Below are 230686 nucleotides of genomic sequence, written 5' to 3'. Positions count from 1 at the left end.
AGCAAAAATCACTAACAATGCTCAGAATAAAGGTATCACACAATTAATTGCTAAAAATGGTTCAGTAAATATTGATACGGTCAAAACTTTAAGAAAAGAAGGTTTTGGTAAGCTAACTGATAAAAATCATCGCCAATTATCTATTGAGCAAGAAGTGGGCAGTAACATTAATTCAAATACCTCTATTGTTATTAAGGCGGGCGATAAAGTGAATATCCGTCAAGGTGATATTAACAGTACGGCTGGTCATATAGGTATTCGTGGTGAAAAAGGGGTAGAGATTAGTGAGGGGCGTGATAAAGAAAGAATTAAAGGTGCGACCTATGATAAACATAAAGGATTTTTATCGTTATCAACCACTAAAACAATAAGAAGATATGATAATCAAAATAATGTTGCTATTTCATCAAATATCACGGGAAAAACAGTTGCTGTTCAAAGTGGTAAAGATGCAGATATTAATATTACAGGGAGTAATATTCTTAGTGATGATGGTACCTCAGTAGAAGCAGGTGGTAAGGTTACTATTGAAGCCGCTAAAAATTATTCTCGTCATAATGACTTTAAACAAACCAAAAAATCAGGATTTACGGCTAGTTTATCAGGCGGTGTTGCCAGCATTGGTTATGGGAAGTCTAGATCAAGCCTTGATCAAAAAGGTGCTAGTACTTCTTTAACAGGAAGTATCATTAATAGTCGTAATGGTAATAATACTGTTATTGCAGGTGATGATTTAAATCTTATTGCTTCTAAGGTTTCGGCTGGAGGTGATGTTAGCTTACGAGGTAAGAACGTTAATTTACTCACTGGAGCGGAAGAAAATTGTCCTGTCCGCACTACGGACAGCTCTTTCTTTAACTATGATTGAGTGATTTTTAGTCTAAATCTGCCTGCTTTTTTATAAATTAAGCAGGCGATTTTTTATTTCTAGCAAATTTTTTTAGATTTTAATCACTGATTTTTAAAAGTTACTTTAAAAACCTAAATTTTAACTATAATTATACCCTGTTCTCTGCGGACAGTTAAAAGTTGCAAATTTTAGTATAAATCATACCGCTTATTTATGTCTGTTTTTATTGTTTTGATACCAAACTTCATTTGGTGTTTTCCCTTTCAAATTTTGATGAGTGCGTTGGTTGTTGTACCAATATTTAAACAGAGTTAAAAAACTGTTTAACGTAAAATAACTTTCAATATAATGCGTTTTAATCATCGGCTTAAGTGTGCCAAATAATCTCTCTATTCTGCCATTGCACCACGGTGAAGCTACAGGTGTAGTTTGTTTTTTGATATTGACTAATTTTAAAAAAGTTTTAAACACAAAACTATTAAAAATAATTTCATTATCTGTGCGTACCTTTTGAGGTTTGCCATATTTTGCAATGGTTAGGCATAGATAACCGAGTAACATCCAACTGGATTTATTTTTGATGGGTTGTAAATAAAGTAATTTACGAGATCCGTGATCGAGAATACCCAGTAGCATTTGGGAGGAGTAAAAACTTAAATCCATTGCCCAAGTATGGTTGATTGCCACTTCTAGAGGTAATTTTTGCTTTATTCTATAACGTTGTTGTTGAATTTTATATTGATGTTTACGGATAGTATTTGCCACAAAAGTTTTGCCTACTTTTTCAGTAGTGTGTAGTCGATTAAAGGTATTGGCTATTTTTCTACAACCTGCTTGTTTTCCCATTGTCGCTTTAAGATAAATGATTTTATCAATAACCCATTGAGGTTTAGGATGATTTTTATGGGTATTGGGTTGAGTGGGGTTGGGTTTTGTGCAATAAGATTTTTGTGGTTTTGGGTAGTGGTATTGGATAAGTAATAGAAGGATAAAAAGGGAGATGAGTAACATCGTACCCTCCTGTTTGGTTATGATTTTATATAGGTTTATTTATGAGGGCTATTCTTCAAATTCCCAGTGACCGTTACTGCCTCGACCAATGTATTTTAGATTATCAATTTTGTTGATGTCTCGTTGAATGGTTTTTAGATCTACACCGAGTTCATCAGCTATAGCTTTACGGGTAATTTTATTATTTTCTTTTATGTGTTTTTTTATAATAAGAATACGTTCTTCTTTGGAATATGGTGTAATATTCTTAGGGACATTGTGAGAGACATCCTGAGAGACATCCTGAGAGGCATTACCTACTTTTTGAGTTGCAATTTTTCTTAAAGGTATAATTGTTTTAAAAATATTACCTTCCTCAAATAATGGGATGCTATCCGAGTATAATTTTGTATATTTGTAAGTGTTTCTCATTCCAGAATCTAGCTCATCTGCAAGTCCCATTTCTCTAAATACTTTAGAAATAGTGGGGTTTTTAGGATAAGGTTTAAACTGTAGCAGATCTAATGTTCCCATTTTGTGAGCTAAATTGCTATTTTCTATTGTGATTGCTTCATTATCAATAATAATTCTAGCAGGAAAACCACTTGAATAATCTCGATGTACTAACGTATTAGAAATAATTTCTCGTAAAATACAGTCTCTTGCACTGATATTGTGAATACCATCTAAAAAAAATAAATCATTAAGGTGTTTCTGACCGAATGCGAGCAGTCGCTCGTAGCTATCAATTAAATTTGTAATAACAACATCTCGATCATCATAGCGATCTTGATTTTCAACTCTAAAAATAGCATCAGTTTTATGTTGAGGGAGGACAGACATAATAGAATTATCTTTACCAAATAAAAGGATAGCAGCTAAAGTAATTCCTTCTTTATTCGTTTCAGGATCAACTAAAATCAGGTTGGTACTTCGAAGCATTTCCTGATCGTCCATCTCACCCCAAGGATGATTAGGTAATTTATTTTTTGCCATTTTTCGGGCTTTACTGATAAGTTTAGTATCTAAAAAATCTATTTTTAAGTTTGGATATACTTTATTCACAAAATAAGTATTTTGTTTTCTTGCATACATTTTATAAACAAGTTCTGAGTTATTTGTAATATTAATATCCCCTTCATAGGAGCGATCCAAAATTTTGCCGTTATGACGACAGACTTGATAACCTTCGGGAACGCGTATATAGATAATTAAATTATTATTGATTTCAATTTTTTCAGGAATTAAATACAAAGGAGGAAATATTTTTTGAGGGTTATTAATGGCTGTTGTAAATTCCTTAATAATTTTTTCAGCTTTTTGTTTATTGATACCAATAATCTCTTTGTTATCATTGATACCTAATAAAATATGACCACCATTTCTATTATTGAATGAGCAGACCGTATCAAATACATCTTTTGTTAATGTTGTTTTTGATTCTTTAAATTCAACATCTATTTTTTCACCATTTAAGATTAAATGTTGTATTTCTGTTGGCGTCATTCAAAAACTCCTTATATTTATTATTGCATTATTATGTTTTTTGTATGGGTATATTCTACCGCATTAGTGGGTTTTTTATCTATAAAGAAGATAAATTAATTAAGAGAATATTTTTATTTGTCTATTTTTATGGTGTTATTTTTCATTTAATATCAAATGGTTATGTTGTGGTTGGTTTATTCATAGTGATAATTTTGTGTGAGTATATTTATGCGACTATAATCGAAATTCTTATCTAAAAATAAAACTTATTTTAATTTTGCGATAAGGATTGTAAAAATAGCGTTTTATAAGCGGTTAGATAAATGCAACTTTTTTCAAATTTACATAAAATTAAACAATCCTATAACAAACCTATTTAACTGATGGTTATGATATAAAAACCTTTCAAATTTTGTTAAACTTATTCTCATTCTAGAAAAATAATAGGATCAAAAAATGATTACTCTTTATGGCATAAAAAATTGTGATACAGTTAAAAAAGCATTGAAATGGTGTGTGGATAATAATTTACCAGCAAGGTTACACGATTATCGTGTGGATGGATTAGATAAAGATTGGTTAATTAATATAGAAGCTATTTTAGGTTGGGATAAGTTGGTTAATAAACGCTCTACGACTTGGCGGAATTTAGATTCGGAAATTAAAGATAATTTGAATCGTGAGTTAGCATTAAAAGTATTATTGGAAAATCCTACGTTAATTAAGCGTCCAATTACCATTAAAGATGATGTTATGTTACTTGGTTTTAATGCAAATGAATATACAGCGAAATTAAAATAAAATGAAAACTGAAATTATTGATCTCGCTTGCAATTTAATTCAGCGAGAGTCTATAAGTCCTGAGGATAAAGGCTGTCAAAAAGTGATAGCTGATATTTTAGCCAAAGAAGGTTTTAATATTGAGTGGCTTGAATTTGGGGATACTTTAAATCTATGGGCAACTCACGGTGAAACTCTCGGTAAAAGTAATGACAAAGAAACTTCACCTTGTATCGCTTTTGCAGGACATACTGATGTTGTGCCAGTAGGCGATGAGTCACAATGGCAATATCCTCCATTTAGTGCAGAGATTGTGGATGATACGCTTTATGGACGTGGTGCGGCGGATATGAAAGGTTCACTTGCCGCAATGGTAATTGCCGTTCGTGACTTTGTAAAAAATAATCCAGATCACAAAGGTAAAGTGGCGTTGTTGATTACTTCTGATGAAGAAGCGGCTGCAAAAGATGGAACAGTTAAAGTAGTGGAAACATTAATGGCACGTAATGAAGTGGTTCATTATTGTGTGGTTGGAGAACCATCGAGTAGTCAAAAGTTAGGCGATACGATTAAAAATGGGCGTCGAGGTTCTATCACTGCGGATCTTTATATTGAGGGCGTTCAAGGACACGTAGCTTATCCTCATTTAGCAGAAAATCCCGTGCATAAAGCAACATCAATGTTAGATGAGTTAGTGAATTATCAATGGGATAAGGGTAATGATTTTTTTCCTGCAACAAGTTTACAGATTGCCAATATTCATGCAGGGACGGGCAGTAATAATGTCATTCCTGCACAACTTTATGTGCAGTTTAATTTACGTTTTAGTACAGAAATCAATGCGGAAATAATTAAAAATATTGTCGAAGAGTTGTTAGCAAAACACCAGTTGAAATACCGTATTGAGTGGAATTTATCAGGCAACCCATTTTTAACTGCAGAAGGTAAATTGATTGATATAGCGGTACGATCAATTGAAAAATTTGCAAATATTACGCCTAAATTAGACACATCAGGGGGAACGTCAGATGGACGTTTTATTGCTCAAATGGGAGCGGAAATTATAGAATTTGGACCTTTGAATAAAACCATTCATAAAGTTGATGAGTGTGTGAGTTGTGAAGATCTTGCCAAATCGGGATTGATCTATTTAGATATTTTAACGCAACTGTTAAAATAGTTTTTTTGAGTGATTATTGAGATAATTTTATGAATAGTATGCCAAATATTGGTTTTGTCAGTTTAGGTTGTCCTAAAAATTTAGTGGATTCAGAACGTATTTTAACGGAATTACGTACTGATGGTTATAACATTATTCCAAGTTATGAAAATGCAGATTTGGTTATTGTCAATACTTGTGGGTTTATTGATAGTGCAGTACAAGAGTCGTTAGAAACAATAGGGGAGGCCTTAGCCGAAAATGGGCGAGTGATTGTCACTGGTTGTTTGGGAGCAAAAGAAGATCGTATTCGTGAAGTTCATCCTAAAGTACTTGAGGTCACAGGTCCTCACAGCTATGAAGCAGTAATGCAACAAGTGTATAAATATGTACCAAAGCCTGAATATAATCCTTATGTAAACCTTGTTCCTGCACAAGGCGTTAAATTAACCCCAAAACACTATGCGTATTTGAAAATTTCTGAAGGCTGCGACCATCATTGTACTTTCTGTATTATTCCTTCAATGCGAGGAAAATTAGAGAGCCGTTCTATCACACAGGTTTTAGATGAAGCGAAACGGCTACGAGATTCAGGGGTAAAAGAATTGTTAGTCGTGTCACAAGATACTTCTGCCTATTCTTTAGAACAAGGTAAAGAAAGCCAATCAAAAACGGTATTTTGGCAAGGGAAACCGATAAAAAATAATTTAATTAGCTTATGTGAAGAATTAGGTTCACTCGGTATTTGGGTGCGTTTGCATTATGTTTATCCTTATCCACACGTTGATAATTTAATTCCGTTAATGGCGGAAGGTAAAATTCTGCCGTATTTAGATATTCCATTACAACACGCTAGCCCTAAAATATTAAAAGCAATGAAACGCCCCGGTTCCATTAATCGTACTCTTGAACGTATTAAAAAATGGCGTGAAATTTGCCCTGAATTAACCTTACGTTCTACTTTTATTGTCGGCTTTCCAGATGAAACAGAAGAGGATTTTCAACTGCTATTAGATTTCTTAAAAGAAGCACAGTTAGACCGAGTGGGCTGTTTTAAATTTAGCCCTGTTGATGGTGCAACGGCAACAGATATGCCAAATCAAGTGTCAGAAGAAGTGAAAGAAGAACGTTTTCATCGCTTTATGCAACTTCAACAACAAATTTCCGCACAGCGTTTACAACAAAAAGTGGGCAAAACATTGGCGGTGATTATTGATGAGATTAACGATGAAAATATTATCGGTCGTTCAATGGCAGATGCTCCTGAAATTGATGGTTTAGTTTATGTGGATAATTCTAAAAATGCAGAAATACAAGTTGGTGAAGTGGTAAATGTAGCCATTACAGAGGCTGATGAGTATGATTTGTGGGGAATGTTAGTTTAGATTTTTTCTTAAAATCAATAATGATTATGTAGATGCTATTAAGAAAAGCAAGCATAAAAATTGTAAATTTTAAACTAGATCTAACCGCTATATTTTATTGATTTTTAATATAACTTATTGATGTATAAATATATTGTAGAGACAGGGCATGCCCTGTCTCTACGTGAGGAATTAAATTTGTCAATTCTCGATTTTTTTAGATATCTAGCTTTGGCCACAATACTCCCTTTTGAGGAACACAGCTTATTTTGATTGGTTGATTTTGATAGATAAATTCTAATCGATAAGCGTGTAAATAAACACGATCAGCGTTTTCCCCACTATAAAGTTTATCCCCCAAAATTGGGCTACCTAAACTTTTCATTGCAACACGTAATTGATGGGTTTTACCTGTTTTAGGTTGTAAAATAAAATGGCGTAGGTTGGGTTCAATTGAGCGAGAGTGAAATTGTGTAATAGCAGGATTTTGTTTACTATGACACAGTTTCCACGCACCATTACGAGAACGCTCCATATCTCCCACAATTTTTCCCTGTTTCTTTCTCGGTTTGTCTGTTGCCAATGCCCAATACGTTTTTTGAATTTGATGATTTGCAAAAAGTTGCGAGAATGTGACCGCTACTTCACGCTTTAATGCCAAGATCAACAAACCAGAAGTTACTTTATCTAAACGATGTACCAACCACACTTGTTTTATGCCTAACTGTTGAGCAAGTTGTGAGGTTAATCCTGTTTCTTCATTATCTTTATGAACACTAATGCCCGCAGGTTTATTTATAACAATAAAGTCGTTATTTTGGTAGCAGATTGTAAATTTTTGATACATTTTATTTGATAGATAGAAAATAGAAGAGCCATTGTAACAAAAAATATGAATATGCTCTAATTAAGCAAGCGGTAGGATGTTGATCAAAATTTGCAAATTTTAATTACTATCTTACCGCTTAAATATTGCGTAATAAAATAGTTGCTTGTTATTTTATTACTTGAAATTTATTAAAAATCCCCCATCTATTCGTTGTGATAGTTTGAAGTTTATTCAACATCAAACTTAGAATTTAATCCTTAATATTTAGAGGGGAAAGCAAATGAATATTGAAAAATTTACCAGTAAATTCCAAGAAGCGATTGGCGAGGCTCAGTCGTTAGCTATTGGAAAAGATCATAATTATATTGAACCAACACATTTACTGATTACGTTATTAAAACAATCAGAAGGCAGTGTAGCTCCGCTGTTCACCAGTTTACAAGTTGATGTGGTGGCGTTGCAAAATCAATTAAATACGCTGATTAACAAATTGCCACAGGTTCAGGGGGCAAACACGCAACCAAGCCAGTCATTTATTCGTTTATTAACCTTATGTGAAAAACTGGCGACAGAGATGGGCGATAGCTATATTTCATCGGAAGTATTTGTGTTAGCCGCCTTAGAAGATCGTGGCGAGTTAGGGCAATTATTGAAACAGCTCGGTTTAAATAAAGCGAAAGTACAAAATGCGATTCAACAAATTAGAGGGGGTGAGAAAGTGAATAACCCAAACGCAGAAGAAACACGTCAAGCATTAGATAAATATACCATTGATTTAACCGAACGAGCCAAAGCGGGCAAGCTTGATCCTGTAATTGGACGAGATGAAGAAATCCGCCGAGCGATTCAAGTGTTGCAACGTCGTACCAAAAATAACCCTGTGTTAATCGGTGAACCGGGAGTCGGTAAAACAGCGATTGTGGAAGGGTTAGCACAACGCATTGTGAATAATGAAGTACCAGAAGGATTGCGTAATAAACGTGTGCTTTCATTAGATATGGGGGCGTTGATTGCGGGGGCAAAATACCGTGGCGAATTTGAAGAGCGTTTAAAAGCGGTATTGAAAGAGCTTGCCAAGGAAGAAGGACAAGTGATTTTATTCATTGATGAAATTCACACAATGGTCGGTGCAGGTAAAAGTGACGGAGCAATGGACGCAGGGAATTTATTAAAACCGTCATTAGCACGTGGCGAGTTGCACTGTTTAGGGGCGACAACCTTAGATGAATATCGTCAATATATTGAAAAAGATGCGGCGTTGGAACGTCGTTTTCAAAAGGTATTTATTGATGAGCCAACGGTGGAAGACACCATTGCGATTTTGCGTGGCTTGAAAGAGCGTTATGAAATTCATCATCACGTTAAAATTACCGATCCAGCCATTGTGGCGGCAGCAACTCTTTCACATCGTTATGTTTCCGATCGTCAGTTACCAGATAAAGCGATTGATTTAATTGATGAGGCAGCATCAAGCGTGCGAATGGAAATTGATTCTAAACCAGAACCGTTGGATCGTTTGGATCGCCGTATCATTCAGCTTAAATTGGAACAGCAAGCGTTACAAAAAGAAGACGATGAGGCAAGCCGTCAGCGTTTAGCAAAATTAGAGCAAGAAATGACCGCTAAGGAACGTGAATATGCTGAGCTTGAGGAAGTGTGGAAAGCTGAAAAATCTGCTCTTCTAGGTACTCAGCACTTAAAATCAGAGTTAGAAAATAGTCGTATTTTGATGGAACAAGCGAAGCGTGAAAGTAACTATGAAAAAATGTCAGAGTTGCAATATGGTGTTATTCCAGCCTTAGAAAAACAGCTCAAAGAAGCGGAAGAACGTGAGGAGCAAGGTACAGAAAACCATTTATTACGTACCAAAGTCACTGAAGAAGAAATTGCTGAAGTGCTTTCTCGTGCAACGGGTATTCCTGTGGCGAAAATGATGGAAGGCGAGAAAGAAAAACTACTTAAAATGGAACAGGAATTGCATAAACGTGTGATTGGGCAAAATGAGGCGGTGGAATCCGTCGCAAATGCGATCCGCCGTAGCCGAGCAGGATTATCAGATCCTAATCGTCCAATTGGTTCATTCTTATTCCTAGGACCGACAGGGGTTGGGAAAACTGAGCTTTGTAAAACATTGGCAAATTTCTTATTTGATGATGAAAATGCAATGGTTCGCATTGATATGTCAGAATTTATGGAAAAACACAGTGTTTCTCGTTTGGTCGGTGCACCTCCGGGCTATGTGGGCTATGAAGAAGGGGGCTATTTAACGGAGGCGGTACGTCGTCGTCCTTACTCTGTAATTTTGCTTGATGAAGTGGAAAAAGCCCATAGTGATGTGTTTAATATTTTATTACAAGTGCTTGATGATGGGCGTTTAACAGACGGACAAGGTCGCACCGTTGATTTTCGTAACACGGTTGTGATTATGACCTCAAACTTAGGCTCGGATTTAATTCAAGGTAATAATGATTTTACTTATGAAGAAATGCGGACAATGGTAATGGGGGTTGTGGGGCAACATTTCAGACCTGAATTTATTAACCGAATTGATGAAACGGTGGTGTTCCATTCATTGGGCGAAGAAAATATCAAAGCGATTGCAAAAATTCAGTTACAACGCTTGATTAACCGAATGGCAAGTCGAGGTTATCAAATTGAAGTGAGTGATAATGCCTTAACGCATATTGCAAAAGCAGGTTTTGATCCACTCTTTGGAGCAAGACCATTGAAACGAGCAATTCAGCAAGAATTTGAAAACCCACTTGCTCAACAGATTTTAAGTGGACGATTATTGCCGAATAATTTAATTACACTTGATGTAGTTGAAGGGCGAATTATTGTTTCTCAAGGATAAAGAAGAATAAAGAAAGATAAGTGATAATTTTATGGTAGCTATAAATTTTTAGTTAATACAGAGCAAGAGCTTTTTCTTTTTGGAAAAAATTAAAATGTTTTTGCTCTAGTTTAATCATTTTCTTACTTGTGTATTAGATGAAATTTCTTTATAATTCGCATCTATTGTGTTACATCGTGTTGTAATACAAATCAATGAGGGCGTTTTTGGTACCTCGCAATGGTGTTTAGTTTACTTGGTCAGATTCGGAAGAAAGCAGCCAGAATTAAGTTACCGTGTGCCGAGGAGTTGCTGGAAATGCCCTCACCCTTTTTTCCTCATTTTGAGTATATCAATGACTTCCATTAAACCAAAATTTAAACCTAATTCAATAAAAACGAAAACAAATCTTAAGGCTACTACAACTAAAATAAAGGCTCGTAGACCTTTACCCTCTCTTGAAGAAACAACAATAGTATTATTTAATAAACCTTATGATGTATTAACACAATTTAGTGATGATTCTGGTCGTAAAACCTTAAAAGATTTTATTGATATTGCGAATATTTATCCTGTTGGACGCTTAGATCGTGATAGTGAGGGATTGCTATTATTAACCAATAATGGGCAAATTCAACACCGTTTAGCTAATCCTAAATTTGAGAAGGCGAAAACGTATTGGGTACAAGTGGAAGGTGAACCTTCGCAAGAAGATTTGGAGAAATTACAACAAGGTGTAGTATTAAAAGATGGATTAACTAAAGCTGCAAAAGTGAAAGGTATTGAACCTCCTGAGTTTAATTGGAAAAGTGCCCCCAAAATACGTGAACGTAAAAATATTCCAACGAGTTGGATCGAATTAACAATTACAGAAGGAAGAAATCGCCAAGTAAGAAGAATGACCGCTCATATTGGTTTTCCTACGTTACGTTTAATTCGTGTTGGTTTGGGTGTGTTTAAGTTAAATGGCTTAGGTAGTGGTGAATATCGCATTTTAAATGATGATGAAAAACGTCAATTATTCAAACAATTAAAGCTATGAAGCGATTAAGCAGAGTGTAAATATTGTAATAATTAGGAATTCCCACATTCCTATTTGTTTAATATTAAGATTTTTTCTTGGCAATATGATGGCTCGAATTAATCCACATAAATAAGCAAAAGCAATAAAATAGTAACTAAATAACGCATAACTGATCATCAATAAAATATGTGAGTTTATACTCAGTTTTCTATAGAGCGGATTTTTTCGTTCTCGGGCAACACTTTTAACATAAAATGTAGTAACAGTAAAAAAAAGTGTTGGATGAATTAATATATCGATATTATATTGCTGAGTGGTTAAATAATAGCCTGCCATCCCTACAATACCAAAAATTAAATAGCCTGTAATATCATTAATTAGATTGCGTTCATCTTTTTGTTTTGTATAGTAAATTTGGACTAGTACAAGCGGTATCATTGGAATAAAAAATTGCAAAATTTTAGGTTGATAAAAAATGACAGGAAGAGCAAAAATAACACTGATAATTGCATAAATTATTACCCATTTTTTGTTTCTAGTCGTAGGTTTTCTATTAAATAGGGCAAGAAATGGATAAGAAAAAAGATATAAAAATAACCAAGAAAGAGTAAAAAAAATATAAATAAAATGAAAATGAGTGAGACTTATACCGTATAAAAGAGGTATAAATGCCATCACTAATGCACCATATTGATTTGAAATAACAGGCTTATTTTTTATCATTTTTATTTGTTATATAAAAATAAAGGCTGACAAATGCCAGCCTCAAATAACGAATTAGAATAGTTTTTTTGCGACTTCAAAGAGTTTTTCATCAAATGGACGTTTCATTGTAGTAATTGCTTCAATGATGTCGTGATGAACAAGCTCTTCTCTTTGCATTCCAACACAGCGTCCAGCGTGTCCTTCTAGTAATAATTCAACAGCATAAACCCCCATGCGAGAGGCTAAAATACGGTCAAATGCACAAGGCGAACCGCCTCGTTGAATATGTCCTAAAATCGTTGCACGAGTTTCATTTCCTAATCTTGCTTCAATTTCTTTTGCAAGTTCGTGAACATCACATTTATGTTCTGTAATGGCGACAATTGCGTGACGTTTTCCTTCATTTAGATCTGCTTCAATATTTTTGATGAGATCTTCTCTATCAAATTCTTTTTCTGCGGTAACGATATAATCACAACCACCAGCGATTGCTGCATTAATAGTTAAATCACCACAGTAACGTCCCATAATTTCTACCAGTGAAATACGACGATGTGAGGTTGAAGTGTCACGAAGATAGTCAATTGCGGTTAACACGGTTTCTAATGCGGTTTGATATCCGATACAGTAGTCTGTACCTGGAATATCATTATCAATAGTACCAGGTAAACCAATGCAAGGGTAACCAAATTCTTCAGTAATAAGTTTAGCCCCCATATAAGAGCCGTCTCCACCGATAACAATTAACGCATCAATATTGTGTTTTTCTAAAGTTTTGACTGCTTGTTTACGAACTTGTGGATCTTTAAATTCTGGAAAACGGGCAGAACCTAAAAATGTTCCGCCTCTATTTAATTTATCTGCAACTGAATGATGCTCTAGTTTGATCACTTGATCATGATACAAACCATAATAGCCATCTGTAATACCATAAACTTCTAAGCCTTCACTTAGCCCTGCACGTACAATCCCACGAATTGCGGCATTCATACCTGGCGCATCGCCACCACTGGTTAAAATTGCAATTTTTTTAATCATAAAATATCCTTAAAAATAGAGTTAAATTTATTAAAATCCGAAATGCTGTAAAGATTACCTTATTCGTATTCTTGATTCTAGAAAAAATACGTAAAATTAGTCAAAACTTTGATCTAACAACGAGTTTCAGTTGGAAGCGTTGCTTTTTGCCACGCTTCAAAGCCACCAGTAATGCTATAGACATTATCAAAACCTTGTTCAACTAAAAATTGTGCCGTATTACGACTGCTTATTCCGTGATAACAAAGTACCATAATATGTTGATCATAATCATAATTATCTAAAAACTGACCATAACTTTTATTGGTTAAGTGAAAAGCTGTCTTTGGGTGACTTTGCTCATAATGAATATTGTCTCGAGTATCAACAATAATTGCGGTGTTATTTTCAATTTTTTGCCAAGCCTGTTCAGGACTAATTTCAGTAAAGGTATTCATAGAGAGTCAGTTAGTTTAAGTTTAGTTTATTTTAACGTAAAAGCGAGATAACAGAAAGATAAAAATTTTAGTATTGTTATATTGAAATTTGAGGCAGATGAATTATAATTGATAACAGTTATCAAAATTATTTGATGGTTTTTTTATTTTTTAAGGAATGTTATGGAATCTTTATTTCAATTTTTACATTATAACAGTGATTATATTATTTTTGGTCTCTTAGTTTTGATGAGTATTGTGTTAGTTTGGAAAGTGATTGAGCGAGTTTTATTTTATAAAAATGTGAATGTGAGTGATTATTCAACTATTGAAGAGTTGGAGATCGATTTAACGCATAATCTTACTACCATCTCAACGATTGGTTCTAATGCACCTTATATTGGTTTGTTAGGTACAGTTATTGGTATCTTATTAACTTTCTATAATCTTGGACACGCTGGCGGTGATTTAGATGCAGGTTCAATTATGGTAAGTTTATCTTTGGCACTAAAAGCAACCGCATTAGGGATTTTAGTCGCTATTCCTGCGATGATGTTTTATAACGGTTTTAATCGTAAAGTTGATGCAAATAAATTGATGTGGCTGGCACAACAGAAAAAATCATCATAAGAAACAAGCGGTTACTTTATAATAAAAATTTACAAATTTTAGGAAAAGAATGAAAAAATTTGATGAAATAAATATTATTCCATTTATTGATATTATGTTGGTGTTACTGGCAATTGTGCTAGTAACCGCTTCATTTATTTCTCAAGGGAAGATACAAGTCAATGTACCTCAAGCAAGTACGACAACCACTTTTCAAGCAGATGACCTTGCTAAATTATTGACCATTAATGATAAAAATGAATTTTATTTTAATGATAAAATCATTACTAAAGAGGAATTAGAGAGAGAAATTTCAATATGGGATAAGACCCAAAAAGTGACATTAAAAGTCGATTCTGCCGTTACTTTTGATAAATTTGTTGAATTAACGGATTTGTTATCAAAAAATGAAATTAAAAATGTAGCTATTGTGACGAGAAAAGAGCAAAAATAATGAAAAATAACTCTCGTATTGGCTTAATTTCATCACTACTTATTCACTCAGGTGTTTTTGCCGCTATTTTTGTTGCAATAGAGAATGCCGCTCCCGTTAATTATGTAGAAGAGCAGGTGACCAGCATTTCTATGGAAATGATGACAGCTCGCTTAGAGCAACAGCAAGTGGCGGTAAGAACTGAAGTGACACCACCTCCTGAGCCAGAGAAAGTCATTGAAGATGTTATTGAGCCAAAGAAAGTTGTAGTACCCGTACCTGATAAAAAAGTTAAACCTCTAGAAAAGAAAGAGAAGAAAAAAGAAAAAAAGAAAGAAGAGCCAAAGGAAAAACCGAAAAAGAAACAGAAAAAGAAACCGAAAAAGAAACAGCATAAAAAGAAAAAACATCAATCAATTAAAGCAAAAGAAGTGGGTAAGGTTGCAAGAAGAGGGGTTGTTGAGAAAGCAAAATTTAATCAAGGAAAACAAGATCAAGCGGGTAAGAATGATGGAGCGAAAAATGGTCACTCCGTACAATCAGGTAAGGTCTCATCAGGGATTGTGAATGCTTATAAAGCACGTTTACAAAGAGCTTTACAACGTCAAGCAATGCGAAGTTATCCTACTCGAGAAAAACGGATGTACAAACAGGGAACTGTTATTATTGGATTTACAGTAAATTCATCTGGAAATGTAGTTGATGTTAAAGTTGTTAAATCATCAGGAAATCGTAATTTTGATAATGCAGCAGTGAAAGCCGCGAAAAGGACAAAAATGAATTCTGCTCCACCAGGAGGGGTATTGCATATTACCTCTGTACCAATTCGATTTTCATTACAGCAATAGCTTGCCTTAATTAACGGTGTTCAGTAAAATGACACCGTTTTTTATTATAAATTTAAGAGGAAAAAATCAATGATGGGAAAAGGTGGTTTAGGTGGCTTAATGAAACAAGCACAACAAATGCAAGCTAAAATGCAAAAAATGCAGGAAGAGATTGCGAAATTAGAAGTAATAGGTGAATCTGGTGCAGGTTTAGTGAAGATTACTATTAATGGTGCTCACAGTTGTCGTCGTATTGAAATAGATCCTTCTTTGATGGAAGATGACAAAGAAATGTTAGAAGATTTAATTGCAGCAGCCTTTAATGATGCAGTACGCAGAGCAGAAGAGTTACAAAAAGAGAAAATGGCAAGTGTCACTGCGGGGATGCAGTTACCACCAGGGATGAAAATGCCATTTTAATCACTCCTTATGTTACTTATTCTATTTCTATAAAATAATAATTAATAAAAGGCGGATAAATTTTATTCGTCTTTTCTCTATCTAAGTGATAACAATTTATGCAAATTAGTCCTTTACTTGAAAATTTAATTGAAGCGTTAAGAGTATTACCTGGCGTCGGTCCTAAATCAGCACAGCGAATGGCTTACCAACTTTTACAACGTAATCGTTCTGGGGGGATAAATTTAGCGAAAGCATTAGAAGAAGCAATGACATATATCGGTCATTGTGAATCTTGTCGGACTTTTACAGAACAAAAAATATGTAATATTTGTAAAAACCCACGTAGACAATCTAATGGGCAATTGTGTATTGTTGAAACGCCTGCAGATATTCAAGCAGTGGAGCAAACGGGACAATTTTCAGGACGTTATTTTGTTCTAATGGGACATTTATCTCCTTTGGATGGTATTGGTCCTCGTGAAATAGGATTAGAGATATTACAGCAGCGTCTAGAAACAGAATCTTTTTATGAGATTATTTTAGCAACCAACCCCACTATTGAAGGTGATGCAACGGCAAATTATATTGCGCAAATGTGTCAACCTTATAATATCAAGGTAACACGTATTGCACACGGTATTCCTGTTGGAGGTGAGCTTGAAATGGTTGATGGCACGACACTCTCGCATTCCTTTGTAGGAAGACGAGATCTCAATATCTGATAGTTAAGGAGTAACTTATGGTAACGTTTTTCAAAAAAATATATCAAATTTTTCGTTTTTTAAGAGAAATGGTAATAAATTTATTTTTTGTATTATTTATTATTATTTGTCTTTCAGTCTTTTCACTGATACAAAGTGATAAACCTCAGAGCCAGCAAGTGGCTAATTTTCAATCTGGTGCATTAGTATTAAATCTAAATGGATATTTAGCAGATAACCACGATGAATTGGGAGATTTTTATCATTTATTGGAATCTGAATTAGGAAGTCAAAAGCAACCAATCAAAATATCTGTTTTTGATGTGACACGAGTGATTAAACGTGCAGCTTATGATAAAAAAGTAACAGGTATCGTATTAGATTTGCAACAATTTTCGGGGGGCGACTTTCCTTCTATTGAATACGTAGGGGAAATTTTAAAAGAATTTAAAAAGGTAAGTAATAAGCCAGTGATTGCAATAGGAGAATATTACACTCAAAAGCAATATTATTTAGCAAGTTTTGCCGATAAAGTTTATCTCAATAAAGCAGGTGTGGTTGATTTACACGGATTAAGCTATTCTAATTTATATTTTAAATCATTATTGGATTATATCGATGTACAGCCTCATATTTTTAGAGTAGGAACTTATAAGTCGGCGGTTGAACCCTTTATGCGTGATGATATGTCACCAGAAGCGAAACAAAATGCAACACTATGGTTAGATGGGTTGTGGAGTAATATTCAACAAAAAATAGCAGATAACAGACAAATTCAAAAAGAAAATGTGTTACCTAAATTTAAAAACTATCTTGAACAATTTAAGAAAGCGAAAGGTAATTCAGCAGATTTTTCCCTTAATCAAAAGTTAGTTACTGAGTTAGTTACAAAACCTCAAATATTGTCTATTTTAAGAGAGATGTTTGGAGAGGATGAGGATAGGGGGTATCAGCATATTGACTATTTTGATTATGCAACTTTATTATCTAGTCGCTTTTATGTTGAAGGGAATAAAATTGCAGTAATCAATGTAGAAGGTGAAATTGTTTGGGGTGAGAGCGATAATAAAACATCAGGTAGTGATACTATTATCGAACAATTACAGATAGCAAAAAATTCAGAGAGTGTACAAGGTGTGATTTTACGAGTGAATAGTCCTGGTGGAAGTGCGTTAGCTTCTGAGCTTATTCGTCAAGAAATTGATGCCATTCAAAAATCAGGCAAGCCAGTAGTGACGTCGATGGGTGGAATGGCAGCATCTGGTGGTTATTGGATTTCTGCCACAACAGATAAAATTATTGCAAGCCCTAATACGCTCACAGGTTCGATTGGTATCTTTGGATTAGCGATGAGTGTTGAAAAAACAGCTAAAAATATAGGAATAAATGAAGATGGTATTGCAACATCATTACTTGCTAATCAAAGTCCATTTAAAACCTTAAGTAAAGAGCAAGGTGAACTTATTCAATTGAGTATTGAAAATGGTTATGAACATTTCCTTGATTTAGTGAGTCGAGGTCGTAAAATGACCAAAGAACAAGTAGATAAAATTGCACAAGGGCAAGTATGGTTAGGAGAGCAAGCCGCTAAAAATGGTTTGGTAGATAAACTAGGGGATTTTGAAACAGCTTATGATGAACTGATGGTGCTTATTAATGAAAAAAGAGCAGAGCAGGGAAAACAAAAATTGGAAAATCTTCGAGCAGTTTGGATTTTACCACAAGAAAAAGGCTTATTTAGTAGTTTTACCAGAAATTTTAAAATGAATGTACAATTAAAATTAACACAATGGTTGGATATTCCTTTTATAGAACAAATAAAACAAAAAACACCTTTTATGCCCAAATTAAATGATCCAAAACAGAGTTATTTATATTGTTTAAATTGTGGAACAGTCAAATAAAAAGGACACATAATGAAAATTTATTTATCAACACAACCTGCTCCAGAGCAATGGGGTAACAATGCCTTAATTTCATTTAATGATGAAGGTATTATTATTCATTTAAGAGACAATGCGTTAAATAGTATTCAACAAGCAGCAAGAAAGATTAAAAATCAAGGTATTACAACCGTTTCTTTAATTGGTAATGCGTGGATGTTGGAAGAATGCTGGGCATTTCAACAAGGTTTTGTCAGTGTAAAAAATTGTGGAAAAATTAATTTCCCCAAATTAACAAAACAAGAGCAATCTGAACTAGACGCTCGTATTCGATGCACACAGTTTACTAAAGAATTGATTAATGCTCCTTCTGATGTAGTAACACCTGAAGTATTGGTTCATAAAGCGGTTACATTTATCGAAGAATTTGCAGAAAATTCAATTTCTGTGAAAGTAATTAGTGGCGAAGCGTTAAAAGAGCAAAATTATCAGGGCATTTGGGCTGTGGGTAAAGGTGCCGTTAATTCACCCGCAATGCTGCAGTTAGATTACAATCCAACTAATGATGAAAATGCACCTGTTTTAGCTTGTTTAGTCGGCAAAGGGATTACTTTTGATACTGGTGGCTATAGCTTAAAGCCAAGTAACTCGATGGAAACAATGCGTACTGATATGGGAGGTGCTGCGTTATTAACGGGTGCATTAGGATTAGCTATTGCTCGAGGTTTAAAACAACGTGTAAAACTCTATTTATGTTGTGCTGAAAACTCAATCAGTGGTCAAGCAATGAAACTGGGTGATATTATCCATTATAGCAATGGGGTATCTGTTGAAGTATTAAATACAGATGCTGAAGGGCGTTTAGTTTTAGCGGATGGTCTAATTGAAGCGGATAAACAAAACCCTAACTATATTATTGATTGTGCGACTTTAACGGGTGCAGCAAAAATGGCGGTTGGCAATGATTATCATAGTATCCTTTCTATTGATGATCAGTTAATTGAGCAATTGCTTACTTCAGCTAAAGCAGAAAATGAAAAATTTTGGCGATTACCTTTTGAAGAATTTCATCGTAATCAAACCGCTTCTTCTTTTGCTGATATTGCAAACGTGGGCTCTTTGCCTGCTGGTGTTGGTGCTGGTGCAAGTACGGCAACGGCATTTTTGTCTTATTTTGTAAAAAACTATGCACAAAATTGGCTACATATTGATTGTTCAGCGACTTTCCGTAAATCACCAAATGAATTATGGGCAACTGGAGCAACAGGAATTGGTGTCAAAACATTAGCCAATTTATTGTTAAAATTATAAGGAATGATAAATGTTATCTGGTTTATTAATTGTGTTTGTGCCACTTTTTGTAGGCTATTTGATTCTAATTAATCAAAAAGAGTGGTTAAATCGAATAAACCGTCTTTCAACCTCTTGCCTTTATCTTATTCTTTTTTTAATGGGAGCCTCGTTAGGGCAACTCAATGATCTTGGAACGGTATTGCCTACTATTGGTTATACCGCATTTCTGATGGCGATAATCATTCAGTTGTGTAATATAATTTGTTTACTGCTATTCGATTTACTTATTCCTTTTCGTTTAGAAACACAAAGTAATGAAGTAATGCTATCTCGTTCAAAATTATTATTAGAATCTACATTGTTATGTTCAACAGTATTTATCGGTGGCTTAGTTGGTTTTCTAACTAAAGATACCGTGTTACTCTCATCTCATTTAAGTGTTTATCCTCTTGTGATAATGATTTTTTGTGTAGGTGTTCAATTAAGAAATAGTGGTATTCCGTTACGAGATGTTTTTCTTAATAAAAGGGGTATTCAACTTTCTATCGTAATGTTAGTTAGTACAATGATAAGCGGTATGATCATTAGTGTTTTTTGCAATTTTTCATTAGTGCAAGGATTAACTTTTGCATCAGGTTTAGGTTGGTATTCTCTTTCAAGTGTATTGATTGGTGATGCTTGGGGAACCGTAGCGGGTTCAACTGCTTTTTTTAACGATCTTTCTCGTGAACTTATTTGTTTATTGACTATCCCATTTTTTATGCAACGTTTTCCTTCAACTGCAGTGGGATTAGGTGGTGCCACTTCACTTGATGTCAGTTTACCCATTATTCAAAAAACAGGTGGAATGCAAGTGGTACCAATTGCTATCAGTTTTGGATTTATTATTAATATATTAGTACCTATATTACTGCCTTTATTTATTGGATTAGCTTAAACAAAGCGGTAAGATAATAGCAACTTTTTGCAAAAATAAAATAGTAGTAGTTAGAATATGAATAACCCTCTCATTTGAGTTGAGACTATTTTTTTAGTATAAATATATTTTCTTGAAAATGGTTATTTAGTGATGTGTTTAGTGCGTTTGTTTAATGCTTTTTTAGTCATCTAAGGTTAGTGTTTGTAATATTCATTTTTTATATGTTTTACCCTCTAGCCAAAACAAAATTAAATAGGTACAATCAATCGTTTGTAGCAAGTAATATTTCAACGGAGAAACTTATGTCGTGGAATGAATCAGGTAATCAAGATCCTTGGGGAAAACCAGGTGACAAAAAGCCTGAAAATCAACAAGAACCTCAAAAACCCAAAAATGATCAGCAACCGCCCGATCTGGAAGAGGCATTTAATAATTTATTAAAAAAACTAGGGAACTTTAAAGGCGAAGGGAATAATAACCAAAATAATCCAGTGCCTCAGTTAACAAAATTACTTCCTTTTGTGTTAGGTTTAGGTATTTTAGTTTGGGCAGGATCTGGATTTTACACAATTAAAGAAGCTGAACGTGGCGTTGTTACTCGTTTTGGTAAAGTAAATGATATTGTTATGCCTGGTCTTAACTGGAAGCCAACGTTTATTGATAAAGTTATTCCAATTAATATTGAACGAGTGTCTGAATTAAATACTCGTGGTTCAATGTTAACACAAGATGAAAATATGGTTTCAGTTGAAATGACAGTGCAATACCGTATTGATGATCCTGCTAAATATTTATTTAGTGTAGTCAATCCTGATGATAGTTTAAAGCAAGCAACAGATAGTGCATTACGTTATGTTATTGGTCATATGACAATGGATGATATTTTAACCACTGGACGTGCAGTTGTACGTGAAAAAACGTGGAAAGAATTACGTGAAATTATCAAAACTTACGATATGGGATTATTAGTAACGGATGTAAACTTCCAATATGCTCGTCCTCCAGAAGAAGTGAAGGATGCTTTTGATGACGCAATTAAAGCACAGGAAGATGAACAACGTTTAATTCGTGAAGCTGAAGCCTATGCTCGAGGTCAAGAGCCAATCGCACGTGGTAATGCTCAACGTATTTTAGAACAAGCAAGTGGTTATAAAGAAAAAGTTGTCTTGAATGCAAAAGGGGAAACCTCTCGTTTTACTCAGCTTTTATCTGAATATAAATTGGCACCACAGATAATGAAAGAACGTTTATACCTTGAAACAATGGAAAAGGTAATGAAAAATACGCCTAAACTAATGATGGATGATGTGAAATCAAATAATTTGATGGTATTACCAATAGATAAATTGATGAATAAATCATCATTACCAGAAATAACAGAATCTCAAACTCAACAAGCGGTCACATTATTACCAAAAAATACAAAAATGGTAGAATCTAAAGTGGCAACAGTACCTTATAGTGCTGATGAAGTCAGAGAAGAGTCTAGTCGTAAAGGGAGATTTGAATAATGCGTAAATTATTATTACCAATCATTGCTGTTATTGTCTTTGCTCTTTTCCAATCTCTTATTGTGGTTCAAGAAGGTCAACGCGGCATAATGTTACGCTTTAATAAAGTACACCGTGATGCAGACAATAAAGTCGTCGTTTATACACCAGGTTTACATTTTAAAGTCCCTTTCTTTGATCACTTAAAAGTGCTTGATGCTCGAATTTTAACTTTAGATGGTGCAGAAGATCGTTTTGTTACTGTTGAGAAAAAAGACTTGTTAGTTGATTCTTATGTTAAGTGGCGAATTAGTGATTTTGGACAATTTTATATGGCTACTGGTGGCGATTATCATAAAGCAGCGAGCTTATTAAAACGTAAAGTAAATGACCGCTTACGTTCTGAAATTGGTTCTCGTACCATTAAAGATATTGTTTCTGGCTCTCGAGGAGAATTAATGGTTGATGCTCAAAAAGCATTAAATATCGGTAGTGATAGTGCTGAAAAACTAGGAATTGCTGTAATTGATGTACGAGTAAAACAAATTAATCTACCAAATGAAGTGTCTTCTTCTATTTATCAGCGTATGCGTGCAGAACGTAATGCAGTAGCAAAAGAACATCGTTCACAAGGGCAAGAAAAAGCAGAGTTTATTCGTGCGAATGTAGATAAAAAAGTAACCTTAATTTTAGCTAATGCAAATAAGAAAGCGGCAGAATTAAAAGGGGAAGGGGATGCAAAAGCTGCAAAAATTTATGCGAATGCTTTTGGACAAGATCCAGCATTTTATAGTTTTGTTCGCAGTCTAAAAGCGTATGAAAATAGTTTTGGAGAAGGGAAAAATAATATGATGCTAATTAAACCAAATAGCGAATTTTTCCGTTTTATGCAACTACCTACAGAGTAAAAGTATTTAAAACCCAATGAAAATAGCATTGGGTTTTTTATTGTCATTTTTTATGTAATTAAAAATTTATGGTAAATAAAACCAATAGAATAAATTAAACGGAGGCGTTTATTATGGGAAAAAGTGTAGCAGTCCTTGGTGCTCAATGGGGTGACGAAGGAAAAGGCAAAATAGTTGATTTATTGACAGATCGTGCAAAATACGTTGTTCGCTATCAAGGTGGACACAATGCAGGGCATACCCTAATTATTGATGGAGAGAAAACCGTTCTTCATTTAATACCATCAGGTATTTTACGTGATAATGTGACCTGTATTATTGCTAATGGTGTTGTACTTTCACCAGAAGCATTGATGACGGAAATGAAAGAATTAGAAGCTCGTGGCGTTGATGTGCGTGGACGTTTAAAAATCTCAGAGGCTTGCCCATTGATTTTACCTTATCATATCGCAATGGATAATGCGCGTGAGAATGCGTTAGGTAAAAATAAAATCGGTACGACAGGACGTGGAATTGGTCCTGCTTATGAAGATAAAGTGGCACGTCGTGGTTTACGAGTAAGTGATCTTTTCGATAAAGAACATTTTGCTGAAAAATTAAAAGACATTTTAGATTATTACAACTTCCAGCTTGTCCATTACTACAAAGCTGATCCAGTAGATTATCAAAAAACTTTAGATGATGTATTTGCTGTTGCAGATGTCATCACTGCAATGGTAGAAGATATTACCACGTTATTACACACCGCTCGTGCAAATGGCGATAATATCCTATTTGAAGGAGCACAAGGAACAATGTTAGATATCGATCACGGTACCTATCCATTTGTGACTAGTTCAAACACGACCGCAGGTGGCGTGGCAACAGGTTCTGGTTTTGGTCCTCGTAATCTTGATTATGTATTAGGTATTATTAAAGCCTATTGTACACGTGTTGGAAGTGGTCCATTTACAACTGAATTATTTGATGATGTGGGAGCAACCATTGCCAAACGTGGTAATGAATTTGGTGCTTCAACAGGTCGTGCAAGACGTTGTGGTTGGTTTGATGCAGTGGCAGTACGCCGTGCGGTGCAAATTAACTCAATTTCAGGTTTCTGTATGACAAAACTTGATGTTTTAGATGGCTTAAAAGAGCTTAAAATCTGTGTGGGCTACAAAATGCCAAATGGTAAAGTAGTAGAATATGCACCAATGGCAGCGAAAGACTGGGAAGGTGTTGAGCCAATTTATGAAACAATGCCAGGTTGGGATGAAAATACTTTTGGTGTAACAAATCGTGATGAGTTACCACAAGCTGCGATTAATTATATTAAACGTATTGAAGAAGTGGTTGGTGTGCCAATCGCCATTCTTTCAACAGGTCCAGATCGTGTAGAAACGATGATATTTAGTGATCCATTTGATGTTTAATTAAAAATAGACAATAAAAAACCTACGATTTTGATCGTAGGTTTTTTTATTGCTCAACCTAAACTATGCTTTTTTTAAGAATTCTGATTTCAGCATAATTTTGCCACAATCTACATCGTGATCGCCATCCACTAAACGAATTTTTTTATATTTTGTCCCCTTTTTTAATACTTGTGATGAACCTTTTAATTTTAAATCTTTGATTAAAATAACATCATCACCATCAGCGAGTAGATTACCATTACTATCTTTTACAATTAACTGGTCTTCATCATTATTTTCTACTTCTTCACCAGTCCATTCATAAGCACATTCGGGACAAACAAATTGAATTGAATCGTGATAAGTATGTTCACTACTACATTTTGGGCAAATTGGAAATTCCATAAATAATCCTTAGAAACTAATATTAAGTTAAAAACAAAGGCAATATTGTACTGCTTTTAAGCTTATTTGTCTTGTCGAATTCGCCAAAAAGTGGCAAAACGAGGTTTACCTTTTGATGTAAATCCACGATATTTGTAGGTGATTACAGAGCCTATAGCGGGTGGATTTGTTCGATCTTTATCTGAAAAACCTGATCCAATTTTAAATTTACCGTAGCTATTTGAACAGCTAACAGACCCCATTTTTCCTTGATATTTCCCTTTACCAAGATGATGAGCAGTTACCGTACATTCATCATCATAAACGGCTTTAAATTTTAAAATTTGTGATGAGCGACCATTAATATAAGAAGCCTGAGGATTACGGATAACGATGCCTTCACCTTTTAAACCTTGTACTTCAGTAAAAAATTGATTGAGCTGGCTTTTATTTTTAATGGGGATCTGTTTTATAATTTTAATATAAGGTGTTGGATGTAACTTTAAATAATTTTCTAATTTGCGTAAACGATCAAATAAGTGACCGCTTACATTAGGAACATCAAAGACATAAAGCTTTAATGCCTTCCAATCCTCTGCATTAGATCCTCGAACAATAGATGAAATGTGACTAAATTGGTTACGCTCACTAAATAGCTCACCATCAATGGCAAAAGGAGGAAAATCTTTAGTAAAATAATCAGGAGCAGAAAGGAGATAGTTTTGTCGGCTAAGAAGCTGTTTACCATCCCAAAAACCTCGTATGCCATCTAATTTTTCACTTACCACCCAGCCTTCAATATGTTGATTTCGGTATTTTTCTAATAACATTAAATCAAGGGGTTGTGCTACTAAATTAGGTATAAAAATAAATAGGAAGAATAATCGCCACATAAAGAATAATCTCATTTGTTGTAAAATAGTCATCACTATAAAAAATGAGTAATAAAAAATCAGATTAGAAATAAATTTTTTCGATTTAAGTCGCAAAATTTAACAAAACAAGCGGTTACTTCTTTTTTAATATTTGCAATTAATCAAAATTAAAAATTATTCATTAATCTTTACTTGCTCAATGGACAAATACGCTTGTTTTTGTTATCTTGTTCTGCAAATTTATCTGTACAATTTAAACATTTTTTTAATATTTTAAAAATTTGTTTAATATCAATCGGATAGCTTATTCAACCTAGATGGATAATAAAAATATATGATTAAAATAGCATTGAATATATGCTTATGTCTGTCTAAAATTTCGTCGAATAATATGTTTTGTTAAAAAAATGTTATTCGGTTGTAATTAATAAACCCATAGGAATAAAGTATGTCAGAAAATATCAAAAATGACGTAGATCCAATTGAAACAAATGATTGGTTACTTGCAGTTAATTCATTAGTAAAAGCGGAAGGCACGGAGCGTGCTCAATTTATTATTGAACAAGTGATTCAGCAAGCACGTGAAAATGGTGTTGCTGTTTCTTCTGGTTGTACCACTCCTTATATCAATACTATTGATGTGGCAGATGAACCAACTTATCCAGGGGACTTAGAACTTGAACGCCGTATTAGTAGTGCAATCCGTTGGAATGCGATTATGATGGTGTTAAAAGCAGGTAAAAAAGATCTTGAATTAGGCGGGCATATTTCTTCTTATCAAGCCGCAACAACAATCTATGAAGTGGCATTTAACCACTTCTTCAGAGCAAGAAATGACAAAGATGGCGGCGATTTAGTGTTCTTTCAAGGTCACTCAGCACCAGGTATCTACGCTCGTGCGTTTGTTGAAGGTCGTTTAACAGAAGAGCAAATGAATAACTTCCGTCAAGAAGTCGGCGGTAAAGGTTTGTCTTCATACCCTCACCCTAAATTATTACCAGAATTCTGGCAGTTTCCAACGGTTTCTATGGGATTAGGTCCTGTAAATGCCATTTATCAAGCACGTTTCTTAAAATACTTACATAACCGTGGCTTAAAAGATACGACTGAGCAAAAAGTCTATGCGTATCTTGGCGATGGTGAAATGGATGAGATTGAATCAAAAGGTGCATTAACCCTTGCTGGTCGTGAGAATTTAGATAATTTAATTTTTGTGGTTAACTGTAACTTACAACGTTTAGATGGTCCCGTAAACGGTAACGGTAAAATTGTTCAAGAATTAGAAGGTTTATTCAGTGGTGCTGGCTGGGAAGTCATCAAAGTAATGTGGAGCAGACGTTGGGATAAATTGTTTGAAAAAGATGCGTCAGGAAAATTAGCACAGCTGATGATGGAAGTGGTTGATGGTGATTACTTAACATTCAAATCCAAAGATGGTGCTTATGTGCGTGAGCATTTCTTTAATCGCTACCCTGAAACTGCGGCATTAGTTGCTGATATGACAGATGATGAAATTTGGCGTTTAACTCGTGGTGGACACGATACTATTAAAATGTATGCTGCGTACCATAAAGCTCAGACAGTAGGTAAGCCAGTTGTGTTATTAGTGCAAACTATTAAAGGTTATAAAATTGAAGAAGCACAAAGTAAAAATGTCGCACACCAAACTAAAAAAATGTCTGAGCATAGCTTACGTTCATTCCGTGATTATTTTGATCTTCCTGTTAAAGATGAAGAGATTGAAAACTACCCTTATGTGAAATTTGAAGAAGGTTCAGCAGAATATGAATATCTGCACAAACAACGTCAAAATTTAAAAGGTTATGTGCCAACACGTTTACCTAAATTTACCACGGAATTTAATATTCCAACTTTAGAAGAATTTGCACCATTATTAGAAGAACAGAAACGTCCAATTTCAACCACAATGGCATTTGTACGTTTTTTAAATACTTTATTGAAAGATAAAGGTATTGGTAAAAATATCGTGCCAATTTTAGCGGATGAAGCACGTACATTTGGTATGGAAGGTTTATTCCGTCAAGTGGGTATTTATAATCCTAAAGGACAACTTTATACTCCATCAGATCGTGAACAAGTTGCCTACTACAAAGAAGCCGCTGATGGTCAAGTATTGCAAGAAGGTATCAATGAATTAGGTGCAACATCGTCTTGGTTAGCCGCTGCAACATCATATTCAACCAATAATTTACCAATGATCCCATTCTTTATCTATTATTCAATGTTTGGTTTCCAACGCGTCGGCGATTTGATGTGGGCAGCGGGCGATCAACGAGCAAGAGGATTTATGATTGGCGGAACTTCTGGTCGTACAACACTGAATGGTGAAGGTTTACAACACGAAGATGGTCATAGCCACATTCAATCATTAACGATCCCTAACTGTGTTTCTTATGATCCTGCTTACGTTTATGAAGTAGCGGTAATTATGCAAGACGGTTTACGTCGTATGTATGGTGACCAAGAAGACGTGTTCTACTACATCACTACTTTAAACGAAACTTACGATCAACCAGCAATGCCACAAGGTGCAGAAGAAGGTATCCGTAAAGGTATCTATAAATTTGAAACCATTGAAGCAGAAGGTCAGACGAAAGGAAAAGCGAAAGTTCAGTTATTAGGTTCTGGTGCGATTTTCCGTCACGTACGTGAAGCAGCACAAATTCTTGCAAATGATTACGGTATTTCTTCTGATGTATATAGTGTACCATCATTTACAGAGGTGGCTCGTGAAGGTAATGATGTAACTCGCTGGAATTTATTGCACCCAGAAGCAGAAGCAAAAGTACCTTACATTGCTCAAGTAATGAATAATGCACCAGCCGTAGCCGCAACAGATTATATGAAACTCTTTGCTGAACAGGTACGTGCCTTTATTCCAGCATCAAGCTATGCGGTATTAGGTACAGATGGTTTTGGTCGTTCAGATAGCCGTGAAAACTTACGAGATCACTTTGAAGTTGATGCTCACTATGTTGTGATTGCCGCCTTAACAGAGCTTGCAAAACAAGGGAGTATTGAGAAAAAAGTAGTTTCAGAGGCAATTGCTAAATTTGGTATTAATGCTGAAAAAGCAGATCCATTTTACGCATAATTCATAAAATTATAGTAAAACCAAGCGGTAAGATTGAGCATAAAATTTGCAAATTTTACATAAGAACTTACCGCTTAAATATTTAAGGAATATACAATGGCAAAACAAATTCAAATTCCAGATATTGGTGGTGATGAAGTTACTGTTACAGAAATAATGGTAAAAGTAGGCGATACCATCGAAGTGGATCAATCAGTAATTAACGTTGAAGGCGATAAAGCATCAATGGAAGTCCCAGCACCAGAAGCGGGTGTTATCAAAGAAATTCTTGTAAAAGAAGGCGATGCAGTAACGACTGGCACACCGATGTTAGTATTGGAATCAGCTGATGCAGCTCCTGCACCAGCAGAAGAACCAAAAGCAGAAACAGCAGCACCAGTGGCAACATCGTCAGCAGTAATTGATGTAAACGTACCTGATATCGGTGGCGATGAAGTAACCGTAACTGAAATTATGGTTAAAGTTGGCGATAGCGTTGAAATCGATCAATCAATCTTAAACGTTGAAGGCGATAAAGCATCAATGGAAGTCCCTGCTCCAATGGCGGGCATGGTAAAAGAAATTTTAATCGCAGAAGGCGATATGGTTTCTACGGGTAAATTAGTAATGCGTTTTGAAACCTCTGCTCCAGCAGCTGTGGAAGCACCAGCTCAACCACAAGCAGCACCAGCAGAAGCACCAAAACAAGAAGCAGCACCTGCACCAGCAGCCTCTTCTGCGAAAAATGAATCTGGTTTAAGCCAAGATAAAGTAGAAGCAAGTGCAAGCTTTGCTCACGCAACACCTGTTATTCGTCGTTTAGCACGTGAGTTTGGCGTAAACTTAGATAACATTAAAGGTACAGGTCGTAAAAACCGTATCGTGAAAGAAGATTTACAAGCTTACGTTAAAAATGCAGTTCAAGTATTTGAAAACAAAGCGTCAGGTAAAGCAGGTAACGGCGTAGCAGACGGTTCAGGCTTAGGCTTATTACCTTGGCCAAAAGTAGATTTCAGCAAATTTGGGGAAACCGAAGAAGTTGAATTAGGTCGTATCCAAAAAATCTCAGGGGCAAACTTACACCGTAACTGGGTAATGATCCCTCACGTAACACAATGGGATAAAGCGGATATCACAACCCTTGAAGCATTCCGTAAAGAGCAAAATGCTTACTTACAAAAAACCAAACAAGACGTGAAAATCACGCCACTTGTATTCATTATGAAAGCTGCCGCAAAAGCGTTAGAAGAATTCCCTCGCTTTAACAGTTCACTTTCAGAAGATGGTCAGCGTTTAACACTTAAAAAATACGTAAATATTGGTATCGCCGTAGATACACCAAACGGCTTAGTGGTACCAGTATTTAAAAATGTGAATAACAAAGGTATTTTGGAGCTTTCTCGTGAAATTTCAGAAATCTCTAAAAAAGCCCGTGAAGGTAAATTAACCGCATCAGATATGCAGGGTGGCTGTTTCACTATTTCATCACTAGGTGGAATTGGTGGTACTCACTTTACTCCAATTGTAAATGCACCAGAAGTGGCGATTTTAGGTGTATCAAGATCTGAAATGACACCAGTATGGAACGGTAAAGATTTTGAACCACGTTTAATGCTACCATTATCATTGTCTTACGATCACCGAGTGATTGACGGTGCAGATGGTGCGAGATTTATTACATTCTTAAGTAGTGTATTGGCAGATTTACGCCGTTTAGCAATGTAGAATAATAAAAGAAGCGGTAAGATCACAGCAAAAATTTGCAAATTTTTAGTATTATCTTACCGCTACACAACCTATTGATAAAGAGGTTAATATGAGTAAAGAAATTAAAACACAAGTTGTGGTATTAGGTGCAGGTCCAGCAGGTTATTCAGCTGCTTTTCGTTGTGCAGATTTAGGTTTAGAAACTGTGATTGTTGAACGTTATTCAACACTTGGTGGTGTATGTTTAAACGTAGGTTGTATCCCATCAAAAGCATTACTTCACGTTGCAAAGGTAATTGAAGAAGCAAAACATATTGAGCGTAACGGCATCACATTTGGCGAACCAAAAATTGATTTAGATAAAGTGCGTGAAGGTAAAGAAAACGTTGTTTCTAAATTAACAGGTGGTCTTGCAGGAATGGCAAAAGCACGTAAAGTAACTATTGTTGAAGGTTTAGCTTCTTTTACTGATCCGAATACATTAGTGGCACGTGATCGTAAAGGGAATGCAACAACGGTTAAATTTGATAATGCCATTATTGCAGCAGGTTCTCGTCCAATCCAATTACCTTTTATTCCACACGAAGATCCTCGAGTTTGGGATTCAACGGATGCTCTTAAACTAAAAGAAGTACCAAAACGCCTATTAATAATGGGTGGTGGCATCATTGGTTTAGAAATGGGAACAGTGTATCAATCACTAGGTTCAGAAGTAGATGTAGTAGAAATGTTTGATCAAGTGATCCCTGCAGCAGATAAAGACATCGTGCAAATTTATACCAAACAGGTTGAGAAAAAATTCAAATTAATGCTCGAAACCAAAGTGACAGCGGTTGAGGCAAAAGACGATGGTATTTACGTTACAATGGAAGGTAAAGCCTGTAACGATACAAAACGTTATGATGCTGTATTAGTTGCCATTGGTCGTACACCAAATGGTAAATTAATTGATGCTGGTAAAGCGGGTGTTGAAGTGGATGAACGTGGTTTTATCAATGTAGATAAACAACTACGAACCAACGTACCACATATTTTTGCTATCGGTGATATCGTAGGGCAACCAATGTTAGCACACAAAGGGGTTCACGAAGGTCATGTTGCCGCAGAAGTGATTGCAGGGAAAAAACATTATTTTGATCCTAAAGTTATTCCTTCAATCGCTTATACTGAACCAGAAGTGGCTTGGGTTGGTAAAACTGAGAAAGAGTGTCGTCAAGAAGGCTTAAACTTTGAAGTGGCTAAATTCCCTTGGGCTGCATCAGGTCGTGCGATTGCCTCTGAATGTTCAGAAGGAATGACAAAACTTATCTTTGATAAAGATACCCATCAAGTACTTGGTGGTGCGATTGTTGGTGCTAATGGTGGAGAATTATTAGGCGAAATTGGTCTTGCGATTGAAATGGCGTGTGATGCGGAAGATCTTGCACTTACTATTCACGCACATCCAACGCTACACGAATCAGTTGGATTAGCCGCGGAAGTATTTGAAGGATCAATCACTGACTTACCGAATCCAAAAGCGAAGAAAAAATAATAATTTTTTTTGATATAAGCTAAAACGTCCTAATATCAGGACGTTTTTTGTTTTTAGGGAAGAAATTTTATTTCATCACAGTTAGAAATAGCGGTCACATTTTAATAAAAATTTACAAAAAACATTCAAATTGAATTAAAAAACATCGGATAGCAAAAAAATTAAATATTTTTCCAAAAAGTACTTGCGTCACCTTTAAAAATCTCTATAATACGCCACACACAACGACGCACTGTTGTGAAAGATTTTGCTAGGTGCGTCGTTGTTTTTTGCTCTTTAACAATTTATCAGACAATCTGTGTGGGCACTTGTTGATTTGACTTATTTAAAAAATATTTTTGAAATTAAAGTCTTAATAAGTGTCACTGAAAATTTATTTAATAAAAATTCTATGTCAGTTTATTGAGCGATTAAACTTTTAATTGAAGAGTTTGATCATGGCTCAGATTGAACGCTGGCGGCAGGCTTAACACATGCAAGTCGAACGGTAACAGGAGAAAGCTTGCTTTCTTGCTGACGAGTGGCGGACGGGTGAGTAATGCTTGGGAATCTGCCTTGTGGAGGGGGATAACTACGGGAAACTGTAGCTAATACCGCGTAATATCGAAAGATTAAAGTATGGGATCTTCGGACCATATACCACGAGATGAGCCCAAGTGAGATTAGGTAGTTGGTGAGGTAAAGGCTCACCAAGCTGACGATCTCTAGCTGGTTTGAGAGGATGACCAGCCACACTGGAACTGAGACACGGTCCAGACTCCTACGGGAGGCAGCAGTGGGGAATATTGCACAATGGGGGAAACCCTGATGCAGCCATGCCGCGTGAATGAAGAAGGCTTTCGGGTTGTAAAGTTCTTTCAGCGATGAGGAAGGGTTTGTATCTAATAGGTGCAAACATTGACGTTAGTCGCAGAAGAAGCACCGGCTAACTCCGTGCCAGCAGCCGCGGTAATACGGAGGGTGCGAGCGTTAATCGGAATAACTGGGCGTAAAGGGCACGCAGGCGGTTGTCTAAGTCAGATGTGAAAGCCCCGAGCTTAACTTGGGAATTGCATTTGAGACTGGGCGACTAGAGTCCTCTAGGGAGGGGTAGAATTCCACGTGTAGCGGTGAAATGCGTAGAGATGTGGAGGAATACCGAAGGCGAAGGCAGCCCCTTGGAGAGAGACTGACGCTGAGGTGCGAAAGCGTGGGTAGCAAACAGGATTAGATACCCTGGTAGTCCACGCTGTAAACGATGTCAATTTGGGGGTTGGTCTTTAAGACTGGCGCCCGTAGCTAACGCGATAAATTGACCGCCTGGGGAGTACGGCCGCAAGGTTAAAACTCAAATGAATTGACGGGGGCCCGCACAAGCGGTGGAGCATGTGGTTTAATTCGATGCAACGCGAAGAACCTTACCTACTCTTGACATCCATAGAAGAGCTCAGAGATGAGCTTGTGCCTTCGGGAACTATGAGACAGGTGCTGCATGGCTGTCGTCAGCTCGTGTTGTGAAATGTTGGGTTAAGTCCCGCAACGAGCGCAACCCTTATCCTTTGTTGCTAGCAGGTAATGCTGAGAACTCAAAGGAGACTGCCAGTGATAAACTGGAGGAAGGTGGGGACGACGTCAAGTCATCATGGCCCTTACGAGTAGGGCTACACACGTGCTACAATGGCGTATACAGAGGGCGGCGAACCTGCGAAGGTAAGCGAATCTCAGAAAGTACGTCTAAGTCCGGATTGGAGTCTGCAACTCGACTCCATGAAGTCGGAATCGCTAGTAATCGCGAATCAGAATGTCGCGGTGAATACGTTCCCGGGCCTTGTACACACCGCCCGTCACACCATGGGAGTGGGTTGTACCAGAAGTAGATAGCTTAACCTTAGGGAGGGCGTTTACCACGGTATGATTCATGACTGGGGTGAAGTCGTAACAAGGTAACCGTAGGGGAACCTGCGGTTGGATCACCTCCTTACCTGAATAAGCGACAATGAGTGCTCACACAGATTGTTTGATAGAGAAATAAGAGACAAAAAAGAGATAAGAGTATCTCTAAATGTTGTCCCCATCGTCTAGAGGCCTAGGACATCGCCCTTTCACGGCGGTAACGGGGGTTCGAATCCCCCTGGGGACGCCATTTAAAGATATTTATTATCTTATTGTTCTTTAAAAAATTGGAAACAAGCTGAAAACTGAAGACTTTCAAGTTCAGAAGACAGAGTGCGGAAGACAGATGACAGGAATTAAAACTGTAATTTGTTAAAGTGGCTGTTTTTTGAGAAAAAGTCTGAGTAAGAAACTAAAAAATAGTATGTTGAACAAAAGCAACATATGAACTTGAGTTGTTTAATGTAACAACGTTAGGTTTTCTTTAATTTAAGAATACTTGAGGTTGTATGGTTAAGTGACTAAGCGTACACGGTGGATGCCTTGGCAATCAGAGGCGAAGAAGGACGTGCTAATCTGCGATAAGCTTGGAAGAGTTGATAAGAAACGTGATAATTCCAAGATTTCCGAATGGGGAAACCCAATAGGTGAAGAACCTATTATCAATGACTGAATACATAGGTCATTGAAGCGAACCGGGAGAACTGAAACATCTAAGTACCCCGAGGAAAAGAAATCAACCGAGATTCTGTGAGTAGCGGCGAGCGAAAGTGGAAGAGCCAGTTAGTTTTAGCATTTGTATTAAGAGAATGAGTTGGGAAACTCAATCATAGAGGGTGATAATCCCGTATCTGAAAATGCAATTGTGGAACTAAGCTAACGATAAGTAGGGCGGGACACGTGATATCCTGTTTGAAGATGGGGGGACCATCCTCCAAGGCTAAATACTCCTGATTGACCGATAGTGAACAAGTACTGTGAAGGAAAGGTAAAAAGAACCCCTGCGAGGGGAGTGAAATAGAACCTGAAACCGTGTACGTACAAGCAGTAGGAGCAACTTCGTGTTGTGACTGCGTACCTTTTGTATAATGGGTCAGCGACTTATATTTTGTAGCAAGGTTAACCGAATAGGGGAGCCGTAGGGAAACCGAGTCTTAACTGGGCGTTTAGTTGCAAGGTATAGACCCGAAACCCGGTGATCTAGCCATGGGCAGGTTGAAGGTTGGGTAACACTAACTGGAGGACCGAACCGACTAATGTTGAAAAATTAGCGGATGACTTGTGGCTGGGGGTGAAAGGCCAATCAAACCGGGAGATAGCTGGTTCTCCCCGAAATCTATTTAGGTAGAGCCTTGAGCGGACACCTTTGGGGGTAGAGCACTGTTTCGGCTAGGGGGCCATCCCGGCTTACCAACCCGATGCAAACTCCGAATACCAAAGAGTGATACTCAGGAGACACACGGCGGGTGCTAACGTTCGTCGTGAAGAGGGAAACAACCCAGACCGCCAGCTAAGGTCCCAAAGTCTATATTAAGTGGGAAACGAAGTGGGAAGGCTTAGACAGCTAGGATGTTGGCTTAGAAGCAGCCACCATTTAAAGAAAGCGTAATAGCTCACTAGTCGAGTCGGCCTGCGCGGAAGATGTAACGGGGCTCAAATATAGCACCGAAGCTGCGGCATCAGAATTTATTCTGTTGGGTAGGGGAGCGTTCTGTAAGCGGATGAAGGTGAATCGAGAGGTTTGCTGGACGTATCAGAAGTGCGAATGCTGACATAAGTAACGATAAAACGAGTGAAAAACTCGTTCGCCGGAAGATCAAGGTTTCCTGTCCAACGTTAATCGGGGCAGGGTGAGTCGACCCCTAAGGCAAGGCTGAAAAGCGTAGTCGATGGGAAACGGGTTAATATTCCCGTACTTGTAATAACTGCGATGTGGGGACGGAGAAGGTTAGGTTATCAGGGTATTGGATATCCCTGTTTAAGCCGGTAGGTGGGAATTCTAGGCAAATCCGGAATTCTGAATAACACCGAGAAGTGATGACGAGGCTCTAAGGAGCTGAAGTAACTGATACCACGCTTCCAGGAAAAGCCACTAAGCATAGGTTATTATAAATCGTACTGTAAACCGACACAGGTGATCAGGTAGAGAATACTCAGGCGCTTGAGAGAACTCGGGTGAAGGAACTAGGCAAAATAGCACCGTAACTTCGGGAGAAGGTGCGCCGGCGTAGATTGTAGCCCTTTACGGGTGAAGGTTGAACCGGTCGAAGATACCAGCTGGCTGCAACTGTTTATTAAAAACACAGCACTCTGCAAACACGAAAGTGGACGTATAGGGTGTGATGCCTGCCCGGTGCTGGAAGGTTAATTGATGATGTAATCGAAAGAGAAGCTTCTGATAGAAGCCCCAGTAAACGGCGGCCGTAACTATAACGGTCCTAAGGTAGCGAAATTCCTTGTCGGGTAAGTTCCGACCTGCACGAATGGCATAATGATGGCCAGGCTGTCTCCACCCGAGACTCAGTGAAATTGAAATCGCCGTGAAGATGCGGTGTACCCGCGGCTAGACGGAAAGACCCCGTGAACCTTTACTATAGCTTGACACTGAACCTTGAATTTTAATGTGTAGGATAGGTGGGAGACTTAGAAGCAGTAACGCCAGTTATTGTGGAGTCAACCTTGAAATACCACCCTTTAACGTTTGATGTTCTAACGAAGCGCCCGAAACGGGTGTTCGGACAGTGTCTGGTGGGTAGTTTGACTGGGGCGGTCTCCTCCCAAAGAGTAACGGAGGAGTACGAAGGTTTGCTAATCACGGTCGGACATCGTGAGGTTAGTACAATGGTATAAGCAAGCTTGACTGCGAGACGGACATGTCGAGCAGGTACGAAAGTAGGTCATAGTGATCCGGTGGTTCTGAATGGAAGGGCCATCGCTCAACGGATAAAAGGTACTCCGGGGATAACAGGCTGATACCGCCCAAGAGTTCATATCGACGGCGGTGTTTGGCACCTCGATGTCGGCTCATCACATCCTGGGGCTGAAGTAGGTCCCAAGGGTATGGCTGTTCGCCATTTAAAGTGGTACGCGAGCTGGGTTTAGAACGTCGTGAGACAGTTCGGTCCCTATCTGCCGTGGGCGTTGGAGAATTGAAAGGGGCTGCTCCTAGTACGAGAGGACCGGAGTGGACGCATCACTGGTGTTCCAGTTGTTTCGCCAGAAGCATTGCTGGGTAGCTACATGCGGAATAGATAAGTGCTGAAAGCATCTAAGCACGAAACTAGCCTTGAGATGAGTTCTCCCAATCTATAAGATTGTAAGGGTTGTTTGAGACTAAGACGTAGATAGGCAGGGTGTGTAAGCGTTGTGAGACGTTGAGCTAACCTGTACTAATTGCCCGAGAGACTTAACCATACAACACTCAAGTGTTTTTGTTTCAGAAGACAGAGGACGGAAGACAGAAGACTGTAAGGTTGGAGTTTGAAGTTTAAGAAAGTTAAAGTAGAAGCTTGTTTTTAATTTAAAGAATGAAGAAAAGATTAGATATAAATATCGACAGATTTTCCTGATGGCCATAGTGCAACGGAACCACCTGATTCCATACCGAACTCAGAAGTGAAAAGTTGTAACGCCGATGGTAGTGTAGGGTCTCCCTATGTGAGAGTAGGACACCATCAGGGTTTTATAAGAAGAAAGAGCCGTAGCTAGAAATAGTTACGGCTTTTTTGTATTTAAAAGGCAATGAAAAATAACAATGACTTATCAATTTTTGTTAAATAATTTGAACTACGAAACTATTAAAAAATAAGCAGTTATATAACCCATATCTTAACAATTAGAATTGTGTTAAAATTCTTAGTATTACTTAAAATTAGATTAGAAAAAATATGAGTGACGTATTTATTATAGACTCCCACTGCCATTTAAATTCACTAGATTATGAAACTCGTCATAAAGATGTTGATGAGGTACTTGAAAATGCGAAAAAATGTGGCGTGCAACACGTGATTTCAGTATGCACGACATTGAGTGATTTTGAAGAGATGAAAGCCTTAACTTCTCATCGTGATGATGTGTCGTTATCTTGTGGAATGCATCCCCTGAATATTGATGATGAACCTTTCGAGATACAAAGATTAATACAACTTGCTAGTGATCCCAAAGTGGTGGCAATTGGTGAAACTGGCTTAGATTATCATTACACCCCAGAAACTCGTCATTTACAGTTATCTATTTTTGAACAACATATTGATGTTGCTAATCAGTTATTAAAACCCTTGATTATTCATACTCGTTCTGCACGTGAAGATACAATGAGTTTATTAGAAAGTCGCTATGCTGAAAAATGTGGAGGTGTATTACACTGTTTTACGGAAGATTATGCAATGGCAAAGCGAGCATTAGATATCGGCTTTTATATTTCAATTTCAGGTATTATTACCTTTAAAAATGCTGAAGAATTGCGAGATGTAGTGAGAAAATTACCTCTAGATCGTCTGCTTATTGAAACGGATTCTCCTTATCTTGCTCCAGTTCCTTATCGAGGAAAACCTAATCAACCCGCTTATGTTCGAGAAGTTTGTGAGTACATTGCAACATTAAAAGGTATTTCAGTAGCAGAACTTGCTGGCATTACCACAGAAAATGTGCAAAAATTATTTAAAATCTAACCGCCTGTTTTAATATTTAATGAGGATAAATTATGAGAGCAATATTTAAATATTTCTTTATTTTAGTGACACTATCTTTGCATATTGTGTTAGTCGGTAGTATAAACTATGCTTTTCCTAGTTATGAGGAAACCATTGTGACTGGAATGGAAGCAAAACGTGTCGATAAAGATGGTCCAATTAGCAAATCAAATCCTGCTGATGGACAAATTCGAGATGCCTATTTTATTTTTACAGAAAATCCTGATACAAAAAAAATTATGGTTTATCGTAATGAAGATACGGGTTGGGGACTACCTTTTTACTTCAAATTTAATTCTGCTGATGTACAGGCTAAAGCACAAGCTTATGCAAATGATAAACAGCTTGTACAAGTAAAATATTATGGTTGGAGAATTAATATGTTAAGTGAATTTAGAAATATTATTTCCATTAAACCATTAGCAGAAGCTGAAAAAGTGCCTCGTCCAATATTTAGTTATATTTTATATGTATTGTTGTTACTTACTTTCTTCATATCAGTACAAATGATAAGAGGTTGGTTTGATAGCGAAAAATAGTTAAAATGCAAACAAAAAAATAGTCGCAATTTAAACTGTGGCTATTTTTATGGTTTTAATTAAGATTGATTATTATTCAATATTTGTTATACTTGCTCCGAATGTTTCATATTAACTCTTAGTAAGGAAAAATTATGTTAAAAAAAACAACTCTTGCAATTACTATTGCTTTAGCAACTTCATTAACAACTATCCCAACTATTGCTCAAGCAGAATCTTCTCAACAAGTAATTGTTAATCAAAATGCGAACGCTTTCTTAGATGGCTATGCAAAAATGGCTGAGCAGCTTTACACAAAAAGTTATCAAGATGCGATTGAATTACAAAAAGTGATCAAAGCATTTGTTAAAAATCCAACGGAAAAAACATTACAAGATACTAAAGATGCGTGGCTTAAATCTCGTGATAGCTATGGTGTCACTGAGGCTTTCCGTTTATCAAATGGTCCTATCGATGCAGAAGAAGGCTGGATTGCAGATGCTTATGGTAACCTTGAAGGTCAGATCAATGCGTGGCCACTAGATGAAAATATGATCGACTACACTGTGGATGCAGAAGGTAAAATGACCAAAGGAAACATTATTGATTCTAAAGGTGCATTTACTCCAGCAGATGGTGGTGAAAAGCCAACACCTGTAAATGTTGATAAAATTACTGTTACAACTATTACAGACTTAAATGAAAATGGTGGTGAAGCAAACGTTGCATCTGGATGGCACGCTATTGAGTTCCTATTATGGGGACAAGATCAAGACTATCAGAATATGGTTGTTGATAATGTGACTAAAGGTCCTATGACAGCAGGGCAACGTCCAATTACTGACTTTACTACAGATGAATTTGCACAACGTCGTTTAGACTACCTTGTTGCTGCTGCTGACAAATTAGTTGCTGATATTGATTTAGTAAAAAGTGCTTGGGTTGAAAAAGTAAAAGGTCAAGATGGCTTATATCGTGCAGCTTTATTAGGAAAATTAACAGGTAAAGATGCAGATAAAAACATCGATCAAAAAGAAGCATTAAAACAAATTTTTGCTGGTATGGGTATGTTTATTAAATCTGAATTAGCGAATGAGCGTATTGCGGTTGCTGTATTAACGCCTTCTGAAGAAGATGAGCATTCTTGTTTTTCTGATAATACTCACAAAGATATTGAAGATAACTATTTAGGTTTCAAATATCTATTAACAGGTAAAATCGATAATAAACAAGTTGGTTTTAATCTATTAAGCCAAGTGTCAACGGATGAGCGTAAAGACATTGAAATGCTAATTGCTAAAATTGAAGAACGTATTGCTAAAATTAATGAATTAGCGAAAACTAAAATGCACTTTGATTACCAAATTCATCCAGAAAATAAAGAAGAAGCGAAAAATATTGTTCGCTTGAAAAATGACCTACGTAAACTCGGTGATAAAATGATCTTAGTTGCAAAAGCAATGGGTGTTTCTTTAACTGCTGAAGATGTAACAGATTCAGAAGAAACTAAACTATAATTTGCTACTAATCAAAAAACAGTTAGTTTATAACTAGTAATGAGAATAAAAAGCAGTACAATTCTAGATGGAATTGACTGCTTTTTTTATTAAGTTATTCAATGTGTTAAATTTTATTTTCGGTTGTTAGAATAGGTTATATATGTCTTTACATCACTATAATTTTTTATCTTTAATTATTGCAATCAATATTGGATTGCCAAATTTTGGTTTTGCTGAGCATTCAACCAGTATTGATCCTGAATTATTAAATCCTATTGTAAGTCAAAAAAAAGAAAAAGATCCTGAGCGTTGGTTTGAAACTAAAAATTCACGAAATACTTTTCCGTTAAAACATCAAATTAATGGATTAGATTATGATGAAGAAGATCTTTTTACAATAGGGCGTTCTTTTTTTACAATTCCTTGGGTGGCTGCACCAAGTGCTACAACAGCACGAGATGGTTTAGGTCCTTTGTTTAGTGCCAATACTTGTGTAAGCTGTCACGGTAAACGTAACTTTGGGTATATTAAAAATGAACAAGGTCATATTAACCGTGCTTTAGCATTTAAATTTGTTAATTTATCAAAAACATATGATTTTAATCAAACTTTTAAAGCACAATATACCGATCCTATTTATGGTGGGCAACTTTCTATTAATGGTAATTCAGGTGCACCTTTTGAAGCTAAGCCTCAGATTGAATTTGAAACAAGGGTTGAGCAATTTGATGATGGAACAAAAGTAACGTTGCAAAAACCGATTGCTACTATTTATAATGAAAATTATGGCAAACTCGCCCCTCAAACACATATTAGTTTACGAATGGCACCAATGCTTGCAGGGATGGGATTAATTGAAGCGCTTACTGATGAACAAATCATTGCCAATGAAGATCCTAATGATCGTGATAATGATGGCATATCTGGTCGAGTAAATTGGGTTTATCATCCTTATACACATCAAAAAATGGTTGGTCGCTTTGGTTTAAAAGCTCAAGCTCCAACCCTTGCTGTACAAACAGCAGATGCAGCAGCCCACGATATGGGATTAACAAATCGTTTCTTCCCAAAAGAAAATTGTATGAAGGCACAAACAGAGTGCTTAAATGCACCAATCGGACGTCCATCTCCTGAAGGATTATTAGACTTACCCGATTTACGTTTAAAAGGGATTGCGTTTTATGTCGCTCATTTAAAAGCACCGAAACAACGACCAAAAGACCAGTTTGTAGAAGGTTATAAATTATTTAATGATTTAGGTTGTATCTCTTGCCATAAAGAAAATTGGACAACACCTTCTGGCATCGCATTTTCACCTTTTAGTGATTTTCTAATTCACGATATGGGAGAGGGATTAGCAGATAAACGTAATGAATATACTGCACAAGGTGTTGAATGGCGAACCCAACCATTATGGGGATTAGGCATTAAACTAAGAGCAAAATTAGGACTGCTTCACGATGGACGAGCCAAAACGATTGAACAAGCGGTATTCTGGCACGATGGTGAAGCGAAAGAAGTGAAAAAGCGATTTAAAGCCTTACCAAAAGAACAACGTCAACAACTTATTGAATTTTTGGAGAATTTATAATGAAAAATTATGTAAAAAAAAGTATCGGAATGTTGCTTTTCTGTATTCCAAGTCTTGTTTTTGCAAATAATGTAGAAAAAGAGACCGCTATATTAAGCTCAATTTATGATAATGTGATTGTAAAAGATACCCGTAATGCAAAACAATCTTGCGATCTTTTCTTAACGGATTTAACCAAAAATCAATCCCAAGATCGTTATCAACAAGATTTTAAACGTCTTATTTTAAACTGGAAAAAAGTAGAAGCTAATTACATTGCGGCAGATATGAATGCTGATTTAATTGATCTACCTACTTATTTAGATATTTTCCACTTAGGTAATGAAGAAATTTCAAAGAGTATTTTACGCCTATTAGAAGGAAATCAAGATCCACAAATAGCTCTTTTTAAAAATTCGTATAAATCGTTTACTGCCCTAGAAACTGTTTTATATACCAAAGGTGAATGGACAGAAAGACGCACACAATTCGCAAACATAATGGTGGATACAATTTGTGAGCGTCTCTCTGAAATTGATGAATTCTACACCACCAATAAAGCTCAGTTTATAAAAGATCCTAATAACGCAATTAAAATGTTGATTGATGTAATGGCAGATCGTGTATTTAAACTTAAAGATTGGCGATTAGGTGATCCTGCGGGAGTTACCAGTAAATATAAAGGTAATCCTGAACCGATGCGTGCAGAATATCCTTTAAGTCAGCTCAGTATCGAAGCAGCAAAAGCAATTATTGATGCTCAGCAATCTTTAATCGGTAAACAAAAATTTGATAATTTTGCAACACTGTTACGCTTAAGAGGGTTAGATAAAGGGGTAACGACTGCTCAACATCATTTAACAAAGATCAGTAATCAATTAGCAAAATTAAATAATTTTAATGCTCAAGATATTAAACCAATAATGCTAGATTTAGCACATTTATATTTTACCTACTACACAACTATTTTAGAACAGCTTCCTATTGAAGGTAAAATTTTAGAAGCTGATGGAGATTAAACTTTATTTCTTTACGGTATAAAAATGGATATTATTCAAAGCTATTTTTTAAATCCAAATCAACGAGTGTACTGGCTATATTTAGTCAGCACACTTTGTTTGATCTTGATTTATGGTATCTTTGTTTATTTTGTAAGCGGTAAGATTATTGTAAAAAAATGCAAATTAAACACTTACTGGTGTCACCCAAGTGCTATTTTGGATTATATTTATTTCATCTTAAATACCTTGATTAAAGTCTTTATTTTGGCACCACTTTTAATTTCAGCAAAAGAAATCGCGATGTGGGTTTTAAAGGGATTACTTTATCTCAAACCTGATATGATGTATTCCATTCATTTACCTAATATTGTCATTATTGCGATTTATTCATTAAGTCTTTTTATCGTCAGTGATTTTACTCGCTACTGGTTACACCGATTTTTACATACCATTCCACTATTATGGGCATTTCATAAAGTACACCATAGCTGTGAAGTTTTAAATCCAATTTCGTTTTATCGTATTCATCCTGTTGAAAACCTATTGTTTGGCATTCGCTATTCACTTTCAACAGGTTTAGTGACGGGGATTTGCCTATGGCTATTTGGTGCAAAACTAGGTGTTTGGACAATTTTAGGTTGTAATGCTTTTATTTTTATTTTCTTACTATTGGGAGCAAATCTTCGACATTCACATATCTATTTTTATTATCCAAAATGGATAGAACGTTTTTTTATTTCACCAGCACAACATCAGCTACACCATACCGCTAAATTTTCAAATAAAAATTACGGGGGATATTTAGGAATTTGGGATTTTATTTTTGGTTCGTGGCAAAGTGCAGCTGAAATAGAAAAACCTCAAAAATATGGTTTTCCTGAAAAAATGGCACAACCATATAGAACACTTGGAGGGTTACTTTATCAACCTTTTCTCGATATTTTAAAGATGAGGAAAAAACAATGAAAAATAAAAAAAATATATTCACACTATTGATACTTGCGACATCATTAAATTCAGCTTATGCCTTAGATAAACAGACTAATGCATTGATTAATAAAGATAAGCAAGTACTCGCCAAAATAGAACTGGGAAAAAAACTCTATTTTGATACAGCATTATCCTTAAATGGCACACTTTCCTGTGCAACTTGCCATTCCCCAACTAAAGGCTTTGTTGATATGCGTACCTATAAAAATGGTGCGATTGTGGCATTGGGGGATGACGGACATTCAAAAGGTAACCGCAATGTACCAACGGCAAGTTATGCCGCATTATCCCCAGTTTTCCATTTTGATAAAAAACAAAAAGAATGGACAGGAGGGCAGTTCTGGGACGGACGGGCTGATACCCTTGCTGAACAAGCAGGAGGACCACCACTCAACCCTGTTGAAATGAATATGCCAAATAAACAAGCAGTTATCGAACGATTAAAAGCAAAACCTTTTTATCAAAAAGCCTTTACACAATCTTATGGTAAAGATATTTTTGATAATACAGAGAAAGCGTATACAGCAATGACAGACGCAATTGAAACCTTTGAAAAGAGTCAAGAATTTAGTCCATTTGATTCCAAATATGATCGTTTCTTAAAAGATGAATATGAACTGGATGTATTGGAAGACTTAGGTATGACGCTATTCTTCTCAAATGATAACGTCAGTTGTTCAAACTGCCATAAACTTTTTCCAGAAGGAAATAAACAAGAAATTTTTACGAATTTCCAATATCGCAATATCGGAACACCTAAAAATCTTGAGTTAATTGAAATGAATAATTTAGGTGATAACTTTGTTGATAAAGGCTTAGCAGAGAATACCAAACTAAAAGATCAACCAAATCTAAAAGAACTGGAAGGCAAGTTTAAAACCCCAACATTACGAAATGTTGCCGTTACAGGACCTTATATGCACAATGGTGTCTTTAAGCATCTCAGAACAGTGGTTGAATTTTATGATAAATACAATAACAAAGAGCGTGTCTTAAATCCTGAAACAGGTAAAGCGTGGGGAGAACCAGAAGTGCCAGCAACAGTAGATCTAGATGATCTTAGAGCAAAACGAATGACCGACCGCAAAGTAGAAGCTCTAGTTGCCTTTATGAAAATGCTTACAGATAAACGCTACGAACCAATGCTAGAAAAACAAGATAAAGAAGAAGCGTTATTTTGGAAGAAAAAGAAAGAACAACAAAATAAATTGCAGCTAAAATAGTAGATTTAACTTATAAGCGTAATATTGCTTAAAATAACTCAGAAGGAGAGTAAAATCCTCGTTGTTTTTTAGAGCGATGATTAAGCTCTCGTTCTGCTTTATTTAACTTTTTTGACTAACTTGATATAAATTTATTTTTTGGAAAATATAGTGGCTGATTGGCAGATGTTAGTTTGGGTATATCAACCTATATTTTGAGACGTAGATTACTACGTCTTTACGTGATTTTTCTTTATATATCAACCCTTTCCAATAACCAAAGACAAAATCCCAGCCGCAATCAATGGACCAACAGGAATACCACCAAAGAATGCGACACCTAACACTGTTCCAATCATTAAGCCTGTAATCAAAGGTGGGTTGTTGGTCATTAATGGAATACCACGTCCGCCAAGCCACGCAACAACAATACCCACAACAATAGCACCAACCATTTTAAAATTTAAAAATTCATTAAGTGGTGGTAAGGCAATCCTACCTGAAACCAAAGGGGCTAGCACGCCGATAGTTAAAATAATAATCCCTATTTTTAGTCCATATTTATCCGCATCAGGAATATATTTAGAAAGTAGGGTTTGTTGCATAATCAACAAAATTGCTGCAGAAATGGTAACAGGGGTATTTTGGCTAAATAATCCGAGAAGAATTAATATCGCTAAAAGGAGAGCAATGGCATTGAGTTGTAGGGACATTTGAAAACCTTTAAAAATAAACTCCCTTTTTATTATAGTGAATAAAAAGGGAGTGAATAAAGATGAAAAGTTAAGGTGCAACCATTACCATTGCATCACGAATGACTCGGTCATTTAATTTATACCCTTTTTGTAACACAATACTAATGTGGTTTGATTCAATACCTTCTACATCTTTTTGTGAGATTGCTTGATGCATTTCAGGATTAAAGGCTTCTCCTACTTCACCAAAAGCTTGTACTCCGTAGCGATTTAATACAGAGGTTAATTCTTTATGCGTAAGTTCAACACCTTCAATTAGTGGTTTAATAGTTTCATCAACACCTTCTAAAGTTTCTAATGCACGCTCTAAATTATCAACCACGTTTAATAAGTCTTTTGAGAATTTTTCTAAAGCAAATTTATGGGCTTTTTCGACATCTTGTTCGGCACGACGGCGAGTATTTTCATTTTCTGCTTTGGCACGTAACAAAATATCTCTTTCTCGATTATTTGCTTCTGCAATATAAGTTTCTAATTCAGTAATACGAGTTTGTGCAATGGCTAATTCATCAATACCTAAACTTGGTTCATCTTGAATTTCAATACTTTCTTCTATCTGTTCGTTTTCTTGTTGTAATTCTTTTTGTTGTAGATCTTCTGAGATTTCAATTTCTTGTTCAGGTTGATTATTTTCTGTTTTATTCGTCATTTTATATCCTTTAAATTAAAGTAAAGTTAAATATACACAAGCAATATAGTAACACATTTAAATAATTCAAGACAAAATTGAAAATTTAGTGTATTTTATTGTCGTTATTTTATACTTTTTATTGACATAAATTACTAATCTCTTTAGAATTCCCCCACCTAACAACTCAATCAATTCTCATTCTCATTTATAAAGGTGTAAATAAAAATGAATAAAAATGACAATTTTCATATAAGTCTTGAAGAAATCAATAATACGGTTTCAATTCCATCACGAAAAAAAGGTTTTTTCGCTAATCTGGCGGCATTCTCAGGTCCAGGGGCATTAGTTGCTGTGGGGTATATGGATCCGGGTAACTGGATTACCTCTATCCAAGGGGGATCAGTGTATGGTTATCTATTACTTTCTGTTATCTTGCTTTCAAGTTTAATCGCAATGCTTTTACAAGCAATGTGTGCGAAATTAGGTATTGTAAAAGGAATGGATTTAGCCCAAGCCACAAAAGCAATGGTTGGTCCTAAAATGGCAAAAGTGTTGTGGATAACCACAGAGCTTGCGATTATGGCAACCGAAATTGCCGAAGTTATCGGTTCAGCCGTTGCGTTGAATTTATTATTTGATATTCCATTGCTAATGGGTGTGTTGATTACTATTGCCGATGTATTCTTACTCTTAGTGTTAATGCGTTTTGGATTTAGAAAAATTGAGGCGTTTGTCTTTATTCTTATTCTCACAATCTTCACTATTTTTGCGTATGAAGTTGCCTTAGCTCAACCTGATTTAGCGGCTACGTTAAACGGCTTTATGCCACAAACTAGCATCTTTACTGAACACGTTGCAGGGCAAGATTCAGCATTAGTGATTGCATTAGGTATCGTGGGTGCAACGGTTATGCCACATAACTTATACTTACACTCATCAATCGTACAAACACGTCAATATGATAGAAATGACCCAGCAGATCTTAAACACGCACTTAAATTTGCGACTATTGATTCAAATATTCAATTAGGTTTCTCTTTCATTATTAACTGTTTACTCTTATTACTTGGTGCATCATTATTCTTTGGAAATGACCCAGAACAATTAGGTAAATTCACGCAGTTATATGACGCATTGAAAAATCCTGAAATTGTAGGACCTATTGCAAGTGGTACATTAGCGTCATTATTTGCGGTTGCATTATTAGCATCAGGTCAGAACGCAACGATTACAGGAACGTTAACAGGTCAAATCGTAATGGAAGGTTTCATCAACTTACGTGTGCCACTATGGGTACGTCGTGTGGTCACTCGTTTACTTGCAGTATTGCCTGTGATCATATGTATTATGATTTGGGGTGATCGTGGTGATGTGGTTGAATCATTGCTTATTTACTCACAAGTATTCCTATGCGTAGCATTACCAATTTCAATGATTCCATTAATCAAGATTACTTCAAGTAAGAAAGAAATGGGTGAATATGTAAACTCAAAAATTGTTACTGTACTTGGTGTGATATCTACAGTGGTATTGGTTATCTTAAATATGCAGCTCATTTATGAAACATTAGCGACACTATTTTAATTGAAGACTTGATATCAGTTAAAGAAAAATAAATCACCAGTCATTTAAAATTGCTGGTGATTTTTTTTGTAGACTTTGATACATTAAGGTCTATAGTAATTCTTAAATTATTTAAGTGAGTATAAAATGAGAAAGGAACATAACTTTCACCATATCGCCATTGTTGGACAACCTCGTCGTAATGCTGCTTTAGAAACACATTTGGCAGTATATAATTGGCTTAAAGACCGTAATTATCAAGTTTCTGTTGAAACGAGTATTGCGACACAATTAAATTTACCTTCAGCTTTAACCCTTGAAGAAATTGGACAACAAGCTAATTTAGTGATTGTGATTGGGGGGGATGGTAATATGTTGGGCGTTGCTCGTGCATTGGCAAAATATCAAGTTCCTCTTATTGGTATTAATCGGGGTAATTTTGGTTTTTTAACAGATATTACTCCTCAAACAGCTTTTGAGCAGCTTTATAGTTGTTTAGAGAGAGATGAATTTATTATTGAAGAACGTTTTTTATTAGAAGCCCATATTGAGCGTAATGGTAAAATTGTTGAAAGTGGTAATGCATTGAATGAAGTGGTTATTAATCCTACTCAAATTGTGAAAACAATGGAATTTGAAGTGTGTATTGATGGAAAATTTGCTTTTTCACAGCGTTCTGATGGAATGATAATTGCCACTCCAACAGGATCAACGGCTTATTCGTTATCTGTTGGTGGTCCTATTCTTACCCCAAATATGGATGCAATGGCATTAGTACCAATGTACCCTCATACTCTTTCTGCTCGCCCTTTGGTCATTGATGGAGACAGTGAAATTTCCTTACGTTTTACAGAAAATAACCAAGATGAATTGCAGGTAAGTTGTGATAGTCAAGTGTATCTGCCTTTTTCAAGAGATGATCGCATTATTGTTAGAAAAAGTAGTGATCGTATTCATCTGCTTCACTTGAGTGATTATAACTATTTTTCTGTATTAGGATCGAAATTAGGTTGGTTGAATAAATTATTCTAATAATTTATAGATACAATGCCATTACGATGGCATTTTCTTTGTTACCATTAGTGGTTGGATAATAGTTTTTGCGAATATCCACTTCAACAAAATCTAAGTGTTGATAAAGTTGAATTGCTTTTCGATTACTTTCTCTTACCTCTAACCATAGAGTAATAATACCTTGTTGTTTTAATTGCAAAATTAATGAATTAAGTAACCGCTTACCATAACCTTTCCCTTGAAATTCTGGATCAACGGCAATATTAAATAATGTGGCTTCATCTAAGGTTTTATAACAAATCGCAAAACCAACAATCTGATCTTCCTCGATTAGTTTTAGATTTAAATAACGCTCACCTTGATTATTAAGTAATGTGCCTTTTGACCAAGGAACAGGGTGTGCCTTTTGTTCAATTTCAAATAAAAGATCAAAATCTTGAGATTTAATATTCGTAATCATAATTATACTATTTGTTGTGAAAAAGGTTCTATTTGTTGCCAAAATTGACGTTTATTAATTGAAATGGCAAGATCTTGCCAACTTCTATTTTCCCAAATCGTTAAATTTGCAAATTTTTGAGTTAATGTGACCGCTTGTTTCTCATTTTGAATAATCCATAAAATAGGATGATGATCAAAACTTAATCGTAACGATTGTTCAAAAGTCACCCATTGATATTGTTGTTTTGAGAATTGTAGACTTAATAAAATATCTTGAAATAGTCTTGTTTGTTGATATTCATTTTCACATATTACAATGAGTTTCACCTCTTTTGAAAGACGAATTTTTGCATCACCTTTTAAAACTTGTGGTTTTGTTAACACCCATTGAGTGATATTCATCTCTTGTAATAGTAGATCTCGTCGGTTCATTGTAATTCCTCATAAAAATCATTGGGGAATGGTAGCAAAAGTCGGTACAATGGGGAAATATTATTTATATAAATATTAAAAAATTAATAGGGTAACCGCAAACTTTTAATTATTGATTTTTTTAAATTAATAGTAATAATATTTTAAAAGGGTCAAAAAATTTCCCCCCACCCTAGCCCTCCCCCGCAAGCGGAGGAGGGAATTTTTAGTGTATGTTATTATTCCTCCCTCTGCTTGCGAAAGAGGGGATTTGGTTTATGTAACCATTCTTTCCTCTTCTTGCGGGGAAGAGAAGGAACCATTCTTTCCTCTTCTTGCGGGGAAGAGAGGGAACCATTCCTCCCTCCGCTTGCGGGGGGAGGTTAGGAGGGGGGGCGATGACTTTACTTAGAAAAAATTAAAGGAAAATAAAATGCTATCAAGTGAAAGTGAAGTATTATCACGCCATTTAGAATTGTTTGAAAATAAAAATATATTGCTATTTGGATATATGCAAGATCAATTTGCAAAACAAATAAGCTCACGAGCTAAAAATATTGCTGTTTTTAGTAGTTATTTTGATTTTGTCACTCAAAATAAGAATATAGAATTTGGTATAGAATGCCATCAACAAGCAGATTTAGGGGTGTTTTACTGGAGTAAAAATAAACAAGAGTGCCAATTTCAGTTATTGCAATGGCTTTCAACCACTCAAGTGGGGCAAGAATTATTGATTATTGGAGAAAATCGCAGTGGAGTACGCTCTGTTGAAAAAATTCTTTCACCCTTTGGGAATATTGCTAAAATTGATTCTGCTCGTCGTTGTGGGTTATATCATTTTGAATTAACTCAGTTACCAGATTTTAATTGCAAAAACTTCTGGAAATCATACCGCTTATCTATTGCTGATTTGACCATTTTCACGTTACCAGCAGTATTTAGCTCAGCAGAATTAGATATGGGATCAAAATTATTGCTTTCTACCTTTAACAAAAACGACAAAGTAAAAGGTAAAACCTTAGATTTAGGTTGTGGAGCAGGGGTGATTGGGGCATATTTAAAGCAGCTATTTCCTAAAATAAAACTCACTATGTCAGATATTCACGCAATGGCATTACAATCAAGTGAACGTACCTTAAAAGAAAATCATTTAGAAGGGAATGTGGTGGCGAGTAATGTTTTTTCACATATTGAAGAGCGTTTTGATTTAATCGTTTCTAACCCCCCTTTTCACGATGGGATAGATACGGCTTATACAGCAGTTGAAACCTTAATTACAGAAGCAAAAAAACACCTTAATCGTGGTGGTGAATTACGAATTGTCGCCAATAGTCATTTACCTTATGCTGATTTATTAGATAACCTCTTTGGTTCACATAAAGTATTAGCGAAAACCAATAAATTTAAAGTGTATTCAGTTAGAACGTAATTTAGACAGTTGTAGAGTTATCGTTAAATTGAGCAAAATTTTGTGATCTAGCTCTCAATAATTTATTTTTAAATAGCGTAAAATTACACTCCCTTTATTTTGTATGTACAAAAGGAGTTCTAAAATGAAAACAACCTTAAAGCCATTGGCTTTTATTACCCTTGCAATGTTTGGTACAGCAAGTGCTGAAACTTTAGATTTACGTATTATTGAAACCACTGATTTGCATACCAATATAATGGATTATAACTATTATCGTGATAAACCGACAGCAGATTTAGGTTTAGTACGTGCTGCTTCTTTAATTAAAAAAGCACGTTCTGAAGTTAAAAATAGTGTGTTAGTAGATAATGGGGATTTACTTCAAGGAAGCCCTATGGGGGATTACGTTGCTGCTACAGGTATTAAAGAGGGAGCAATTCATCCTGTTTATAAAGTAATGAATGAATTAAATTACGATGCTGCAAATATTGGAAACCACGAATTTAATTATGGATTAGATTTCTTAAAAACATCCCTTAAAGGTGCCAATTTCCCTTATGTAAACTCAAATGTTTTTGATGCAAAAACAGGTAAACATTTATTTACACCTTATATTATAAAAACACATAAATTTAAAGATCAGAATGGTAATGAACAAACCATCAAAATTGGTTATATTGGTTTTGTACCACCTCAAATTTTAGTTTGGGATAAGAAAAACCTTGAAGGAAAAGTAGTTGTTAAAGATATTAAAGCAACGGCTGAAAAATTAGTCCCTGAAATGAAAGACAAAGGTGCGGATGTTATCGTGGCTATTCCTCATTCTGGAATTTCTTCTCAAAAACATACTTTAAATGCTGAAAATTCCGCCTCTTATCTGGCTGATGTGAAAGGGATTGATACCATTGCATTTGGTCATTCACACGCCATTTTCCCAAGTCCTGATTATGCAAATATTGAAAAAACAGATGTTAAAAACGGAACCATTAATGGCGTTCCTGCTGTAATGCCGGGGCGTTGGGGAAGCCATATTGGGGTAATTGATTTAACGCTTTCTAATGATTCTGGTAAATGGCTTGTGAAAGAGGGACAAGCACAAACCCGTGCAATTTGGAATAAAAAAGAACGTAAAGCACTGGTTGAAGGTGAGCAACATTTACGAGATGTGATTAAAGAAGATCATAAAGGCACCCGTGAATTTGTTAATCAACCAATGGGTAAATCTGATGCACCAATGTATTCATTCTTAGCATTAGTACAAGATGATCCGACAATACAAATCGTTAATTTAGCACAAAAAGATTATGTAGAACGCTTTGTACAAGGTGATCCAAATTTAGCGAATATTCCTGTATTATCTGCGGCTGCTCCCTTTAAAACTGGAGGACGTAAAAATGATCCAACTAATTATACGGAAGTGGAAGCGGGTAAATTAACCTTTAGAAATGCGGCAGATTTATATCTTTATCCAAATACATTAGTAGCATTAAAAATTAATGGTCAAGAGTTAAAAGAGTGGTTGGAATGTTCAGCAGGGATGTTTAATCAAATAGATCCAACGAATAAAAATGAGCAAGCTTTATTAGATTATGATGGTTTTAGAAGTTATAACTTTGATGTGATTGATGGTGTAAATTATCAAATTGATGTCACTCAACCAAAACGTTACAACGGCAATTGTCAATTACAAAATCCGAAAGCAGAACGTATTGTCAATCTGACTTATAAAGGTAAAGCAGTTAAACCAACTCAAGAATTTTTAATTGCAACAAATAATTATCGTGCTTACGGTGGTAAGTTTGCAGGAACGGATAAAGCACATCTTGCTTTCTCATCACCAGATGAGAACCGTAGTATAGTTGCTGATTATATTCGTCGAGTTTCAAAAGAAAAAGGACAGATTTCACCATCAGCAGATAATAACTGGCACTTTAAACTGATTAATTCACCTGATTTAAAATTAATGGTAGAAACCTCACCAAGTGAAAAAGCGAAAAAATTTGTGGAAACAAATAGTCGCTACCCAATGAAAGCAATGGGACTTGATGAAAATGGCTTTGCTCGTTATTACATTGATTTAAGTCGTGAAAAATAAATGTTAATATTATTGGTGCATAAATATATTGTAGACAGGGCATACCCTGTCTATATATGAAATTTGTAAATTTTCGATTTGATCTACTCGCTATATTTATGCCCAATAATATTTTGTGAGGATTTTTATATCGAGCAACGGGCGGATATTCGCAAACTAACCTTTGCCAATTCGCCCCTAAGTTAATTAATTTAATTTGTCTATTTCTACCAGCTCATTTAGAATAGTGTTCTATAATTTAATCAAAAGGGGAATGAAAAATGCACTCAACCATTCAAGATATTTTAGATACCGTAAAATCTGATGCTTTAACTTGTCAGCAAAAAGGAATGTTACTGGCTAATATTGCTGAACGATTAATCAATCCAAAAGAGCTGTTAGGTTATACTGAAGAAGAATATAGCTATATTGAAAATCATATGATTTGTGATTTGAATGAAGGCTATGCGATTTATCGTCCACGCTACATTTTGCCTGATTATAATGTGTATATACAAAAAGGGTGTCAGTTCTTAGATTTACCTGTTCCAACAAGTTTAGATGAAGTATTAGATGGTTTATTGATTATTTATTCTCACGTACCATCAATTACGACTTTCCCTGTCTATATCGGTCGCCTTGATCTATTACTTGATCCTTTTATCACTGATGAAGAACAAGATTACATTAAAATTAAACGTTTCTTAAATCACGTGGATAAAACTGTCCCAGATTCTTTCTGCCACGCTAACGTTGGACCAGTGGATACCAAAGCAGGACGCTTAATCTTAAAAGCAGTGATTGAGCTTGAAAACCCAACCCCGAATATGACGATTCGTTATGACAAAGCACAAACTTCCCAAGAATTTGCTGAGCTTGCAGCGAAAGCCTGTTTATTGGTATCAAAACCGTCTTTTGCGAACGACCCGTATTATAAATCAGAACTCGGCGAAGCCTACGGAATTGCAAGTTGTTATAATGCCTTACCTGAATGTGGCGGGGCTTATACTCTCACTCGTTTACGTTTGGGTACAATCGGACGTGCGTGTAAAACCGTTGATGAAATGGTCAATCACTTATTACCAAAAGTAGCAAAATTAGCCCTTTCTACAATGGATAAACGCCATAAATTCTTAGTGGAAGAAAGCAATTTCTTCAAAACCGATTTCTTAGTCAAAGAAGGCTTTTTAGAACCGCATAACTTTACCAGTATGTTGGCAATCGTTGGTTTAGCTGATGCCACCAACCATTTATTACAATGCGAAGGCATTGATGAAACCTTTGGACAAAGTGAACGTGGTGAAGAAATTGCCACTGCCATTATGGATAAATTAGAAGAAATCACCAACGCTCACAAAGGTGTTTATGTAGAGCGTACCAACGGACGTTATCTACTACACGCTCAAGTCGGAGCAAGTATTAATGAAGAAGATAAAGCGAACAACCCTGCACACCGAATTCGTGTAGGACAAGAGCCGTCATTATTGCCACACTTAAAACAATCCGCCCCTTATCATAAATATTTCCCATCAGGTACAGGAGATTTATTCGCCTTTGATCAAACTTACGTTGATCACTTAGATGCGGTCGTGGATATTATTGATGGAGCCTTTGCTAACGGCTATCGCTATATCACAACTTATCTTAAAAATACCGATTTAATCCGTGTTACAGGCTATCTTGTGAAGAAAAGCGAAGTAGAAAAATTCCGTAACGGTGAAGCGGTTATGCGTGATACTACTTGGTTTGGTAGTGGTACAGATGAATGTGCACAGGTGTTTGATCGTCAATTACGAGATCAAAAAGACGTAAATGCAGAGTAAAACACAATTACTTAGCGAAATTACCCTCCCTCTACATCGGATTATCCCCTTTTCAAATGTAGAGGGAGTGGGCAATCGTACTAGTATTTTTCTGCAAGGTTGCAAGCTAAATTGTTTGTATTGCCACAATCCTGAAACTATTCCACGCTATACTGATGAAAGTAAAAAGGTCAGTTTAAATTATCTATTCCAACAAGTAATGGATGCGGTACCTTTTATTCGTGGTGTAACAGTTTCAGGGGGTGAGCCGACCATCCATCATAAAAAATTGGTGCCATTATTCAATGCCTTAAAAGAGCAAGATTTGACCTGTTATTTAGATAGCTGTGGTTTTTTTGATTTTGAAAAAACCAAAGAGCTGATTGAAGTTACCGATAAATTTTTATTTGATCTCAAAGGGATAGGCGACGGTTTGCAAAGTTTATGTTTTGATCGTAAAAATCGTGAGGGCAAAGTTTATCCTGAAAGAATAGCGATAACGGATCATATCAAGCGGTCAAATTTAGATCGAAATTTACAAAATTTAGAAAAATTACTCAAACTTAACAAAATAGAAGAAATTCGCCTTGTAATGATCAACGGTTTTTTTGATGAAAAGCGATTGATTAAAAAAGTGGCTGAATTAAACCCACCAAAAGAAGTTATTCTCAAAATAATCCGAGTGCATAATAAAGGCACAAGAGATCCCGAAGGGTTAGCACCTTATATTCCAACTACCGATGAAATAGATGATCTCACTAACTATGCCAAACAGTGCGGATTTGAGAAAGTAATAACGATTTATTAAAAAGACACATTCCTTATTTGTGATAAAAAAATAGAAAAAATATTTTATAAATTTTGTAATATATTGCATATACTCTATTGCTTTTCCTATTGTTATTGGTAATATATATTAAAATTTTGCAAAAAATGCAATTAAATAGCATTAAATTAGGGGTTACTATGTTAGTTAAGTTTTCTGTAGAGAATTTTCGCTCAATTAAAGAGCAGCAAGTGTTGTCAATGGTGAAAAGTAATGTATACAAAGAGCTTCAACAAAATACCTTTACATCAAATGCACCAAACACGCCAGAACTATTAAAATCAGCAGTGATTTACGGTGCCAACGCATCAGGGAAATCAAATTTATTAAAGGCACTATTTGTAATGACACAAATCATAGAAACATCTTTTCATAAAAAATTAGATGAACCTATTGTGGTGGAACCTTTTTTATTGGATCCTAAAAGTCGAATTGAACCAACAACCTTTCAAATTTCCTTTATTGCCAATTTAGCGAATGAAGCCTCAGAAGAGAAACAATTTGCATTGGTAGAGTATGGCTTTTCTACAGATAAAAAAATAGTCTATGAAGAGTGGTTAAGTGTTTATCCTAAAGGACGAGAGCAGGCTTGGTTCCATCGCATTTATGATACTAAAAGTAAATCTTATCATTGGCTTAAGGAATCAGAATCCTTCAAAGGTTCTAAATCTACTTGGAAAGAAAATACCCGCTTAGATCAACTTTTTTTATCAACAGCAGTACATCTCAATAGTGAGCAGTTAAAGCCTATTTATAATGCAATTGTGCATAAATTAGGTGTCATTGGTGCAGATAGAATTAGTAATGAATTTACAAAAAAACTGTGTAAAAAAGAAGAGTACAAAACTCTTTTTATCTCTTTTTTACAGCAAGCAGATATTGATTTAGTAGATATTAAATTAGAAAAATTAAACGTTGAAAATATAATTTTTCCTGATGAGTTTCTTCCAAAAGAAATAAAAGAAGAAATTTTTAAAGATTTATCGGAGCAGGTAGAAGTTTATTTTATTCATAAAGACAGTTTAGATAATGAAGTTAAAATTAATTTACGTGAGGAATCAGACGGAACACAAAAGTTATTTGAATTTATAGGTTTAATTTTTAATGCAATGAATCAGGGAGATACATTAATTATTGATGAGTTTAACAAAAGTTTACATCCTGATTTAGTTCGTTACCTAGTTGCATTATTTAATTCTAAACATAATAAAAATAATGGACAGTTGATTTTTACGACTCATGAGACATCTGTATTAAGAAAAGAATTATTGCGACGAGATCAAATTTGGTTTTGTGAAAAAGGTAGTGATCGTGCCACTAATCTATATCCATTGAGTGACTTTAGCCCATTGAATCGTGAAGATTTAGAAGAGAGTTATTTACATGGTCGTTATGGTGGAAAACCCGTAATTAAGGAATTTATTTTTTAGAATAAACCACTGAATAAATAGTAGGTATGTATGGTGAGATCAAGTAAAAGAAAACAGCTAAAATTAGAAAGAAAACAGCCGTCAAGAAAACCTTATGATCGAGTCCTTATTGTCACAGAAGGCGAAAAAACAGAGCCTAATTATTTTAATGATTTAATCAAAGATGAAGGGCTTTCCTCCGCAAATGTTGTAGTGACAGGGGATTGTGGATGTGATCCTACTTCCGTTGTTAATCAAGCAATAAAGTTATTTAAAGAGAGTAAAAAGGGTGGCTCATCTACAATTTATAACAGAGTTTTCTGTGTTTTTGATAGAGATGGACACGCAAATTTTGATAGTGCCATTAACAAAGCGAGCAGTAATAATATTGAAATAATTTGTTCCTATCCTTGTTTTGAATACTGGTATTTATGCCATTTTGAATATACTCGTAAAGGATTTCAGAAAACAGGTAATCAATCTTCGGCGGAGAATTGCATTAAAGAATTAAATATTCATTGGAATAATAATTTCAAGAAAAAGTATGGAAAGTCTGATGCTCAGCCTTATGTTAAGCTTAAAACTAAACTTAATAATGCAATAAATAATGCAAAAAAAGCCCAAAATGATGCAGATTCTACTGGAGAGATGAATCCATCAACAAGGGTTTATAAACTGGTTGACTATCTTAAATCACTAAAACGAAGTAAGTAACCGCTTATAAGATCAAATAAATTCATTATTTATAGTGATAAGCGGTAACATCAACACAAAAATTTGCAAATTTTTGAACACATCGTACCGCTTATTTTATTGCCACCATCGACCCAAAATTAAAACACTGAAACCACAACTCAGAATGTTTAAAACCTACTTCTTGTAGGCGCAATTTATGGGTCTGAATACTATCGGTACGCATCACATTTTCTAATGCCGTACGTTTTTGACTGATCTCCAATTCGCTATACCCATTCGCTCCCTTAAAACGGTGATGGAGATCGACCAATAACGTATTGATTTCATCATTATCAAAGCTAAATTTCTCAGATAGCACCAACACCCCATTAGGATTCAAGCCCTTATAAATCTTAGTTAGTAAAGCTAAACGCTCATCAGGAGGTAAAAATTGCAACGTAAAATTCAACACCACCATTGACGCATTTTCAATTTCCACATCACGAATATCATCGCATAAAATATCTACCGCAATATCAGAATGAAAAGCACTCAAATGAGAACGACAACGCTCTACCATCGCCTTTGAATTATCCACCCCAATAATTGTAACATCATCGTGTTTCAGATTACGACGAATTGACAAAATCCCCGCACCACGAGAACATCCTAAATCATAAACTCTTGAATTTGCAGTAACAAAACGTTCTGTCAACATACCAATAGCCGTAATAATATTAGAATAACCTGGAACAGAACGTTGAATCATATCAGGAAACACCTCCGCAACAGACTCATCAAACGTAAAATCCCCTAACTTATTAATAGGAGCAGAAAATAGTGTATCTTTAGACATAATATTCCATATATAAAATAAAAAGGTATTTTAATAATTAAAAACGAATTAGCAATGGAAAAATGAACAATATGATATCCTTATTTCAATGTTCCCATTCTCTGTTATTGAGCCTGTCGAAGTATAAGAGAACGCTCACAGAACCAAATCCCGAGCTAAAACACCTAACACTTCGACAAGCTCAGTGACCGGTGTTTAGGTAGTCCTGTGATCGATGTTTACCGTTCTCGGTTACTGAGCCTGTCGAAGTATAAGAGAGCGTTCACCGAACAACTTCCGAGCCCAAACACCTAACACTTCGACAGGCTCAGTGACCAGTGTTTGACTAACCCCGTGATCAATATTTTACACTCTCCCTAATCAAAAACCACGCCATTTTCACTCTAAATTGTCTGTTTTTCACCCAAATAACCTCCATTACTACGATTTCACTTGCGTTTTTTTTTTTTTTTTTACAATCGGAAGGTTTACACATATTTTTTAACAAAATATTTACGGGCAGTAAAAGGATTTTACATCCCCTCAAAAAATCCTAAGGAAAGGTTATCAACTTAAAAGAAGGTATCTTTTTATGAACAACATCTACAAAATCGTGTTTAATCAAACAACACAAACATACACCGCCGTCAGCGAATTAGCCAAAGGCGCTAAAAAATCACAAACACAGTCTTCTGTCTTCCGTCCTCTGTCTTCAGAACAGCAAGCGGGTACATTCTTACCCAAATTTGCAAAAATTGCCTTAGCAATCTCAATGATATTAGGTTTTAGCTCTTCAGCAATGGCAGTGGTTTCTGATGCAGAATTTAATGCATTAAAAGCAAGGCTTGATAAGTTGGAAACCGCTAATGGTACAGTAGCTTCTAATGGTGTTACCATAGGCGGACGTAATGGTCACGCCACAGGGCATGATTCTATAGTGTTAGGTGGAGGAAATGGAGGAGCCGCAAATACAGCTTCAGCAGAAAACTCAGCTATATTAGGTGGAGCAGGAAATACGGTTGAAGGTCACGACGCAGCAGTAGTAGCTGGTTATGGCAATATAGTCAAAGGTGCAAGAGCAGTGGCTATGGGTAATAGGTCAGTGGTGTCAGGCGATGAAGCCTTTGCAATAGGAGATCGAGTAATTGCTTCAGGTATGCATTCAATGGCAACAGGATATAGAACAGAAGCAACAACTGCTTCTGCAAGAGCAACGGGGGTGAGAACCGAAGCAAAAGGTTATGGTTCTACCACAATGGGATTTAAGTCATTAGCAGTAGGTACGGGTTCATTAGCCATAGGTGGAAAAGGAGCACCACTAAGCTCAAAAGGAGAAGGCGTATATCATTACATAAATGCTAAAGATTATGATGGAATGCTAGCAGATTATAGTGATGCATTTACCACAGAAGATAGAGCCAAAATTGCCGCAATAACAGATGATGTTGAAAAAGCTAAATTTATGGAAACCAAAATCTATGAACACGCAGGGGCTTTAGGAGGAAGAGCTTATGCAGATGGTTCAATGGCATTAGGTACAATGACAATGGCAGGTAAAGAAGTTAAATCTTATCGGGAAGTTGAAAATGAATTTGTAAGAGCAGAAGCGAAAAAGTTAGGATTAAGTGCAGAAGAGACTGAAAAATTATTTGACCGTGGTATGCCGATAAATGCCATTGCACAAGCACAATTAAACGCTGAAGGGAAAGAAATTTCCTCTGAAAATGTAGACGAAAGAATTCTGCAACTTGTTGCGAAAGTAGAACAAAACGACAAACCAAATGAAGCGCTTAGAAAGATAGAAGCGGTTGCAATGGGTTACCGTGCAAAAGCAACGGAAGATAAATCAATTGCATTAGGGTTTGATGCTAATGCAGGAGGAAGACGCTCCATTGCAATAGGTACAGAAGCAATTGCTGCAGAAAATGGTTCAATAAATATATCTACCGCAGGTACTAGCACAGTGGGACGTGGAGGAACCGTCATAGGCGGACGTAATGGTCACGCCACAGGGCATGATTCTATAGTGTTAGGTGGAGGAAATGGAGGAGCCGCAAATACAGCTTCAGCAGAAAACTCAGCTATATTAGGTGGAGCAGGAAATACGGTTGAAGGTCACGACGCAGCAGTAGTAGCTGGTTATGGCAATATAGTCAAAGGTGCAAGAGCAGTGGCTATGGGTAATAGGTCAGTGGTGTCAGGCGATGAAGCCTTTGCAATAGGAGATCGAGTAATTGCTTCAGGTATGCATTCAATGGCAACAGGATATAGAACAGAAGCAACAACTGCTTCTGCAAGAGCAATGGGGGTGAGAACCGAAGCAAAAGGTTATGGTTCTACCACAATGGGATTTAAGTCATTAGCAGTAGGTACGGGTTCATTAGCCATAGGTGGAAAAGGAGCACCACTAAGCTCAAAAGGAGAAGGCATATATCATTACATAAATGCTAAAGATTATGATGGAATGCTAGCAGATTATAGTGATGCATTTACCACAGAAGATAGAGCCAAAATTGCCGCAATAACAGATGATGTTGAAAAAGCTAAATTTATGGAAACCAAAATCTATGAACACGCAGGGGCTTTAGGAGGAAGAGCTTATGCAGATGGTTCAATGGCATTAGGTACAATGACAGTGGCAGGTAAAGAAGTTAAATCTTATCGGGAAGTTGAAAATGAATTTGTAAGAGCAGAAGCGAAAAAGTTAGGATTAAGTGCAGAAGAGACTGAAAAATTATTTGACCGTGGTATGCCGATAAATGCCATTGCACAAGCACAATTAAACGCTGAAGGGAAAGAAATTTCCTCTGAAAATGTAGACGAAAGAATTCTGCAACTTGTTGCGAAAGTAGAACAAAACGACAAACCAAATGAAGCGCTTAGAAAGATAGAAGCGGTTGCAATGGGTTATCGTTCAAAAGCAACAGAAGATAAATCAATTGCATTAGGGTTTGATGCTAAGGCTGAACATGAAAACTCAGTGGCATTAGGCTCACAAGCAGCAACCAAAGTTTCAGCAGATATTGCGGAAGCAACAGTAAATGGTATTAAATACGGTAACTTTGCTGGTACACCAAATGGCGTGGTGTCAATTGGTAAAGAAGATGCAGAGAAACAGTTAGTGAATGTGGCAGCGGGTGCGGTGACAGAGACCTCAACCGATGCGATCAATGGTTCACAACTTTTTGCTACCAATAAAGCCATTGGTAATGTTGCAAAATCGGTTAAAAATAACTTCGGTGGTAATGCTGCATTAAATGAAGATGGGAACATTACATTTACCAATATTGGGGGAACAGGCAAAGGCACGATTCACGAAGCGATTGGGGATATAAAAACCACTGCCGATGCAGCCAAACGTAAAACCCTTGCAAATAGCACTGCACTCGACACAAAACTGGATGCGGATGATATCACCAGCAAGGATAAATCGGTGACTATTGATACCACAACCACTGCAGGTAAAGTGGATTTAAAAATCAATGTTGATGACTCAACCATTAAAGTGAATGACGAAGGTCAATTACAAGCCGTTGCCTCAGCACCAGAAGTGGATGGTACCAGTGTTGCCTTAAACTCAGCAGGTAAAGTCTCTGTCAAAGATAAAGGCATTTCAGCTGCAAAACTAGCCGATAATGCAGTAACGGAAGACAAAATTGCAGATGCATTATTAACCGAGTTAAAAGCAAAATCACGAGAAAAAGTCAAAGCGGGTGCGGGAATTAAAGTCAGCCCAACTACCGTGGCTGCGGATAAAGATAACCAAGAGTTTACGGTATCATTAAGTGATGCAGTAAAAACCAAATTGGATAACTTAGCCGCTAACCCAAATGCGACTTACTTAAACAAAACAGGCTCAAACATTGGTAATGACACCGCAAAAGCGACCTTCGGTCAAAATGTCGGTAAAGCAAGTATTACGGGTAATGGTACACAGCTAGTTCAAGAAAAAGCCGTGAAAAGCTATGTGGATGGTAAAGCGGTTCAGTTAGGTAACCAAATCACGAATGTGAGCAAAACCTTAAAAGAAGAAGTGGCGATTGTTGAAAACAGTGGCTTAACACTAGATACCACTGCCGCAACCACAACCAAAGGGGCGATTTATACCTTAGGTTTAGATGCAGCGAAAGTAAAAGAAGTGGCAGGCACCACAACCCTTCCTGCTGATTTAGCGGCAAAAGCCAACAAAGATGCCTCTAACTTAACCGACCCTGCAGATGTGGGTAAATGGAAGAAAAAACTGGGTATTGATGGGTTACCAACTAACGCAAATATTGCAAGTAAATTGGAAGCCGATGACATCACCAGCAAGGATAAATCAGTCACTATTGATACCACAACCACTGCAGGTAAAGTGGATTTAAAAATCAATGTTGATGGCTCAACCATTAAAGTGAATGACGAAGGTCAATTACAAGCCGTTGCCTCTGCACCAGAAGTGGATGGTACCAGCGTGGCATTAAACTCAGCGGGTAAAGTCTCTGTCAAAGATAAAGGCATTTCAGCTGCAAAACTAGCCGATAATGCGGTAACGGAAGACAAAATTGCAGATGCATTATTAACCGAGTTAAAAGCAAAATCACGTGAAAAAGTCAAAGCGGGTGCGGGTATTAAAGTCAGCCCAACTACCGTGGCTGCGGATAAAGATAACCAAGAGTTTACGGTTTCATTAAGTGATGCAGTAAAAACCAAATTGGATAACTTAGCTGCTAACCCAAATGCGACTTACTTAAACAAAACAGGCTCAAACATTGGTAATGACACCGCAAAAGCGACCTTCGGTCAAAATGTCGGTAAAGCAAGTATTACGGGTAATGGTACACAGCTTGTTCAAGAAAAAGCCGTGAAAAGCTATGTGGATGGTAAAGCGGTTCAGTTAGGTAACCAAATCACCAATGCAAGCAAAACCTTAAAAGAAGAAGTGGCGATTGTTGAAAATAGTGGGTTAACACTAGATACCACCGCCGCAACCACAACCAAAGGGGCGATTTATACCTTAGGTTTAGATGCAGCGAAAGTAAAAGAAGTCGCAGGCACCACAACCCTTCCTGCTGATTTAGCGGCAAAAGCCAACAAAGATGCGTCTAACTTAACCGACCCAGCAGATGTGGGTAAATGGAAAGAAAAACTGGGTATTGATGGGTTACCAACTAACGCAAATATTGCAAGTAAATTGGAAGCGGATGATATCACCAGCAAGGATAAAACAGTCACTATCGACACCACAACCACTGCAGGTAAAGTGGATTTAAAAATCAATGTTGATGGCTCAACCATTAAAGTGAATGACGAAGGTCAATTACAAGCCGTTGCCTCTGCACCAGAAGTGGATGGTACCAGCGTGGCATTAAACTCAGCGGGTAAAGTCTCTGTCAAAGATAAAGGCATTTCAGCTGCAAAACTAGCCGATAATGCGGTAACGGAAGACAAAATTGCAGATGCATTATTAACCGAGTTAAAAGCAAAATCACGTGAAAAAGTCAAAGCGGGTGCGGGTATTAAAGTCAGCCCAACTACCGTGGCTGCGGATAAAGATAACCAAGAGTTTACGGTATCATTAAGTGATGCAGTAAAAACCAAATTGGATAACTTAGCCGCTAACCCAAATGCGACTTACTTAAATAAAACAGGTGCTAATATCGGTAATGACACCGCAAAAGCGACCTTCGGTCAAAATGTTGGTAAAGCAAGTATTACGGGTAATGGTACACAGCTAGTTCAAGAAAAAGCCGTGAAAAGCTATGTGGATGGTAAAGCGGTTCAGTTAGGTAACCAAATCACGAATGTGAGCAAAACCTTAAAAGAAGAAGTGGCGATTGTTGAAAATAGTGGGTTAACACTAGATACCACCGCCGCAACCACAACCAAAGGGGCGATTTATACCTTAGGTTTAGATGCAGCGAAAGTAAAAGAAGTCGCAGGCACCACAACCCTTCCTGCTGATTTAGCGGCAAAAGCCAACAAAGATGCGTCTAACTTAACCGACCCAGCAGATGTGGGTAAATGGAAAGAAAAACTGGGTATTGATGGGTTACCAACTAACGCAAATATTGCAAGTAAATTGGAAGCGGATGATATCACCAGCAAGGATAAAACAGTCACTATCGACACCACAACCACTGCAGGTAAAGTGGATTTAAAAATCAATGTTGATGGCTCAACCATTAAAGTGAATGACGAAGGTCAATTACAAGCCGTTGCCTCTGCACCAGAAGTGGATGGTACCAGCGTGGCATTAAACTCAGCGGGTAAAGTCTCTGTCAAAGATAAAGGCATTTCAGCTGCAAAACTAGCCGATAATGCGGTAACGGAAGACAAAATTGCAGATGCATTATTAACCGAGTTAAAAGCAAAATCACGTGAAAAAGTCAAAGCGGGTGCGGGTATTAAAGTCAGCCCAACTACCGTGGCTGCGGATAAAGATAACCAAGAGTTTACGGTATCATTAAGTGATGCAGTAAAAACCAAATTGGATAACTTAGCCGCTAACCCAAATGCGACTTACTTAAATAAAACAGGTGCTAATATCGGTAATGACACCGCAAAAGCGACCTTCGGTCAAAATGTTGGTAAAGCAAGTATTACGGGTAATGGTACACAGCTAGTTCAAGAAAAAGCCGTGAAAAGCTATGTGGATGGTAAAGCGGTTCAGTTAGGTAACCAAATCACGAATGTGAGCAAAACCTTAAAAGAAGAAGTGGCGATTGTTGAAAATAGTGGGTTAACACTAGATACCACCGCCGCAACCACAACCAAAGGGGCGATTTATACCTTAGGTTTAGATGCAGCGAAAGTAAAAGAAGTCGCAGGCACCACAACCCTTCCAGCGGATTTAGCGGCAAAAGCCAACAAAGATGCCTCGAACTTGACTGACCCTGCAGATGTGGGTAAATGGAAGAAAAAACTGGGTATTGATGGGTTAGCCACTAACAGCAATATTGCCAGCAAACTGGAAGCTAATGACATTATCAGTACAGATAAGACTATAGGTATTGATACCAAAACTACCGCAGGCAAAGTGGACTTAAAAGTCAATCTTGATGGCACAACACTGGCGAAAAATAGCAAGGGTGCAATCGGTCTTGTCGATAATGCGGTGACGACGGCGAAAATTTTAAATGCGGCGGTAACCAAAGAGAAACTAGGCACAGATGTCACTACTGTTCTTAATAAAGTCGGTGTGGGTAAAGTGGAAGCGGGTAATCAAAACACCGTAACAGGTGGTGCAGTGAAAACGTATGTTGATGGTAAAGCAACAGAGTTAACGACACAGATTACCAATGTAGGCAAAACCTCTAAAGAAGAAGTGGCGATTGTTGAAAACAGTGGGTTAACACTGACAAAAACAAACGCAACAACAGAGAAAGGGGCTAAATATACCTTAGGCTTAGATGCGGAGAAAGTAAAAGAAGTCGCAGGTACCACTAACCTTGCGACAGACTACTTAAAAGCAGATGGCTCAAACATTGCTAACAATAAAGCAACACTGGGTCAAAATGTCGGTAAAGACACCATTGACGGTAAAACCACGGAGCTAGTTCAAGAAAAAGCAGTAAAAACTTATGTTGATACAGCACTTGAAAAAGTGGGTAAAGCCAAAGACGGTAAAGACGGTTACATCGGCGTTGATGGTAAAGACGGTAAAAATGGCGTCGGCATTGATGGAAAAGACGGTATTACGGTGAAAGGCAAAGACGGTAAAAACGGCGTCACTATCAAAGGTGAAGATGGTGTGAATGGAACCAACGGGGTCATCGGACTAAATGGACACGATGGCATCGACGGAAAACCAGCGAAAGATGTTTCCGCAGACATCAAAGTGGTCAATGGAAAAGCAGGCGTGAATGGAAAAGACGGCGAAAGCTTAACCCGTGTGATTTACCAAGATGAAACTGGTACCACGCATACGGTTGCCACATTGGATGATGGGTTAGTCTTTGCTGGCAATACGCCGAATAAAGTGATGAAAGCCCTTAATGACACCTTAGTGATTGAAGGACAAAAAGGCACTGATCCAGCTAAACACTTAACGAAAGACGCTGAGTTTGCTGCAGACAATATCTTTGTTGATACCACAGATGGTAAGTTAGAAATCAAACTGGCGAAGAAACTGCAAGGTGTTGAAGGTATTGGCATTGCAGGTAAAGACGGTTTAAGTATTGCAGGGAAAGATGGAGCAAATGGCTTAAACGGTAAAGACGGTGAAAATGCGGTGGCGATTAATGGAAAAGACGGAATTTCAATCAAAGGAAAAGATGGAAAAGACGGCGTATCGATTAAAGGTGCAGATGGCATTGCCGTTAATGGAAAAGACGGTAAAAATGGCGTGACTATCAAAGGTGAAGATGGTGTGAATGGAACCAACGGGGTCATCGGACTAAATGGACACGATGGCATCGACGGAAAACCAGCGAAAGACGTTTCCGCAGACATCAAAGTGGTCAATGGAAAAGCAGGCGTGAATGGAAAAGACGGCGAAAGCTTAACCCGTGTGATTTACCAAGATGAAACTGGCACAACACATACGGTTGCCACACTGGATGATGGTTTTATCCTTGAAACGGATAATGGCAAACAAGCAGTGAAACTGAATGACACCTTAAATATCAAAGGGGGCGTAACAGAAACCGCAAAACTCAGTGATAACAACATTGGTGTCGTGAACAATGGTACAGATGGGTTAGCTGTTAAACTGGCAAAAGACCTCACTGGTTTAGATTCAATCGTATTTGGAGCAGCGAAAGGAAATGATGTTGTTTCTATCTCGAATGAAGGCATTAACGCAGGGGGTAAACGCATTACCAATATCGGTGACGCAACACAAGATACCGATGCGGTGAACTACAAACAGTTAAAAGCCCTGAATAATGGTAAAGGTATTGATGTTGCTGCTTGGCAGAAACAGATATTACCGACTATCTCATTCTTAAGTGATGGTAAAGCCGCGGGTGACTTTGAGTTAGGCGAACTTGCCTTTGACTTTGGTGATGGCTTAAAAGTTGAAAAACAAACCAAAGATGGAAAACAAGTGGCTCACATTACGTTAGACAAGGAGACCTTGAAAAATGACCCTAACTTTAAAGGGAAAGATGGTGCCAACGGTAAAGATGGAAAAGACGGTAAATCTGCCTATGAAATCTGGAAAGGACAAGCGGGCAATCAAAGTAAGTCAGAACAAGACTTTATTCTTGCTCAAAAAGGTCCTAAAGGTGACAAAGGTGAACCAGGGACTGGAACAGGCTCAGGTTCAGTGGTTAATCCAGAGAAGATTGAAATCCAAAATACGACTATCAACAACAAAGGGGTGACGGTCAATAAAGGTGCGAATATTAATGTAAATAATGGTTCAGAAATTAGCATTAATAAAGGCGGAAACCTCCACTTACAAGAAGGATCTAAGGTAACGGTTGAGAAGAATGTTGACATCAATATGGGTGGAAACCAAATCCATAATATTGCTGCGGGAACCAAAGCGGGTGATGCTGTTAATCTTGCTCAGTTAAATAAAGGATTAGAGGGAGTCAGAAAAGAGGCTAACAGTGGCACATCAAGTGCGATGGCAGCAGCAAGCTTACCACAGGCTTATAAACCGGGACATAGTATGGTCTCTTTAGCGGGGGCAAGTTATGACAAAGCGGCTTCTTTTGCAGTGGGTGTTTCATCGATTTCTGATAATGGTAAATGGATTATCAAAGGAAATCTGAATGCAAATACGGAAGGAAAAGTTGGTGTTGGCATAGGTGCTGGTTATCAATGGTAAGATTAAGATTTAAGAATAGAAATTAAAGATTAATCTAAAATAAAATGCCCTCTTCATTCGAAGGGGGCATTTTTTTTGACACTATCCCACAAACTGTGTAAGGTCTGAAAATAGGGTTCATCAAACTAACCCTATTTTTGGGACAAGTTATTGATCAAAATTTGCAAATTGTTGATAACATCTTACCGCTATAAAAGTCAAAAATTACTCTTCGTCAGCAAATTTTTTTGCTTTATATTTAGGGGTCATTAAGTTTTCAGGTGAAAGAATATCATCAATTTCTGCTTCCGTTAATAAGCCTAATTCAAGTACGACTTCTTTTACGCTCTTACCTGTTTTAGCACACATTTTACCTACGATATCGCCATTATGATGTCCAATAAATGGATTAAGGTAGGTTACAATACCGATTGAGTTAAATACGTAATCTTGGCAAACCTGACGATTTACGGTGATGCCATCAATACATTTATCTCGTAAATTTACACAAGCATTCGCTAATAAACTAATTGATTCAAACATTGCTTGACCAATCACTGGCTCCATTACGTTAAGTTGCAGTTGTCCTGCTTCCGCCGCAAAAGTTATTGTAGTATCGTTACCGATCACTTTAAAGCACACTTGGTTCACCACTTCTGGTACAACAGGATTGACTTTTGCGGGCATAATAGATGAACCTGCTTGTAATTCTGGCAGGTTAATTTCATTTAACCCTGTGCGTGGACCTGATGAAAGTAAACGTAAATCGTTACATACTTTTGAAAGTTTTACTGCAGTACGCTTTAACGCACCGTGTACCATTACATAAGCCCCACAGTCAGAGGTGGCTTCGATTAAATTTTCTGATACTGAACAAGGTAATTGAGTCACTTCTGATAAATATTTCACCACCAGTTCAGAATAACCTTGAGCGGTATTTACACCTGTGCCAATCGCGGTTGCGCCTAAATTTACTTCTAATAAATATTGAGAGATAATTTTTAAATTACGTAGTTCTTCATCAAATAATACGGAAAAAGCTTTAAATTCTTGTCCAACGGTCATAGGGACGGCGTCTTGTAATTGAGTACGTCCCATTTTTATTACATCAGCAAATTCAATGGCTTTATTGTTAAATGCTTCTTGTAGGTAGCGTACTTTTTCAATCATTTCCATAATACTATTATATACCGCAATTCTAAATCCTGTTGGGTATGCATCATTGGTTGATTGACTCGCATTTACGTGATCCATAGGATCAAGGAATTGGTATTCACCTTTGTTATGCCCTAAAATTTCTAATGCTAAGTTTGCCACGACTTCATTGGTATTCATATTGACAGAAGTACCCGCGCCACCTTGATAAACATCAGAAGGAAATTGATCTAAACAGCGACCATTTTCTAAAATTTCATCACAAGCAATAATTATTGCTTTTGCAATTTTTTTAGGAATAACGCCTAATTCACCATTTGCGAGTGCCGTTGCTTTTTTTACCATTACCATTCCACGTACAAATTCAGGCACGTCAGAAATAGTTGTATTAGATATATTAAAGTTTTCAATTGCTCGTAAAGTATGAATGCCCCAATATACATTACTAGGAACTTCACGTTTTCCTAATAAATCTTCTTCGATACGAATGCTCATTTTTTTCTCCTTAATTTGGGTGTTGTTATTTTTTATACAGAATAATTAAAACACAAAAAGAGAGTATTGAGATCAGATTTTTATTATTTAGAGTACGATATTATTTGATAATATCAATTAGATTTTTTTATTTAGAGATAATTTCGTAAATTTTTACTAGAAAGTCACCGCTTGTGGTGAATGATAGATAATAAAAAAGCACCAGAGAAGGTGCTTTTAAGAAATCGTTAATATAAATTACAGACTTTCAGTGAAAGTACGAGTAATTACATCACGTTGTTGTTCTGGTGTTAAAGAGTTGAAACGTACTGCATAACCAGAAACACGAATGGTTAATTGAGGGTATTTTTCTGGGTTGTTTACTGCATCTTCTAATGTTTCACGGCGTAATACGTTTACGTTTAAGTGCTGACCACCTTCAACTTTAATTGTTGGGGCAACATTCATTTCCACTTCACGGTATGCGATTTCACCTAATTCATTTAATGCCACAACTTGGTCTTCTGTATAGTCACCTTTAGCACATAAACAACGCGCTTCATTTTTTTCTTCATCTAATAACCAAAAAGAATTTACTAAATTGCTATTTGAAGATTCTGTAATTTGTACACCTTTAATCATTTGGGTTACTCCTAAGTTTTATAAAAAAAGTTGATAATTTAAAAATTATTTTATCATTCTACCCATTTTGATAAATAATGCTAGAAATTTAACCATATTTTTGTAAATTTCTCCTATATGCGATAATATAATTCTAAAATGTTAATAATATTTCGTAATAAATTAAACAATTTTAACAAAGGGTTAACAATGAAGAATTGGACAGATGTAATTGGCGAAGAAAAATCTCAACCTTATTTTCAACAAATTTTACAATTTGTGAAAAATGAACGTCTAAAAGGCAAAACTATTTATCCTCCTCAAAATGAAGTATTTAGTGCTTTCTCATTAACAGAATTTAGTGATGTAAAAGTTGTTATTTTAGGACAAGACCCTTATCACGGTATCAATCAAGCACACGGATTAGCATTTTCAGTAAAACCTAATATTGCCCCTCCCCCTTCTTTAGTTAATATGTATAAAGAGTTATCACAAGATATTGAGGGATTTCAAATTCCGCAACACGGCTATTTGGTGGATTGGGCGAAACAAGGCGTATTTATGCTTAATACAGTTTTAACTGTGGAACAGCACAAAGCACATTCACACGCTAATATTGGTTGGGAAATTTTTACTGATAAAGTCATTAGCCAATTAAATACACAGCGAGATAATTTAGTTTTTTTACTTTGGGGAAGTCACGCTCAGCGTAAAGGACAGTTTATTGATCAAACTCGTCATTGTGTTTTAAAAGCGCCTCACCCTTCTCCTCTTTCTGCCTATCGAGGTTTTTTTGGCTGTAAGCATTTTTCAAAAACAAATGAGTATTTGAGATCGCAGGGAATTGCTGAAATTAATTGGCAGTTACCTATCGAAATTTAGATGGCATTATTGGTTATTATGTAGCTTGATACTGGAAATAAATTCTAGAAAGTGTAATATATAATGGAAATCAATTTCTAGTATAGGAGAAAATGTATGTTTGGTTTTGAGATTTCAGCGTTCCCGATTTTATCGGTAATTTTTGTTATTTTTGTTATAGTCGTATTGTATTCTACGTTAAAAATTGTACCACAGGGTTATAATTGGACAGTAGAGCGTTTTGGTCGTTACACCCGAACTTTACCGCCAGGTTTAAGCATTGTTGTTCCTTTTGTGGAGCAGGTTGGTCGTAAAATTAATATGATGGAGCAGGTGCTTGATATTCCTTCACAGGAAGTTATTTCTAAAGATAATGCAAGTGTATCCATTGATGCGGTTTGTTTTGTTCAGGTTGTTGATGCACGTAGTGCTGCCTATGAAGTGAATAATTTAGATCAAGCCATTATTAATTTAACAATGACCAATATGCGTACGGTACTAGGTTCAATGGATTTAGACGATATGTTGTCACAGCGTGATTTAATTAATGGACGTTTACTTGGTATTGTTGATGAAGCCACGAATCCTTGGGGTGTAAAAGTGACCCGTATTGAAATTCGTGATGTAAGTCCTCCAAAAGAGTTGATTGATGCAATGAATGCTCAAATGAAAGCAGAGCGTAATAAACGTGCTGAAATTCTAGAAGCGGAAGGGGTGCGTCAAGCAGAGATTTTACGTTCTGAAGGGGATAAACAGTCTCGTATTCTTCAAGCTGAAGGAGAACGTCAAGAAGCCTTTTTAAGAGCAGAAGCTCGTGAGCGTGCTGCAGAAGCAGAAGCAAAAGCAACGCAAATGGTATCTGATGCGATTACGGCGGGGAATACACAAGCGATTAACTATTTTATTGCTCAAAAATATACTGAAGCGTTGAAAGAGATTGGTGGTGCAGATAACAGCAAAGTAGTCTTAATGCCATTAGAGGCGTCAAACTTAATGGGTTCAATTTCAGGAATTGCAGAATTGTTGAAAGGGGATAAAAAGTAGTATTGCGTTGTGTGGAGGCGGTACGCCTCCACTAAATCGCTATTAATTATTGTTATATCAAATCGAATATAACTTGTAAATTTTCAAAAAAATGTTACCGCTATATTTCATATTTTGGCTTGTGTTTTCTAATCTCAAAACTCTAATTCAACGGCACTTTCACCTAATAAGTTTTGAAGTTGTTCGATCATTTCGTTGTTAGGTGTTATTCGCCATTCAACACCACTTTTTATTAATGCTTTTGCTTGAGGGCTTTGGTAATAAAAATGTAGTGGTAATGTTCCTTCTTTATTTGGCGCTATAATTTGGGTGAGTTTTTTTATAAAATCTGGTGTAATCTGTTGTTGGTTTATTGCTAATGCTAAGCTTTTAGCATAACGACTACGAGCTTCATCAAGGCTAATAATTTCACGTACCAACATTCTAAAACCATTATTATAATTATCAAATTGTACAGAGCCAGTAACAATAATAATTTTATCTTTTTCTAATAAAACGCCATATTGCTCAAGAGCTTCAGAAAATAGGGTGATATCTAATTTTCCAGATCGATCTTCAATGGTCGCAATACCTATTCGGTTTCCCTTTTTGGTAACCGCAATACGTGAATTCATAATCAATCCTGCGACTGTGACAGTTTTACCTCTTGAGGTTGGTTGTAATTCGTTTAAACGTATCGATGAATAATGAGATAACTCTTTTAAAAAGCGTCCTATCGGATGTCCACTAATGTATAAACCCAGTGTATTTTTTTCACCTTCTAAAATAACTTGTTCTGTCCATTTTGGGGTATTCGCATAAGCACTTTGAACTTCTTCAGGGGTTTCTGTCAGAATACCAAACATATCTGCTTGCCCTAATGCTTCCATTTTACTGTGCTGATCTGCCGCTTTTAGAGCATCTTCTAAATTTTTCATTATAGCAGCACGATGTGGACCTAGATTATCAAAAGCACCAGACATTATTAATGCTTCAAAAGTACGACGGTTGATTTTTTTTAGATCAATGCGAGCGGTTAAATCAAAGAGATCTTTGAAAATACCCTCTTTTTTACGTGCTTCAAGTATTGCTTCAACAGGACCTTCTCCAACTCCTTTGATTGCACCAAGTCCATAAACAATTTCACCTTTTTCGTTGACACTAAAGCGATGCTGTCCTGAATTTACATCTGGTGGTACAACGGTTAAACCCATATTGATGCATTCATCGTAGAAACCTACGAGTTTATCCGTATTATCCAATTCTGAACTCATTACTGCTGCCATAAATTCTGCTGGATAATGGGCTTTCAACCACAAGGTTTGATAAGAGACTAACGCATAAGCAGCTGAGTGCGATTTATTAAATCCGTAACCTGCAAATTTTTCTACCAAGTCAAAGATTTTCATCGCCAACTCGCCATCAACGTTATTTTTTTCAGCCCCTTCTTTAAAGACAGAACGTTGTTTTGCCATTTCTTCTGGTTTTTTCTTACCCATTGCACGACGCAATAAATCTGCTCCACCAAGGGTGTAACCTGCTAATACCTGAGCAATTTGCATTACTTGTTCTTGATATAAAATAACGCCATAGGTTGGTTCTAAAATGGTTTTTAGGCTATCGTGTTGGTATTTTACATCTGGATAAGAGACCTCTTCTCGACCGTGTTTACGATCAATAAAGTTCTCAACCATTCCCGAACCGAGTGGACCCGGGCGGAAGAGGGCTACTAGTGCGATAATATCTTCAAAGCAGTCTGGTTTTAAGCGTGAAATCAAATCTTTCATTCCACGAGATTCGAGCTGAAAAACGGCGGTAGTTTGAGCTTTTAACAGTAAATCAAAAGAAGTTTTATCGTCAAGAGGAATACTTTCTATATTAATAGGATCTTTACCCTCTTTTTTCAAACGAGCATTAATCATTTCTAATGCCCATTTTATAATAGTAAGAGTGCGTAAACCTAAAAAGTCAAATTTAACTAAACCTGCATATTCAACATCATTTTTATCAAAATGCGTAACAGGGTGTTGCCCTTCACTATCACAATAAAGTGGGGAGAAATCTGTAATTGCATTTGGTGCAATAACAACGCCTCCCGCGTGTTTTCCTGCATTTCTAATGACTCCTTCAAGTTTGCGAGCCATATCAATTAAGGATTTAACCTCTTCATCGGCTTCATAAAGTTCAGGTAATTTAGGTTCAGCATCAAAGGCTTTTGCTAAAGTCATACCTGGATCGAGTGGAATTAGTTTAGAAATACGATCTACAAAGCTATAAGGATGTCCGAGTACTCGTCCCACATCTCGAATAACGGCTTTTGCTGCCATTGTTCCAAAAGTAATAATTTGAGAGACTGCCTTACTTCCATACATTTGTGATACGTGTTCAATCACACGATCTCGTCCTTCCATACAGAAATCGACATCAAAATCAGGCATAGAAACACGTTCAGGATTTAAAAAACGCTCAAAAAGTAAATCAAATTGAAGTGGATCAAGATCGGTGATTTTTAAGGCGTAGGCAACTAATGACCCTGCACCAGAACCTCGCCCGGGACCAACAGGGACTCCATTATCTTTGGACCATTGAATAAATTCCATTACGATTAAGAAATAACCAGGAAAACCCATTTGGTTGATAACTTCAAGTTCAATTTGCAAACGTTCGTCATAATCTACCCGCTTCTCCGCACGTTCTTTAGGATCTGGAAATAAAAAGGCTAAACGTTCTTCTAATCCTTGCTGTGATTTTTGTACTAAAAAATCTTCAGGTGTAAGATCACCCGTTGGGAAGTTGGGTAAAAAATATTCACCTAAACGGATGGTGACATTACAACGCTGAGCAATATGTACGGTATTTTCAATAGCTTGTGGAATATCTGCAAATAATTCACACATTTCTTGTTCCGTTCTGAAATACTGTTTTTCTGAGTATTTTTGAGGACGTTTAGGATCATCTAAAGTATAAGCATCGTGAATAGCCACTCGAATTTCGTGTGCTTCAAAATCCTCTTCTTTTAAGAAACAGACATCATTAACTGCCACTAATGGAATTTGATGTTTTTGAGAAAAAAGAATGGCGTGTTGAATATAACGCTCTTCATCATTGCGAGAGGTACGACATAATGATAAGTAGTAATGATTAGGGAAATATTGTTGATAAAAGGCAATTTTTTTATCAGCATCTTGTGGATTTTCTTTTAATAATGCTTTTCCAATATCCCCATTCCGACCACCAGACAGCACAATAATGCCCTCATTCAGTTCTGCTAACCACGCTTTTTCAATAATAGGAAATTCAATATAGCCTTGTTGATAGGCTTTCGAGATCAGCAAGGTGATATTTTGATAACCGATATTATTTTTGGCTAATAAGGTGAGTTCATCGTACTCTTCGGTATCTGGCGTTGCTCGTACCAAAATATCTGTACCAATAATAGGTTTAACCCCTGAATTTTGAGCTTCGCCATAAAATTTCACTAAGCCACAAAAATTACAAAAATCAGTGAGTGCAATGGCTGGCATATCATTATCGACACAGGTTTTGATAAGTGGTTTCACTTTGGCTAAACCATCAATCATTGAAAAATCACTGTGAACACGTAAATGAATAAAACGAGGATTAGACATAAATTTTTTAATCTCTTTTTTTAGTTAAAAGCCACCAAACAACCGTCAAACTTAAGATACTCGGTACTAATGCACCGACTACAATCGGCAACCAAGACACCACCAAACTAAGATTTCCAAAGACAATATTTGTTACGTAAAAGATAAAGCCAGCAATAATACCAATTACTACTTTTGCCCCTGTAGTGCTACTTCTAAGCGGTCCAAAAATAAAGGACATTGCGAGTAACATCATTACTGCCATAGACAATGGTTCAAATGCTTTACGCCAAAATGTAATTTCAAAACGTTTTGAGTCTTGCCCTGTTTGTTTTAAAAAGGTCACGTATTCTTTTAATTCTGAAAGGGATAATGATTCTGCTTTTAGTGCAACTACACCAAGTTTATTTGGCGTAATACTGGTTTGCCATTGTTCATTTTTCTGTTTAACTCGAATAATACCTGTTGGTGTAATATCTGCTTTTTCAATATTTTTAAGCTGCCAGCTATTTTTAGTATAAACCGCTTGTTTGGCTTTCAACACAGACTTTAAATGACGATCTTCAAATTCATAAATTAAAATGTTACTTAAATTTTTATCAGAAGTAACACGTTGAATATAAACAAATTTATTTCCATCTTTCGCCCAAAACCCACTTTTTGTGGCAAGCATCGTACCGCCTGTTTGAGCCACTGAACGCATATTTCTTGCAAATTGCTCAGTTTGTGGCACTCCCCATTCTCCCATTACCATTGTAATTAAGACTAAAGGAATAGCCGTTTTCATCACTGCTACACCAACTTTAAAACGAGAAAAACCAGAGGCTTGCATCACGATTAGTTCACTACGACTTGCCAAACCACCAAGTCCAACTAAAGAACCAAGTAATGCAGCCATAGGAAAAAAAGTTTCAATATCACGAGGGATCATTAAAAGCGTATAGTAAGCAGCGTGTAACCCATCGTAGGTTCCTTTGCCAACTTGACGAAATTCTTCAACAAACTTAATAATTGCACCCAATCCCACTAGCATAAAGAGGGTAAGCATTATGGCGGAGAGAATGGTTTTTCCAATATAACGTTCTAATACATTCATTTTATTTTTTATCTCTTAATCTTTAAACGATAACGTAATGCTGAAAATTCTTTTGTATCCCATAAATTTAATATTACTCCTAATGCAAAAAATCCGATGGAGACTAACGGCATAAATAGTGACACATTGATTTTCCCAGAAGCACCTGCTGATTTTAAAGAACTTTGTAATAGGAAATAAATTAAATAAAGTAATAATGCAGGGAGTAATTTAGCAAAACGTCCTTGACGAGGATTAACATTACTCATTGATGTAGCTAATAACGCCATTAGAGGTACCGCTAAAATCAATGCTAAACGCCATTGTAACTCTGCTTTGGCGTAGGTTGATTTGCTTTGTAGTAACTCATTAAAACGTAATCGTTCTACGCTGTCTTTTTTTAGATCGACATCTTTATAGCCTAAATAAGCGGAATATTGATTAAAATGCGTGACTTTAAAATCGGAGGTTTGAGGTGTACCTTCAAAACGGGTACTGTTATTTAATTTTAATACTTGATCACCATTTGGTAATCCTGTTAACTTTCCTGATTCTGCGGTTACTACCGATGGTCGATTATTCTTTTTTTGAGTAGGTTGAAAGACAAAAATATCATTAATACTGCTTCCCTTAATATTATCAATATAAAGTACATAACCTCCAGCTGACATAAACTGCCCTGCAGACAGAGCTGAAAAACGAGGGTTAACTTCTGCTTCTGCAAGTAATTCCGCTTGTTTATCCATCGCCCAAGGCATTACCCAAAAGGCATTATAAGTTGCTAGGATAGTGGTAAATAAGGATAAAAAGAGAGCAGATTTAACTAATAGACTTTGACCCACACCACAAGCTCGCATTACAGTAATTTCACTTTCTGCATAAAAACGTCCTAGAGTCAGTAATAATGCCACAAAAAGTGACAGAGGGAGCATCAGTTGTGCCATTGTTGGCATACCTAACCCTAACAGATGTACTACTAGGTCTGTTGGCACTTTCCCACTTACTGCTGAACTTAATACTCTCACAAGTTGTTGACAAAAAAAGATCAACAATAAAACAAATAGAATAGCGAGTTGGCTTTTAAAAATTTCTCTCGTTAAATATCGACTAAAAATCACAATGGTTATCTCAGTTTATTGAATAAGGCAAGCGGTAAGATCTTTATTATTTTTTGCAAATTTTATTATTAATCTGACCGCTTATAGACCGTCTATAATACCGTTTTAGACAGAAAAAATCACTAAAATTCATTTTTTACTTGCAATTTATAATGAAAAGGATAATTTTATACCTCTCAACAAAAATAAACAAAAGGAACATAGAATGAAATTTTGTGCAAAAAGTTTGAATTTCGAACAATCCAGTGATTGTGTTGTAGTCGGTATTTATGAAAATACCACACTCTCAACAAATGCAAAAAAACTAGATGAAGCAACCGCTCACTATTTATCTGATTTACTCAAAACTGGCGATTTCAAAGGAAAACTGGCTGAAACATTGCTTGTTCATACACCGAATCAGCCTTTTACTCGTCTATTATTAGTAGGCTGTGGTAAAGCACCTTTAAATGAAACCCAGTACAAAAAAATTATTAAAGCGGTTGTACAAACCTTAAAAAGCACCACTGCACAACATATTCATCTATTATTAAATGATATTGAAATCAAAGATCGTAATGAATATTGGGCAGTGCGTTTTGCGATTGAAAGCATTTCAGACACCTTATACAACTACGATGAATTCAAAAGCACCAAAGCAGAACCAACTCAATTAGCAAAATTCTGTTTTAACAGTGAAAATCTAGCGGAAACAGAAAAAGCAATTCAACACGCACAAGCGGTCGCATTAGGGGTAAAATTTGCAAAAAATGTCGCAAACTGCCCGCCAAATGTGTGTAACCCTGCTTACCTTGCAGAATTAGCAAAAGAATTAGACAGCGAATATTCACAAATCAGCACCACTATCGTGGATGAAACCCAAATGGCAGAGCTAAAAATGAACAGCTATTTAGCGGTTTCTCGTGGTTCTGAAAACCCAGCTTATATGTCAATTATCGAATATAAAAATGCTCCAAATCCTGATGCAAAACCTATCGTGTTAGTAGGTAAAGGCTTAACTTTTGATTCAGGCGGTATTTCAATCAAACCTTCTGCAGCAATGGATGAAATGAAATACGATATGGGCGGTGCAGCATCAGTTTACGGCACAATGAAAGCCGTTGCTGAATTACAATTACCGATCAACGTTATTGGTGTATTAGCGGGCTGTGAAAATATGCCAGATGGCAATGCTTATCGTCCAGGAGATATTCTCACCACAATGTCAGGCAAAACCGTTGAAGTATTAAATACGGACGCCGAAGGTCGTTTAGTACTTTGTGATGCATTAACCTATGTGGAACGTTTTGAACCTGAATGTGTGATCGACATCGCAACCCTAACAGGGGCTTGTGTGGTTGGTTTAGGGCATATAAACACAGGATTACTTTCAAAAGACGATCAATTTGTTGATCAACTACTTAATGCCTCAAAACAGGCTCACGATTACACGTGGCGTTTACCGATGAATGAAGAATATCAAGATGATCTAAAATCTAACTTTGCGGATTTGGCAAACGTGGGTAGCCGTGCTGGTGGTGCCATCACAGCGGGTATTTTCTTATCTAATTTTACAGAAAACTACACTTGGGCTCATTTAGATATTGCAGGAACAGCGTGGCAATCAGGTGCGGCTAAAGGTGCAACAGGTCGTCCAGTGCCATTATTAACCCAATTCTTAATTAATAAATCTAGCTAATCGTTAGCGTTCAATATTAAGCGGGTAGATATTTAATAAATTTTGCAAAAAATAAGGATAATCTACCCGCTTTAATTTTATCAGTGTATACAAAGGTAATCGTTTGCTACCATTGAAATAGCTGCAATCTTAAAAATGTAAAAATTTGTAAATTTATAGTAATTTTTATTTGATTAATTATTTTTTTATGCTAAATTTCTTCAGTAATTGCGTTTGATATACAAGCAATTCATAATTTGACTTTCTATCATTTTATGCAACTCCAATCGTATCATTGCGTTACAAATTCTAGATTTTTTTTTAACCTTTTTATTGGGATACAAACTATGCTCATTGAAGAACAAGAATACCTAGATTTTGATAATGTCTTAATCAAACCTAAACGAAGCACACTTAATTCACGTAAAGACGTGACCTTAACTCGTACTTTTACCACTAGAAATAGCAAAGTAGATATTGAAGGTGTACCTATTATTGCCGCCAATATGGATAGTGTTGGTACCTTTGAAATGGCAAAATCTTTAGCGAAATTTCAAATGTTTACCGCTGTTCATAAATTCTATGAAGTTTCAGAATGGCAGGCTTTTGCAACAGAAAATCCTGATGTTTTAAAATATGTTTTTGTGACTATTGGCTCAAGTGATAAAGAAATCGAAAAATTGCAGGCGATTATTATGGCAATCCCTGAAATTCGAATGATTTGCGTGGATATTGCCAATGGTTATAGTGAACATTTTTTAAATCAAATTAAAAAAGTCCGCAGCCTCTTTCCTAATAAAGTATTGATGGCAGGAAATGTGGTAACTTATGAAATTACGGAAGAGTTAATTTTAAGTGGTGTGGATATTGTAAAAATTGGGATTGGACCCGGTTCTGTTTGTACCACTCGTAAAATGACAGGTGTAGGTGTACCTCAACTTTCTGCCACTATTGAATGTGCGGATGCGGCTCACGGTTTAGGTGGTTTAGTTTGTACTGATGGTGGTTGTGTGAATGTGGGTGATATTTCTAAAGCCTTTGGTGCTGGTGCTGATTTCGTAATGCTTGGCGGAATGCTTTCTGCTCACAAAGAGTCTAACGGTGAAGTGGTGACTAAAGACGGTAAAGAATTTATGACTTTTTATGGAATGAGTTCAAGCAATGCAATGAAAAAACACTATGGAAAAGTGAATGAATACCGAGCCAGCGAAGGTAAAGCGGTGTTATTGCCTTATCGTGGTGAGGTAAAATATACTGTTCAAGAAATTTTGGGAGGCATTCGTTCAACCTGTACTTATATCGGTGCAAGTAAACTTAAATATATGCCAAAACATACTACTTTTATTAAAGTAAATCGTCAAATTAATACGGTTTATAATCACTTCGAAACAAATTAAACCTTTTAACTTCCCCCTCCCTAGCCCTCCCCCGCAAGCGGAGGAGGGAATTTTTGGTTTATGTCGCCATTTCTCTCCCGCAAGCGGAGGAGGGGATTTTTGGTTTATGTCGCCATTTCTCTCCCGCAAGCGAAGGAGGGAATTTTTAGCTATGTCAGTATTCCTCCCTCCGCTTGCGGGGGGAGGCTAGGAGGGGGGATCAAGTACGATTTTTCTCTATTAAAGCGGTATGATTGTTATCAAAATTTACCAATTTTTCTAATCACCGCAACACTAAAACAAAGCAAGCTCAATCCATAAATTAACCAGTTTCCCCAGAACGTAAAAGGTGTTTCCCCTTGAGTAGAGGAGAGTGACATTGTTAATGTTGTTTCTTTAAATTGAGGGACTTGTTTAATAATTTTTCCTCGATGATCAACAAAAACCGTAATGCCTGTATTTGTTGCTCTAACTAGTGGTTTGCCAAGCTCTAAAGCTCGCATTCTTGCCATTTGTAAGTGTTGCCAAGGACCAATTGAATTGCCAAACCAAGCATCATTAGAGATTGTCAATAAATAATCTGCGTTGTGTGTTTTTTGATTTTGTTGCATTTGATGACCAAAAATCACTTCATAGCAAATTGCCATATTAAAGGTTGTATTACTTGCAGTTAATGGTTTTTGTATAAAATTACCCTGTGATAAATTAATAGGTAAAATAAATACTTCTCGTAACCAATCTAATATATTACCGAAAGGGACGTATTCACCAAAAGGGACAAGATGATGTTTCTGATAACGTCCATTGCTATAGGTATCTGTATCTGATGTACTACTTAACACAATTGCACTATTATAAATTTCAGGTTGTGTATTATCCAACGTTCCAATAATAAAATCAGTATTATGCTTTTTAGCAAGATGTTGCAGATCACTAAGCATTGGAATCAACTTTATTTCCGAAGCAGGAAAGGCTGATTCAGGTAAAACAATTACATCAGTTTTACCAAGTAAAGGGGTAATAAGTTTTTGATAGGTTTGTACGTGCTGAGTGAAATAGTAAGGATTCCATTTGTTTTTTTGATCAATATTTGGTTGCACTAAACCAATGGTCGTAGAATGGGTGTTATCTTCTTTAACCCATTGAATATATTGAGATCCTACAGCGATAGATAGTGCCAAACAAAGAATAATAGATGATCTTAAATAAGCGGTATGATTTTGTGTTTTTTTTGCAAATGTGTAAAAAAGTTGTATAAAGTAACCGCTTATAACAATAACAAAGAAAGTTAAACCTTCAACACCTAAGATAGGGGCAAGACCATAAAAAGGGCTATCTATTTGTGTATAACCTAATTGTAGCCAAGGAAAACCAGTAAAAACAGTGCCACGTAAATATTCAGTAAAAGTAAAAATACTTGCTATAACAAAAGGATTTGTAAATTGAAAACGTTGTACAATCCAACAAAAAAACAAATTGTATAACGTAAGATAAAAAGCCAGTAATCCAACGGCAAGGTAGCTTATTACAACAGGTACGCCACCAAATTGCATCATACTAATGGAAACCCAATTTACACCAATACAAAAATACCCCATTGACCAAAAAAACACTGACCAATAGGCGATTTTTTTATTATGGTAAGTGGTAGCAAAAATTAATCCAAAAGCACAAAGGTAAGTAATGATCCAGTAATCAAAGGGAGAATAACCCAATATAGCGATACAACCTAATATTAAACTGATAAAACAAGCGGTTACTTTAGGGTTGTTTTTTGCAAAATTCATTGCTACTTCTCTTCTTCTTTTTCTGCATTATAATCAGGCATCTTTTCTAATTGACTATCTGAAAGTGTCGCTCTCACTTGTAGTAAACGACGCGTGTTGCCAGAGGTTACTTTAAAAGTAATACCCTCTAGCTCAATGGTTTCGCCTTTTTGGGGCAGATGACCAAAGGCTTGCATCACTAATCCGCCAACGGTATCAACTTCTTCATCTTCAAAATCTGTGGCAAAAAATTCATTAAAATCTTCAATATCTGTTAAGGCTGAAACGGCATAGCTATGCTTTGAAAGACGACGAATTGGTTCTGCTTCTTCTTCATCAAACTCATCTTCGATGTCTCCCACAATTTGTTCTAAAATATCTTCGATAGTGACTAATCCTGATACGGCACCAAATTCATCAACAACGATTGCCATATGAAAACGTTCTGAGCGGAATTCTTTTAGCATTCTATCTACACGTTTACTTTCAGGAATAATTACCGCTGGGCGTAAAATTTGTTTCATTTCAAAAGGTTGTGAGTCACTACGTAAATATTTTAATAACTCTTTAGCAAGTAAAATACCTTCAATATCATCTTTATCACCACGAATAACAGGGAAACGTGAGTGAGACGTTTCAATAATAGTATCTACACAGCTTTCAAGGGGTTGTTCTGCTTCAATAAATACCATTTGAGCACGAGGGATCATAATATCTCGAACTCGCAATTCTGACATTTCAATCACCCCTTCGATCATCTCTTTGGTATCATCATCAATCAAATCATTATCTGCAGAGTCTCGAATAACCTCCACTAAATCTTCTCGATTTTGAGGATCGTTCTGAAAAAAACGATGATAAATACGTTGAAAAAGGTTATTTTTTTCTGCTGAATTGGGTTTGTCATTCATTATTTTGTTCTCTTTATTAAAATATATGTCAAAATTACCACAATTTTAATATTTTAGTAATAAAAAATCACTAAAGTCTATTCCTATTTTGTGAAAATTAGCATAGCATAGTGGCGAATTTTATGATTAATAGGAGTTTATTTAATGAAATTAAGTCAAATTACATTTGCAGTGGCAACATTAGTTGCAAGTTCAGTTACTTTTGCGGGTAGCCTTTCAAGTTCAAAAATGGTCTCATTTTTAGCATTAGATGGTCATAAAGTTACCTCAAAGACTGTAATGCAAATTAATGATACGAATACACACCAAGTTGTTGTTGAAGTTGGTGGAATGGTTAAGTCTGGTTCAAACAGTTCTTATTTTGAGACTCATCCAATTGTTCTTACTTTTAAAGGAGCGTTAGAAGATATTAAAATCAGTGCACCACGAATTTCAACAGATTTTCAAGCAAAGAGATTTAAAAAATCACCTAAATTTAATATAGAAACCGCTTCAGGTGAAAAATTAGCCTATAAAATAGATTATTTGAAAGGGGAAGGGTTTATGCCTTATGCTCGTATTCAAGATAATTTAGCAGAATATAATGCAACGGATGGCGTGGCTGCAGTGGCAAGTTTTGCAACAACTCAATCAATGCCGATGGCAGTACAAAATATTAAAACTAAAAAAGGCAAAGTGGTTGTGAGCGGTCAAAATGTTGCAGAACAACAGTTACAATATTGGTTCCAGCAAGCAGATAAAGCAACGCAACAACGTTTTTTAAAATGGGCTAAAAAACAGTAAATTCTATTGTTAATCTTTAAATATAAGCGGTCAGTTAATTTTTATTTTTTGCAAAATTTTAATCATAACTTACCGCTTGTTTATATCATAAAAAATTATGCAAAATGTCGATCAAAATGAAATTGCCAAATTCGAAAAAATGGCACAAAGCTGGTGGGATCCTAACGGCGACTTTAAACCTATCCATTTATTAAACCCTCTACGAGTAAGTTATATTGCTGAAAAATCTAACGGATTATTTGGTAAAAAAGTATTAGATGTCGGTTGTGGTGGTGGCATTTTAAGTGAGGCTATGGCACAAATGGGTGCTAAAGTCACAGGACTTGATATGACCACTGAACCTTTAAATATTGCGAAACAACACGCTCATCAAAATAGTTTAGAGATTGATTATCAGCAAATTACCATTGAGGAATTTGTTACTCAACAGCAATCTCAAAATGCTGAAAAATTTGATGTCATTACCTGTATGGAAATGCTGGAACACGTACCTGAACCACTATCTATTATTCAAAGTTGTAAAGCGTTATTAAAACCTGATGGGGTACTTTTCTTTTCTACGATCAATCGTACTTTAAAAGCTTATATACTGGTCATTATTGGTGCTGAATATGTATTAAAAATGCTCCCAAAAGGCACTCACGAATTTGAGAAATTTATAAAACCCGCTGAGTTATTAAATTGGTGTGATCAAGCTGAATTAAATTGTAATGAAATGGTGGGATATCATTTTAATCCTTTAACTGAAAAATTCTGGCTAAATAACGATGTAAGTAGTAATTATATTGCGATGTTTAGTAATATATAAAAGAAATAGTAGATAATCATTTATCTACTATTTTATTTTTGTCCTTTATGCCTAATTTCTTGTTCTTTTAAGATTTGCTGAAGTCTCTTATTCCCCTTTTTTAAATAACAAAAAGTGTTGAAAAAATGATTTTTTTACCTTATTGGCTTGTGATTTTTCATTATCATTTTGTGTACATTTTAATACTTTTTCACTTTCAACATCAAAAAAATGAATTTTATCTACATTAAAGGCCAAGGTTATTTGTTCCCCAGTGCTAATTTCATAAAGAGCATCTAATACCGCAGAGATTTTATTGTTGCCAATAGTAGAATAAACATGAGTTTTAGCACCTAATAATTCAGATAACTCTATTGTTAAGTCAATGCAAGAATCTTTATATTCACGTAAAAATAGAGGGTCACTATGTATATCTTCAGGTCTTATACCGAGTATTATTTCTTTTCCTACTAAATTATTTGTTTTTACCAGTTCCATTTTATTAGCAGGAATTTTTATTTTGTTACCTACAAAGTTAAAAAATCCTTTTGCATCTACTATGCCATTGATAAAGTTCATTGGCGGTGTTCCAATAAAGCCACCAACAAATACATTTTCAGGGTTGTCATAAATCTCTTTCGGTTTACCTACTTGCATAATACACCCATCTTTCATAACAACAATACGAGTTGCCATTGTCATTGCTTCTACTTGATCATGGGTGACATAAATGGTTGTTGTCGCTAATTGTTTATGTAGTTTAATTAGCTCGCTACGAGTCTGAATACGTAATTTTGCATCTAGATTTGATAGTGGCTCATCCATCAAAAAGACCTTCGGATTACGAACAATCGCTCTGCCTAGTGCTACACGCTGTCGTTGTCCTCCTGATAATGCTTTGGGTTTACGGTGCAAATAATCTTCTAATCCAAGTATTTCTGCAACCAACTGAACTTTTTCTGCAATTTGCTCCTTAGGAATTTTTTTCTGTTTAAGTGCAAAGGCCATATTGTTATAGACAGTCATATGTGGATATAGTGCATAATTTTGGAAAACCATTGCTATATCACGATCTTTAGGTTCAACATCATTCATTATGATGCCATCAATTTCAAGATCACCTGATGAAATATCTTCTAATCCAGCAATCATTCTTAATGTTGTTGATTTTCCACAACCAGAAGGACCAACAAAAGCAATGAATTCTTTGTCTTTAATTTCTAAATTAAAATCAAATACAACTTGTACTCCATTAGGATAAATTTTATTTATATTTTTTAACTTTAAATCTGCCATACATATTTCCTTTATTACCCTGATAAGGGGAAAATTACCATATACAGTAAAATGGGTTAAATTTTTGTTATCTCAATTAATAAGGCTGTAAAATCGCCTCCCATATGGGCCATACGGCTACTGTTAAAACTCATCCCTGCATTCATCAGGTAGTCACCATAGTAAATTTTATTCACACCAGCAAGGGTAACTTGATACTTAGTTTCTGCTTCTAATCCTTTTAATTTTAAATTAATAAATTCAGTATTAGGCTTGTACAAGCGTTGATAGTACATAGCAAAAGCTTTTTTGCCATCAGGAGATACAGTCATAAAGCTGCCCGAATTATTTTCAAATGGACAACGTAAACGATAGTAAGTACCATATTGAAATACTGCTCTATTTTTCTTATAAAAAGCGATTTGCTGTTGTACTATTTTAAATTCTTCTTCATTTAATTCATTTAGATCCAACTCATAGCCAAAAGCACCAAAATAAGCGATGTTTGCTCTTGTATGAATATCTGTTACACGTGTTGTCTGCTGATTAGGCACTGCAGAAACGTGAGCACCGTGAGAGCTAATAGGATAGAAAAAGCTATTTGCATACTGAATTTCTACTCGATCATTAGCGTCAGTATTATCACTACACCACGTTTGAGGAGCATAATAAAGTATTCCAGGATCAAACCTAGCACCACCACTAGAACAAGACTCAAATAGAATATCAGGGAATTCCTGAGTTAGCCTTTGATATAGTGAATATACACCGAGTATATACTTATGAAATACTTTACCTTGCTCATCTGGAGCCAAGCCTACACTATATACTTCGGTTAGGTATCTATTCATATCCCATTTAATATAACTGATTTTAGATGTCGAAATAATTGCTTTCATCTGTTGATAAATATAGTTTACAACGTCATCTCTAGAAAAATCTAATACATATTGATATCTAAAACTATGGCTGTGACGATTTTCGACTTGTAATAGATAGTCTGGATACTCTCGATATAGTTGGCTGTTTTTATTCACCATTTCAGGCTCAAACCAAAGTCCGAATTTTATTCCTAGTTCTGTTACTTTTTCTGATAACCCACTAATACCACTAGGTAGTTTGGTGGTATTGGCGAACCAATCACCTAAACCTTGTGTTTCATCATCTCTTGTACCAAACCAACCGTCATCTAGAACAAAGAGTTCTGCGCCTGCTTCCTTAGCTTTTTGTGCAATGTGCATTATTTTATCTTCATCAAAAGTCATTTCGGTGGCTTCCCAGTTATTGAGAAGTATCGGTTTATTAGCACCTCTATATTTACCCCGACAAAGTCTTTGATTGAAGAGATTGTGAAAGTTATGACTCATTTGAGTAAGCCCTGAATCACTATACATTACAATTGCTTCTGGACTGATGAATTTCTCACCAGCACATAATTTCCAAGAGAAATTAACAGGATGAATACCAATATTTACTCGACATTGATTATAGGTAGAAACATCTGCTTCACAGAGAAAGTTTCCACTATAAACAAAAGCAAACCCATAAGCTTGTCCAGAATCTTCAGTCGTATCAGGTCTTTTTAGAATAAAAGTGGGGTTATGTTCCGCACTACTTACGCCTTTAGTGCTAAAGATTGATTGATTTCCCCATCTTAGTTTATTAGATACTATGCGTTTTTCTCTTCCCCAAGCACCTGAAAAATGGATAAATTCATAATCACTGTCTGCTAAATCTAACTGCATACTCATTATTCGTTGGATGTAAATAGGTGTGTTACCTTTATGAATAAAAGCAGTATGTCTTGCGATAACAGGATAATCTCTATAAATAGTATAGTATAAAATTAAATCAGTATTTGTTAGACTGTCGTGTAGGGTAATTTCTAAAGTTTGTGCTTCTTGTTCATCTTCAATATAAATTGATGGTAAAGGCTCTATTGATTTTTTACCTTGATAAATTTCGTGAGAAACATAAGAGAAATCAGAAATACTATTTCCATCTTCTTGACGGATAACAAAGGCAGGTTCTCTAAAATCACCAGTACCATAGCTACCATATTCTTTGGGTTTATAAGAATTAATAAGTCTATCACCCTTAAATAATTGATTATCTAAATGACCAAATAATAGTTGATTGTCATTATCTGCGGTATGTATCTTTTTTGCAAAATAAAGATGAAGAAGATGCTTTTTATCATCTAACTTCATAATATAGCTTATTTCTTTATTACTAAGATGAAATGTTTTAGTTATGTCATTAAAATTAATCATAGCTTGCCTCCTGATGTAGCTATACCTTCTATAAAGTGTTTTTGGAATATTAAATAGATGATTATCATCGGTATGCAGGCAATTAGTGATGCTGCCATTAAATCGGGATACTCTGGAGCAAATTGTCTTTGCATTTTTGCTAGTGCTGGTGCAAGCACCATTGCATCAGGACTACGATTTACGATCATAGTCCACATAAGATCTTTAAACCCAAATAACGCGGTAAAGATACCAAGTGCAATTAAAGATGACTTAGTTAGTGGTAACATAATATAAAGAAATGTTTGACCAATGTTACAGCCATCTAATCTTGCTGCTTCTTCTAGCTCTTTAGGTAAGGACATAAAGCTCTGTCTCATTAAAAATGTACCAAAAGCAGTCACAAGTCCAGGAAAGATAAGGGCAAAGATGGTATTGGTAGCATCCATCTTACTAATCATAACATACTGTGGGATGATAAATAGTTGTACTGGCACCATCATCTGAATAAGTACCAACATAAAAACCACTTTTTTACCAAAAAAATCAAGTCTTGCTAAGGCATAGCCAGCCATTGCTGCAGTAACTAAAGCAAAAAAAATTCTGCCGACTATCATTAACAATGTATTTTTGTATAAAATAAGGAAATCTAATTTATGTAAAACATCCGTAAAAGACTGTGTACGCCAAAATTCTGGCCATATTACAAAGGGATTAACGCTAGTTGCCTCAGTATTTGTTTTAAATGCCGTTAAAATCATCCAAACAAAAGGCGTCAGCATAATAATAGCAAAAACAATAAGAAATAAATGGATTAAAATACTTGTGAGTGTTTTTTTTCTTTTCTGACTTTTTATATTCATACTTGCTTCACCTTATTAATTATAGTGTACCCAACGTTTTTGAATAAATAGCTGCATCGCTGTTATAATTAATGTAAGAATCATCAATATGATAACCACAGTTGCACCAAGCCCATAATTGTTCTCTACAAAGGAATATTGATAGAACACATACACCAATGATTGAGTATCATAGAGTGCGGGATTTGTCCTATCCATAATAATATAAATCATATCAAACACTTGTAAAGCACCTATCGTTCTTGTAACAAAAACAAAAAATAAAGTAGGGGAAAGTAGGGGTAATGTAATACTAAAAAACTGTCTGATACCATTGGCACCATCTATTTTTGCTGCTTCATAATAGTCTGTAGGGATTTCTTGTAGTCCTGCTAAAAATAACACCATATTGTATCCAATGATAGACCAAATACCGATAGCTGCCACAGAATAGATGGCAAGTGAAGGTGATGAAATCCAGTTTACCTGAAGATCAAATAAATTGTTGAGTAATCCAAATTCTGAATTATACAACCACTTCCAAACCATTGCTACAGCAGCAGGTGCAACCACCATAGGTAAGAAAAATATTGTTCTATAAGTTGTTTTCCCTTTGATTTTTCTATTGAGTAAGACAGCGATAATTATAGAAATAGCTACTGATACAGGTACTTCTAGTACAACATATTTAACGGTATTGTAAAGAGCTTGCCATATTTTTTCATTATGAAATAGTTTTATGTAATTGGCAAAACCAACGAATGTGTTATTTTTACCAAAGTCTCCTGTCTTATAAAATGATTCTATTAATGTGGCGATTAGAGGAATGATATTTAAGACAACTAGACCGATAACTGTCGGTAATACCATAAACCAACCCCAAGCAAATTCATTGAGTTTTCTTTTTGTCTTCTTTGTATGTGTCATATTACAAATCCAATTTTTTGGCTCACCTAAGTTTTGTATGCAGTCGAAAAGTTATTTTATAAAGACTTTATAGTAAATTTTATAATCAATATAGAAAATAATTTTTTATACAAATTATGTATTTTGTAATATTAAGCGTTGGGTAGTATAAGACACCGCAACGCTTAAATTTTTACAATAACTGAAAGGTTGCGAAAGATTACTCTTCTGAGAGTATGGTATTCATTTCTTTAGCAATTTCTTTACAAGTAGCTTTGGCAGATTTCTTACCTTGCCATACTGGAATAAGTTTTTCGATACTCATACCTTCCCATGCTACGGTATTTCTTGAATAAGGTCTAATAACCATATCTTTGACTTTATCTAGCATAAATAGGTAGGCGTCAAGATTATATAAATCGGTTGATTTAGCCCATCCACTAGACGTTCCTTTATAAGCACTCATAGTAACACCTAGTTTTGCTTGCATTTCTTGAGCTTCTTTACTACCTAAGAATTCAAGTAATTTCCACGCTTCTTTAGGATGTTTTGTGTTGGCTGCTGCTGCCCAACCCAATCCATTGTAGATAGATGCTCTGTGACCATCTTTGGCTGTAGGCATAACGGCAATATCACAGTGTTTTTTCATATATTCATTTTCTTTGAATCCTGCCAACATCCAAGACCCTGTAGTAATCATCGCAACTTTCCCTGATTGCATCAAAACATGCTCTTTATTTTCTGTTAGCATCTCTTGAGGAGGCATAATACCTTCTTTAGCCATTTTAGCATATAGTTCCATTGCCTCTATAGTTTTAGGATCATCCCATTTAGATGTCTTTTTATCAGCACTAATGACTGCACCACCATTACTATAAATTAAATTATAGTAACCTGTTTGGTTTCCATCAACATTTGATGCAAATCCATACTGACTACCATCACTTTTAGTTAGTTTTTTTGCCGCATTGTATAAATCTTCCCATGTCCATTTATCATTTGGATAGGCAATACCAGCTTCATCAAACATGGTTTTGTTATACCATAAAGCGATTGTGTCAATATCTTTAGGAATGGCATAATATTTACCTTTACTAGTATAGAGTCCCATAATTTGATCTGGATAATTTGCCAAATCTATGACTTTACTTGAAGCAATTTTATCTGTTAAATCAAGTAATAAATCATTTTCCATATACTTTTGACTCTCATTTGAGTGCATCCAGAATACATCAGGTAGTTGACCGCCACTTGCACCAGAAGCTAAAAGCGTCCAATAGTCATTCCAACCAACAACTTCGATTGCTGTAGAAATTCCTGTTTTTTTGGTAAAGACTGTCAGTATTTTTTCGATGCCAGGTCTTTGACCTTCGTCCCAAATACTCACAGATAGTTTGACATCTTCAGAATTACTTTGTTTGGCTTGCGTAGAAAACGATAAACCTAACATTGCTAATGCAACAAATACTATATTTAATAGTTTTTTCATTTTACATCCCTCCAAGACATTGTGTCTTATTTATCAACTAGTTTAGTCTAATAACTAGCCGCACTGTACATAAAAAAACTTGACTTTCCAATTAAAGTTTAAATTTTTTTCTAAAACTGTGAGTGATATCACAAAAATTCGAGAAATATTTAAAAGATTAAAATAGATATATAAAAGACAGGGCAAAACAGGGCAAGATCATTTTAAATTGAACTAAATACTATTTTTACGATCAGATCAGTAACAAATGTAAAAAAGGTTTACTGATATGACAAATAATTTTATTACTCACTTTTCAATTATCAAAGATCCTAGAATTGAACGATGTAAAAAGCATGCACTTATAGATATTTTATTTCTATCTATCTGTGCAGTCCTATCTGGTGCAGAAGGTTGGGAAGATATAGAAGACTTCGGTCACGTAAAACTAGACTGGTTGAGACGTTATTTACCTTTTCATAATGGAATTCCTAAACATGATACTATAGCAAGGGTAATGAGTCGCTTAGAACCTGAAGCTATTCAAACTTGTTTTATCAATTGGGTTAAAGAACTCATAACAGAAGTAGATGGAGAAATTATTGCCATTGATGGAAAAAGTGCAAGAGGCAGTTTTTCTACAAAAAATAGAAAAGATAGTCTACATATGGTTAGTGCTTGGAGTTGTGAAAATGGCTTAGTATTAGGACAACAAAAAGTAGAGGGTAAATCAAATGAAATTACAGCAATCCCTAAACTATTAGATTTACTTGATGTAAAAGGAGCCACTATTACACTTGATGCAATGGGATGTCAGCATGCTATTATCAATAAGATTCATTCTAAAGGTGCGGATTATGTGGTGTCATTAAAAGGTAATCAAGGACAGTTAAATAAAGAAGTTAAGGCTTGGTTTCACAAATGTCATAGAGAACAGTTTGCAAATGTTGGTCATTCTATTTATGAGCATATTACTAGTGGTCATGGACGAATAGAAGAGCGAAGATGTATTCAATTAGAAATTGATAAAAATTGGCTTACAGAACATAAAAAATGGGCGAATATCCAAACCGTAATTTGTATAGAAGCTAAATGCCATATTGGTGAAAAAGTGACAATAGAAAACCGTTATTATATAAGTTCTCTTAGCCTTAATGCAGAAAGATTAAATAGTATTATTCGTAATCATTGGGCGATAGAAAATAGCTTACACTGGACTTTAGATATGACTTTCCATGAAGATAATTCAAGGATTAGGCGAGGGAATGCAGCTGAGGTAATGAATGCTTTTAGAAAACTAGCATTAAATATTGTTAAAACTGATACAACTCGTAAAGCAAGTATGAAACGTAAGCTAAAAATGGCTGCATTGGATGATAATTTTAGAGCTCAATTACTTCTAAATATAAATTAAAATGCTCTTGCCCTGCAGGGCAAAATCATACTTGATTAAAAAATTTGCTTTTAATATCTTTTGGTGTACAGTGTTTTTCTTTCAAGTTACATCTATTAATTCTTAAGATAAAAAAACTATGCGTTTAGATAAATTTATAGCAGAACAAACAGGATTAACACGTACTCAAGCAACAAGGGCATTGAAAAGTAGTTTGGTTATGGTTAATGGTAAAATGATTAAAAGTGGGGCGACTAAAATCACCCCTCAAGATGTGGTTATTTTTGATGAACAACCTCTTGAATGGCTTGAGCAGGGGCAATATTTTATGTTGTATAAGCCACAAGGCTATGTTTGCTCGAATGATGACAGTGAATATCCAACGGTTTTTGATTTTTTTGATTACCCTTTAAAAGGCAAGTTACACTGTGCGGGGCGTTTAGATGCAGATACTACAGGATTAGTGCTTTTAACTGATGATGGACAATGGTCGCACCGTATTACCTCACCAAAGTATCAATGTGAAAAAACTTATTTGGTGACTTTAGCTGATCCTGTTGAGCCTTTTTATGAGGAAAAATTACAGCAAGGGATTATGCTACGTGGTGAGAAAACCCCAACATTGCCTGCAAAATTAGAAATTTTAGACGATTATAATGTTAAATTAACGATCTCAGAAGGGCGTTATCATCAAGTAAAACGAATGTTTGCTGCTTTAGGGAATAAAGTGGAATTTTTACATCGTTGTAAAATTGGCGGTGTAGAACTGGATAATGCACTTGAAGAAGGGGAGTTTAGAGCATTAACAGAACAAGAAATCACATTCTTTTAATCCTGTTAATGTCTAAAGTATTATTTGGTTGTGTCATTATTTACGATTTGATCGTATCTTGTGACGCTTTTAAAGAATAAAGTACTGAAAAAAGAACGAGTATAATACCAATACTCGCATAGAGATCTGGGCGTTCATTAAGCAGAATAATTGCAAAGAAAACACCAAAAATAGGTTCAAGAGCAAGAAATATGCCACCAAGATTTGCCGCTGTTTTTGATAAGCCTATATTCCACAGCCAGCTTGCTAACAATGTACATCCAATACCTAAATACAAAACAGCGACAACACCCGAAACGGATGGTGTAATTTGCCAGTTATCAACAAGTAATAACGTGCTAGGAATACACCACAATGCAGCAAAAAAGAGTGTTAAGGCAGTAAAGCTACCTTTAGGTACTTGATCGATGAGTACTTTTGATTGTTGCAAACAAATTGCAATCACAATAGTGGAAGAAAAAACAATCAAACAACCAATAAAGTTATTATTACTCAAATCTGGTATTCCCATTACTAAAGCAATTCCAACTAAAGCAACTAGAGATAATAGTATTTGTTTCTTATTTGTTGGTTGATTGAAAAAATAGTGTCCCGCAAGAATAACAAGAAGAGGTTCAAAACCTATCATTGTCGCTGCATTTGATGCGGTTGTATATTCTAAGCCAATAAATTGCAATAGAAAGATCGCATTAATTAAAAATGATACCCAAATAACTTTGTATAATAGCGGTTTGGTTAACTTTCTTATGCTAGGGATGGCAAGATGGGTAATAAAAGGCAGTGCAATAAACCATCTGAATAGCACGATAATTTCAGGAGAGGCTAATGCTTCTGCATATTTTCCCGCAATAAAAGATGTTCCCCATAAAAATGCGGCAGTAAGTAGGTAAAGCATATAATGTTAGGCTCCAAATAAACAATAATTTCATACAATAAAACTATCAGAAAAAATTGCTTTATACAAGGTAAGGCGTTGTGTTTTATTGCTGTGTCAAAGATGAGATTAAAGCCCAAGTACTTCTTTAACAAAAGGCACTGTTAATTTTCGCTGAGCTTGTAATGACGCCTGATCTAATACTTCTAAGGTATCAATCAGTGAATTTAAGTCACGATCTAATCGTTTTAACAAGAAATTAGCGACTTCATTTGAAAGAGTTAATCCTTTTTGATTGGCTCTTTGTTGTAAAATTGCACATTTTTGTTTATCAGTAAAGCTTTTAAGTTGATAAACCTCTCCCCAATTTAGGCGAGAGCGTAAATCGGGTAATTTTATAGCTAATTGATTAGGTGGGCAGTTTGCACTAATTATGAGCAAGGTTTTACGTTTTTGTGTAGCACAAGTCTGTTGTTCTCGAATTTGATTAAATAAGTCAAATAGGGCTTCTTCCCACTCTTCATTTCCCACAATTAAGTGAATATCATCTAGGCAAATAATATCAAGTAAATCGGCATTTTCTAATACCACGGGTGAGAAGTAATGAGCTTTTTCCAGAGGAATATAACTGGCATTACGTTGTTGCATTAAGAAGTGATTATTTAGTGCTTTTAGTAAATGACTTTTACCACAACTCTCATTTCCCCAAATATAGAAAAAAGGTTGTATAACGGTACTAAAATTTTGGCATAACGAATTTAACAGCACGAGACTGTTTTCATTAAAAAAATTCTCTAATGTTTCATCATCAACCTGATGAATTGGAAGTGGTAATTGAGAAATCATAAGCTACAGAATAACGGAAAAATAAATAAATTTCATCATAAATTTCTTGCAAATAGTAAAAGATCGCTTAAAATTCGCCTCGCTTTCAATATATAGGAAAGTATAAGGAAATTTGCAAATTTTTCCAATAATCTGACCGCTTATTTATTTTAGGAGAAAATAATGAAAAAATGGGCGATTGCTTTAGTATCTAGCGTTGTATTATTAGGTGCAACAAATATAGTTTATGCAAAAAATGAAGTCGTACATCTTTACACTTGGACAGAATATGTGCCTGAGGGACTGTTAGATGACTTTACCAAAGAAACGGGGATTAAAGTAGAGCTTTCTACCCTTGAATCTAATGAAACGATGTATGCTAAAATAAAATTACAGGGTAAAGATGGTGGTTATGATGTGATTGCACCAAGCAATTATTTTGTTTCAAAAATGGCAAAAGAAGGAATGTTGCAACAACTTGACCACAGCAAATTACCTGTGATTAAAGATCTAAATCCAGATTGGTTGGATAAACCTTATGATAGGGGAAATCAATATTCATTACCTCAATTATTAGGCGCACCAGGTATTGCATTTAATACCGAGACTTATCAAGGTCGTCAATTTACTTCGTGGGCAGATTTATGGAAACCAGAATTTGAAAATAGTGTACAACTTTTAGACGATGTGCGTGAAGTCTTTAATATTGCACTACTTAAAATTGGGGCAGATCCAAATACCACGGATCCAGTTGTTATTGAACAAGCTTATGAAGAGCTATTAAAATTACGTCCAAATATCTTATCTTTCAACTCAGATAATCCAGCAAATTCATTTATTTCTGGTGAAATTGAAGTGGGTCAGTTATGGAATGGTTCGGTACGTATTGCAAAAAAAGAGCAAGCACCACTTGATATGGTCTTTCCGAAAGAAGGTCCCGTTCTTTGGGTTGATACTTTAGCTATTCCTAAAAATGCTAAAAATGTTGAGGCGGCACATAAATTAATTAACTATTTGTTAAGTGCAAAAGTCGCTAAAGAATTAACGCTAGCAATTGGTTATCCAACCTCAAATATAAAAGCATTAGCAATGTTACCAAAAGAAATTACTGAAGATCCTGCAATTTATCCATCCGCTGAAGTGCTTAAAACAAGCCATTGGCAAGATGATGTGGGTGATGCCATAGAGATTTATGAAAAATATTACCAAGAGCTAAAGGCGGCTCAGTAATTCTATCTATTTTTCTTTTTATATAGTTATTTGGCTTTCTAGAAAGACTAGAAAGCCAATATTCTTTTATATTTAGGTATTCTAATAAGTACATTTTCATAAATTCTTATTTTATTGTAAGGGATAACTGGATTTCAATGATAATTTTTAGTATTGTTACACCCTACAATATTTTAATAGATAAAAATAATTCGCTATTAAAAAGGAGAGGGAATGAATACCAGGGCAAGATCATTTTAAATTGAACTAAATACTATTTTTACGATCAGATCAGTAACAAATGTAAAAAAGGTTTACTGATATGACAAATAATTTTATTACTCACTTTTCAATTATCAAAGATCCTAGAATTGAACGATGTAAAAAGCATGCACTTATAGATATTTTATTTCTATCTATCTGTGCAGTCCTATCTGGTGCAGAAGGTTGGGAAGATATAGAAGACTTCGGTCACGTAAAACTAGACTGGTTGAGACGTTATTTACCTTTTCATAATGGAATTCCTAAACATGATACTATAGCAAGGGTAATGAGTCGCTTAGAACCTGAAGCTATTCAAACTTGTTTTATCAATTGGGTTAAAGAACTCATAACAGAAGTAGATGGAGAAATTATTGCCATTGATGGAAAAAGTGCAAGAGGCAGTTTTTCTACAAAAAATAGAAAAGATAGTCTACATATGGTTAGTGCTTGGAGTTGTGAAAATGGCTTAGTGTTAGGACAACAAAAAGTAGAGGGTAAATCAAATGAAATTACAGCAATCCCTAAACTATTAGATTTACTTGATGTAAAAGGAGCCACTATTACACTTGATGCAATGGGATGTCAGCATGCTATTATCAATAAGATTCATTCTAAAGGTGCGGATTATGTGGTGTCATTAAAAGGTAATCAAGGACAGTTAAATAAAGAAGTTAAGGCTTGGTTTCACAAATGTCATAGAGAACAGTTTGCAAATGTTGGTCATTCTATTTATGAGCATATTACTAGTGGTCATGGACGAATAGAAGAGCGAAGATGTATTCAATTAGAAATTGATAAAAATTGGCTTACAGAACATAAAAAATGGGCGAATATCCAAACCGTAATTTGTATAGAAGCTAAATGCCATATTGGTGAAAAAGTGACAATAGAAAACCGTTATTATATAAGTTCTCTTAGCCTTAATGCAGAAAGATTAAATAGTATTATTCGTAATCATTGGGCGATAGAAAATAGCTTACACTGGACTTTAGATATGACTTTCCATGAAGATAATTCAAGGATTAGGCGAGGGAATGCAGCTGAGGTAATGAATGCTTTTAGAAAACTAGCATTAAATATTGTTAAAACTGATACAACTCGTAAAGCAAGTATGAAACGTAAGCTAAAAATGGCTGCATTGGATGATAATTTTAGAGCTCAATTACTTCTAAATATAAATTAAAATGCTCTTGCCCTGGAATGAATACCTTAAAAGAGCATAAGCTTAGCATCTTCGTTATTAACTTAGAAAAATCAACGCAAAGACGTAAAATAATTCAACAGCAATTTGAAAAATTACCACAAAAAATAGATTTTCAATTCTTTAAAGCCATTAATGGAAAAGAAAATCCTCATTTCTACTTATTTGAAAAACATAATGCAGAGAAACGTTTTAAGTATAAAGGCAACAAAACAACCTTAGGACAACTTGGCTGCTTTGCAAGTCATTACTTACTTTGGGAAGAATGTATAAAATTAAATCAACCTATTATTATTTTAGAAGATGATGCCATTATTCATAATGAGTTTTGTGATGTTTATTCTTTTTTAGGTTCAGAAGAAAATAGTTATGAATTTTTATGGCTTAGCCCTCCAGCTCCTGCACGTCGTTCACAAAAAGGTAAATTAATTACAAAAATAAAAAATACCTCAAATGAAATTCAGCAATTTTATAAAGGCTGGAGTAATACAACGGGTTATTATATCACCCCAAAAGTTGCTCAAAATTTACTTAACTATGCTCAAGAATGGGTTTTTGATGTTGATATTACGATGGATAGATATTGGGAAAACAAAATAAAATATTTAGCCATTACGCCAGCCTGTTTAGAACCTGATTTATCTTTAGAAAGTGACATTCCTGTTGATAAAGGAAAGAAAGATCGTACGGCAATTATTCGTTTAAGAAGAGAGTTTTATTCGCTTGTAGATAAAGTGAATAAGTTTATTTTTGATATATTGAATAAGTAAAGGAATTATATGAATATTGTATTTAGCTCCGATGATAATTATGCTCCCTATTTATGTGTTGCTATACTGAGTCTTTTAAAAACAAATCAATCAGCTAATATTCAATTTTATGTTTTAGATTTAGGGATTTCCTCAGAGTCTAAAATATTTATTGAAAATATTGTCAATAAATATAATTATAAAGTTGTATTTATTCCAATATCTGAACAAGATTTTGAATCATTACCTATTACTGTTAGCTACCTTTCTGTTGCAGCTTATGCTCGATTTTTAATAGCTAAATACCTTCATAAAGAAGATAAAGCACTGTATTTAGATGTTGATATTATTGTAAATAGTGATTTACAGGAATTATATCATACAGAGTTAGGTGATAATTATGTTGGTGCTTGTTTTGATCCCTTTATTGAGGTAGGAATGAGTGAATATAAAAAATATTTGGGAATGAACTCTAATCACTATTATTTTAATTCAGGCGTTTTATTAATAAATATAAAAAAATGGAAAACAATAAATGTATTAGAAGAAGCTATTTTGTGGTTTGAAAATCACAGAGAGATTAAATATCAAGATCAATGTATTTTAAACGGATTATTTAAAGATAAAGTACTCTATTTAAATACAAGATATAATTTTACTAGAAATTCAAGAAATAGAATTAAAGAATCAATAAAGAAAAAAATACCGTTACAAAAAGTAGAACAAACACAAATGCCTGTAGCAATATATCATTATGTTGGCGGGCGTAAAGCTTGGCATTCTAAATCGGTAGATTTAAAATCTCGTAAATTTATGGAGTATTTTAATTCTTTAGAAAATAAACCAGCTTCTTGGAATAAAAAAATAGAACATATTTCAATATATAAAAAGCTAGTCAGAATAATGAAAGAGTTAGTATATAAATATAGGTATAATATATATTAAACTGATCGCTATAAGCGGTTAGATTAAGGCTAAAATTTACAAATTTTTAGCTTTATCTTATTTCTAAATATTCTTGACTTCAATATTAAGCTTCTTGAAGATAGTATAAAGAGGAAGAAAGTTTTCTGGACAATCCTTAGGATTTAATGCAATAACTTCGATATTAGGCATATCAATTAAATTTATTGCCGCAGAACTGAAGAACGTATAGAGGCGATATTGTTTTTGGGGATATTTTTGAGTTTGTTGTATTATCCAATCTTCGAAAATTAATTTCGTATTGATATAAGGGGCTTGATTTATTTTATAATTCTCTCGTGGATGAGGGTAATAAAAATCAATGTGGTAATTAGTAAAAACCTTTTCGATAAGTGCAATATTTCTCTGTTCTCCATTTTTACTATTTTCATAAATAGGCTGACCCAGTAAGATATTCACGACTTCATTATAATCCTGCTCATAGTTTGGCGTTTCAAAAAGGCTGATTTTTTCATATTTGCCCATAATGTTGGGTAAATTATAAATACTATAATGTTTCACTTGTTTTGCTAAGATATCTTTTACTGTGGGTATTCTCATAAAATATTGTAGGAACTTAGTTCTGCTTCTCAGCGGTCTTTCTCTAATCAGAAAATTATCTTCTATATTAATATTCGCCAGTCCATCATCAAAAGTAATAATATCGGCATTTTTAGCATCTCCAATATATATTTGCATAATCTCAGCGGTTGTATTCGTTAGAAATATTTTCTTTACTTGTGATAAGTTGTGTAATTTGAATAATCTTTTAAAAACTAATTTATAAAACACCCATTTTTTATAGGGTTTATGTGTATAAATAAGTTCGCATTTTTCACATTTTGATTTTAAGCGTTGATAGTAATATTGATATTTTGAATTTTCTATACAGCAAATCATCAGTCCATAAAATACGTCATTTGGGTATGTCGCTATTATTTTTTCTGCAATAAGTATTTGTAAAGGGCTTTGACAAATTATTAAGTTCATATTATTTTCCTAATTTTTATAATTTACTTAAGATTCTGTTTTTATTAAATGTTCTGCTAATTGCAGATCTAAAGTGGTATCAATATCAATAGATCGATAAGTTGGCATTAAATAGAATTGTACAGGATGTATAAAAAAACATTTTTTCTGTAACAAATGTTCAATATCATTAATATAAATTGCTCCATTGGCTCGATATGTCTTTGGTAATTGCTGTCGAGGAGCTTCAAAATCACTTAATTCTCTAATAGGTAGAATTTGATCTTGATTAAGAGAAAAAGATTTATAAGGATGATGTTCACATTCACAAGCTGAAATGACAGCATTAGATTTTCCACCAATAAAAATTTCCATTGCATTTCGGATATCTAATTCATTACGTAATGGGCTAGTTGGCTGAAGAAGGGCAACCGTTCCTTTGGTTATTTTTTTATGGTGTAAGCAGTGGAGAATTGCATCTATAGTTCGGCTATTACTTTGTGCTAAATCTACAGGACGTTTGACAATACTTGCTCCAAAACTTTCTGCTTCTTGTAAAATTTTGTCACCGTCAGAAGTGACAATGATTTCATCAAAAATATCTGCTTTTTGTGCACTTAAGATAGCCCGTCCTATAAGTGAAATACCACCTACTTGTTGTAGGTTTTTATCTGTAATTCCTTTTGAGCCTGCTCGAGCAGGGATCACCGCAATATTTTTCATTATTATTCATCCATGAATTAATTGGCAACAGTTTAACACGATATTTATTATTGAAGCAGGAGAATTCTCTTTTTTGCAAATTTTTGAATAAATCTAACCGCTTGTATTGTAGTAAAAGGCAATATAAGAGAAAATAGCACTCATATTTTATATAAAATCATAAACAAAACGGAAATAAAATGAGTTATCCACAACAACAAGTTGATAAAAGACGTACTTTTGCGATTATCTCGCACCCCGATGCAGGTAAAACCACCATTACAGAAAAAGTGTTACTTTACGGACAAGCTATTCAAACTGCAGGCTCGGTAAAAGGCAAAGGCTCCACTCAACACGCAAAATCAGACTGGATGGAAATGGAAAAACAACGTGGGATTTCCATTACTACCTCAGTGATGCAGTTCCCTTATAACGATTGCTTAGTCAATTTATTAGACACACCAGGACACGAAGACTTCTCAGAAGATACTTACCGAACGTTAACGGCGGTGGATAGCTGTTTAATGGTCATCGACTCAGCAAAAGGGGTAGAAGAACGAACCATCAAACTAATGGAAGTCACTCGTTTGCGTGATACCCCGATCATCACATTTATGAATAAATGTGACCGTGATATTCGTGATCCATTGGAATTATTAGATGAAGTTGAAGATGTTTTAAAAATCAACTGTGCACCGATCACTTGGCCTATCGGCTGTGGAAAACTCTTTAAAGGGGTCTATCACTTAACCAAAGATGAAACCTATCTGTATCAAACAGGGCAAGGGCATAAGATCCAAGAAGTTCGCATAATTAAAGGCTTAGATAACCCTGAATTAGATGAAGCAGTTGGCGATGATTTGGCGTCACAACTGCGTGATGAATTAGAATTAGTGTTAGGGGCAAGCAATGAATTTGACCTTGACGCATTCTTAAAAGGCGAATTAACCCCTGTTTACTTCGGAACAGCATTAGGTAACTTTGGTGTAAACCATTTCTTAGACGGCTTAACGCAGTGGGCTCCTGCTCCACAATCTCGTGAAACAGATATCCGTAAAGTTGAAGCAAAAGAAGATAAATTCAGCGGTTTTGTGTTTAAAATCCAAGCAAATATGGATCCAAAACACCGAGATCGTGTCGCATTTATGCGTATCGTTTCAGGTAAATACGAAAAAGGAATGAAATTAAAGCATACACGTATCGGTAAAGATGTGGTCATTTCAGACGCCTTAACCTTTATGGCTGGGGATCGCTCCCACGCTGATGAAGCCTATGCGGGGGATATTATCGGCTTGCACAATCACGGTACAATTCAAATCGGCGACACCTTCACACAAGGCGAGCTAATGAAATTCACTGGCATTCCAAACTTCGCCCCTGAATTATTCCGCCGTATCCGTTTAAAAGATCCATTAAAACAAAAACAACTGTTAAAAGGCTTAGTACAACTTTCCGAAGAAGGGGCTGTGCAAGTGTTCCGTCCACTTATCAACAACGATTTAATCGTAGGTGCAGTAGGTGTGTTACAGTTTGATGTGGTTGTGGCACGCTTAAAAGCAGAATATAACGTAGAAGCGATTTATGAAAGCATAAACGTCGCAACTGCTCGCTGGGTGGAATGTGATGACGTGAAAAAATTTGAAGAATTCAAACGCAAGAACGAACAGAATTTAGCCCTAGACGGCGGCGATAACCTCACTTATATCGCCCCAACAATGGTTAATCTCAACCTTGCTCACGAACGCTATCCTGATGTGAAGTTCTTCCAAACAAGAGAGCATTAGTCTTAATTTTCAAGCGGTGATATTTTCTAAGAAATTTGCAAATTTTAATGAAAATATCACCGCTTGTTTTTGATAAAGACTAACCTTCCGAACTAAATAAAAATGGATTTAATCCGCTACGAAGAAATTCTTTTTCGCCCATTTCGATATCTAAATAAATTGAAGCGAGATCATCGGCAATGGCGTCAATATGCGGATCTTTTTCTTGATATAGCACTTTTAAATAAGTATGGCAATCACTGCAACTTTCGGTGCGAACACTGGCAAATTCATCATCAATTGCCCAATAATCTAATTTATCCATTTGATCACAAGTTGAGCATTTAGCCCTAACCATATTCCATTCACTTTCACATAATGAGCAATGTAAGTAACGCAGTCCTTGTGTTGAGCCAAGATGAATAACGCTAGATACGGGAGCTGAATCACATACTGGGCAAGTGTGCAATGCTTGTCCGCTTTCCATAACCGCATTATGGGGAATATTTTGAGTAAGTTGTGTCCAATAAAAAGAAAGAGCAGCCCATAAAAAAACGGCTTTATCACTCCCTACATTATGAAATTCTTGATTTAAAAGTTGATTGGCTAGGTTTTCTAATTCACTGTCAGAGGTTTTTTCTAAATTATCAATGGAGGCTAGCACCATTTCGTTGGCATCTTTTTTAAGATGCTGTAATAAAGCAAAAAGAATTTTTATCCACACAGGATCACGTTGCCAATGTTTATAATTTAAGGGTTTATCCGCTAACTGCTCACGACTTAATTCAATTTCTTGCTGTAACTCGAAATCAGCGAGTAATTTATCTTGTACTTGACAAATTTTTGCGACAAAAAGTAAATAATCTGCCATTGGGTTATTTTCAGCAAGCGTCTGTAAACGCTCGGCACGTTTTTTATATAAAATCTTAGGCACAGCAAAAAGTAGAGGAGGATTAAATGTATTTTTTGCTGATTTTTGAATATCGTCTTTGGGTAATATTTTTATACTCATAAATATCTCTTGTTAAATGAAATTGATATAGATAAAAAGTGCGATAAATTTTATCGCACTTTATTTAATTATTCTTTATGACTCATCTGCTTTTCTGCTAATTCTTGTTCAAGTTTAGGCAACACTTCTTCTCGATACCAACGTGGGTGGTGTTTTTTAGACCAACGCACAGTTACCCAGCCTTCCACCATTCCTCGAATTGAGCCTTTAACCCAAAACGCCATATAGATATGCACCATAATACCAGTAAAAAGCATAAAGGCACTGAATGAGTGAACTAAGATTGCAATGCGTACCCAATAAATAGGGAAATTATGGGAAAAATATTGTCGCCACATAATAATTCCAGTACCAAGTAAGGTTAGCATTGCGAGAATCAGTGTCCAAAAAAGCATTTTTTGCCCAAGATTGTACTTGCCATTATCCGACACTTCGTGTTCATTGCCTTTTAGCACTTCTTTAATATTTTTGAGCCATATCCAGTCATTTCGTTCTGGGATATTATGTTGCCAATAAATCAAACAAAGGTTTATAAAGGCGATAAACATAACAATTCCCGTAAATGGGTGGACAAAACGGGCAATTCTTGGATTACCAAGAATTTCTGTAAGCCACGCAAAATCAGGGAAGAAAAAGGCTAAACCTGATAGTCCTGTGGTGAAGAAACAGATAACTAATAACCAGTGACTAAGGCGTGCAGGTAATTTATGGCGAATAACTCGCTGATCATTACTGATCTTAATCTTATTCATCTTTGCCTCCTTTGTTTTCTTCACTGTGTGTTTCATCGTGTTCCTCAAATTCTTCGGTATTTGGACCAACGGCAATATAGTGGGCAATTTCTGCCAGTGCGATTCCCCCTAATGCTACCGCTGCAACAGGTTTTAAGAAATCTTTCCAGATTTTAACCGTTGGATCGATATGCGGATTTTTTGGTAAGCTTGCATAAAGTTCTGGTTGGTCTGCGTGGTGTAAAATATACATCACGTGCGTTCCGCCCACCCCTTTTGGATTATATAATCCTGCATTCTTGTAGCCACGAGATTTTAGATCGGCAATGCGAGTTTGAGCATATTCGATCATATCTTTTTTCGTACCAAAATGAATAGCACCCGTTGGACAGGTTTTCACGCACGCTGGCTCTTGTCCGACGGTGACACGATCAATACAAAGGGTACATTTATACACGCGATTGTCTTTGTCATTCATTTTCGGCACGCCAAAAGGACAGCCCGCCATACAATAACCACAGCCGATACATTTATCCGATTGAAAATCCACAATACCATTGGCATATTGCACGATTGCTCCAGGTGATGGACACGCTTTTAAACAACCCGGTTCTGAACAGTGCATACAACCGTCTTTACGAATTAACCATTCCAAACGGTCATTTTGTTCCACTTCACTGAATTTCATTACCGTCCATTGCTGTGCATTCATATCACGTGGGTTATCATAGGTTCCCACACACTCTTGCGGTGGGGTGCGTAAGTTATTCCATTCTGAACACGCCACTTGGCAAGCTTTACAGCCGGTGCAAACACTTACATCTATCAATTTCGCCACTTCAAGCTGATGATTTCTTGCTTGTGGTGAAGGGGTTAGCACTGAATTGGCTGAAACACGAATAATATCTTGAGATTGAACTGTACTCATCTGTTAGCCCTCCACTTTCTCAATATTCACAAGGAATGCTTTATACTCAGGAGTCTGCGTATTCGCATCGCCCACTGGTGGTGTGAGGGTATTGGTTAAGAACCCTTTTTGTCCCACAGTACTGAAACTCCAATGTGTTGGTAACCCAATTTGATGAACAGTTTGACCATTCACTTGTAAATCTTTCAAACGCTTAGTAACCACTGCTTTCGCTTTAATAAAGCCACGTTTTGAGGTTACTTTTACCCAATCCCCTGCTTTAATACCTTTCTCTTTTGCTAATGCTTCACCAATTTCTGCAAATTGTTGTGGCTGAGCAATCACATTAAGCATTGCTTGTCCTGTCCAGCAGTGGAAAAGTTCTGTTAAGCTGTAAGTCGTTCCTACATAAGGGAATTCTTTTGCTGTTCCAAATGAATTTCTATCATCAGGTAACACACGAGCTACGGGGTTTTGTACCACATTTGGGTGCAGTGGATTTGTGCCAATCGGGGTTTCCCAAGGCTCGTAATGTTCTGGGAACGGGCCATCGCCAATGCGATTTGAACCAAAAATACCACCGCTTCCGTCAGGTTGCATAATAAATGGCATTGTTTTTGCATTTGGTGGTGCTGTACCAAAATCCGCAATATCAATATAGTTCCAGTTTTTACCATTCCATTTCACTAATTGACGATCTTTATTCCAAGGATTACCCGCCAAGTCGGCACTGGCTCGGTTATACAAAATACGGCGGTTTGCTGGCCACGCAAAAGACCAGCCGAGCGTATTTCCTAAACCTGACGGATCGGCATTATCTCGATTTGCCATTTGGTTACCTTGCTCTGTCCATTGCCCCGTATAAATCCAACAGCCCGCCATTGTTGAGCCGTCATCACGTAAATGCCCAAAGCTTGATAATAATTGCCCTTTTTTCGCAATCAATTTACCGTCTTTATCATATAAATCTTTTAAGGCGTAACCGTTATTTTCTTTTGCTAATTCTTCCGCTGTTGGTTCGAGTGGATTCATATAGTTCCACTGCATTGCTTCTAAGGCGTCAAAATTTGCCCCCCCTTCTTTACGATACATCTCTAATAAAATGGCTCGTAATTCAGATAAAATTTCAACATCAGGTTTTGCTTCATAAGGCTGTTCAACGGCTTTCCAGTGCCATTGTAACCAACGTCCTGAGTTAGCAATTGAGCCGTCTTCTTCCGCGAAACAAGTAGTTGGTAAGCGGAATACTTCTGTTTGAATATCAGCAGGATTAACATCATTCATCTCACCGTGATTTTGCCAGAAGTCTGAGGTAGCGGTCTTAATTGGATCAAAAATGACCAAAAATTTTAATTTGCTTAACGCAGCAATCACTTTATTTTTATTTGGGAATGAGCCAACAGGGTTGAAACCTTGACACATATAACCTGTGACTTTGCCTTGTGACATTAAATCAATATATTTATCTGGATCATAACGCTGATCGTATTTTGGTAAGAATTGATACCCAAATTCATTGTCAGCTGTTGCATTATCGCCATAAAAAGCTTTGAGCAAACTTACCATAAATTTAGGGGTGTTTTTCCAATAGTTAACCTGATCTTCGCCCAACGTTTTTGGTGTGGTGCGAGCCAAGAAATCTGCCAAAGTGCGATCTTTATCCTGTGGCAATTTCAAATAAGACGGTAAGGTGTGTGGATATAAGCCTAAATCCGTTGCCCCTTGTACATTTGAGTGTCCACGCAATGCATTTACACCGCCCCCCGCCATACCGATATTACCCAGCAATAACTGAATCATCGCCATTGAACGAATATTTTGCGTACCAACGGTATGTTGCGTCCAACCTAAGGCGTAAAGGAAAGAGGTTGTTTTATCAGGAACGGCAGTCGCCCCAATGGTTTCACAGAAGAGTAGTTGATTTTTAGGAGAAATTCCTGTGATGCGTTCTACCATTTTAGGAGTATAACGCTCAACGTGTTTACGTAATAAGTTGATCACACAACGTGGATCTTGCATCGACATATCACGGATCGGATTGCCATTTTCGTCTAATTGATAAACCCATTTTGATTTGTCATAGGTTCTCGTTTCAGGATCGTAACCGCTGAATAGTCCGTCCTCAAAATCAAATTCATTACTGACTAAAAAAGTCGCATTCGTATAATGACGCACATATTCGTGCTGAATTTTATCATTTTCAAGCAACCAGCGAATCGCTCCTAGCAAGAACGCAATATCAGATCCGCTACGAATGGTAATATAGTGATCCGCCACCGCTGCACTACGGTTAAAACGAGGGTCAATCACCATAAAGGTGGCATTATTTTGTTTCTTCGCTTCAATCACCCATTTAAAACCAACAGGGTGGGCTTCTGCTGGGTTTGCCCCCATTGCAATGACCACATCCGCATTTTTAATATCGACCCAATGGTTTGTCATCGCACCACGTCCGAATGACGGTGCAAGACTTGCTACCGTCGGACCGTGACAGGTACTGCCTTGATTATCAAGCACCACCATACCTAAAGCACGTCCCCATTTATGAGTCAACCAACAGGTTTCATTACTCGCTGCCGATGCACATAACATTCCTGTTGTTGTCCAGCGATTAACGGTTGTACCTTCTGCATTCGTTTGTTGGAAATTCGCATCACGATCATCTTTTAATAAACGTGCAATACGAGTTAGAGCATCGTGCCAAGAGATTCGCTCCCATTTATCCGAGCCTGCCGCACGATATTCAGGATACAGCACACGGTTAGGACTATTCACAAAATCCATTACTCCCGCCCCTTTTGGACAGAGTGAACCACGGCTTACTGGGTGGTCTGGATCGCCTTCTACGTGGATTAGCTTAGAACGTACGTTTTTTGCTCCATCTCCCAAACTATACATCAACATTCCACAACCAACAGCACAATAAGTACAGGTTTGACGTGTTTCCTTAGCACGTAACAATTTATATTCACGAGGAGCTGCAAACGCTTTTGTGGGAGCAAAACCCAACATCGTTGCAGATGTCCCCGCCATCACACCTGTACAGACTTTAAAGAACTTTCTTCTTGTTACCTGCATAAGTCACTCCAAAAATAAAAACAAGAATAAAAATAAGAATAAATCGTGTATAAAACATACGATATTTGAACTAATGTTATATTTCTGTAAAAAAAAGTCTAGTATTATATTTAATAAATGAGATCTATATCAAAAAATTAAAATCCTTTATACTATAATCAGTTACAAATATATTTAAGGAAAATGATATTGATTTGCATTGCTAGAAAAGAAGTTATTTTGTTACAAAAAAATAACAATAGCATATCGTCTTCTTTTAGAATCAAAGACGAATATTTGGCAGTTGAAATTCCAGTTGCATTGGTTTACAACGATATTTCACACACTGTAATGATGTGTAGTCCTCAAAATTTAGAAGATTTTGCGGTCGGTTTTTCTTTGGCGGAAGGGATAATTCAAGATAAAAAAGAAATTTACGGCATTGAAATTAACCCTGTTTGCAACGGTATCGAAATCAACATTGAATTATCAACACGCCGTTTCACTGCTTTTAAAGATCATCGCCGTACCCTCGTGGGCAGAACGGGGTGTGGTATTTGTGGCACAGAGCAACTGAACCAAGTGATCAAACCTCTTCCACCTCTTAAAACGACCTTCCAGATTGATCTTCAACAACTTGATCCTTGCTTAGGAATTTTAGCCCAACAACAAACGTTAAACCAACAGACAGGGGCAACCCACGCCGCTGCTTTCTTTGACTTAAATTACAATTTACTTGCCATTCGAGAAGATATCGGTCGCCATATCGCCCTTGATAAATTGCTTGGTTGGTACGCACTCAACGACAAACCACAGGGCTTTATTATTGTCACCAGCCGAGCCAGTTATGAAATGGTTCAAAAAGCCGTAACCTGTGGTATTGAAATGCTGATCGCAATCTCCGCCGCAACGGATTTAGCCGTGAATATGGCACTGCAATCCAATTTATCCCTAATTGGCTTTGCTCGCCCACAACGAGCCACCATTTATTCAGGGAAACAACGTTTTAACGTGAATGGTCAATTATTAAAATAAGGCGTAAAGGATAAAAGAATGGTTTTTATAAAATTTGCAAATTTTTATAAATAAATAACCGCCTACTTACTAAGTGGAATTTGTTATTTTTGTTTTATAAAAAACCTTGAAAGTATATTTATATTTTCAAGGTTTTTTTATCGATCATAACAAATGAGAATTGTTTGCATTTGTTTCAAAAACAACGAGTTAGCTTTTTAATTTATATAAAATTGATTTAGAACAAAGAATAATGATGAAATTCATTTTTTATATAATGAAACAAGGTAGTATCTAAGTTATTAGTATATTAAATATATCAGTGTTGTTTTTTTGATATACAAATTCAGATTATTAAAATGATGAATGAATAGGTAACCTTTAATGAAAAACTCTCAAGAATGGCACGTTTGTGGTTTGGTAGTACAAACTAGACCTGAAAATGTAGCAACAGTTAAGGAAATACTTTTGAACGTTGCCAATACTGAAATACCAGCTGTTGATAAAGAAAAAGGAAAGATTGTGGTTGTAATGCAATCACAGGATCAACGAGAATTACTCGAAAATATGGAAAATGCGCGTAATATCGAGGGAGTGATAGCCGTATCTTTGGTTTATCATCAGCAAGATGATGATCTGTAATATTTTAAAAAATAAATAAAGTGAGTGGGGACGCTATGAATTTAAGTCGTAGAGATTTTATGAAAAGTAATGCTGCATTAGCCGCAGCAACTGCCGCAGGATTAACCATTCCTGTGACAAATGTTGAGGCTTCAGATACTACTATTAAATGGGATAAAGCAGTATGCCGTTTTTGTGGTACAGGTTGTGCCGTTTTAGTGGGAACAAAAAATGGTCGGGTGGTTGCGTCACAAGGCGATCCTGATGCAGAAGTAAACCGTGGTTTGAACTGTATCAAAGGCTATTTCTTACCAAAAATTATGTACGGAAAAGACCGTTTAACTGAGCCAATGTTACGTATGAGCAATGGTAAGTACGACAAAAACGGTGATTTTGCCCCTGTAACTTGGGATTTTGCTTTCAAAACAATGGCAGAAAAATTTAAATCTGCAATGAAAAAAAATGGTAAAAATGCGGTAGGTATGTTTACCTCTGGGCAATCAACCATTTTTGAAGGCTACGCAAAAAATAAATTATTTAAAGCGGGTTTTAGATCAAATAATATCGATCCAAATGCACGTCACTGTATGGCATCAGCAGCGGTTGCTTTTATGCGTACCTTTGGAATTGATGAGCCAATGGGCTGTTATGATGATATTGAACACGCTGACGCATTCGTGCTTTGGGGTTCAAATATGGCAGAAATGCACCCAATTTTATGGTCTCGTATTTCAGATCGCCGTTTAGCAAATCCTGAAACGGTAACCGTAAATGTGCTTTCAACCTTTGAACACCGTTCATTTGAATTAGCGGATTTAGGTATTTTAATGCACCCACAAAGTGATTTAGCAATCTTAAACTATATTGCGAATTACTTAATTGAAAACGATGCAATCAACCACGATTTTATTGAAAAACACACGAATTTTAAACGTGGACAAACAGACATTGGCTATGGTTTACGCCCTGATCACGCCTTAGAGCAAAAAGCAGCAAATAATAAAACTGCGGGCAAAATGTTTGACAGTGATTTTGAAGAATATAAAAAATCTGTTGCACCTTATACCCTTGAAAAAGCCCATGAAATTTCAGGTGTGCCAAAAGATCAATTAGAAAAATTAGCGAAACTTTATGCTGACCCAAACAAGAAAATTGTTTCTTTCTGGACAATGGGCTTTAACCAACATACACGTGGCGTTTGGGTAAACCATTTAATGTACAACGTGCATTTATTAACAGGAAAAATTTCACAACCAGGTTGTGGACCTTTCTCATTAACAGGGCAACCGTCAGCCTGTGGAACAGCACGTGAAGTAGGTACTTTTGCACACCGTTTACCCGCAGATATGGTGGTAATGAACCCTAAACATCGTGAAATTGCAGAGAAAATTTGGAAAGTACCAGCGGGAGTGGTTTCGCCAGTGAAAGGTTATCACGCAGTTGCTCAGGATCGTGCATTAAAAGATAAAAAAATGAATGTGCTTTGGGTAATGTGTAACAACAATATGCAAGCAGGTCCAAATATCAGCCAAGAGCGTTATCCAGGTTGGCGTGATCCTGAAAACTTTATCGTAGTTTCAGACCCTTATCCAACAGTTTCTGCTTTGGCAGCAGACTTAATTTTACCAACATCAATGTGGGTAGAAAAAGAAGGGGCGTATGGTAACGCAGAACGTCGTACACAATTCTGGCGTCAGCAAGTGAAAGGACCTGGTCAATCAAAATCTGACTTATGGCAAATTGTGGAGTTTGCAAAATATTTCATCACCGATGAAATGTGGCCAGCAGAAATTTTAGCGGCAAACCCTGAATATAAAGGCAAAACCTTATATGAAGTGTTGTATAAAAATGGCAATGTTGATCAGTATAAAAATGAAGAATTAGACGGTCGTTTAAATGATGAAGCCTATGATTTTGGTTTCTACATTCAAAAAGGGCTATTTGAAGAATATGCTCGTTTTGGGCGTGGACACGGACACGATTTAGCAAACTTTGACGATTATCACAAAACACGTGGTTTACGTTGGCCAGTGGTGGACGGCAAAGAAACCTTATGGCGTTACCGTGAAGGTTCAGATCCTTATGTAAAAGAAGGTCAAGGCATTCATTTCTATGGTAAACCTGATGGTCGTGCTGTGATTTTAGCCGTACCTTATGAAGAGCCAGCGGAAAAACCAAATGAAGAATATGATTTATGGTTATCAACAGGTCGTGTGCTTGAACATTGGCATACAGGTACAATGACGCGTCGTGTGCCTGAATTACACCGTTCATTCCCAAATAACTTAGTTTGGATGCATCCTGATGATGCCAAAAAACGTGGGTTACGTCATGGCGATAAAGTAAAATTAATTTCACCTCGTGGGGAAATGATTTCTCATATTGATACTCGTGGACGTAATAAAGTGCCAGTAGGTTTGGTATTTACAACCTTCTTTGATGCAGGACAGCTCACTAATAAATTAACATTAGATGCGACAGATCCGATTTCAAAAGAAACCGACTTTAAGAAATGTGCCGTGAAAGTGGTTAAAGCGTAATAGAAATTTTTGCAAAAAGTTCATAAAAAATAACCGCTTATAAGCAACAAAATGATTAAGGTTGGATTTGTATCAAATGAAGAAAAATCTTGTGACACCAGAACGCCGTAAGTTCTTAAAAAATGCCACTCGCACTGCGGGTGGGCTGATTGGTGTCGGCTTGCTGTTAGGTTTACAGCAAAAACAAGTGATGGCAAGAAAAGGTGTTGCATTACGTCCACCTTTTGCCTTGCTTGATGAACAAGAGTTTTCAGCAGCTTGCATTCGTTGTGGACAATGTGTGCAAGCCTGCCCTTATGATATGTTAAATCTGGCAAGCCTCGTTTCATCAAAAGAAGCAGGGACACCTTATTTTGTAGCACGTAATAAACCTTGTGAAATGTGCGTGGATATTCCTTGTGCGAAGGCTTGCCCAACAGGTGCATTAGATGCCAAAGCAACGGACATCAACAAAGCAAAAATGGGGTTGGCGGTGTTACTTGATCACGAAACTTGCTTGAATTGGCAAGGGCTACGTTGTGATGTCTGTTATCGAGTTTGTCCACTGATTGATGAGGCGATAACCTTAGAAGAGCAACGAAATCCGCGTTCTGACAAGCACGCGATGTTTATTCCAACGGTACATTCTGATTTTTGTACAGGGTGTGGCAAGTGTGAACAGGCGTGTGTATTGGAAGAGGCAGCGATCAAGGTACTACCTAATGATCTCGCTAAAGGAATGCTGGGCGAACATTATCGTTTTGGGTGGCAAGAGAAAGAAAAAGCAGGGCACTCGATTGCTCCTAAAGATATTATTAGCTTTCCCATTCGTGGATTTAAGGATGGTTTGTAATGGCAAATTGTCCTAAATACGCAGGCAGAGAAGCAAGGGAAAAACTTGGCTGGTGGTATGCAAATCGCTTTTTGTTCTGGCGACGTATCACACAGTTATCTGTTTTAGCAATGTTTTTATCGGGTCCTTATTTGGGTGTATGGATTTTAAAAGGAAATTATTCCAGTAGTTTATTATTTGATGTTATTCCATTGGGTGATCCATTAATAACAATGGAGAGTTTAGCGACAGGTTATTTACCAACTGCAACTTCATTATTAGGTGTTGCAATTATTGTAATTCTATATGGATTGTTAGGCAGTAAAGTTTTTTGTGGTTGGGTATGTCCGTTGAATGTGGTTACCGATTGTGCCGCTTGGTTACGTCGTAAATTAGGCATTCGTCAAAGTGCTAAATTATCAAGAAACCTACGTTATGGTTTATTGGTGATTATCTTAGTGGGTAGTGCCACCAGTGGCTTATTATTGTGGGAATGGATCAACCCTGTTGCAGCCTTAGGACGAGCCTTAATTTATGGTTTTGGGGCGACGATTTGGTTAATTCTTGCGATTTTTCTGTTTGATTTATTCATCGTAGAACACGGCTGGTGTGGGCATTTATGTCCGATTGGGGCAACTTATGGGCTGATTGGTGCAAAAAGTCTATTACGTATTAAAGTGATTGATCGAACAAAATGTGATAACTGTATGGATTGCTACAACGTTTGTCCTGAGCCACAAGTATTACGTTCGCCATTACACGGTAAAAAAGAGGAAAGCCTGATTGTGCTTTCAAAAGATTGTATTAGTTGCGGACGTTGCATTGACGTCTGTGCAGAGAAAGTTTTTAAATTTAGTCATCGATTTAATTCGGGGGAGTGATAACAATGAAAAAGTATTTATTGATTTTAACCGCACTTTTAGGTGCAACAACTTTATCAAGTAATGTATTTGCAGTGGGAAATAACATTGATGAATCGCCAGAAAATGTAACGCCTGCGTTTCATAATCCACCTAAGGAAATAGAATTACCACCATTAAACTATGTGAATCAACCACCTGTGATTCCACATAGTGTGAAAGGTTATCAAGTAACCAAAAACAACAACCAGTGTTTAAGTTGTCATAGCCCTAAAAATGCACGAGTAACAGGTGCGACACGTATTAGCCCAACTCACTTTACGGATCGTGATGGTAATATCGTAGGTGGAACGTCGCCACGTCGTTATTTCTGTTTACAATGCCACGTGACACAAGCCGATGTGGATAGCATTGTGCCAAATGATTTTGAACCAATGCCAGGATTTGGGAAATAAGGGTTAAGAAAATGACAGAAAACAAACAGAAAAAACCGAATTTTATTGTCCGTTTTTGGCGGTGGTTTCGTTCGCCAAGTCGTATCGCTGTGGGTGTGTTAATCACGCTTTCCTTTATTGTCGGAATTTTATTTTGGGGTGGATTTAATACTGCATTAGAACACACTAACACCGAAGAATTTTGTTCAAGTTGTCATATGAATGATGTTGTACCAGAGTATCGTCAATCATCGCATTATATGAACCACGCAGGTGTGAAAGCAATTTGTTCGGATTGCCACGTACCACATAAATTTTTCCCTAAATGGAAACGTAAACTAGAAGCAGCCAAAGAAGTTTATGCACACTTTACAGGCAAAGTGGATACCAAAGAAAAATTTGAAGCAGCACGTTTAGAAATGGCAGAGCGTGAATGGGCAAGAATGAAAGCCAATGATTCCGCTGCTTGTCGTAGCTGTCACAATTTTGATGATATGGATTTTACAGAGCAAAAAACTGTTGCAGCCAAAATGCACAAAATGGCGATTGAAGAAAACAAAACCTGTATCGACTGCCATAAAGGTATTGCTCACCAATTACCGAATATGGAAAATGTAGAATCAGGTTTTACAAAAGAGTAAACGTTTCTCCCCCTTTAATTTACTGAAATTAGTTTATTTTTCTGATTTCAGTAAATTCATTTCTAGTTTATAATCATCTGAATTGTTAGTTGAAATAAGTATGATAGATTAAAATTTTTAAGCGGTTAGATTTTTTGGTAAATCTGCAAATTTGGTAAGAAATATATTGATGAAAAATCATTACACAAAAATATTTTGATTATTGCAGTAAAAAATAATGGCTGGATCAATCATAAAGTTTTATCATCACAGCTCGGTGCAATAGCTACAGGAAGACAAATTACTTTGGCTCTTTCAGAATTAATAAGAAAAGGATTTATTTTAGGTAAAGGAGAGCAGAAGAATAAATTTTACCTCCTACCTTGGGCAAAAGATATTGATATTACTCAAATCTATACATCTGAAACTATTGCATTAAGCCATTTTAATTCTAAGGCTAAGGCACAAGCTAAGGCACAAGCTAAGGCACAAGCTAATATTGGTAAAAATATAGTAAATAGAGACCGTTATGGTAGAATTAAATTTGGAAATCAACGAGTTATTGATGAAATATGCTACCTAGATAATCTTTTCAAAGCTCAGTTAGAAAGTATTATATCTTGTGATTTTTATAATAAGAAAAAGAAACCGCCTGAACAAGTTAAAGTGTATGTTTGTGCTTTATGTAAAGATCAATATGTATCTAAAAATGCATTAGCAACATTATTAGGAATGAGTCATTCTGCATTAGGAAAACATCTTAAAGAATTTGTAAGAGGAAATATTTTAGAACTTGCTTTTCCACAGCAGCCAACTCATAAAGATCAGGCTTATACATTAAAAAAATAACATAATTTGGAATAAAAATGACAGAAAAAGTAATCAGTGCCAAAGTGCAATTTGTAACCATTAGTGATGATGAAAGTGGGCAACGAATTGATAATTTCTTACTCGCAAAGCTCAAAGGCGTGCCGAAAAGTTTAATTTATCGTATCGTTCGTAAAGGCGAAGTACGCATAAACAAAGGGCGTATCAAACCTGAATATAAGCTACAAGGTGGCGATATTGTGCGAATTCCGCCAGTTCGTGTATCTGAGAAAAACACTGCTCCGATTTCCACCAAACTCAATAAAGTGGCGGAATTAGAAAGCCATATTTTATATGAAGATGAAGTGTTAATTGTAGTAAATAAACCTTCAGGCATTGCGGTTCACGGTGGCAGTGGATTGAGTTTTGGGCTAATTGAAGCGTTGCGTGCATTACGCCCAGAAGCTCGCTTTTTAGAATTAGTACACCGTATTGACCGTGATACATCAGGGATTTTGTTAGTTGCCAAAAAACGCTCTGCGTTACGCAATTTACACGAGCAGTTACGCATTAAAACCGTAAAAAAAGACTATCTTGCCTTAGTGCGTGGGCAGTGGCAATCCCACGTGAAAGCCGTTAAAGCCCCTTTGAAAAAGAACGAATTAGCCAGTGGCGAACGTATTGTGCGAGTGAGTGAAGACGGCAAACCGTCCGACACCCGTTTTAGCATTGAAGAACGCTATCAAAGTGCGACCTTAGTGAAAGCCTCGCCAGTAACAGGACGCACCCACCAAATCCGTGTGCATACTCAATATGCAGGACACCCAATCGCCTTAGACAGTAAATATGGCGACGCAGAATTTGATCAAAAAATGAAAAGTTTTGGGCTAAACCGTCTGTTTTTACACGCGTATTCGATTCGTTTTACACACCCAAGAACCGAAGAAGAAATGGTCATTACCGCCCCACTGGATAGCAACTTAAAAGCAATTTTAAAAAGGCTAAGAGATGAAAATTAGTTACAAAAATTACCAAAAATGTGACCGCTTATTAGATTTAACCAAGCCAAATATTATGGGGATTTTAAATTTTACCCCTGATTCATTCTCGGATAGTGGACGTTTTTTCTCGTTAGATAAAGCTCTTTTTCAAGTAGAAAAAATGCTTAATGACGGAGCGGATATTATTGATATCGGAGGTGAATCAACTCGCCCTAACGCTGAAATTATTAGCGAACAGCAAGAGCTAGAACGTGTCGTTCCTCTGGTTGAGGCGGTTCGCTCACGCTTTGATTGTTTAATTTCAGTGGATACATCAAAAGCCGAAGTGATGAAAGAGTCCGCCAAAGTCGGAATGGATATTATCAACGATATTCGTGCCTTAACCCTACCGAATGCGTTGGATACCGCCGCCGAATTAGGCTTGCCTGTATGCTTAATGCATATGCAAGGCACGCCTCAAACAATGCAACAAAACCCTGATTACGATGATGTGGTTGATGAAGTGGCGACATTCTTAAACAAACGAGCCTTTGCGTGTTTAATTTCAGGTATTCCGCAGGAACGTATTATTTTAGATGTCGGTTTTGGTTTTGGAAAAACGGTCGAACACAATTATCAACTCTTAAAACATTTAAACATTTTCGCCGAATCTGGCTACCCTATTCTTGCTGGGCTTTCTCGCAAATCAATGATTGGTGCGGTGTTAGATAAACCCGTTGAAGATCGCTTAATCGGGAGTGTCGCAGGAGCATTATTATGCGTCCAAAATGGAGCTAAAATTATACGAGTTCACGATGTGAAAGAAACTGCGGATGCGTTAAAAATTTGGAATGCAATGAATGAAGTTAAGTAGCGGTTAGATGTGATTGATTTTTTGCAAATTTTGAGCAACATCTTACCGCTATCTTTTAAAATAATTAATTTTTTTGTAATTTTGTCCAGTTGTAGTAACCGTATAATGAATTCAGTAAATAAGCACCATACATTAAGTACATTGCTGCAGTATCTACCCATAAGATGATACTAAGAATATTGATAATAATCCATAATGCCCATTGTTCACGGTAGCGTAAGACCATTAATAGTTGAGCTGCAACAACTAAAATAGTGGTTACACCATCTAATCCTGCAGCACTTCCACCAAAATATTTTAATGCACTAATAAAACATAATGAACCTACTGCAACACTGGTAACGAGAATAGTCCAACCTTTTAAGTCTAATGCTTTAGCAATAACTGTTTCATCACCACCTTGGTTATTTTGCATATTCTCTTTCCAAAGAAAGTAGCCAATAAATTGAGCTGGGATATATACATATAATGTCGTATTCATCTCTCCAAGATAATTATTACCTAGAGAAACATAAAAATAACTATAAGCAAAAATTAAACCAAAGAAATAGTTACTGATTTTACCTTTACCAACAAAAACAACGCAGATAATTCCTGAAATTCCCGCAATCATTCCTAGTAAAGTATCTGGTTGAAGAATAAAAGCAATGATTTGTGCTAATAAAAATAACCCCAACCAAATAACTTCAAAAGGCTTCCAGCCTGAAAAAAGTTCGTGCTTAGTTTGTTCAATAAGTTGTTTATAGTTCATAAGTTCCTCTAAGGGTGATTGGATGTAAAGTATTTGCTATATTTTATAGGTTGTTTATACGAATATCAATCAAAGATTGCATATTTATTGGTGCATTTTCTTTTGCTTGCTGATAAGCACTTTTCGCTGCTGCAATATCACCTTTTGCAACTAAAATATCGCCAGTTAAAATTTGTTTACGTAAATCCCACGCTTTACCTTCAACTTGAGATAATACTGTTAGGGCGTCATCAAACTGTTTTAACTGATAATCAACCATTGCTAAACGTAAACGGATGATATTTTGTAAAGTCGCATCTTCCGTATTTGGCAAGGTATTTTGCAAAGTGCTTTGTGCTTTCGTAAACTCTTTTGCTTCTACTTGTTTCTTAGCTAACTCTAATGCTGAAAATACGGCGTAGCTTGTGTCTTTATTTTCAGATATGAATTTTTCTACAAGGGGTTGGTTTGTTTCAGGATCTTTTACATAGCTTTCTACTACAGCTTGATATGTTGCTGAAGCCTGTTGTGTTGCTTGTAATTTATGGTTTTGCCAAAATTTCCAACCAAAGATACTCAATGATATAACACAAATAACCACCAGAATTGGTGTACCATTTTCTTTAAACCACTTTTTAACATTGTTAAATTCTTGTTCTTCGGTTTGATTTAAATATTCACTCATAATTTTTCCTTATTAAAAACGTTTTTTAATTCGTTAATTAGTTCATCTTGAGAAAGTGTAACTTGTTCTACTTCACCAAATAGATCTTTTATCACCACAGTATTGTCTGCCACTTCACTTTCACCCAATACCAATGCAATTTTTGCCCCCAGTTTATCGGCACGTTTAAATTGCTTTTTAAATGCACCACCACTGCAATGTAGCATTGTGCGTAATTCGGGTAATTCTGTGCGTAATGTTTCAGCGAGTTTAAATGCTGAGGCAGTCACATTTTCACCATTATAAACCACATAAATATCAACATTGCGAGGTAATATAACATTACTGTTTACTTCTTGAACGAGAAGTACTAAACGCTCTAATCCCATTGCAAAACCAACACCTGCGGTGGCGTGACCGCCGAGTTGAGCAACTAAACCATCATAACGACCACCAGCACATACTGTTCCTTGTGAACCTAATGCGGTAGTGACCCATTCAAACACCGTTTTGTTGTAATAATCTAAACCACGTACTAGTTTTTGATTGATTACATAATCAATTCCCATCTGATCCAAAATTTGACGCACTCCAGCGAAATGTTGCTGCTCTTCTTCGTTTAAAAAACTATGCAATTTAGGTGCTTCATTTAATACTGCTTGAATATCAGGATTTTTAGTATCTAAAATACGAATAGGGTTCGTGCTTAAACGACGTTTACAATCTTCATCTAAAGTATCTAAATGATTATTTAAAAATTCAACTAATGCCTCACGGTATTTAGTGCGAGTTTCTAAGCCACCAATAGAATTTAATTCTAAAGTGACGTGTTGGCGAATACCTAATTTTTCCCATAAACGAGCAGTTAATAAAATCAACTCAGCATCAGCTTCAGGATTATTAACACCAAAAACTTCTACTCCACATTGGTGGAATTGGCGGTAACGTCCTTTTTGAGGACGCTCATAACGGAACATTGGACCCATATACCAAAGGCGTTGTTCGTTATTATAAATCCACCCATTTTGTATCGCCGCTCGTACACAACCAGCGGTGCCTTCAGGACGTAATGTTAAGCTTTCCTCATCACGATCCAAAAAGGTAAACATCTCTTTTTCAACAATATCTGTTGCTTCCCCAACACCACGTTTAAAAAGTGCTGTTGGCTCTAACACAGGGCTACGCATTTCACTGTAGCCATAGCTTGCGAGTGTTTCTCGAATTTGTTTTTCTACCCATTGCCATAATGGAGTTTCTGTTGGAGCACAATCGTTCATTCCACGAATTGCTTGAATACTTTTTGCCACGCTTAATTATCCTTATTTTTCTTTTTTAAGCGGTACGATTTTAATAAAAATTTGCAAACTTTTATAATAATCATACCGCTTATTTTTTATTATTTAATTTGGTAATACGATATTAGGACATTCTTTACCTTTTAATAATGTCGCAATATTGGTCAAAGTTACATCAGAAATATTAACTAAAGCCTCTTCCGTTAAAAATGCTTGATGTCCTGTTAACAAGACATTATGAAAAGATGATATTCTACGGAATAAATCATCTTGAATAATATCATTTGATTTATCTTCAAAAAAGAGAGCTTGTTCATTTTCATACACATCCAAGCCTAATGCACCAATTTTTTGCTGTTTTAATGCTGTTAATGCTTCTTGTGTGTCAATGAGGGTGCCTCTGCTAGTATTAATAATCATCACCCCTCTACGCATCTTTGCAAAACTTTCGGCGTTTAGCATATGATAACTTTCAGGGGTAGCTGGACAGTGTAATGTAATTACGTGAGATTTTTGATACAACTCATCAAGCTCCACATATTTTGCACCTAGCTCTTCTGCCTGTGGGTTTTTAAAAGGATCATAAGCTAAGATGTTCATTCCAAAGCCTTTTAAAATGCGAATGACGGCTAAGCCAATTTTTCCTGTTCCGATTACACCCGCAGTACGTCCGTACATATTAAACCCCGTTAACCCCTCTAATGAAAAGTTAGCATCTCGAGTACGTTGATAAGCTCGATGAATTTTACGGTTTAACGTCATCATTAATCCGACAGTATGCTCTGCGACCGCTTCTGGTGAATAAGCAGGTACTCGAACGACTTTAATGCCTAATTCTTTCGCTGCTTGAAGATCAACATTATTAAAGCCTGCACAACGCAAAGCTACTATTTTGACCTTGTATTCTGCTAATTTTTCTAATACTTTACGACTACCATCATCATTAACAAAAATACAAACAGCATCACAGCCTTCTACCATTTTGACAGTTTGTACATTCAACATAAAATCGAAGAATTTTAACTCAAAGCCAAATTTACTATTAATTAGCTCTAAGTATTTACGATCATAATTTTTGGTCCCAAATATCGCAATTTTCATTTATTTTCCTTAATTATAATTGCTCTATGGCAATTCGTTTACTTGCATCTTGCATACTAATTTTGGCACGGATTTTTGCTTCTAATTGATCAATAAGTAAAGCATTATCAAAACGCTCTTTTTGACGAACACCATCAAGATAATAACCACTCATTTTACTGGAACCTGTGACACCTAAATCTGAGATAAGTGCTTCCCCTGGTCCGTTAACCACGCAACCTATTATGGAAACATCCATCGGAGTAATAATATCTTCCAAACGTTGTTCTAATTCATTTACTGTGGCAATCACATCAATTTCTTGACGAGAACAAGTAGGACAAGCAATAAAATTAATACCACGCGAGCGAATTCTTAAGGATTTTAAGATATCAAAACCGACTTTGATTTCTTCTACAGGATCTGCCGCTAATGAAATACGCAATGTATCACCAATACCTTCTGCAAGAAGTAATCCTAGTCCAATCGCTGATTTTACTGATCCCGCTCTTGCTCCACCAGCTTCAGTTATACCCAAATGTAATGGTTGTTTAATCTGTTGTGCTAATAAACGATAAGACTCTACAGCTAAAAATACATCAGAGGCTTTAACGCTGACTTTAAATTGATCAAAGTTCAATCTATCTAAAATATCGACGTGCCTTAACGCACTTTCTAACAATGCTTGTGGGGTCGGTTCACCATATTTTTCTTGTAAATCTCGTTCAAGTGATCCTGCGTTAACCCCGATACGGATAGGAATATTCTTATCTCTTGCACAATCTACTACAGCTCGAATACGCTCTTCACTGCCAATATTACCTGGATTAATACGTAAACAATCCACACCGTATTCTGCGACTTTTAATGCAATACGATAATCAAAATGGATATCTGCGACTAAAGGCACGTTGACTTGCTGTTTAATTGTTTTAAATGCTTCTGCTGCATTCATTGTTGGTACGGATACTCGAACAATATCGGCACCCACTCGCTCAAGAGCTTTAATCTGAGCAACTGTGGCTTCCACATCTGTTGTTCGTGTATTTGTCATTGATTGCACTGAAATTGGTGCATCACCCCCGACAGGGACATTACCCACATAAATTTTTAACGATTCACGACGTTTAATTAAAGGTTGTTTTAGCATATTTATTTTTAGAACTCTATTCTAGAGGTAATGAAATACGAGAAACTTGTCCATCCAATTTAAGAGGAACTTCCTCTTCTTGATAATAAACTTTAACATTCATTGGTGCACCAATAATTAATTGATAATTATGGTGATCATTGAAGGTTAATTTATCTCCTGATTTATATAGTTTTGAGGTTAATGTTTGTTGATTATCACCACGTACAGTAATCCAACTGGAAGCAGAAATAACTTCTATACGTAAATTATTTTTAGATTCTACCGCTTGAGTTTTCGCTTTTTCTTCTTCAATTTTAGTTTCTTCGACGTTATTAATTGAGTTACTATTTGATTCAAATAATTTTGTAGTATCTATCATCGTTGGAGCTTCTGGTATTGTTTCTGATTGATTATTTTCTAAATTAAGGGGTTGAGATTCAATATTGTCCGCTGTTTCCTTTAATTCAAGTTTTTTTATATTTTCGGTTGTTACTGATGTTGTTACATCGTTTATTTTATGTGGAGTTGGCTGTAAATTGGATATTATTTTGTTATCGTTCTCTTTTAATTCTTGAGAGAGAATTTGTTGTGGTGCGTTTTGTGTATCTTCAGCCTTAAAAATCATAGAATTTGCAGTTGAATTAACAAGTGCTTCTCTTTCCTCTTGCTCTTTCTGATAATTTTGCCACCACCAAAGTAATGTCATTCCAAATGCAAATAGTAACACAAAAGCTGTCATTACTTTTATCCAACCACAACGAGATTTTGCATTTGTTTTTGTTGGAATAGTATCTAGAATAGAAACTTCAACACCACTGCAAGAACTCTCCTGCAATAGATCTTCGGGTAACTCTAAAAACTGAAGATAACGTTTTAAATAACCTTGAGTAAAAACAACAGGAAGATTTGGCAAAGCAAATATATCGTTTTCAAAAGATTGAATGATAGACGTTTTAAAATGTAACAAGTTGGCAACATCTTTAATTGATAACCCTTTATTTATCCGAGCATTTTTTAATTTAGCCCCTAATGTTAATTTAGGTTGTTCTTCCTGTTGATTTTGATCATTTGTATGGATTTTTTCATTATTTGTATTTTTATTTCTTAGAATCGCAAATCCGCTCATATTCAGCAACCTCTTTTTTTGTTTTTTATGCAAATATTACGGAGGGGGATTTTACATTAAAAATAGATAAATCTCTAATTAATTTCGATTTTAAAAGACTATTTTAGCATCAAATTAATTTTGGCAGCATTTATAAAACGTGATAGTATTTCAACTATGATGTTAAATTAATCAAATAAATAAAAAATGACAGAAATTTTAAGAATAGCAACACGTCAAAGTCCTCTAGCATTATGGCAAGCCAATTTCGTCAAAAAATTACTGGAACAAAAGTTTCCAGCTCTTAATATTCAATTGGTTGAAATGGTCACCAAAGGCGATGTGATTTTAGATACTCCGTTAGCCAAAATCGGGGGAAAAGGATTGTTTGTTAAGGAACTAGAATTGGCATTATTGGAAAATCGTGCTGATATTGCAGTGCATTCAATGAAAGATGTTCCAATGGAATTTCCTAAGGGATTAGGACTTACAGCAATTTGTTCAAGAGAAGATCCTCGTGATGCCTTTGTTTCTAATCAATATAATAATTTAGATGAGTTACCCACGAATGCCATTGTTGGTACGTCAAGTTTACGTCGTCAAAGTCAAATTATGGCGCACTATCCTCATTTACAAGTCAAATCATTACGAGGAAATGTAGGAACGCGTTTAAGTAAACTAGATAATGGTGAATATGATGCAATTATTCTTGCTTCTGCTGGTTTAATTCGTTTAGATCTACAGGCACGTATTCGTTGTTTTCTTTCTGTTGAACAAGTTTTACCCGCTTGTGGGCAGGGTGCTATTGGAATAGAAACACGTTTAAATGATCAGCGAGTATTACGTTATATTGCAAATTTGCATCATAATGCTACCGCTTGCTGTGTTTTGGCAGAAAGATCAATGAATCGTTATCTGCAAGGTGGGTGTCAAGTTCCTATCGGAGGTTTTGCTACATTAGACGGAGATATAATTACACTTACTGCCTTAGTTGGTGCATTGGATGGTTCAACAATTATTCGTGTTACACAGCAAGCATCAAAAGAACAGGCTGAGCAGTTGGGGGTGAGTGTTGCAAAGGAATTACTATCCAAAGGTGCAGATAAAATCCTTGAAGAGGTTTACCAGAATAATCGATGAAAGTATTAGTCACTCGCCCTGAAAAAGTTGGAGAAGAATTAACAGAAATGTTGCAACATCATAATATTTCTGCAATACATTATTCCCCATTTGATATTGTTGGAGGGCGAGAACTATCACAACTTCCTTCTGTTTTAGCTTCTTTAACATCTAATGATTATGTACTTTCTGTTTCTAAAAATGCGATTTATTTTGCTCATCATATCTTAGCGCAGAATAATATTAAATGGCGTGATGACTTAAAGTATTTTGCTATAGGGAAAGCATCTGCAAATTATTTTTCTGCTTTGTCAAAACAAGCGGTACGTTATCCAATAAAATTTGCAAATAGTGAAACTTTTTTAGCTCTCCCTGAAATGGAGAGAGTAATGCATAAGAATTTTATTATTCTACGTGCAGAAACAGGTAGAGAGCTTATTTCTACTGAAATAACCAAAAGAGGAGCGAGAGTTAAAAGTATAGAATGTTATTGTCGTTTAACAAAAAAGGATATAAATGCTAAAATATCCTTTTTTAAACAGGCTAGAATTGATACACTTATCATTAGTAGCTGTGATATTTTGAATACTCTACTTAAACAAACATCGTTACAAGATAGAAAATGGCTTATTCAATGTTTGCTTATTGTAGTCAGTGAACGAATTGCAAAATATGCAGTAAGTGTAGGTTGGAGAAGAGATAATATTATTATTTCAACACAAGTAAATAATCATAGCTTATTAGAAACTGTTATCACATATCATAATCAATGATATACTATGATTGAACATTATGAATATTAACTAGAGAAGGGGTGAGTTTATGTCAAAACCAAATAAAGACGTTAAACAAACAACAAATAAAGCTGATTCAGAAATAACTAAAGTGTCTGATAAAGACAATCAATCGATTGTTTCTGAACAAAAAAATATGAATAAAAAAGAGGAGAGCGGGCAACATACTCAAACAGAAAAAGCGGTTCCTTCTAACAATAAAAATCCAAACAAGAAAAAACAAAAGCCTAATGTTGCATCACAATCATCTGTTAATACTCAAAAGAAAACTGATGAGAAAACAGTAGAGCCTACAAAGGCAAAACCTCAAGCAGAACCAAAAGAGAAAAAACAGAAGTCTGGTGGTACGGGTATTGCATTACTTGCATTGCTTGTTTCTTTAGGTGTTGGTGGAGCCGGTTATTACTTTGGAATGCAAAAATTTACTCAATTAGAGCAAAAAATTGCAACATTCTCACAGCAATCTCCTCAAGTTAATACTGCAACTGCTACAGCAGGCGTTTCTTCAGAACAGTTGAATCAGCAACTTGCACAATTAACGACAAAACTTGAAGAGCAGGTGAAAACAGAGGTACAAACACAAATTCAACCTGTTACTCAAGATATAGCTAAAATTCAAGATTTAGTAAAAACTAAAGCGGTAGTTGGAGAGACTGAGCTAAATACTTCAACTCAAACAAATGATGAAGTTGTAAAACTTGTTAAAGAGTATAAGACATCACAACAAAAAATTGCTCAGTTAGAAAAAATGCAAAGTGATTATGCTCAGCAAATTGCACAACTTAAAATCCAAGTTAATACACCAGAATCTACAGCGGTAGTGCTTTCTGATGCCGATTTCTTATTAAATAATGCTTTACGTAAAATGGTGTTAGATAATGATATTGGTACAGCAAAACTATTGTTAAAAGATACAGCATCACTTCTTAGTGACGTAAGTGATCCTCAAGCATCAAAAATTAAAGCAGCTATCCAAACAGATTTAAAGCAACTTGATTCAGTGAATGAGGTTGATCAAGATGCCTTGATGTTAAAATTGACGCATCTTGCTAATAGTGTTGATGATATGCCAATGCTAAATTCTCAAGAAGATGGCACAGAGGAAACATCAAAAGAAATCAGTGGTTCTCTTGAAGATTGGCAGAAAAATATTGAGAAAAGTGCAGGTTCATTCCTTTCTCACTTTATTCGAATCAATGATAAAGATAACTCAATTCAGAAAGTGTTTGTTTCTCCAAGCCAAGAAGCTTATCTTAGAGAAAACATTCGTTTACGTTTACAAATTGCGACATTAGCGATACCTCGTCAGCAAAATACTTTATACAAAGAATCATTGGATACTGTCGCTTCTTGGGTAAGAAGTTATTTTGATGTTGAAAGCAGTAATGTAAAAGCATTCTTAAACGAAATTGACAGCCTTGCTCAACAGTCTGTCTATATTGATGCTCCACAACAGTTAAGTAGTTTAGATTTACTTAATACATTAAGAACTCAAGAGGTACCTAAAGCACCACAACCTCAAGAAGTAGCACAATAGGAGAATGGTATGTTTAGAATTCTTTTTTTAATGTTCTTATTACTTGCGGGGTTAGTCGCAGGTCCTTATATTGCAGGTCATCAAGGTTACGTAAGAATTGAAACTGACACAAAAGTCATTGAAATGAGCATTGTTATGCTTGTTGTATTCTTTGTTGCATTAATGGCAGTTATTTATCTTGTTGAAGGGATACTGAAGTCTTTCTTCTCATTAAGTAGAGGTTCCTATCGTTGGTTCTTTACTCGTAAACGTAAAAAAGCACAGAAACAAACCCTTGAGGGGTTAGTGAAAATGAGTGAAGGTGACTATTCTAAAGCAGAAAAACTAATTGGTAAAAATGCTAAACACTCAGATAAACCTGTACTTAACTTTATTAAGGCGGCAGAAGCGGCTCAGAGAAAAGGGGATGAAAAGGCTGCAAATAAATATTTAGTTGAAGCTTCAAAAATTGCTGGAGATAACAATATAGCATTAGAAATTGCTCGAGCAAAAATTCTTATGTTACAGAAAAAACTACCAGCTGCACGCTCTGCGGTAGATAGTTTACTTGAACTGGATTCTCGTAACACAGAAGTATTAAGTTTAGCTATTCCAGTGTATCAGAAATCAGGTGCTTTCATTGCGATGGATCATATTCTTGAAGATGTGAAATATCAAAATATACTTACAAATGAAGAATATCTCGACTTAGAACATTGGGTTGACGATGGACTACTTGATGAAAAACTTCACGAAGAAGGTCAAGAAGGATTATTAAACTGGTGGAAACAACAACCAAGTCGTCGTAATAAATCTGTTTATGCAAGAACGGGTTTAATTAAACGTTTAATTGATTGTGATGATCATCAATCAGCACAAACTTTAGCTTTTGAAACAGTGAAAAAATATAAAGATGACGAACTTGAATTATTATTTGATGAATTAACTCGTTTAGATATTGCTGATAATAAACGTTTACTGAAATTACTCACCAAACGTGGCAAAAAAGCGGTAGAACGTTACAGTGATGATTATGCTCGTATCGTAGGATATGCACTAGTTCGTGAGGGTGAATTTACCCAAGCAAAACCTTATTTTATACAACTTCTAGAGCACAAAGAATGTAATGCTAATGATCGCATTATGGCATCTTATGTTGCTGAGCATACGCTCGATGCAGAGTTATCTGCTCAAATTCATTCTTTAAACTTAAAAGAAGTGAATGTAAAAGAGAGCGAACCAGTATTAGCGCTACCAGATAAATTAAGTTAATTCAGCTGTTTAAGTTCAGTAAAAGTGGATAATTAAATTTATTAATGATTATTTACTTGGGATTATGAGTAAGTTTGTTTTTCGAGAGTTGGTTTCTTGACAAAGCAAACTTACTAATATATCCTGAAAAAACTATTCCTCCTTAGTTCAGTCGGTAGAACGGTGGACTGTTAATCCATATGTCGCTGGTTCAAGTCCAGCAGGAGGAGCCAATTTTTTAGTTATCTTTTGATGATGTTTTATTTATCTCCTTTTGTAAAACGCTAATTCATTCCTCCTAGAATTAGATCAAAAGATCTTACCCTCAATTATGAGGGTATTTTTTTGTTTAAAATTTATAATAAATTACCTTATATTTAAAAAAAACTGATCTGACCACGACTAAAATCGTGTAAAATGAAGGGGTATTTTATGGCTTATTTTATTCAATAAGTATAAGCTAGAATAGTTTCTATTATTAAACTTTCATTAGAGGATAACAATGAAAAGAGTCGTTATTACAGGTTTAGGCGTTGTTTCAAGTATTGGAAATAACAAAGAAGAGGTATTAAATTCACTTAAAACAGGTAAGTCTGGTATTGAATTTGTACCTGAATTTGCTGAGATGAAAATGCGTAGTCACGTTGCAGGTACTATTAAATTAGAGCCTAAAGAACTCATCGATCGTAAAGTATTTCGTTTTATGGGCGATTGTGCTGCTTATGCCTATCTTTCAATGAAAGAAGCAATTGAAGATGCAAATTTAACTGAAGAGCAAATTTCAAACGAACGTACTGGACTAATTATTGGTTCTGGTATCGGTTCTGGACACTGGCAGTTAATGGCGTGTAATGCTGCTCAAAGTCCTCGAGGAATTAAAGCAGTTGGACCTTATGCAGTAACCAAAACAATGTCTTCAAGTGTTTCAGCTTGTTTGGCTACCCCATTTAAAATTAAGGGTGTGAATTATAGCATTAGCTCTGCTTGTGCAACTTCAGCGCATTGTATTGGTAATGCAATGGAATTAATTCAGTTAGGTAAGCAAGATATAGTATTTGCTGGCGGTGGTGAAGAGCTTGCTTGGGAATCTGCGTGTGAATTTGATGCAATGGGAGCGGTTTCTACTAAATATAATGATACCCCAGAAAAAGCGTCTCGAGCTTATGATGCAAACCGTGATGGTTTTGTTATCTCTGCGGGTGGTGCTGTTGTTGTGGTAGAAGAACTTGAACACGCTCTTGCTCGTGGTGCAAAAATTTATGCTGAAATTGTAGGCTATGGTGCGACATCTGATGGTTATGATATGGTTGCTCCAAGTGGTGAAGGGGCTGTTCGTTGTATGAAACAAGCGTTAGCAACCGTTAAAGATGAAGTTGAATATATTAATGTTCACGGGACATCAACGCCAGTTGGAGATCTAAAAGAACTAGAAGCAATCCAAACGGTATTTGGTGATAAAAAACCTGCCATTTCTTCCACTAAATCAATGACGGGTCACTCTTTAGGTGCTGCGGGTGCTCACGAAGCGATTTATTCTTTATTAATGCTAGACAATAAATTTATTGCTCCAAGTATTAATATTGAAACCTTAGATGAAAAAGCAAAAGGGTTAAATATTGTCACTGAATACCAAGAGAAAGAACTCACAACAGTAATGTCTAATAGTTTTGGTTTTGGTGGAACAAATGCTTGTTTAGTTTTCCAAAAATATAAAGCATAAATTGGATAGTGGTATAGAATAGATAAAACATCTTTAGTTTTAGTATGTTAAGCGGGTAGATTTAAATAAAGATTTGCAAATTTTGATTTTAATATACCCGCTATAAAAAAAGAGACAATAAAAAAATATTGTCTCTTTTATTTTATTTTATTTGATTTTCTTACTATAACTATTCTTCTACTTCAAAACGTTCAAAAGTGAGTACATAAGCCTCTAGTCTTCTTAACAGAAGCACCATAATACCTGTAATGATTAAATAAATAACACCCGCCATACCATAAATAGATAACGCATCATATTCCATTCCGTATAACTGACGAGCATAACCCATAATATCCATTACCGCGATGGTTGAAACAAGAGAAGTACCTTTGAATACGAGTACTATTTCATTACTGTAAGAAGGTAACGAACGTTTTAATGCATAAGGAATTAAAATCTTTAATGTTTGTAAACGACTTAATCCTAGAGCAGAGCAGGTTTCCCATTGTCCTTTTGGAATGGCTTTAACTGCACCGTGAAACAGAAGCGTTGAGTAAGCAGCACTGTTTAATGCAAGGGCTAAAATAGCACAAAACCACGCATTAGATAAGAAATACCAAAGAGGGCTGTCAATTATCCATTGAAATTGCCCAGGTCCACTATAAATAAGGAAAAATTGGATTAACAATGGCGTACCAGTAAAAGCAGTAATAAATAGATTAATCATTTTTTTTACTAAGCTATTTTCCATTGAGAGCAGAAAGGTAAAACTGACAGCAATAATGAAAGCAATCACTAATGAGATAGCGGTTAGTTGCAAACTGGTACTAATTCCTTGCGAAATAGTAATAAAATAATCCCACAACATTAGTTATTTCCTCTTTCAAAACGAGTAAAACGGTACTCTAATTTAGCAATGAAAAATTGACTCACAAGCGTAATGACAAGATAAATCAATGCAGTGATACTATACCAAGTAAAAGGCTTGTGAGTTGATGCATTAATTAAATCCGATTGACGCATTAAGTCGCTGACTCCAATTAAAGAAACTAATGCAGTATCTTTTAACAGAACAAGCCACTGATTGCTTAGTCCAGGTAAAGCGTGTCGCCAAACTTGAGGCATAATAATTTTAATAAAGGTTTGTGGACGACTAAAACCTAACGCAACACCTGATTCCCATTGACCGAGTGGAATAGCTTTAATTGCACCACGTAAGGATTGTGAAGCATAGGCAGCAAAAATAATACCTAATGCGACTGCTCCGCACCAGAATGCACTAAATTCGACAAACTCATCAGTGATTAAAAAGAACAGTTGTGTTAGTCCAAAATAAATAATAAAAACGACCAGAATTTCAGGTAAACCACGTAATAGCGTCACTAAAATACTGGCACTATTGCGAATAAATGTAATTTTATTCATTTCTAGTACAACGAATAAAATTGCAAGTATTAAGCCTATCATAAGGCTTGCAACAGCAAGCGTTAATGTGATTAACGTTGCTGAAGCAAAAGAGTGAAGAATATCAAAAGACATTATTTTTTCGTCATCCAAGTTTGATAAATTTTATCCAATGTGCCATTTTCTTTTACGGTTTTTAATGCAGTGTTTAATTTCTCTAATAATTCTTTATTTGATTTATTTACCGCAATACCGTAACCAACACCAAAGAAATCTTTATCTTTTACTTTATCGCCCACAAAAGTAACTGATGTTTCAGTTGGTAACCATTCTGCTAACACAGGTGTATCACCAAAGATCATATCAATACGTCCATTTTTAAGATCTAAAATTGCACTTTGTAATGAGGCGTAAGCTTTCGTTTGATATTGAGGTGCTTTTTTAACTAAATATTCTTGGTATGTTGTACCATTTTGAACACCGACAATTTTTGCTGTCTCTGGTGTTTTCTTCTCTTTTAATGCTAAGAAACTTGCAGAGTTTTCAAGGTATGGTTCAGTGAATGAAACCTGCTTTTGACGTTTTTCAGTAACATCCATTGCTGAAATAATTGCATCAAATTTTTTGAATTTTAAGCTTGGAATTAAACTATCAAAAGGTGTGTTTTTAAATTGACACGTCATCTCTAATTCAGTACATAATGCTTTTGCAAGATCAACATCAAAGCCGACAATTTCCCCTTTTTCTGTAGTACTTTCAAAAGGTGCATAAGTGGGTTCCATTGCAAAAGTAATGGTGTCTTTTGCAGCCACAGAAAGTGCTGTGGTTGCGAATAATGCAGTTAATAATAGTTTTTTCATTGTTGTGTCCTCATAGGTTTAGTTAGTTTTAATTAGTGGGAAAGATAAGCTGCAAACTCTTTAGTTTGTGGTTTATCAAAGCAACTAGCATTCCCAAATTCAATTACTTTTCCTTGCTCCATATAAACAACTTTTGTTGCGACTTTTTTGGCAAAAGAAACTTCGTGAGTAACGATAACTTGGGTAATGCCTGTATTTTGTAATTCATTAATAATATTAATAATTTGTGCAGTAATTTCAGGATCTAAAGCTGCTGTTGGTTCATCAAATAACAGTACTTCAGGTTGCATCATTAATGCCCTTGCAATAGCAACACGCTGTTGTTGTCCTCCAGAAAGTTGTAATGGAAAACGTTCTGAAAAATCTTCAATACGTAAACGCACTAATAAACCTTCCGCTCTTTTTGTTGCTTCTTCTTTTGATAACCCTAATACTTTCATTGGTGCTTCAATTAAATTTTGCATTACTGTTAAGTGTGGCCATAAATGATATTGTTGAAATACCATCCCCACTTCTTTACGTAACAAGGCAATCTGCTTTTGATCAATTTTATTGCTTAAATCAAACTGGTGATCTGCAATTTTCAATGTGCCAGATTTTGGCATTTCAAGTAAATTAAGGGTACGAATTAATGTACTTTTCCCTGCACCACTTGGTCCAAGAAGTACAATTGTATCGCCTTTATCAATATTTAAGTTAATGTCAAAAAGAGCTTGGGTTGAGCCATAAAAGAAATTAACATTGTTAATTTGGATTGCCACGAAATTAAGATCCTTTTTGTAAAATAGATAATGAATATATATTAAAGTTATCTGCATAAATATGCAAGTATTTTTTTCGTTTTATTTAAAAAATAAAAAAATCCCCAGTTGTTAATACTGAGGATTTTTGAAAAATAAGTATAAATTAACGAGTGGAAAGCTGAAAAATCATTGCTTCTGCTTGACAGCAAAATTCAAAATCAGCCTTTAATTCATAGCCATTTTCAACTTGTGTAATTTTACTGTTTATTTGACAAGGCTCAGACTCTGCGGTTTTGGCTTTTTCAGTTAAATAAGCTAAAGCATCTTCTGCTTGTGATTGTGTTGCGTACACTTGTACAAAATCAACACTACGATCTTCACCATCAATGACAGTTCCTACATCAACACAACAACATACTTTGGATTCATTTGCTTCACATTCAGACATTTTTTACCTCTACTTAGTTTGAATTTTAATATATTGGAATAAAGTTTACTCATTTCTGTTTTAAGGTGCAATAAAAATTGTAAAAGTAGTACATTTTTAAGTGGTCGGAACAGTTTAAAAAGTTAGGGTATTTTATTGCTACTTCATTTTGAAGCTCTTAGAATTTGCCAGCAAAAGCGATAATGCTTAAGAATTTGTATTTGTAAAAATGGGTAAATATCTTACCGCTTATTATATTTAAGGAATTAAGAACTTATGAAAAAAACAATAAAACTGTCATTAGCTGCAGTACTGACATTATCAGCAACAGGTAGTTTTGCTGCAGGTTTCCAACTTGCTGAAATCTCAACTTCTGGTTTAGGCTCATCATTTTCTGGAAATGCAGTTGTTGCTGAAGACGCCTCTGTTGTTGCAACTAACCCAGCATTAATGACAGAGTTTACTCGACCAGAGATATCTGTTGGTGGAATTTACATTAATGCTAAAGTAAATATTGATGGAAAATTACGCACTCCAAGAGGAAATATGGATGCTTCAAATGGAAGTATTGTGCCAAATGCAGTCATTCCAAATCTTTATTTTGTATTACCTGTTAATGAGCGTTTTAGTATGGGTGGTGGAATTAATGTTAATTATGGTTTGAAATCTGAATTTAGAAAAGATAATCCAGCAGGTTTTTTAATGGGGATGACTTCATTAAAAACAATCAACTATAACCTTAGTGGTGCAGCTAAATTAGGTAATGGTTTTAGTTTTGGGTTGGGTGTAAATGCAATTCAAGCTGAGGCTGAGTTGGACAGATATGCTGGTGTTTTAATACCTCAAAAAATGGATACAGAAGTAAAGCATTTAGAAGGTAAAGAATGGGGCTATGGTTGGAATGTTGGTCTTGCTTATAATTTAAATGAAAATCACCGTTTTGGATTTGGTTATCATTCAGGTGTAAATCTTGATTTTACTGGAAAATTTTCAAGTGATTTACCTCTTGCAATGAAAGGAACAAATGGAGCAAGTATTCCTGCAGAATTATCCGTAACTTTGCCTGCCTTTTGGGAGTTATCTGCTTATCATAAATTAACAGATAAATTGGCGTTACAGTATAGTTGGAAACGTACTGATTGGAGTGCTTTTAAAGAATTAAAAGCGACCAGTTCAATGTCTCCAAAGCCAGTACTTGAAAAACCAGAACATTTTTCAGATACTAATCGCTATGCACTGGGTGTTTCTTACCAAGCAATGGAAAAGTTAACATTACGTGTAGGTATTGCTTATGAAGAAGGGGCAAGTAAAAAAGCACCATCAGTATCCATTCCTGATACAGATAGAACTTGGTATAGTGTAGGAGCAACTTATCAGTTTACTCCAAACCTTTCGGCAGATGTAGGTTATGCTTATGTATATGGACATAAAAATAATTTTGTTGAAGTTCAGAAAGAGGCACCAATGCCATTAACCGTTAAATCACGTTCACACGTAAACTTATTTGGCTTAAACGTAAATTATAAATTCTAATTTATAAAACGAATATCTAAGACTATATAGTTATAAGCGGTTACATTTTGTTAGTTTTTTGTAAAAATTTAACAGAATGTAACCGCTTTTCTGTTTAAAAAATGTAAAAGTGTTATAAATACGCCATTATTTTGCGATAAATCTAATTTTTTATTGTAATTTTTGATAGAATTCGCCTAGTTATTTTTTATTTTATTAGGGGAAACAATGAGTGAAATAGCAATCACGGTAAGTATCCTTTCTTTAGTTGCAGTGTTAGGACTATGGATTGGAAACTTTAAAGTTCGAGGTGTTGGGCTCGGTATTGGAGGCGTTCTATTTGGTGGGTTATTTATTGCTCACTTTATGCAACAGTATGGACTTCATTTAGATAAACATACCTTACACTTCATACAAGAATTCGGGTTGATTTTATTTGTTTATACCATAGGTATTCAAGTTGGTCCTGGATTTTTCTCATCACTACGTCATTCAGGCTTAAAATTAAATGGTTTTGCATTTATGATTGTTGCCATTAGTGGTGTATTAGTGGTGTTACTACACAAATTATTTGATGTGCCACTTCCTGTTATTTTGGGGGTATTCTCTGGGGCGGTAACCAATACGCCATCACTAGGTGCTGGACAACAAATTCTAGCAGAATTAGGTAGTGATACCGAAGTAATGGGTATGGCGTATGCCATTGCCTATCCTTTTGGTATTGTGGGTATTTTACTTGCAATGTGGTTGGTACGTGTTATTTTCAGAATTAATGTTGATCAAGAAGCAGAACATTTTGATAAAACTCAAAATACCAAAAAAAGTGGATTAAGTTCATTAAATGTGCGTTTGACTAATCCAAATTTACAAGGTTTAACATTAAAAGAAATTCCTGATTTTGAACTTCACGATGTCGTTTATTCTCGGTTAAAACGAGGGAGTGAAGAACTTTTTGTACCAAAGGCAGATACTCAATTATTGATTGGTGATGTACTTCATCTTGTCGGAGAAGCAACAACATTAAATAAAATGAAGCTAATTTTAGGTGAAGAAGCCGAAATGTCGCTTTCAACCAAAGGTACACACTATCGTTCAGAACGTGCAGTTGTCACCAATGAAAAAATCTTTGGTAAAAAACTTCGTCATTTAGGATTTAAAGGTAAATATGATGTAGTTATTTCTCGTTTAAATCGTTCAGGTGTAGAACTTGTCCCAAATAGTGAAATGACACTTCAATTTGGTGATGTCCTTAATTTAGTAGGGCGAGAAGATGATATTAAAGCGGTAATGGCGATTATCGGTAATGCCCAACAAAAGTTACAACAAGTACAAATGTTACCAATTTTTATCGGTATCGGTTTAGGGGTACTACTTGGATCTATTCCACTTTATATTCCAGGTTTCCCAGTGGCATTAAAATTAGGTTTAGCAGGTGGTCCATTAGTGGTTGCTCTCATCTTGGCTCGTATCGGTAGCATTGGTAAATTATATTGGTTTATGCCACCAAGTGCTAACCTTGCATTGCGAGAAATTGGTATTGTGCTATTCCTTGCGGTTGTAGGCTTAAAATCTGGCGGACATTTCCTTGAAACATTATTAAGCAGTGAAGGAATGTCTTGGATTGGTTTTGGTGTTCTTATTACCTTTATTCCACTTATCGTAACAGGCTGTGTGGCTCGTATTTACGGTAAAGTGAACTACTTAACAATTTGTGGACTGTTAGCAGGTTCAATGACCGATCCACCAGCTTTAGCCTTTGCAAATGCAATTAAAGAAGAGAGTGGAGCATCAGCATTATCTTATGCGACAGTTTATCCACTTGTTATGTTCTTACGTATAATGTTGCCACAGTTATTAGCTATTGCACTTTGGACTGTTGGTTAAATTTTAAATCATAATAAAAATAGGACGAAAAAATCGTCCTATTTTTATTTGTATTGTTCAAATAATAAACTGTTGTGATTTTATTCCTCGACATCAAAGCAAGGGATCGTTACAATTAGCACCTATTTATCCATTTATTTACATACCGACAGAGGTTAAATTTAATGTCATTTTCAATTGAAACAACTCAAGGCTTAGAACGCCGTGTAACTATTACTGTGCCTGCTGATAAAATTGAAGCAGCATATCGTCAAGAATTAAAAGGCGTGGCAAAGAATGCCAAAATTGATGGTTTCCGTAAAGGTAAGGTTCCTCATACTATTTTAGAGCAACGCTATGGTGCATCTGTACGTCAAGATGTTTTATCCGATAATATGCAACGTGCATTCTTTGATGTTATTATCAAGGAAAAAATCAATATTGCAGGTCGTCCAACATTTACACCTGAGAGCTATGAAATTGGTAAAGATTTTACATTCTCAGCAACTTTTGAAGTCTATCCAGAAATCGAATTAAAAGGTTTAGAAAATATAAAAGTTGAAAAATCAGTAGTAGAAATTACAGATGCTGATATCGATAAAATGATTGACGTATTACGTAAACAACAAGCAACATTTAGTGAAACAGTGGAAGCTGCTAAAGCAGAAGATCGTGTAACTATTGATTTTGTTGGTTCTATTGATGGTGAAGAATTTGAAGGTGGTAAAGCATCAGATTTCGCATTAGCAATGGGTCAAGGACAAATGATACCAGGTTTTGAAGAGGGCATCGTTGGTCACAAAGCGGGTGAAGAGTTTGATATTATGGTTACCTTCCCTGAAGATTACCAAGCAGAAAACTTAAAAGGTAAAGAAGCAAAATTTGCCATTACCTTGAAAAAAGTAGAAGTAATGGAATTACCAGAAGTTAATGATGAATTTGTTCAGCGTTTTGGTAAAACGAAAACAGTTGCAGACTTACGTGAAGAAATTAAACGTAATATGGAACGTGAACTTAAAAATGCCGTAATTTCAAAAGTAAAAACTCAAGTAATTGATGGCTTACTTGCTGAAAATGAGATTGAAGTGCCACAGTCTGCTATTAATGAAGAAGTTGAAGAGTTACGTAAACAAGCTGCACAACAATTCGGTGGAAATCCTGAAGTCGCAGCCCAACTTCCTGCTGAGTTATTTACAGAACAAGCGAAACGTCGTGTTCAAGTTGGTTTATTGTTCTCATCTGTGATTACAGCAAATGAAGTAAAAGTTGATGAAGAGCTTGTAAAAGAGAAAATTGCGGAATTAGCTTCTGCTTACGAAGATCCAGCAGAAGTAATTGAATACTATGCGAAAAATAAACAATTAACAGATAATATACGCAATGTTGTTTTAGAAGAACAAGCGGTTGAAAGTATTCTTGCAAAAGCTCAAGTGACTGAAAAAACTCAGTCATTTGATGATGTAATGAATAAACAACAAGGCTAGCTCTCTAAAAGGTTAAAAGACAGTTGTCTTATAATTAAACAAGCGGTTACTTTTAGAGGAAAATTTACTAAAAGTAGCCGTTCTTATTTTATCATCATAGAGAGAAATTATGGACCCAACATTAATTCAGGAAATTCAACAGTTTGCCTCAAACCATACTATTATGGTTATTGCTTGGTTTGCTTTACTTGTTGCTTTGATAATCAATTTTTATCAAGGATTAACCAGTAAATTTAAAATTATTAATAACGCTCAACTCACACACTTAATTAATAAAGAAGAAGGTGTGGTATTGGATTTACGCAGTGACGATGAATTTAAAGCAGGACATATCATTGAGAGTCTACATATATTACCGTCCGATATTAAAGGTAAAAATACTCAACGCATTGAAAAATACAAAACCCGTCCTGTTATTTTAGTTTGTGCGACTGGTGTAACAGCAAGTACAAGTGCGGCAATATTAACTAAACAAGGTTTTGAAAAAGTGTATGTATTAAAAGAAGGTATTAGTGCGTGGAGTGCTGAAAAATTACCTTTAATTAAAAAACATAAATAACCCCATTATCAACAAAGTAAGGAAAAAACGATGTCTGAAGAAAATCAAGTAGCAGCAGAAGAACAGCAAGAAGAACAACAATTTGATCTTCAAATTCAACGTATTTATGTTAAAGACGTTTCGTTTGAAGCACCAAATCTTCCAACTATTTTTCAACAAGAGTGGGAGCCAGATTTAGGTTTTGAATTAGATACTGAAACCAGAGAATTAGCAGAAGATATTTATGAAGTCACTTTACACCTTAACATTAAAACAACAATGAAAGAGTCAAAAGACGTGGCGTTCATTTGTGAAGTAAAACAAGCAGGTGTATTTAGTATTCAAGGCATTGAAGGTGTGCAACTTGCACATTGTTTAGCGGCACATTGCCCTAATATGCTGTATCCTTATGCAAGAGAATTGGTTGCAAGTTTAGTCAATCGTGGAACTTTCCCTGCACTTAATTTAGCACCTGTCAATTTTGATGCTCTATTTATGGACTATTTAGAAAGTCAGCAGGAAGAAGAAACAGAAGAAGAAAAAACGATTAATTAATTTAGTCTAGTTTTCTCAAAACTGTACCTTGTTTTAAGGTGCAGTTTTTTTATATCTTGATAAGTGGAAAGTCTGTTATAATTTGGTAAATTTTATGAAACATCATACCGCTTAACATCTTATTTATATGGCAACCACATTTGATCATATTGCTTTTCTAAAAAATATTCCTCATACATCAGGGGTTTATCGTATGTATGACGATAAACAAACCATTATTTATGTTGGAAAAGCGAAAGATCTAAAAAAGCGTTTAGCCAGTTATTTTAGAAAAAACCTTACTAGTCGTAAAACAGAAGCACTAGTATCCAATATTGCTCATATTGAAATTACTCTTACTCATTCTGAAACAGAAGCATTACTATTAGAGCATAATTATATTAAACAGCACAAACCTCGTTATAACGTATTATTGCGGGACGATAAATCTTACCCTTATATTTTATTAACTCATCATCAACATCCCCGTATTGCCTCTTTTCGAGGAAATAAAAAAGTAAAAGGAGAATATTTTGGTCCTTATCCAAATTCCACAGCAGTACGTGAAACCTTAACACTATTACAAAAACTATTTCCAATACGACAATGTCAAGATAGCTATTATAAAAATCGCTCTCGCCCTTGTTTACAATATCAAATTAAACGTTGTTTAGCCCCTTGTGTGAAAGGTTATTGCACAGATGATGAATATGATCAACAAGTACATTTTGTCCGTTTATTTTTACAAGGAAAAGATCAGCAGGTTATTACTCATCTTGTACAAAAAATGGAACAAGCTGCACAGAATTTAAATTTTGAAGAAGCGGCTCGTTATCGGGATCAAATTCAAGCAGTACGAACCGTAACAGAAAAACAATTTGTTGATAATGAACGTTTAGATGATTTGGACATTATTGCTATTGCGTATCAGCACGGCATTGCTTGTGTCCATATTCTATTTGTGCGACAAGGTAAAGTCCTCGGAAATCGTAGTTACTTTCCAAAAGTACCGAGTAATACAGATTTAACAGAATTAAGTGATACTTTTGTCGGACAATTTTACCTACAAATTAATCAACATCGCACTATTCCTAATCAAATTATTATTAATCATAAACTGACGGAAGTTACTGCTTTGAATGAAATTCTCACAGAGCAAGCTGGGAGAAAAGTGACTATTATTGATGGCACTGTGCGAGGTGAAAAAGCGCGTTATTTACGCCTTGCACATACCAATGCGACTTCAGCATTAGCACAAAAATTGCAACAAAACTCACAAATTGCAGCTCGTTATCAAGCACTGCAAGAAGTATTAAATATACCTGAAATTAAACGAATGGAATGTTTTGACATCAGTCATACAATGGGAAACCAAACAGTTGCTTCTTGTGTTGTGTTTGATCAAAAAGGAGTATTAAAGTCAGATTATCGTCGCTTTAATATTGAAGGAATAACTGGCGGAGATGACTATGCAGCAATGGAAAAAGCACTTTTAAAACGTTATAACAAACCTCTTACTGAAGATAAAATCCCAGATATTATTTTTATTGATGGAGGCAAGGGGCAACTTAATCGAGCTTTAATGACTTTTGAAAAGTTAAATGTGGCTTGGAATAAAGATCACCCATTACTTATTGGAGTATCAAAAGGCGTAGAGCGTAAAGCAGGATTAGAAACCTTAATTATCAGCAAACAACAGAATAAAGAAATACACCTACCACCAGATAGTTTAGCGTTACATTTAATTCAACATATCCGAGATGAATCTCATCATCACGCTATCACTGGGCATCGAAAAAAACGTCAAAAAGCCTTTACAGAAAGTGGGTTAGAATCTATCGCAGGAATTGGTGCTAAACGTCGTCAAGCATTATTAAAGTATTTGGGAGGAATGCAAGGTGTTAAATCAGCGACTGTGGAAGAAATTGCTAAAGTACCAGGCATCTCAACAGCCCTTGCAGAAACCATTTTTGATGTGTTACAAAATGGGTAAATATAATTTAGAATTTAAATTAGATACTAAAAATGCACATTTTTTATTCAATGTAACCGTGAGGTTTAGTTATTTACGCTCTCTCTTTCAATGGGTTAAATTTTGGTATTTATAATTGTTGAAAAAAATAAATTTTTTGTTAAAATTCCCTCTCTTTTTTATTTTTAACTAAAAAAGACGTTCGGATGAAGGTAGCTGGAGAATGGTGGTGACGCCATACCGAAGAGGAAAAATCTTTCAGGTGCTGTTGTTTATTTAATGAGAATATTAAGTAGCGATAACAGTGAGGACAGTTACTGGACGAACCCTTGGAGAGATCCAACCCGTTAAATCGGAAAATGGACGCCGAAGGCGAAAATATAACTTATTTTAAATAAAGGTTTTAAAAAGAGGTTATGTGAAACGCTCAGGCAAAAGGACAGGGGAGAAAAGTAACACTTTCTTATAAAGGGGTGACAGTTTTTGTAAATTTTTATAAAAATCTAACCGCTTCATTTCTACTTTTCTTTACCTTGTAAGTTATTTTTTACGAGGAATTTTTAATGTTAGACACAATTTTAAAGTCAATAGATAGTTTTATCTGGGGACCTCCTTTGCTTGTTTTACTTGCAGGGGTTGGAATTTATTTCACTTTTAAACTACAACTTATTCAGCTATTTCGCCTGCCACGAGCATTAAAATATATTTTTAAATCTGAAAAAGGGGCAAATCAAAAAGGCGATATTTCTGCTTTTGCATCTTTATCTACTGCTTTAGCTGCGACAATTGGAACAGGAAATATTGTGGGAGTGGCAACGGCTATTCAGGCGGGAGGTCCCGGTGCGTTATTTTGGATGTGGATCATTGCTGTTTTTGGAATGGCGACTAAGTATGCAGAAGGTTTACTTGCGATTAAATTTAGAGGTAAAGATAAGGATGGTTTTATCTCTGGTGGTCCAATGTATTATATTGAAATGGGGATGGGAGAAAAATGGAAATGGCTAGCAAAACTTTTTGCATTATTTGGTGTTTTAGTCGCATTTTTTGGCATAGGCACTTTCCCTCAAATTAATGGAATTACCCATGCCTTACAGGATACATTTAGCATACCCATTTTTGTGAGTGGTATCGTGTTAACACTCTGCGTTGCTTCCATTATCTTAGGGGGAGTAAAACGAATTTCTAAAATTGCAAGTATCGTTGTGCCATTTATGGCAGTTGCTTATATTTTGGTATCTGTTGTGATCTTGGTGCTAAATGCAGATAAATTACTCGAAACTATCCTCTTTATTGTGAAAATGGCATTTAACCCAGAGGCTGCAGTAAGTGGTGCGTTAGGCTTTACAGTAATGCAAGCCATTCAATCTGGTGTCGCTCGTGGTATTTTCTCAAATGAATCAGGCTTGGGATCAGCTCCTATTGCCGCAGCAGCGGCACAAACCAATGAGCCAGTACGTCAAGGATTAATCTCAATGACAGGGACATTTTTAGATACCATTATTGTATGTACAATGACAGGATTAGTGATTGTTCTTACTGGTACTTGGCAAGGAAATGTTGAAGGTGCCGCTTTAACTAATCTTGCTTTTGCAACAGGGTTATCCAGTTCTTTTGGTTCACTTGTAGTAACGGTAGGTTTAGTCTTTTTTGCATTCACAACCATTTTAGGTTGGTGTTATTATGGTGAACGTTGTTTTGTCTATTTGACAAATGGTCGCACCAAAGGAATTAAATTTTATCGAATCATCTTTATTTTGTTAATTGCTGTTGCTCCAATGATTAAATTACAAACAATTTGGACAATTGCTGATATAGTAAATGGTTTGATGTCATTCCCTAATTTAATTGCGTTAATTGCACTGCGTCATATTGTGATTGATGAAACAAAAAACTATTTTGAACGTATAAAGCAACAAAGTAAATAAATAAACAAAGTAAATAATTAAAGAGCAACAAGCGGTATGATGTTAGCAAAAATTTGCAAATTTTTATTATTATCATACCGCTTACTTTAGATTATTTTATGTGACTAAGCTGCCGTTATTCCAAAAGAAATCACTTCATTAATATTCTCTTTATCCATTGCGAGCATTAATAAACGATCGACACCAAGTGCAACTCCCGAACAATCTGGCATTCCTTGTTTTAAAGATGTAAGAAAACGGGTATCCAATTTTTGAGGAGGTAATCCTAATTTTTCACGTTCAATGTTATCTTGCATAAAACGGCGAATTTGCTCTTCTGCATTTTGTAGTTCGTGAAAGCCATTTGCGATTTCAATACCTTTAAAATAAAATTCAAAACGTTCTGCAACACGATGATCTTCTGAACTAATTTGTGCAAGAGCCGCTTGAGTGGCTGGAAAATGGAAAATGGCAACAGGTCTATCTTGTCCAATTTTAGGTTCAACTAACTCGCTAAATAAAAATTGTAATAAAATATTACGGCTTTCATCATCACTGCATTGTAAACCGTGTTCACGAGCTTTCTCAATAAGTTGTTTTTTTGAAGCAGAAAGAGGATCTAATCCAACATACTGTTGAAAGATAAATTGATAATTAAAGGATTCTGCTGGTTCACAATCTAAAATATGTTGCAATAAATCATCCACTTCATTGATTAAGCGATACATATCAAAATGTGGACGATACCATTCTAACATTGTAAATTCTGGATTATGTTTCTTTCCTGCTTCCTCATTGCGAAATACTTTACCGATCTGGAAAATAGGTCCAGAACCTGCGACAAGTAAGCGTTTCATATGATATTCAGGGCTTGTTATTAAGTGTAACTGTTGAACTTCATTTGAAAATGGTGCATTAAAGTTTGTTTCAAAAGTTACAAGATTTATATCAGTTACCCCAAATTCACTTAAGATAGGTGTTTCAACTTCTAATAATCCTCGTTCTGTAAAAAATTGTCGTATATTTTTGATAATTTTTGCACGTTGTAATAGATTTTCAATAGATGCTGTAGGCATCCAATCTATTTCGTCTAATTGTAAATTTTCCATAAAATGTTACCGCTGTGAAATTCTAAGGGAGATTGTAACACTATCATTTTTAGATAAAAACCCCTATTGTTGAGATTGGTTATCAGTACAGGCATAGCAAGGTCTAAACAATTTGAGATAGATCACAAAACTGTAAATAAAGGTTATAAATTTTTTTGAAAAAATGTCACAATTTAGCCATATATTTAATGAATAAATTTTTCCCTAAAGAGTAGGAGTATATTGTGCAAACTGTAAATGTTGATGTAGCGATTGTGGGCGCTGGTGGTGGTGGCTTACGTGCTGCGATTGCGGCAGCAGAGGCTAATCCAAATTTAAAAATAGCGTTAATTTCTAAGGTTTATCCTATGCGTAGCCATACTGTGGCTGCAGAAGGTGGATCAGCGGCGGTAATTAAAGAAACTGATTCTTATGAAAAACACTTTCACGATACTGTGGCAGGTGGGGACTGGTTATGTGAACAAGATGTTGTAGAATATTTTGTTAAGCATTCTCCAGTTGAAATGACACAACTTGAACGTTGGGGTTGTCCTTGGAGTCGTAAAGATGACGGCGGTGTAAACGTGCGTCGTTTTGGTGGAATGAAAATTGAGCGTACTTGGTTCGCTGCAGATAAAACAGGTTTCCACTTATTACACACTCTTTTCCAAACTTCAATTAAATATCCTCAAATTATCCGTTTTGATGAGCATTTCGTTTTAGATATTCTTGCTGATGATGGTCACGCACGTGGTTGTGTCGCAATGAATATGATGGAAGGGACTTTTGTTCAAATCAATGCAAATGCGGTTGTTATCGCAACAGGTGGCGGTTGTCGTGCATTCCGTTTCAATACCAATGGGGGTATCGTAACAGGTGATGGTTTATCTATGGCATATCGTCACGGTGTACCATTGCGTGATATGGAATTTGTTCAATATCACCCAACAGGATTACCAAATACTGGAATCTTAATGACAGAAGGTTGTCGTGGGGAAGGGGGTATTCTGGTGAATAAAGACGGTTACCGTTACTTACAAGACTACGGTCTAGGACCTGAAACACCTGTAGGTAAACCAGAAAATAAATATATGGAACTTGGTCCTCGTGATAAAGTTTCACAAGCATTCTGGCAAGAATGGAAAAAAGGTAATACCCTTAAAACAGCAAAAGGGGTGGACATTGTTCATCTTGATTTACGTCACTTGGGGGCGAAATATTTACAAGAACGTTTACCATTTATTTGTGAATTATCTAAAGCTTATGAAGGGGTTGACCCAGCAGAAGCACCAATTCCAGTACGTCCAGTTGTTCACTATACAATGGGTGGTATTGAAGTTAATCAACAATCTGAAACCATTATTAAAGGTTTATTCGCAGTAGGTGAATGTGCATCATCAGGCTTGCACGGTGCAAACCGTTTAGGTTCAAACTCTCTTGCTGAATTAACGGTTCTTGGTCGTGTAGCTGGGGAAGGTGCAGCTCGTGTAGCATCAGAAGCAACACCTGCAAATCAAGCGGTTATTGATGCACAAGCAAAAGATATTTTAGCCCGTGTTCACGAGTTAGCTCGTCAAGAAGGCGATGAGTCTTGGTCACAAATCCGTAACGAGATGGGTGATTCAATGGAAGAAGGCTGTGGTATTTATCGTACAGAAGAAAGTATGCAAACTACGGTTAATAAAATTGCTGAACTTAAAGAACGTTACAAAAAAATCAGCATTAAAGATACCTCAAGCGTATTCAACACTGATTTATTATATAAAATTGAGTTGGGTTATATCCTTGATGTTGCTCAGGCTATTTCATCTTCAGCATTGGAGCGTAAAGAGTCTCGTGGTGCACACCAGCGTTTAGACTACACAGAACGTGATGATGAAAAATATTTACAACATACGTTGGCTTACTATAACAAAGATGCTGCACCAACTATTAAATATAGTGATGTGAAGATTACCACTTCACAACCAGCAAAACGTGTTTATGGTGCAGAAGCTGATGCAGCAGAAGCTGCTGAGAAAGCCGCAAAAGCAGCTAAGGAGTAGAAAATGGCAGAACAAAATATGATGACAGTTGAAGTGCTTCGTTATAATCCAGAAAAAGATAACGAACCTCATTTAACCAAGTATCAAGTACCTTATGATAGCCAAACTTCACTTCTTGATGCACTTGGTTATATTAAAGATGAAGAAGAACCAGAACTTTCTTATCGTTGGTCTTGTCGAATGGCGATATGTGGTTCTTGTGGAATGATGGTAAACAATAAGCCTAAACTTGCGTGTAAAACATTCTTACGTGATTACAGCGGTTATATGCGTATTGAACCACTTGCAAACTTTCCAATTGAGCGTGACTTAGTGGTCGATTTAAGTCACTTTATTGAAAGTTTAGAAGCGATCAAACCATATATTATTGATAATAAAGCCCCTGAATTAGAAGCGCCTGTTGATGATAAGGAATTTGCAGATGCTCGTGTTGAACTTGAAAAAACTCGTACTAAACAAACACCAGCACAGTTAGAAAAATACCGTACATTCTCAATGTGTATCAACTGTGGTTTATGTTATGCAGCTTGTCCACAATTTGGTTTAAACCCTGAATTTGTTGGTCCTGCAGCGTTAACACTGGCACACCGTTATAACCTTGATAACCGTGATAGTGGTAAAGCTGAGCGTATGAAAGTGATCAATGGTAAAAATGGGGTATGGAGCTGTACTTTTGTGGGCTATTGTTCAGAAGTATGTCCAAAACACGTTGATCCTGCATCAGCGGTAAACCAAGGTAAAGTTGAAAGCTCGAAAGATTACGTGATTTCAATGTTAAAACCAAAGAAATAAGGAGTGTAAAATGACAACTGAAACAACTAAACGCAAAAAATATGTGCGTGAAATGACGCCAACGTGGTGGAAAAAGTTAGATTTTTACAAACTGTACATTGCTCGTGAAGCAACCGCAGTGCCAACACTTTGGTTTTGTTTAGTCTTACTTTATGGTGTGATCTGTTTAGGTGGTGGCGTAGAAGATGTAAAAGCGAATTTTATTCCATTTTTACAAAATCCTGTGGTAGTGATTTTTAATATTATCACACTAGGAGCCGTCATTCTTAATACCGTGACTTATTACTTTATGACACCAAAAGTGCTGAATATTATTGTTAAAAATCAACGTATCAATCCAAATATTATTACAGGGGTCTTATGGGGTGCAACCGCATTCGTTAGCCTTGTAATTTTAGTATTGATGTACATTTAATGGGGGAGAAAATGAAAGAGATTAAACGTTCTGATGAGCCTGTTGTATGGTTACTATTTGGTGCAGGAACAACAGTAAGTGCTATGTTCTACCCTATATTAGTGCTAATTATTGGTTTTTTATTACCGCTTGGTTTAATTAGCGGTGGGGTTGAAAATCTTGTGGCATTTTCACAATGTTGGTTTGGTAAACTAGTGATTTTAGGGTTTTTGATCTTCCCTGTTTGGGGAGCAATGCACCGTATTCATCACGGCTTGCACGATTTTAAAATTCATTTACCCGCAAGTGGAATTATCTTCTATGGTTTATCAATTTTATATAGTGTGTTAGTATTATTTGCAGTAATTAACATTTAATTGTAGAACTTTTAGACAAAATGGCGGTCTAACGAGGTTAGATCGCCATTTTTTATTTAACTTTTTATTTAACTAAAGGACATAAAGGAATTTATATGAAATTTTTAAAAACACTTGTAATTTTGATGCTTGCAACAGCCGTTTCAACGGTCTCTTTTGCGGCACCGAGTTCAAACTCTTCTAAAGCAGAGAAACAAAAAACATCTCAGGGAGCAAAGCAAAAATCAAAAAAAGTAAAAAAAACAAAACAGGTGAAGAAAACAAAAAAAGCTAAAAAACTTGAAAAATCATCAAAAACTAAGACAAAATCAAGTAAGCAAGCGGTTACATCATCAAAGAAAAATGCAAAAAAAACAGCATCTAACAAAGTAAATAAAAAATCAGGCAGTGTGAAAAAGAAAGCAGAGTCTAAAAACGTGAAAACAGAAAAGAAAGCATCTTCTGTGAAAAAAACGGCGAATACAAAAAAATCGAAGACTAAAAAAACAGCGAAAAAAATGTCTAAAGTAGTGAATATTAACACTGCAACGGCAACAGAGTTACAACAGTTAGCAGGCATTGGTCCTAAAAAAGCAAAAGCGATTATTTCTTATCGTAAGAAAGTCGGTAAAATTAAAAATATTACGGAACTTTCAAATGTGCAAGGCATTGGTGTTGCGACTATTAAAAATATTAAATCTTTTGTGAAATTTTAATTAAAGATAAGCTGAAAAACAGCTAGTATTGATGAAGCTAGGAATTATAAAAACTGAGGTATAAATAATATATTTTACCTCAGTTTTATATTTAATAATTAAAATACTTTAAGAAAAGGTTTTACAAATACTTCGCCATAAACACCAGCTTCTACGTAAGGGTCTTCACTTGCCCACTGTTTTGCGTCTTCTAATGAAGTAAATTGTGCAATGACTGTTGACCCGGTAAAACCTGCCTCTCCAGGTGTTTCACTATCAATTGCTGGATTTGGACCTGCAGTAAATAGTCGACCTTCTGCTTGTAAGTGCTTTAAGCGAGCTAAATGTTGTTCACGCACAGCAAGACGTTGTTGTAGCGTGTTTGGTTTATCTTGAGCAAAAATAACATAATACATAATATTCTCCTATTGGTTAAGTAATGCAAGAGCAGTATCTAATTCAGGATTATCTTCACGTGGAATAGGGCGAGGCTTACCGTCATTATCTACTGCCACAAAGGTAAATTCAGCTTCTGTCACACAGTGACGATCTCGTAATCCCTCATAAACGCGTTTAATAAAAATTTCGACTTTGACTTGTAGAGATGAATGTCCAACTTTAGTACATTTTCCATAGCAGCATACGACATCACCGACAGAAACAGGATGTAAAAAATTCATTGAGTTAACGGAAACGGTAACCACTCTCCCTTTAGCAATCTCTTTTGCTAAAATAGCCCCTCCCATATCCATTTGAGACATAATCCAACCACCAAAAATATCACCATTGGCATTGGTATCAGATGGCATTGCAAGGGTTCTTAAAATTAGCTTTCCTTCAGGTTCTCGACATTGATTATTTGCCATTGTTTTCCTCCAGTTGTTTCAAATGTGGATAGAGATACACACCTGTAATAATTGTCGCAATCAGGCTTAGCCCTGTTAATCCAAATACTTTAAAGGTAGACCAAATATCCTCAGACATAAATTCACTGATATAAATATTCAGTAACATACAGAAGATAAAAAATACTGCCCAACCTAGATTTAGATTATTCCAAACTTTATTTTCTAACTGAATTTCTTTCCCAAGTAAATATTTAATAATAGGGCTTTTTAATACAAATTGGCTAAATAGCAACGCGAATGCAAAAAGTCCGTTAATAATGGTCACCTTCCATTGTAGAAAGCGAATATCATCAAAATAAGCAGTTAAACCTCCAAAAATTAGAACAAAACCAGCCATAAACAGTTGCATTTTAGTCACCTCACCAAAAAACACTTTTAGTAAAATTAATTGAATAATAGTCGCAATAACTAAAGTGATTGCAGCTTCTTGTGTACCAAATAATTTATAAACAACAAAAAATAAAATTAGTGGGATAAATTCAAGTAATTGTTTCATTTGTTATCCTTATAGTTGGCGGTAAAGCTGGTAAAAACGGAAGCTAAATACAATCACAAAAACACTTAAAAAAGTACTTACAATGGCAGAAAAAATAAGGATAGGAATGCCGTCTCCTAAGCGTTCAAGACTATTGATAATAAATAAAGGTAATAATGATGCAAGCACACAGAACAAGGCTAATGGTCGCATTTTTCCTTTGCTTAATTTAAAGGTAAAAGTGAGTGTTTCCATAATACTTTTTTGTGGCTCTTCTACCAAATAAACATAAATAGTTAAATAAAGTTTTATGAAGAAATAAAGCCCTAATACGATAAGAGGTAATGAAACAAGACTAATTGGAGATTGATTTGCGATTGAATAAAAACCAGTCAATCCAAGTGTAAATGCTAATGGAATAGCAGAAATAATACTTAGTAATATTAATGGGAAAAATGATTTTAATATTCCTGAAATTGGTTGAAAAAAGTGTTGATAGTTACTGTTAGTGATAGATTTTACATTTAAAATAACGAGTGCTGTAAATACCAAGTTTAAAATAAGTAATAGCAAAGAGGGGAATACGACAAAGAGGATATTTTCTTGAGGGTTTTGAGAAATATTTTGTGCAGGTAGTTGTATTGGGAAAAATTGAAGAAGTAAGTATTGTCCCAATTGAATTAATAGCATTGTTCCCATTGAAAAAAGGGAAAATTGGCGTTGGTTTTGGATAAAATTCCAACTATCTTGAAATAGTTGAATAAATTTAATTGGCATTGAATAGTTCCTTAAGTTAAAGATATTATCTTACTTAGATTATAACAATACTTTAACTTATCTGCATTATCTATTGTAGATTTTTGAGAGTTAGCTACAATGGTAAATCTGAATTCTAAATAGGTAGTATTATGTATGACACACTAAAAGCAGGACAGAATTATATTGAAACCTTACCAAATCAAAAAAAACTCAATGTCTTTATGCCGGATTACCGCTTTATTAAATGGGTTAAATTTGCACAAAAAGTAATGCCTGCTTTTGCTTGTTTTGCCATTATTTGGCAATATTTTTTACATAGTCCCACTCAATTTATTTTAGTCAATGTTTTAATTACTGCGTTATTTGCATTGAGCATTCCCTTTCAAGGATTGTTTTGGCTTGGTAGACGAGCTAAATCTCCTCTTTCTCTTTCTTTATTAAAGTGGTATGAGGAGTTACGCATAAAATTGATTAGTGAGCAAATTGATGTGGAAGAACAAATGATGCCTTCTTATCAAGATTTTGCCACTTTATTAAAACTCGCTGAGCAAACTTGGGGTGATCAGTATTTTGATGAGTTATAAGCGGTATTATTTGATCAAAAATTTGCAAAAAGTTGAGATAAAGTCACCGCTTGAATATAACAATATTAGCCTTCCATTCTAGGTTTAGTCCCTAGCTTTCCTAGTATTTCATTCCATAGTTTGGTACTTTGTTCTCGGTGTATTTTAATACATTCTCGTACTTTTTCAGCGTTTTCATTTCTACATAACTCTTGTAAGCTAGTGTAAAAATCGTGTGCTAATTTTCGCCCTTCAGGAATACTAAAATAAATACCTCCAATCTGATTATACAAACCTTTAAAGCTATTAAAAATTAAACCATAAACAGGTTTATTTGCAACGACAGTAAAACTTCTAAATACGTGGTAATCAAATTCGGTATAGGCTTTTGCTGTATCGTCTAATTGTTCTAATTGTTCAAAAATTGCCAAAGAACCTTCAGGATCTGTTTCGATTGCTTTCGGAATATAAGAATCTGACATTCGAGTACGTAATGAAAGAATATCTGCAATAATAAGAGGGGCGACTGTTTTATCAAGTTGAAATAACTTTTCTACCACACTTGTTCCGCCTGTTTCCCAAATATTATTAACATAAGTTGGTTTGCCGTGCTGAATATTTAACCAACCTTCACGAGCGAGACGCTGTAAAACTTCTCGTAATGTTGTTCGTGTTACCCCAATAGTATCCGCTAATTCTCTTTCAGCAGGTAAATATGAATTAGGTGGATAAGTATTATTCCAAATACTTTTAATAATATACTCTTCTGCTAATGCTGCTGGACTACTGGCTTTTAAAATACCAAATTTGTTTTCATTCATTTAGTTATAACATCCCAAATAATGTGTGAATTTTCATCAAATCAATAAATTTTTTGAATTTATTGATAATTTTTAAAATCTTTTGCATTAATATTGCCTTTCCCTATTATCGTTTAATCTAATCTATATTACAATATGAGACAATAATTAAAAATTTAACCAAATGATGTTATAAATTTGGTCAGAGGAGAGAGTTGTTTATGATAGCCCCGAGTTCTATTTTCAAGAATTTTTTAGGAAATTCCCCATTATGGTATAAATATGCCATTATCTTTTTTTTGGTTTTAAATCCAATTTTATTTTTCATCGACCCATTTGTTGCTGGTTGGTGTTTAGTCTGTGAATTTATCTTTACCTTAGCAATGGCACTAAAATGCTATCCTTTACAACCTGGTGGTTTATTAGCTATGGAAGCGGTTGTAATTGGAATGACGCATCCTGAACATATTAAAGAAGAAATAATGGCAAATTTTGAAGTTATTTTGCTATTAATGTTTATGGTAGCGGGTATTTACTTTATGAAACAGTTACTACTTTATGCATTTACTAAGCTATTAATTGTAGTACGTTCAAAAAGAACATTATCATTAGCCTTTTGTTTAAGTGCAGCTTTTCTTTCTGCATTCTTAGATGCTCTAACTGTTATTGCCGTTATTATCAGTGTCAGCGTAGGTTTTTACGGGGTTTATCATAAAGTAGCTTCTGGTTACACCTTTGATGATGATGTAAACGATATTTATTGTGATGAAAAAATCACTACCAACAAACAAATTTTGGAACATTTCCGTAGCTTTTTACGTAGCTTACTTATGCACGCAGGTGTAGGAAGTGCGTTAGGTGGTGTAATGACAATGGTAGGCGAACCTCAAAACTTAATTATTGCAGATAAAGCTAGTTGGCATTTTGGTGAATTTGTATTACGTGTTGCCCCTGTAAGTGTCCCTGTTTTATTATGCGGTGCTGTTACTTGTTATCTTTTAGAACGATACAGATTATTTGGCTATGGTGACCCGTTGCCACGTCGTGTATGGGCAATTTTAGCGCGTTTTAATACAGAACAAGATAAAAAAATGACCGATCAAGATCGTGCGAAATTAGTTATTCAAGCCCTTGCAGGAATTTGGTTAGTTATTGGGTTAGCATTCCATTTGGCGGATGTTGGAATTATTGGTTTAACTATTATCATTATCTGTACTTCTTTCTGTGGTATCATTGATGAACATTCGATAGGAGAATCATTTAAAGAGTCATTGCCTTTTACTGCATTACTTGTCGTTTTCTTCTCAATAGTGGCTGTAATCGTTGACTTAAAACTTTTTGAACCAATTATTAAATATGTGTTAGCCGCAGATACTGATTCACAGCTTGGATTATTCTATATCTTTAATGGATTGCTCTCGATGATTTCTGATAATGTCTTTGTAGGAACAGTTTATATTAATGAAGCTTTCCACGCTTTAAAAGAGAATATTATTACGCGTGAACAATTTGACTTAATTTCTGTTGCAATTAATACAGGTACTAATTTACCATCAGTGGCAACACCAAATGGACAAGCGGCATTTTTATTCTTATTAACCTCATCTTTTGCTCCTTTGGTTCGTTTATCTTATGGTAGAATGGTGTATATGGCGTTACCTTACACAATTGTGTTATCTTTAGTCGGTTTCGCATCATTAAAATTATTTTTACCAACACTAACGTCACTAATGACAGATTGGGGTTGGTTAATTATTCGTTAAACTAGGAGCATTTATGCTAAATTACATCAAAGAGCTTTCCCTTGGGCGTAGTGCTTGGTTTCTTCTTATCCTAAGTGGAGTAATACTTGAAGGAATAGCCCTTTATTTTCAACACAAAATGGGATTAGCACCTTGTGTAATGTGTATTTATGAGCGAATAGCCTTATTGGCTATTTGTATTGCAGGAGCAATTGCGTTTATTGCTCCTCGATTTCTTCTTTTTCGTTTAATAGCCCTAGCAATGGGAATTTTAGGTGCGGTTCAAGGATTAAATTTATCAGTTAAACACTATAACTATCAATTTAATCCTTCTCCTTGGAATCAATGTCCAATCAAGGTAGATTTTCCTGACCAATTACCTTTAAATCAATGGTTTCCCAATTTTTTTGAAGCAACAGGTAGTTGTAGTGAAATAAAATGGCAATTCCTCAGTTTTTCAATGCCTCAGTGGTTAGCTATGATTTTTAGTGCTTATTTGACGGTTTTGGTGATTGTTGCTTTAAGTCAATTCAAAAGATTAAAAAAGAAAGATCAATTTATTTTTGGATAGTATATTGATTACAAGTATTAATTCATATAGAGACAAGGTATGCCTTGTCTTTGTCTTTTATGAAGTGGAATTTTTAGTGAAACTTATTCTACGGAATTTAGAGGAAGTTATACCCAATTAATCACTTAAGCGGCTTCTTTCATATTAAATGAGAATAGGATAAAAAATGAAACAACCCAAACTATTTTTGATTCATGGCTTATTTATGAATAGTATTATTATGCAATATATGCATTATCATTTAAGTCGCCGTGGTTATGATGTACAGCTTTTTTCATACCCCTCTACTCAGTGTTCATTACAGTATAATGCGGAACAACTATTTGATTTTGTAAAGAAACAATGTCAGAGAGAGGAGATTTGTCACTTTGTAGGGCACAGTTTGGGCGGTTTACTTATTCGCTTAGGTTATGACTATGCACCACAATATTTTAATGGACGCATCGTCACACTAGGTACACCACATAACGGCAGTGAAGTGGCTCAATATATTACAGATCATATTCCTTTTAATATTTTAGGTCACTCTTATGAAAATGCCCTCGATGGTCATTTACCACCTTGGCAAGGAAACATTGAACTTGGTTCTATTGCTGGAACTAAATGTATTGGTATTGGTTCGCTTTTTCAAGCGTTAGATAAACCCAATGATGGCACCGTTAGTCTTGTAGAAACAATGTTAGAGAATCAAACTGATCATATTGAGTTACCCCTAAGTCACACTACATTGCTCTATTCTAAGCAAGTGATTTATCAAACCGATTATTTTTTGAAAAATGGTCGATTTGATAAACATTTATTTTAATTTCTAAAAATTAATAGGTAAAAGTTTGTGGTTTCCCTAAAATCAAAATGGACAAACCCCAAATATTGTTCAACATTTGGGGTTTTTATTTTAATCTAAGGTTTTATTAACTTGCTGCACCAATACCAATTGCTGCTAATAAAATAGGCGAGGTAAATAGACCAATAAGAGTTAATACCCAAGCAAGGACATTCACTCCTATACCAGCAAAATTTTTATTTTTAACCGCAATGATTGTGCCAATAAGTGCTGTAATAGCAGCAAGTGGAACAAAAATAGTACCTAAAAATAAAATTCCAAGAATTGCGAGAACACAAGCAATAATGCCTGCAGTCATTCCTGCTTTGGTATTTTTAAGATTTTCACTCATTTTATTTTCTCCTGTGTATTTAACTAAAAAGGTTAATCCATCAAAGTTTTGAAATTATCGTAAGGTAATCCTAATTTGCTACGTGCACTACGAGCTTGTGAGCAAGGATAATTTTCTAATATTGCATTTCGTTTGCTATAAAATCCGAAACTATTATCAATTTTAGCCAACTCAGTAATCTTGGCGATACATTGATTGTAGACTTTTTTTAAGGCATCGTAGTTTTTAACATATTGTTCAATAACTATGTTTTCTTTTTTTCTTGCAACATCTTGTAAGGTTGAACAAGCGTCGTAGTATTTAGAACCATATTCACAATATTTATTTTTTTGACGATCAAGTTGTTCAAAATCTAACTTTGAAAATTCTGTTGCACTTTGTTCTTTAACAGCAGATTTCCAAATATCACAAGTTGAATAACGTCTTTGATCTTTTGCACAATAGGTTTTCTTTAATTCAAATAATTGTTCTAACGAATTTTTTAATAATGCTGTTTTACCTTGTTCTGCCTTTTCATCATAGAGTGCTTTAAAGGCTCGGCATAGGTAATCATTGCTTGAAATGAATAATTTTTTTGCACAATCACTATTTACATACTGATAAGCGGTCTCTTTCCAATCTAATTTTGCAAATTTTTCATTTAACTTTTTACGGGCTTTAGAAATCTCAGATTTCTCAAGGGCTTCTTTTTCCAAGCGTGCTTTTTCTATTTGGATTTTACGATTTTCACGAATTGCTTGATCAGCGGCAATACACTCCTTATCTTTTCGTATTGCTTCAAATTTTTCCTTATCTTTGGAAGACATTGCTTCAAACATTTGTTTTTCACACTGCTTCAATTTTGATTTTGCATTATCGATATGAGATAAATAATAGGCTTTATCTTTTTCAGAGCATCCAGTCAGCAGCAATGCAGATAGACAGAATAATAAGATTGATTTTTTCATTAAATTCTCCTTAGCAACGCCCAGCTGCTTTTAATAATGCATTACAGGTTGAACCACGTTTTTGTTTTACGCTACGACTGCCTGAGCAAATCGCATCGGAAGAAACAACACCTGCAACTGTGGTGATATAGCATTGATAAGATTTTCTACCAACAGAGGCAACAAAGCGAATATCATCAAGCCCTGCATTACGCTGGCTAATTTTAACTTTATTACTTGTTGTATTTAATGCAAATGCGGCTTTTTCTTGTAGTGTTTGATCAGAAATAATGACATTTCCGATAGAGCCACAAGCCGTTAGTATTGTCATTGCAGTAAGTAAACCTAGTTTTTTCATAGCATCTCCTTTTATTTAAACAATTAGTTTGCACCTAAAACAGGTGCATTGTAACTTGAACCTAAAATAGGTGCAATGAAAAAATTACGATCTTCAATACATTCTTACGAGCAACAGTGGTTACGTGAATTATTTATTAACCAACGAAAAATGCTTGGTCTTTCGCAACGTGCATTAGCTGAAAAAATGGGCGTCGTTTATTCGTTGATAGGAAAAATAGAAACGGGGGATCGTCGCTTAGATATTATTGAATTTATTCAGTATTGTGAAGTTTTAGAGCTTGATCCTCAAATTATTATTGATAAACTTTCACAAATCTTAGATAAATCCTCTCCTAAACGTTAATTTCTGTTTTTATCGTTAATTAAGCGGTAAGATGTGGATCAAAATTTACAAATGATGCGATTTTTAATAAGATTCCGCAATTTGTTACTTTATTAGAGAATAAACTTTTACTTTATTTCATTTTGGACAGTTATGAGAAAAGCACAGCAAAAAAATAAGAAAGGTAGAGAAGAGTCTGAAGCAATTCGTTTAGATAAATGGCTTTGGGCTGCACGTTTTTATAAGACTCGTACCATTGCCAAGGCAATGATTGAGGGGGGGAAAGTACATTATAATGGACAACGCATTAAATCGAGCAAAGTGGTAGAAATTGGTGCGAAGGTGATATTACGTCAAGGTAATGAGGAAAAAGAAGTAGAAATTCTTGAAATCAGCGATCAACGTAAAGGGGCACCAGAAGCTCAAAAATTGTATCAAGAAACAGCAGAAAGCATTGAAAAAAGAGAAAAAATGGCGTTGGCTCGTAAAATGAATTATCTTTCTATGCCACACCCAGATAGACGACCAAATAAAAAAGAACGTCGTGATTTAATTAAATTTAAACATTCGGAGAAATAATGACTTCAACACAAGATTACACCAAAGACTATACCCAAGATAATGATAAATTGTACCGCTATCTATTCCAAAATCGTGCAGTGCGAGGACAGTGGTTACGTTTAAATAACACCTTTACAGAAACTTTAAATACTCACCATTACCCAAAGCCAGTACAAGATTTATTAGGTGAAATGCTAGTCGCAACCAGTTTATTGACTGCAACATTAAAATTTGAAGGGACGATTACCGTACAAATTCAAGGTGGTGAGGGTGCATTAAAATTAGCGGTAGTAAATGGTAATGAAAAACAGCAAATGCGAGCCTTAGCACGTGTGGATGGCGAGATTGCAGACAATACAACATTACAGCAAATGGTGGGCGAGAAAGGAGTCTTGATTATTTCTGTGATGCCTGAAAATGGTGAACGTTATCAAGGTGTTGTTGCCCTAGATAAGGAAACCATTAGTGAATGTTTAGAAGAGTATTTTACTCGTTCAGAACAGCTTAAAACACAGTTAATTATTCGTGTGGGTGAGTTTAATGGAGAGGCCGTTGGTGCAGGTGTATTATTACAAGTTATGCCTGATGGTACAGGTAAACCAGAGGATTTTGAGCATTTAGCCGCCTTAACTTCTACAATCAAAAATGAAGAAATATTTGGTTTAACTGCACAAGAATTGTTGTTCCGTTTATATCACGAAGAAACTGTTGAAGTTTATGAACCTCAACCTGTGAGTTTTAAATGTGGTTGTTCAAGAGAGCGTTCAGCAGGAGCATTATTATTAGTTTCAGATGAAGAAATTACTGAAATGTTAGCGGCAAAACAAGGGATTATTGATATGCAGTGTGAGTGCTGTGGTACACAATATTTCTTTGATGAAAAAGCCATTCAAGAATTGAAAGCGGTCAGTTAAGATCAAAAATTTGCAAATTTTTATCTTTATCTTACCGCTTGTTATACCAATAAAAAAGGAACAACAATGAAATTTATCTCTTTTAATATCAATGGATTAAGAGCAAGACCCCATCAGCTAGAGGCGATTATTGAAAAACATCAACCCGATGTAATTGGATTACAAGAAATCAAAGTTTCTGATGAAGATTTTCCCCATCAATTAGTCGAACATTTAGGTTATCACGTATTTTATCACGGTCAAAAAGGACATTATGGTGTAGCGTTATTGACTAAAGCAGAACCTTTGGCGGTACGTAAAGGTTTTCCTACAGACGATGAGAATGCACAAAGACGTATGATTATGGCAGATTTGGATACTCCTTTTGGCACATTAACTGTTTTAAATGGCTATTTTCCACAGGGAGAAAACCGTAAACACGAAACTAAATTTCCTGCTAAAGAAAAATTTTATGCTGATTTACAACATTATTTGGAAACAGCACATTCCCCTGAAAATCCAATTATTGTAATGGGAGATATCAATATCAGCCCTACAGATTTAGATATTGGCATAGGTGAACCAAACCGTAAGCGTTGGCTACAAACAGGTAAATGTTCATTTTTACCCGAAGAAAGAGAGTGGTTGGCAACCTTACAAGGCTATGGCTTTACCGATACCTTTAGAATGATGAACCCTGATGCTGATGATAAATATTCGTGGTTTGATTACCGCTCAAAGGGTATTAATGATAATCGAGGTTTACGCATTGATGTTATATTGGCTACGGATAGTTTAGCTAAATGTTGTGTGGATACGGGAATTGATTTAGAGATTCGAACAATGGAAAAACCCTCGGATCACGCACCAATTTGGGCAACATTTAAGCTATCAAGCTAAATGTTATTGATGTTAAAAAATTGTATCTTGACTATATTTAACTAAAATCAGAACCAACTGATAATAATTATCAAATATGCTTTATTTTGAATGTGTTACAACTAATTTTGCTTTATAAAGTTGACTTATATCAAGTTAATTTTATTTTTTTGATAAAAAGAGATAATTTTGTTAAAAAATGTGGCAAATGTTACATTTTTACTATTTTTTATTATTCAGTTTATGGGTAGAATAGGTTAGATTTTACTAAAAAGTACTTTTTTTGAGTATTGACTAAAATAAAATCAATTTGGGTGGTTATCTTAGGTTTTTAGCTTAAGGATAATTCATTTTTTATACTTATATTACAATAAAGAGGTTTGAGATGTTGGACGTTGTTGAACTTTCTCGTTTGCAGTTTGCATTAACTGCATTATACCACTTTTTATTTGTACCATTAACATTAGGGCTTTCTTTTATTCTTGTAGTAATGGAAACCCTTTATGTTTCAACAGGTAAAGAAGTGTATAAGGATATGACTAAGTTCTGGGGTAAGTTATTTGGGATTAACTTTGCTCTAGGTGTAACAACTGGGATTACAATGGAATTCCAATTTGGTACTAACTGGTCATATTATTCTCATTATGTAGGTGATATTTTTGGAGCACCATTGGCAATTGAAGGCTTAATGGCATTCTTCTTAGAATCTACATTCGTTGGTCTTTTCTTCTTTGGTTGGGAGCGTTTATCAAAAGCAAAACACTTATTAACAACATACTGTGTTGCTTTTGGTTCGAATTTCTCTGCTTTATGGATTTTAGTTGCAAATGGTTGGATGCAAAATCCTGAAGGTTCGCAGTTTAATTTTGAAACAATGCGAATGGAAATGGCAAGTTTTGCAGATTTAGTATTGAACCCAGTAGCTCAATCTAAATTTGTACATACAGTAACAGCTGGTTACACTTGTGGAGCGATTTTTGTATTAGGTATCAGTTCTTACTATATCTTAAAAGGGCGTGATCTAGGCTTTGCAAAACGTTCATTTTCAGTGGGTGCAACTTTTGGTTTAGTTGCTATTCTTTCGGTTATTGTGATGGGTGATGAATCAGGTTATGAAATTGGTCAAGCTCAACCGATGAAATTAGCAACAATGGAAGGGGAATGGGAAACTCAAAAAGCACCAGCGGATTGGCACGCAATTGTAATTCCAAACACTGCAGAAGGAAAAAATGATTTTGAAATTTCAGTCCCTTATGCGGCAGGTCTTATTGTTACTCGTTCTATGGATAAGCAATTTAAAGGAATTCACGATATTCGTAAAGAAAATGAACAACGTGTCCGTAATGGTATTATTGCTTATGGTTTATTAGAAAGATTACGTTCAGGTAATTATGTTGAAGCTGAAAAAGTTGCTTTCCAAGAAAAATATCAGAAAGATCTTGGTTTTGGTTTATTACTAAAAACTTATACAGATAAAGTAGTTGATGCAACAGAAGAACAAATTCAAAAAGCTGTAGATTCAACTGTACCTAATGTAGGTCCAACATTCTGGTCATTCCGCATAATGATGGCGTCAGGCGGATTAATGCTTCTATTGATCTTATTTGCATTCTATCAAAACTTAAAAGGTCGAGTGGGTAGTAATCCATTATTCTTAAAAGCATTACTTTTTGGTATTCCATTGCCTTGGATCGCAATTGAAAGCGGCTGGTTCTTAGCTGAGTATGGTCGTCAACCTTGGGCAATTTATAATATGTTGCCAACAGGCGTTGCCAACTCATCATTAACCACTTTAGATCTTTGGATTTCAATCGGATTGTTATGTGGTTTATACACCATTTTCTTGGTAGCAGAAATGTATTTAATGTTCAAATATGCTCGTTTGGGTCCTAGTTCATTAAAGACAGGTCGTTATCACTTTGAACAATCTGCGAAATAAGTAGGAGAAAGAATATGTTAGATTATGAAATTCTACGTTTTATTTGGTGGATTTTAATCGGTGTTTTATTGATCGGTTTTGCGATTACCGATGGCTTTGATATGGGAGTATTAACCTTATTGCCAGTAATGGGTAAGAGTAATATTGAACGCCGTATTATGATCAATACTGTGGCTCCTCACTGGGATGGTAACCAAGTCTGGTTATTAACAGGAGGCGGTGCGATTTTTGCAGCGTGGCCAACAGTGTATGCAACATCATTCTCAGGATTTTATCTTGCGATGATAGTTGTTTTAGCGGCATTGTTCTTCCGTCCAGTTGGTTTTGAATACCGTGCTAAAATTGATTCACCAGTATGGAGAAGTGCTTGGGATTGGGGATTATTCGTAGGTGGTTTTGTACCGTCTCTTATCTTCGGTGTTGCATTTGGTAACTTATTACAAGGCGTACCATTTGAATTTAACAACATTAACCAAATTCAATACACTGGTTCATTCTTTGGATTATTAAATCCATTTGCATTACTTTGTGGTGTAGTGAGCTTAATGATGCTAACCACACAAGGTGCAACTTGGTTGCAAATGAAAACAACAGGCGATTTACGTGTTCGTGCAAGAAATATTGCACAAATTACAGCGACTGTAACCTTAGGTGCATTCTTATTAGCAGGTGTATGGTTATACTTTAAAGATGGCTTTGTGGTAACAAGTGAAATGAATCATCTTGCACCATCGGTATTTACTAACAAAACAGTTGCTTTAGAGCAAAGTGCTTGGTTTAGTAACTTCTTTAATCTACCTGTATTATTTATTATCCCTGCATTAGCAGTAATTGGTGCATTAGGTACGATTTTAGCTTCAAAAGCGGATCGTAATGGCTTTGCCTTCTTATCATCATCAATTATGCAAGCTGGAGTTATTTTAACTGCAGGTGTATCAATGTTCCCATTTGTAATGCCATCAATTTCTCATCCAGAAATGAGCTTAACAATGTGGGATGCAACGGCAAGTGAAAATACATTAACAGTAATGTTCTATGTTGCTTGTGGTTTTGTACCTGTGGTACTTGCATATACTGTTTGGAGTTACTTCGCAATGTTTGGTCGTCTTGATGCTAAACAGATCGAAGAAAACAAGGCAGCTTACTAAGGAGAAATTATTATGTTTTATATCACTTGGGTATTAGGTGTCTCATTAGCTGTTTTATTTTCAGTATCTATGACTGTAAAAGCAGAAAGAGCGGGTCATTTAGACGACTAAAATGGTAGACAAACTCTATAACTTAACATCAAAGGGCTTCTTGAAAGCCCTTTCTTTCATTTTTGCTTCTTTATTGTTTGGATTAATTTTATTCAATTCAACTACTTTTTCTCAACAGTTTGGCGGCAAAATTCCTTATCTTGCTATTTTAGTCTTTTATGGAATGACAATATTGTGGATCCACGGAATAGGTTTTGAAATTAAATCTAAAATTTGGAAAATAGTATTTCTTCCTTTAACTGGTTATGTAATTGTACTCAGTGCAATTGTTTTAATACTGGTTAAGTAAAAAATAAAAACTTGCACAATTATTGATGCAGCACTAGAATAGCAACTATCATCACGCCTAAATTTTAGGCGTTTTCTTTCTTTTTTGGAAATAACAATATAATGAATTTTCCTATACGAGTATATTATGAAGATACTGATGCTGGCGGAGTAGTTTATCACGCTAACTATCTCCATTTTTTTGAACGAGCAAGAACAGAATTTTTGCGTCAAAATGGATTTTCACAACAGCAACTTTTAACACAGTCCCTTGCTTTTGTTGTAAAGAAAATGGATATAGATTATAAAAGTGCCGCCCGCTTAGACGATTTGTTAAACGTGGAAACAGAAGTAATTGAACTTGGTAAAGCAAAAATTGTCTTTTCACAGAGTATATGGAAAGAAGATCGTTGTTTAAACAAAGCGATAGTTGTTATTGCTTGTGTTAATTTAAACCAAATGAAACCCGTGGCGATTCCTGAAGAAATTCGCCAAATTTTAAAAAAATAATCTTGGAGTTGTCGTAAATGTCAATGGATTTTAATTTTATTTCACTTTTTTTAGAAGCCAGTATTGTTGTAAAAGTGGTCATTGTGATTTTGATGCTATTCTCAGTAGTATCTTGGGCAGTTATTTTTAGTCGTAGTCACCTTCTAAGTAAAGCAAGAAAGTATTCTATTGCTTTTGAAAACCGCTTTTGGTCAGGTGAGGATCTAACTCGATTACACGAAGGACTTGATAATCGTCGAGATTCACTCAATGGAACTGAGCAAATTTTTTATGTTGGATTTAAAGAATTTACCCGTTTACAGCAAGCGAATGCAGATTCCCCTGAATCAATTATTCAAGGTACTAGTCGAGCAATGAATTTAGCTCTTAACCGTGAATTAGAAAAATTAGAAAGCTATATCCCTTTTTTAGGTACAGTAGGTTCCGTGAGTCCTTATATTGGATTATTTGGCACTGTTTGGGGAATTATGCACTCCTTTATGGGATTAAGTGCGGTTAAACAAGCAACATTACAATCTGTGGCACCAGGTATCGCAGAAGCATTGATTGCAACTGCCATCGGTTTGTTTGCGGCTATTCCAGCAGTAATGGCTTATAACCGCTTGAATGTAAAATTAAATAAATTGGAACAAAGTTACATCAATTTTATTGATGAATTTACTACTATTTTACATCGCCAAGTTTTTACTAAGAAATAGAATTCAAGCGGTATGATATACACAAAAATTTGCAAATTTTTGATATAAAGTTACCGCTATTAGTTTATATATTTGAGGAAGATATGTCTTACCGTCGTCGTCATCGTAATAATGTTAAATCTGAGATCAATATTGTTCCATTTTTAGATGTGTTACTTGTATTACTATTAATTTTTATGGCAACTGCTCCTGTTATCAGTCAGAGTGTGGAAGTTGAATTGCCTACGGATAAATATAGTCAATCAGTAACTAACGAAAATAAAAAACCTGTTATTTTACAAGTAGAAGGTGTGGGCTTATATAAGTTAAAAATTGAGGGTGATTTTATTGATGTTGATAATGAACAATTATTGACAGAACAAAGTGTGATTGCATTTTCAGCACAAGCTTTTCAAAAAGATAATAAAACACTATTTTTGGTAGCTGGAGAGAAAAATGTACCCTATGAAGAAATTATAAAGGGTATTGCTTTATTAAAGGATGCGGGTATAAAAACCGTAGGCTTAATGACTTCGAGTAAATAATAAGCAGGAACGAAGAAGTGAGAGATCAACGTAGTAAATTAGGTATTGCAATAATTGTATCAGTGATATTTCATATCGCCTTGATTGGACTATTCTTTTTTGCTTCTAAGTCCACTAAAATTTTACCTTCAGAAGGTGGAAGTGGTGGAGATAGTGATGTATTAAATGCAGTAATGGTGGATACTCAACAGGTTACAGAAGAATATAAAAAACTAGAACAAGCTAAACAAGAACATCTTGCGGAACAAAAGAAATTAGAAGAGCAGAAAAGACTGGAACAAGAACATCTTGCGGAACAAAAGAAATTAGAAGAGCAGAAAAAACTGGAACAAGAACGTCTTGCGGAACAAAATAAATTAGAAGAGCAGAAAAGACTGGCACAAGAACGTCTTGCGGAACAAAAGAAATTAGAAGAGCAGAAAAGACTGGAACAAGAACGTCTTGCGGAACAAAAGAAATTAGAAGAGCAGAAAAGACTTGAGCAAGAGCGTCTTGCGGAACAAAAGAAATTAGAAGAGCAGAAAAGACTTGAGCAAGAGCGTCTTGCGGAACAAAAGAAATTAGAAGAGCAGAAAAGACTGGAACAAGAACGTCTTGCAGAACAAAAGAAATTAGAAGAGCAGAAAAGACTGGAACAAGAACGTCTTGCAGAACAAAAGAAATTAGAAGAGCAGAAAAGACTGGAACAAGAACGTCTTGCGGAACAAAAGAAATTAGAAGAGCAGAAAAGACTTGAGCAAGTGCGTCTTGCGGAACAAAAGAAATTAGAAGAACAGAAAAAACTGGAACAAGAACGTCTTGCGAAACAAAAGAAATTAGAAGAGCAAAAAAGACGTGCTGAAAAAAAACGTAAAGAAAAGCAAAGACGACTAGCAGAACAAAAGCGTTTAGAAGAAAAAAGAAAGGCAGAAGAAGAGAAACGCAAAGCTGAACAACGGAAAAAAAATAAAGCATTAAATGATTTTTTAAGTGGTGGAAGAATAGAGAAAAAAGGTTCTGAAGGCATTGGTGGTAAGAAGGGAATAGGAAAAGGTTCTATCTCTGGGGCTAGATATGGGCAAAGAATTAAGCGTTTAATTCAATCCCGTTATAGAACTGAACCCAATTTTGCATCAAAGCAGTGCAGTGTTAAGATTTATTTAGAGCGTGATGGTCGCATTAATAAACATCAAGTATTAAATGGAGATACTGAAGTATGTGAAGCGGCGGTTAGAACAATTCGTGCAATACGAAAAATGCCAAAACCCCCATCAGATGAAGTGTATCAGCTGTATCAATCACCTATTTTAGACTTTAGTTTAAAAGTAGAATAATTAATTAAGAGGTTTGTAGATGAAATTTATGTTTCGTTTCAAAGGCATTATAACAATTTTTTGCCTATTATTTTCAAATAATATAATGGCAGATGACGACGTTCGTATTGCCATTGACGAGGGAGTCGAAATGGCACAACCCATCGCGGTTATCCCTTTTAAGGTTACAGAGAATGTACCTGAAGATGTTGCTCAAATTATTTCAGATGATTTACGTAATAGTGGTAAATTTACACCATTGTCACGAGCAAGAATGCCATCAAATCCTACGTCGTCTTTTGAAGTGAATGCTGAGCAGTGGGCAGATCTTGGTTTGGATAATATTGTAATAGGGCAAATTGTTACATCTGGAAGTGGTTATAATGTTGCTTACCAACTTATTGATACCTTAGGTGTTTCTGGTATGGTAGGAAATGTGATTGCACAAGGATCTTTTAATGTTCCTAAAACACAACTTCGTCTTGCAGCACATACTCTTAGTGATGAAATTTTTGAAAAATTGACTCAAATAAAGGGGGCATTTAGAACCAAAATTGCTTATGTAGTGCAAAAAGGTGTTGGTGCTTACCAGTTACGAGTGGCAGATTACGATGGGCATAACGCATTTACTGTTGTAAATAGCCGAGAACCATTAATGTCTCCAACGTGGTCACCTGATGGTAATGCACTTGCTTATGTAACTTTTGAAAATCGTAAATCGTTATTAGTGTTACATAATTTAAATAGTAAAAAGCGTAGTATCTTAGCTGCCTACAAAGGGCATAATGGAGCCCCTGCATTCTCACCAGATGGTTCAAAAATTGCGTTTGCTTCTAATCGAGATGGTGTATTAAATATTTATGTAAAAAATATTCATAATAGCCACGCTGTACAATTAACTCATAATGCAGGTAATAATACCGAGCCAAGTTGGTCACCAGATAGTAACTCAATTGTATTCACTTCAGATCGTTCAGGTACACCACAGGTGTATCAAATGGATGTATTTGGAGGTAATGTTTCCGTGATTGGAGGGAGTGGAAGTTATAATGCGAAAATATCGTCGGATGGGAAGTATTTAATTATGATCTCTGGTGATAAAATTATGAAAAAAGATTTAATCACTGGGAATACTGAAATATTAAGTTCCACATTTTTAGATGAAACACCAAGCATTTCACCAAATGGAACAATGATCATTTACAGCTCTACCAAAGGGATGAACAAAGTGCTACAATTAGTTTCAGCAGATGGTCGTTTTAAAGCGAGCCTGCCAGGAGTGGGGGGGCAATATAAGTTTCCTGCTTGGTCTCCGTATTTAACTAAATAATAATTTTGAGGAGAAATCTCAATGAAAAAAATTGCTAAAATTTTAATGATCGCAACACCTGTTTTTGTATTAGCAGCTTGTTCTAGCTCTAATTCTACAAAAGTAGATACTACAGCAGTGTATGGTGGTATGACAGCTCAAGAGCTTCAACAACGTTATAATACTGTTTATTTTGGTTTTGATAGCTATCAAGTTGAAGGTGAATATCAATCTATTCTTGATGGACATTCAGCATTCTTAAATGCAAATAGAAATACAAGAGTTGCAATTGAAGGGCATGCTGATGAGCGTGGCACACCAGAGTATAATATTGCTTTGGGTCAACGTCGAGCAGATGCAGTACAAAACTATTTAACTGCAAGAGGTGTGAGCTCTTCTCAACTTTCAACTGTTTCTTATGGTGAAGAAAAACCTGCAGTATTAGGTCATTCGGAAGCAGATTATGCTAAAAATCGTCGTGCAGTGCTTGCATACTAATTTTTAGTAAAGTTATTAATTCCAAAGCCCTGATGCTCTTAATATCAGGGTTTTTTAGTAAGGTAAGTTATGAATTATTTATCTATTGCAAATGAAACCCTTTCTCTTTATATTCAAGCGATTACACGATTAAATGCAAATATTGAACCAACGTTTGCTAAAGCCGTCGAAATGATCTTAAATTGTGAAGGGCGTTTGGTGGTTGGTGGAATTGGTAAATCAGGTTTAGTGGGAAAAAAAATGGTGGCAACCTTTGCTTCAACAGGCACCCCTAGTTTTTTCTTACATCCAACCGAAGCGTTCCACGGTGATTTAGGAATGTTAAAACCCATTGATATCGTTATTTTAATTTCCAATAGTGGTGAAACCGATGATGTAAATAAACTGATCCCAAGTTTAAAAGGATTTGGAAATAAAATTATTGCAGTGACAGGAAACTTAAATTCAACCTTAGCGAAACATTCTGATTTGGTACTTGATATTAGTATAGATAAAGAAGCCTGCCCCAATAATTTAGCACCTACTACCTCTACCTTAGTTACAATGGCATTAGGCGATGCCTTAGCAATTGCACTTATTCGTGCAAGAGATTTCAAAGCAGAAGATTTCGCACGTTTCCATCCTGGTGGTAGCTTAGGACGTAAATTACTTTGTCGAGTAAAAGATGTGATGCAAACTAAGTTACCTCTTGCCAATATTCAAACCACTTTTGCGGATTGTTTATCCATTATGAATGAAGGGCGAATGGGGGTGGCAATTGTAATGCAAGATGAAAAATTACAAGGTATTATCACTGATGGTGATGTGCGCCGAGCTTTAGCTAAATATGGTGCTGACAGTTTGTTGAAAACAGCAGGTGATTTAATGACTTGTTCGCCAAAAGTCATTTTGGAAACAGAGTTTTTAGCGAAAGCTGAAACCTATATGAAACAGCATAAAATCCACTCTTTAATCGCAGTAAATAAAGAGGGGAAAGTTTCAGGGTTATTGGAGTTTTCTAGTTAGGTTTTTATATTTGTTAATAACAGATAACTAACCTCAAAAGTTAAATTCAACTTTTGGGGATAGTTTTTTTTTGCAAATTTATCCTGTGAAGTGACCGCTTACTTATTCTAGTATTAGATAAGAATTCAGTAATAAGTTGGGATAATCAATAAAGTTAATCATCTAATTTTACTAAATCACAGATTGAAAATCTTGGTTCATATCAAATGCAGGTTTTTGAGATTGCGAGTGGCTAATTAGTTTGGCAGGAACACCTGCAACAGTCGTGTTTTCTGACACTGCTCGTAATACCACAGAATTTGCACCAATTTTAGCATATTTGCCAATTTCAATATTACCTAAGATTTTTGCTCCTGCACCAATCATCACGCCTTTTCGTATTTTAGGATGACGATCACCTGTTTCTTTGCCCGTTCCCCCAAGTGTCACGCCTTGTAAAATGGATACATCATTTTCAATCACAGATGTCTCACCAACGACAATGCCTGTGGCATGATCAAGCATTATGCCACAACCAATTTTAGCAGCGGGGTGAATATCCACATCAAAAGCGACAGAAATTTCATTTTGTAAATAAATCGCTAAGGTGTAGCGACCCTGTTGCCATAAATAATGAGTCACACGATAGCTTTGTAAGGCGTGAAAGCCTTTTAAATAAAGTAATGGCGTGCTTAATAATTCAACAGCTGGATCACGTGTTTTTACGGCTAATAAATCCTGTGCGGCACTATCAATGATTTGCGGATCGACTTGATAGGCCTCTTCAATAATCTCTTTTAATGCAATAGCAGGCATAATCGCATTGGCTAATTTATTGGCTAGAATATAGCTCAACGCATCGCCTAAATGATTATGTTTTAAAATCGTAGAATGAAAAAAACTTGCTAGCATTGGCTCTTGTTCAGCAAGAGATTTCACTTCTTGATGAATATCATTCCATAATTGTTCTGGTTGTTGTGTCATTATTTGTTCGTCCTCATTATTCAACTTTTCGTTCACGCCCTAATAATGACGAAACCCCTTTTCGGATATGAGCTTTAGTATCTTGCCCACGAAATAACATCTGATAAAGTTGCTCTACAATTGGCATTTCAATATTGTGTTTTTGTGCTAATAAATAGGCTTCTCTAGTATTATAGTATCCTTCAACCACTTGTCCTATTTCATTCATTGCTTCATCAACACTTTTACCTTGTCCAACCATTAATCCAAAACGACGATTACGAGACTGATTATCGGTACAAGTAAGCATTAAATCACCAATTCCTGCCATTCCCATTAGACTGGTTGGATTGCCTCCTAACGCTACACATAATTGACTAATTTCTGCAATTCCTCGTGTAATTAATGCTGTTCTTGCATTAGCACCAAATCCTAAGCCATCAGAAAGCCCTGCTCCAATAGCAATGACATTTTTAATGGCTCCTCCTAGTTGTACGGCAACCATATCACTATTAAGATAAACACGGAAAGCTTTTGAGCAGTGAATACGTTGTTGCATTTCTTCTGCAAATTGGATATCCGTTGAAGCAAGGGAAATAGCGGTTGGTAAGCCTGCGGCTAATTCTTTTGCAAAAGTTGGACCAGAAAGTACCGCTAGTGCGTGATCTTCACCTAAAACTTCATTTACGACACAATGCAATAATCGCCCGGTATTATGTTCTAAACCTTTAGTTGCCCACATAATACGATGATCATCTTGAATAAAGGGCTTAATTTTTAAGAGCACATCATTAAATACGTGACTGGGTACAACAATCAAAATATCTTTTACGTTACTTAATACTTTTTCCAAATCACTCTCTAAAATTAAACTTTCAGGAAAAGCAACATCGGGTAAAAATTCTTGATTTTTTCTCTCTTGTTGCATTTTTTGTATTTTATGTGGTGAATGTCCCCATAAATAGGACTTTTCACCTTGTTGAGAAAGTGCAATAGCTAATGATGTGCCATAAGAACCTGCCCCTAATACCGCAATCGGTGCAGAATAAAGTGATTTTTTCATTATAATATTCCTACTTGACCCATTTATCTTCATCTTGTTTACGCTCAAAATCAGCCTCAAATGTCTCTGATTGTGAAAAGCTTTGTGAATATTGGGTATTAAATTTTACTCGTGTTGAAAAATAGTTTAACAGATAAGTGGTAATTATAGTTCTAGTAAAAGGTAAAAGTAATAAAATCGCTAAAATATCACTTAAAAATCCCGGAATAACTAATAAAATCCCTGCAATGGCATATTGCACTGAAGAAATTACGGCATCTTGGGGGATTTGTCCTTGTGCTAATTGTTGGCGGATAGAAAAGAGTGTCGCAAGCCCACGCAAGCGGATTAACCATAAGCCAGCGGCTGAAATAAAAATCATCAATAAAATTAAAAATAACACACTCGTATTTGAACCAATTGCGACTAATAATGAAATTTCACAATAGATATATAAAAAGAAAATTAAAAAGAAACGCATTGCAAACATAGGTAATCCTTATTTGATAAAGTAATCTGATTACATAGATAGTGTCATAATATCATTTTTCAAGGGAAATGATTTTTATAAAATATTTAATATAACCGAACGGAAATACCTATTTGTGAAATTTATCACAAAATTACGATCCATTTTTCAGTAGATTGCTGTATTATATACATACTATAATATAGTATATTCACATTCACAGGAGAATTTAAGAATGAGTCAATTAGACAATTTAAGAGAGATGACCGTTGTAGTAGCGGATACAGGCGACATTGAAGCAATTAAAATGTATCAACCAGAAGATGCAACTACAAACCCATCGTTAATTTTAAGTGCATCAGCATTACCACAATATGCACCACTTATTGATGATGCAGTGGCTTACGCAAAAGCACAAAGCGATGATAAAGCACAACAACTGATTGATGCAGAAGATAAATTGGCAGTAAATATCGGTTTAGAAATCTTAAAAGTAGTAAAAGGACGTATTTCAACAGAAGTGGACGCTCGTCTTTCTTACGATACTCAAAAAACTATTGAAAAAGCACGCAAACTTATCCGTTTATACAACGAAGCAGGCATCAGCAATGACCGTATCTTAATCAAAGTTGCTTCAACTTGGCAAGGTATCAAAGCAGCAGAAGTGTTAGAAAAAGAAGGGATTAACTGTAACTTAACGTTATTATTCTCACAAGCACAAGCTCGTGCGTGTGCGGAAGCAGGTGCATACTTAATCTCGCCTTTCGTTGGACGTATCTTAGACTGGTACAAAGCAAATTCAGACCAAAAAGAATATACACCAGCAGAAGATCCAGGTGTAGTTTCTGTTACTTCAATTTACAACTATTACAAAGAACACGGCTATAACACTGTTGTTATGGGTGCAAGTTTCCGTAATATTGGCGAAATCACTGAATTAGCAGGTTGTGATCGTTTAACTATCGCACCAGGCTTATTAAAAGAATTAAGTGAAGCAAATGCACAGTTACCTCGTAAATTAGAATACAAAGGCGAAATCAAAGCTCGTCCAACGCCAATGACAGAAGCAGAGTTCTACTGGGAGCATAACCAAGATCCAATGGCAGTTGAAAAATTGGCAGAAGGTATCCGTAAATTTGCCGTAGATACTGAAAAATTAGAAGCGATGTTAATTGAAAAATTATAATTTTTACTTCTTTTGATAAAAAAATGCGAGCATAATTGTTCGCATTTTTTATAAAAAGCGTATAATACGTAACCTAATAAAGATGTTTAAACATTCTTTTTATCAACGCACAATAATACGGTTAATTTTATTTGAGTATCTTTTACTAAGGAGTAAAAATGGGCATTTTAGATTCTTTAAAAAATCTTTGTTGTTGTTCAAAAAAAGCAACAGATGAAAATAATTATTCGGCATTATCTTTAGATGAGAAAGCATCAAAATTTATTGATGCGGTAGGTGGAAAAGCGAATATTGAGAATATTGAGTTTTGTATTACTCGATTACGTTTAACCTTAAATGACAGAAGTTTAGTTAATAAAGAAGAATTAACTAAATTAGGTTCTAAAGGTAATGTAAAAGTAGGTGATAAAGGTTTGCAAATTATCATCGGCTCAAAAGCTGAAGAAATTGCAAATCTTATGCAAAGTAAAATTTAATTTGATCTTCTCTCCTTCTATTTATTAAGCCTTCAATAACGTGAAGGCTTATTTTTTATGTGTGTAATCTCTTGCTATAAAGCAAAAATTACAGGATAATCCACCGCTTTACATTTCCTCCTATGTGAGGAAATACTGACTTGTTATCAGAAGAGAATGACTTATGTTAAATATAAATAGAAAACCAGAATTATTATCGCCAGCAGGCAACTTAAAAAATATGCGTTATGCCTTTGCTTATGGAGCAGATGCGGTGTATGCAGGACAACCTCGTTATAGCTTACGAGTAAGAAATAATGATTTTAACCATACAAACCTACAAATAGGAATCGATGAAGCACATTCATTAGGCAAAAAATTCTATGTAGTAGTGAATATCGCCCCACACAATTCAAAATTAAAAACCTTTATTCGTGATTTAAAAAAAGTGGTGGATATGAAACCTGATGCGTTAATTATGTCTGATCCAGGTTTAATTATGATGGTGCGTGAAAATTTTCCTGAAATGGATGTCCATCTATCAGTACAAGCAAATGCCGTAAACTGGGCGACCGTTAAATTTTGGAAACAAATGGGCTTAACTCGCGTGATCCTCTCTCGTGAATTATCTCTTGATGAAATTGCAGAAATTCGTCAGGAAGTACCAGAAATGGAGCTAGAAATTTTTGTACACGGTGCGTTGTGTATGGCATATTCTGGGCGTTGTTTACTTTCTGGTTATATTAATAAGCGTGACCCAAATCAAGGTACTTGTACTAATGCTTGCCGTTGGGAGTATTCCGTAGAAGAAGGTAAGGAAGATGAAGTTGGCACGATTATTTCTGCTAAAGAAGAACGCAAAGAAGAACAAATTGAAATTAAAAATGTGGCACCAACCTTAGGTGAGGGGAGTACCACGGACAGTGTTTATTTACTTTCTGAAAAAGGCAGACCTGATGAGCAAATGAGTGCGTTTGAAGATGAACACGGCACTTATATTATGAACTCAAAAGATCTACGAGCCATTCAACACGTTGAGCAATTAACCCAAATGGGCGTACATTCTCTTAAAATTGAAGGGCGTACCAAGTCGTTTTATTATTGTGCAAGAACGGCTCAACTATATCGCAAAGCCATTGATGATGCTGCAGAAGGAAAACCTTTTGATGAAAGTTTAATGACCACCCTTGAAAGTTTGGCTCATCGTGGCTATACGGAAGGTTTTCTACGTCGTCATACTCACGACGAATATCAAAATTATGATTACGGCTATTCCATTTCAGATCGTCAGCAATTTGTGGGAGAATTTACTGGTAAACGCAATGAGCAAGGAATGGCAGAAGTGGCGGTTAAGAATAAATTTTTATTAGGGGATAGTGTGGAATTAATGACTCCTAGCGGTAACATTAGCTTTAAAATTTGCAAAATAGTAAACCGCAAAAATCAAGAAGTGGATGCGGGTAAAGGTGATGGACACTTTGTCTTTTTAGACGTACCACAAGATATTGATTTAAATTATGCGTTGTTAATGCGTAATTTAGAAGGAACCAATACGCGTAATCCTCATAAAAGTTAATTCTTGATGGCAGTAAAAAACTAAGCGGTGATATTCTTTTAAGAAAAAGTAAATTTACCTAATAATATAGCGGGCAAATAATAAATTTGCTCGCTTTTTTGTTTCAAATTTTTGTAAAAGTGCTAATATTTAGCATATTTTTAAGCATTCCGCATAACCAAAAAAGGATAATATGAAAACAAAAAAACTTGCCTTTATCGGGGCTGGCAATATGGCATTCGCAGTAATAAATGGTTTGATTAAAAAAAACTATCCTACTAATCAAATTATTGCCTGTAATAAGAGTAATCAGGCAAGACGGACAGAATTAGCAGAATTAGGTGTGACCGTTAATTTAACAAATTGTGAAGCAGTGCAGCAAGCGGATGTTGTGATTTTGGCAGTGAAACCTCAAATGATGCGTGATGTTTGTGGTGAGTTTTCAGACTTAAATTTGAATGATAAATGGATCATTTCTGTTGCTGCTGGGATTTCAGTTGAGTGTTTAGAAAAACTATTACCTTCGGCTCAAAATATTATTCGCACAATGCCAAATACTCCTGCACTAATTGGTGAGGGTGTCACGGGATTATTTGCAAAATATTCAACAAATCGTACCGCTTGTGATTTTACTGAGAGCTTAATGAATGCGGTTGGAAAGTGTTACTGGGTGGAAAAAGAAGAGAAACTTAATCAAATTATTGCTATTACAGGATCTAGCCCTGCTTATTTTTTCCGCTTTATGGAAGCAATGCAGCAATCAGCGATTAAAATGGGATTTAGTGAGCAAGATGCTCGTCATTTAGTACAATCAGTAGCACTTGGTTCTGCGAAATTAGTCGCGAGTAATCCTGATATTCCACTTTCTCAATTAAGGGAAAATGTCACGTCTAAAGGGGGAACAACGGCAGAGGCTTTAGCTATTTTTGAACAATATAATTTATCACAAATCGTTGATGAGGCAATGGTTGCTGCAATTCAACGAGCAGAAGAGATGGAAAAGTCATTATGATAAAACTTTCTCCCTTTCAATGGACATCATTTAACTTTTTTGGCTATTTTTGTGCTTATGGTGTCTTAATGCCATTTTTACCTATTTGGTTGGAAACAAATGGTTATTCAAGTGAAACAATTGGACTTCTACTTGCGTCAGGTTATCTTTTTCGTTTTTTAGGTAGTATTTTAACACCTCAAATTGTCACACAGCCTACTCAGTTATTAAATGTATCTCGGTTACTTTCAGTGATAACCCTGATTAGTAGTGTAATGATGGCGTATTTTGTGGGATCTTTTTGGCTATTAGTTCCTATTTTTGCCTTATTCCATATAGTAAATGGTGGTGCAATGACCATTGGTGATGCGATAGCGTCTACGTGGCAAAAGCAAGTAGGCATTGATTATGGTAAAACTCGTTTATTTGGCTCAATGGCATTTGTGGTCGGTTCATTGACAACAGGTTATATGGTGGGTTGGTTTGGTGAGCAGATGATTATTTGGTTAATGATTGCCTTCCTAATTTTGCTTACAAGCGGTCAGATGTTAGGTACAAATTGCAATTTGGTAAATTCTGAGCAGAAACAGACCGCTTCTAAAGTAACTTATTGTTCTTTATTGAAAGATAACATCATTTTACGAATGCTGATTGCAGTTTCTCTTATTCAAGCGGCTCACGCTGCTTATTACACTTATAGTACCATTTATTGGACATCACAAGGAATTTCACCACAAACGGTAAGTTTGTTATGGGGCTTATCTGTTATGGCAGAAATAGGTGTGTTTTTTATTTCAGGAAAAGTGTTTAGTAGTAAAAAGATTCATCATTTGATTATTATTGCGACGACTTTAGCAATAACCCGTTGGGTATTATATGCTTTCACAACCAATGTATTATTTTTAGGATTAGGGCAAATGCTACACGCCTTTACCTTTGGTTTAACTCATTTTGCAATGATACGTTATATAGCAATGCAACCCACTGAAACTATTCCCAAACTGCAAGGGCTATATTTCGGTTTAAGTTTTAGTGGAATGACGGCATTATTCACTTTTTTTGCAAGTATAACCTATAATTATTCTCCAAGTTTTAGCTTTATTTTAATGGCAATACTGGTTGCACCTGCAATTTTGATTGTGCCGAAAAAGAGTATTGAATAATATAATAATATTTATTATATTCTCTCGTTTTTTCTAGTCAAAAAACTATTTTTACTGTAAACTGTCATCCCGTCCTGATGGTTTATAGTAATGTACTTTATGGCCATTCTGAAAGTAGAAATTCCAAACAAAAATTAACAAAACAAATTAAAAAGGCAAATAAAATGACAACAAATTATATTTTTGTAACGGGCGGTGTTGTATCTTCTTTAGGTAAAGGGATTGCAGCGGCCTCTCTTGCATCTATTCTTGAAGCCCGTGGTTTAAATGTCACCATTATGAAATTAGACCCTTATATAAACGTTGACCCAGGTACGATGAGTCCTACTCAACACGGTGAAGTTTTTGTTACCAAAGATGGAGCAGAAACAGATTTAGACTTAGGGCATTATGAACGTTTTATTCGTAATAAAATGACTCAAGCTAATAATTTCACCAGTGGACGTATTTATTCTGACGTGCTACGCAAAGAGCGTCGTGGTGATTACTTAGGGGCAACGATTCAGGTTATTCCACATATTACTAATGAAATTAAGGCACGTGTTGTTGCTGGTGGAAAAGGTTATGATGTCGTCATTGTTGAAGTGGGGGGAACAGTAGGAGATATTGAGTCTCTTCCATTCTTAGAAGCATTACGTCAGCTTGCTGTGGATGTTGGGCGTGAAAATACCTTATTTATGCACTTAACTTTAGTGCCTTATATTCCAACAGCAGGTGAAATAAAAACTAAACCAACACAACACTCAGTAAAAGAGATGCTTTCTATTGGTATCCAACCAGATGTACTGATTTGTCGTTCAGATAGAGCCATTCCATCAAACGAAAAATCAAAAATTGCACTGTTTTGTAATGTGCCTGAAAAAGCGGTTATTTCATTAAAAGATGTCAATTCTATCTATCAAATTCCTGCATTGTTAAAATCACAAGGTTTAGATCAATTTGTGTGTGATCGTTTTAAATTTAACTGTCCTGAAGCGGATTTATCTGAATGGGAGCAAGTACTTTACCAACAATCAAACCCAACAGGGGAAGTCACCATTGGTATGGTAGGAAAATATGTTGAATTACCTGATGCCTATAAATCTGTGAATGAAGCGTTAAAACACGGTGGTTTGAAAAATCATTTAACCGTTAATATTAAATATATTGACTCACAAGATGTTGAAAGTAAAGGTACAGGCGTTTTAACTGGTTTAGATGCGATTTTAGTTCCTGGAGGCTTTGGTTATCGTGGTATTGAAGGCAAAATTCTAACCGCACAATATGCCCGTGAAAATAAAATTCCTTACTTAGGTATTTGTTTAGGGATGCAGGTTGCATTAATTGAATATGCTCGTAATGTGGCAGGCTTAACGCAAGCAAGTTCAAGTGAATTTGATAAGGACTGTCCACAGCCAGTGATAGGTTTAATTACTGAATGGCAAGATGCAGATGGCAGCGTAGAGAAACGTACGGATAATTCTGACTTAGGCGGAACAATGCGTTTAGGTGAACAAGCGTGTCATTTAGTGGAAGGAAGTTTAGCTCGTGAGCTTTATGGTACTGAAACCATTTTTGAACGTCATCGTCATCGTTATGAAGTAAATAACAACTTACTTCCGCAGATTGAAAAAGCGGGCTTAAAAGTAACAGGCTTATCAGCAGATCATAAATTAGTGGAAATTATTGAAGTACCAAACCACCCTTGGTTTATTGCTGCTCAATTTCACCCAGAATTTACTTCCACTCCTCGTGATGGTCACCCTCTTTTTGCAGGTTTTATTAAAGCTGCGATAGAGTATCAAAAAAGAGCAATAAAGTAATTCCCACCCCCTCCTAACCTTCCCCCGCAAGCGGAGGGAGGGATTTTTTGTGATGAGCTTTTTCAATTCCCTCCTCCGCTCGCGGGGGAGGGCTAGGGAGGGGGTTATTCATACCTTAACGCAGCCGCTGGCTCAATCCTTGAAGCTTGATAAGCAGGATAAAGCGTGCAAAGTAACGACAGTAAAATTGATGTGACTATTATAATTGCGACCTGTGGGATAGAAATTTCAGAAGGTAACGCAATGCCTACAGGGTTAATTAAACGAATTAAATCACTTAAGTAAAGCGTGGCTAAAAGACCAAATATTCCCCCCAATATTGCCCCCATTACACCAACAATAGAACCTTGCCACATAAATAATTGCATTACTTGTGATTTAGTTAATCCTTGCGTTTGGAGAATGGCAATTTCCCCTTGTTTATCCACAACCATCAAACTGAGTGAGGTAATAATATTAGAAATGGCAACCACAATAATTAAGCTGACTAACAGCCCCATCATATTTTTTTCCATTTTAACTGCTTGAAAAAATTCACCTTTTTGTTCTCGCCAATCATTGATTTTCCATTTGGAATGGTCAAAATAATGAGTTAAATCCGATACTTGAAAAGGATCATTTAAAAATAAACGATACCCTTGAACTTTATCTGGTTGAATATGGAGTAAACGCCCTACATCACTTAAATTAGCAAAGAGCGTATTATTTTCATTCTGACTAAAATAAATACCTGAAACAGTAAATAAGCGTTGTATAGGTACTCTACCAAAAGGTGTGTAACGACTATTTTCAGTAATCATTAAACGAATTTTATCTCCCTCTTTAATATTTAATTGATTAGCTAAAGAATAGCTGACAATAACATTAAATGACGAAGTGGGAAGAAGTGATGAAATGTTTAAATACTCAATAGCGGGATCATCGGTGTTATTTTCCACACCAATCAACTCGCCTGCATTAATACCGTTTTTACTTTGAATAACAACATTTGTACGGTTGATCGGTACACTTTTTGCAATAAATGAAGGAAATGTAACCGCTTGTTTTTTTTCTAAATGTCCCTCAATGGGTGAAATAATAGCGTGAGGGAGATCAGAAAGTAAATTCTGCTTTTGCATATTTTCTAATCCATTCATCACAGAAAGTACAATAATCAACGCCATTACACCAAGAATAATCCCTAAACTCGCCAGATTAGTGACTAATCGACCAAAACGGTCAGCACTTTTTGATCGCCAATAACGAAGTGCAATAAAGAGGGTTGTATTCAAATTCATTATTTACCAAATTTAGGAATTAAAACAAGGTACAAATGATATGCTTTTGAGGGCTTTTTGTGAAGTGTTTATTTTTGATATTACAGATCTTTAAAAAAATAATATTATCTATTATTATTCTAGTAATCAGTGATAGGAGGAGAGTGAAATGAATAATGTATTAGTCCGTATTTATAAAGAACAACATTTACCAACAGATTTAATTCCCCTAGGAATAGGGAAAGATAAAAGTAATATCTACTTTTTTCAATCGGCATTAGGCTGTGACTTTTTTATGGAAAACCAAATTAAAAAATGGTGGTTAGTGTTTTTTGAAGGCAGTAAAGACCAGCAAATATTTAGTGTTGAATTTACTGATTTACCATCACTAGCAGGTCTTCCTGAAAATCAGTGGAAAAGAAGATATCAAGAAGTCATTAAAAATGAGCGAGATAGGGCGGAAATTACTCGTTTAGCTTTTATTTACTCTCATTCACCTCAAGAAGATACGATTGCAACCGCTTGTGCATCTTTAGGTATTCGTATGAGCAGAGCAATTAAGAGTAGTGATTATCAACATAACCCCTCACATAGTGAACATATCGATGGTAAGGGATTATCATTTATTACTTGTCTTGAGGGGCAGCAAGATCAATTTGAACGACGTATTCTGTTAATGGCATTGGGTTATGCTTACTTAAATGTAATGGAAGATTTAAGTAATCAACTTGCAGAAGAAACACATCAAATTACTAAGACAAATTATGATATAAAAAAATTAACGGAATTATATATACAAGCAACAGAATTTAACGCTCGTTTTTTCTTTTTCCTTCCAGTGAAACATAAAAATACCAGTTTGGTAGAAACGTGGAAAAATATTAATAAAACACTGGATATTGATAGCATAAACAAAGAGTTACTTCAAAAAATTGAAAATATTCATCACATTTTAGACTGGCAAAAAAATCAAAAAGATCAAATTGCTAAAGAACAAAAACAAAAAATAGATGATAAGTTTAATTATAAAATTGCGATTATTGGGATAATCTTAGCCTTTTTTGGGGTACTTGAGTTTGTTTTGGAGGCATACAGTACTTTCGGAGGGTCGTAATTTAAGAAGGCGGTGCAGGTCTTTCCCTTAATAGCATTTGAGTTGTAGCTATGTTCAATAATACATTCATCTCACAAGTGTTTTAATTCAGCCTGTGAGAGTGGTCTTAATTTTTGAACTTCAGTTTTTAAGCGGTTTATTTCATTGAGTAGTTTCATAATAGTAAGATATTTAAAGTTACTGTATATATTATCAGTGATTTTTATTTAGACTGCAAATTGAAAATAAAAGAGAATGAAAGAATATAAAAGAATGTATATTGTTATGGTATACGGTTGTTGTGTGATAGTGGCGGGGTATATGTGATATATATACCCCTTATTTTATAAATTAGACTTGTTGTGTATATGATGGGCTTTGTGCTTGGTAAATGTTTGGTGGGATAATTTGAGTTAAACTCTCTTGAAACTTCACATCATTTTCTAATTCCCACAAGTCGCTTTTAGTTTGAATAGAAATCCAAAAATCAGGGCTAGTATTAAATGCTTTTGATAATCTTAATGCCATCTCTAAAGATAATCGAGCCTTGCCATTCACTAATGCTCCTGCTGTGTTACGATGAATATTTAAAATCTTTGCGAGGTCGCTAATTTTAAGGTTTAACGGCTCTAAGTATTCATAAAATAATATCTCGCCTACGCTTGTTGGCTTTCTTGTTGCTCTCATTGTTTACCCCTTAAATTTTGTATGAATGGTCATCTAAAAATAGATCATTAATTTGATTATTCTCATAATGAAACACTAGCCTATACTGTTTATTCACTCTAATAGAGTAATAATTTTTCTGTTTAGGCTCTAGCTTCTCAAAGTTATTGCTTGGTGGACTAATTAAATCCCTTTCATCTTTGGCATTATCCAAAATATCTAATTTTCTAAGCAATACCTTTTCTAGGTTAGTGGGTATCTTTTTATGTTTTGTTCCATATTGAAAAAACTCAAAGAGCCACTTATCCTTAAAAGTTGTGTTTGTTAAATTTTGAATTATATCCACTGATGAACCCAACCCTTAAATATTTTTTAAGATAGTATATCTTGCAACGTAGCACTGTGCAATGGTTCAAATAAACTTATTTTATTATGTAACTGATTATATTTAAAACAAAACGCAAAATTGCGTTCTGTACATTACAGGTTGTACACATTGGCTGATACCCCTTGTTTGTAGATTATGCCTTTATGGTGTATATACTGTGTTTGGTGGTTGGTAAATATTAAAAGAAAACTGACTGCTTATAATCCTGTTGAGCAACTTTCTACATAATCGCCCCAACACTGCATTATTGGCTTTCTTTGTTCTAAATAATTTGAACGGTTGTAAGCCTTTCTTACTGCGTTGCTTATTTCGTGTGATAAACACGCCTCTATAACGTCGTATTGTTCTAAAAAGGTTTCATTAAGGTAAGTGCTAGCAATAGAGCGTAAACCGTGTGCGACGAGCTTGCCACCGTATCCCATTGAGTGTATAGCATTATTAACGGTTTCTTTATTCATTGGTCTATTTGGTTGCTTATCATTAAAGGGGAATATATAACGGCTATAGTTAGATATTTCTTTCATTACTTCCAAAACGTTTAAGGCTTGGGTTGAAAGCGGTACAGTATGCGATTTCTTGCCCCCTTTCATCTTTTCGGCTGGAATAGTCCATAACTTATTTTTAAAATCAATTTCAGCCCATTCCACATTTATTAAATTCTAAAATGCCATAATTAAGAGCAAATTTCATAATCTCATTTAGCAAGATATAATGGAGTAATGTTTCAAATTTTTCTTGCTTGTGCTAGGGTAACGGCTGGATATTGCCCTAAGCCTATTAAAGCCCTTTTGGTTGAAAATGGTCTAGTATAGCGAAAACGCCACAATTTCGCCCCATTCGGTCTAATGAGTATTGTTAGCCCATTGCCGTCATATAAAGAATAATCCTTAGTTTTGGCTCTTTCTACTTCGGTATTAGTAAGCGGTTTTGTTATTCTTGCCATAATGTTTTAGTAATCTGTCTAATATTTTTAGGCATACCGTTTTTAATTTTTTTAAGAAATACTGTTTTTTCTTGTTCTGTATGCCTAGGTGTATGCCTAAAATCTGTGGCTGTAAACGTATTATTGCGTAAGAATATGAAAGAGAATAAAATATAAAAGTGCGTTAAAGCCTGTTGTATCGATGGTTTTGTGTAAGAGAATGAAAGAAAATAAAAGAGAATAAATAAGTAGATGGTGCCTAGGGTCGGACTCGAACCGACACGATTATTCATCGGCGGATTTTGAATCCGCTGCGTCTACCAATTTCGCCACCCAGGCAGTGTGAAAACTTGCTAATTATAGAAACACATTCTCTTTTTCGCAAGTAGAAAAAACAAAAAATAAGATAATTGTTTAGAGTGAGCTCATATTTTGTTTGTAAATTACACAATTTGTAAATTATCTATATAATCATACCGCTATTTTAGATAATCAGGGGTTAATATTGCAATAAAAACCTAGAAGTTATACTTAACTTCTAGGCTTACTCTGTTGTTATGCTATTCCTTTATGACGCAATAACGCATCTAAGGTTGGTTTACGTCCTCTAAAACGCTCAAATAACACCATTGGTTCTTCACTTCCGCCACGACTTAAAATATTGTCTAAGAAAGATTGCCCTGTTTGTTGATTGAAAATACCTTCTTCTTCAAAGCGAGAGAATGCGTCAGCAGAAAGCACTTCTGCCCATAAATAGCTGTAATAACCCGCCGCATAACCACCAGCAAAAATATGGCTGAAACTATGTGGGAAACGATTCCATTTTGGTGCTTTTATCACAGATACTTCATCTTTTACTTTATGCAGTGTATCTAACACGATATTTTCTCTTGGCTCGCTTAAATGTAAGCGGAAATCAAATAATCCAAATTCTAATTGACGAAGTACAAACATCGCCGCTTGGAAATTTTTCGCTTTTAATAATTGGGTTAATTTTTCTTTTGGTAATGGCTCGCCCGTTTCGTAATGCCCTGAAATAAAGGCAAGGGCTTCTTCTTCCCAACACCAGTTTTCTAAGAATTGGCTTGGTAATTCCACTGCGTCCCAAGGCACTCCGTTAATGCCTGCCACATCGCCAACATCAATTTGAGTCAGCATATGATGAATGCCGTGTCCGAATTCGTGGAATAAAGTTGTTACTTCATCGTGAGTAAATAAGGCAGGTTTATCGCCTATTGGTTTGTTGAAGTTACAAGTTAAATACGCCACTGGTTTTTGTAGTTCGCCATTGGCTAAGCGACGTTGATTGACGCAATCGTCCATCCACGCACCGCCACGCTTGTTTTCACGAGCGTATAAATCTAAATAAAACGAACCACATAAGCGGTCATTTTTATCAAAGATTTTGTAAAATTGTACGTCATCGTGCCAAACATCAACGCCTTGTTGTTTTTTAATGCGTAAATTAAACAGGCGTTTCATTAACTCAAATAAACCTGAAATCACACGCTGTTCAGGGAAATAAGGACGTAATTCTTCATCGTTGATCGAGTAAAGGGCTTGCTTTTGTTTCTCGCTGTAAAACGCAATATCCCACACATTTAATTCCGTGATACCAAACTCTTTTTCAACAAATTGATAAAGTTCTTGTAGCTCTTTCTCGCCCTGTGCTTTTGAACGAGTCGCTAAATCTTCTAAGAAATCAGTCACTTGTTTTGGGCTTTCTGCCATTTTTGTTGCCAGTGAAAGTTCCGCATAATTATTAAAACCTAATAATTGTGCAAGTTCTAAACGTAATTTTAATTTTTCATCGATATTTGCTGAGTTATCCCATTTGCCTGCATTCACACCTTGATCCGACGCACGAGTTGCAAAGGCTTCATACATTGTTTTGCGTAATTCACTGTTTTCACAATAGGTCATTACTGGCAAATAGCTTGGGAATTCAAGAGTAAAGCGATAGCCCGATTTCTCTTTGCTCTGTGCTGACGCTTTTGCTGCCTCTAACGCCGATTCAGGCAAGCCTTTTAGCTCGCTTTCATCTTCAATGATAATATCCCAGCCCATTGTTGCATCAAGCACATTGTTGCTAAATTGCGAGCCAAGTTCTGATAAACGAGCTGAAATTTCGCCATAACGTTTTTGTTTTTCAGGCGATAAAGCAATCCCTGATAATTCAAAATCACGTAAGCTATCGTTAATCGCTTTTTGTTGTGCGACAGAATAATTGGCAAATTCAGAGCTTTGTTTTAATTTTAAATAACCTTGATATAGCCCTTGATGTTGCCCTGCCCAAGTGCTGTATTCTGATAATAACGGCAAGCAAGATTCATAGGCTTCACGCCATTCTGGGCTATTTTTAACAGAATTCAAGTGTCCAACAGGCGACCACGCACGACTTAATTTATCCCCTGTTTCTGACAACGGCATATAAAAACTATCCCAAGTTGGATTCTCAATTTGAGCCACTTGCTCAACGGTTTCACGACAATCTTTGATTAGTTGCTCAATCGCAGGTTTGATATGTTCTGCTTTAATTTTTGAAAACTGAGGTAATTCAGTATTCTGTAAAAGTGGATTTGACATTCTTGTTCCTTATTTTGTCGAAAGTACTTCATAGATTAGGGTAATGAGAATAAATATCAAGAGGTAGCGGTACGATTTTGTTAATTTTTTGCAAATTATTATTTACAAGTGACCGCTTGGTATGGAGTAAAATGATATGATTTTACTTAGTTCTGTAGGAAATAATACTTGAACAATATTTCTGATTTTTCGATTCTTATCGCAAAATTAACATTTAATTCCAGCATATTTTAGTATTTGTAAGAAAATAGCAAAATCATACCGCTTATTTGGATTGAAAAATATGGAATTGGAAAGTTTAACGCATTTAGATATTAGGACAAAAATTTACACCATAAGAAATAGACAAGTAATGTTAGATAAAGATTTGGCAATTTTATATGGAGTGAAAAACATACGATTAAGGGAGCAGGTTAAGAGAAATATTGCGCGATTTCCTGATGATTTTATGTTTCAGCTGACTAATGAAAAGGTTGAATATATGGTATCGCAAAATGCGATACCATCAAAAAAACATTTAGGAGGAAGTCTTCCCTATGTTTTTACAGAACAAGGAGTAGCAAGTCTATCAGGGGTCTTAACAAATAAAATTGCCATTGAAGTGAATATAAAAATAATGTGAGCATTTGTAGAAATGAGAAAATTTATTTTGCAAAATGCGTCCATTTTTCAACGGTTGGAAACATTAGAACGACATCAATTAGTCACTGATACCAATATAGATAAAATTTTTCAAGCTTTAGAGAATAAAAAAGATATTCAAAAACAGGGTATTTTCTTTAATGGACAAATATTTGATGCTTATAATTTTGTTTCAGATTTAATTCGCTCTGCAAAAAATAACATTGTTTTAATTGATAATTATATTGATGATAAAACCCTCACTTTTTTTCATAAAAATCAAAATGTTGAAGTGGTTATCTATACTCAACGTATCACCAAAACATTAGCATTAGATTTAGAAAAATATAATCAACAATATAAAAAAATAACAGTAAAAATAAATAAACAATTTCACGATAGATTTTTAATTATTGATGATGAAGAGGTTTATCATATTGGAGCAAGTTTAAAAGATTTAGGTAAAAAGGTCTTTGGTTTCTCATTGATGAAAGACTTTAACCCTAAAGCTATGACATTGAGTGTAGCAAACAAAGAAAAATAGATCATTTAGAATAAATAATTTTGTACATACTTTATCCACTTTATTGAAATGTCGTGTAAAATGGCGTATAGTTTCGCCCCTTTGCAATAAATAGAATATACATTAAATAAATGAGAGTTAAATGAAAAAAGTGATAAATTTATTCAATCAAAATGGTCAGATTGATTATAAAACAGAAGTATTATCAGGGATAACCGTTGCGTTAGCATTAGTGCCAGAAGCCGTTGCTTTTGCTTTAATTGCAGGATTGTCGCCATTAACAGGGCTTTATGCTGCCTTTATGATGGGATTAGTCACCTCAATTCTAGGTGGTCGCCCGGGTATGATTTCAGGGGCGACAGGAGCGGTTGCGGTCGTATTAGTGGCATTAGTTAAAACTCACGGTGTGGAATATATTTTTGCCACCGTTATTTTAGCGGGAATTTTGCAAGTGTTAGCAGGTACATTTCGACTAGGTAAGTTAATTCGCCTTGTTCCGCACCCTGTTATTTTTGGTTTTGTAAATGGTTTGGCTGTAGTGATTTTTATGGCACAGCTTACCCAATTTCAAGATGATGCAGGTAACTGGCTGACAGGTACGCCGTTATATGTCTTTTTAGGCTTAGTACTATTAACAATGGCAATTATTTGGTTATTACCAAAATTTACTAAAGCTATACCTGCTTCCTTAGCTTCTATTCTTGTGGTATTTGGTCTGGTTGCTTTATTTAATTTAGATACCAAAACCGTTGGTGATATTGCATCAATTAAAGGTGGATTTCCACCCTTCCATCTTCCGAATGTGCCTTTTGAGTGGGAAACCTTAACGGTTATTTTCCCTTATGCGGCGATTGTTGCAGGAGTTGGATTGATTGAAAGTTTATTAACTTTAAATATCGTTGATGAAATCACAGAAAGTCACGGTAAAAGTAATAAAGAAGCAATTGCACAAGGTACTGCAAATATTTTATCAGGCTTATTCTCAGGAATGGGGGGCTGTGCAATGATTGGACAAAGCCTGATCAATATTTCAAACGGAGCAAGAGCGAGAATTTCAGGTATTGTGGCATCAATAATGCTCTTAATGTTTGTTATGTTTGGAAGTAGTTTGATTGAACAAGTTCCAATGGCGGCATTAACAGGGTTAATGATTATGGTTGCAATTGGTACTTTTGAATGGGCAAGTTTGCGAGTATTCACTAAATTCCCTAAATCCGATATTTTAGTAATGGTATTGGTGACATTGGTGACTATTATGTTGCATAATCTTGCTTTAGCCGTTGTGGTGGGCGTTATTATTGCTGCATTGGTGTTTGCTTGGGATAATGCAAAGCATATTCGAGTACTTAAATATGTGGACGACAAAGCGATTCGTTATTATGAAGTCACAGGTCCATTATTCTTTGCTTCAACCACCACTTTTATTGAAAAATTTAATGTTACGGGCGATCCTAAAGAAGTGGTGATTGATTTTAAAAATAGTCGAGTAGCTGATATGTCAGCAATTGAAGCTTTGAATAAATTAACTGAACGTTATAAAAAACTAGGTAAAAAAGTACATTTACGTCATTTAAGTTCAGATTGTCGAGCATTAATTAAAAATGCGGAAAGTGTGATTGATGTTAATGTGATGGAAGATCCAACTTATAAAGTGATGTTAGATGATTAAAATCATTTAATTTATAGTCAAAAGCCTATTTATTTTAATATAGATAGGCTTTTTCTTTTTAGAAAGAAAAAATACCACAACTGGTATTCCAGATAATTTCTGCAATTTCCTCTGCTTTTTCATTTCTTAATTCACACAAGGTATTAAAAATAATAGCGATATTTTCAGGGCGATTAGTTTCACCTTGTAAACCATAAATGGGCATATCAGGACTATCAGTTTCTAATACTAAAAAATCTAAGGGAAGTTTTGCAATGGCTTGACGAGTTTTATTTGCTCTAGGATAAGTAATCGAGCCACCTACCCCAATTTTATAACCTAAATTCACAAAATGTTTCGCTTGTTGATAGCTACCATTAAAAGCGTGAATAACCCCTTGTTTAGGCAATTGTGCTTGCTTTAAAAAATGGTAAAGTTCGCTGTGTGTTTTGACACTGTGTAAGCTAACAGGTAAACGAAACTTTTTAGCTAATTCAAGTTGAGCAATGAAAAAATCACACTGTTTTTGCCATAGTTCAGGCGGTAAGCGTTTATCTAAACCAATTTCAGCAATAGCGACACATTGGGGATCTAGTTGTGTTAGTTGTTGTGCTAATATATCTAAATCTGCACGTTGATGTTGTTCAATAAAATAAGGGTGTAGTCCTAGTCCATAGACTAACTGTTGTGGAAATTGCTCACAACAAGCGGTCACATTTTTAAAACTTTTTGCAAAAATACTTGGGATAAATATTTTTTGAACGCCTGCATTTTTTGCGTTTTGAATAAGCTCTGCCAGTGGGTGTTGCGTTTTTGAGGCTAATAAATCTAAATGAGCGTGAGTATCAAAAAATCGCATTCTATTTTTCTAACCTTTTAACCGAAAGCGACCACGTGAATAGCGGGTTTTCATCAAGGCTAAAATTTCTTCTTTTTCCGTTCCTACTTTTTGTTTGGTTTGCTTTGCGACCGTTAAGGAGTGTTGAATAGAATGAGCGTGAGTAATGGCAATCGCAAGGGCATCAGCAGCATCGGCTTGTGGTGTCGCAGAAAGTTTTAGAATGCGAGTGACCATATCTTGTACTTGAACTTTATCCGCAGAACCACTTCCAACCACTGTTTGTTTTACTAAACGCGCCGCATATTCAAAAACAGGTAGATCGTGATTCACCGCTGCCACAATAGCTGTGCCACGAGCCTGCCCTAATTTAAGGGCTGAATCGGCATTTTTAGACATAAAAATTTGTTCGATGGCAAACATTTCAGGTTGAAATTGAATGATAATTTCACTTATGCCTGCATAAATGCGTTTTAAACGAGTAGGGAGGTCTTCCACCTTAGTGCGAATTGCACCGCTGCCTAAATATTCAAGCTGTCGTCCAGTTTGGCGAATAACACCATAACCAGTAACACGAGAACCAGGGTCGATACCTAAAATAATTGCCATAATATTTGAATGTGTGTTCTCAGTTTAATTTTTTATTATGCAATATCTTATCATAATACAGGGTAAGATCGTACTTGGAATTTGTATTCCCCCCTCTCCTAGCCTCCCCCCGCAAGCGGAGGGAGGGATTTTTTGTGATGAGTTTTTTTATTCCCTCCTCCGCTTGCGGGGGAGGGCTAGGGAGGGGGAATTATCACTAAGTTTTACAATATAGAGCTTTCTCAATATGCTTTTTAATACCTTGAGGGGTTTGTTCTATTTTGATTTGTTCAAATAAAATCTGAGCCTCTTTGTATTCTTTTAATAAAAATCTGAGCCACTGTTTAATTCGTGCAATGTGATAAAAACCAGAATCAAATGGATTTTCCATATTGAGATAGCAGTAGAGTAATTCTAATACTTTTTGCCAATTTAATTTTTCATCATTGTATTTAATTACTTTGCTTAAATTTGGTGTATTTAGCCCTCCACGACCAATCATTAATCGTTGACAAGCGGTGATTTCATAGCATTTTTTTGCAGATTGATGATCCCAGATCTCGCCATTAGCAATAACAGGAATATTAAGTCGCCGTTGAATATCTCCAATGGCTAACCAATTAATTTTTTCTGCTTTATAACCGTCTTGTTTGGTACGTCCGTGAACAGTAATTTCGTTTGCTCCACCTTGTTGCACTGCATCTGCAATTTCAAAGGCTTGTTCACAAGAATTCCATCCTAAGCGTACTTTTACGGAGACGATATTTTCTTTACCCACAGCTTCTTTTATCGACTTAGTGGCTTGATAAATAAGTTCTGGATCTTTTAATAATGAAGCGCCACCCATACTGCCATTAACCGTTTTTGAGGGACAACCACAATTAAGATCTATTCCTTGAGAGCCTAATGCTATAGCGTTTTGAGCATTTTCTGCTAACCATTGTGGATGTTGCCCTAACAGTTGTACTCGAACAGGAGTACCCGATTGGGTAAATCCATTATTTCGCAACTCAGGACAAAGGCGATAAAAGGTTTTTGCAGGTAAGCAACTATCTACAATCCGTACAAATTCTGAAACACAAAGATCATATTCATTAATGGATGTCAGTAATTGGCGAACAAGAGGATCTAATACCCCTTGCATTGGTGCAAGAATGAGTTGTAAATTTTTCACATTATGTTACCGCTTGTTTAGAAGAAATTCTTTTTGAATTTTAAATCTGGACGTGCGATAAGATAAATAATCAATGCGGTAATTGCCCCTAAAGTATCTGCCAACATATCTTTTTGAGCATCCCAAATATCACCTTGAGAGCCTAAAAATTCAGTACCAGCATTACCCCCTTCAATCACGGCATATTGCCATTCGATTATCTCGTAAGTGGCGGCGAGAGACATAATAAAGAATAATCCTAAACAAAGTGCAACACCTAAGGTGCATTTACCTCTGCGTAAAACAAATTCAGCCACAGGAAAGCTATAAAAACCAATAATATAATGTGCGACTCGATCAAAGTGATTACGACCTTCCCCTAAAAAAGGTTCAAGGTATTGATTTGCCCAATCAAACGGGACGTTTGCAAAAGTATATTTTGCCCCAATTAGATGTAAAATTAACCAAAAAGACATTAAAAAATAAGCCAATCCACTAAATTTAAAGAAAGGATAAGTTAAAATCAGTAATCCAAATACCACAAAAATAGGTGTGGTTTCTGCATACCAAACTGTTCTATCTATTGGAGATAATCCTGACCAAATTGCGATGGCTGTGATTATCATAAAAAGAAAAATAGGAAGGCTGTGAGATTGAGGTGATTGTGCTTTCATTATTTCCATCCTTTTGATTTACAAATAAGATCATAAGCTGCTTGAATTTGTTGTGCTTTTTCTTTTGCTACTTCCATCATTTCAGGAGGTAATCCTTTTGCGACTAATTTATCAGGGTGATGTTCATTCATTAATTTACGATAAGCACGCTTAATTGTTGTTTGATCATCATCTTTAGAGACACCTAAGACAAGATAAGCATCTTCTAAGCTTGGCTGATTTGTCTGTTGATAACGACCATTGTATCCACTAGATTGTTGATAATTTTCTTCATAAAACCCTTCAAAATTGCCCGATCTAAACCGTTGAGAAGCCGCAACCATAGCAAGCATTTGTTGAAACTGAAAGGCTGACAAGCCTAATATTTCAGCAATAGTGTATAAAATGGTTTCTTCTTGCTTATCTAATTTACCATCTTGTAGGGCAGCCTGCATCTGTACTTCGATAAAAAAGCGTAATAAATCACGACGCTTTCCGCAACCATCTCGAAATTCTTGTAATATTTGGCGAAGAGGAAAATCACTTTCTTTTCCTCTACTAAAGGCTTGTCTTGCTAGTTTTTTATTAGTTTCATCAAGTTGTAAACGTTGCATTAACTGTTGAGCAAGCTGAATATCATCTTGAGTGACTCGCCCTTTTGATTTTGCAATATGCCCTAATACTGCAAATGTTGTGTGCATAAAGAGTGACTGGCGAGTTAATTTATCTTTAAAAAAACTCGATGTAATTTTTTGATTTTCATACAATTTTTTCATTAAGAAATGGGCTGCAATACAACCTAAAATCCCACTGAAAAAACCGCCTCCTAATTTATAGCCAATAATAAAACCTAAAAATTTACCCCAAAATTGCATTCTCAATTTCCTAAATAATCTAAAAATCCCTAATATTCTAACGTAAATTGATCAAAAAAGGGAATATTAAGCAATCTTTATCTTTCTTTCGCAATTAACTGTTGAAATGAGGGGGCATTTCTTGAGATAATTAGCACCATATTTATTTGGGTGATTTGTAGGTACAAAGTATTTTTTAAGTGATTTTTAAAAACCACTCCGTTAACTTTGCAAAAATAGAATAAGAACAGACCGCTTGCATTCCCATAGCAAGCGGTTAGTTTTTTGCAAAAATTTACAAATCAAGTTTTATATTAATTTGATAATCATATAGGCAAAAAATGGCTGAAAAACGTAATATATTTTTAATTGGTCCTATGGGGGCTGGGAAAAGCACTATTGGTCGCCAACTCGCACAACTATTAGGAATGGATTTTGTCGATTCTGATACAGAAATTGAACAGCGTGCAGGTGCTGATATTGACTGGATATTTGATCTTGAAGGTGAAGCAGGCTTTCGAAAAAGAGAAGAAAAGATCATCAATGAACTTACACAACAACAAGGCGTGGTGCTTTCTACAGGTGGGGGTACTATTGTTTCTAAAGATAATCGCAATATGTTGTCTGCTCGTGGAATTGTGATCTACCTTGAAACAACCGTAGATAAGCAGTTCGAACGTACACAGCGTGATAAAAAACGTCCATTATTACAAAATGAAGATCCAAGAGCAGTATTAGAGGAATTAGCGAAACAACGTAATCCATTATACGAAGAAATTGCAGATATCACGCTACAAACAGATCAACAAAGTGCGAGATTAATGGCCTCTCAAATTATTGATTTAATGGATAATTTGTAATTTAAGCAGATTGGAAAGGATAAAATATGTTAAAGGTAATGGTAGAGCTCAATAAACAACGTAGTACGCCTAACTATCCAATTTCTATTGGGGCAGGTTTATTAGCATTACCTGAAAGTTATGCACCGTTAAAAGCTGGTGATAAAGTAATGATTGTTTCAAATCCAACCATTGCTCAGCATTACCTTTCAACAGTTACAAAGGCACTTGAACAATTAGGTTGTAGTCAAATTGATAGCGTTCTACTACCAGATGGTGAACAATTTAAAACGCTTGAATCGTTAAATTTAATTTTTACTGCACTATTGGAGAAAAACCATCATCGTAATTCTGTGATTATTGCATTAGGTGGTGGCGTTGTCGGTGATATGGCGGGCTATGCAGCCGCCTCTTATCAGCGAGGTATCCGCTTTCTTCAAATTCCCACAACATTATTGGCTCAGGTTGATTCCTCTGTGGGAGGGAAAACCGGCGTTAATCATTCTTTAGGAAAGAATATGATTGGTGCATTTCATCAACCAATCGCAGTAATTATTGATACCAACACATTGCACACGCTACCCAAAAGAGAATTTTGCTCAGGATTGGCGGAAGTTATTAAATATGGTGCTATTTTAGATGTTAATTTTTTTAAGTGGCTAGAAAATCATATTGATGATCTTCTTACTTTAGACCAAACTGCACTGGAATTTTGTATTCAGCGTTGTTGTCAATTAAAAGCAGACATTGTGGCAGAAGATGAAAAAGAACAAGGCAAGCGTGCTTTACTTAATTTTGGACATACTTACGGACACGCAGTTGAAAGCCACTTAGGTTATGGAAACTGGCTACACGGTGAAGCCATTGCTGTTGGTATGTTAGAGGCTGCGGTCTTATCAAATCTATTAGGAGATATGACACAACAGGAAATTGCTCGTCTTGAAAAGTTATTAATACGTGCCGTTTTACCAACAGTCTCGCCAGAAGGAATGCAACCTCAAGATTATCTCTCTTATATGTGGCGTGATAAAAAAATGCTAACTAAAAAATTACGTTTAGTTTTATTAAAAACATTAGGTCAAGCCTATATTAATGCAGATGTGAGTGAAGAATTGGTAGTTGAGTCTATTGCACGTTGTTCTGAGGTTTCTTTTTTTAAGAATAATATCAATGAATGTTAAAAAACAGCGTCCTTTTTTAAAATGGGCGGGCGGGAAATATCGCCTCGTACCTGAAATTTGTAAACATTTACCTCAAGGAAAATGTTTAGTAGAGCCTTTTGTTGGTGCTGGTTCGGTTTTTCTTAATACGGATTATGATCATTATATACTCGCAGATATCAATCCCGATTTAATCAATCTTTTTAATATAGTAAAAAATGATGTTGAACATTATATATCGGAACTAGCGGTCACTTTCTTAGATAAAAATGCAAATTCTAAAACTTTTTATTATGAGTGTCGTAATGAATTTAATCTTTCCACAGATCCATTTCGTCGCTCTGTTCTTTTTTTATACTTAAACCGTTTTGGTTTTAATGGATTATGCCGTTATAATAATAAACATAAATACAATGTTCCTTTTGGCGATTATAAAAGTCATTATTTTCCAGAGAAAGAGTTACACTTCTTTTCTCAAAAAGCCCAAAAAGCTGAATTTATTTGTGCAGACTTTAAACAGACATTTGAATATTTAGATCAACACCCAGATGATTATGTGGTTTATTGTGATCCACCTTATGCACCTTTAGTACAAGATTCTAATTTTACTAGTTATTCTAGTGGCGGCTTTAACCTTGAACAGCAAAAACAATTAGCTGAATATGCAAAACAACTTGCAAGCAAAAATATTTCTGTTTTGATTTCTAATCACGATACTGAATTTACACGAGAAATTTACCAGAATGCTAAATTATTTAGTTTTCCTGTACAACGTTTTATTGGACAAAATCCGAAATCAAGAGTAAAAGTAAATGAACTGTTTGCTTTATTTACAACAATAAGGTAATTAAACTGTTATTTAGCTTATCAATTTTTTAAATAGTTATACCCGAGTAGGAGATATTATTATGTTATCAATATTAAATCGTATCAATATTTATACTTTACTCACAGGTGTATTTTTTATATTAACTTTACACTTTAGAGCAAGTTATACTATTATTCCTGCGATTTTATTCTTTTCGGGACTTTATTTTATTATTGTTAATCTTAAAAATAAGACATTTAAGATTAACCCTGAAAATAAACTATTTATTGTTTCTTTTATTGGTTACTTTGCATTGTTTATTCTTTCATTGATTATACATCAGGGAAAGTTGAGAGAATTGGATCTACCTAGTCGTATATTACTTATATTACCTTTTTTAACTTTATTTTCTCATATAAAAATTAAACCTCTTTGGATACTTTATGCGATTGTGACGGCGAGTTTTATTGCTGGTATCGTTGCTCTTATTCAAAAATATTATCTGCATATTCCTTTTCCATTTCCGCAGCACAATAAAATTCAAGCCAGTGATATTGCAATAAGCCTTTCCCTTTTTTCACTTTGTATTGGTCTCTACTTTTATCAACTTAAAAATAAGTTACTTGCTATTTTCTCAAGCATTGCATTTTTACTTGGATTTATAGCAAGTATTCTCTGTTTTTCTCGTGGTGCAATTATTGGCTTTCTTATTGCAACTGGGTTTATTCTTTGGTTCTATCGTCATTTATTTTCCAAAACGGTATTATTACTTATTCTGCTTTCTACTATTCTATTTGGTTATATCAGCTATAATACGGCAGAAACAAGATGGAATAGAATTTATACTGAAGCCTCTTTGTGTATGAATAAAAATAAATGTTATTCCTCTGTAGGGGCAAGATTAGAGATGTATAAAAGTGCATTACACGGCATAGATCAAAAACCACTTTTAGGTTGGGGACTAGAAGGTGTAAAAAAAATGCGTAAACAACATTCAGAACAAGGTTACATCTCCCGATTGGCTGCGAGATATGATCACGCCCATAATCAATTCTTACACGATGGTTCAGCACGGGGAGTATTCGGTTTACTTGCGTTATTAGCCATCTTTTTTGTTCCTTTTAACTTGTTTTTGAAAGGCATAAAACAAAGTGCTAAGCCATTACCAACGCTTTTGGGTACGTTAGGAATTGTGCATATTGTTGCTACAATGGGTTACTGTTTAACACAATCTTTTTTATCACATAATTCGGGAACAATGTTTTATTTTGTTGGTGTGACTCTTTTACTTAGCTTACAAAGAATCGCAATACAGGAAGATCAATGATGTTAAAATGTTACACAATTATGAGCTATCTCCTACAGCCATTGATTTTACTGGAAATGCTAAGACGTAGTATAAAGCAACCTGCATATCGACAAAGATTAGGTGAACGTTATGCCATTTATAATCAACAACATAAAATTAAAAAAAATGGTCTTGTTATTCACGCAGCATCAGTGGGCGAAGTGATAGCCATTACGCCATTAGTAAAAAAATTGCAAAAAGATTATCCAAACTTACCGCTTACTTTCACAACGGTAACTCCAACGGGTTCTGAACGGGTTAAGGCCGCTTTTGGAGAGAGCGTTTTTCATTTTTATCTGCCCTATGATATTCCTTATTTCGTAAAAAAATTTCTTAATTTTGTTCAACCAAAGGCAATTATTGTTGTTGAAACAGAGTTATGGCCAAATTTAATTTATCATACAAATCAAAGAAATATTCCTTTTATTATTGCTAATGCACGTTTATCTCCTCGTTCAACAAAACGCTATGGCTATGTTAAAAAGTTACTTCGTCCAATGTTAGATAGTATTACGTTGATTATGGCACAAGATAAAACAAGTGCTGATCGTTATCTAGAACTAGGTATTGAGGAACAATATTTAATTAATACAGGTAATTTAAAATTTGATCTTAATGTTGATGAAGCATTACATCAACAAATTATACAACTTAAGCATTCATTAAATGTAACACAACGTCCAATTTGGATTGCAGGTAGTACTCACGAAGGCGAAGATCAACTTATTTTAAATGCACATCAGGAATTATTAAAAGATTATCCAGATCTTATTCTTATTCTCGTTCCTCGTCATCCAGAGCGTTTTGAAAGTGTCGCCAATATTATTAAAAAAACGGAAATGAATTTTATTCGGCGATCGCATCAGCAATCTTTTACCCCTGAAATTTCTATTTTACTGGGTGATACAATGGGGGAAATGATGTTACTTTATGGATTAGCAAATATTGCTTTTGTAGGGGGAAGTTTGATAAAACAAGGTGGGCATAATCCCCTTGAACCTATTGCATTTAAACTGCCCGTTATTTCAGGAGTTCATACTTATAACTTTACTGAAATTTATGAAAAACTAAGTTATATTAATGGTTTTATTGAAATCCAAAGTGATACTGAGGCTCTTATTCAAGCGGTACGATCGTTATTAGAAAATACAAACTATTGTAAACAAATAGGCGATGCAGGTTTTCAAGTACTCAAAGAAAACCAGGGAGCATTAAAACGTCACTTAAGTTTACTCACTCCTTATTTACAAGAGAAAACAGAATGAAAGTTATTTATGCAGGAACATTTGACCCAATAACAAATGGTCACCTAGATCAAATTGAACGAGCTTCAAGATTATTTTCTAATATCATTATTGCAGTAGCTAAAAATCCCACCAAAAAACCTCTTTTTGAATTGGAGCAACGTGTTCATTTAGTGCAGCAAAGTATTCAACATTTAAGTAATGCGGAAGTAATAGGCTTTGATGGATTACTTGTTGAGCTGGCTCAAAAACACCAAGCAAAGGCACTTCTTCGAGGTATTCGTAACAGTAATGATGTTGAGTATGAAATACAGCTTGCTCAACTGAATGAAAAATTACTTCCAAAATTAGAAACCATTTTTCTTCCTCCTTCCGTTGAATGGCGATATTTATCTTCTACGCAAGTTAGAGAAATTTATTATCATAAGGGAGATGTCAGCCAATTTGTTCCTGATGTGGTTAATCAAGCACTTTTAAATTTATAATTTAATTTTAAACCAAACCTAAAAATCAAGCGGTCACTTTGTTAGAAAAATTTGCAAATTTTTCATCAAATCTAACCGCTTATTTTTTATAATTAATCCTTATTGCTCAAATTGTAAGCTATGTAATTGCTTATATGCACCATTTTTTGCAATAAGTTTAGAATGTGAGCCTCGTTCAATAATTTTCCCTTGGTCAATAACTAAAATTTCATCGGCTTTCTCAATTGTTGATAGACGGTGAGCAATCACTAGTACGGTACGATTTTTTTGTAGCTCCTCAAGGGCTGATTGAATGGCACGTTCTGATTCTGTATCAAGGGCTGATGTTGCTTCATCAAGCACTAAAATGGGTGAATTGCGTAATAATGCACGTGCAATTGCAATACGTTGGCGTTGTCCTCCTGAAAGGCTGACACCATTTTCTCCGATAATACTATCCAATCCTTGTGGCATTTTTTCAATAAATTCCATTGCGTGAGCGGCTGTTGCTGCTTGAATAATTTGTTCTTGGGTATATTTATCTTTGGCAGCATAAGCAATATTATTTGCGATCGTATCATTAAATAAATGTACTTGTTGAGAAACAATAGAGCATTGTTCTCTAAGGTTGTTTAATTTATAATCACAAATATCAATGCCGTCAAGGGTAATTTTTCCACTATCAATGTCATAAAAACGGGTAATTAAATTGGCAATAGTTGATTTACCAGAACCAGAACGACCGACTAATGCAAAAGTTTTTCCTGCTGGAAGATTAAAAGAAAGGTGACTTAATGCGGGTTCATTTTTGGTACTGTAAGTAAAAGTGACATCATCAAAACAAATATCACCTTTTATTTGTGTCACACAGTGTGTGCCATTATCTTTTTCTGTTGGTAAGTCAAACAACGTAAATAAGGTTTGACAAGCAGCCATCCCTTTTTGGAATTGAGCATTAACTTCTGTTAAGGTTTTTAAAGGACGCATCATTGCAAGTAGAGAAGCCAGTACTGCAGCAAATTCTCCTGCAGTAAGGTCATTCCCCATAATTTCAGGTGAACCCGCAAGATAGAGGACTACGCCTAATGCTAAAGAGGCAATAATTTGAATAATAGGATTAGAAATAGCACTTACTGCCATTAACTTCATTCCCTTACGACGCATATCATTACTGGTATGGTTAAAGCGTCGTTCTTCCACTTTTTGTCCTCCAAATGAGAGAACAACTTTATGACCTCGTAGCATTTGTTCGGCACTTTCTGTCATTGAACCCATTGATTTTTGCATATTACGGCTCATTTCACGAAAACGTTTGGAGATGAGACGGACTAAAATGGCAATAATAGGTCCAATGATAAGTAGCACCAAAGACAAACGCCAACTGTAATAAAACATTGTTCCCATTAAGAATATGACATAAGCCCCTTCTCGAACAATGGTTTGTAATGCACTGGCAGAAGCCCCTGCAATTTGCTCTGAATCATAGGTGATACGAGAGAGTAGTTTTCCTGATGAGTTTTGATCAAAAAAATCCACGGGCATAAACATTAAATGCTTAAAGACTTTTTGACGCATACTCATTACCACCTTACCGTTTACCCAAGCAAGGCAATAAGTGGCAGCAAAGCTACTGAAACCACGCATAAAGATTAAGCCGACTACGATAAATGCCATCATTTTTAGGAAATCTCTCTGTTCTGTTCCAAATCCTTTATCAATAAGAGGTTTAAGCATAGAAATGAGATAACCATCAACTACTGCATTGATAATTAAGGCGATAACTGAGGCAATAATTCCCCATTTAAAAGGCGTAATCATTGGCCAAAGGCGTTTAAATGTACTCCACGTAGATTGATCTTGGGTAATTTTATCTAAATCAAAAGAGGATAATTTCGTCATAAGTTCTCGTTTATTAAATTACGGTATTTTTACCTTTATAGTATATTGTAAATGCTTTAGTTGATAAATAATAGAATAATTTTCATCACGAAAGGGGCAAAAAGAGAAGATAAAACACCACATAGGACTAATGAGATAGAAGAAAAACTACCCATTTTTAAACTTACTTCTAAGCTACGAGCGGTACCTAATGCGTGGCTTACAGCCCCCATTCCTAAACCAATAGCTTTAGGATTTTTAATATTACACCAGTTTAAAATGGTTAAGCCAAAACTTGAACCAATTAATCCAGCAACAGTGACTCCAACAGCGGTAATCGCAGGTTCACCGTTGATTTCTTTAGAAATGGCAACGGCAATGGGTGTTGTCACAGATTTTGGTAATACAGAGGCGAGAATGGCAGTATCGCCGCCTAGTAATAACGTAAAGACTACACCTGTGAGCATTGAAAAAGTCGTCGCAAAAATCACAATGATCAAAATACTTTTCCAATAACGTCGAATTTGCGAAAGCTGTTCATAAAAAGGGTAGGCTAATGCCACAATGGAAATATTGAGTAATTTCACTAAAATTTCATTACCTTGATAATAATCTTGATAAGGTATTTTTGTGGTAATCAAAATTATTGCCAAAACGGTTAAACCAATCAAAAAAGGGCTGAGCAGAGTGATGTTAATTTTTTGACTTAATTTTAAACTGAGTATAAAAACAATAATGGTTAGAAATACATAATAATAGAGATAAATATTAGCCATTGTCTTTTTCTCTTCTAAGTTGATGATGTAAATAACGTTTTTTCTTAAGTTGTTTGTTTAATAACCATTGTGAGAAATACGTAATCACAATTAAAGAAATAACAGTACTTAAAAAAATAGCCAAAAAGAAAGAATTTAAATAGTGACTAAACAGGTATTTGTGTTCAATAATACCGACACAAATAGGGAGAAAAAATAACGTCATATAACGAGTAAGTATTCTGGCACTAGGAATAATCCATTCCACATTGATGATACCTGCCGTCAGACAGAGAAAGAGTAATATCATTCCCCAAATACTGCTCGGAATACCAATAGGAATAAGCTGATTAATACTTTCCCCTAAATGCAACATTGCAAAAAGAATAGCTAAAGAGATAAAAAATTTAATAATTGACTGTAACATTGCTTTTCCTAAGCGGTATGATGTTGATAAAAATTTGCAAATTTATTTGAAGATCTTACCGCTTATCTTTTAAAAAATTAACGACTTTTTGAAGATCTCGTGTTCTTTTTGATCTAGGTAAACTTTTTAAAAAGGTTGCACCATATTGGCGGTTTACTAAACGAGAATCACAAATTAAGATAACCCCTCGGTCTTTGATATCTCGAATAAGTCGTCCAACCCCTTGTTTTAAGGTGATGACGGCTTCTGGAATTTGTATATCATTGAAAGGATTGCCTCCTTGTAATTGGCAATCTTCCATTCGCGCTTTTAATAATGGCTCATCAGGGGAGCTAAAGGGGAGTTTATCAATAATAACAAGAGAAAGGGCATCTCCTCGTACATCAATGCCTTCCCAAAAACTTTGAGTGGCGACTAATACGCTATGTTTCTTTTTCGTAAATTGTTCAAGTAATTCACTTTTGCTGGTTTCACCTTGTAATAACACATTAAGGTTACTGTTTTCTCGTAGGAAATCGGCTAATCCTCGCATCATAAAATAAGAGGTGCAAAGTAAAAAACAACGCCCCTTGTTGGCTTCAATCACAGGTTGTAACATTTTCCCTAATTCAGAAAGGGTATTATTACGATTGGTTGCAGGCAAGTAGCGAGGAACACAAAGTAATGATTGTTTTTGATAATCAAAAGGACTTTGTAAAATCATTTTATGGGCACTTTCAATTCCTAAACGTTGGCAAAAATGGTCAAATTTTCCCCCTACCTCTAAGGTTGCAGAGGTAAAGACCCAGCCAATTTTTTGTAGATTAAGTCGATCCCCAAATTTATCTGCCACCGTTAGAGGGGTAATATGTAACCCAAAATAACGTCCATTTCCTTCATACCAGTAACAGTATCCAGTAACGGAAGTATCAGATATCGCTTTAAGAAAGTTTTTTACTTCGGCTAAACGCTCAAAAATTTTATCTAAGGTGTCTGAACGTCCTAGGGATTTTTTGACTACTTCACTTAGAAATTCAATATTTTCAACCAGTTTATTAAGTCCGTCTGTAACTTGTTGATTTTGAAATAATTCTCTTAAATTTCCTTTTACTGTCGTGCCACCCAGTAATAAACGGAAATCTTGAATCACTTTTTGTAAATGATCAGAGGCAGTACCAAGCTGTTTGGCATCTTTTAATTCAGTACGATAAACAATATTGCTATCTTTGCAAATATCGAGTAATTGGCGAGAAGTGAGGGATTTTCCAAAATATTGACTAGCAATATCTGGCAGTTGATGAGCTTCATCAAAAATAACTAATTCTGCTTCAGGAATAAGCTCACCAAACCCTGTTTCCTTTACTGCCATATCTGCACAAAATAAATGGTGATTAACGACGACAATATCGGAACTCATTGCTTTTTGACGAGCTTTGACGACATAACATTCTTTAAATTGAGGGCAGTCAGAACCTAAACAATTATCGGTGGTGCTTACCAATTGTGGTAAAATCGGGCTGTCTTCTGCAATACTAATACATTCTGTTAAATCGCCTGTTTTTGTTGCAGTTTGCCATTTACGAACTTTAGATAAATCAGCTAAAACAGAGCGATCTCCAGCCACCCCCATTGCAATTAGTTGATCTAAACGATCTAAACATAAATAATTGGCTCGCCCTTTTAATAACGCAATTTTTCCTGTGTAATTTAAGGCTTTTTGAATAGTCGGTAGATCTCGATTAAAAAGTTGATCTTGTAGATTTTTTGATCCTGTAGAAATAATGGTTTTCTTTTTGGAAAGTAGAGCAGGGACTAAATAAGCAAAAGTTTTACCTGTTCCAGTGCCAGCTTCTACCACCACAGAATTTTTATAAGTGATCGCCACCCCCACTAATTTTGCCATTTTAGATTGGGCATCACGAGGAGAAAATCCTTTGATATTTTTGCTTAACACACCATTGGCATCAAAGGATTCAATAATTTTTTGTTCTAATTTCATTAAATCTACAATTAGTTACACGGTTTATCGAAGTATTGTAACAGTGGTTGTGGATTTTGAATATACTTAGTCAGCATTTGTTTTGCTGGATGTCGAATATAAGGAATTTCTCCTAATAATGGTGCATCGATTTTCTGATCTAACAGTTCGATTAATTTAGGGTAATAACGTAATCCTGGATTAATCCGATTTGCTACCCAACCGATCAAATTTACCCCTTTTTGACGAATAGCTTGAGCAGTAAGCTGAGCGTGATTAACACAGCCTTCTTTAATACCAACGACTAAAACAACAGGCATATTGGTTGATTTGACCCAATCTTCAAAATTATATTCCTTATTGATAGGGGTTAACCAACCGTGTGTCCCTTCAACCAACACATTTCGATGAAATTGCTCTAAGTTATATAAATCATCATATAATTTATCAATATTTATACCATTAATTTCACCTAATGCGCTAAAAATGGGCATACTAAAACTGTTAAAAGAGTAGCTAGTAATTTCTTGATAAGCGAATAATTTTGCACAACTGGATTGCAAAATTAATACGTCTTTATTATTCTCACAAATATAATCATCACTATTGGGATCGATAAGATGATCATCATCAGTCCCACAAGCAATGGGTTTATAGGGTGCGACAGAAATATTATGCTGTGCAAGTAGCTGCAAGAATGCTCGAGTAACAATCGTTTTACCTACACCTGTATCTGTACCTGCAATAAATAAAGATGCCATTTTTTATTCCTAATTTACCAAAATTAACAATATTTTAACGAAAAAATAAAATATAAGTTATGTCCTAGATCAAGGTTGATGATTTTAATTAGGTTGGCAAGCGGTAGGATAACCTTTAGAATTTACAAAAACTAACTAAAAGTGAAAATAGAATGAATAAAAAAATAACTTATCAGTGGATTAATTCTCACACAGCCCTTCAAGAAGCTTGCAATCAAGCCAGTTTACAAACAGCAGTAATGCTCGATACTGAGTTTGTGCGTACTCGCACGTTTTATCCTAAATTAGGGCTTATTCAACTTTTTGATGGAAAAACGGTTTATTTAATCGATCCTATGAGTATTGATGATTTTAGTCCTTTTGTAGAATTATTAGCTAACCAAAATATTATTAAAGTCCTGCACGCTTGTAGTGAAGATTTAGAGGTTTTTCAACACTATTTCAATCAAATGCCACAACCAATGTTAGATACACAAATTATGGCAGCATTTTTAGGGCTAGGTACATCAACAGGTTTTGCCAAATTAGTACAACATTATTTAGATATCGAATTAGATAAAGGGGCTTCTCGTACCGATTGGTTAAAACGCCCATTAAGTGAAATACAATTACAATATGCTGCCGCTGATGTATGGTATTTATTGCCCGTTTATCAACAACTACAAACAGAATTTGCAAAAAGTGATTGGCGAGAAGCGATTATTCAAGAATGCCAAGCAGAGATAGATAAACGTAAACAACCCCTTGATGTAGATAAATTGTATAAAAAGATTACCAATGCGTGGCGATTAGAACCACAACAATTGGCGGTATTACAGCTATTAGCGAAATGGAGATATGAAGAGGCGAAAAAACGTGATCTTGCTTTAAATTTTGTGATAAAAGCAGAGCATTTATGGAAAATTGCAGAATTACAACCGAAACATACCGCTACTTTACTTGAATTTATGCACCCCAATGAAGTACGCATTCACGGTAAGAAAATTTTAAAATTAGTTGAACAGGGCAGAGAAGTCGCTCCTGAAAACTATCCCTCTAAAATTACACGATTGGTGGATGAAGAGGGATATAAACAAATGATGAAAGCTTTACAACAAAAACTCAAACAGATTTGTCCTGATAATTTAGATCAAGGTTTACTGGCAAGTAAGCGTCAGTTAAATCAGCTATTTGATTGGATTAAAAAAGGACAAGAGCCTCAACAATTACCTGAATTATTGACAGGCTGGCGGGAAGAATTTGGAAAAGAATTGCAAAAAGTGATGGTAAAGTAACCGCTTGAATTGTTTCACAACAAAATAATAAATCTCAATCAAGAGAGATGGTAGTTTATCCTAATAAATTCACGTATAATTGACGGAAATACGAACTGTTTTTGTTTGTGTTTCTTGTTTTTTTATCTTATTTCTACTAATTTTGAGGGAGGTTCTATGCAAAAATTATCAAACCGAGGGGGAGTAACGAAGTTATTTTGTTACTCCTTGCTCTCCTTATCTATCACTAATGCTCTCGCAGAAGAAGCAACATTAGGTACCATTAATGTTATTGACACACCTGAAAGTATTCAAAATAAGAAAGTAGGTGAAACGGTTAAAACAGCAAAAACCTTAGAAAAGCAACAAATATCAAGTACACGTGATTTAGTAAAATATGAAACTGGCATTACTGTTGTTGAAAAAGGACGAATGGGGGCAAGTGGTTATGCGGTTCGTGGTGTGGAAGAAAACCGTGTAAATATTACTATTGATGGACTTGCTCAAGCTCAAACGATTTCTTCACAAGGCTTTAAGGAACTCTTTGAAGGTTATGGAAACTTTAATAATACCCGTAATGGTATTGAAGTAGAAACAATTAAACAAGTAAACCTAGCCAAAGGTTCAGATTCAACTAAAGTGGGAAGTGGAGCATTAGGTGGTGCCGTCATTTTTGAAACTAAAGATGCACGTGATTTCTTAATGGGTAAAGATTTTTACTATAAATTTAAAACGGGTTATGCAACGGCGAATAATGAAAAAATGTTTTCTCATACTTTAGCAGGGCGTTTTAAAGATTTTGATGCATTAGTGATACGTACAGATAGAGATGGACATGAATTAGAAAACTTTGGTTATGATGATTATCCCGATATTCCAGAATTAGGTTCTCAAGGTCGTTCTCGTCAGAAAGCAGATCCTTATAATATTAGTAAAGAAAGTACTTTATTTAAATTATCTTATAATCCTAATGAAAATAATCGTTTCACTGTAATGTATGATGATTATAAAAATCATAGTAAAGGAACAGATTGGTCTTACACGCTTGCACCAATGCAAACAGAGCGAGATAAACCAGAAGTTGATTCACGCCATACTAATGACAAAAGTAATCGTAGAAATGTAGCATTTATGTTTGAAAATTACTCAGAAACTCCACTTTGGGATAGTTTGAAAGTCAGCGTGTCAAAACAAAAAATTTCACAAAAAGCAAGAACCGATGAGTATTGTGATGGTGTTGATGCTTGTAGAGGTGTTCAAAACCCATTAGGTATTCAACTTAAAGATGGAAAACTGGTAGATAACAAAGGAAATGAAATTGCTGTTGGTGAAACTGAGGCTTATGATTATAGTGGTAAGAAAAACGGTGAGAGAATAGTCACGTTAGTTGATAAAAATGGGAAAGAACTACCTTATCCAGATGAAACAGAAAACTGGGAAGGTAAAATGATTAAACGCAACCAAAAAGACTTATGGAGCAATGCGACTGATTCCAGAGAAGTATTTTTAGATTGTTCTAAATTCGACTGTAGTGGATCGATAAGATATCATCATATATCTGGTAATAAATTCGTTGATGATAAAAAATATGCAGATATTGATTTAAATAAAGAACAAACTGTTATTGTAAGAGAATGGCCAGATATTGATTGGGATTCAAATTGGAATCAAATTGATATTATTAAACGTAAAAAAACCGTCTTTGTTGTTGAAGATATTAAACGTGGTGGAGCACATTACAAACATATTTTACCACAAGAAACCTATTGGGATGACAAAGGTGACTATTGGAATGATCCAAACTATGAAGGCTGGCGAGCTGATGCTCCATCAGAATGGTCTAAAACAGGTAAGGTTGGTTACAATAATTCAGATGAATATCGTTTAATTTTACCAGGTTCTAGAGGATACGAAACCAATATTTGGACAGATCGTTCATTAAATACAGATACTTTACAGTTAAAACTTGATTTAACTAAATTCTTTACTGTCAAAGATATTGATAATGATCTTGCCTATGGTATTTCTTATGAGAAAACCGAGAAATCGATGATTAACTATACTGGTTATGGATCTATTAATCATAAATGGTGGGCAATCAGTGATATGGATGATATCGATGAAAATGGGAACCCTACTTGTAATAAAAGATTTTCTATTTTCTGTAATAGAAGTTCAGGAGCTGAAACATTTTTAATGCCTGTTGTAACAAAATCAGGTGAGTTCCATATTTCAGACAATATTCGTATTAATGATAAAGTTGCGTTTGATCTTGGCTATCGTTATGACAGAGTTTCACATAAACCACATTATAAGGTGGGGGTAGATCCTGCGTTACCTAAAGGGCTTTATGATGGCGTACTTCTTAATGGAACTGCAGAAGAAAATATGGAGTATTTAGCAAAACAAAAACGTAAATTTAGCAATAGTTCTTATAGTTTAGCAGGAATATTTGATCCTACTGATTATTTAAGAATACAAGCAAAATACTCAACAGGGTTTAGAATTCCAACATCAGATGAACTGTATTTTACCTTTAAACATCCTGATTTTTCAATTAAACCTAATTTAGATTTAAAAGTAGAAAAAGCTAAAACAAAAGAAGTTGCATTAACATTTCATAAAAACAATAGTTTTATTACGTTAGGAGCATTTAGAACAGATTATCAAAACTTTATAGAATTAGCTTTTAAAGGTTATACACAGTTTAAAAATAGTAAAGGACAAACAAGTGGTATTCCTTATCGCCTTTACCAAAACCGCAATAACTCGAAAGCTAAAGTACAAGGGTTAAGTATTGCTGCAAAACTGTATTTATCTGATTTATTAGATAAACCAAATGGGTTTAATATTGGGTATAAATTTGAATATCAAAAAGGTAAAACGTTCGGTATTGATACTGATTCTGCTGGTAATGAAAGAGAAATGTGGCACGCTATCAATGCTATTCAACCTATGAAACAAATCTTAAGTGTTGGTTATGTTTCTCCAGAGCAAGATTATGGATTTGATATTTTCTATACACACGCTTCAGCGAAAAAGAAAACAGCAAGCTATAATCCTTATCACGGTGCAGATCAAGGAATATTCAATGGACCTGATGAAGGGACTTATGCAAAACATTTAAGTAAAGCTTATAATGTATTTGATGTAATTGGATTTTATAAACCAATTAAAGATCTGATTATTCAAGCAGGTGTATATAACTTATTTGATCAAGAATATGCAACTTGGGAAAGTATTCGTTCAATTCGTCAATTTGGTACCAGTAATATGATTTGTAAAAAAGCAACTCCAGGATTAGGTTGTGGCTATGCAGATCAAGGAATAGAAAGATTTTCTGCTCCGGGTAGAAACTTCAAACTTAACCTAAGTTATGAGTTCTAAAATCTGACTTAAATAAAAAATAAGCCAAACACAAGCGGTCAATATTTTTAACAAATTTGCAAAAAGTTAAAAAATATTGACCGCTTTATTTTTTCTATTTATATTTGTAAAAATCATCTTTTAGTATATAATTTGTCTTTACTAATTCTTTACCTCAGGAGCATTTATGACACAAAGAATATTAAATATCAAAGTTGAAGAAGAATTGAAAAATACATTTATGTCTATATGTCGCCAAAAAGGTCATAGTGCTAGTTTAGTTCTTCGTGAGTTTATGAAATCTTATTGTACAAAAAATCAAAAAACAACTGGCTGGGATAATTTTTTTGACAATATTGAAGTACCGAATGATTTTATGCAAGAACGTATTCAACCAGAACAACAAGAGCGTAAGGATCTTCATATATGATAACTTATATGTTAGATACCAACATTTGTATCTACGCAATGAACAATAAACCTCAAAAAGTACGAAAAAAGCTGATTCAACACCAAAAAAATGTTTGCATTAGCAACATAACACTCGCTGAATTATTATATGGTGCAGAAAAGTCTGCTAATAGAGATAAAGCATGGTATGCCGTTAACGCGTTTACAGAAAATTTACTTATACTTGATTATGACGTAATGGCTGCAACATATACAGCTAAAATTAGAGCTACTTTAGAAAGGAAAGGAATGCCTATTGGTTCGTATGACACAATGATAGCAGGTCACGCATTAAGCCAAAATATAATTTTGGTAACGAATAACCAAAAAGAATTTAATCGAGTTAATGGGCTACAACTAGATAATTGGATATAATCTCTTAATTCTTAATTTCTATTCCCCTAACTTACTTTAAGATATCCATTAAATACAAATAACACTAAACGCAAGCGATCAGAATTTTTAACAAATTTGCAAAAAATTAAAAAATTCTGACCGCTTTATCTTTTCTTATTATTCCATTCTACAATAGTTTATCGCAAAGAGACAAGTACTCTGATTTTTGTCTATTAGATCACGAAAATAATAAATAACAATTGTTTGCATTTGTATTTAATCGTATAATATAACTCCATTTTTTGTTAATTTACTGAGGATAAAAATATGAAGCAAAGTTCAATGAAGTTTAAAAAAAACTTTTTAAGTCAGGCACTTGCAATGTGTTTTGTTATGGGTGGAGTTGCAACAGTTCCAACAATGGTTCAAGCTACACCAACGAATATATCTACTTTTGCTGTCGCTCAAAAAGTTAAAATTGATATTACTGGTAATCCACCTACATTAAATGATGATAATGGTCAGTATGTATTAAAAATGAAACTGGTCTCTGAAGGTCAATATGGTTGGAATAATGACGCAATGGATAATTCAGACATTCCTACATTCCTAGAAAAAGCCGTACTGTATGCAAATGATAAAAAATTAGGAACAATGAAAGAAATTGGTTTTAGTGGTACAGGTTATGGTCAAGGAACGAAGCTTTATACAACAAGTGAAACAACATTAAAAGAAAAATTAAAACCTGTTATTGGGGATCAGCAATTAAACCTACGTATTGAATATAACGGTAATTCAAACTGGGCGAGTTCACCAAATATGACAAATGGTCTTTATGATGCGAATGCAAGTAATAATAATGGAACTACTACTCCACCAGCTACAGCATACACATTGAAAAAAGATGCCACTTTAGTTAAAGCAGAATATGGTGACGAATTAAGATTAGAATTTGAGCCGTTAAAAAATGGTAAAAATCTTACTGATGATGAAATGGCAGGCGTAACGATTGAGATTAATGGTACATCTTATGGAAAATTAGCTGATTTATGGACAAGAAACTTCTATGGTACTGTTCGTATCGATGATGATAAATTAAAAACCATTAAAGAAGAAATCAAAAAAGATAATCTTGCAATTGTATTAACAATGAAAGATGGTAAAACATTACCATTCAATGTTGCGAATAAGCTAACTCCTGAACAACGAGCTAAAATCACAGGTGAAACTACACCACCAACTCCAGCAGTTGTAAACAAGGATGCATTAAAAACCGCAATTACAGAAGCTGAAGCTGTAGATACAACAGGTAAAACTGATGAAACAGCAAAAGCATTAACAGACGCGATTGCAGTGGCTAAAACTGTAAGAGATGATGCTAATGCAACACAGCAACAAGTTGATGATGCAAAAGCAGCAATTGAAGATGCAAAAGCTGGATTGAAAGACAAACCCGTACCAGCTACAGCATACACATTGAAAAAAGATGCCACTTTAGCTAAAGCTCAATATGGTGACGAATTAAGATTAGAATTTGAGCCGTTAAAAAATGGTAAAAATCTTACTGATGATGAAATGGCAGGCGTAACGATTGAGATTAATGGTACATCTTATGGAAAATTAGCTGATTTATGGACAAGAAACTTCTATGGTACTGTTCGTATCGATGATGATAAATTAAAAACCATTAAAGAAGAAATTAAAAAAGATAATCTTGCAATTGTATTAACAATGAAAGATGGTAAAACATTACCATTCAATGTTGCGAATAAGCTAACTCCTGAACAACGAGCTAAAATCACAGGTGAAACTACACCACCAACTCCAGCAGTTGTAAACAAGGATGCATTAAAAACCGCAATTACAGAAGCTGAAGCTGTAGATACAACAGGTAAAACTGATGAAACAGCAAAAGCATTAACAGACGCGATTGCAGTGGCTAAAACTGTAAGAGATGATGCTAATGCAACACAGCAACAAGTTGATGATGCAAAAGCAGCAATTGAAGATGCAAAAGCTGGATTGAAAGACAAACCCGTACCAGCTACAGCATACACATTGAAAAAAGATGCCACTTTAGCTAAAGCTCAATATGGTGACGAATTAAGATTAGAATTTGAGCCGTTAAAAAATGGTAAAAATCTTACTGATGATGAAATGGCAGGCGTAACGATTGAGATTAATGGTACATCTTATGGAAAATTAGCTGATTTATGGACAAGAAACTTCTATGGTACTGTTCGTATCGATGATGATAAATTAAAAACCATTAAAGAAGAAATCAAAAAAGATAATCTTGCAATTGTATTAACAATGAAAGATGGTAAAACATTACCATTCAATGTTGCGAATAAGCTAACTCCTGAACAACGAGCTAAAATCACAGGTGAAACTACACCACCAACTCCAGCAGTTGTAAACAAGGATGCATTAAAAACTGCAATTACAGAAGCTGAAGCTGTAGATACAACAGGTAAAACTGATGAAACAGCAAAAGCATTAACAGACGCGATTGCAGTGGCTAAAACTGTAAGAGATGATGCTAATGCAACACAGCAACAAGTTGATGATGCAAAAGCAGCAATTGAAGATGCAAAAGCTGGATTGAAAGACAAACCCGTACCAGCTACAGCATACACATTGAAAAAAGATGCCACTTTAGCTAAAGCTCAATATGGTGACGAATTAAGATTAGAATTTGAGCCGTTAAAAAATGGTAAAAATCTTACTGATGATGAAATGGCAGGCGTAACGATTGAGATTAATGGTACATCTTATGGAAAATTAGCTGATTTATGGACAAGAAACTTCTATGGTACTGTTCGTATCGATGATGATAAATTAAAAACCATTAAAGAAGAAATTAAAAAAGATAATCTTGCAATTGTATTAACAATGAAAGATGGTAAAACATTACCATTCAATGTTGCGAATAAGCTAACTCCTGAACAACGAGCTAAAATCACAGGTGAAACTACACCACCAACTCCAGCAGTTGTAAACAAGGATGCATTAAAAACCGCAATTACAGAAGCTGAAGCTGTAGATACAACAGGTAAAACTGATGAAACAGCAAAAGCATTAACAGATGCGATTGCAGTGGCTAAAACTGTAAGAGATGATGCTAATGCAACACAGCAACAAGTTGATGATGCAAAAGTAGCAATTGAAGATGCAAAAGCAGCTTTAAAAGATAAATCTACTGTAGATAAAGTTACTGTAGATAAATCTGCATTGGAAAAAGCAATTAAAGATGCGAAAGCATTAGATACAAGCAAAAAAACAGATAAGTCTGTAAAAGCATTAACAGATGCAATTGCAGCTGCTGAAATCGTTTTTGCAAAAGCTGATGCGACACAAAAAGAAGTGGATGATGCTAAAGCAAGAATTGAAGCTGCCAAATCTGATTTAAAAGATAAACCTACTGGTGTGACTATCATTGATTTAAACAAATATAACGACTATACAAATGCATTTTATTATGTAGATAAATCAATTGTTAAGTATATAGATAATGATGTGTATTTCTCTCTTAAAGGTGGATTAATGCATACATTAACGAAAGTACAACAATCTGTGAATAATCACGAGAAAATGGATTTATTATCTGTTCTTGGTGGTTTCCAAGCTGGTTTCAGTATGCCATTAGAAAACTCTACTACTCGTGTAGGTGGTTTCTTCGAATATGATAACAGAAAATTTGGGGATCATAGAGTCGATCATTTTGGTCTTGGTACATCAATGAAGACAGAGAATATTGAAGCATTCTTAAGATATCGTCTTGCAAAATATCGTTCTAAATCTAACCATAACGTAGATGCGTATGTAAATTATCGATATGACTACCAAGCATTAGATAGTTTCCGTATTACGCCAAGTATAGATTTATATATGACATATTCAAGTAAAGTAACCTTAGATAAGGATATTGAATTAGCAAGCCGTTTCGGCGCATTAACAAATGCTGCAGTTCAATTTACTTATATGAATAAACCGATGAATTTTGAAGTTTATATGAAACCTGAAGTAGGATTTGGTTATAATGATCAGTTACTTAAACAAAAACTACCAGCGGGTTATAAGAGAAATGAACTCAAAATTGAAAGAGGCTATTTCAACTATGCTTTAGAGATTGGCGCGAATAAACAGCTTGGAAATGGAGTTAAGTTATTTATCAACACAAGAATGCAGGGTAACAAAACTCATAATCCAGATTACACGGCTAACGTCGGTCTTGGTTATTCTTGGAAATAGTTGATTTAGGCTAAAATAATGTGATAGTTTTTTTAAAAAAGCAACTTTGCATTAAATAATCAAAAAAAACTCACATCTGATATGCACCCCAAAAGTTGAACACAACTTCTGGGGTGCTTTTTTATGAGTAAACTAACTAAGCAAGATAAAATAGATATAGCAAAAGCATTATAATTTGACGTAATTAAAGAGACTATAAAAATAACGGTGTATCCACCTTAATGTTTTTTCTATATTAAAGCAGATACACAGTTATTTTTTTATGTCTCTTCTAAAAATCAATAGGTAAAAATTTACGGTTGTTTTCTGGTAGTGGTGGAACTTGCAAGTAAAATCCCTGCTCTTTGATTGCTTCTAGTACTTTTTGATTTGGGGCGATTTTTAACTGTTTATCTCCCTTAAGATTAAATAACATTGAAAACTGAGGTTTACCAAAAGTGCGTAATAATGCTTCAGGAACTGCATCAAACTGTTCTCTTTTCTCAATATATAAATACATTCCCTCTTTTTTTGAGCTTCTATAAATCGCACAAATCATTGTCTTTTCCTATTATTCGTCATAGTTACTGTATAAATTTGGTGCAAGATTATCAAAGCGAGAGTACTGCCCTTGAAAAGCAAGTTTAACTTTACCAATAGGACCATTACGTTGTTTACCAATAATAATTTCAGCAATGCCTTTTTGTTCTGAATTTTCGTGATAAACCTCATCTCGATAGATAAACATAATTAAATCGGCATCTTGCTCAATAGAGCCTGATTCACGTAAGTCTGAGTTAACAGGGCGTTTATCTGCTCGTTGTTCTAAGCTACGATTTAACTGAGAAAGTGCAACAACAGGAACTTGTAATTCCTTAGCTAAGGCTTTTAATGAGCGAGATATTTCTGCAATTTCAAGGGTTCGGTTATCTGCAAAACCGGGTGCTTTCATTAATTGAAGATAATCCACCATAATTAAACTTAAACCACCACTTTCTTTATAGATACGTCTTGCACGAGAACGCACTTCCGTTGGCGTTAAACTCGAGCTATCATCAATAAAGATATTTTTACGCTGTTGTAAAATTGCCATCGTACTCGAAATTTTTGCCCAGTCTTCATCATCGGTTAGCTGACCAGTACGAATTTTTGTTTGATCTACTCGTGAAAGAGAAGCCAGCATACGCATCATAATTTGATCCGATGGCATCTCAAGACTAAAAATAAGCACGGGTTTGTTGGGTCTTTTCACCATATTGCCATTTTCATCTTTCTCTTCAATATCAAGCAAAGAGGCATTTTCACATAAATTCATTGCAAAGGTGGTTTTACCCATAGAAGGTCGAGCAGCCACAATAATCAAATCAGAAGGTTGTAAACCAGCGGTTCGTTTATTCAGATCCGTAAAGCCAGTTGAAACACCAGTGACCCCACCATTGTCTTTGTTTTTAGACAGTATTTCAATTCGCTCTAAGGTTGAGTTCAGAATATCATCAATTTTTTTAGGTCCTTCATCACTTGAAGTACGTTTTTCCGCAATATGAAAAATAGAGCGTTCTGCTTCATCAAGGACATCTTTAACACTCATTCCTCTAGGATTATAGCTACTTTCTGCAATTTTGTTACTGGCAGTAATCAGCTCTCGACAAATCGCCTTTTCACTGACAATATCTGCATAAGTCAGAATATTGGCAGCACTGGGGGTATTTTTGGAAAGCTCAGCAAGGTAAGCAAATCCCCCTACATCATCCAAAATGCCTCTACTTTTTAAATTTTGATCGAGGGTAATAATATCAATAGGCTGATTATGACGAGCCAATTCTACCATCTGTTCAAAAATAAGACGGTGGGCATAATTATAAAAATCACTGGCTTGAACACGTTCTGCCACATTGTCCCAGTGGGCATTATCTAGCATAACACTGCCTAGAATGGCTTGTTCTGCCTCTAACGAGTGGGGAGCAATATTGATTTGCTCTATTTGTTTATCTGTTGATTTATTCGATGAATATTTAGCCATAGTGTAAACTCATAACAAGCGGTATGATCTTTCTTAAAATTTGCAAATTTTTGATCAAATCATACCGCTTAAAAATTAATTAATATCAAATTCTTCAGTATAAGGAATAATACCTTTTTTCAACATTTTAGATACATCAGAGCTATAATCTGAACCAAAACGAAGTTCAAAATTGACCCCAATGCTATTATCATAATACATATCATCGTCATTTCTAACGGTATTATTTGGTTTTGGTATAAGATGACGTGAAATATAGCCTGATACCTTCCAGCAACAGGTGTTATAGGTAAGCCCGAGTTGACTTTCCACATATTTATCTAAGGCTAAATCTTGATAATGACTCATCATTACGGATACATTATTCGTCACATTCCAACCGAGTACAATACCTGCCTGTTTGATATCTTGATTATATGTTCCTCTACCTTTGCTTAAGTTTTGGTCAATATAATTTTGACTTGCATAACGATAGTTTAGCTGTACTACTTTATCGTGATCAGGCTTATATTGTAGAGAAAGATTAGCCAGTGAGGTTTCTTTTAAACGAGTGTCATATTGGTAGCTTCCATTTAAGTTCCAATTTTTATCAAATCGCCAGTTTGTTTCTAACGCCCAAGAGGTTGAACGGTGCGTATCACTGTTTGGGCTTTCATTATCAATACGAGAGTTAGATAAATAATAGATTTGTCCTAAGCTTAAATTAAAATATTCTTGCCCTGTTTTCTCTTTCATAAAGCGAGTAGTGGCACCTAGTGTAATTTGGTTGGCAGAGGCAATACGATCTAAACCGCTGTAACGACGATCACTAAACAATGAAAAATAATCTTGTTGTCTGAGCATTGAATCATAGCCTAATCCTAAACTATGATAGCGTGTTGTACCGATTTTATGCTGATTTCTATAAGGGCGATATAAATATTGAATTTGTGGTTCTAAAGTTTGGTCAAAGCCTTTAAACAATTGTTTATCTGCCTCTAAAATCGTTTTAAAGTTGACTTTAAATTGTGGTAAAACACGTGTTATATGAGATTTCATAGTATCCGCTTGTTTTTTGCCCGACTTTTGCCAATATTGAGTGGCATAAAGTTTGGTTTCTAAATTGACACTCGCATACTTATTACTCAGTGGTAAATTAAGGGTTGGCTCAAGATGTAAACGCCAAGCGGTTGGCATTTCGTCACTGTCATTGTCAAAATAAGTGAGCTGAGAATAAAGACTGAAATCAGCATTTTTCCAAATATTATCTTGATAATAATTAAATTCAATTTGTGGTAATGCACGATAAGGTTTTGCCCCGTCTTCATCAAAAACTTGGAATTTTTTCCCTGCAATAGAGAGGTTATAATTAGGCTGATAATAGCTTAATTTAATATTTTGGGCGACGTGTCCATCGGTACTACTACCATAAGCAGAATTAAAATGAGAAAAATATTGTTTATCACTCACTCTGGTATAATCCATACTTAATCGCCAATCAGAAAGGAAACTGACATTGTGCTTCCAATAAAATAGGTGACGCGAGTGATCTTCGTTATCCCAGTTATGATAACGATCTTTTTTCATATATTCAGCCGCAATAGTACCTTGCCCTAATTTTGTTAAATAACGAAACTCAGGGCTAATTTGCCAACCACGATGAGAGTAGTAAGTTGGGGTAATTGTCATATCCATATTGGGTGCAATGTTCCAATAAAATGGCATTTTTAACATTAGCCCTGTTCGACTAGAATGGCTATAACTTGCAGTCAGTAATCCTGAGCGACGACGATCGCCAAGCGGAATTTGTAAATAAGGGGTATAAAATACAGGAACACCTAATACTTTTAAACGCGCGTGCCACATTTCAGCATATTCTTTATCTATGTATTGTGTCATTTCACTGGCATCAATTTGCCACGAATTATCATTAGGCAAACAAGCGGTATAAGTCGCATTTTTTAAAATACGCGTATTATTACGTAATTTAACCTTTTTCGCACTTCCTCGTCCTTGACGTTCCATAAGATGATAATCGACATCAGATAAATTGGCATTTTTTGTCGCTAAATCTAATGATGCCGTTTTACCAGAGGCATTGATTCCTCCATCTTGATAATCAAACTGTTCATCAAGTTTAACAAAACGTCCTTGTTGATTTTGGCTCACCGTAATTTGTTGAGTATTAATGGTTCGATTACCTTGTTTGATGATGACATCACCCGAGTAAATCGCATTCTTATGTTGGTTAAGTGTGGCAGAATCAGACTCAATATAAACAGGTAAATTTCTTTGATCCCCCGTTACTTTCTCACCAGTAAAATGAGGCACATTCAGTAAGCACTGTGTTTTAAGATCGGCTTGAGCATATTGACTATGTAATGCGAACATAATAGCAATAGAGAGTAAAGTATAATTGTTTGGCTTCATATAATTTATCCTAAATAATTCTTGAAAATTGTTGTCTTCTTGCGGAGCCTCTTGAATATATATCAAAACAGAGACAAATATTGCGAATAAGTAAACGTCCTTTCGGTAATACCGAAATGCCTGTTTGAGTAATTTCCAGCAGCTGATCTTCTACTAAAGGAGTCAGTAATTGTAGGTCTTCTTGAAAATAATCCTTAAAATTAATATTATAGATTTCTTCCAAGCGGTCATATTTTAATGAAAAATTACAAATTAACGCTTTGATAACATCTCGACGAATGCAATCATCTTTTGTCATCATTAACCCTTTATGCAAAGCGATATTATTTTTTTCTACTTCTGCATAATAGGTTTTAAGATCTTTTTGATTTTGAGCATAGCTATCGCCTAATAGACTAATTGCTGATACACCCAACCCTAATAAATCACATTCTTCTTGTGTAGTATAACCTTGAAAGTTACGATGTAAAATCCCTTTTTTTTGAGCAATGGCTAATTCATCATCAGGTTTGGCAAAGTGATCCATTCCAATAAATTGATAGCCTGATTTTCCTAAAAATGAAATCGTATTTTGGAAAATGCTCAGTTTTGTTTCAGGTGAAGGTAACATCTCATTTTTGATTTTAACCTGTGCGGCAAAACGACTCGGTAAATGAGCATAGTTAAACACACTCATTCGGTCAGGATTTAATTCCACTACTTTTTCAAGAGTGTGTAAAAAACTTTCAAGTGTTTGTTTTGGCAAACCATAAATTAAATCTAAATTAACGGAAACAAATCCTAGCTCTCTCGCTCGTTTAACCAACGCAAAAATAAAATCTTCGTCTTGTTCACGATTAACTAATTTTTGTACTTCTTTATTAAAATCTTGTATACCCATTGAAAGACGATTAAAACCAATTTTATAAAGATGATCAAGCATATCCAGTTCAATTTCACGAGGATCCATTTCAATACTGATTTCTGCATTATCACTTACATTGAAATTATCCTCTAATAAATTCATTAAACGAGTAGATTGGGCTTCATCTAAGTAGGTTGGTGTCCCCCCTCCCCAATGAATTTGAGTGACATTACGATTTTTAAACAACGTGGAACGGGCTAAAATTTCTTTTTCAAGATAGTCTAAATAAATATCGACTTTATGACGATGACGAGTAATGGTTTTATTACACGCACAAAAATAACAAAGTTTATGGCAAAATGGAATATGCACATAAAGGGATAGCGGACGTTTAGGATAACGTGCGACAGCGGTTTTAAAATTATCATCAGTATAATTTTCGCTAAATTCTAACGCTGTTGGATAAGAAGTATAGCGAGGACCTGAATGATTATATTTTTGGATCAGATCGTGATCCCAAACAATATCCGTCATTAAAATTTTTCCATTTCAATCAAAAGTTTACGTAATTCTTGCTTAATGTTATCTTGATATTTTATTTCTGCATTCTCACGTTCTAAATCTAATTTCATTCTTTGATTACGAGCGAGATTTTTACGTTCCTCTAAAATTGGCATCTCTTCGACAACTTTAAATAGCGCCCACATTGAAGTAAAATTTTGCAATTTTGGTTGCCCTAATACATCTAATAAAGGTTTTAAGCGACGAACCCCTTCAGATAAATTGCATTGGTCTGCGAGCATTGAACGAGCAATAATATCAATACTGTTTTTTATATTTAAAAAACGCTCTTTTTTAGCGGTTTGAATAAATTTTTTCTGTTTATGTAATTTAAATAGCAATGATAATGCATAGCCAATCAATGCTAAAATAATCAACAAAGCAAGGATAATCACAAAAAATCTAAACATCACTTTTTCCTAACGAAATTCATTCAAGTTAGCGGTTTCAAATTGACGAAGTAGGGCATTATCATCTTGTTCCTCTTCCTCAATACCTAATTCTGTCATCAACTCATCGACACGATCTAAACATTCGTCCACAAATTTTTGATCTTCAGTGGATAATGTTTTACCCTTTTCTAAATCATCCAGAAGTTGATGTAAACACTCATTATTTTCTAATTGTGTTAATTCTAATTCAGGGGCAAGGGTTGGTTTTTGTTCCACCTGTTCTGGCGTTTTTTTCATTGGCGGAATAACTTTTCCTTTTTCAGGTTTATTCACAAATTCCACCATTAACGGCACTTTCTTTTTACTGCCTACACGGGGATCTTTTTTCTCCTGTGAAGTCAATTTTTTGTTCTCTAAAGTCACATTATGACGAGCTCCAGAACTTAATCCTTTATGCTTTTTCTTTTTTTTGTCAAGACGAGCTTGAGCATCTAATTCATAGCGATTTTTCTGTTTTTTACTTATGTGACAAGCGTTTAAAGAGCAAGCATTATCGCTTTTTCTTGCGGGCATAATATCACTGATTTTGCGTGTTTTTTTCTTATGAGCCATAGTATTTTCTGTTAGTGAGTTATTTTTAATGTAATTTTTATAAAATATGATCGTGCATTATAGCATAACCAATATTATTAATGTTGAATTATAATTATTTTTTGTGAAAGTTTACGATTGTCTTGATAAAACATAGCGGTGACATCAAATCGAAAATTTACAAATTTAATATTCAATGTATAGACGTAGCATACTATGTCTATATGAATGTATTTTTAAATAAATATGTTATAGATATTTTACTATTTGTTTTTTTATTTAAACATAGCGGTAACATCAATTAGAAAATTTACAAATGTAATATTCATTTAAAAATTTAAAAAGTCATTTTAATATATTGCTTGTTTATTTAACTTATTGTTTTTATTGTATTTAACTAACTAACTAACTAACTAACTAACTAACTAACTAACTAACTAACTAACTAACTAACTAACTAACTAACTAACTAACTAACTAACTAACTAACTAACTAACTAACTAACTAGCTAACTAACTAGCTAACAATAATTTAACCTAAATAGAGTGATTGATTAGGCATATTTCGTTGTTTTTATTTACTTTATCTGCTTTTTTTATTTGCTATCATATTGTTATAGATGTTAATATAACAAGAATATATTTATTTTAGATACTAAAAAAATACCATTATTGGTGTTCGCAAGTTCATTTCAGGAGAACAACTATGAACAAAGTTTACAAAGTTATTTGGTGCAATGCTACACAAACATTCGTTGCTGTATCAGAGTTAAGCAAAGCAAGAGGGAAATCATCTACTACAACAGTGGGAAGTGTGGGGCGTTCTATTTTACCAAATTTCAAATTGGCGACATTGAGTTTAGCATTAATAACTGCACTTGGACTTGTCGGGCAGAGTTATGCGGCATCTAGAAATTTAATAGAGCATTTTGGGAAAAATGAGGGAGATGTTACTTCTTCATTAGCTATAGGGGATGGTTCTTTAATCAAACAGGGGAATGATCCAGATGTCTCTCGAATAACTCAGGCGATTGCTATTGGTATTGGTGGTTCTGATGTAACGGGTAAGAAAAAAGGGGCTATTGTATATGGCGATCAATCGATAGCTATTGGTGGAGATGTTGAAGCAAGAGGAAATTCAAGTATTGCAATAGGTGGTGATGACACTGATAAGGTTGCAGCGAAAAGAATAGAGTTTCATCTACAATCCATAAAGGAAGATACTGGTCAAATAGAGGATCTTGTAAGTAATAAAGACATTAGTAGCATATATAGAGAGGCTACAGGTAAGAATTTGCAAAATATTCACGGTAAACAATACCCAAGAACTGCTTCAGGTGGAGGTGCCATTGCTATTGGTGCTAAGACACAGGCATTGGGTTATTTAAGTACAGCACTTGGTGTTGGGTCTTATGTTGATGAAGACGCAGTTATGGCTACAGCATTAGGTGTTGGAGCAGATGCAAGTAAGATAAATTCAGTTGCATTAGGTGCTGGTTCAGAAACGGATCAAAATGCAAGAACTTGGACAGCTTCTACAATACAATCTTTGGATGAAAATGGTAATGCCATAGATGGGAAGTTTATTACTTATCATAACTTTTCTAAACGAGCTGTCGATTTAAATTTAGGTGATTATGTTTCTGTTGGTAAACAGGGCTATGAAAGACAAATTAAAAATGTGGCTCCAGGTGAGGTTTCTCCAATTTCAACAGATGCTATTAATGGTTCACAACTAGCGGCAGTTGCAGGACAAACACAGGGTGCAATACAGAAATTAAAAGATGGTGGTATTGATACTTATTTTCACGTAAATGAGGGTGGTCAAGGAAGTCAAAAAGAGGGAGATGCTACAAAGAACTTAGGTGGTATTAGGGATAAAGCTGGGGCAAAAGGTAATTATTCTATAACTGGCGGTGTTGAAGCCGTCGCTAGTGAAAAGTTTGGAATAAGTCTTGGTTATAAAAGTTCTGTATTAAAACAAAATGGTGTTGCATTGGGATCTAATTCATCGGCTACGGAAAAATATGGCGTTTCTATTGGTTCGTTTGCAAATACAAGTAAAGTTGGTGCAGTTGCACTGGGTCCTTCAGCAAATGCTTCTGTTGAAAGAGGGGTAGCGCTTGGTGCGAATTCAAATGCTGACCGTGAAGGTTTTGCAAGCGGAGTAACAGTAGAAACTGCGGATAATGCCACTTTTGGTGGTAATAAAGTTTATGCAATGCGTTCAGCACTTGCTGGAGATAAAACAGGTGTTGTGAATACCGTTAGTACTAATGATACAGGCGCTGTTTCTGTTGGTAGTGCTGAAAGAAAACGTCAAATTATTAATCTTGCAGCAGGTTCAGAAGATGGAGATGCAGTAAATGTTGCTCAATTAAAAGCGGTGGCAAATACAACAGAAGGGTATTTCCACACTAATGATGGTACAACAACTCAAGCTACAGGTGATGCTGATACCAATTTAGGTTTTATTAATGAAAAAGCAGGTGCGACAGGTACACATTCTGTAACCGCAGGTGTTGATGCAAAAGCAACAGGAAATTTCGGTTCAATGGCTTTAGGGTATCAAGCTTCTTCTTCAGAAGATGGTGCTGTGGCGATTGGTCAAGAATCGGTATCTAAGGGTGCTAGTTCAGTGGCAATAGGATATGACACTTCAGCAACTGATATTGGGGCGATAGCATTAGGAAGAAAAGCGGTATCCGATCATAGTGGAATTGCAATGGGGAATGAATCTCACTCGCAAGGTTTAAGTGGGATTGCTGTTGGTTATCAATCTGTAGCAATAGGGGATAATACTGTTGCTGTGGGAAAACAGACCAATGTTGTTGGTCGCAATAGTACTGCTGTTGGTTTTCAAGCAAAAACCAGTGATCAGCTTAGTACGGCATTAGGACAGTATGCTTGGGGTAAAGGATTAGAGAGTTTGGCAGTGGGGTCATTTACTAAAGCAGCGGGATCTCAGAGTATTGCGATAGGGAATGATGTACACGCTGATGGAGAAAGAACCATTGTTATAGGGAGTCGTGAAAGAGGAACTGATAGCTATGATGCTGTTAATGACTCAGCAAGTTCAGGAAATATGGCAATTGCTATCGGTAGTGGTAAGACGCTTAAGTCTAATGATAAATTAGCAGAAGCAGATGGCGATTATTCTATCGCATTAGGCACCAGTGCAAAAACTGAAACAACGGCGGTTGAAGGTATTGCAATTGGACGTGGAGCGAATGTTACAGGTGAAAAATCTATTGCTATTGGTTCTGGAAATACGGTAAGCGGTAATAACTCAGGTGCCTTTGGTGATCCAAGTACCATCAGTGGTGATAATTCTTATAGTTTTGGTAATAATAATACTATTGCAAATACGAATACTTTTGTATTAGGGAATAAGGTGACAACGGTTACGGATAATTCTGTTGTTTTAGGTAACCTTTCCAAAGATAAAGTCGCTGTTGCAGTGAGAGAGGGAATTGTTAATGGTGTGACTTATGGCGCTTTTGCAGGCGTTGGTGCACCAGCAAATGGCGTGGTGTCTGTGGGTGATGTAGGGAAAGAAAGACAAATTGTGAATGTCGCACCCGGTGAAATTTCAGCAACATCAACCGATGCAATCAATGGTTCTCAATTACACGCCGTCGCCAAAAAATCAGCGTGGACACTTCAAAAAGACGGTGAAGATGTAGATAAAGTGGCGGGTGATATTGTCAATTTTGCAAAAGGCAAAGGTGTTTCTGTTAATATTACCAAAGAGGAAGGAAAAGATGGGAAACCAGATGTGAATACTATTACTTTTGATATTGATTCAAAAGGATTACCTCAAACAAAAGTGGCTGAAGGTAAAAATATTGAAGTAACGCCTGAGTTTGATAGTCAAACAGGCAATACAACTTATACTGTTGATGGGCATAAAACTACTGTTACTAAAGGGGATATGATTGATGTTGAATATACCCCAAGTAATAATGGTTTTGATCACGATTATAAAATTTCATTAAATGAGGATACACAAAAGAAAATTAATGCACTGAGTAAAAAAGTATTTGGCTTAAATGCGGATAATCTGGCAGAACAATCAATAAAATTAGGGGATACGATTAATATCCGAGCAGGTAATGCAGATGATACTTCAACCAAAAATCTAAAAACAGAAGTGAATGGTAGCACTGTTACTATTAGTATGAAAAATAAACCTGTTTTTGAAGAAGTAACAGCGGATAAAGTGACAATAAAAGATGCTCCAACAAATGGAACAGATGCGATTAATAAAAAGTATCTTGATGATCAATTAGGTAATACCTTTAAACTGACCGATCAATCTGGTGACTCAACGGCAACGCAGACACTAAATAAAGAAGGTGGCTTAGACTTTAAACTTGTTGGTGAAGAGGGTATTGAAACTAAAGCAGTCGCAGGAAGTAATCAAGTTAAAATTAAACTTGATACTGAAACAAAAGCGAAGATTGATAAAGTTAATACTATTGAAACGGATGTTACCACATTAAAAGCGGCTAAAAAAGACTTAACGGATGCAGTTGATAATTTAGGGAATAATACCATTCAGTTAGCAGGAAATGATGGTGAAACAAAAACTAATCCACTTAATCAACAAGGCGGTATCAAGTTTAATATTGAAGGTGAGAGCGGTGGTGAGATTGTAACCGAAGCCCAAAAAGCCAATAAAGTTGTACTTAAATTAAATAAAGCAACAAAAGATAAATTAGCTAAATTGGATGAAGATAAAAACTTATCTGATAAAGCGGATAATGATTTATCAAATATCACCGATGATGGTAAGAAAAATATTACTAAGTTAGGTACCATTGTTGAAGCTGCGGATAACAGTGTTGATGTTTCCGCTCCAGAAGTCGATCCAACAACAGGACAAAAAACCTATAAAGTAAAAGTTGCAACCACAACTTTAGCAACTGATCCAACTGGAAAAGTCACCGCACCGACAAGCGCAGACGCAACTAAAATTGCGACAGCAGGTGATGTAGCAAATGCAATAAATAAGGCAAGTCATAAAGTTAAAGGCTCAAATTCGAGTGATGTGATTACAGCAAAAGATGGCGAAGCATCTATCAAAGCAGGTGATCAACTTCATATTGAAGCAGCTAAAAACTTAGAACTAAAAATGGATGGTAAAAAAATTCAGCTAACGACAGCAAAAACAGTTGAATTTGATAATGTTAAAGTTGGTGATGTTGAATTAGATAAAACGACAGGCATCAATGCGGGTAATAAAAAAATTAAAGGCGTAGCCGCAGGGGAAGATCCAACAGATGCGGTTAATAAAAAACAACTTGACGATTTAGTTGCAATATCGAAAGAAGAAGTGACCGCTGGTGATGGCGTCTCTGTTGTAAAAACAGATGCAACAGCAACCAAAGGGGCTTCATTTGAAGTGGCGATTAAAACTGATGGTAAAACAACTGAAATTGATAAAGATGGTAATATTGTGGTGAAAACCGCACCATTAACAACCAATACTGATGGAACAGTAGTAACACCAACAGGTGATGCGGCTAAATCTATTGCAACAGCAGGCGATGTAGCGAATGCAATTAATAATGCAGGTTGGAATTTACAAGAAAGTGGTCAGCCAAGAGATAAAGTAATTGCAGGCGATACCGTAAACTTTGTTGATGGGGAAGGGACAACAGCATCTGTGGTTACAACCAATGATAAAGTAAGTGTAATCAAATATGATGTTAAGCTTGATGAAAACACCTTTGAAGTTGATCCAGCAACAAATAAAATCAAAGCCAAAACAACAACATTAACACCAGTAACTACAGGTGATAATGCGGGTAAAGTGGCTGAACCAACAGGTGCTGATGCAAATAAATTAGTGACTGCGGGTGATATTGCAACTGCGATTAATTCAGCCAGTCATAAAGTTAAAGGAACAAACTCTCAGCTTCAAGTTACTAAACAAGATGGAGTAACAACAATTGCAACGGGTGAAACCTTAGAAATTGAAGCGGGTAAAAACTTGGTGCTTAAAGCAGATGAAGGAAACAAGAAACTTCAATTATCTACTGCAAGTGACGTTGAGTTTGATAAAACAACTGTGGGTAATGTTGTAACAGATAGTACAACAAATAAAATCACTGGTTTAGAGGCAGGAACGAATGATGAAGATGCCGTAAACTTTAAACAATTAAAGGATAATGCACAGTCAATTGCGAACACCTTAGGTGGTGGTTCAACGGTTAATCCTGATGGTTTTATTACCTCACCAACACTTGAAGTGGTTGATCCAGTTACTGGAAACGATACGGAACCAACTACGGTTGCAGGAGCAGTGAAAAACCTAAGTGACGCAGTAAATAATCCGTTATATGTAAAAGCAGATGTATTAGAAGGAACGGCAAAAGAAAAATCAAGTGCACAAAAACTTGGTTCAACACTTCAAATATTAACAGGTAAAACCTCTGATGGTACATCTGGTGATAATTTAGAAACTAAAGTTGAAAATGGAAAAGTCACCATTTCAATGAAAGATAATCCTTACTTTGAAGAAATTCAAGCAGGTAAAAAAGATAGTCCAATTACTATTGGTGCCAAAAATGGTAAAAATGTAATTTCTGGACTAGAGAGTACATTACCAACTGGAGATACCAATGCAACTGCCCCAACATTAACTGATGCGCAAAAAGGTCAAGCGGCAACATTGGGCGATATAATGAATGCAGGCTGGAACTTGCAAGAAGATGGTAATGCACGTGACTTAGTGAAATCTTATGATACTGTTAATTTTGTGGATACAGATACGGTTGAAAATACCATTGTTACTACAGATAACAAAGTGAGTGAAATTAAGTTTAATGTAAAAACAACGCAATTAACCACTAATGATGCAACGGGTGAAATCACGTCGCCAACTGGAGATGATGCGAAAAAACTGGTGAATGCAGGCGATGTAGCGAATGCAATCAGTAAATCTGGTTTTGTATTAACGGCAGAAGGACAAGACGGTAGTGTTGTTAATCCGGGTGAAACTGTTGATATGAAAAACACTGATGGCAATATTGTGATTAGTAAAGTGGATACTGATAATGATGTAAATTATGATCTTGCAAAAGAATTGAAAGGATTAACATCAGTTGAAACAGTCGATGCAGCGGGCAATAAAACGGTTCAAAATGGAGCAGGCGTTACTATTACACCAAAAGATGCCACTAAAAATCCAGTATCATTAACTAAAGATGGTCTAGATAACGGTGATAACAAAATTACTGGCGTGGCAAAAGGTGATGTTAATGCGAACTCAACGGATGCAGTGAATGGTGCTCAATTGCACGAACTTGCAGAAAAACCAATAAGTTTTGTCGGTAATGGCACAGAAGCAGATAAAATTACGAAAAAACTGGGTGAAACCTTAACGATTAAAGGTGGCTTGGCGAATGATGATGAGGCGTCTGATATTAATACTTTTGTTAAAGAAGACAATGGTGAATTAGTCATTAAATTCTCTGATAAACCAGTATTTGATGAAGTTACCGCAAAAGATGGTCTAACCATTGGTAAAGGTGGCGATGCGATTAATATGGCACCAAGTAAAACTAAAACAGTTGGTGGTACAGAAGTGCCAGCGGTTGATATGGATGGCAAAACCTTTACTGGCTTGGCATCTAATTTACCTGATACGAATACAACAAAAGGTGAAAAACCAAATGACTTAGTTTCATCAAATGCAGCAACACTTGGTGATGTATTAAATTCAGGTTGGAATTTACAAGTTGAAGGTGCGGATGCAGACTTTGTTAAACCTTATGATACTGTAAACTTTGTTGCAAAAGAGAACAGTGGTATTACTGTTACTGAAAAAGCAGATTCAACAGGCACTAAAACAAATATAGAAATTGGTTTAGAGAAAGGTGAAATTACTTCTTCACCAAATGCACAAGGAACAAATGGTTTTGTAACAGGAATTCAAGTCGCTGAAGCAATCAATAATTCTGGCTTTAAATTAAAAGCTCAAAAAGGTGATGGAGAGCTGGGTACATCTAGTACTACAGAGACTGATCACGAGCTTATCAATCCAAATGATGAAGTAATTATTGAAGCAGATAAAAATATCAAAGTAACACAGAAAAAAGGTGTTATTGAGATTGCAACCAAAGAT

The 230686-nt window shown here is 35.4% G+C and carries 192 protein-coding genes, 3 tRNA genes, 3 rRNA genes, 1 other RNA gene, 2 pseudogenes and 1 riboswitch (2 of these 202 cut by a window edge); of the genes and pseudogenes, 123 read left to right on the top strand and 78 right to left on the bottom strand.

The features are described 5' to 3' along the window. Window positions 1-868: the 3' portion of a hemagglutinin repeat-containing protein gene (locus tag U9966_RS09555; RefSeq protein WP_306354456.1), read on the top strand. The gene continues 770 nt to the left of window position 1, outside the view; only the last 868 of its 1638 coding nucleotides appear in the window; its start codon lies beyond the left edge, outside the window; the stop codon is at window positions 866-868. A 189-nt stretch (window positions 869-1057) separates the two neighbouring features. Here U9966_RS09555 and U9966_RS09550 read toward each other — a convergent pair whose 3' ends face one another. Together U9966_RS09550 and U9966_RS09545 are read right to left on the bottom strand one after the other, a co-directional pair. After that, on the bottom strand, window positions 1058-1861 hold the full coding sequence (locus U9966_RS09550; protein ID WP_322631701.1) for an integrase core domain-containing protein: 804 nt from the start codon (window positions 1859-1861) through the stop codon (window positions 1058-1060). Window positions 1862-1909: 48 nt separating this feature from the next. Continuing rightward, a complete protein-coding gene (locus U9966_RS09545) occupies window positions 1910-3346 on the bottom strand; it encodes an AlbA family DNA-binding domain-containing protein (RefSeq protein ID WP_306347699.1) in 1437 nt (478 codons plus the stop codon). 438 nt (window positions 3347-3784) lie between these two features. Between U9966_RS09545 and U9966_RS09540 the strand changes: the two genes are divergently transcribed. The 3 genes from U9966_RS09540 to rimO are packed head-to-tail and all read left to right on the top strand — an operon-like array spanning window position 3785 to window position 6652. Beyond that, a complete protein-coding gene (locus U9966_RS09540; protein WP_306347700.1) occupies window positions 3785-4129 on the top strand; it encodes an ArsC family reductase in 345 nt (114 codons plus the stop codon). 1 nt (window position 4130) lies between these two features. After that, window positions 4131-5288 carry a succinyl-diaminopimelate desuccinylase gene (dapE, locus tag U9966_RS09535; protein WP_306347701.1) on the top strand — a complete coding sequence of 386 codons (1158 nt, stop codon included), beginning with the start codon at window positions 4131-4133 and terminating at the stop codon, window positions 5286-5288. A gap of 29 nt (window positions 5289-5317) precedes the next feature. Then, the gene (gene rimO / locus U9966_RS09530; protein ID WP_306347702.1) at window positions 5318-6652 is read left to right on the top strand and encodes a 30S ribosomal protein S12 methylthiotransferase RimO; all 1335 of its coding nucleotides are present in this window, start codon (window positions 5318-5320) and stop codon (window positions 6650-6652) included. A gap of 196 nt (window positions 6653-6848) precedes the next feature. Here the strand turns inward: rimO and U9966_RS09525 are convergent, their stop codons facing one another. Next, window positions 6849-7478 (bottom strand): TIGR01621 family pseudouridine synthase, encoded by a 630-nt coding sequence (locus U9966_RS09525; protein ID WP_306347703.1) that lies wholly within the window; start codon window positions 7476-7478, stop codon window positions 6849-6851. Between the two features lie 262 nt (window positions 7479-7740). Here U9966_RS09525 and clpB point away from each other — a divergent pair, with 262 nt between their 5' ends. The 3 genes from clpB to U9966_RS09510 all read left to right on the top strand — a co-directional run bounded on the left by clpB (window position 7741) and on the right by U9966_RS09510 (window position 11335). After that, window positions 7741-10314, top strand: coding sequence for an ATP-dependent chaperone ClpB (gene clpB / locus U9966_RS09520; protein WP_306347704.1), 2574 nt, complete (start codon window positions 7741-7743; stop codon window positions 10312-10314). A gap of 204 nt (window positions 10315-10518) precedes the next feature. Beyond that, window positions 10519-10614, top strand: an RNA gene (gene ffs / locus U9966_RS09515) — signal recognition particle sRNA small type. 34 nt (window positions 10615-10648) lie between these two features. After that, window positions 10649-11335: a pseudouridine synthase gene (locus U9966_RS09510; RefSeq protein WP_306347705.1), complete on the top strand. Its 687-nt coding sequence runs from the start codon at window positions 10649-10651 to the stop codon at window positions 11333-11335. On the opposite strand, the gene U9966_RS09505 is transcribed toward U9966_RS09510, so the two are convergent. From U9966_RS09505 to glpE, 3 genes are all read right to left on the bottom strand, one after another. Beyond that, window positions 11330-12040, bottom strand: a complete 711-nt coding sequence (locus tag U9966_RS09505) for a YwiC-like family protein (RefSeq protein ID WP_306347706.1) — start codon at window positions 12038-12040, stop codon at window positions 11330-11332. The genes U9966_RS09510 and U9966_RS09505 overlap by 6 nt on opposite strands. Window positions 12041-12094: 54 nt before the next feature. Further along, complete coding sequence (gene pfkA / locus U9966_RS09500; protein WP_306347707.1) at window positions 12095-13060, bottom strand: 6-phosphofructokinase; 966 nt, start codon at window positions 13058-13060, stop codon at window positions 12095-12097. A 113-nt stretch (window positions 13061-13173) separates the two neighbouring features. Continuing rightward, window positions 13174-13497, bottom strand: coding sequence for a thiosulfate sulfurtransferase GlpE (gene glpE, locus U9966_RS09495; RefSeq protein WP_306347708.1), 324 nt, complete (start codon window positions 13495-13497; stop codon window positions 13174-13176). A gap of 162 nt (window positions 13498-13659) precedes the next feature. On the opposite strand from glpE, the gene exbB reads away from it, so the two are divergent. The 11 genes from exbB to U9966_RS09440 all read left to right on the top strand — a co-directional run bounded on the left by exbB (window position 13660) and on the right by U9966_RS09440 (window position 24353). Continuing rightward, complete coding sequence (exbB, locus tag U9966_RS09490; RefSeq protein WP_306347709.1) at window positions 13660-14106, top strand: TonB-system energizer ExbB; 447 nt, start codon at window positions 13660-13662, stop codon at window positions 14104-14106. A 49-nt stretch (window positions 14107-14155) separates the two neighbouring features. Then, complete coding sequence (gene exbD / locus U9966_RS09485; protein ID WP_211599118.1) at window positions 14156-14539, top strand: TonB system transport protein ExbD; 384 nt, start codon at window positions 14156-14158, stop codon at window positions 14537-14539. Next, window positions 14539-15366: an energy transducer TonB gene (locus U9966_RS09480; protein ID WP_306347710.1), complete on the top strand. Its 828-nt coding sequence runs from the start codon at window positions 14539-14541 to the stop codon at window positions 15364-15366. Before exbD ends, U9966_RS09480 begins: the two co-directional genes overlap by 1 nt. Window positions 15367-15435: 69 nt before the next feature. Beyond that, window positions 15436-15765 (top strand): YbaB/EbfC family nucleoid-associated protein, encoded by a 330-nt coding sequence (locus U9966_RS09475; RefSeq protein WP_306347711.1) that lies wholly within the window; start codon window positions 15436-15438, stop codon window positions 15763-15765. Window positions 15766-15863: 98 nt separating this feature from the next. Beyond that, window positions 15864-16469 carry a recombination mediator RecR gene (recR, locus tag U9966_RS09470; RefSeq protein WP_306347712.1) on the top strand — a complete coding sequence of 202 codons (606 nt, stop codon included), beginning with the start codon at window positions 15864-15866 and terminating at the stop codon, window positions 16467-16469. Between the two features lie 17 nt (window positions 16470-16486). Continuing rightward, complete coding sequence (gene sppA, locus U9966_RS09465; RefSeq protein WP_306347713.1) at window positions 16487-18352, top strand: signal peptide peptidase SppA; 1866 nt, start codon at window positions 16487-16489, stop codon at window positions 18350-18352. 12 nt (window positions 18353-18364) lie between these two features. After that, complete coding sequence (gene pepB, locus U9966_RS09460) at window positions 18365-19642, top strand: aminopeptidase PepB (RefSeq protein ID WP_306347714.1); 1278 nt, start codon at window positions 18365-18367, stop codon at window positions 19640-19642. Between the two features lie 10 nt (window positions 19643-19652). Beyond that, entirely contained in the window at window positions 19653-20561 is a 909-nt protein-coding gene (locus tag U9966_RS09455; protein WP_306347715.1) for a LysO family transporter, read from the top strand. A 284-nt stretch (window positions 20562-20845) separates the two neighbouring features. After that, the gene (hflK, locus tag U9966_RS09450; RefSeq protein ID WP_306347716.1) at window positions 20846-22054 is read left to right on the top strand and encodes an FtsH protease activity modulator HflK; all 1209 of its coding nucleotides are present in this window, start codon (window positions 20846-20848) and stop codon (window positions 22052-22054) included. Beyond that, a complete protein-coding gene (hflC, locus tag U9966_RS09445; protein WP_306347717.1) occupies window positions 22054-22941 on the top strand; it encodes a protease modulator HflC in 888 nt (295 codons plus the stop codon). Before hflK ends, hflC begins: the two co-directional genes overlap by 1 nt. Before the next feature lie 113 nt (window positions 22942-23054). After that, complete coding sequence (locus tag U9966_RS09440; protein ID WP_306347718.1) at window positions 23055-24353, top strand: adenylosuccinate synthase; 1299 nt, start codon at window positions 23055-23057, stop codon at window positions 24351-24353. A 63-nt stretch (window positions 24354-24416) separates the two neighbouring features. Here the strand turns inward: U9966_RS09440 and U9966_RS09435 are convergent, their stop codons facing one another. Both U9966_RS09435 and U9966_RS09430 read right to left on the bottom strand, forming a co-directional pair. Next, window positions 24417-24740, bottom strand: coding sequence for a zinc ribbon domain-containing protein YjdM (locus U9966_RS09435; protein ID WP_306347719.1), 324 nt, complete (start codon window positions 24738-24740; stop codon window positions 24417-24419). A 62-nt stretch (window positions 24741-24802) separates the two neighbouring features. Then, window positions 24803-25645: a DNA ligase gene (locus tag U9966_RS09430; protein WP_407675175.1), complete on the bottom strand. Its 843-nt coding sequence runs from the start codon at window positions 25643-25645 to the stop codon at window positions 24803-24805. A 397-nt stretch (window positions 25646-26042) separates the two neighbouring features. Here U9966_RS09430 and aceE point away from each other — a divergent pair, with 397 nt between their 5' ends. The 14 genes from aceE (at window position 26043) to U9966_RS09360 (ending at window position 45293) form a co-directional block, all read left to right on the top strand. Then, window positions 26043-28709, top strand: a complete 2667-nt coding sequence (gene aceE, locus U9966_RS09425; RefSeq protein ID WP_306347720.1) for a pyruvate dehydrogenase (acetyl-transferring), homodimeric type — start codon at window positions 26043-26045, stop codon at window positions 28707-28709. Between the two features lie 96 nt (window positions 28710-28805). Next, on the top strand, window positions 28806-30413 hold the full coding sequence (aceF, locus tag U9966_RS09420; protein ID WP_306347721.1) for a pyruvate dehydrogenase complex dihydrolipoyllysine-residue acetyltransferase: 1608 nt from the start codon (window positions 28806-28808) through the stop codon (window positions 30411-30413). Between the two features lie 91 nt (window positions 30414-30504). Continuing rightward, entirely contained in the window at window positions 30505-31929 is a 1425-nt protein-coding gene (gene lpdA, locus U9966_RS09415; RefSeq protein WP_211599130.1) for a dihydrolipoyl dehydrogenase, read from the top strand. A gap of 419 nt (window positions 31930-32348) precedes the next feature. Next, window positions 32349-33889, top strand: a 16S ribosomal RNA gene (locus U9966_RS09410). A gap of 86 nt (window positions 33890-33975) precedes the next feature. Then, window positions 33976-34051 (top strand) — tRNA-Glu (locus U9966_RS09405). Window positions 34052-34312: 261 nt separating this feature from the next. Further along, window positions 34313-37215 (top strand): 23S ribosomal RNA (locus tag U9966_RS09400). Between the two features lie 150 nt (window positions 37216-37365). Further along, window positions 37366-37481, top strand: a 5S ribosomal RNA gene (gene rrf / locus U9966_RS09395). Together the 16S, 23S and 5S rRNA genes with 1 tRNA gene alongside form the textbook arrangement of a ribosomal RNA operon. A gap of 207 nt (window positions 37482-37688) precedes the next feature. Next, window positions 37689-38471 (top strand): TatD family hydrolase, encoded by a 783-nt coding sequence (locus tag U9966_RS09390; protein WP_306347723.1) that lies wholly within the window; start codon window positions 37689-37691, stop codon window positions 38469-38471. 32 nt (window positions 38472-38503) lie between these two features. Continuing rightward, on the top strand, window positions 38504-39031 hold the full coding sequence (locus U9966_RS09385) for a DUF1523 family protein (protein WP_306347724.1): 528 nt from the start codon (window positions 38504-38506) through the stop codon (window positions 39029-39031). 134 nt (window positions 39032-39165) lie between these two features. Next, on the top strand, window positions 39166-40527 hold the full coding sequence (locus U9966_RS09380; RefSeq protein ID WP_306347725.1) for an imelysin family protein: 1362 nt from the start codon (window positions 39166-39168) through the stop codon (window positions 40525-40527). Between the two features lie 142 nt (window positions 40528-40669). Beyond that, the gene (locus U9966_RS09375) at window positions 40670-42100 is read left to right on the top strand and encodes a di-heme oxidoredictase family protein (protein ID WP_306347726.1); all 1431 of its coding nucleotides are present in this window, start codon (window positions 40670-40672) and stop codon (window positions 42098-42100) included. Further along, window positions 42100-43098, top strand: coding sequence for an imelysin family protein (locus U9966_RS09370; RefSeq protein WP_306347727.1), 999 nt, complete (start codon window positions 42100-42102; stop codon window positions 43096-43098). The genes U9966_RS09375 and U9966_RS09370 overlap by 1 nt, the downstream gene beginning before the upstream one ends. Before the next feature lie 24 nt (window positions 43099-43122). Then, the gene (locus U9966_RS09365) at window positions 43123-44046 is read left to right on the top strand and encodes a sterol desaturase family protein (protein ID WP_306347728.1); all 924 of its coding nucleotides are present in this window, start codon (window positions 43123-43125) and stop codon (window positions 44044-44046) included. Further along, window positions 44043-45293: a cytochrome-c peroxidase gene (locus U9966_RS09360; protein WP_306347729.1), complete on the top strand. Its 1251-nt coding sequence runs from the start codon at window positions 44043-44045 to the stop codon at window positions 45291-45293. Before U9966_RS09365 ends, U9966_RS09360 begins: the two co-directional genes overlap by 4 nt. 239 nt (window positions 45294-45532) lie before the next feature. Here the strand turns inward: U9966_RS09360 and U9966_RS09355 are convergent, their stop codons facing one another. Continuing rightward, window positions 45533-45985 carry a DUF441 domain-containing protein gene (locus tag U9966_RS09355; RefSeq protein ID WP_306347730.1) on the bottom strand — a complete coding sequence of 151 codons (453 nt, stop codon included), beginning with the start codon at window positions 45983-45985 and terminating at the stop codon, window positions 45533-45535. 70 nt (window positions 45986-46055) lie between these two features. Beyond that, window positions 46056-46676 (bottom strand): nucleotide exchange factor GrpE, encoded by a 621-nt coding sequence (grpE, locus tag U9966_RS09350; protein WP_306347731.1) that lies wholly within the window; start codon window positions 46674-46676, stop codon window positions 46056-46058. A gap of 207 nt (window positions 46677-46883) precedes the next feature. Between grpE and U9966_RS09345 the strand changes: the two genes are divergently transcribed. Together U9966_RS09345 and U9966_RS09340 are read left to right on the top strand one after the other, a co-directional pair. Further along, the gene (locus U9966_RS09345; RefSeq protein ID WP_306347732.1) at window positions 46884-48242 is read left to right on the top strand and encodes an Nramp family divalent metal transporter; all 1359 of its coding nucleotides are present in this window, start codon (window positions 46884-46886) and stop codon (window positions 48240-48242) included. A 126-nt stretch (window positions 48243-48368) separates the two neighbouring features. Further along, the gene (locus tag U9966_RS09340; protein ID WP_306347733.1) at window positions 48369-49253 is read left to right on the top strand and encodes an NAD(+) kinase; all 885 of its coding nucleotides are present in this window, start codon (window positions 48369-48371) and stop codon (window positions 49251-49253) included. A gap of 4 nt (window positions 49254-49257) precedes the next feature. Here the strand turns inward: U9966_RS09340 and rimI are convergent, their stop codons facing one another. Together rimI and U9966_RS09330 are read right to left on the bottom strand one after the other, a co-directional pair. Continuing rightward, window positions 49258-49695, bottom strand: coding sequence for a ribosomal protein S18-alanine N-acetyltransferase (gene rimI, locus U9966_RS09335; protein ID WP_306347734.1), 438 nt, complete (start codon window positions 49693-49695; stop codon window positions 49258-49260). A 2-nt stretch (window positions 49696-49697) separates the two neighbouring features. Continuing rightward, window positions 49698-50108, bottom strand: a complete 411-nt coding sequence (locus U9966_RS09330) for a DNA polymerase III subunit psi (protein ID WP_306347735.1) — start codon at window positions 50106-50108, stop codon at window positions 49698-49700. Window positions 50109-50520: 412 nt separating this feature from the next. On the opposite strand from U9966_RS09330, the gene rsmC reads away from it, so the two are divergent. The 6 genes from rsmC to U9966_RS09300 all read left to right on the top strand — a co-directional run bounded on the left by rsmC (window position 50521) and on the right by U9966_RS09300 (window position 58323). Beyond that, on the top strand, window positions 50521-51516 hold the full coding sequence (gene rsmC / locus U9966_RS09325; protein ID WP_306347736.1) for a 16S rRNA (guanine(1207)-N(2))-methyltransferase RsmC: 996 nt from the start codon (window positions 50521-50523) through the stop codon (window positions 51514-51516). Between the two features lie 103 nt (window positions 51517-51619). After that, a complete protein-coding gene (locus tag U9966_RS09320) occupies window positions 51620-53593 on the top strand; it encodes a bifunctional 2',3'-cyclic-nucleotide 2'-phosphodiesterase/3'-nucleotidase (protein WP_407675174.1) in 1974 nt (657 codons plus the stop codon). Between the two features lie 260 nt (window positions 53594-53853). Continuing rightward, window positions 53854-55395: a YjjI family glycine radical enzyme gene (locus tag U9966_RS09315; protein ID WP_306347738.1), complete on the top strand. Its 1542-nt coding sequence runs from the start codon at window positions 53854-53856 to the stop codon at window positions 55393-55395. Next, window positions 55385-56182, top strand: a complete 798-nt coding sequence (locus U9966_RS09310; RefSeq protein WP_306347739.1) for a radical SAM protein — start codon at window positions 55385-55387, stop codon at window positions 56180-56182. The genes U9966_RS09315 and U9966_RS09310 overlap by 11 nt, the downstream gene beginning before the upstream one ends. 158 nt (window positions 56183-56340) lie before the next feature. Continuing rightward, window positions 56341-57630 carry an AAA family ATPase gene (locus U9966_RS09305; RefSeq protein ID WP_090921453.1) on the top strand — a complete coding sequence of 430 codons (1290 nt, stop codon included), beginning with the start codon at window positions 56341-56343 and terminating at the stop codon, window positions 57628-57630. A 33-nt stretch (window positions 57631-57663) separates the two neighbouring features. Next, window positions 57664-58323, top strand: coding sequence for an RloB family protein (locus U9966_RS09300; RefSeq protein ID WP_306347740.1), 660 nt, complete (start codon window positions 57664-57666; stop codon window positions 58321-58323). A gap of 91 nt (window positions 58324-58414) precedes the next feature. Here the strand turns inward: U9966_RS09300 and cmoA are convergent, their stop codons facing one another. Next, window positions 58415-59140 (bottom strand): carboxy-S-adenosyl-L-methionine synthase CmoA, encoded by a 726-nt coding sequence (gene cmoA, locus U9966_RS09295; protein WP_306347741.1) that lies wholly within the window; start codon window positions 59138-59140, stop codon window positions 58415-58417. A 571-nt stretch (window positions 59141-59711) separates the two neighbouring features. On the opposite strand from cmoA, the gene U9966_RS09290 reads away from it, so the two are divergent. Beyond that, window positions 59712-68879 (top strand): YadA-like family protein, encoded by a 9168-nt coding sequence (locus tag U9966_RS09290; protein ID WP_322631700.1) that lies wholly within the window; start codon window positions 59712-59714, stop codon window positions 68877-68879. 204 nt (window positions 68880-69083) lie between these two features. Here the strand turns inward: U9966_RS09290 and aspA are convergent, their stop codons facing one another. Then, on the bottom strand, window positions 69084-70508 hold the full coding sequence (aspA, locus tag U9966_RS09285; protein WP_306347759.1) for an aspartate ammonia-lyase: 1425 nt from the start codon (window positions 70506-70508) through the stop codon (window positions 69084-69086). Window positions 70509-70745: 237 nt separating this feature from the next. After that, window positions 70746-71129, bottom strand: coding sequence for an autonomous glycyl radical cofactor GrcA (gene grcA / locus U9966_RS09280; RefSeq protein ID WP_306347758.1), 384 nt, complete (start codon window positions 71127-71129; stop codon window positions 70746-70748). 189 nt (window positions 71130-71318) lie between these two features. Here grcA and ung point away from each other — a divergent pair, with 189 nt between their 5' ends. After that, window positions 71319-71990: a uracil-DNA glycosylase gene (gene ung / locus U9966_RS09275; protein ID WP_306347757.1), complete on the top strand. Its 672-nt coding sequence runs from the start codon at window positions 71319-71321 to the stop codon at window positions 71988-71990. Between the two features lie 96 nt (window positions 71991-72086). Beyond that, a complete protein-coding gene (locus U9966_RS09270; protein ID WP_306347756.1) occupies window positions 72087-73013 on the top strand; it encodes an SPFH domain-containing protein in 927 nt (308 codons plus the stop codon). A 134-nt stretch (window positions 73014-73147) separates the two neighbouring features. Here U9966_RS09270 and dnaE read toward each other — a convergent pair whose 3' ends face one another. The 3 genes from dnaE to lptF are packed head-to-tail and all read right to left on the bottom strand — an operon-like array spanning window position 73148 to window position 78793. Beyond that, window positions 73148-76621, bottom strand: coding sequence for a DNA polymerase III subunit alpha (dnaE, locus tag U9966_RS09265; protein ID WP_306347755.1), 3474 nt, complete (start codon window positions 76619-76621; stop codon window positions 73148-73150). 7 nt (window positions 76622-76628) lie between these two features. After that, window positions 76629-77696, bottom strand: a complete 1068-nt coding sequence (gene lptG, locus U9966_RS09260; RefSeq protein ID WP_211598286.1) for an LPS export ABC transporter permease LptG — start codon at window positions 77694-77696, stop codon at window positions 76629-76631. Between the two features lie 8 nt (window positions 77697-77704). After that, complete coding sequence (gene lptF / locus U9966_RS09255) at window positions 77705-78793, bottom strand: LPS export ABC transporter permease LptF (protein WP_306347754.1); 1089 nt, start codon at window positions 78791-78793, stop codon at window positions 77705-77707. A 205-nt stretch (window positions 78794-78998) separates the two neighbouring features. Here lptF and U9966_RS09250 point away from each other — a divergent pair, with 205 nt between their 5' ends. Both U9966_RS09250 and U9966_RS09245 read left to right on the top strand, forming a co-directional pair. Next, window positions 78999-80471, top strand: a complete 1473-nt coding sequence (locus U9966_RS09250; protein WP_306347753.1) for a leucyl aminopeptidase — start codon at window positions 78999-79001, stop codon at window positions 80469-80471. Between the two features lie 326 nt (window positions 80472-80797). Beyond that, window positions 80798-81847 carry a GMP reductase gene (locus tag U9966_RS09245; RefSeq protein WP_306347752.1) on the top strand — a complete coding sequence of 350 codons (1050 nt, stop codon included), beginning with the start codon at window positions 80798-80800 and terminating at the stop codon, window positions 81845-81847. A 239-nt stretch (window positions 81848-82086) separates the two neighbouring features. Here U9966_RS09245 and lnt read toward each other — a convergent pair whose 3' ends face one another. Both lnt and corC read right to left on the bottom strand, forming a co-directional pair. Then, window positions 82087-83613: an apolipoprotein N-acyltransferase gene (gene lnt / locus U9966_RS09240; protein ID WP_306347751.1), complete on the bottom strand. Its 1527-nt coding sequence runs from the start codon at window positions 83611-83613 to the stop codon at window positions 82087-82089. 2 nt (window positions 83614-83615) lie between these two features. Next, window positions 83616-84503, bottom strand: coding sequence for a CNNM family magnesium/cobalt transport protein CorC (gene corC / locus U9966_RS09235; protein WP_306347750.1), 888 nt, complete (start codon window positions 84501-84503; stop codon window positions 83616-83618). Between the two features lie 144 nt (window positions 84504-84647). Here corC and U9966_RS09230 point away from each other — a divergent pair, with 144 nt between their 5' ends. Together U9966_RS09230 and ubiG are read left to right on the top strand one after the other, a co-directional pair. After that, window positions 84648-85286, top strand: a complete 639-nt coding sequence (locus U9966_RS09230; RefSeq protein WP_306347749.1) for a curli polymerization inhibitor CsgI-related protein — start codon at window positions 84648-84650, stop codon at window positions 85284-85286. Window positions 85287-85383: 97 nt separating this feature from the next. Beyond that, complete coding sequence (ubiG, locus tag U9966_RS09225; RefSeq protein ID WP_306347748.1) at window positions 85384-86094, top strand: bifunctional 2-polyprenyl-6-hydroxyphenol methylase/3-demethylubiquinol 3-O-methyltransferase UbiG; 711 nt, start codon at window positions 85384-85386, stop codon at window positions 86092-86094. A gap of 87 nt (window positions 86095-86181) precedes the next feature. Here ubiG and U9966_RS09220 read toward each other — a convergent pair whose 3' ends face one another. From U9966_RS09220 to U9966_RS09200, 5 genes are all read right to left on the bottom strand, one after another. Beyond that, window positions 86182-87369, bottom strand: a complete 1188-nt coding sequence (locus tag U9966_RS09220) for an ABC transporter ATP-binding protein (protein ID WP_306347747.1) — start codon at window positions 87367-87369, stop codon at window positions 86182-86184. Window positions 87370-87425: 56 nt separating this feature from the next. After that, on the bottom strand, window positions 87426-89621 hold the full coding sequence (locus U9966_RS09215) for an alpha-galactosidase (RefSeq protein ID WP_306347746.1): 2196 nt from the start codon (window positions 89619-89621) through the stop codon (window positions 87426-87428). Continuing rightward, window positions 89618-90463, bottom strand: a complete 846-nt coding sequence (locus U9966_RS09210; protein ID WP_306347745.1) for a carbohydrate ABC transporter permease — start codon at window positions 90461-90463, stop codon at window positions 89618-89620. The genes U9966_RS09215 and U9966_RS09210 overlap by 4 nt, the downstream gene beginning before the upstream one ends. 15 nt (window positions 90464-90478) lie before the next feature. Further along, complete coding sequence (locus U9966_RS09205; RefSeq protein WP_306347744.1) at window positions 90479-91369, bottom strand: carbohydrate ABC transporter permease; 891 nt, start codon at window positions 91367-91369, stop codon at window positions 90479-90481. 199 nt (window positions 91370-91568) lie between these two features. Then, window positions 91569-92837: an ABC transporter substrate-binding protein gene (locus U9966_RS09200; RefSeq protein ID WP_306347743.1), complete on the bottom strand. Its 1269-nt coding sequence runs from the start codon at window positions 92835-92837 to the stop codon at window positions 91569-91571. Window positions 92838-93105: 268 nt separating this feature from the next. Between U9966_RS09200 and U9966_RS09195 the strand changes: the two genes are divergently transcribed. Together U9966_RS09195 and rsuA are read left to right on the top strand one after the other, a co-directional pair. Continuing rightward, window positions 93106-94230 carry an ISAs1 family transposase gene (locus U9966_RS09195; RefSeq protein ID WP_306347859.1) on the top strand — a complete coding sequence of 375 codons (1125 nt, stop codon included), beginning with the start codon at window positions 93106-93108 and terminating at the stop codon, window positions 94228-94230. A gap of 118 nt (window positions 94231-94348) precedes the next feature. Continuing rightward, a complete protein-coding gene (rsuA, locus tag U9966_RS09190; protein WP_306347851.1) occupies window positions 94349-95041 on the top strand; it encodes a 16S rRNA pseudouridine(516) synthase RsuA in 693 nt (230 codons plus the stop codon). Between the two features lie 40 nt (window positions 95042-95081). On the opposite strand, the gene U9966_RS09185 is transcribed toward rsuA, so the two are convergent. Then, window positions 95082-95936: a DMT family transporter gene (locus tag U9966_RS09185; RefSeq protein WP_306347850.1), complete on the bottom strand. Its 855-nt coding sequence runs from the start codon at window positions 95934-95936 to the stop codon at window positions 95082-95084. 108 nt (window positions 95937-96044) lie between these two features. Continuing rightward, window positions 96045-96761, bottom strand: coding sequence for a DnaA regulatory inactivator Hda (gene hda / locus U9966_RS09180; protein ID WP_306347849.1), 717 nt, complete (start codon window positions 96759-96761; stop codon window positions 96045-96047). 162 nt (window positions 96762-96923) lie between these two features. Between hda and U9966_RS09175 the strand changes: the two genes are divergently transcribed. From U9966_RS09175 to U9966_RS09160, 4 genes are all read left to right on the top strand, one after another. Next, complete coding sequence (locus U9966_RS09175; protein ID WP_306347847.1) at window positions 96924-97970, top strand: extracellular solute-binding protein; 1047 nt, start codon at window positions 96924-96926, stop codon at window positions 97968-97970. A gap of 301 nt (window positions 97971-98271) precedes the next feature. Next, window positions 98272-99396 (top strand): ISAs1 family transposase, encoded by a 1125-nt coding sequence (locus U9966_RS09170; protein ID WP_306347859.1) that lies wholly within the window; start codon window positions 98272-98274, stop codon window positions 99394-99396. 17 nt (window positions 99397-99413) lie between these two features. Next, window positions 99414-100184 (top strand): glycosyltransferase family 25 protein, encoded by a 771-nt coding sequence (locus U9966_RS09165; protein WP_306346484.1) that lies wholly within the window; start codon window positions 99414-99416, stop codon window positions 100182-100184. A 9-nt stretch (window positions 100185-100193) separates the two neighbouring features. Then, on the top strand, window positions 100194-101108 hold the full coding sequence (locus U9966_RS09160) for a glycosyltransferase family 8 protein (RefSeq protein ID WP_306346485.1): 915 nt from the start codon (window positions 100194-100196) through the stop codon (window positions 101106-101108). A 63-nt stretch (window positions 101109-101171) separates the two neighbouring features. On the opposite strand, the gene U9966_RS09155 is transcribed toward U9966_RS09160, so the two are convergent. Next, window positions 101172-102116 carry a glycosyltransferase family 52 gene (locus tag U9966_RS09155; protein ID WP_306346486.1) on the bottom strand — a complete coding sequence of 315 codons (945 nt, stop codon included), beginning with the start codon at window positions 102114-102116 and terminating at the stop codon, window positions 101172-101174. Window positions 102117-102143: 27 nt separating this feature from the next. Continuing rightward, the gene (locus tag U9966_RS09150; RefSeq protein WP_306346487.1) at window positions 102144-102818 is read right to left on the bottom strand and encodes an acylneuraminate cytidylyltransferase family protein; all 675 of its coding nucleotides are present in this window, start codon (window positions 102816-102818) and stop codon (window positions 102144-102146) included. 179 nt (window positions 102819-102997) lie between these two features. Between U9966_RS09150 and prfC the strand changes: the two genes are divergently transcribed. After that, window positions 102998-104581 carry a peptide chain release factor 3 gene (gene prfC / locus U9966_RS09145; RefSeq protein WP_306346488.1) on the top strand — a complete coding sequence of 528 codons (1584 nt, stop codon included), beginning with the start codon at window positions 102998-103000 and terminating at the stop codon, window positions 104579-104581. 79 nt (window positions 104582-104660) lie between these two features. Here the strand turns inward: prfC and fdhE are convergent, their stop codons facing one another. The 4 genes from fdhE to fdnG form a co-directional block, all read right to left on the bottom strand. Further along, window positions 104661-105572: a formate dehydrogenase accessory protein FdhE gene (gene fdhE / locus U9966_RS09140; protein WP_306346489.1), complete on the bottom strand. Its 912-nt coding sequence runs from the start codon at window positions 105570-105572 to the stop codon at window positions 104661-104663. A 68-nt stretch (window positions 105573-105640) separates the two neighbouring features. After that, on the bottom strand, window positions 105641-106324 hold the full coding sequence (locus tag U9966_RS09135) for a formate dehydrogenase subunit gamma (RefSeq protein ID WP_306346490.1): 684 nt from the start codon (window positions 106322-106324) through the stop codon (window positions 105641-105643). Continuing rightward, window positions 106317-107231, bottom strand: a complete 915-nt coding sequence (gene fdxH / locus U9966_RS09130) for a formate dehydrogenase subunit beta (RefSeq protein WP_306346491.1) — start codon at window positions 107229-107231, stop codon at window positions 106317-106319. Before fdxH ends, U9966_RS09135 begins: the two co-directional genes overlap by 8 nt. Window positions 107232-107234: 3 nt before the next feature. Next, the gene (fdnG, locus tag U9966_RS09125) at window positions 107235-110288 is read right to left on the bottom strand and encodes a formate dehydrogenase-N subunit alpha (protein WP_306346492.1); all 3054 of its coding nucleotides are present in this window, start codon (window positions 110286-110288) and stop codon (window positions 107235-107237) included. Between the two features lie 189 nt (window positions 110289-110477). Between fdnG and fdhD the strand changes: the two genes are divergently transcribed. The 10 genes and pseudogenes from fdhD to folP all read left to right on the top strand — a co-directional run bounded on the left by fdhD (window position 110478) and on the right by folP (window position 119828). Beyond that, on the top strand, window positions 110478-111302 hold the full coding sequence (gene fdhD / locus U9966_RS09120) for a formate dehydrogenase accessory sulfurtransferase FdhD (protein ID WP_407675210.1): 825 nt from the start codon (window positions 110478-110480) through the stop codon (window positions 111300-111302). Window positions 111303-111665: 363 nt separating this feature from the next. Then, window positions 111666-111923 carry a chaperone NapD gene (locus U9966_RS09115; RefSeq protein WP_306346494.1) on the top strand — a complete coding sequence of 86 codons (258 nt, stop codon included), beginning with the start codon at window positions 111666-111668 and terminating at the stop codon, window positions 111921-111923. A gap of 35 nt (window positions 111924-111958) precedes the next feature. Next, entirely contained in the window at window positions 111959-114442 is a 2484-nt protein-coding gene (gene napA / locus U9966_RS09110; protein WP_306346495.1) for a nitrate reductase catalytic subunit NapA, read from the top strand. Between the two features lie 76 nt (window positions 114443-114518). Beyond that, window positions 114519-115253: pseudogene (gene napG, locus U9966_RS09105) on the top strand (ferredoxin-type protein NapG); the annotation flags it as partial. 20 nt (window positions 115254-115273) lie between these two features. Continuing rightward, a complete protein-coding gene (gene napH, locus U9966_RS09100) occupies window positions 115274-116134 on the top strand; it encodes a quinol dehydrogenase ferredoxin subunit NapH (RefSeq protein ID WP_306346496.1) in 861 nt (286 codons plus the stop codon). 5 nt (window positions 116135-116139) lie between these two features. After that, the gene (locus U9966_RS09095; RefSeq protein ID WP_115315903.1) at window positions 116140-116568 is read left to right on the top strand and encodes a nitrate reductase cytochrome c-type subunit; all 429 of its coding nucleotides are present in this window, start codon (window positions 116140-116142) and stop codon (window positions 116566-116568) included. Window positions 116569-116579: 11 nt separating this feature from the next. Beyond that, window positions 116580-117188: a NapC/NirT family cytochrome c gene (locus U9966_RS09090; protein WP_306346497.1), complete on the top strand. Its 609-nt coding sequence runs from the start codon at window positions 116580-116582 to the stop codon at window positions 117186-117188. Between the two features lie 195 nt (window positions 117189-117383). Further along, the gene (locus tag U9966_RS09085; protein ID WP_306346498.1) at window positions 117384-118016 is read left to right on the top strand and encodes a hypothetical protein; all 633 of its coding nucleotides are present in this window, start codon (window positions 117384-117386) and stop codon (window positions 118014-118016) included. Between the two features lie 17 nt (window positions 118017-118033). Beyond that, entirely contained in the window at window positions 118034-118993 is a 960-nt protein-coding gene (gene rluC / locus U9966_RS09080) for a 23S rRNA pseudouridine(955/2504/2580) synthase RluC (protein WP_306346499.1), read from the top strand. Continuing rightward, the gene (folP, locus tag U9966_RS09075) at window positions 118983-119828 is read left to right on the top strand and encodes a dihydropteroate synthase (RefSeq protein WP_306346500.1); all 846 of its coding nucleotides are present in this window, start codon (window positions 118983-118985) and stop codon (window positions 119826-119828) included. Before rluC ends, folP begins: the two co-directional genes overlap by 11 nt. A 64-nt stretch (window positions 119829-119892) precedes the next feature. Here the strand turns inward: folP and pnuC are convergent, their stop codons facing one another. The 6 genes from pnuC to U9966_RS09045 form a co-directional block, all read right to left on the bottom strand. Next, a complete protein-coding gene (gene pnuC / locus U9966_RS09070; protein ID WP_306346501.1) occupies window positions 119893-120579 on the bottom strand; it encodes a nicotinamide riboside transporter PnuC in 687 nt (228 codons plus the stop codon). A 43-nt stretch (window positions 120580-120622) separates the two neighbouring features. Beyond that, entirely contained in the window at window positions 120623-121246 is a 624-nt protein-coding gene (locus U9966_RS09065) for a YfgM family protein (protein ID WP_306346603.1), read from the bottom strand. Further along, window positions 121240-122529 carry a histidine--tRNA ligase gene (hisS, locus tag U9966_RS09060; RefSeq protein ID WP_306346502.1) on the bottom strand — a complete coding sequence of 430 codons (1290 nt, stop codon included), beginning with the start codon at window positions 122527-122529 and terminating at the stop codon, window positions 121240-121242. Before hisS ends, U9966_RS09065 begins: the two co-directional genes overlap by 7 nt. Window positions 122530-122622: 93 nt before the next feature. Continuing rightward, complete coding sequence (locus U9966_RS09055; protein WP_306346503.1) at window positions 122623-123618, bottom strand: 2-hydroxyacid dehydrogenase; 996 nt, start codon at window positions 123616-123618, stop codon at window positions 122623-122625. A gap of 13 nt (window positions 123619-123631) precedes the next feature. Beyond that, window positions 123632-124747, bottom strand: coding sequence for a flavodoxin-dependent (E)-4-hydroxy-3-methylbut-2-enyl-diphosphate synthase (ispG, locus tag U9966_RS09050; protein WP_306346504.1), 1116 nt, complete (start codon window positions 124745-124747; stop codon window positions 123632-123634). Between the two features lie 16 nt (window positions 124748-124763). Next, the gene (locus tag U9966_RS09045; RefSeq protein ID WP_306346505.1) at window positions 124764-125855 is read right to left on the bottom strand and encodes a RodZ domain-containing protein; all 1092 of its coding nucleotides are present in this window, start codon (window positions 125853-125855) and stop codon (window positions 124764-124766) included. Between the two features lie 186 nt (window positions 125856-126041). Between U9966_RS09045 and hemC the strand changes: the two genes are divergently transcribed. The 6 genes from hemC to fabB all read left to right on the top strand — a co-directional run bounded on the left by hemC (window position 126042) and on the right by fabB (window position 132234). Then, on the top strand, window positions 126042-126974 hold the full coding sequence (gene hemC, locus U9966_RS09040; RefSeq protein ID WP_306346506.1) for a hydroxymethylbilane synthase: 933 nt from the start codon (window positions 126042-126044) through the stop codon (window positions 126972-126974). Further along, entirely contained in the window at window positions 126971-127726 is a 756-nt protein-coding gene (locus U9966_RS09035; protein WP_306346507.1) for a uroporphyrinogen-III synthase, read from the top strand. Before hemC ends, U9966_RS09035 begins: the two co-directional genes overlap by 4 nt. A 49-nt stretch (window positions 127727-127775) precedes the next feature. After that, complete coding sequence (locus U9966_RS09030; RefSeq protein WP_306346508.1) at window positions 127776-129284, top strand: uroporphyrinogen-III C-methyltransferase; 1509 nt, start codon at window positions 127776-127778, stop codon at window positions 129282-129284. Window positions 129285-129293: 9 nt separating this feature from the next. Then, window positions 129294-130535, top strand: a complete 1242-nt coding sequence (locus U9966_RS09025) for a heme biosynthesis protein HemY (RefSeq protein ID WP_306346509.1) — start codon at window positions 129294-129296, stop codon at window positions 130533-130535. Between the two features lie 136 nt (window positions 130536-130671). Beyond that, window positions 130672-130747 (top strand) — tRNA-Asn (locus tag U9966_RS09020). A 269-nt stretch (window positions 130748-131016) separates the two neighbouring features. Further along, entirely contained in the window at window positions 131017-132234 is a 1218-nt protein-coding gene (gene fabB / locus U9966_RS09015) for a beta-ketoacyl-ACP synthase I (RefSeq protein ID WP_306346510.1), read from the top strand. A 169-nt stretch (window positions 132235-132403) separates the two neighbouring features. Here fabB and artM read toward each other — a convergent pair whose 3' ends face one another. The 5 genes from artM to U9966_RS08990 form a co-directional block, all read right to left on the bottom strand. Then, window positions 132404-133084 carry an arginine ABC transporter permease ArtM gene (gene artM, locus U9966_RS09010; RefSeq protein WP_211597043.1) on the bottom strand — a complete coding sequence of 227 codons (681 nt, stop codon included), beginning with the start codon at window positions 133082-133084 and terminating at the stop codon, window positions 132404-132406. Continuing rightward, a complete protein-coding gene (gene artQ, locus U9966_RS09005; protein WP_306346511.1) occupies window positions 133084-133755 on the bottom strand; it encodes an arginine ABC transporter permease ArtQ in 672 nt (223 codons plus the stop codon). Before artQ ends, artM begins: the two co-directional genes overlap by 1 nt. Then, entirely contained in the window at window positions 133755-134480 is a 726-nt protein-coding gene (locus U9966_RS09000) for a lysine/arginine/ornithine ABC transporter substrate-binding protein (protein ID WP_306346512.1), read from the bottom strand. Before U9966_RS09000 ends, artQ begins: the two co-directional genes overlap by 1 nt. A gap of 32 nt (window positions 134481-134512) precedes the next feature. After that, window positions 134513-135241: an arginine ABC transporter ATP-binding protein ArtP gene (gene artP, locus U9966_RS08995; protein ID WP_211597046.1), complete on the bottom strand. Its 729-nt coding sequence runs from the start codon at window positions 135239-135241 to the stop codon at window positions 134513-134515. A 145-nt stretch (window positions 135242-135386) separates the two neighbouring features. Further along, window positions 135387-135671 carry a YfcZ/YiiS family protein gene (locus U9966_RS08990; RefSeq protein WP_306346513.1) on the bottom strand — a complete coding sequence of 95 codons (285 nt, stop codon included), beginning with the start codon at window positions 135669-135671 and terminating at the stop codon, window positions 135387-135389. A gap of 255 nt (window positions 135672-135926) precedes the next feature. Here U9966_RS08990 and U9966_RS08985 point away from each other — a divergent pair, with 255 nt between their 5' ends. The 7 genes from U9966_RS08985 to U9966_RS08955 all read left to right on the top strand — a co-directional run bounded on the left by U9966_RS08985 (window position 135927) and on the right by U9966_RS08955 (window position 145478). Next, window positions 135927-137183: a porin gene (locus U9966_RS08985; protein ID WP_306346514.1), complete on the top strand. Its 1257-nt coding sequence runs from the start codon at window positions 135927-135929 to the stop codon at window positions 137181-137183. Between the two features lie 207 nt (window positions 137184-137390). Next, the gene (locus U9966_RS08980; RefSeq protein WP_306346515.1) at window positions 137391-139046 is read left to right on the top strand and encodes a putative transporter; all 1656 of its coding nucleotides are present in this window, start codon (window positions 137391-137393) and stop codon (window positions 139044-139046) included. Window positions 139047-139210: 164 nt separating this feature from the next. Then, the gene (gene tig / locus U9966_RS08975) at window positions 139211-140509 is read left to right on the top strand and encodes a trigger factor (protein WP_306346516.1); all 1299 of its coding nucleotides are present in this window, start codon (window positions 139211-139213) and stop codon (window positions 140507-140509) included. A 109-nt stretch (window positions 140510-140618) separates the two neighbouring features. Then, on the top strand, window positions 140619-141068 hold the full coding sequence (locus tag U9966_RS08970) for a rhodanese-like domain-containing protein (protein WP_306346517.1): 450 nt from the start codon (window positions 140619-140621) through the stop codon (window positions 141066-141068). A gap of 30 nt (window positions 141069-141098) precedes the next feature. Further along, window positions 141099-141602, top strand: a complete 504-nt coding sequence (gene secB / locus U9966_RS08965) for a protein-export chaperone SecB (protein WP_306346518.1) — start codon at window positions 141099-141101, stop codon at window positions 141600-141602. A 127-nt stretch (window positions 141603-141729) separates the two neighbouring features. Further along, window positions 141730-143574, top strand: coding sequence for an excinuclease ABC subunit UvrC (gene uvrC, locus U9966_RS08960; RefSeq protein ID WP_306346519.1), 1845 nt, complete (start codon window positions 141730-141732; stop codon window positions 143572-143574). Window positions 143575-143872: 298 nt separating this feature from the next. Then, a riboswitch (glycine riboswitch) is annotated at window positions 143873-144006 on the top strand. A gap of 110 nt (window positions 144007-144116) precedes the next feature. Next, window positions 144117-145478 carry an alanine/glycine:cation symporter family protein gene (locus tag U9966_RS08955; protein ID WP_306346520.1) on the top strand — a complete coding sequence of 454 codons (1362 nt, stop codon included), beginning with the start codon at window positions 144117-144119 and terminating at the stop codon, window positions 145476-145478. A 104-nt stretch (window positions 145479-145582) separates the two neighbouring features. Here U9966_RS08955 and epmA read toward each other — a convergent pair whose 3' ends face one another. After that, a complete protein-coding gene (gene epmA / locus U9966_RS08950; RefSeq protein ID WP_306346521.1) occupies window positions 145583-146566 on the bottom strand; it encodes an elongation factor P--(R)-beta-lysine ligase in 984 nt (327 codons plus the stop codon). A 224-nt stretch (window positions 146567-146790) separates the two neighbouring features. Here epmA and frdA point away from each other — a divergent pair, with 224 nt between their 5' ends. From frdA to U9966_RS08925, 5 genes are all read left to right on the top strand, one after another. Next, window positions 146791-148590 (top strand): fumarate reductase (quinol) flavoprotein subunit, encoded by a 1800-nt coding sequence (frdA, locus tag U9966_RS08945; protein ID WP_306346522.1) that lies wholly within the window; start codon window positions 146791-146793, stop codon window positions 148588-148590. A 3-nt stretch (window positions 148591-148593) separates the two neighbouring features. After that, window positions 148594-149382, top strand: coding sequence for a succinate dehydrogenase/fumarate reductase iron-sulfur subunit (locus U9966_RS08940; protein ID WP_306346523.1), 789 nt, complete (start codon window positions 148594-148596; stop codon window positions 149380-149382). Window positions 149383-149392: 10 nt separating this feature from the next. Next, the gene (frdC, locus tag U9966_RS08935) at window positions 149393-149797 is read left to right on the top strand and encodes a fumarate reductase subunit FrdC (protein ID WP_306346524.1); all 405 of its coding nucleotides are present in this window, start codon (window positions 149393-149395) and stop codon (window positions 149795-149797) included. Between the two features lie 11 nt (window positions 149798-149808). Continuing rightward, window positions 149809-150153 carry a fumarate reductase subunit FrdD gene (gene frdD / locus U9966_RS08930; protein ID WP_306346525.1) on the top strand — a complete coding sequence of 115 codons (345 nt, stop codon included), beginning with the start codon at window positions 149809-149811 and terminating at the stop codon, window positions 150151-150153. A 95-nt stretch (window positions 150154-150248) separates the two neighbouring features. Then, entirely contained in the window at window positions 150249-150848 is a 600-nt protein-coding gene (locus U9966_RS08925; RefSeq protein ID WP_306346526.1) for a ComEA family DNA-binding protein, read from the top strand. Between the two features lie 98 nt (window positions 150849-150946). Here the strand turns inward: U9966_RS08925 and U9966_RS08920 are convergent, their stop codons facing one another. Genes U9966_RS08920 through U9966_RS08905 form a run of 4 tightly spaced genes read right to left on the bottom strand, consistent with a single transcriptional unit; the run spans window position 150947 to window position 152987 of the window. Further along, a complete protein-coding gene (locus tag U9966_RS08920; RefSeq protein ID WP_211597059.1) occupies window positions 150947-151243 on the bottom strand; it encodes a YciI family protein in 297 nt (98 codons plus the stop codon). Window positions 151244-151252: 9 nt separating this feature from the next. Continuing rightward, window positions 151253-151693, bottom strand: a complete 441-nt coding sequence (yciA, locus tag U9966_RS08915; RefSeq protein ID WP_306346527.1) for an acyl-CoA thioester hydrolase YciA — start codon at window positions 151691-151693, stop codon at window positions 151253-151255. After that, window positions 151683-152231 (bottom strand): septation protein A, encoded by a 549-nt coding sequence (locus U9966_RS08910; RefSeq protein WP_306346528.1) that lies wholly within the window; start codon window positions 152229-152231, stop codon window positions 151683-151685. Before U9966_RS08910 ends, yciA begins: the two co-directional genes overlap by 11 nt. Before the next feature lie 9 nt (window positions 152232-152240). Next, window positions 152241-152987 (bottom strand): hypothetical protein, encoded by a 747-nt coding sequence (locus U9966_RS08905; protein WP_306346529.1) that lies wholly within the window; start codon window positions 152985-152987, stop codon window positions 152241-152243. 131 nt (window positions 152988-153118) lie between these two features. Between U9966_RS08905 and yfbV the strand changes: the two genes are divergently transcribed. Beyond that, on the top strand, window positions 153119-153553 hold the full coding sequence (gene yfbV / locus U9966_RS08900; RefSeq protein ID WP_306346530.1) for a terminus macrodomain insulation protein YfbV: 435 nt from the start codon (window positions 153119-153121) through the stop codon (window positions 153551-153553). A 65-nt stretch (window positions 153554-153618) separates the two neighbouring features. Here the strand turns inward: yfbV and fadR are convergent, their stop codons facing one another. Beyond that, window positions 153619-154353 (bottom strand): fatty acid metabolism transcriptional regulator FadR, encoded by a 735-nt coding sequence (gene fadR, locus U9966_RS08895; protein WP_306346531.1) that lies wholly within the window; start codon window positions 154351-154353, stop codon window positions 153619-153621. A 200-nt stretch (window positions 154354-154553) separates the two neighbouring features. Between fadR and nhaB the strand changes: the two genes are divergently transcribed. The 3 genes from nhaB (at window position 154554) to U9966_RS08880 (ending at window position 157450) form a co-directional block, all read left to right on the top strand. Continuing rightward, window positions 154554-156095: a sodium/proton antiporter NhaB gene (gene nhaB, locus U9966_RS08890; RefSeq protein ID WP_306346532.1), complete on the top strand. Its 1542-nt coding sequence runs from the start codon at window positions 154554-154556 to the stop codon at window positions 156093-156095. A 13-nt stretch (window positions 156096-156108) separates the two neighbouring features. Continuing rightward, window positions 156109-156645, top strand: coding sequence for a disulfide bond formation protein DsbB (dsbB, locus tag U9966_RS08885; protein WP_306346533.1), 537 nt, complete (start codon window positions 156109-156111; stop codon window positions 156643-156645). Between the two features lie 166 nt (window positions 156646-156811). After that, a complete protein-coding gene (locus tag U9966_RS08880) occupies window positions 156812-157450 on the top strand; it encodes a lipase family alpha/beta hydrolase (RefSeq protein ID WP_306346534.1) in 639 nt (212 codons plus the stop codon). A gap of 106 nt (window positions 157451-157556) precedes the next feature. Here the strand turns inward: U9966_RS08880 and U9966_RS08875 are convergent, their stop codons facing one another. Genes U9966_RS08875 through U9966_RS08865 form a run of 3 tightly spaced genes read right to left on the bottom strand, consistent with a single transcriptional unit; the run spans window position 157557 to window position 159104 of the window. Next, on the bottom strand, window positions 157557-157820 hold the full coding sequence (locus tag U9966_RS08875; RefSeq protein ID WP_306346535.1) for a hypothetical protein: 264 nt from the start codon (window positions 157818-157820) through the stop codon (window positions 157557-157559). 32 nt (window positions 157821-157852) lie between these two features. Beyond that, a complete protein-coding gene (locus U9966_RS08870) occupies window positions 157853-158767 on the bottom strand; it encodes a hypothetical protein (RefSeq protein WP_306346536.1) in 915 nt (304 codons plus the stop codon). A 10-nt stretch (window positions 158768-158777) separates the two neighbouring features. Beyond that, the gene (locus U9966_RS08865; protein WP_306346537.1) at window positions 158778-159104 is read right to left on the bottom strand and encodes a hypothetical protein; all 327 of its coding nucleotides are present in this window, start codon (window positions 159102-159104) and stop codon (window positions 158778-158780) included. Between the two features lie 75 nt (window positions 159105-159179). On the opposite strand from U9966_RS08865, the gene U9966_RS08860 reads away from it, so the two are divergent. The 15 genes from U9966_RS08860 to U9966_RS08790 all read left to right on the top strand — a co-directional run bounded on the left by U9966_RS08860 (window position 159180) and on the right by U9966_RS08790 (window position 171062). After that, window positions 159180-159449 (top strand): helix-turn-helix domain-containing protein, encoded by a 270-nt coding sequence (locus U9966_RS08860; protein WP_306346538.1) that lies wholly within the window; start codon window positions 159180-159182, stop codon window positions 159447-159449. 132 nt (window positions 159450-159581) lie between these two features. After that, window positions 159582-160007, top strand: a complete 426-nt coding sequence (hslR, locus tag U9966_RS08855; protein WP_090921520.1) for a ribosome-associated heat shock protein Hsp15 — start codon at window positions 159582-159584, stop codon at window positions 160005-160007. Beyond that, window positions 160007-160903: an Hsp33 family molecular chaperone HslO gene (gene hslO / locus U9966_RS08850; RefSeq protein ID WP_306346539.1), complete on the top strand. Its 897-nt coding sequence runs from the start codon at window positions 160007-160009 to the stop codon at window positions 160901-160903. The genes hslR and hslO overlap by 1 nt, the downstream gene beginning before the upstream one ends. Window positions 160904-160969: 66 nt before the next feature. After that, window positions 160970-161782, top strand: coding sequence for an exodeoxyribonuclease III (gene xthA, locus U9966_RS08845; protein WP_211597069.1), 813 nt, complete (start codon window positions 160970-160972; stop codon window positions 161780-161782). Window positions 161783-162146: 364 nt separating this feature from the next. Next, window positions 162147-163700, top strand: a complete 1554-nt coding sequence (locus tag U9966_RS08840) for a cytochrome ubiquinol oxidase subunit I (RefSeq protein WP_306346540.1) — start codon at window positions 162147-162149, stop codon at window positions 163698-163700. 14 nt (window positions 163701-163714) lie between these two features. Next, complete coding sequence (gene cydB / locus U9966_RS08835) at window positions 163715-164848, top strand: cytochrome d ubiquinol oxidase subunit II (RefSeq protein ID WP_306346541.1); 1134 nt, start codon at window positions 163715-163717, stop codon at window positions 164846-164848. 12 nt (window positions 164849-164860) lie between these two features. Further along, a complete protein-coding gene (locus tag U9966_RS08830) occupies window positions 164861-164959 on the top strand; it encodes a cytochrome bd oxidase small subunit, CydX/CbdX family (RefSeq protein WP_306346542.1) in 99 nt (32 codons plus the stop codon). A gap of 1 nt (window position 164960) precedes the next feature. Beyond that, a complete protein-coding gene (gene ybgE / locus U9966_RS08825) occupies window positions 164961-165248 on the top strand; it encodes a cyd operon protein YbgE (RefSeq protein ID WP_306346543.1) in 288 nt (95 codons plus the stop codon). A gap of 101 nt (window positions 165249-165349) precedes the next feature. After that, complete coding sequence (gene ybgC / locus U9966_RS08820; protein ID WP_306346544.1) at window positions 165350-165736, top strand: tol-pal system-associated acyl-CoA thioesterase; 387 nt, start codon at window positions 165350-165352, stop codon at window positions 165734-165736. Window positions 165737-165753: 17 nt separating this feature from the next. Beyond that, window positions 165754-166434, top strand: coding sequence for a protein TolQ (tolQ, locus tag U9966_RS08815; protein WP_306346545.1), 681 nt, complete (start codon window positions 165754-165756; stop codon window positions 166432-166434). Between the two features lie 83 nt (window positions 166435-166517). Further along, window positions 166518-166958 carry a colicin uptake protein TolR gene (gene tolR / locus U9966_RS08810; protein ID WP_211597076.1) on the top strand — a complete coding sequence of 147 codons (441 nt, stop codon included), beginning with the start codon at window positions 166518-166520 and terminating at the stop codon, window positions 166956-166958. Window positions 166959-166975: 17 nt separating this feature from the next. Next, complete coding sequence (tolA, locus tag U9966_RS08805; protein ID WP_306346546.1) at window positions 166976-168271, top strand: cell envelope integrity protein TolA; 1296 nt, start codon at window positions 166976-166978, stop codon at window positions 168269-168271. Window positions 168272-168290: 19 nt separating this feature from the next. After that, complete coding sequence (tolB, locus tag U9966_RS08800; RefSeq protein ID WP_407675173.1) at window positions 168291-169580, top strand: Tol-Pal system beta propeller repeat protein TolB; 1290 nt, start codon at window positions 168291-168293, stop codon at window positions 169578-169580. Window positions 169581-169601: 21 nt separating this feature from the next. Further along, a complete protein-coding gene (gene pal / locus U9966_RS08795) occupies window positions 169602-170057 on the top strand; it encodes a peptidoglycan-associated lipoprotein Pal (protein ID WP_306346547.1) in 456 nt (151 codons plus the stop codon). A gap of 69 nt (window positions 170058-170126) precedes the next feature. Next, window positions 170127-171062, top strand: a complete 936-nt coding sequence (locus U9966_RS08790) for a KpsF/GutQ family sugar-phosphate isomerase (RefSeq protein WP_306346548.1) — start codon at window positions 170127-170129, stop codon at window positions 171060-171062. 171 nt (window positions 171063-171233) lie between these two features. On the opposite strand, the gene cysE is transcribed toward U9966_RS08790, so the two are convergent. From cysE to U9966_RS08775, 3 genes are read right to left on the bottom strand one after another with little or no spacing between them, the layout of a single operon-like run. Then, the gene (gene cysE, locus U9966_RS08785) at window positions 171234-172025 is read right to left on the bottom strand and encodes a serine O-acetyltransferase (protein ID WP_306346549.1); all 792 of its coding nucleotides are present in this window, start codon (window positions 172023-172025) and stop codon (window positions 171234-171236) included. A 16-nt stretch (window positions 172026-172041) separates the two neighbouring features. Further along, entirely contained in the window at window positions 172042-173067 is a 1026-nt protein-coding gene (gene gpsA, locus U9966_RS08780; protein ID WP_306346550.1) for an NAD(P)H-dependent glycerol-3-phosphate dehydrogenase, read from the bottom strand. A gap of 10 nt (window positions 173068-173077) precedes the next feature. Next, window positions 173078-173536 (bottom strand): FxsA family protein, encoded by a 459-nt coding sequence (locus U9966_RS08775; protein ID WP_407675172.1) that lies wholly within the window; start codon window positions 173534-173536, stop codon window positions 173078-173080. Window positions 173537-173750: 214 nt separating this feature from the next. On the opposite strand from U9966_RS08775, the gene tal reads away from it, so the two are divergent. From tal to U9966_RS08745, 6 genes are all read left to right on the top strand, one after another. After that, the gene (gene tal / locus U9966_RS08770) at window positions 173751-174701 is read left to right on the top strand and encodes a transaldolase (RefSeq protein WP_306346551.1); all 951 of its coding nucleotides are present in this window, start codon (window positions 173751-173753) and stop codon (window positions 174699-174701) included. A gap of 158 nt (window positions 174702-174859) precedes the next feature. Then, on the top strand, window positions 174860-175177 hold the full coding sequence (locus tag U9966_RS08765; RefSeq protein WP_306346552.1) for a PTS sugar transporter subunit IIB: 318 nt from the start codon (window positions 174860-174862) through the stop codon (window positions 175175-175177). Window positions 175178-175340: 163 nt separating this feature from the next. Beyond that, window positions 175341-176732 (top strand): prephenate-dependent tRNA uridine(34) hydroxylase TrhP, encoded by a 1392-nt coding sequence (gene trhP, locus U9966_RS08760; RefSeq protein WP_306346553.1) that lies wholly within the window; start codon window positions 175341-175343, stop codon window positions 176730-176732. A 172-nt stretch (window positions 176733-176904) separates the two neighbouring features. After that, the gene (proC, locus tag U9966_RS08755; RefSeq protein ID WP_306346554.1) at window positions 176905-177723 is read left to right on the top strand and encodes a pyrroline-5-carboxylate reductase; all 819 of its coding nucleotides are present in this window, start codon (window positions 176905-176907) and stop codon (window positions 177721-177723) included. Next, the gene (locus tag U9966_RS08750) at window positions 177720-178865 is read left to right on the top strand and encodes a 3-phenylpropionate MFS transporter (RefSeq protein ID WP_306346555.1); all 1146 of its coding nucleotides are present in this window, start codon (window positions 177720-177722) and stop codon (window positions 178863-178865) included. The genes proC and U9966_RS08750 overlap by 4 nt, the downstream gene beginning before the upstream one ends. Window positions 178866-179029: 164 nt before the next feature. Then, complete coding sequence (locus tag U9966_RS08745) at window positions 179030-180667, top strand: CTP synthase (RefSeq protein WP_306346556.1); 1638 nt, start codon at window positions 179030-179032, stop codon at window positions 180665-180667. A gap of 104 nt (window positions 180668-180771) precedes the next feature. Here U9966_RS08745 and U9966_RS08740 read toward each other — a convergent pair whose 3' ends face one another. Then, the gene (locus tag U9966_RS08740) at window positions 180772-181944 is read right to left on the bottom strand and encodes a lipoprotein-releasing ABC transporter permease subunit (protein ID WP_306346557.1); all 1173 of its coding nucleotides are present in this window, start codon (window positions 181942-181944) and stop codon (window positions 180772-180774) included. A 148-nt stretch (window positions 181945-182092) separates the two neighbouring features. Here U9966_RS08740 and U9966_RS08735 point away from each other — a divergent pair, with 148 nt between their 5' ends. Then, entirely contained in the window at window positions 182093-183037 is a 945-nt protein-coding gene (locus U9966_RS08735) for a hypothetical protein (RefSeq protein ID WP_306346558.1), read from the top strand. A gap of 330 nt (window positions 183038-183367) precedes the next feature. Here U9966_RS08735 and U9966_RS08730 read toward each other — a convergent pair whose 3' ends face one another. The 5 genes and pseudogenes from U9966_RS08730 to prlC all read right to left on the bottom strand — a co-directional run bounded on the left by U9966_RS08730 (window position 183368) and on the right by prlC (window position 187578). Next, window positions 183368-183703 (bottom strand): HigA family addiction module antitoxin, encoded by a 336-nt coding sequence (locus U9966_RS08730; protein WP_306346559.1) that lies wholly within the window; start codon window positions 183701-183703, stop codon window positions 183368-183370. A 10-nt stretch (window positions 183704-183713) separates the two neighbouring features. After that, window positions 183714-184028 (bottom strand): type II toxin-antitoxin system RelE/ParE family toxin, encoded by a 315-nt coding sequence (locus U9966_RS08725; RefSeq protein ID WP_306346560.1) that lies wholly within the window; start codon window positions 184026-184028, stop codon window positions 183714-183716. Between the two features lie 239 nt (window positions 184029-184267). After that, window positions 184268-185013 (bottom strand): annotated as a pseudogene (locus tag U9966_RS08720) (integrase arm-type DNA-binding domain-containing protein). 232 nt (window positions 185014-185245) lie between these two features. Further along, a tRNA-Leu gene (locus U9966_RS08715) sits at window positions 185246-185331 on the bottom strand. A gap of 216 nt (window positions 185332-185547) precedes the next feature. After that, entirely contained in the window at window positions 185548-187578 is a 2031-nt protein-coding gene (prlC, locus tag U9966_RS08710; RefSeq protein WP_306346561.1) for an oligopeptidase A, read from the bottom strand. Between the two features lie 352 nt (window positions 187579-187930). On the opposite strand from prlC, the gene U9966_RS08705 reads away from it, so the two are divergent. The 3 genes from U9966_RS08705 (at window position 187931) to U9966_RS08695 (ending at window position 190391) form a co-directional block, all read left to right on the top strand. Further along, window positions 187931-188200: an ORF6N domain-containing protein gene (locus U9966_RS08705; RefSeq protein ID WP_322631699.1), complete on the top strand. Its 270-nt coding sequence runs from the start codon at window positions 187931-187933 to the stop codon at window positions 188198-188200. A gap of 12 nt (window positions 188201-188212) precedes the next feature. Next, window positions 188213-188743, top strand: coding sequence for a hypothetical protein (locus tag U9966_RS08700; RefSeq protein WP_306346563.1), 531 nt, complete (start codon window positions 188213-188215; stop codon window positions 188741-188743). Between the two features lie 121 nt (window positions 188744-188864). Then, window positions 188865-190391, top strand: coding sequence for a SulP family inorganic anion transporter (locus U9966_RS08695; RefSeq protein WP_306346564.1), 1527 nt, complete (start codon window positions 188865-188867; stop codon window positions 190389-190391). A 58-nt stretch (window positions 190392-190449) separates the two neighbouring features. On the opposite strand, the gene U9966_RS08690 is transcribed toward U9966_RS08695, so the two are convergent. The 5 genes from U9966_RS08690 to djlA form a co-directional block, all read right to left on the bottom strand. Next, on the bottom strand, window positions 190450-191229 hold the full coding sequence (locus U9966_RS08690; RefSeq protein ID WP_306346565.1) for a TatD family hydrolase: 780 nt from the start codon (window positions 191227-191229) through the stop codon (window positions 190450-190452). A 9-nt stretch (window positions 191230-191238) separates the two neighbouring features. Then, the gene (ruvC, locus tag U9966_RS08685; RefSeq protein ID WP_090921484.1) at window positions 191239-191817 is read right to left on the bottom strand and encodes a crossover junction endodeoxyribonuclease RuvC; all 579 of its coding nucleotides are present in this window, start codon (window positions 191815-191817) and stop codon (window positions 191239-191241) included. Between the two features lie 196 nt (window positions 191818-192013). Further along, window positions 192014-192940, bottom strand: a complete 927-nt coding sequence (dusC, locus tag U9966_RS08680; protein ID WP_322631732.1) for a tRNA dihydrouridine(16) synthase DusC — start codon at window positions 192938-192940, stop codon at window positions 192014-192016. Between the two features lie 47 nt (window positions 192941-192987). Next, window positions 192988-193623, bottom strand: a complete 636-nt coding sequence (locus U9966_RS08675) for a DUF2238 domain-containing protein (protein WP_306346567.1) — start codon at window positions 193621-193623, stop codon at window positions 192988-192990. Then, window positions 193623-194477, bottom strand: coding sequence for a co-chaperone DjlA (gene djlA, locus U9966_RS08670; protein ID WP_306346568.1), 855 nt, complete (start codon window positions 194475-194477; stop codon window positions 193623-193625). The genes U9966_RS08675 and djlA overlap by 1 nt, the downstream gene beginning before the upstream one ends. A gap of 320 nt (window positions 194478-194797) precedes the next feature. Between djlA and aroK the strand changes: the two genes are divergently transcribed. From aroK to coaD, 6 genes are all read left to right on the top strand, one after another. Next, entirely contained in the window at window positions 194798-195316 is a 519-nt protein-coding gene (aroK, locus tag U9966_RS08665; RefSeq protein ID WP_211599292.1) for a shikimate kinase AroK, read from the top strand. A 26-nt stretch (window positions 195317-195342) separates the two neighbouring features. Further along, complete coding sequence (gene aroB / locus U9966_RS08660) at window positions 195343-196476, top strand: 3-dehydroquinate synthase (RefSeq protein WP_306346569.1); 1134 nt, start codon at window positions 195343-195345, stop codon at window positions 196474-196476. Further along, window positions 196466-197302, top strand: coding sequence for a Dam family site-specific DNA-(adenine-N6)-methyltransferase (locus U9966_RS08655; RefSeq protein WP_211599290.1), 837 nt, complete (start codon window positions 196466-196468; stop codon window positions 197300-197302). The genes aroB and U9966_RS08655 overlap by 11 nt, the downstream gene beginning before the upstream one ends. 61 nt (window positions 197303-197363) lie before the next feature. Beyond that, the gene (locus tag U9966_RS08650) at window positions 197364-198590 is read left to right on the top strand and encodes an O-antigen ligase family protein (protein ID WP_306346570.1); all 1227 of its coding nucleotides are present in this window, start codon (window positions 197364-197366) and stop codon (window positions 198588-198590) included. Continuing rightward, window positions 198587-199876 (top strand): lipid IV(A) 3-deoxy-D-manno-octulosonic acid transferase, encoded by a 1290-nt coding sequence (gene waaA, locus U9966_RS08645; RefSeq protein WP_306346571.1) that lies wholly within the window; start codon window positions 198587-198589, stop codon window positions 199874-199876. Before U9966_RS08650 ends, waaA begins: the two co-directional genes overlap by 4 nt. Continuing rightward, a complete protein-coding gene (coaD, locus tag U9966_RS08640; protein WP_306346572.1) occupies window positions 199873-200340 on the top strand; it encodes a pantetheine-phosphate adenylyltransferase in 468 nt (155 codons plus the stop codon). The genes waaA and coaD overlap by 4 nt, the downstream gene beginning before the upstream one ends. Window positions 200341-200439: 99 nt before the next feature. Here coaD and msbA read toward each other — a convergent pair whose 3' ends face one another. Genes msbA through bioD form a run of 5 tightly spaced genes read right to left on the bottom strand, consistent with a single transcriptional unit; the run spans window position 200440 to window position 206097 of the window. Continuing rightward, window positions 200440-202218, bottom strand: a complete 1779-nt coding sequence (gene msbA / locus U9966_RS08635; RefSeq protein WP_306346573.1) for a lipid A ABC transporter ATP-binding protein/permease MsbA — start codon at window positions 202216-202218, stop codon at window positions 200440-200442. A 56-nt stretch (window positions 202219-202274) separates the two neighbouring features. Further along, window positions 202275-202973, bottom strand: coding sequence for an LrgB family protein (locus tag U9966_RS08630; protein WP_306346574.1), 699 nt, complete (start codon window positions 202971-202973; stop codon window positions 202275-202277). Continuing rightward, window positions 202966-203379, bottom strand: a complete 414-nt coding sequence (locus U9966_RS08625; protein WP_306346575.1) for a CidA/LrgA family protein — start codon at window positions 203377-203379, stop codon at window positions 202966-202968. Before U9966_RS08625 ends, U9966_RS08630 begins: the two co-directional genes overlap by 8 nt. Before the next feature lie 55 nt (window positions 203380-203434). Continuing rightward, window positions 203435-205357 carry a DNA repair helicase YoaA gene (locus tag U9966_RS08620; protein WP_306346576.1) on the bottom strand — a complete coding sequence of 641 codons (1923 nt, stop codon included), beginning with the start codon at window positions 205355-205357 and terminating at the stop codon, window positions 203435-203437. Between the two features lie 11 nt (window positions 205358-205368). Next, window positions 205369-206097, bottom strand: a complete 729-nt coding sequence (gene bioD / locus U9966_RS08615; RefSeq protein ID WP_306346577.1) for a dethiobiotin synthase — start codon at window positions 206095-206097, stop codon at window positions 205369-205371. A gap of 152 nt (window positions 206098-206249) precedes the next feature. Here bioD and rnd point away from each other — a divergent pair, with 152 nt between their 5' ends. The 5 genes from rnd (at window position 206250) to U9966_RS08590 (ending at window position 215756) form a co-directional block, all read left to right on the top strand. Then, complete coding sequence (rnd, locus tag U9966_RS08610) at window positions 206250-207371, top strand: ribonuclease D (RefSeq protein ID WP_306346578.1); 1122 nt, start codon at window positions 206250-206252, stop codon at window positions 207369-207371. 156 nt (window positions 207372-207527) lie between these two features. Beyond that, on the top strand, window positions 207528-210737 hold the full coding sequence (locus tag U9966_RS08605) for a TonB-dependent receptor domain-containing protein (RefSeq protein ID WP_306349857.1): 3210 nt from the start codon (window positions 207528-207530) through the stop codon (window positions 210735-210737). A gap of 166 nt (window positions 210738-210903) precedes the next feature. Beyond that, entirely contained in the window at window positions 210904-211146 is a 243-nt protein-coding gene (locus tag U9966_RS08600; protein WP_306346580.1) for an AbrB/MazE/SpoVT family DNA-binding domain-containing protein, read from the top strand. After that, window positions 211143-211541, top strand: coding sequence for a type II toxin-antitoxin system tRNA(fMet)-specific endonuclease VapC (vapC, locus tag U9966_RS08595; protein WP_306346581.1), 399 nt, complete (start codon window positions 211143-211145; stop codon window positions 211539-211541). Before U9966_RS08600 ends, vapC begins: the two co-directional genes overlap by 4 nt. A gap of 288 nt (window positions 211542-211829) precedes the next feature. Then, window positions 211830-215756 (top strand): hypothetical protein, encoded by a 3927-nt coding sequence (locus tag U9966_RS08590; protein WP_322631698.1) that lies wholly within the window; start codon window positions 211830-211832, stop codon window positions 215754-215756. 271 nt (window positions 215757-216027) lie between these two features. Here the strand turns inward: U9966_RS08590 and U9966_RS08585 are convergent, their stop codons facing one another. The 6 genes from U9966_RS08585 to yihI form a co-directional block, all read right to left on the bottom strand. Then, a complete protein-coding gene (locus U9966_RS08585) occupies window positions 216028-216294 on the bottom strand; it encodes a YcgL domain-containing protein (protein ID WP_306346583.1) in 267 nt (88 codons plus the stop codon). A gap of 12 nt (window positions 216295-216306) precedes the next feature. Then, window positions 216307-217755, bottom strand: coding sequence for a replicative DNA helicase (locus U9966_RS08580; protein WP_306346584.1), 1449 nt, complete (start codon window positions 217753-217755; stop codon window positions 216307-216309). A 75-nt stretch (window positions 217756-217830) separates the two neighbouring features. Next, window positions 217831-220164 carry an LPS assembly protein LptD gene (gene lptD, locus U9966_RS08575; RefSeq protein ID WP_306346585.1) on the bottom strand — a complete coding sequence of 778 codons (2334 nt, stop codon included), beginning with the start codon at window positions 220162-220164 and terminating at the stop codon, window positions 217831-217833. Window positions 220165-220174: 10 nt separating this feature from the next. After that, window positions 220175-221542 carry an oxygen-independent coproporphyrinogen III oxidase gene (hemN, locus tag U9966_RS08570; protein WP_306346586.1) on the bottom strand — a complete coding sequence of 456 codons (1368 nt, stop codon included), beginning with the start codon at window positions 221540-221542 and terminating at the stop codon, window positions 220175-220177. Next, complete coding sequence (locus U9966_RS08565) at window positions 221542-221979, bottom strand: DUF2489 domain-containing protein (RefSeq protein ID WP_213156524.1); 438 nt, start codon at window positions 221977-221979, stop codon at window positions 221542-221544. Before U9966_RS08565 ends, hemN begins: the two co-directional genes overlap by 1 nt. Window positions 221980-221988: 9 nt before the next feature. Beyond that, window positions 221989-222573: a Der GTPase-activating protein YihI gene (gene yihI, locus U9966_RS08560; protein ID WP_306346587.1), complete on the bottom strand. Its 585-nt coding sequence runs from the start codon at window positions 222571-222573 to the stop codon at window positions 221989-221991. Window positions 222574-223258: 685 nt separating this feature from the next. Here yihI and U9966_RS08555 point away from each other — a divergent pair. Continuing rightward, window positions 223259-230686, top strand: partial view of a YadA-like family protein gene (locus U9966_RS08555; RefSeq protein WP_306346588.1) — the 5' portion only. It continues 7134 nt past the right edge of the window; 7428 of the gene's 14562 nt are visible here — the first part of the coding sequence; it begins with the start codon at window positions 223259-223261; the stop codon falls past the right edge of the window.

It is taken from the genome of Pasteurella atlantica, from assembly GCF_963693435.1.
Lineage (GTDB): Bacteria > Pseudomonadota > Gammaproteobacteria > Enterobacterales > Pasteurellaceae > Phocoenobacter > Phocoenobacter atlanticus.
This window is presented reverse-complemented; position numbering and strand designations above follow the sequence as displayed.

What these genes read in the sequence shown, in the direction of transcription:
- U9966_RS09550 (WP_322631701.1), bottom strand. Translation starts at nt 1,861, where the DNA reads ATGTTACTCATCTCCCTTTTTATCCTTCTATTACTTATCCAATACCAC.
- U9966_RS09545 (WP_306347699.1), bottom strand. Translation starts at nt 3,346, where the DNA reads ATGACGCCAACAGAAATACAACATTTAATCTTAAATGGTGAAAAAATA.
- U9966_RS09540 (WP_306347700.1), top strand. Translation starts at nt 3,785, where the DNA reads ATGATTACTCTTTATGGCATAAAAAATTGTGATACAGTTAAAAAAGCA.
- dapE (WP_306347701.1), top strand. Translation starts at nt 4,131, where the DNA reads ATGAAAACTGAAATTATTGATCTCGCTTGCAATTTAATTCAGCGAGAG.
- rimO (WP_306347702.1), top strand. Translation starts at nt 5,318, where the DNA reads ATGAATAGTATGCCAAATATTGGTTTTGTCAGTTTAGGTTGTCCTAAA.
- U9966_RS09525 (WP_306347703.1), bottom strand. Translation starts at nt 7,478, where the DNA reads ATGTATCAAAAATTTACAATCTGCTACCAAAATAACGACTTTATTGTT.
- clpB (WP_306347704.1), top strand. Translation starts at nt 7,741, where the DNA reads ATGAATATTGAAAAATTTACCAGTAAATTCCAAGAAGCGATTGGCGAG.
- U9966_RS09510 (WP_306347705.1), top strand. Translation starts at nt 10,649, where the DNA reads ATGACTTCCATTAAACCAAAATTTAAACCTAATTCAATAAAAACGAAA.
- U9966_RS09505 (WP_306347706.1), bottom strand. Translation starts at nt 12,040, where the DNA reads ATGATAAAAAATAAGCCTGTTATTTCAAATCAATATGGTGCATTAGTG.
- pfkA (WP_306347707.1), bottom strand. Translation starts at nt 13,060, where the DNA reads ATGATTAAAAAAATTGCAATTTTAACCAGTGGTGGCGATGCGCCAGGT.
- glpE (WP_306347708.1), bottom strand. Translation starts at nt 13,497, where the DNA reads ATGAATACCTTTACTGAAATTAGTCCTGAACAGGCTTGGCAAAAAATT.
- exbB (WP_306347709.1), top strand. Translation starts at nt 13,660, where the DNA reads ATGGAATCTTTATTTCAATTTTTACATTATAACAGTGATTATATTATT.
- exbD (WP_211599118.1), top strand. Translation starts at nt 14,156, where the DNA reads ATGAAAAAATTTGATGAAATAAATATTATTCCATTTATTGATATTATG.
- U9966_RS09480 (WP_306347710.1), top strand. Translation starts at nt 14,539, where the DNA reads ATGAAAAATAACTCTCGTATTGGCTTAATTTCATCACTACTTATTCAC.
- U9966_RS09475 (WP_306347711.1), top strand. Translation starts at nt 15,436, where the DNA reads ATGATGGGAAAAGGTGGTTTAGGTGGCTTAATGAAACAAGCACAACAA.
- recR (WP_306347712.1), top strand. Translation starts at nt 15,864, where the DNA reads ATGCAAATTAGTCCTTTACTTGAAAATTTAATTGAAGCGTTAAGAGTA.
- sppA (WP_306347713.1), top strand. Translation starts at nt 16,487, where the DNA reads ATGGTAACGTTTTTCAAAAAAATATATCAAATTTTTCGTTTTTTAAGA.
- pepB (WP_306347714.1), top strand. Translation starts at nt 18,365, where the DNA reads ATGAAAATTTATTTATCAACACAACCTGCTCCAGAGCAATGGGGTAAC.
- U9966_RS09455 (WP_306347715.1), top strand. Translation starts at nt 19,653, where the DNA reads ATGTTATCTGGTTTATTAATTGTGTTTGTGCCACTTTTTGTAGGCTAT.
- hflK (WP_306347716.1), top strand. Translation starts at nt 20,846, where the DNA reads ATGTCGTGGAATGAATCAGGTAATCAAGATCCTTGGGGAAAACCAGGT.
- hflC (WP_306347717.1), top strand. Translation starts at nt 22,054, where the DNA reads ATGCGTAAATTATTATTACCAATCATTGCTGTTATTGTCTTTGCTCTT.
- U9966_RS09440 (WP_306347718.1), top strand. Translation starts at nt 23,055, where the DNA reads ATGGGAAAAAGTGTAGCAGTCCTTGGTGCTCAATGGGGTGACGAAGGA.
- U9966_RS09435 (WP_306347719.1), bottom strand. Translation starts at nt 24,740, where the DNA reads ATGGAATTTCCAATTTGCCCAAAATGTAGTAGTGAACATACTTATCAC.
- U9966_RS09430 (WP_407675175.1), bottom strand. Translation starts at nt 25,645, where the DNA reads ATGACTATTTTACAACAAATGAGATTATTCTTTATGTGGCGATTATTC.
- aceE (WP_306347720.1), top strand. Translation starts at nt 26,043, where the DNA reads ATGTCAGAAAATATCAAAAATGACGTAGATCCAATTGAAACAAATGAT.
- aceF (WP_306347721.1), top strand. Translation starts at nt 28,806, where the DNA reads ATGGCAAAACAAATTCAAATTCCAGATATTGGTGGTGATGAAGTTACT.
- lpdA (WP_211599130.1), top strand. Translation starts at nt 30,505, where the DNA reads ATGAGTAAAGAAATTAAAACACAAGTTGTGGTATTAGGTGCAGGTCCA.
- U9966_RS09390 (WP_306347723.1), top strand. Translation starts at nt 37,689, where the DNA reads ATGAGTGACGTATTTATTATAGACTCCCACTGCCATTTAAATTCACTA.
- U9966_RS09385 (WP_306347724.1), top strand. Translation starts at nt 38,504, where the DNA reads ATGAGAGCAATATTTAAATATTTCTTTATTTTAGTGACACTATCTTTG.
- U9966_RS09380 (WP_306347725.1), top strand. Translation starts at nt 39,166, where the DNA reads ATGTTAAAAAAAACAACTCTTGCAATTACTATTGCTTTAGCAACTTCA.
- U9966_RS09375 (WP_306347726.1), top strand. Translation starts at nt 40,670, where the DNA reads ATGTCTTTACATCACTATAATTTTTTATCTTTAATTATTGCAATCAAT.
- U9966_RS09370 (WP_306347727.1), top strand. Translation starts at nt 42,100, where the DNA reads ATGAAAAATTATGTAAAAAAAAGTATCGGAATGTTGCTTTTCTGTATT.
- U9966_RS09365 (WP_306347728.1), top strand. Translation starts at nt 43,123, where the DNA reads ATGGATATTATTCAAAGCTATTTTTTAAATCCAAATCAACGAGTGTAC.
- U9966_RS09360 (WP_306347729.1), top strand. Translation starts at nt 44,043, where the DNA reads ATGAAAAATAAAAAAAATATATTCACACTATTGATACTTGCGACATCA.
- U9966_RS09355 (WP_306347730.1), bottom strand. Translation starts at nt 45,985, where the DNA reads ATGTCCCTACAACTCAATGCCATTGCTCTCCTTTTAGCGATATTAATT.
- grpE (WP_306347731.1), bottom strand. Translation starts at nt 46,676, where the DNA reads ATGACGAATAAAACAGAAAATAATCAACCTGAACAAGAAATTGAAATC.
- U9966_RS09345 (WP_306347732.1), top strand. Translation starts at nt 46,884, where the DNA reads ATGAATAAAAATGACAATTTTCATATAAGTCTTGAAGAAATCAATAAT.
- U9966_RS09340 (WP_306347733.1), top strand. Translation starts at nt 48,369, where the DNA reads ATGAGAAAGGAACATAACTTTCACCATATCGCCATTGTTGGACAACCT.
- rimI (WP_306347734.1), bottom strand. Translation starts at nt 49,695, where the DNA reads ATGATTACGAATATTAAATCTCAAGATTTTGATCTTTTATTTGAAATT.
- U9966_RS09330 (WP_306347735.1), bottom strand. Translation starts at nt 50,108, where the DNA reads ATGAACCGACGAGATCTACTATTACAAGAGATGAATATCACTCAATGG.
- rsmC (WP_306347736.1), top strand. Translation starts at nt 50,521, where the DNA reads ATGCTATCAAGTGAAAGTGAAGTATTATCACGCCATTTAGAATTGTTT.
- U9966_RS09320 (WP_407675174.1), top strand. Translation starts at nt 51,620, where the DNA reads ATGTACAAAAGGAGTTCTAAAATGAAAACAACCTTAAAGCCATTGGCT.
- U9966_RS09315 (WP_306347738.1), top strand. Translation starts at nt 53,854, where the DNA reads ATGCACTCAACCATTCAAGATATTTTAGATACCGTAAAATCTGATGCT.
- U9966_RS09310 (WP_306347739.1), top strand. Translation starts at nt 55,385, where the DNA reads ATGCAGAGTAAAACACAATTACTTAGCGAAATTACCCTCCCTCTACAT.
- U9966_RS09305 (WP_090921453.1), top strand. Translation starts at nt 56,341, where the DNA reads ATGTTAGTTAAGTTTTCTGTAGAGAATTTTCGCTCAATTAAAGAGCAG.
- cmoA (WP_306347741.1), bottom strand. Translation starts at nt 59,140, where the DNA reads ATGTCTAAAGATACACTATTTTCTGCTCCTATTAATAAGTTAGGGGAT.
- U9966_RS09290 (WP_322631700.1), top strand. Translation starts at nt 59,712, where the DNA reads ATGAACAACATCTACAAAATCGTGTTTAATCAAACAACACAAACATAC.
- aspA (WP_306347759.1), bottom strand. Translation starts at nt 70,508, where the DNA reads ATGAGCATTCGTATCGAAGAAGATTTATTAGGAAAACGTGAAGTTCCT.
- grcA (WP_306347758.1), bottom strand. Translation starts at nt 71,129, where the DNA reads ATGATTAAAGGTGTACAAATTACAGAATCTTCAAATAGCAATTTAGTA.
- ung (WP_306347757.1), top strand. Translation starts at nt 71,319, where the DNA reads ATGAAGAATTGGACAGATGTAATTGGCGAAGAAAAATCTCAACCTTAT.
- U9966_RS09270 (WP_306347756.1), top strand. Translation starts at nt 72,087, where the DNA reads ATGTTTGGTTTTGAGATTTCAGCGTTCCCGATTTTATCGGTAATTTTT.
- dnaE (WP_306347755.1), bottom strand. Translation starts at nt 76,621, where the DNA reads ATGTCTAATCCTCGTTTTATTCATTTACGTGTTCACAGTGATTTTTCA.
- lptG (WP_211598286.1), bottom strand. Translation starts at nt 77,696, where the DNA reads ATGAATGTATTAGAACGTTATATTGGAAAAACCATTCTCTCCGCCATA.
- U9966_RS09250 (WP_306347753.1), top strand. Translation starts at nt 78,999, where the DNA reads ATGAAATTTTGTGCAAAAAGTTTGAATTTCGAACAATCCAGTGATTGT.
- U9966_RS09245 (WP_306347752.1), top strand. Translation starts at nt 80,798, where the DNA reads ATGCTCATTGAAGAACAAGAATACCTAGATTTTGATAATGTCTTAATC.
- lnt (WP_306347751.1), bottom strand. Translation starts at nt 83,613, where the DNA reads ATGAATTTTGCAAAAAACAACCCTAAAGTAACCGCTTGTTTTATCAGT.
- corC (WP_306347750.1), bottom strand. Translation starts at nt 84,503, where the DNA reads ATGAATGACAAACCCAATTCAGCAGAAAAAAATAACCTTTTTCAACGT.
- U9966_RS09230 (WP_306347749.1), top strand. Translation starts at nt 84,648, where the DNA reads ATGAAATTAAGTCAAATTACATTTGCAGTGGCAACATTAGTTGCAAGT.
- ubiG (WP_306347748.1), top strand. Translation starts at nt 85,384, where the DNA reads ATGCAAAATGTCGATCAAAATGAAATTGCCAAATTCGAAAAAATGGCA.
- U9966_RS09220 (WP_306347747.1), bottom strand. Translation starts at nt 87,369, where the DNA reads ATGGCAGATTTAAAGTTAAAAAATATAAATAAAATTTATCCTAATGGA.
- U9966_RS09215 (WP_306347746.1), bottom strand. Translation starts at nt 89,621, where the DNA reads ATGATTAATTTTAATGACATAACTAAAACATTTCATCTTAGTAATAAA.
- U9966_RS09210 (WP_306347745.1), bottom strand. Translation starts at nt 90,463, where the DNA reads ATGAATATAAAAAGTCAGAAAAGAAAAAAAACACTCACAAGTATTTTA.
- U9966_RS09205 (WP_306347744.1), bottom strand. Translation starts at nt 91,369, where the DNA reads ATGACACATACAAAGAAGACAAAAAGAAAACTCAATGAATTTGCTTGG.
- U9966_RS09200 (WP_306347743.1), bottom strand. Translation starts at nt 92,837, where the DNA reads ATGAAAAAACTATTAAATATAGTATTTGTTGCATTAGCAATGTTAGGT.
- U9966_RS09195 (WP_306347859.1), top strand. Translation starts at nt 93,106, where the DNA reads ATGACAAATAATTTTATTACTCACTTTTCAATTATCAAAGATCCTAGA.
- rsuA (WP_306347851.1), top strand. Translation starts at nt 94,349, where the DNA reads ATGCGTTTAGATAAATTTATAGCAGAACAAACAGGATTAACACGTACT.
- U9966_RS09185 (WP_306347850.1), bottom strand. Translation starts at nt 95,936, where the DNA reads ATGCTTTACCTACTTACTGCCGCATTTTTATGGGGAACATCTTTTATT.
- hda (WP_306347849.1), bottom strand. Translation starts at nt 96,761, where the DNA reads ATGATTTCTCAATTACCACTTCCAATTCATCAGGTTGATGATGAAACA.
- U9966_RS09175 (WP_306347847.1), top strand. Translation starts at nt 96,924, where the DNA reads ATGAAAAAATGGGCGATTGCTTTAGTATCTAGCGTTGTATTATTAGGT.
- U9966_RS09170 (WP_306347859.1), top strand. Translation starts at nt 98,272, where the DNA reads ATGACAAATAATTTTATTACTCACTTTTCAATTATCAAAGATCCTAGA.
- U9966_RS09165 (WP_306346484.1), top strand. Translation starts at nt 99,414, where the DNA reads ATGAATACCTTAAAAGAGCATAAGCTTAGCATCTTCGTTATTAACTTA.
- U9966_RS09160 (WP_306346485.1), top strand. Translation starts at nt 100,194, where the DNA reads ATGAATATTGTATTTAGCTCCGATGATAATTATGCTCCCTATTTATGT.
- U9966_RS09155 (WP_306346486.1), bottom strand. Translation starts at nt 102,116, where the DNA reads ATGAACTTAATAATTTGTCAAAGCCCTTTACAAATACTTATTGCAGAA.
- U9966_RS09150 (WP_306346487.1), bottom strand. Translation starts at nt 102,818, where the DNA reads ATGAAAAATATTGCGGTGATCCCTGCTCGAGCAGGCTCAAAAGGAATT.
- prfC (WP_306346488.1), top strand. Translation starts at nt 102,998, where the DNA reads ATGAGTTATCCACAACAACAAGTTGATAAAAGACGTACTTTTGCGATT.
- fdhE (WP_306346489.1), bottom strand. Translation starts at nt 105,572, where the DNA reads ATGAGTATAAAAATATTACCCAAAGACGATATTCAAAAATCAGCAAAA.
- U9966_RS09135 (WP_306346490.1), bottom strand. Translation starts at nt 106,324, where the DNA reads ATGAATAAGATTAAGATCAGTAATGATCAGCGAGTTATTCGCCATAAA.
- fdxH (WP_306346491.1), bottom strand. Translation starts at nt 107,231, where the DNA reads ATGAGTACAGTTCAATCTCAAGATATTATTCGTGTTTCAGCCAATTCA.
- fdnG (WP_306346492.1), bottom strand. Translation starts at nt 110,288, where the DNA reads ATGCAGGTAACAAGAAGAAAGTTCTTTAAAGTCTGTACAGGTGTGATG.
- U9966_RS09115 (WP_306346494.1), top strand. Translation starts at nt 111,666, where the DNA reads ATGAAAAACTCTCAAGAATGGCACGTTTGTGGTTTGGTAGTACAAACT.
- napA (WP_306346495.1), top strand. Translation starts at nt 111,959, where the DNA reads ATGAATTTAAGTCGTAGAGATTTTATGAAAAGTAATGCTGCATTAGCC.
- napH (WP_306346496.1), top strand. Translation starts at nt 115,274, where the DNA reads ATGGCAAATTGTCCTAAATACGCAGGCAGAGAAGCAAGGGAAAAACTT.
- U9966_RS09095 (WP_115315903.1), top strand. Translation starts at nt 116,140, where the DNA reads ATGAAAAAGTATTTATTGATTTTAACCGCACTTTTAGGTGCAACAACT.
- U9966_RS09090 (WP_306346497.1), top strand. Translation starts at nt 116,580, where the DNA reads ATGACAGAAAACAAACAGAAAAAACCGAATTTTATTGTCCGTTTTTGG.
- rluC (WP_306346499.1), top strand. Translation starts at nt 118,034, where the DNA reads ATGACAGAAAAAGTAATCAGTGCCAAAGTGCAATTTGTAACCATTAGT.
- folP (WP_306346500.1), top strand. Translation starts at nt 118,983, where the DNA reads ATGAAAATTAGTTACAAAAATTACCAAAAATGTGACCGCTTATTAGAT.
- pnuC (WP_306346501.1), bottom strand. Translation starts at nt 120,579, where the DNA reads ATGAACTATAAACAACTTATTGAACAAACTAAGCACGAACTTTTTTCA.
- U9966_RS09055 (WP_306346503.1), bottom strand. Translation starts at nt 123,618, where the DNA reads ATGAAAATTGCGATATTTGGGACCAAAAATTATGATCGTAAATACTTA.
- ispG (WP_306346504.1), bottom strand. Translation starts at nt 124,747, where the DNA reads ATGCTAAAACAACCTTTAATTAAACGTCGTGAATCGTTAAAAATTTAT.
- U9966_RS09045 (WP_306346505.1), bottom strand. Translation starts at nt 125,855, where the DNA reads ATGAGCGGATTTGCGATTCTAAGAAATAAAAATACAAATAATGAAAAA.
- hemC (WP_306346506.1), top strand. Translation starts at nt 126,042, where the DNA reads ATGACAGAAATTTTAAGAATAGCAACACGTCAAAGTCCTCTAGCATTA.
- U9966_RS09035 (WP_306346507.1), top strand. Translation starts at nt 126,971, where the DNA reads ATGAAAGTATTAGTCACTCGCCCTGAAAAAGTTGGAGAAGAATTAACA.
- U9966_RS09030 (WP_306346508.1), top strand. Translation starts at nt 127,776, where the DNA reads ATGTCAAAACCAAATAAAGACGTTAAACAAACAACAAATAAAGCTGAT.
- U9966_RS09025 (WP_306346509.1), top strand. Translation starts at nt 129,294, where the DNA reads ATGTTTAGAATTCTTTTTTTAATGTTCTTATTACTTGCGGGGTTAGTC.
- fabB (WP_306346510.1), top strand. Translation starts at nt 131,017, where the DNA reads ATGAAAAGAGTCGTTATTACAGGTTTAGGCGTTGTTTCAAGTATTGGA.
- artM (WP_211597043.1), bottom strand. Translation starts at nt 133,084, where the DNA reads ATGTTGTGGGATTATTTTATTACTATTTCGCAAGGAATTAGTACCAGT.
- artQ (WP_306346511.1), bottom strand. Translation starts at nt 133,755, where the DNA reads ATGTCTTTTGATATTCTTCACTCTTTTGCTTCAGCAACGTTAATCACA.
- U9966_RS09000 (WP_306346512.1), bottom strand. Translation starts at nt 134,480, where the DNA reads ATGAAAAAACTATTATTAACTGCATTATTCGCAACCACAGCACTTTCT.
- U9966_RS08990 (WP_306346513.1), bottom strand. Translation starts at nt 135,671, where the DNA reads ATGTCTGAATGTGAAGCAAATGAATCCAAAGTATGTTGTTGTGTTGAT.
- U9966_RS08985 (WP_306346514.1), top strand. Translation starts at nt 135,927, where the DNA reads ATGAAAAAAACAATAAAACTGTCATTAGCTGCAGTACTGACATTATCA.
- U9966_RS08980 (WP_306346515.1), top strand. Translation starts at nt 137,391, where the DNA reads ATGAGTGAAATAGCAATCACGGTAAGTATCCTTTCTTTAGTTGCAGTG.
- tig (WP_306346516.1), top strand. Translation starts at nt 139,211, where the DNA reads ATGTCATTTTCAATTGAAACAACTCAAGGCTTAGAACGCCGTGTAACT.
- U9966_RS08970 (WP_306346517.1), top strand. Translation starts at nt 140,619, where the DNA reads ATGGACCCAACATTAATTCAGGAAATTCAACAGTTTGCCTCAAACCAT.
- secB (WP_306346518.1), top strand. Translation starts at nt 141,099, where the DNA reads ATGTCTGAAGAAAATCAAGTAGCAGCAGAAGAACAGCAAGAAGAACAA.
- uvrC (WP_306346519.1), top strand. Translation starts at nt 141,730, where the DNA reads ATGGCAACCACATTTGATCATATTGCTTTTCTAAAAAATATTCCTCAT.
- U9966_RS08955 (WP_306346520.1), top strand. Translation starts at nt 144,117, where the DNA reads ATGTTAGACACAATTTTAAAGTCAATAGATAGTTTTATCTGGGGACCT.
- epmA (WP_306346521.1), bottom strand. Translation starts at nt 146,566, where the DNA reads ATGGAAAATTTACAATTAGACGAAATAGATTGGATGCCTACAGCATCT.
- U9966_RS08940 (WP_306346523.1), top strand. Translation starts at nt 148,594, where the DNA reads ATGGCAGAACAAAATATGATGACAGTTGAAGTGCTTCGTTATAATCCA.
- frdC (WP_306346524.1), top strand. Translation starts at nt 149,393, where the DNA reads ATGACAACTGAAACAACTAAACGCAAAAAATATGTGCGTGAAATGACG.
- frdD (WP_306346525.1), top strand. Translation starts at nt 149,809, where the DNA reads ATGAAAGAGATTAAACGTTCTGATGAGCCTGTTGTATGGTTACTATTT.
- U9966_RS08925 (WP_306346526.1), top strand. Translation starts at nt 150,249, where the DNA reads ATGAAATTTTTAAAAACACTTGTAATTTTGATGCTTGCAACAGCCGTT.
- U9966_RS08920 (WP_211597059.1), bottom strand. Translation starts at nt 151,243, where the DNA reads ATGTATTATGTTATTTTTGCTCAAGATAAACCAAACACGCTACAACAA.
- yciA (WP_306346527.1), bottom strand. Translation starts at nt 151,693, where the DNA reads ATGGCAAATAATCAATGTCGAGAACCTGAAGGAAAGCTAATTTTAAGA.
- U9966_RS08910 (WP_306346528.1), bottom strand. Translation starts at nt 152,231, where the DNA reads ATGAAACAATTACTTGAATTTATCCCACTAATTTTATTTTTTGTTGTT.
- U9966_RS08905 (WP_306346529.1), bottom strand. Translation starts at nt 152,987, where the DNA reads ATGCCAATTAAATTTATTCAACTATTTCAAGATAGTTGGAATTTTATC.
- yfbV (WP_306346530.1), top strand. Translation starts at nt 153,119, where the DNA reads ATGTATGACACACTAAAAGCAGGACAGAATTATATTGAAACCTTACCA.
- fadR (WP_306346531.1), bottom strand. Translation starts at nt 154,353, where the DNA reads ATGAATGAAAACAAATTTGGTATTTTAAAAGCCAGTAGTCCAGCAGCA.
- nhaB (WP_306346532.1), top strand. Translation starts at nt 154,554, where the DNA reads ATGATAGCCCCGAGTTCTATTTTCAAGAATTTTTTAGGAAATTCCCCA.
- dsbB (WP_306346533.1), top strand. Translation starts at nt 156,109, where the DNA reads ATGCTAAATTACATCAAAGAGCTTTCCCTTGGGCGTAGTGCTTGGTTT.
- U9966_RS08880 (WP_306346534.1), top strand. Translation starts at nt 156,812, where the DNA reads ATGAAACAACCCAAACTATTTTTGATTCATGGCTTATTTATGAATAGT.
- U9966_RS08875 (WP_306346535.1), bottom strand. Translation starts at nt 157,820, where the DNA reads ATGAGTGAAAATCTTAAAAATACCAAAGCAGGAATGACTGCAGGCATT.
- U9966_RS08870 (WP_306346536.1), bottom strand. Translation starts at nt 158,767, where the DNA reads ATGAAAAAATCAATCTTATTATTCTGTCTATCTGCATTGCTGCTGACT.
- U9966_RS08865 (WP_306346537.1), bottom strand. Translation starts at nt 159,104, where the DNA reads ATGAAAAAACTAGGTTTACTTACTGCAATGACAATACTAACGGCTTGT.
- U9966_RS08860 (WP_306346538.1), top strand. Translation starts at nt 159,180, where the DNA reads ATGAAAAAATTACGATCTTCAATACATTCTTACGAGCAACAGTGGTTA.
- hslR (WP_090921520.1), top strand. Translation starts at nt 159,582, where the DNA reads ATGAGAAAAGCACAGCAAAAAAATAAGAAAGGTAGAGAAGAGTCTGAA.
- hslO (WP_306346539.1), top strand. Translation starts at nt 160,007, where the DNA reads ATGACTTCAACACAAGATTACACCAAAGACTATACCCAAGATAATGAT.
- xthA (WP_211597069.1), top strand. Translation starts at nt 160,970, where the DNA reads ATGAAATTTATCTCTTTTAATATCAATGGATTAAGAGCAAGACCCCAT.
- U9966_RS08840 (WP_306346540.1), top strand. Translation starts at nt 162,147, where the DNA reads ATGTTGGACGTTGTTGAACTTTCTCGTTTGCAGTTTGCATTAACTGCA.
- cydB (WP_306346541.1), top strand. Translation starts at nt 163,715, where the DNA reads ATGTTAGATTATGAAATTCTACGTTTTATTTGGTGGATTTTAATCGGT.
- U9966_RS08830 (WP_306346542.1), top strand. Translation starts at nt 164,861, where the DNA reads ATGTTTTATATCACTTGGGTATTAGGTGTCTCATTAGCTGTTTTATTT.
- ybgE (WP_306346543.1), top strand. Translation starts at nt 164,961, where the DNA reads ATGGTAGACAAACTCTATAACTTAACATCAAAGGGCTTCTTGAAAGCC.
- ybgC (WP_306346544.1), top strand. Translation starts at nt 165,350, where the DNA reads ATGAATTTTCCTATACGAGTATATTATGAAGATACTGATGCTGGCGGA.
- tolQ (WP_306346545.1), top strand. Translation starts at nt 165,754, where the DNA reads ATGTCAATGGATTTTAATTTTATTTCACTTTTTTTAGAAGCCAGTATT.
- tolR (WP_211597076.1), top strand. Translation starts at nt 166,518, where the DNA reads ATGTCTTACCGTCGTCGTCATCGTAATAATGTTAAATCTGAGATCAAT.
- tolB (WP_407675173.1), top strand. Translation starts at nt 168,291, where the DNA reads ATGAAATTTATGTTTCGTTTCAAAGGCATTATAACAATTTTTTGCCTA.
- pal (WP_306346547.1), top strand. Translation starts at nt 169,602, where the DNA reads ATGAAAAAAATTGCTAAAATTTTAATGATCGCAACACCTGTTTTTGTA.
- U9966_RS08790 (WP_306346548.1), top strand. Translation starts at nt 170,127, where the DNA reads ATGAATTATTTATCTATTGCAAATGAAACCCTTTCTCTTTATATTCAA.
- cysE (WP_306346549.1), bottom strand. Translation starts at nt 172,025, where the DNA reads ATGACACAACAACCAGAACAATTATGGAATGATATTCATCAAGAAGTG.
- gpsA (WP_306346550.1), bottom strand. Translation starts at nt 173,067, where the DNA reads ATGAAAAAATCACTTTATTCTGCACCGATTGCGGTATTAGGGGCAGGT.
- U9966_RS08775 (WP_407675172.1), bottom strand. Translation starts at nt 173,536, where the DNA reads ATGTTTGCAATGCGTTTCTTTTTAATTTTCTTTTTATATATCTATTGT.
- tal (WP_306346551.1), top strand. Translation starts at nt 173,751, where the DNA reads ATGAGTCAATTAGACAATTTAAGAGAGATGACCGTTGTAGTAGCGGAT.
- U9966_RS08765 (WP_306346552.1), top strand. Translation starts at nt 174,860, where the DNA reads ATGGGCATTTTAGATTCTTTAAAAAATCTTTGTTGTTGTTCAAAAAAA.
- trhP (WP_306346553.1), top strand. Translation starts at nt 175,341, where the DNA reads ATGTTAAATATAAATAGAAAACCAGAATTATTATCGCCAGCAGGCAAC.
- proC (WP_306346554.1), top strand. Translation starts at nt 176,905, where the DNA reads ATGAAAACAAAAAAACTTGCCTTTATCGGGGCTGGCAATATGGCATTC.
- U9966_RS08750 (WP_306346555.1), top strand. Translation starts at nt 177,720, where the DNA reads ATGATAAAACTTTCTCCCTTTCAATGGACATCATTTAACTTTTTTGGC.
- U9966_RS08745 (WP_306346556.1), top strand. Translation starts at nt 179,030, where the DNA reads ATGACAACAAATTATATTTTTGTAACGGGCGGTGTTGTATCTTCTTTA.
- U9966_RS08740 (WP_306346557.1), bottom strand. Translation starts at nt 181,944, where the DNA reads ATGAATTTGAATACAACCCTCTTTATTGCACTTCGTTATTGGCGATCA.
- U9966_RS08735 (WP_306346558.1), top strand. Translation starts at nt 182,093, where the DNA reads ATGAATAATGTATTAGTCCGTATTTATAAAGAACAACATTTACCAACA.
- U9966_RS08730 (WP_306346559.1), bottom strand. Translation starts at nt 183,703, where the DNA reads ATGAGAGCAACAAGAAAGCCAACAAGCGTAGGCGAGATATTATTTTAT.
- prlC (WP_306346561.1), bottom strand. Translation starts at nt 187,578, where the DNA reads ATGTCAAATCCACTTTTACAGAATACTGAATTACCTCAGTTTTCAAAA.
- U9966_RS08705 (WP_322631699.1), top strand. Translation starts at nt 187,931, where the DNA reads ATGTTAGATAAAGATTTGGCAATTTTATATGGAGTGAAAAACATACGA.
- U9966_RS08700 (WP_306346563.1), top strand. Translation starts at nt 188,213, where the DNA reads ATGAGAAAATTTATTTTGCAAAATGCGTCCATTTTTCAACGGTTGGAA.
- U9966_RS08695 (WP_306346564.1), top strand. Translation starts at nt 188,865, where the DNA reads ATGAAAAAAGTGATAAATTTATTCAATCAAAATGGTCAGATTGATTAT.
- U9966_RS08690 (WP_306346565.1), bottom strand. Translation starts at nt 191,229, where the DNA reads ATGCGATTTTTTGATACTCACGCTCATTTAGATTTATTAGCCTCAAAA.
- ruvC (WP_090921484.1), bottom strand. Translation starts at nt 191,817, where the DNA reads ATGGCAATTATTTTAGGTATCGACCCTGGTTCTCGTGTTACTGGTTAT.
- dusC (WP_322631732.1), bottom strand. Translation starts at nt 192,940, where the DNA reads ATGCAAGGGGTATTAGATCCTCTTGTTCGCCAATTACTGACATCCATT.
- U9966_RS08675 (WP_306346567.1), bottom strand. Translation starts at nt 193,623, where the DNA reads ATGAAAGCACAATCACCTCAATCTCACAGCCTTCCTATTTTTCTTTTT.
- djlA (WP_306346568.1), bottom strand. Translation starts at nt 194,477, where the DNA reads ATGCAATTTTGGGGTAAATTTTTAGGTTTTATTATTGGCTATAAATTA.
- aroK (WP_211599292.1), top strand. Translation starts at nt 194,798, where the DNA reads ATGGCTGAAAAACGTAATATATTTTTAATTGGTCCTATGGGGGCTGGG.
- aroB (WP_306346569.1), top strand. Translation starts at nt 195,343, where the DNA reads ATGTTAAAGGTAATGGTAGAGCTCAATAAACAACGTAGTACGCCTAAC.
- U9966_RS08655 (WP_211599290.1), top strand. Translation starts at nt 196,466, where the DNA reads ATGAATGTTAAAAAACAGCGTCCTTTTTTAAAATGGGCGGGCGGGAAA.
- U9966_RS08650 (WP_306346570.1), top strand. Translation starts at nt 197,364, where the DNA reads ATGTTATCAATATTAAATCGTATCAATATTTATACTTTACTCACAGGT.
- waaA (WP_306346571.1), top strand. Translation starts at nt 198,587, where the DNA reads ATGATGTTAAAATGTTACACAATTATGAGCTATCTCCTACAGCCATTG.
- coaD (WP_306346572.1), top strand. Translation starts at nt 199,873, where the DNA reads ATGAAAGTTATTTATGCAGGAACATTTGACCCAATAACAAATGGTCAC.
- msbA (WP_306346573.1), bottom strand. Translation starts at nt 202,218, where the DNA reads ATGACGAAATTATCCTCTTTTGATTTAGATAAAATTACCCAAGATCAA.
- U9966_RS08630 (WP_306346574.1), bottom strand. Translation starts at nt 202,973, where the DNA reads ATGGCTAATATTTATCTCTATTATTATGTATTTCTAACCATTATTGTT.
- U9966_RS08625 (WP_306346575.1), bottom strand. Translation starts at nt 203,379, where the DNA reads ATGTTACAGTCAATTATTAAATTTTTTATCTCTTTAGCTATTCTTTTT.
- U9966_RS08620 (WP_306346576.1), bottom strand. Translation starts at nt 205,357, where the DNA reads ATGAAATTAGAACAAAAAATTATTGAATCCTTTGATGCCAATGGTGTG.
- bioD (WP_306346577.1), bottom strand. Translation starts at nt 206,097, where the DNA reads ATGGCATCTTTATTTATTGCAGGTACAGATACAGGTGTAGGTAAAACG.
- rnd (WP_306346578.1), top strand. Translation starts at nt 206,250, where the DNA reads ATGAATAAAAAAATAACTTATCAGTGGATTAATTCTCACACAGCCCTT.
- U9966_RS08605 (WP_306349857.1), top strand. Translation starts at nt 207,528, where the DNA reads ATGCAAAAATTATCAAACCGAGGGGGAGTAACGAAGTTATTTTGTTAC.
- U9966_RS08600 (WP_306346580.1), top strand. Translation starts at nt 210,904, where the DNA reads ATGACACAAAGAATATTAAATATCAAAGTTGAAGAAGAATTGAAAAAT.
- vapC (WP_306346581.1), top strand. Translation starts at nt 211,143, where the DNA reads ATGATAACTTATATGTTAGATACCAACATTTGTATCTACGCAATGAAC.
- U9966_RS08590 (WP_322631698.1), top strand. Translation starts at nt 211,830, where the DNA reads ATGAAGCAAAGTTCAATGAAGTTTAAAAAAAACTTTTTAAGTCAGGCA.
- U9966_RS08585 (WP_306346583.1), bottom strand. Translation starts at nt 216,294, where the DNA reads ATGATTTGTGCGATTTATAGAAGCTCAAAAAAAGAGGGAATGTATTTA.
- U9966_RS08580 (WP_306346584.1), bottom strand. Translation starts at nt 217,755, where the DNA reads ATGGCTAAATATTCATCGAATAAATCAACAGATAAACAAATAGAGCAA.
- lptD (WP_306346585.1), bottom strand. Translation starts at nt 220,164, where the DNA reads ATGAAGCCAAACAATTATACTTTACTCTCTATTGCTATTATGTTCGCA.
- hemN (WP_306346586.1), bottom strand. Translation starts at nt 221,542, where the DNA reads ATGACGGATATTGTTTGGGATCACGATCTGATCCAAAAATATAATCAT.
- U9966_RS08565 (WP_213156524.1), bottom strand. Translation starts at nt 221,979, where the DNA reads ATGTTTAGATTTTTTGTGATTATCCTTGCTTTGTTGATTATTTTAGCA.
- yihI (WP_306346587.1), bottom strand. Translation starts at nt 222,573, where the DNA reads ATGGCTCATAAGAAAAAAACACGCAAAATCAGTGATATTATGCCCGCA.